At 35.7% G+C, this 230,686-nt stretch carries 176 protein-coding genes, 2 tRNA genes and 1 other RNA gene (1 of these 179 running past the window's edge); 89 read left to right on the top strand and 90 right to left on the bottom strand.

Features of this window, described 5'->3' with window-relative positions; translation table 11 throughout:
- Nucleotides 1-255: 255 nt before the first annotated feature.
- Nucleotides 256-1,449, top strand: a complete 1,194-nt coding sequence (locus tag QP953_RS27500) for a beta-ketoacyl-[acyl-carrier-protein] synthase family protein (RefSeq protein ID WP_309553545.1) — start codon at nucleotides 256-258, stop codon at nucleotides 1,447-1,449.
- 6 nt (nucleotides 1,450-1,455) lie between these two features.
- Nucleotides 1,456-2,511: a beta-ketoacyl synthase chain length factor gene (locus QP953_RS27495; protein WP_309553544.1), complete on the top strand. Its 1,056-nt coding sequence runs from the start codon at nucleotides 1,456-1,458 to the stop codon at nucleotides 2,509-2,511.
- A gap of 103 nt (nucleotides 2,512-2,614) precedes the next feature.
- Here the strand turns inward: QP953_RS27495 and QP953_RS27490 are convergent, their stop codons facing one another.
- The 3 genes from QP953_RS27490 to metH all read right to left on the bottom strand — a co-directional run bounded on the left by QP953_RS27490 (nucleotide 2,615) and on the right by metH (nucleotide 7,538).
- Entirely contained in the window at nucleotides 2,615-3,010 is a 396-nt protein-coding gene (locus tag QP953_RS27490; protein ID WP_309553543.1) for a hypothetical protein, read from the bottom strand.
- A 105-nt stretch (nucleotides 3,011-3,115) separates the two neighbouring features.
- Nucleotides 3,116-3,571 carry a hypothetical protein gene (locus QP953_RS27485; protein WP_309553542.1) on the bottom strand — a complete coding sequence of 152 codons (456 nt, stop codon included), beginning with the start codon at nucleotides 3,569-3,571 and terminating at the stop codon, nucleotides 3,116-3,118.
- Nucleotides 3,572-3,818: 247 nt separating this feature from the next.
- Complete coding sequence (gene metH / locus QP953_RS27480; RefSeq protein WP_052593609.1) at nucleotides 3,819-7,538, bottom strand: methionine synthase; 3,720 nt, start codon at nucleotides 7,536-7,538, stop codon at nucleotides 3,819-3,821.
- Between the two features lie 295 nt (nucleotides 7,539-7,833).
- Here metH and QP953_RS27475 point away from each other — a divergent pair, with 295 nt between their 5' ends.
- On the top strand, nucleotides 7,834-9,030 hold the full coding sequence (locus QP953_RS27475) for a toxin-antitoxin system YwqK family antitoxin (RefSeq protein ID WP_309553541.1): 1,197 nt from the start codon (nucleotides 7,834-7,836) through the stop codon (nucleotides 9,028-9,030).
- Between the two features lie 2 nt (nucleotides 9,031-9,032).
- On the opposite strand, the gene QP953_RS27470 is transcribed toward QP953_RS27475, so the two are convergent.
- The 5 genes from QP953_RS27470 to QP953_RS27450 all read right to left on the bottom strand — a co-directional run bounded on the left by QP953_RS27470 (nucleotide 9,033) and on the right by QP953_RS27450 (nucleotide 15,076).
- A complete protein-coding gene (locus tag QP953_RS27470; RefSeq protein WP_309553540.1) occupies nucleotides 9,033-10,829 on the bottom strand; it encodes a hypothetical protein in 1,797 nt (598 codons plus the stop codon).
- Nucleotides 10,822-11,364, bottom strand: coding sequence for an RNA polymerase sigma factor (locus QP953_RS27465; protein WP_052593603.1), 543 nt, complete (start codon nucleotides 11,362-11,364; stop codon nucleotides 10,822-10,824). The genes QP953_RS27470 and QP953_RS27465 overlap by 8 nt, the downstream gene beginning before the upstream one ends.
- A 189-nt stretch (nucleotides 11,365-11,553) precedes the next feature.
- A complete protein-coding gene (locus tag QP953_RS27460; RefSeq protein ID WP_309553539.1) occupies nucleotides 11,554-12,258 on the bottom strand; it encodes a hypothetical protein in 705 nt (234 codons plus the stop codon).
- A 270-nt stretch (nucleotides 12,259-12,528) separates the two neighbouring features.
- Nucleotides 12,529-14,526, bottom strand: coding sequence for a hypothetical protein (locus tag QP953_RS27455; RefSeq protein WP_309553538.1), 1,998 nt, complete (start codon nucleotides 14,524-14,526; stop codon nucleotides 12,529-12,531).
- Complete coding sequence (locus QP953_RS27450) at nucleotides 14,519-15,076, bottom strand: RNA polymerase sigma factor (protein WP_052593596.1); 558 nt, start codon at nucleotides 15,074-15,076, stop codon at nucleotides 14,519-14,521. Before QP953_RS27450 ends, QP953_RS27455 begins: the two co-directional genes overlap by 8 nt.
- 747 nt (nucleotides 15,077-15,823) lie before the next feature.
- Between QP953_RS27450 and QP953_RS27445 the strand changes: the two genes are divergently transcribed.
- The gene (locus QP953_RS27445; RefSeq protein ID WP_309553537.1) at nucleotides 15,824-26,203 is read left to right on the top strand and encodes a M43 family zinc metalloprotease; all 10,380 of its coding nucleotides are present in this window, start codon (nucleotides 15,824-15,826) and stop codon (nucleotides 26,201-26,203) included.
- Nucleotides 26,204-26,436: 233 nt separating this feature from the next.
- Here the strand turns inward: QP953_RS27445 and QP953_RS27440 are convergent, their stop codons facing one another.
- The 5 genes from QP953_RS27440 to QP953_RS27420 form a co-directional block, all read right to left on the bottom strand.
- Nucleotides 26,437-27,045 carry a superoxide dismutase gene (locus QP953_RS27440; RefSeq protein WP_052599883.1) on the bottom strand — a complete coding sequence of 203 codons (609 nt, stop codon included), beginning with the start codon at nucleotides 27,043-27,045 and terminating at the stop codon, nucleotides 26,437-26,439.
- 169 nt (nucleotides 27,046-27,214) lie between these two features.
- Complete coding sequence (locus QP953_RS27435) at nucleotides 27,215-28,321, bottom strand: DUF3810 domain-containing protein (protein WP_309553536.1); 1,107 nt, start codon at nucleotides 28,319-28,321, stop codon at nucleotides 27,215-27,217.
- Nucleotides 28,322-28,729: 408 nt separating this feature from the next.
- The gene (gene lpdA / locus QP953_RS27430; RefSeq protein WP_309553535.1) at nucleotides 28,730-30,145 is read right to left on the bottom strand and encodes a dihydrolipoyl dehydrogenase; all 1,416 of its coding nucleotides are present in this window, start codon (nucleotides 30,143-30,145) and stop codon (nucleotides 28,730-28,732) included.
- A gap of 143 nt (nucleotides 30,146-30,288) precedes the next feature.
- On the bottom strand, nucleotides 30,289-31,374 hold the full coding sequence (locus QP953_RS27425) for a DUF4349 domain-containing protein (RefSeq protein WP_309553534.1): 1,086 nt from the start codon (nucleotides 31,372-31,374) through the stop codon (nucleotides 30,289-30,291).
- Nucleotides 31,375-31,551: 177 nt separating this feature from the next.
- The gene (locus QP953_RS27420; RefSeq protein WP_309553533.1) at nucleotides 31,552-32,571 is read right to left on the bottom strand and encodes a DUF6268 family outer membrane beta-barrel protein; all 1,020 of its coding nucleotides are present in this window, start codon (nucleotides 32,569-32,571) and stop codon (nucleotides 31,552-31,554) included.
- A gap of 706 nt (nucleotides 32,572-33,277) precedes the next feature.
- On the opposite strand from QP953_RS27420, the gene QP953_RS27415 reads away from it, so the two are divergent.
- Nucleotides 33,278-34,039, top strand: a complete 762-nt coding sequence (locus QP953_RS27415; RefSeq protein ID WP_052599888.1) for a ParA family protein — start codon at nucleotides 33,278-33,280, stop codon at nucleotides 34,037-34,039.
- A 213-nt stretch (nucleotides 34,040-34,252) separates the two neighbouring features.
- Nucleotides 34,253-34,798: a hypothetical protein gene (locus QP953_RS27410; RefSeq protein ID WP_052599889.1), complete on the top strand. Its 546-nt coding sequence runs from the start codon at nucleotides 34,253-34,255 to the stop codon at nucleotides 34,796-34,798.
- A 4-nt stretch (nucleotides 34,799-34,802) separates the two neighbouring features.
- Here QP953_RS27410 and QP953_RS27405 read toward each other — a convergent pair whose 3' ends face one another.
- Nucleotides 34,803-36,209: a hypothetical protein gene (locus tag QP953_RS27405; RefSeq protein WP_052599890.1), complete on the bottom strand. Its 1,407-nt coding sequence runs from the start codon at nucleotides 36,207-36,209 to the stop codon at nucleotides 34,803-34,805.
- A gap of 294 nt (nucleotides 36,210-36,503) precedes the next feature.
- Here QP953_RS27405 and QP953_RS27400 point away from each other — a divergent pair, with 294 nt between their 5' ends.
- From QP953_RS27400 to QP953_RS27390, 3 genes are read left to right on the top strand one after another with little or no spacing between them, the layout of a single operon-like run.
- Nucleotides 36,504-39,419 carry a T9SS type A sorting domain-containing protein gene (locus QP953_RS27400; RefSeq protein ID WP_309553532.1) on the top strand — a complete coding sequence of 972 codons (2,916 nt, stop codon included), beginning with the start codon at nucleotides 36,504-36,506 and terminating at the stop codon, nucleotides 39,417-39,419.
- Between the two features lie 53 nt (nucleotides 39,420-39,472).
- Complete coding sequence (locus tag QP953_RS27395) at nucleotides 39,473-39,880, top strand: hypothetical protein (protein ID WP_309553531.1); 408 nt, start codon at nucleotides 39,473-39,475, stop codon at nucleotides 39,878-39,880.
- 46 nt (nucleotides 39,881-39,926) lie between these two features.
- Entirely contained in the window at nucleotides 39,927-40,205 is a 279-nt protein-coding gene (locus QP953_RS27390; RefSeq protein ID WP_309553530.1) for a BPTI/Kunitz-type proteinase inhibitor domain-containing protein, read from the top strand.
- Between the two features lie 295 nt (nucleotides 40,206-40,500).
- On the opposite strand, the gene QP953_RS27385 is transcribed toward QP953_RS27390, so the two are convergent.
- Nucleotides 40,501-41,409 carry a zinc-dependent peptidase gene (locus QP953_RS27385; protein WP_309553529.1) on the bottom strand — a complete coding sequence of 303 codons (909 nt, stop codon included), beginning with the start codon at nucleotides 41,407-41,409 and terminating at the stop codon, nucleotides 40,501-40,503.
- Between the two features lie 204 nt (nucleotides 41,410-41,613).
- On the opposite strand from QP953_RS27385, the gene QP953_RS27380 reads away from it, so the two are divergent.
- A complete protein-coding gene (locus tag QP953_RS27380) occupies nucleotides 41,614-43,431 on the top strand; it encodes a long-chain fatty acid--CoA ligase (RefSeq protein WP_052599896.1) in 1,818 nt (605 codons plus the stop codon).
- Nucleotides 43,432-43,498: 67 nt separating this feature from the next.
- On the opposite strand, the gene QP953_RS27375 is transcribed toward QP953_RS27380, so the two are convergent.
- The 4 genes from QP953_RS27375 to QP953_RS27360 form a co-directional block, all read right to left on the bottom strand.
- Nucleotides 43,499-44,047, bottom strand: a complete 549-nt coding sequence (locus QP953_RS27375) for a hypothetical protein (RefSeq protein ID WP_309553528.1) — start codon at nucleotides 44,045-44,047, stop codon at nucleotides 43,499-43,501.
- Nucleotides 44,048-44,273: 226 nt separating this feature from the next.
- Nucleotides 44,274-45,023: a LytTR family DNA-binding domain-containing protein gene (locus tag QP953_RS27370; protein ID WP_052599898.1), complete on the bottom strand. Its 750-nt coding sequence runs from the start codon at nucleotides 45,021-45,023 to the stop codon at nucleotides 44,274-44,276.
- Between the two features lies 1 nt (nucleotide 45,024).
- Nucleotides 45,025-46,932: a histidine kinase gene (locus QP953_RS27365; RefSeq protein WP_309553527.1), complete on the bottom strand. Its 1,908-nt coding sequence runs from the start codon at nucleotides 46,930-46,932 to the stop codon at nucleotides 45,025-45,027.
- A gap of 418 nt (nucleotides 46,933-47,350) precedes the next feature.
- The gene (locus QP953_RS27360; RefSeq protein WP_052599900.1) at nucleotides 47,351-47,908 is read right to left on the bottom strand and encodes a class I SAM-dependent methyltransferase; all 558 of its coding nucleotides are present in this window, start codon (nucleotides 47,906-47,908) and stop codon (nucleotides 47,351-47,353) included.
- 448 nt (nucleotides 47,909-48,356) lie between these two features.
- On the opposite strand from QP953_RS27360, the gene mce reads away from it, so the two are divergent.
- Together mce and QP953_RS27350 are read left to right on the top strand one after the other, a co-directional pair.
- Nucleotides 48,357-48,755 (top strand): methylmalonyl-CoA epimerase, encoded by a 399-nt coding sequence (gene mce, locus QP953_RS27355; RefSeq protein WP_052599901.1) that lies wholly within the window; start codon nucleotides 48,357-48,359, stop codon nucleotides 48,753-48,755.
- Nucleotides 48,756-48,822: 67 nt separating this feature from the next.
- The gene (locus QP953_RS27350; RefSeq protein ID WP_309553526.1) at nucleotides 48,823-49,590 is read left to right on the top strand and encodes a sulfite exporter TauE/SafE family protein; all 768 of its coding nucleotides are present in this window, start codon (nucleotides 48,823-48,825) and stop codon (nucleotides 49,588-49,590) included.
- 297 nt (nucleotides 49,591-49,887) lie between these two features.
- Here QP953_RS27350 and QP953_RS27345 read toward each other — a convergent pair whose 3' ends face one another.
- Together QP953_RS27345 and QP953_RS27340 are read right to left on the bottom strand one after the other, a co-directional pair.
- Entirely contained in the window at nucleotides 49,888-50,841 is a 954-nt protein-coding gene (locus QP953_RS27345) for a ribose-phosphate pyrophosphokinase (protein ID WP_052599903.1), read from the bottom strand.
- Between the two features lie 274 nt (nucleotides 50,842-51,115).
- Nucleotides 51,116-51,655: a hypothetical protein gene (locus tag QP953_RS27340; RefSeq protein WP_052599904.1), complete on the bottom strand. Its 540-nt coding sequence runs from the start codon at nucleotides 51,653-51,655 to the stop codon at nucleotides 51,116-51,118.
- A 487-nt stretch (nucleotides 51,656-52,142) separates the two neighbouring features.
- Between QP953_RS27340 and QP953_RS27335 the strand changes: the two genes are divergently transcribed.
- Complete coding sequence (locus QP953_RS27335) at nucleotides 52,143-52,730, top strand: Crp/Fnr family transcriptional regulator (RefSeq protein ID WP_052599905.1); 588 nt, start codon at nucleotides 52,143-52,145, stop codon at nucleotides 52,728-52,730.
- A gap of 640 nt (nucleotides 52,731-53,370) precedes the next feature.
- The gene (locus QP953_RS27330) at nucleotides 53,371-59,733 is read left to right on the top strand and encodes a cadherin-like domain-containing protein (RefSeq protein ID WP_309553525.1); all 6,363 of its coding nucleotides are present in this window, start codon (nucleotides 53,371-53,373) and stop codon (nucleotides 59,731-59,733) included.
- Between the two features lie 1,296 nt (nucleotides 59,734-61,029).
- Here QP953_RS27330 and QP953_RS27325 read toward each other — a convergent pair.
- The 3 genes from QP953_RS27325 to QP953_RS27315 all read right to left on the bottom strand — a co-directional run bounded on the left by QP953_RS27325 (nucleotide 61,030) and on the right by QP953_RS27315 (nucleotide 64,665).
- Entirely contained in the window at nucleotides 61,030-61,809 is a 780-nt protein-coding gene (locus QP953_RS27325; RefSeq protein ID WP_052599056.1) for a succinate dehydrogenase/fumarate reductase iron-sulfur subunit, read from the bottom strand.
- A gap of 60 nt (nucleotides 61,810-61,869) precedes the next feature.
- A complete protein-coding gene (locus QP953_RS27320; protein WP_052599057.1) occupies nucleotides 61,870-63,888 on the bottom strand; it encodes a fumarate reductase/succinate dehydrogenase flavoprotein subunit in 2,019 nt (672 codons plus the stop codon).
- Nucleotides 63,889-63,981: 93 nt separating this feature from the next.
- Entirely contained in the window at nucleotides 63,982-64,665 is a 684-nt protein-coding gene (locus tag QP953_RS27315) for a succinate dehydrogenase cytochrome b subunit (protein ID WP_309553524.1), read from the bottom strand.
- A gap of 293 nt (nucleotides 64,666-64,958) precedes the next feature.
- Here QP953_RS27315 and rnpB point away from each other — a divergent pair.
- Both rnpB and QP953_RS27305 read left to right on the top strand, forming a co-directional pair.
- An RNA gene (gene rnpB / locus QP953_RS27310) (RNase P RNA component class A) lies at nucleotides 64,959-65,350 on the top strand.
- 25 nt (nucleotides 65,351-65,375) lie between these two features.
- Complete coding sequence (locus QP953_RS27305; RefSeq protein ID WP_309553523.1) at nucleotides 65,376-66,029, top strand: hypothetical protein; 654 nt, start codon at nucleotides 65,376-65,378, stop codon at nucleotides 66,027-66,029.
- A gap of 91 nt (nucleotides 66,030-66,120) precedes the next feature.
- Here the strand turns inward: QP953_RS27305 and QP953_RS27300 are convergent, their stop codons facing one another.
- On the bottom strand, nucleotides 66,121-68,619 hold the full coding sequence (locus tag QP953_RS27300) for a T9SS type A sorting domain-containing protein (protein WP_309553522.1): 2,499 nt from the start codon (nucleotides 68,617-68,619) through the stop codon (nucleotides 66,121-66,123).
- 133 nt (nucleotides 68,620-68,752) lie between these two features.
- Between QP953_RS27300 and QP953_RS27295 the strand changes: the two genes are divergently transcribed.
- From QP953_RS27295 to QP953_RS27265, 7 genes are all read left to right on the top strand, one after another.
- Complete coding sequence (locus QP953_RS27295) at nucleotides 68,753-70,156, top strand: hypothetical protein (protein WP_309553521.1); 1,404 nt, start codon at nucleotides 68,753-68,755, stop codon at nucleotides 70,154-70,156.
- Nucleotides 70,157-70,377: 221 nt separating this feature from the next.
- The gene (locus tag QP953_RS27290; RefSeq protein ID WP_309553520.1) at nucleotides 70,378-71,859 is read left to right on the top strand and encodes a phytoene desaturase family protein; all 1,482 of its coding nucleotides are present in this window, start codon (nucleotides 70,378-70,380) and stop codon (nucleotides 71,857-71,859) included.
- A 234-nt stretch (nucleotides 71,860-72,093) separates the two neighbouring features.
- The gene (locus QP953_RS27285; protein WP_052599063.1) at nucleotides 72,094-72,933 is read left to right on the top strand and encodes a phytoene/squalene synthase family protein; all 840 of its coding nucleotides are present in this window, start codon (nucleotides 72,094-72,096) and stop codon (nucleotides 72,931-72,933) included.
- 12 nt (nucleotides 72,934-72,945) lie between these two features.
- The gene (gene crtD / locus QP953_RS27280) at nucleotides 72,946-74,406 is read left to right on the top strand and encodes a 1-hydroxycarotenoid 3,4-desaturase CrtD (protein WP_309553519.1); all 1,461 of its coding nucleotides are present in this window, start codon (nucleotides 72,946-72,948) and stop codon (nucleotides 74,404-74,406) included.
- The gene (locus QP953_RS27275) at nucleotides 74,396-75,034 is read left to right on the top strand and encodes a carotenoid biosynthesis protein (protein ID WP_309553518.1); all 639 of its coding nucleotides are present in this window, start codon (nucleotides 74,396-74,398) and stop codon (nucleotides 75,032-75,034) included. The genes crtD and QP953_RS27275 overlap by 11 nt, the downstream gene beginning before the upstream one ends.
- Before the next feature lie 66 nt (nucleotides 75,035-75,100).
- Nucleotides 75,101-75,568 (top strand): sterol desaturase family protein, encoded by a 468-nt coding sequence (locus QP953_RS27270; RefSeq protein WP_309553517.1) that lies wholly within the window; start codon nucleotides 75,101-75,103, stop codon nucleotides 75,566-75,568.
- The gene (locus QP953_RS27265) at nucleotides 75,565-76,272 is read left to right on the top strand and encodes a lycopene cyclase domain-containing protein (protein ID WP_309553516.1); all 708 of its coding nucleotides are present in this window, start codon (nucleotides 75,565-75,567) and stop codon (nucleotides 76,270-76,272) included. Before QP953_RS27270 ends, QP953_RS27265 begins: the two co-directional genes overlap by 4 nt.
- 21 nt (nucleotides 76,273-76,293) lie before the next feature.
- On the opposite strand, the gene QP953_RS27260 is transcribed toward QP953_RS27265, so the two are convergent.
- Complete coding sequence (locus tag QP953_RS27260) at nucleotides 76,294-76,788, bottom strand: hypothetical protein (protein WP_309553515.1); 495 nt, start codon at nucleotides 76,786-76,788, stop codon at nucleotides 76,294-76,296.
- Between the two features lie 46 nt (nucleotides 76,789-76,834).
- Nucleotides 76,835-78,346, bottom strand: coding sequence for a right-handed parallel beta-helix repeat-containing protein (locus QP953_RS27255; RefSeq protein WP_052599069.1), 1,512 nt, complete (start codon nucleotides 78,344-78,346; stop codon nucleotides 76,835-76,837).
- 1,093 nt (nucleotides 78,347-79,439) lie between these two features.
- Here QP953_RS27255 and QP953_RS27250 point away from each other — a divergent pair.
- Complete coding sequence (locus tag QP953_RS27250) at nucleotides 79,440-79,994, top strand: hypothetical protein (protein ID WP_309553514.1); 555 nt, start codon at nucleotides 79,440-79,442, stop codon at nucleotides 79,992-79,994.
- 104 nt (nucleotides 79,995-80,098) lie between these two features.
- Here the strand turns inward: QP953_RS27250 and QP953_RS27245 are convergent, their stop codons facing one another.
- Nucleotides 80,099-80,806 carry a 16S rRNA (uracil(1498)-N(3))-methyltransferase gene (locus QP953_RS27245; RefSeq protein ID WP_052599071.1) on the bottom strand — a complete coding sequence of 236 codons (708 nt, stop codon included), beginning with the start codon at nucleotides 80,804-80,806 and terminating at the stop codon, nucleotides 80,099-80,101.
- A gap of 126 nt (nucleotides 80,807-80,932) precedes the next feature.
- On the opposite strand from QP953_RS27245, the gene QP953_RS27240 reads away from it, so the two are divergent.
- Nucleotides 80,933-81,820 (top strand): glucosaminidase domain-containing protein, encoded by an 888-nt coding sequence (locus QP953_RS27240; protein ID WP_309553513.1) that lies wholly within the window; start codon nucleotides 80,933-80,935, stop codon nucleotides 81,818-81,820.
- Between the two features lie 423 nt (nucleotides 81,821-82,243).
- On the opposite strand, the gene QP953_RS27235 is transcribed toward QP953_RS27240, so the two are convergent.
- Together QP953_RS27235 and QP953_RS27230 are read right to left on the bottom strand one after the other, a co-directional pair.
- Nucleotides 82,244-84,934, bottom strand: a complete 2,691-nt coding sequence (locus QP953_RS27235) for a S8 family serine peptidase (protein ID WP_309553512.1) — start codon at nucleotides 84,932-84,934, stop codon at nucleotides 82,244-82,246.
- A gap of 18 nt (nucleotides 84,935-84,952) precedes the next feature.
- Nucleotides 84,953-85,105, bottom strand: coding sequence for a hypothetical protein (locus QP953_RS27230; protein ID WP_309553511.1), 153 nt, complete (start codon nucleotides 85,103-85,105; stop codon nucleotides 84,953-84,955).
- Between the two features lie 403 nt (nucleotides 85,106-85,508).
- On the opposite strand from QP953_RS27230, the gene QP953_RS27225 reads away from it, so the two are divergent.
- From QP953_RS27225 to QP953_RS27215, 3 genes are all read left to right on the top strand, one after another.
- Nucleotides 85,509-86,345: a hypothetical protein gene (locus QP953_RS27225; protein WP_309553510.1), complete on the top strand. Its 837-nt coding sequence runs from the start codon at nucleotides 85,509-85,511 to the stop codon at nucleotides 86,343-86,345.
- Complete coding sequence (locus QP953_RS27220; RefSeq protein WP_052599075.1) at nucleotides 86,342-87,175, top strand: hypothetical protein; 834 nt, start codon at nucleotides 86,342-86,344, stop codon at nucleotides 87,173-87,175. The genes QP953_RS27225 and QP953_RS27220 overlap by 4 nt, the downstream gene beginning before the upstream one ends.
- A gap of 139 nt (nucleotides 87,176-87,314) precedes the next feature.
- Nucleotides 87,315-88,160: a hypothetical protein gene (locus tag QP953_RS27215; RefSeq protein WP_309553509.1), complete on the top strand. Its 846-nt coding sequence runs from the start codon at nucleotides 87,315-87,317 to the stop codon at nucleotides 88,158-88,160.
- 1 nt (nucleotide 88,161) lies between these two features.
- Here the strand turns inward: QP953_RS27215 and QP953_RS27210 are convergent, their stop codons facing one another.
- The 5 genes from QP953_RS27210 to QP953_RS27190 form a co-directional block, all read right to left on the bottom strand.
- The gene (locus QP953_RS27210; protein WP_052599077.1) at nucleotides 88,162-89,556 is read right to left on the bottom strand and encodes a M20/M25/M40 family metallo-hydrolase; all 1,395 of its coding nucleotides are present in this window, start codon (nucleotides 89,554-89,556) and stop codon (nucleotides 88,162-88,164) included.
- A 162-nt stretch (nucleotides 89,557-89,718) separates the two neighbouring features.
- Nucleotides 89,719-90,546, bottom strand: coding sequence for a DUF6089 family protein (locus QP953_RS27205; RefSeq protein WP_063833184.1), 828 nt, complete (start codon nucleotides 90,544-90,546; stop codon nucleotides 89,719-89,721).
- A gap of 253 nt (nucleotides 90,547-90,799) precedes the next feature.
- Complete coding sequence (locus tag QP953_RS27200) at nucleotides 90,800-91,222, bottom strand: hypothetical protein (protein WP_309553508.1); 423 nt, start codon at nucleotides 91,220-91,222, stop codon at nucleotides 90,800-90,802.
- Between the two features lie 544 nt (nucleotides 91,223-91,766).
- The gene (locus QP953_RS27195; RefSeq protein WP_052599080.1) at nucleotides 91,767-92,651 is read right to left on the bottom strand and encodes an NAD kinase; all 885 of its coding nucleotides are present in this window, start codon (nucleotides 92,649-92,651) and stop codon (nucleotides 91,767-91,769) included.
- Nucleotides 92,652-92,675: 24 nt separating this feature from the next.
- Nucleotides 92,676-94,082, bottom strand: coding sequence for a BamA/TamA family outer membrane protein (locus QP953_RS27190; protein ID WP_309553507.1), 1,407 nt, complete (start codon nucleotides 94,080-94,082; stop codon nucleotides 92,676-92,678).
- Nucleotides 94,083-94,568: 486 nt separating this feature from the next.
- Between QP953_RS27190 and atpD the strand changes: the two genes are divergently transcribed.
- The 4 genes from atpD (at nucleotide 94,569) to QP953_RS27170 (ending at nucleotide 98,285) form a co-directional block, all read left to right on the top strand.
- Entirely contained in the window at nucleotides 94,569-96,089 is a 1,521-nt protein-coding gene (gene atpD / locus QP953_RS27185; RefSeq protein ID WP_309553506.1) for a F0F1 ATP synthase subunit beta, read from the top strand.
- A 92-nt stretch (nucleotides 96,090-96,181) separates the two neighbouring features.
- Complete coding sequence (gene atpC / locus QP953_RS27180) at nucleotides 96,182-96,430, top strand: ATP synthase F1 subunit epsilon (RefSeq protein WP_052599083.1); 249 nt, start codon at nucleotides 96,182-96,184, stop codon at nucleotides 96,428-96,430.
- Nucleotides 96,431-97,013: 583 nt separating this feature from the next.
- Nucleotides 97,014-97,394, top strand: coding sequence for an energy transducer TonB (locus QP953_RS27175; protein WP_052599084.1), 381 nt, complete (start codon nucleotides 97,014-97,016; stop codon nucleotides 97,392-97,394).
- A 129-nt stretch (nucleotides 97,395-97,523) separates the two neighbouring features.
- A complete protein-coding gene (locus QP953_RS27170) occupies nucleotides 97,524-98,285 on the top strand; it encodes an energy transducer TonB (protein WP_052599085.1) in 762 nt (253 codons plus the stop codon).
- Here QP953_RS27170 and QP953_RS27165 read toward each other — a convergent pair.
- Nucleotides 98,278-99,363: a hypothetical protein gene (locus QP953_RS27165; protein ID WP_309553505.1), complete on the bottom strand. Its 1,086-nt coding sequence runs from the start codon at nucleotides 99,361-99,363 to the stop codon at nucleotides 98,278-98,280. The two genes, QP953_RS27170 and QP953_RS27165, sit on opposite strands and share 8 nt — an antisense overlap.
- Before the next feature lie 359 nt (nucleotides 99,364-99,722).
- Here QP953_RS27165 and QP953_RS27160 point away from each other — a divergent pair, with 359 nt between their 5' ends.
- From QP953_RS27160 to QP953_RS27135, 6 genes are all read left to right on the top strand, one after another.
- A complete protein-coding gene (locus QP953_RS27160) occupies nucleotides 99,723-100,970 on the top strand; it encodes a Glu/Leu/Phe/Val dehydrogenase dimerization domain-containing protein (RefSeq protein WP_052599087.1) in 1,248 nt (415 codons plus the stop codon).
- Nucleotides 100,971-101,396: 426 nt separating this feature from the next.
- On the top strand, nucleotides 101,397-103,235 hold the full coding sequence (locus QP953_RS27155) for an OmpA family protein (RefSeq protein WP_052599088.1): 1,839 nt from the start codon (nucleotides 101,397-101,399) through the stop codon (nucleotides 103,233-103,235).
- Between the two features lie 135 nt (nucleotides 103,236-103,370).
- Nucleotides 103,371-103,778, top strand: coding sequence for a hypothetical protein (locus QP953_RS27150; RefSeq protein WP_309553504.1), 408 nt, complete (start codon nucleotides 103,371-103,373; stop codon nucleotides 103,776-103,778).
- A 17-nt stretch (nucleotides 103,779-103,795) separates the two neighbouring features.
- Complete coding sequence (locus QP953_RS27145) at nucleotides 103,796-104,893, top strand: Nif3-like dinuclear metal center hexameric protein (RefSeq protein WP_309553503.1); 1,098 nt, start codon at nucleotides 103,796-103,798, stop codon at nucleotides 104,891-104,893.
- Nucleotides 104,894-104,897: 4 nt separating this feature from the next.
- Nucleotides 104,898-105,689 (top strand): zinc ribbon domain-containing protein, encoded by a 792-nt coding sequence (locus QP953_RS27140; protein ID WP_052599091.1) that lies wholly within the window; start codon nucleotides 104,898-104,900, stop codon nucleotides 105,687-105,689.
- 420 nt (nucleotides 105,690-106,109) lie between these two features.
- Entirely contained in the window at nucleotides 106,110-107,642 is a 1,533-nt protein-coding gene (locus QP953_RS27135) for a hypothetical protein (protein WP_309553502.1), read from the top strand.
- 80 nt (nucleotides 107,643-107,722) lie between these two features.
- Here the strand turns inward: QP953_RS27135 and QP953_RS27130 are convergent, their stop codons facing one another.
- Both QP953_RS27130 and QP953_RS27125 read right to left on the bottom strand, forming a co-directional pair.
- Nucleotides 107,723-108,514, bottom strand: a complete 792-nt coding sequence (locus QP953_RS27130) for a uroporphyrinogen-III synthase (protein WP_052599093.1) — start codon at nucleotides 108,512-108,514, stop codon at nucleotides 107,723-107,725.
- 16 nt (nucleotides 108,515-108,530) lie between these two features.
- On the bottom strand, nucleotides 108,531-109,616 hold the full coding sequence (locus QP953_RS27125; RefSeq protein WP_309553501.1) for a DUF4271 domain-containing protein: 1,086 nt from the start codon (nucleotides 109,614-109,616) through the stop codon (nucleotides 108,531-108,533).
- Between the two features lie 603 nt (nucleotides 109,617-110,219).
- Between QP953_RS27125 and QP953_RS27120 the strand changes: the two genes are divergently transcribed.
- From QP953_RS27120 to QP953_RS27100, 5 genes are all read left to right on the top strand, one after another.
- Nucleotides 110,220-111,569, top strand: a complete 1,350-nt coding sequence (locus tag QP953_RS27120) for a tetratricopeptide repeat protein (RefSeq protein ID WP_309553500.1) — start codon at nucleotides 110,220-110,222, stop codon at nucleotides 111,567-111,569.
- Nucleotides 111,570-111,584: 15 nt separating this feature from the next.
- Nucleotides 111,585-112,694 carry an acyloxyacyl hydrolase gene (locus QP953_RS27115; RefSeq protein ID WP_309553499.1) on the top strand — a complete coding sequence of 370 codons (1,110 nt, stop codon included), beginning with the start codon at nucleotides 111,585-111,587 and terminating at the stop codon, nucleotides 112,692-112,694.
- Nucleotides 112,695-112,844: 150 nt separating this feature from the next.
- A complete protein-coding gene (locus tag QP953_RS27110; protein ID WP_309553498.1) occupies nucleotides 112,845-113,288 on the top strand; it encodes a hypothetical protein in 444 nt (147 codons plus the stop codon).
- Nucleotides 113,289-113,610: 322 nt separating this feature from the next.
- A complete protein-coding gene (locus QP953_RS27105) occupies nucleotides 113,611-115,452 on the top strand; it encodes a T9SS type A sorting domain-containing protein (protein ID WP_309553497.1) in 1,842 nt (613 codons plus the stop codon).
- A 403-nt stretch (nucleotides 115,453-115,855) separates the two neighbouring features.
- Entirely contained in the window at nucleotides 115,856-117,220 is a 1,365-nt protein-coding gene (locus tag QP953_RS27100) for a pyridoxal-phosphate dependent enzyme (RefSeq protein ID WP_052599226.1), read from the top strand.
- 117 nt (nucleotides 117,221-117,337) lie between these two features.
- Here QP953_RS27100 and QP953_RS27095 read toward each other — a convergent pair whose 3' ends face one another.
- Together QP953_RS27095 and rpiB are read right to left on the bottom strand one after the other, a co-directional pair.
- Nucleotides 117,338-118,108: an enoyl-CoA hydratase/isomerase family protein gene (locus QP953_RS27095; protein ID WP_309553496.1), complete on the bottom strand. Its 771-nt coding sequence runs from the start codon at nucleotides 118,106-118,108 to the stop codon at nucleotides 117,338-117,340.
- 90 nt (nucleotides 118,109-118,198) lie between these two features.
- Nucleotides 118,199-118,636: a ribose 5-phosphate isomerase B gene (gene rpiB / locus QP953_RS27090; RefSeq protein ID WP_052599100.1), complete on the bottom strand. Its 438-nt coding sequence runs from the start codon at nucleotides 118,634-118,636 to the stop codon at nucleotides 118,199-118,201.
- Nucleotides 118,637-118,869: 233 nt separating this feature from the next.
- Between rpiB and QP953_RS27085 the strand changes: the two genes are divergently transcribed.
- Entirely contained in the window at nucleotides 118,870-119,265 is a 396-nt protein-coding gene (locus QP953_RS27085) for a rhodanese-like domain-containing protein (protein WP_309553495.1), read from the top strand.
- An 85-nt stretch (nucleotides 119,266-119,350) separates the two neighbouring features.
- On the opposite strand, the gene QP953_RS27080 is transcribed toward QP953_RS27085, so the two are convergent.
- The gene (locus QP953_RS27080; protein WP_052599102.1) at nucleotides 119,351-120,031 is read right to left on the bottom strand and encodes an ATP-binding cassette domain-containing protein; all 681 of its coding nucleotides are present in this window, start codon (nucleotides 120,029-120,031) and stop codon (nucleotides 119,351-119,353) included.
- A 463-nt stretch (nucleotides 120,032-120,494) separates the two neighbouring features.
- On the opposite strand from QP953_RS27080, the gene QP953_RS27075 reads away from it, so the two are divergent.
- The 5 genes from QP953_RS27075 (at nucleotide 120,495) to QP953_RS27055 (ending at nucleotide 126,412) form a co-directional block, all read left to right on the top strand.
- Nucleotides 120,495-120,920 carry a hypothetical protein gene (locus QP953_RS27075; protein ID WP_052599103.1) on the top strand — a complete coding sequence of 142 codons (426 nt, stop codon included), beginning with the start codon at nucleotides 120,495-120,497 and terminating at the stop codon, nucleotides 120,918-120,920.
- A 373-nt stretch (nucleotides 120,921-121,293) separates the two neighbouring features.
- Nucleotides 121,294-121,716, top strand: coding sequence for a hypothetical protein (locus QP953_RS27070; protein ID WP_052599104.1), 423 nt, complete (start codon nucleotides 121,294-121,296; stop codon nucleotides 121,714-121,716).
- A 152-nt stretch (nucleotides 121,717-121,868) separates the two neighbouring features.
- Nucleotides 121,869-123,602, top strand: coding sequence for a peptidase domain-containing ABC transporter (locus QP953_RS27065; protein ID WP_052599105.1), 1,734 nt, complete (start codon nucleotides 121,869-121,871; stop codon nucleotides 123,600-123,602).
- Nucleotides 123,603-123,611: 9 nt separating this feature from the next.
- On the top strand, nucleotides 123,612-124,988 hold the full coding sequence (locus QP953_RS27060; RefSeq protein WP_052599106.1) for an HlyD family secretion protein: 1,377 nt from the start codon (nucleotides 123,612-123,614) through the stop codon (nucleotides 124,986-124,988).
- Nucleotides 124,988-126,412, top strand: coding sequence for a TolC family protein (locus QP953_RS27055; RefSeq protein ID WP_309553494.1), 1,425 nt, complete (start codon nucleotides 124,988-124,990; stop codon nucleotides 126,410-126,412). The genes QP953_RS27060 and QP953_RS27055 overlap by 1 nt, the downstream gene beginning before the upstream one ends.
- 10 nt (nucleotides 126,413-126,422) lie before the next feature.
- Here QP953_RS27055 and QP953_RS27050 read toward each other — a convergent pair whose 3' ends face one another.
- The 13 genes from QP953_RS27050 to QP953_RS26990 all read right to left on the bottom strand — a co-directional run bounded on the left by QP953_RS27050 (nucleotide 126,423) and on the right by QP953_RS26990 (nucleotide 140,238).
- Entirely contained in the window at nucleotides 126,423-127,694 is a 1,272-nt protein-coding gene (locus QP953_RS27050; protein ID WP_309553493.1) for a hypothetical protein, read from the bottom strand.
- A gap of 12 nt (nucleotides 127,695-127,706) precedes the next feature.
- Nucleotides 127,707-129,911 (bottom strand): peptidase domain-containing ABC transporter, encoded by a 2,205-nt coding sequence (locus tag QP953_RS27045; protein WP_309553492.1) that lies wholly within the window; start codon nucleotides 129,909-129,911, stop codon nucleotides 127,707-127,709.
- Between the two features lie 21 nt (nucleotides 129,912-129,932).
- Nucleotides 129,933-130,967, bottom strand: coding sequence for a grasp-with-spasm system SPASM domain peptide maturase (gene gwsS, locus QP953_RS27040; RefSeq protein ID WP_309553491.1), 1,035 nt, complete (start codon nucleotides 130,965-130,967; stop codon nucleotides 129,933-129,935).
- Complete coding sequence (locus QP953_RS27035; protein WP_052599111.1) at nucleotides 130,948-131,199, bottom strand: hypothetical protein; 252 nt, start codon at nucleotides 131,197-131,199, stop codon at nucleotides 130,948-130,950. The genes gwsS and QP953_RS27035 overlap by 20 nt, the downstream gene beginning before the upstream one ends.
- A 10-nt stretch (nucleotides 131,200-131,209) precedes the next feature.
- Nucleotides 131,210-132,184, bottom strand: coding sequence for a grasp-with-spasm system ATP-grasp peptide maturase (gene gwsG, locus QP953_RS27030; protein WP_052599112.1), 975 nt, complete (start codon nucleotides 132,182-132,184; stop codon nucleotides 131,210-131,212).
- A complete protein-coding gene (locus tag QP953_RS27025; RefSeq protein WP_052599113.1) occupies nucleotides 132,184-133,149 on the bottom strand; it encodes a hypothetical protein in 966 nt (321 codons plus the stop codon). Before QP953_RS27025 ends, gwsG begins: the two co-directional genes overlap by 1 nt.
- A 90-nt stretch (nucleotides 133,150-133,239) precedes the next feature.
- On the bottom strand, nucleotides 133,240-133,467 hold the full coding sequence (locus tag QP953_RS27020) for a hypothetical protein (protein WP_052599114.1): 228 nt from the start codon (nucleotides 133,465-133,467) through the stop codon (nucleotides 133,240-133,242).
- Nucleotides 133,468-134,123: 656 nt separating this feature from the next.
- On the bottom strand, nucleotides 134,124-135,389 hold the full coding sequence (locus QP953_RS27015) for an HlyD family efflux transporter periplasmic adaptor subunit (protein ID WP_309553490.1): 1,266 nt from the start codon (nucleotides 135,387-135,389) through the stop codon (nucleotides 134,124-134,126).
- Nucleotides 135,390-135,391: 2 nt separating this feature from the next.
- A complete protein-coding gene (locus tag QP953_RS27010; RefSeq protein ID WP_309553489.1) occupies nucleotides 135,392-137,602 on the bottom strand; it encodes a peptidase domain-containing ABC transporter in 2,211 nt (736 codons plus the stop codon).
- Between the two features lie 5 nt (nucleotides 137,603-137,607).
- Nucleotides 137,608-138,342: a hypothetical protein gene (locus QP953_RS27005; protein ID WP_309553488.1), complete on the bottom strand. Its 735-nt coding sequence runs from the start codon at nucleotides 138,340-138,342 to the stop codon at nucleotides 137,608-137,610.
- 4 nt (nucleotides 138,343-138,346) lie between these two features.
- Nucleotides 138,347-138,541, bottom strand: coding sequence for a hypothetical protein (locus tag QP953_RS27000; RefSeq protein WP_309553487.1), 195 nt, complete (start codon nucleotides 138,539-138,541; stop codon nucleotides 138,347-138,349).
- Nucleotides 138,542-138,547: 6 nt separating this feature from the next.
- On the bottom strand, nucleotides 138,548-139,576 hold the full coding sequence (locus QP953_RS26995) for a RimK family alpha-L-glutamate ligase (protein WP_052599119.1): 1,029 nt from the start codon (nucleotides 139,574-139,576) through the stop codon (nucleotides 138,548-138,550).
- 455 nt (nucleotides 139,577-140,031) lie between these two features.
- Nucleotides 140,032-140,238 (bottom strand): hypothetical protein, encoded by a 207-nt coding sequence (locus QP953_RS26990; RefSeq protein WP_309553486.1) that lies wholly within the window; start codon nucleotides 140,236-140,238, stop codon nucleotides 140,032-140,034.
- Between the two features lie 371 nt (nucleotides 140,239-140,609).
- On the opposite strand from QP953_RS26990, the gene ppk2 reads away from it, so the two are divergent.
- Together ppk2 and QP953_RS26980 are read left to right on the top strand one after the other, a co-directional pair.
- The gene (ppk2, locus tag QP953_RS26985; RefSeq protein ID WP_309553485.1) at nucleotides 140,610-141,446 is read left to right on the top strand and encodes a polyphosphate kinase 2; all 837 of its coding nucleotides are present in this window, start codon (nucleotides 140,610-140,612) and stop codon (nucleotides 141,444-141,446) included.
- Nucleotides 141,446-141,967: a DUF4442 domain-containing protein gene (locus tag QP953_RS26980; RefSeq protein ID WP_309553484.1), complete on the top strand. Its 522-nt coding sequence runs from the start codon at nucleotides 141,446-141,448 to the stop codon at nucleotides 141,965-141,967. Before ppk2 ends, QP953_RS26980 begins: the two co-directional genes overlap by 1 nt.
- Before the next feature lie 255 nt (nucleotides 141,968-142,222).
- On the opposite strand, the gene QP953_RS26975 is transcribed toward QP953_RS26980, so the two are convergent.
- Entirely contained in the window at nucleotides 142,223-144,703 is a 2,481-nt protein-coding gene (locus QP953_RS26975) for an OmpA family protein (RefSeq protein WP_309553483.1), read from the bottom strand.
- Nucleotides 144,704-145,317: 614 nt separating this feature from the next.
- Between QP953_RS26975 and QP953_RS26970 the strand changes: the two genes are divergently transcribed.
- Together QP953_RS26970 and QP953_RS26965 are read left to right on the top strand one after the other, a co-directional pair.
- Nucleotides 145,318-146,226 carry a DUF3137 domain-containing protein gene (locus QP953_RS26970; RefSeq protein WP_052599122.1) on the top strand — a complete coding sequence of 303 codons (909 nt, stop codon included), beginning with the start codon at nucleotides 145,318-145,320 and terminating at the stop codon, nucleotides 146,224-146,226.
- A gap of 92 nt (nucleotides 146,227-146,318) precedes the next feature.
- Complete coding sequence (locus tag QP953_RS26965) at nucleotides 146,319-147,074, top strand: hypothetical protein (RefSeq protein WP_309553482.1); 756 nt, start codon at nucleotides 146,319-146,321, stop codon at nucleotides 147,072-147,074.
- Nucleotides 147,075-147,141: 67 nt separating this feature from the next.
- Here the strand turns inward: QP953_RS26965 and QP953_RS26960 are convergent, their stop codons facing one another.
- From QP953_RS26960 to QP953_RS26940, 5 genes are all read right to left on the bottom strand, one after another.
- A complete protein-coding gene (locus QP953_RS26960; RefSeq protein WP_052599123.1) occupies nucleotides 147,142-147,513 on the bottom strand; it encodes a VOC family protein in 372 nt (123 codons plus the stop codon).
- 74 nt (nucleotides 147,514-147,587) lie between these two features.
- Entirely contained in the window at nucleotides 147,588-148,340 is a 753-nt protein-coding gene (locus tag QP953_RS26955) for a DUF2490 domain-containing protein (RefSeq protein ID WP_052599124.1), read from the bottom strand.
- Nucleotides 148,341-148,393: 53 nt separating this feature from the next.
- Nucleotides 148,394-149,713 (bottom strand): sodium:proton antiporter NhaD, encoded by a 1,320-nt coding sequence (gene nhaD / locus QP953_RS26950; protein ID WP_052599125.1) that lies wholly within the window; start codon nucleotides 149,711-149,713, stop codon nucleotides 148,394-148,396.
- A gap of 107 nt (nucleotides 149,714-149,820) precedes the next feature.
- Entirely contained in the window at nucleotides 149,821-151,587 is a 1,767-nt protein-coding gene (locus QP953_RS26945; protein ID WP_063833186.1) for a SulP family inorganic anion transporter, read from the bottom strand.
- Nucleotides 151,588-151,769: 182 nt separating this feature from the next.
- Complete coding sequence (locus tag QP953_RS26940) at nucleotides 151,770-152,177, bottom strand: hypothetical protein (protein WP_052599126.1); 408 nt, start codon at nucleotides 152,175-152,177, stop codon at nucleotides 151,770-151,772.
- A gap of 204 nt (nucleotides 152,178-152,381) precedes the next feature.
- On the opposite strand from QP953_RS26940, the gene QP953_RS26935 reads away from it, so the two are divergent.
- The gene (locus QP953_RS26935) at nucleotides 152,382-153,023 is read left to right on the top strand and encodes a Crp/Fnr family transcriptional regulator (RefSeq protein WP_309553481.1); all 642 of its coding nucleotides are present in this window, start codon (nucleotides 152,382-152,384) and stop codon (nucleotides 153,021-153,023) included.
- Nucleotide 153,024: 1 nt separating this feature from the next.
- On the opposite strand, the gene QP953_RS26930 is transcribed toward QP953_RS26935, so the two are convergent.
- The gene (locus QP953_RS26930) at nucleotides 153,025-153,564 is read right to left on the bottom strand and encodes a hypothetical protein (RefSeq protein WP_156039866.1); all 540 of its coding nucleotides are present in this window, start codon (nucleotides 153,562-153,564) and stop codon (nucleotides 153,025-153,027) included.
- Nucleotides 153,565-153,695: 131 nt separating this feature from the next.
- Between QP953_RS26930 and QP953_RS26925 the strand changes: the two genes are divergently transcribed.
- From QP953_RS26925 to QP953_RS26915, 3 genes are all read left to right on the top strand, one after another.
- Nucleotides 153,696-154,541, top strand: coding sequence for a hypothetical protein (locus QP953_RS26925; protein WP_052599129.1), 846 nt, complete (start codon nucleotides 153,696-153,698; stop codon nucleotides 154,539-154,541).
- A 143-nt stretch (nucleotides 154,542-154,684) separates the two neighbouring features.
- On the top strand, nucleotides 154,685-156,925 hold the full coding sequence (locus tag QP953_RS26920; RefSeq protein WP_052599130.1) for an NADP-dependent isocitrate dehydrogenase: 2,241 nt from the start codon (nucleotides 154,685-154,687) through the stop codon (nucleotides 156,923-156,925).
- Nucleotides 156,926-157,232: 307 nt separating this feature from the next.
- Nucleotides 157,233-161,027: a T9SS type A sorting domain-containing protein gene (locus tag QP953_RS26915; protein ID WP_309553480.1), complete on the top strand. Its 3,795-nt coding sequence runs from the start codon at nucleotides 157,233-157,235 to the stop codon at nucleotides 161,025-161,027.
- 111 nt (nucleotides 161,028-161,138) lie between these two features.
- Here QP953_RS26915 and QP953_RS26910 read toward each other — a convergent pair whose 3' ends face one another.
- A complete protein-coding gene (locus QP953_RS26910) occupies nucleotides 161,139-161,525 on the bottom strand; it encodes a hypothetical protein (RefSeq protein ID WP_052599132.1) in 387 nt (128 codons plus the stop codon).
- A 339-nt stretch (nucleotides 161,526-161,864) separates the two neighbouring features.
- Between QP953_RS26910 and acs the strand changes: the two genes are divergently transcribed.
- A complete protein-coding gene (acs, locus tag QP953_RS26905) occupies nucleotides 161,865-163,766 on the top strand; it encodes an acetate--CoA ligase (RefSeq protein WP_052599133.1) in 1,902 nt (633 codons plus the stop codon).
- A gap of 81 nt (nucleotides 163,767-163,847) precedes the next feature.
- Here the strand turns inward: acs and QP953_RS26900 are convergent, their stop codons facing one another.
- Nucleotides 163,848-165,257, bottom strand: a complete 1,410-nt coding sequence (locus tag QP953_RS26900; protein ID WP_309553479.1) for a PLP-dependent aminotransferase family protein — start codon at nucleotides 165,255-165,257, stop codon at nucleotides 163,848-163,850.
- Nucleotides 165,258-165,347: 90 nt separating this feature from the next.
- Between QP953_RS26900 and QP953_RS26895 the strand changes: the two genes are divergently transcribed.
- From QP953_RS26895 to QP953_RS26880, 4 genes are all read left to right on the top strand, one after another.
- Nucleotides 165,348-165,806: a cupin domain-containing protein gene (locus tag QP953_RS26895; protein WP_309553478.1), complete on the top strand. Its 459-nt coding sequence runs from the start codon at nucleotides 165,348-165,350 to the stop codon at nucleotides 165,804-165,806.
- A gap of 18 nt (nucleotides 165,807-165,824) precedes the next feature.
- Nucleotides 165,825-166,712 carry a dihydrodipicolinate synthase family protein gene (locus QP953_RS26890; RefSeq protein WP_309553477.1) on the top strand — a complete coding sequence of 296 codons (888 nt, stop codon included), beginning with the start codon at nucleotides 165,825-165,827 and terminating at the stop codon, nucleotides 166,710-166,712.
- A 289-nt stretch (nucleotides 166,713-167,001) separates the two neighbouring features.
- Entirely contained in the window at nucleotides 167,002-167,487 is a 486-nt protein-coding gene (locus QP953_RS26885) for a hypothetical protein (RefSeq protein ID WP_309553476.1), read from the top strand.
- A 120-nt stretch (nucleotides 167,488-167,607) separates the two neighbouring features.
- Nucleotides 167,608-168,063 carry a hypothetical protein gene (locus tag QP953_RS26880; protein WP_309553475.1) on the top strand — a complete coding sequence of 152 codons (456 nt, stop codon included), beginning with the start codon at nucleotides 167,608-167,610 and terminating at the stop codon, nucleotides 168,061-168,063.
- A 308-nt stretch (nucleotides 168,064-168,371) separates the two neighbouring features.
- Here QP953_RS26880 and QP953_RS26875 read toward each other — a convergent pair whose 3' ends face one another.
- The gene (locus QP953_RS26875) at nucleotides 168,372-169,136 is read right to left on the bottom strand and encodes a hypothetical protein (RefSeq protein WP_309553474.1); all 765 of its coding nucleotides are present in this window, start codon (nucleotides 169,134-169,136) and stop codon (nucleotides 168,372-168,374) included.
- Between the two features lie 503 nt (nucleotides 169,137-169,639).
- On the opposite strand from QP953_RS26875, the gene QP953_RS26870 reads away from it, so the two are divergent.
- Complete coding sequence (locus QP953_RS26870) at nucleotides 169,640-170,389, top strand: hypothetical protein (protein ID WP_309553473.1); 750 nt, start codon at nucleotides 169,640-169,642, stop codon at nucleotides 170,387-170,389.
- A 265-nt stretch (nucleotides 170,390-170,654) separates the two neighbouring features.
- A complete protein-coding gene (locus QP953_RS26865) occupies nucleotides 170,655-171,251 on the top strand; it encodes a hypothetical protein (RefSeq protein WP_309553472.1) in 597 nt (198 codons plus the stop codon).
- Nucleotides 171,252-171,573: 322 nt separating this feature from the next.
- Here QP953_RS26865 and QP953_RS26860 read toward each other — a convergent pair whose 3' ends face one another.
- Nucleotides 171,574-172,068: a hypothetical protein gene (locus QP953_RS26860; protein WP_309553471.1), complete on the bottom strand. Its 495-nt coding sequence runs from the start codon at nucleotides 172,066-172,068 to the stop codon at nucleotides 171,574-171,576.
- Nucleotides 172,069-172,443: 375 nt separating this feature from the next.
- Here QP953_RS26860 and QP953_RS26855 point away from each other — a divergent pair, with 375 nt between their 5' ends.
- From QP953_RS26855 to QP953_RS26820, 8 genes are all read left to right on the top strand, one after another.
- Nucleotides 172,444-173,370 carry a hypothetical protein gene (locus QP953_RS26855; RefSeq protein WP_309553470.1) on the top strand — a complete coding sequence of 309 codons (927 nt, stop codon included), beginning with the start codon at nucleotides 172,444-172,446 and terminating at the stop codon, nucleotides 173,368-173,370.
- Nucleotides 173,371-173,569: 199 nt separating this feature from the next.
- Nucleotides 173,570-174,475, top strand: a complete 906-nt coding sequence (locus QP953_RS26850) for a hypothetical protein (RefSeq protein ID WP_052599143.1) — start codon at nucleotides 173,570-173,572, stop codon at nucleotides 174,473-174,475.
- 114 nt (nucleotides 174,476-174,589) lie between these two features.
- Nucleotides 174,590-175,159 (top strand): leucine-rich repeat domain-containing protein, encoded by a 570-nt coding sequence (locus QP953_RS26845; RefSeq protein ID WP_309553469.1) that lies wholly within the window; start codon nucleotides 174,590-174,592, stop codon nucleotides 175,157-175,159.
- Between the two features lie 110 nt (nucleotides 175,160-175,269).
- On the top strand, nucleotides 175,270-176,271 hold the full coding sequence (locus QP953_RS26840; RefSeq protein ID WP_309553468.1) for a zinc-binding dehydrogenase: 1,002 nt from the start codon (nucleotides 175,270-175,272) through the stop codon (nucleotides 176,269-176,271).
- 140 nt (nucleotides 176,272-176,411) lie between these two features.
- Nucleotides 176,412-177,695: a lipase family protein gene (locus QP953_RS26835; protein WP_309553467.1), complete on the top strand. Its 1,284-nt coding sequence runs from the start codon at nucleotides 176,412-176,414 to the stop codon at nucleotides 177,693-177,695.
- A 9-nt stretch (nucleotides 177,696-177,704) separates the two neighbouring features.
- The gene (locus QP953_RS26830) at nucleotides 177,705-178,769 is read left to right on the top strand and encodes a nucleoid-associated protein (protein ID WP_052599147.1); all 1,065 of its coding nucleotides are present in this window, start codon (nucleotides 177,705-177,707) and stop codon (nucleotides 178,767-178,769) included.
- A gap of 197 nt (nucleotides 178,770-178,966) precedes the next feature.
- Nucleotides 178,967-180,343: a DNA repair protein RadA gene (gene radA, locus QP953_RS26825; RefSeq protein WP_052599148.1), complete on the top strand. Its 1,377-nt coding sequence runs from the start codon at nucleotides 178,967-178,969 to the stop codon at nucleotides 180,341-180,343.
- A 3-nt stretch (nucleotides 180,344-180,346) separates the two neighbouring features.
- Entirely contained in the window at nucleotides 180,347-181,150 is an 804-nt protein-coding gene (locus tag QP953_RS26820; RefSeq protein WP_309553466.1) for an MBL fold metallo-hydrolase, read from the top strand.
- Here QP953_RS26820 and QP953_RS26815 read toward each other — a convergent pair.
- From QP953_RS26815 to QP953_RS26760, 12 genes are all read right to left on the bottom strand, one after another.
- Nucleotides 181,147-181,428: a hypothetical protein gene (locus QP953_RS26815; protein WP_052599150.1), complete on the bottom strand. Its 282-nt coding sequence runs from the start codon at nucleotides 181,426-181,428 to the stop codon at nucleotides 181,147-181,149. The genes QP953_RS26820 and QP953_RS26815 overlap by 4 nt on opposite strands.
- A gap of 17 nt (nucleotides 181,429-181,445) precedes the next feature.
- Nucleotides 181,446-182,612 carry an aminotransferase class V-fold PLP-dependent enzyme gene (locus QP953_RS26810; RefSeq protein ID WP_309553465.1) on the bottom strand — a complete coding sequence of 389 codons (1,167 nt, stop codon included), beginning with the start codon at nucleotides 182,610-182,612 and terminating at the stop codon, nucleotides 181,446-181,448.
- Nucleotides 182,613-182,989: 377 nt separating this feature from the next.
- A complete protein-coding gene (locus tag QP953_RS26805; RefSeq protein WP_052599152.1) occupies nucleotides 182,990-183,601 on the bottom strand; it encodes a hypothetical protein in 612 nt (203 codons plus the stop codon).
- Nucleotides 183,602-184,132 (bottom strand): hypothetical protein, encoded by a 531-nt coding sequence (locus QP953_RS26800; protein WP_052599153.1) that lies wholly within the window; start codon nucleotides 184,130-184,132, stop codon nucleotides 183,602-183,604. It abuts the gene before it with no gap.
- A gap of 9 nt (nucleotides 184,133-184,141) precedes the next feature.
- The gene (locus QP953_RS26795) at nucleotides 184,142-184,324 is read right to left on the bottom strand and encodes a hypothetical protein (RefSeq protein ID WP_156039869.1); all 183 of its coding nucleotides are present in this window, start codon (nucleotides 184,322-184,324) and stop codon (nucleotides 184,142-184,144) included.
- 513 nt (nucleotides 184,325-184,837) lie between these two features.
- Nucleotides 184,838-185,335, bottom strand: coding sequence for a 3'-5' exonuclease (locus QP953_RS26790; protein WP_052599155.1), 498 nt, complete (start codon nucleotides 185,333-185,335; stop codon nucleotides 184,838-184,840).
- 69 nt (nucleotides 185,336-185,404) lie between these two features.
- Entirely contained in the window at nucleotides 185,405-186,574 is a 1,170-nt protein-coding gene (locus QP953_RS26785) for a hypothetical protein (protein ID WP_309553464.1), read from the bottom strand.
- Nucleotides 186,575-186,583: 9 nt separating this feature from the next.
- Nucleotides 186,584-187,258, bottom strand: a complete 675-nt coding sequence (locus QP953_RS26780; protein WP_309553463.1) for a YiiX family permuted papain-like enzyme — start codon at nucleotides 187,256-187,258, stop codon at nucleotides 186,584-186,586.
- Between the two features lie 2 nt (nucleotides 187,259-187,260).
- Nucleotides 187,261-188,457 (bottom strand): TIGR03862 family flavoprotein, encoded by a 1,197-nt coding sequence (locus QP953_RS26775; RefSeq protein WP_309553462.1) that lies wholly within the window; start codon nucleotides 188,455-188,457, stop codon nucleotides 187,261-187,263.
- A gap of 15 nt (nucleotides 188,458-188,472) precedes the next feature.
- Nucleotides 188,473-190,980, bottom strand: a complete 2,508-nt coding sequence (gene priA / locus QP953_RS26770; protein WP_309553461.1) for a primosomal protein N' — start codon at nucleotides 190,978-190,980, stop codon at nucleotides 188,473-188,475.
- Nucleotides 190,981-191,192: 212 nt separating this feature from the next.
- A complete protein-coding gene (locus QP953_RS26765; RefSeq protein ID WP_052599160.1) occupies nucleotides 191,193-192,161 on the bottom strand; it encodes a fatty acid desaturase in 969 nt (322 codons plus the stop codon).
- A gap of 557 nt (nucleotides 192,162-192,718) precedes the next feature.
- Nucleotides 192,719-193,474, bottom strand: a complete 756-nt coding sequence (locus QP953_RS26760) for a hypothetical protein (RefSeq protein WP_309553460.1) — start codon at nucleotides 193,472-193,474, stop codon at nucleotides 192,719-192,721.
- A gap of 727 nt (nucleotides 193,475-194,201) precedes the next feature.
- Here QP953_RS26760 and QP953_RS26755 point away from each other — a divergent pair.
- Complete coding sequence (locus tag QP953_RS26755) at nucleotides 194,202-195,005, top strand: 1-acyl-sn-glycerol-3-phosphate acyltransferase (RefSeq protein ID WP_052599162.1); 804 nt, start codon at nucleotides 194,202-194,204, stop codon at nucleotides 195,003-195,005.
- A gap of 1 nt (nucleotide 195,006) precedes the next feature.
- On the opposite strand, the gene QP953_RS26750 is transcribed toward QP953_RS26755, so the two are convergent.
- From QP953_RS26750 to QP953_RS26735, 4 genes are all read right to left on the bottom strand, one after another.
- A complete protein-coding gene (locus tag QP953_RS26750; RefSeq protein ID WP_309553459.1) occupies nucleotides 195,007-195,597 on the bottom strand; it encodes a cytochrome c oxidase subunit 3 in 591 nt (196 codons plus the stop codon).
- A 158-nt stretch (nucleotides 195,598-195,755) separates the two neighbouring features.
- On the bottom strand, nucleotides 195,756-198,455 hold the full coding sequence (locus QP953_RS26745; protein ID WP_309553458.1) for an AsmA-like C-terminal region-containing protein: 2,700 nt from the start codon (nucleotides 198,453-198,455) through the stop codon (nucleotides 195,756-195,758).
- A gap of 198 nt (nucleotides 198,456-198,653) precedes the next feature.
- Nucleotides 198,654-198,728: transfer RNA gene (locus QP953_RS26740), tRNA-Val, on the bottom strand.
- A gap of 61 nt (nucleotides 198,729-198,789) precedes the next feature.
- Nucleotides 198,790-198,864: transfer RNA gene (locus QP953_RS26735), tRNA-Val, on the bottom strand.
- A gap of 241 nt (nucleotides 198,865-199,105) precedes the next feature.
- On the opposite strand from QP953_RS26735, the gene QP953_RS26730 reads away from it, so the two are divergent.
- A complete protein-coding gene (locus QP953_RS26730) occupies nucleotides 199,106-200,110 on the top strand; it encodes a hypothetical protein (RefSeq protein WP_309553456.1) in 1,005 nt (334 codons plus the stop codon).
- Entirely contained in the window at nucleotides 200,088-201,485 is a 1,398-nt protein-coding gene (locus QP953_RS26725) for an SDR family oxidoreductase (protein ID WP_052599166.1), read from the top strand. The genes QP953_RS26730 and QP953_RS26725 overlap by 23 nt, the downstream gene beginning before the upstream one ends.
- A 189-nt stretch (nucleotides 201,486-201,674) precedes the next feature.
- Here the strand turns inward: QP953_RS26725 and QP953_RS26720 are convergent, their stop codons facing one another.
- From QP953_RS26720 to QP953_RS26710, 3 genes are all read right to left on the bottom strand, one after another.
- Nucleotides 201,675-202,799, bottom strand: coding sequence for a hypothetical protein (locus tag QP953_RS26720; RefSeq protein WP_309553455.1), 1,125 nt, complete (start codon nucleotides 202,797-202,799; stop codon nucleotides 201,675-201,677).
- A 72-nt stretch (nucleotides 202,800-202,871) separates the two neighbouring features.
- Nucleotides 202,872-203,918 (bottom strand): hypothetical protein, encoded by a 1,047-nt coding sequence (locus QP953_RS26715; protein WP_052599168.1) that lies wholly within the window; start codon nucleotides 203,916-203,918, stop codon nucleotides 202,872-202,874.
- Between the two features lie 148 nt (nucleotides 203,919-204,066).
- On the bottom strand, nucleotides 204,067-204,705 hold the full coding sequence (locus QP953_RS26710; protein WP_309553454.1) for a WbqC family protein: 639 nt from the start codon (nucleotides 204,703-204,705) through the stop codon (nucleotides 204,067-204,069).
- An 834-nt stretch (nucleotides 204,706-205,539) separates the two neighbouring features.
- On the opposite strand from QP953_RS26710, the gene QP953_RS26705 reads away from it, so the two are divergent.
- The 4 genes from QP953_RS26705 to QP953_RS26690 all read left to right on the top strand — a co-directional run bounded on the left by QP953_RS26705 (nucleotide 205,540) and on the right by QP953_RS26690 (nucleotide 212,309).
- A complete protein-coding gene (locus QP953_RS26705) occupies nucleotides 205,540-206,589 on the top strand; it encodes a type IX secretion system membrane protein PorP/SprF (protein ID WP_309553453.1) in 1,050 nt (349 codons plus the stop codon).
- A 106-nt stretch (nucleotides 206,590-206,695) separates the two neighbouring features.
- A complete protein-coding gene (locus tag QP953_RS26700) occupies nucleotides 206,696-209,251 on the top strand; it encodes an OmpA family protein (protein WP_309553452.1) in 2,556 nt (851 codons plus the stop codon).
- A 260-nt stretch (nucleotides 209,252-209,511) separates the two neighbouring features.
- A complete protein-coding gene (locus QP953_RS26695) occupies nucleotides 209,512-210,468 on the top strand; it encodes a hypothetical protein (protein ID WP_309553451.1) in 957 nt (318 codons plus the stop codon).
- A gap of 62 nt (nucleotides 210,469-210,530) precedes the next feature.
- Complete coding sequence (locus QP953_RS26690; protein ID WP_052599173.1) at nucleotides 210,531-212,309, top strand: hypothetical protein; 1,779 nt, start codon at nucleotides 210,531-210,533, stop codon at nucleotides 212,307-212,309.
- Between the two features lie 81 nt (nucleotides 212,310-212,390).
- Here QP953_RS26690 and QP953_RS26685 read toward each other — a convergent pair whose 3' ends face one another.
- The gene (locus QP953_RS26685; protein WP_309553450.1) at nucleotides 212,391-214,094 is read right to left on the bottom strand and encodes a tetratricopeptide repeat protein; all 1,704 of its coding nucleotides are present in this window, start codon (nucleotides 214,092-214,094) and stop codon (nucleotides 212,391-212,393) included.
- Between the two features lie 68 nt (nucleotides 214,095-214,162).
- Nucleotides 214,163-214,915, bottom strand: coding sequence for a DUF1295 domain-containing protein (locus QP953_RS26680; protein WP_309553449.1), 753 nt, complete (start codon nucleotides 214,913-214,915; stop codon nucleotides 214,163-214,165).
- 176 nt (nucleotides 214,916-215,091) lie between these two features.
- On the opposite strand from QP953_RS26680, the gene QP953_RS26675 reads away from it, so the two are divergent.
- Nucleotides 215,092-216,360 carry an MFS transporter gene (locus tag QP953_RS26675; protein ID WP_052599176.1) on the top strand — a complete coding sequence of 423 codons (1,269 nt, stop codon included), beginning with the start codon at nucleotides 215,092-215,094 and terminating at the stop codon, nucleotides 216,358-216,360.
- Nucleotides 216,361-216,369: 9 nt separating this feature from the next.
- Here the strand turns inward: QP953_RS26675 and QP953_RS26670 are convergent, their stop codons facing one another.
- The 3 genes from QP953_RS26670 to QP953_RS26660 form a co-directional block, all read right to left on the bottom strand.
- Nucleotides 216,370-216,750, bottom strand: coding sequence for a putative signal transducing protein (locus QP953_RS26670; protein WP_052599177.1), 381 nt, complete (start codon nucleotides 216,748-216,750; stop codon nucleotides 216,370-216,372).
- 135 nt (nucleotides 216,751-216,885) lie between these two features.
- Nucleotides 216,886-217,590, bottom strand: a complete 705-nt coding sequence (locus QP953_RS26665) for a hypothetical protein (RefSeq protein ID WP_052599178.1) — start codon at nucleotides 217,588-217,590, stop codon at nucleotides 216,886-216,888.
- A gap of 182 nt (nucleotides 217,591-217,772) precedes the next feature.
- The gene (locus QP953_RS26660) at nucleotides 217,773-218,915 is read right to left on the bottom strand and encodes an acyl-CoA dehydrogenase family protein (protein ID WP_408913555.1); all 1,143 of its coding nucleotides are present in this window, start codon (nucleotides 218,913-218,915) and stop codon (nucleotides 217,773-217,775) included.
- A 1,068-nt stretch (nucleotides 218,916-219,983) separates the two neighbouring features.
- Between QP953_RS26660 and QP953_RS26655 the strand changes: the two genes are divergently transcribed.
- Together QP953_RS26655 and QP953_RS26650 are read left to right on the top strand one after the other, a co-directional pair.
- On the top strand, nucleotides 219,984-220,802 hold the full coding sequence (locus QP953_RS26655; RefSeq protein WP_309553447.1) for an MbnP family protein: 819 nt from the start codon (nucleotides 219,984-219,986) through the stop codon (nucleotides 220,800-220,802).
- Nucleotides 220,803-221,873, top strand: a complete 1,071-nt coding sequence (locus tag QP953_RS26650) for a cytochrome c peroxidase (RefSeq protein ID WP_309553446.1) — start codon at nucleotides 220,803-220,805, stop codon at nucleotides 221,871-221,873. It abuts the gene before it with no gap.
- A 183-nt stretch (nucleotides 221,874-222,056) separates the two neighbouring features.
- Here the strand turns inward: QP953_RS26650 and QP953_RS26645 are convergent, their stop codons facing one another.
- Nucleotides 222,057-222,671 (bottom strand): fumarylacetoacetate hydrolase family protein, encoded by a 615-nt coding sequence (locus QP953_RS26645; protein ID WP_052599182.1) that lies wholly within the window; start codon nucleotides 222,669-222,671, stop codon nucleotides 222,057-222,059.
- A 1,431-nt stretch (nucleotides 222,672-224,102) separates the two neighbouring features.
- Here QP953_RS26645 and QP953_RS26640 point away from each other — a divergent pair.
- From QP953_RS26640 to QP953_RS26610, 7 genes are all read left to right on the top strand, one after another.
- On the top strand, nucleotides 224,103-224,693 hold the full coding sequence (locus QP953_RS26640) for a TetR/AcrR family transcriptional regulator (RefSeq protein WP_052599184.1): 591 nt from the start codon (nucleotides 224,103-224,105) through the stop codon (nucleotides 224,691-224,693).
- A 107-nt stretch (nucleotides 224,694-224,800) separates the two neighbouring features.
- A complete protein-coding gene (locus tag QP953_RS26635) occupies nucleotides 224,801-225,550 on the top strand; it encodes an outer membrane lipoprotein-sorting protein (RefSeq protein ID WP_081909630.1) in 750 nt (249 codons plus the stop codon).
- Between the two features lie 33 nt (nucleotides 225,551-225,583).
- Nucleotides 225,584-226,804, top strand: a complete 1,221-nt coding sequence (locus QP953_RS26630) for an FtsX-like permease family protein (protein WP_309553445.1) — start codon at nucleotides 225,584-225,586, stop codon at nucleotides 226,802-226,804.
- Between the two features lie 134 nt (nucleotides 226,805-226,938).
- The gene (locus tag QP953_RS26625) at nucleotides 226,939-228,156 is read left to right on the top strand and encodes an FtsX-like permease family protein (RefSeq protein WP_309553444.1); all 1,218 of its coding nucleotides are present in this window, start codon (nucleotides 226,939-226,941) and stop codon (nucleotides 228,154-228,156) included.
- A 109-nt stretch (nucleotides 228,157-228,265) separates the two neighbouring features.
- On the top strand, nucleotides 228,266-228,958 hold the full coding sequence (locus QP953_RS26620; RefSeq protein WP_052599188.1) for an ABC transporter ATP-binding protein: 693 nt from the start codon (nucleotides 228,266-228,268) through the stop codon (nucleotides 228,956-228,958).
- Nucleotides 228,958-230,205 (top strand): hypothetical protein, encoded by a 1,248-nt coding sequence (locus QP953_RS26615; RefSeq protein ID WP_309553443.1) that lies wholly within the window; start codon nucleotides 228,958-228,960, stop codon nucleotides 230,203-230,205. Before QP953_RS26620 ends, QP953_RS26615 begins: the two co-directional genes overlap by 1 nt.
- 6 nt (nucleotides 230,206-230,211) lie before the next feature.
- Nucleotides 230,212-230,686 carry the 5' portion of an alpha/beta hydrolase gene (locus tag QP953_RS26610; protein ID WP_309553442.1) on the top strand. Its footprint extends 338 nt past the window's final position, so only the first 475 of its 813 coding nucleotides appear in the window; it begins with the start codon at nucleotides 230,212-230,214; its stop codon lies off the right edge, out of view.

The following is a 230,686-nucleotide window of genomic DNA, read 5'->3' as shown; positions in this document are numbered from 1 at the left end:
CAGAATGTGTTAAAATTGTAATTTATTGATTATCAAACTAATAAAGTTTAGCTTCGCTGCTACTGCGTGGTTTCAACGAACTATTGTAATAGAATAGCTCATTGTTATTCATCAATAGTCTGTTAAAATACACTAATAACTAAAGTTGTTAGAGGCAACCCTAGTGTTTGTAAAGTGGCATCAGCAGGCGACTAATTTATAAAGCTATTCATAGAAATAGGTTTAATTCATTCCCTTCGTCAAATCAAAGAATATATGACAAGAGTTTTAATAACTGGTATTGGAGCCATTTCAGCGATAGGTAAAAATGCTGCCGAGAATAGGAGTCAATTACAAAAAGGACAAACGGGTATAGGAAAAGCTACCCTAATGGATACTCGTTATGTAGATGTTTTTCCATTTGGGGAAGTTCCTCATAGTACAGAATATTTGATGGAAATGGCGGGAATAGCCAACGAAAAAGGCATTACCCGAACAGATATTTTAGCAACAGTTGCGTTGCAAGAAGCATTGACTTGTGCAGGAATGTCCGCAGAAGAAATCTCGGCAATGGATACCGCTTTTGTTTCTGCTAGTACGGTAGGAGGCATGTCCATGACGGATGAGTTATATCGAGATGGCAATAAAATTGGAACGCCTTCTGAGTATCTGTCTTCTTATATTTGTGGGGCACATACCTTAAAATTGACCAATCGTTACCAAATGAAAGGATTGTCAACAACCTTTAATACAGCCTGTTCTTCTTCGGCAAATTCTATTATGTTTGGCGCAAAATTGATTAAATCTGGTAGAGCCAAACGCGCTATTGTTGGTGGTGCAGATGGCTTAGCAAAGTTTACGGTCAATGGATTTAATGCTTTGAGAATTTTGTCCGCGAAGCCTTGTATGCCTTTTGATCGAGATCGTTCGGGGTTGACTTTGGGCGAAGGGGCTGCCTTTTTAATCTTAGAAGCAGAGGAGTTAGTTGGCGACAAAAAAGTATATGGAGAAGTAACAGGGTATGGGAATACCAACGATGCTTTTCATCCTTCTTCTATTTCTGACGATGCTGTAGGGATTATTGGTTCGATTTCGCAAGCTATTGAAACTGCTCAACTGCAACCACATCAAATTGACTATATCAATGCTCATGGAACTGGAACCGAAAATAATGATATTTCTGAAATGTTTGGCTTGAGTTCGGTTTTTGGAGATATTCCTCCTTATCAATCTACCAAGCCTTATACGGGGCATACCTTGGCAGCAGCAGGGAGTATTGAAGCTGTATTCGGTCTTTTATCTATGGAATATAGCGAATTATACCCCAGCCTCAATTGTGTTCATCCGATAGAAGAATATGAGGCTCGCCCCATCACAACTTATCAACGTGATTATGAAATAAAGCATTTATTGTCCAATTCCTTTGGTTTTGGTGGTAATTGCTCATCTATTATTCTTTCAAAAGCCTAGAGTTTTATGTATATCGTTGACATGTCTTGTATCTCTGCTCAGGATACTTATAATAATGCTATTTTTGAAGAAGGGGTAAAAGTACACACCGAGCCTCAATATTGGGCAATAGAACCAAAGTATAAAAAAATGGTTCCTCTCAATTTGTTGCGTAGAATGAGCAAATCTGTCCGAATGGGAGTAGGGACTGGAATTCCTTTGATTGATCGTTTTAAAGATAGTTTGGATGGAATTATTATTGGTTCAGCCAATGGTTCTATCAAAAAGTCTATTAGCTTTTTAAATCAAATAGTAGAATATGATGAAGGTACTTTAACACCGACTGATTTTATTCAATCTACCTCTAACTCCATTGCAGGTACATTGGCTTTGATGGGAAAAGTAACAGGATACAATAATACGCATGTTAACAATGGAATTGCCTTTGAATGTGCGATACTGGATGCCTTGCTGTTGTTTGAAGAAAATGCTGCACAACGATTGTTATTGGGGGGCGTAGAAGAAATCTCTCAAGCTAATTATAATGTAGATTCTTTGAGGGGAATGTTTAAAGAAGAAAAAATTGATTCTACCCAGTTGCTCGATTCTGACACACCTGGTACTGTATCAGGAGAGGGAGCTGCACTTTTTGTTGTCGATGCTAAGCCTTCAGAGTTGGCCATTGCTCAGATTGTAGATGTGGCTCAAATGATACATCCAACAACGGACGAAATATTGGCAAAGACCAACGCGTTTTTAGATCGAAACGGGCTAACTACAACAGATATTGATGCGTTGTTTCTAGGGTATAATGGAGATAATCGAACCGATTATTATTATAAAAATGTACAAGAAACTCTTTTTCCAACACAAGGGGTTTACACGTACAAAAACTTAGTAGGAGATTATTATACCGTTTCTTCTTTTGCGGTGTGGCTTGCAGCTAACTTATTTTCAGGAAGAACAATGCCACAGGAAGTAATCCAAAAAGCATCCACCAAGCCTATTGAACGAGTGTTAATTTATAACCATTATGAAGGCACACAGCATGGCTTTATTTTGATGAACAAAATAAACAGATAATAAAAAAACGAGGCTTCTTTGACTTAAAAAGAAGCCTCGTTTTTTTATTTTTATTACTAGGGCTTAACGGATGGAAAACAACCATTTCACCATAACAAATTTATTATTGACGAGTTAGGATAAAAGGAATGCTAATAATTGAAAGTGTAATTTTATCACATTCATTCTTCTCAATAGGGAATTTAGCATTCAGCGCATTGCTGCTAGAAGTGTCCGATGATGCAGCAGTAGCATATAGTGTATCATTGGCAATCGAGTACGTTTTTACATCCAAGGTATCGCTATTGAAATAGCCACCAATAATATCGTCATTAGGATCGTCAAAAGTTCCGTTTGCTTTAAATTCAACGGTACCAGTTCCACTTGTTACTGTCCACGTACCAATGATATTTTGCTCCACAGTAGGAGGAGTACATTCTTGATCTTGTGTTGCACATGCTGTCGTGAATAAAGCTACTGCTACCATCAATAGGGCTAAACTTTGTTTAAAAAGATTCATATTATTGTTTATTGTTAAAAAAATAAAGAGCATTTGTTTGTATGCTTTGTGTAAATTTCAAAAGTATAGATGCACCAATAGTGGAAAAGGTTGTTTGAACGCAAACTAATTTCTTACTTTTTGATAAAAACTATCTTGATAATTCAATCCTTTAATAGAGTCGCTATCTATTTTTGTCATCATATAATAAAGTCCACTCGCTTTTTGGTTTTTTAGAACGTCAAGAGGAGCAGTGGGAGTGAATCCGTTTTTAGCAGAATGGTATGTTTGAGGATCGTAGGCTTCTAATTTTATATGAAGCACTACTTTATCTCCGTTCATTGTCCACAAGCCATAGCGATAGTAATATTTTACGGATAAGCGACCTTGCTTGCGTGTCCACAGAAAAGAACCATCTTTTTTGAGCTGAATGTTATAGTAATAATTAGCATGATCTACTTTAGCTCGATTTCCACTAGCAATTTCTTGGTAGTAATAAGTACCTATTAAGTCCTTTTTATTTAACTGAGTCATTCCACTGGTTGATAAAAAACAAAATAAATAAACCACTACCCACTTCATAATTGATGTGATTGATATTGCGAAATTTAGTAAGCAGCACTCCAAATTTTATGCCGATTAAGACGAGAAGAATTAGAGTATTGCTATGTTTTGTTGTATTAATAATGCCTAGTAGGCTTACAGGGATGTGTTTGGTTCTACAAAAAAAAGAAGTTGCTTAAAAGTATTCTTTCTTTTAAACAACTTCAACCTTTTTTAGTTGGAGTAGCACTAGTTTGTACAAACTAAAAATTTATGGTAAAATAGACTAAATGTCATAATTTAAAACAGGCATTAACCAACGTTCTGCTTCTGCTGTATGCATTCCTTTGCGTTGGGCGTAAGCTTCCACTTGGTCTTTTTCTATATTTCCTAATCCAAAATACTTCGATTCTGGGTGAGAAAAATACCAACCACTTACCGACGCAGCAGGATACATAGCACAACTTTCGGTTAAAGTAATACCCGTTTGCGCTTCAACGTTTAGTAATTCGAACAGCGTGCGTTTTTCGGTGTGTTCAGGACAAGCGGAATAGCCAGGCGCAGGACGAATACCTACATAACGTTCTTTAATTAACTCATCATTACTCAAGCTTTCGGATTGATCATAGCCCCAATGTAGCTTTCGGACTTGCTCATGCATACATTCTGCAAAGGCTTCTGCCAAACGATCTGCCAAGGCTTTTGTCATAATCGCATTGTAATCGTCCAATGCTTCTTCAAACTTTTTGACCCATCCTTCTATATTACCCCCTGCGGTTACGGCAAATGCACCAATATAATCGTTGACATTTGTTTCTTTAGGAGCAATGTAGTCACTCAGGCAGAAATTAGCCTGTCCAGGTGCTTTTTGGCGTTGTTGACGCAAGTTGCGTAACGTATGTGCCACTTGTGAGCGAGATTCATCGGTATAAACTTCGATATCATCATCGTTGATGCTATTGGCAGGAAAGAACCCAATAACAGCAGTAGCCGTTAGCCATTTTTCGTTGATAATGCGGTCTAGAAGAACCTGTGCATCATCAAATAATTTTTGAGCTTCTGTACCAACAACATCGTCTGTTAAAATCGCAGGATATTTGCCTCGCAATTGCCAACTAGTAAAGAAAGGAGTCCAGTCGATGTATTGGCGAAGTGTGTTTAAATCAAAATTTTCAAATACCTTTGTTCCTGTAAATGTAGGAACAGGAGGCGTGTAGTTTTCCCAATCTAATTGGAGTTTATTTTCTTTGGCTTTTTTGTAGGTCAAGTATTTTTTAGCTGATTTTCGATTCCCACGGCGCAAACGAACTTCATCAAATTCCTTTCGAATTCCTTGGACGTAGGCTTCTTGCTCATTTTTATTTTCATTTAATAACGAACTAGCAACTGTAACAGAACGAGACGCATCTAAAACATGAACAGCAATATTATTAGTATACTGAGGCTCAATTTTTACAGCAGTATGTGTTTTAGAAGTCGTTGCCCCTCCAATCATCAAAGGAATGTCGAACCCTTGGCGCTGCATTTCTTTGGCAACATAGACCATTTCATCCAAAGAAGGAGTAATCAGACCACTCAAGCCAATGATGTCCACTTGTTCTTTGCGAGCTGCTTTTAAAATAGCGTCACAAGAAACCATTACACCTAAATCAACAATTTCATAATTGTTACAAGCCAAAACAATCCCAACAATATTTTTACCAATATCATGCACATCCCCCTTTACGGTTGCCATCAGAATTTTTCCTTTAGATGATCCACCTGCATCTTTCTTTTCCTCTTCAATAAAAGGTGTCAAATAAGCTACCGCTTGTTTCATAACACGGGCTGACTTGACTACTTGTGGCAAAAACATTTTTCCTGCTCCAAATAAATCCCCAACAACATCCATTCCCGCCATTAAAGGTTCTTCAATAACTCGGAGTGGGCTAACATACTTGGCATGAGCTTCTTTGGTATCTTCTACGATATAATCTGTAATACCTTTTACTAAAGAGTGCGACAAACGTTCTTCGACAGTTCCTTCACGCCAAGATAAATCCACCGTACGTTTTTTACCTTGCCCCTTTACCTTCTCCGCATATTCCATTAGGCGGTCGGTTGCTTCAGGATTTCTATTGAACAGCAAATCCTCTACTAAGACCAATAATTCTTGAGGAATATCTTCATAAACCTCCATCATTCCTGCATTGACAATCCCCATATCCATTCCTGCTTTTACGGCATGGTATAAGAAAACAGAGTGAATCGCTTCTCGAATGACATTATTACCACGGAAGGAGAACGAAATATTACTAACACCACCACTAATCTTTACATTAGGCATTAAACGCTTAATTTCACGGCAAGCATCGATGAAGTAAATCCCATAATTGGCGTGTTCGTCAATTCCTGTCCCAATAGCAAAGATATTAGGATCAAAGATGATGTCTTGTGGACGAACGCCAACTTGTTCGGTTAATATTTTGTAAGCACGATGACAAATTTCTACCTTTCTTTCGGTTGTATCTGCTTGTCCTTCTGTATCAAAAGCCATTACAATCATTGCTGCACCATAGCGTTTGCATAGTTTTGCATGCTTAATAAATGCTTCTTCTCCCTCTTTGAGAGAGATAGAGTTGACAATGGATTTTCCTTGTACGCATTTTAATCCAGCTTCGATTACTTCCCATTTAGAAGAATCAATCATAATAGGAAGCTTAGAAATATCAGGCTCAGCCGCAATTAGATTCAAGAAGTTAATCATGGCTTGTTTAGAGTCCAAAAGCCCTTCATCCATATTAACGTCAATAACTTGTGCCCCTCCTTCTACCTGTTGACGAGCAACAGAAAGAGCTTCCTCGTAGTTGCCATTTTTAATCAAACGAGCAAACTTACGAGAACCAGTGACATTAGTACGTTCTCCAACATTGATGAAGTTTAGGTTTTCTCGAACAATCAACGGTTCTAAACCACTGTATTGAGTATATTTAGACGGTTCATTTTTTTTGCGAGTAGGGAGACCCTGCACGGCTTCAGCCATACATTGAATATGTTCTGGAGATGTTCCACAGCAACCTCCAATAATGTTGACAAAACCACTGGAAGCAAAATCCTTGATGTAGCCACTCATCTCTATACCGTCTTGATCGTATTCTCCAAACTCATTGGGCAATCCTGCATTGGGATAGGCACTAACATAACAATCGGCAATATTAGATAATGCTTCTACGTGTGGACGCATTTCAGTAGCACCAAGCGCACAGTTTAGCCCAACGCTAAATAAATTGGCATGGCTTACCGAAATCCAAAAGGCTTCTACTGTTTGCCCAGAGAGCGTTCGACCACTAGCATCTGTTATGGTTCCAGATACCATAATGGGGTATTGAATGCCTACATCTTCACAGTACTTGTCAATAGCAAAGAGTGCTGCTTTACAATTTAAGGTATCAAAAATTGTTTCTACTAAAAATAAATCTGCTCCTCCATCGGCTAGACCTCTTACTTGCAAATAATAAGCTTCTACCAAATCGTCAAACGTAACGGCTCTATATCCTGGGTCGTTCACATCAGGAGACATAGAAGCTGTTTTGCTAGTAGGACCAATGGCACCTGCTACAAAACGAGGTCTATCAGGATTCAGTTGATTGTAATATTCAGTAGCACGTTTGGCACATTGAGCAGAAGCAACATTCATCTCATAGGCTAATTCTGCCAAATCATAGTCTTCTTGCGAAATGGCATTGGCATTAAAGGTATTGGTTTCAATAATATCTGCACCTGCCTTTAAGTATGCCTTGTGAATGTTTTCGATAACATCAGGTCTCGTTATAGACAATAAGTCATTATTACCTTTAAGATCTTGATGAAAATCTTCAAATCGCTTGCCTCGATAGTCTTTTTCCGTCAAGTTGTACTCTTGAATCATAGTACCCATTGCACCATCAATGACCATGATGCGTTGCTCTACAATTTTATGAAGACGCTCGAGTGTGTTAACAGTTGGAACTGTTGTTGTGTTAATCATTCAATCTACAGTTTAAAGTACATGTTATTAACCTTATGGTCAAATAAAACCATTTGACCATAGGGTTAACGAATTGGTTTCCAATAGAAATTTCTGTTTTAGTCCTTTTTAGTACAAAAAAAGTTTTTTCGTGTTAAAACATGCTCATGAGATTTCAATTTGGAAATGTAAAGGTAATCAAAAGCAACTAAAGTATCAATTCTCTATTGTTATGGATTGCTTATTTAGTGTAACTTTTTAAAAAAATTACCTTATTTTAATAGAACTACCTGTTTACCAATTTAAAAGTTTCATAATGGACACCTATAAATCAATTCGTTTAGTATTCTTGTTGATGGTTGTATTTGTCTTGCAATCGTTTGAAGTTGCTGCATTTTATACAACAGAACTAGACGAGCCTACCCATTCGGTTCCTTTTTATATAGGAGTAGTCCTGTTGATATTTCACTTACCTTTTGCGTTGGCTTCTTTTTTCTTTGCTGTTAATGGGCATACGTATGGAATTAGGAAGCATGCAGATTTCAAAACAGGGGCTGCTATATTGTGGACAATCAATAGCTTGTTTTTTGCAGGACTAATTTATATAAGAACTTATATATATCCTGGTGCTGTACTTTGGGGAGTGCCTACTTTGTGTTTTATCATTGGCAGTTTACGTTGGAGACTACCAATTTTTAGTTGGCTGTTATCAACATTCTATGTAATAACCGTTATTTTATTGGTGCTAGGGGGAACCCAAAATCAATATGGATTTGGTCCCAAAGATGGTGTCCACAAAACTTATTATGATACCGATAAAAAGCAAATTCAATCCATTCAGGTCTATGATTTTGGTCGGTTGGATGGTATTTCTAAGGAATATTATAAAAATGGACAGCTGAGAATAGCACGTCATTATCACCTAGATACGCTGGATGGTGCCGTTCGAGAATACTATGAAAATGGGCAACTGAAGGTGGTCTATTCTAATTATAAGAACAAGATGCACGGATGGTATCAGTATTATTTTGAAAATGGACAATTAGCTATGAAGCAATCGTTTAAGCACGGTATTCTACATGGAGTTTTACAAACATATTATCCAACTGGAGCCCTCAATAGCGAATTTGTGTACAACGAAGGTATTAAGAATGGTCGCTGTGCGGTTTATTATGAGCAGGGGCAACTTAAAAATACTTGCCAATATAAGCAGGGGGTAGGTAACTATTTTTCTTATTATGAAAATGGACAACTGAAAATAAAAGGAATGCTAAACTTAGATCGTAGGGTAGGGAAATGGGAATCCTATCATTCCAATGGCGAACTAGAAAGTGTTGGGAATTATATACTCGTAGATCCTAAACGTTCTGCAAAAGATGATTTATGGAAGCATTATTACTCCAATGGACAATTAAAATTAGTTGGTCGTTATAAAAAAGGAGTCCGAGAAGGGAAGTGGTTTAAGTATTTTGATACTGGTGAACAAAGTGATGCCAGAGATTATAGCTTGTAAAATTACAAGACATAACGAAGACCTACATAGCCACCCATGGTCGCTAAGTTGCTGTATTCTATTGTATTGGTTCCAGATGGGCTAAAGTTAAGAACAGCACTTAAACCCAGATTGCCATAAAGACCATAATCAATAACAAAACGATTGATGCGATGTGTATTACCAATGGTCAGACCAATATTATGATTCAATTTGTTATAGGCATCACCTAGTTCAGAAGCAAGCCCATTGACGATTTCCTCACTTTTACTTAAATAACCTAATCCATAGTCTATTCTAGCATAGATAGAAGATGGAATCGTGCCAAAATCATTGTAGTGTACTAAGACTCGTTGATAACCTAGCGTAAAATCAAAGTAAGCCAGTTTGACTTCTTTGTGGTAATAACGTCCCTCATTGGTATACCCTCCAAAGTATTGTTGGCTATTGGACAAAGGGTAGGCGCCAAAAACAATCGCATCATTAGCGGTTAGGTAGCTGTTTACTATAATCCCAATGCCACCTGCCACACGAGTTTTTGTTTTAGTCATACTTGTTGTTTCCATACCTTTACTGGTCGCATTTCCTAATAAAAGAGAAGTACCTATTTTCCCATTCATTCCTACTTCAAATCTAACTTGATGCTTTTTCTTATTAAGGATATTTTTAATGTGGAAATCCTGAAGTACCTGAATGGATGAATCAACAAATGGTTTGTTTGTCAGTGTCGCAATGGCAGCTTGACTTAGTAGAGCAGAAGGAGTTGGTGTTGAATTTGTAGAATTAGAACTATTATAATTATTAGCTGGAGTAGTAGACGCTTTTATGGAGGAAAGGTCAGAAGTTTTGTTATTGTTAAGCGGTACTCTAGGAGATTGTTGTGTTAACGATGCTGTTTCTTGAAGTTCAGATATTTGTTGATCTGACTTGCCTTGTGCCTTATTTGTTATAGGTTCTAGATAGGGTTGGTTGTTATGATTAGGTGCTGTAATATCCTGTTTTTCTTGTTTAGCAGCAGTAACAGATGGTTTAATAGATCCTTTTGACAGATTATCGAACGGATGATGATTCTTAGACTTAGAAAGAGCAGCAACCGAAGTAGGATTATTGGTAATCGTATTCGTTATTGTTGTTTCTTTTGAAGAGGTCAACGAACTAGTATTATCAATAAGAGAATGACTAGCATCTGAAAGTTTTGGATTCTTTGTAGGGGCAATGGAATTACTAGAGTGGTTCTCAGAACCATTTTTAACCTTTTTATTGGATACAAACGGAGGTGTTGTAGAAGAAGTTGTTTGAGTAGATACATTTACTTTTTGAGCGATAGGAGTTATAGTAGACCATTGCCCAAAGTCACAGCCTCTAAGTAGCAAAACAGCCAAGGCAAGAATGCCCAGTTGCATTCCTTTTTCCTGCCAATACCGTCTTCTAGTATTTTTGTTTAAGCGTTTCAAGACCCGCTGCCAAACACCTTCAATTTCCAACTGATTTTCTACATTTTCCCATAAGTTGTCAGGAATAGTATCTTGAAAGCCCTCTTCAAAAGAAGCCTTAATTTTATTTTCATTTTCGACAGATTCCTCCAAAAAGCTTGCATGATTCAGAGAAGACTCGATGTTATCCCATAGAAATACGGGCAATGCTTCCTGCTCAAATCCCTTTTCAAAAGAGGATTTGATTTTTTCGGTACTTTCTTCCATAGCAGGAGCCTTGTCTAAGGCACTGGAGATGTTATTCCAAATAAAATCAGGAACCAATTCATCAGGGAGATGTTGTTCAAAACTTTCTCCAATTTTATTTTGCTGTTGTTTCTTAGCCATGGAGTGTTTCAATTGAAGTTTGTAGCATTTTTTTAGCTCTACTGAATTGGGATTTAGAAGTACCTTCTGTAATTCCTAACAAAGCGGCAATTTCTTTATGTTTGTAGCCTTCTATGGCATATAATTTAAGAACTTGCCTAGCTTTTTGAGGCAAAGAGTTAACCAACTTAATAATGTCATTAGCTTCTAGCTGTCCAACAATACTATCAATAGAAGCATCTACCTCCCCACTTTCTGCCATTGGAATGATTACTTGCGTGTCACGCTGTTTTTTGTTATAGGCGTTGATAGCAGTATGGACAACGGTACGACGAATCCAACCTCTTAGAGAGCCTTCGAATCTAAAGCGGTGTATATTTTTGAATACTTTAATAAAGCTTTCTTGTAAAATATCAGCCGCATCTGCCTTGTTGTTGGCATACATTAGGCATACTTTATACATATCGCCAGCATACTTGCGATATAGTAGTTCTTGGTACTGTCGCTCATCGGCAGCACAACGTTCTACTAGTTCTCTCTCTGAAAGTTCCTTCAAGGTTATTGTATTTTATGCAAGTTATGAAAAACGAAACGTATGTCTAGTGGACATAGATGTATAAAAGAATAGTGTGTTTAATGTTTCTCTAAGATATTTTGTGAATTGTTGTGATCAATATTATGTTTGTTGAGTATTAACTTGTTGGCTATTAGTTTAATGTAAGGTTTTTTTTCTTGAAAATTAAACTTACAACGAACATTTTAATTCTGTTCCTATTTTTAAATCAATCTCTGTGAAGATAGTTACATTATTAGTTGGATCAATTGTCATGATTTGTTCGTTGTTTGCTGTTGTTAAAAACGAAGCATTTTCAAGCATCATTTCTGTGACGTCGGCAAACCAAGGCTTAGGTTTGAAGATGATTCGAGGCGTTTCGGTTTTGGTTTCATTTAGTACCAAAGAACGCATCCCTGTAGAAGACAATAGATTGGCTTCAAAAACTTTATTTGTATTCCACTTTAAATGTACTGTAGAAGGATTTTTGAGAGGATTATTATACAAATAACGACCCTTTACAAATAAGTTGGTGTTAATACCACTTTGGGTTTCAAAACGAATCTTTAAACTATTGTATGCTCCTTGTGGCAAATCAAAACTCAATTCATCAAAAGTAGAATTATTATAAAACGGAATTTTTAAACCATTGGGAAATGTCCGCAAAAATTCAAAATCTTCTCCTTCCACACGTTCTCCGATAACTGAAAACTGATGAATAATGATGTATCCATCCGAAAAAGTCAAATCATCTGAACCGCCAACACCTTGCTGATTCATGCCAAAATTAAAAATAACAGGAGTCGGATTTTTAAAAGCATCTTCTTTCTCACAACTACTTAGTAAGAAAAGAAAAATTAGAAATAAAGAAAAATTGGAGCGTAAAAGTAATTTCATAGTCACATATTTTCAAGCGAGTATCAGTAATGGGAGGGCTATTTACTAAGGAATTGGGCTACAAAAATCATGCTAAATCAAAGGAATTGAACGTGAAATAGACTATCTCAATTATAAGTTTCTCAACTAAGCGACAGGCGAGTAGACTTATGCTGAACACAATGGACTGTTCATGAAATAAATACTAGATAACAACAGCAAGCCGAGCTGTGCGAGTTCATAATCACAGGGAGTAACAAAGCTAATCCTCAAACAAACTCCTTTTATAGTTTAAAACGCAGGTTCTTCTATGTAGAATGGAGGAGACCAGTCAAATTGGCGTTGTTTTTTGGATGGTTCAAGCCTAGGAACAAGGATGTATCGTACGCCAAGGTAAGCACCAATGTTTAGTAATTGGGCAGGCTGTAAGATAGTAGGGTTAGAACCTGTTATTAAGTTGTTGACTCCAATATTGCTAGTAATGCCATAGTCAATGATAAACTGATTAATTTCATGTGCATTACCTAAAGCTAATCCTGCCGAGAAATTAAATTTATTATATAGTTTTTCAGAACTAATAACTTGTTCGTTTACTTTAGTTTTTGCATTCGTTAAAATTCCAAGACCAAAATCCAAGCGAGCGTAAATTTTAGAAGGAATTTGGCTCAAACTATTGTATCGAATTAGTGTCCTTTGATAACCTAAAGTAAAATCAAATAGAGATAAATCAATATCTGTTGCTTCATAATTACCATTGTTATCGTATTTGCCAAAGCATTGTTTCATTGAAGAGTAAGGGTAAATTCCTAGAACAACAGCATCATTGAGTGTAAAGTGATAATTAGCCATAATCCCAAAGGCGCCTGTAGGGCACAAATGTGTTGGTTCTCCATTGTTCCAAGTTTCGTACTTATTTTGACCTAATAAGATGGAGGTGCCTCCTTTCCCTGTTAGCCCTACTTCAAAACGAATTTTCTTCCCTTTTTGAGCTTGACGAACAAGGGTAAAGTTATCTTCATCCATTTTAGTAATTTCCGAATCTAAAATGAAGTCTTGAACCAAAACATTGACACCTTTGTCAAATGCTTCTACATTGACACCAGCCTGTCCAATCCAGTTAAGATCAGACGTATGAATAGATTGCTCTACCTTAGGCTTTATTTCATCCTCTTGATACAATAAATCTTGTTCATTGGCAACAGTACCTGTTGTATTGGAAGAATTGCCTGTATTGTTCGGTGTATCTTTATCTACAGTTTGAGTAAAGTGGTTTTGAACGTTAGAACCATCTTGTTCTTTGTTATTTTCCAAACTAGAAGGAGTATTTTCTGATGACTCAGGAGTAACAACATCAGAGTATAAAGCATCAGAAAGCGGCAATACCTTCTCCGAAGTTTCTTCAGTGTGACTTCTGTGACCAGCTGCATTTAGACTAGATTCGTGTATTTTATGAAACAAATCTTTAGCAGTCGTTTCCTTTTGAGGTTCTTGGTTACTGGCGATAACAGAAGAGGTTGGAATAGAAATAGGAGTTGATTCGTTAGCTAGGTAGAATTTGCTACCTAGCATAAAGACGCCAATAGCTGTGAATAAAGCTGCTTTTTTCAAGAAAGCAGGAGCAGATAAAAGTAGCCCTATTTTCTTCCAATGAGAATTAGATTGCAATTGTTGCTCTAAGTTTGCCCATGTGTCAACTGCTGGTTGGTTATTGGCGTATACTTTTTGGAAACTATCTTTGACAATAGAGTAGCGATCAGGTGTATCGGCAAGGGCAGCTTCATTATCCATGCGTTTGGCCAAGTCATCCCAGCTAAATAAGGGAACAACAACAGCACTATATTGCTTTTCAAAACCTCGTTTGACAAATGCGTAATCTTCTACTTTCTCTTTAGGCTTCGGATTATCCATTTCTTCCGCTAAATCAGCCCAAGTGAAATTAGGAACAGAGGTTTCTTTGTAGTTTTGCTCAAAACCATCTTTTATAGCACTAAATGTTGATGGGTCATCAGTAACTGTAAATGATTCTAAATCTTGCTCAATTTTGTCCCACATAAACTTAGGGGGCTCTTTAGTACTAAAATTAGTTTGAAAACTTTCTTTGACAATACTAAAGTCAGCAAGATCAGATAACTCGTTAGAATCTACCGTTTGGTTATCTAGGGGCATAGCATCTTCATCTAAAGCATTAAGCTCTTTAGAGATGTTGTCCCATATAGGAGGCAGTTGGTTTTCATGAGAGAATTTAGAAGTATCTCCAACCGAGTTGTTGCTCTGATTTTTGTTATCCATGAAGTGTTTTTACTGCTTCTTGTAATATTTTTTTTGCTCGATTTAATTGAGATTTTGATGTCCCAACAGAAATACCTAGCATATCAGCAATTTCTTGATGCTTATAGCCTTCTATCGCATATAATTTTAAAACTTGTTGTGCCTTCTTAGGCAACTGATTAACTAGTTTTACAATTTCACTAGGATCTAATCCTTCTGCAATTTCATTAACCGAAAAATCAACATATTCCGTCTCTGGCATAGAGACAACTAATTGTGTTTCCCTTTGCTTCTTTTTATAAGCATTAATAGCAGTAAAAACAACAGTCCTACGAATCCATCCTCCTAACGCTCCTTGAAATTTAAAGGTATGTATGTTTTTGAAAACTTTGATAAAGCTCTCTTGTAAGATGTCAGAAGCATCTGCTTCATTCTTGGCATACATCAGGCATACTTGATACATATCTGTACCATATCTATAGTATAGTTGCTCTTGGTATCGCCTTTTTTTGGCAATACAACCTTCTATTAATTCACGTTCAGATATTTCTGCGAGGACGACCGATTTCATCTTAATGGTTATTGTTTTCCTAAATTTTTTTATTGTTCAACAAAAGGGGTATCAACACTTGAGACATAACAATTTATTCAGTTGTTATTTGGTCTAACAGACTTATTATAAATATAAAAGGGGGTATTTATGTTAAGTCTTATACAAAAACGGTCTTTTTTGGCAGAAAATCAAATTCCGATACATTTTTTTTACAAAAAAAAACTTTTTGATTTTTGAAAATCAGAGTTTTATGAAGATAACGTTTGGGAATAGATGATTTTTTTGAATGATTGGTGTATTAAAATCACAATATGTTTTGTAAATATAATTATTTTTTTAATTTGTTGCAACGTTTTTGAAGTTTTATTTATGAAATTTTACATATAATAATTTGTAAAGTAAATAGATTAGTTCTTTTTGAAGGTGATGAAGCACTTTCCAATGATTGATTAAAACTATAAGTCCAAAAATCATGTACCAAGAAAGTGTTACAAAGTAGCAGGCAAGGAAGTACTAAAAACTTACAATGATGTTAATATATAGACATCAACGTAAATAAGTTTTTTAAACTTTATATGTGAGGCAGATTAATTTTACAAAAATTAATGATTATTTTTTTAAAGTCTTGTCAGAGATAATTGTAAGATATTGTTAAAAGGCATATCTTTGCGACACCAAATAAAAATCACTACATACGGAACAACTGATAACGTTCTATTATTAAATCCCATAATTTTTTCAATCAACTAAATCTTGATAATATTTATGCGTTATCTTTCAATGGTACTAACGAGTAGCTTGCTAGTAGGGCTTCTTGGTGTATTGGGTTATATCAATAAAGTAGAGTTATTAACGAGTTTAAGTAACAACATAGAATTACAAACAACACATTCGTTACAACACACACATAGTCACAATGGCTTTTGCGCATTTGATGAGTTACAAAATAACCTTTCTTTACAAGAGAAGCGACTCCAAAATCAATTAGAGCACCAGTTGCAAAATATACTACAAGAAGGATCTCTGTCAATGAATGGTAGAACACTGTATACATTACCTGTTGTAGTACATGTGATTCATAATAATGGTGTTGGAAACATTTCGAATGCCCAAGTACAGGATGCTATTCAACACTTAAATGATGCTTTTGCAAATGTTGGAGTATATAACCCATCTACTGGTGTCGATGTTGAAATCCAATTTTGTTTGGCACAACGAGACCCCAATGGTAATAATACTAATGGAATTACTAATACAGTATCTACTTTAACAAGTTTAAATCGGAATACTCAAGATTTAATATTGAAAAACTTAATTCGTTGGAACCCTTTGGATTATGTTAATATTTGGGTTGTGAATGAAATACAAGGAGGTGTAGCTGGTTATGCTTATTTCCCTTCTTCCCATGGTAATAATCGAGATGGAATAGTAGTAGAATCTAATTATATGGGAACTAATACTAACAATTCAAAAGTATTAGTACATGAAATGGGGCACTATCTAGGTTTGTATCACACTTTTCAAGGAGGATGTGTTAATAATAATTGTCTAGTTGATGGAGATCGAGTTTGTGATACACCACCTGATAATACTACAGCTAGACCACCTTGTGGAAGCAATCCGAATTCTTGCGGAACAGACGAAGATGATTGGTCACTCAATAATCCATTCCGACCAGTTACTAATGGAGGGGTAGGAGATCAACCAGATCAACAAGAAAATTATATGGATTATTCTAATTTAGCTTGTTATAATCGTTTTACCCAAGGTCAAAAGGTTCGGGCTCATTTTTTCTTGACAGGAGCGAGAGCTAGTCTTCTGACTTCTCAAGGATGCATGCCTCCCTGTTCAACACCAATTAATGTAGCTTTTTCAAGTAGTAGTACCATAATTACAACAGGTACAAGCGTTAATTTTAATAATTTAACGACAGGAGCAAGTACTTACGAATGGTTTAATAATGGAGTCTCCTTTGCTACTACTACTAATAGTAGTTATATGTTCAATACAATAGGAACTTATAATATAGTTTTAGAAGCAAAAAATGGGGATCCAAATTGCACTAAAAAAGATTCTGTGAGTATTATAGTCACTTGTAGTACTCAGGCAGGGTTTATAGCTAACACTACACAGATATCTCCAGGAGATGCGGTTATATTCAATAATACATCAACAGGAGCAACGAGCTATGAGTGGTTTGTCAATAATATTTCACAAGGGACAAATATAAACTTTAATTTTACATTTCCTACGATAGGAACCTATGATGTGTTTTTGGTAGCCACAAGTAGTACTTGTAGTGATACTACAGCAGCTACTATTATTACAGTTTCAACAACAGGCTTGGCACAAACAGGGTTACCTGTATGGCCTCTAGCTCCTTATGGAAATGTCAATCCATCTATAGTTGATTGGAGAAACCCAACTCCCTCTGTTAATTCTATAACGTCTACAACAAGTAATGGAGGTCAAACGGGAGTTGCCTTGAATAGTTGTGGGGAATTAGCTTTTTATGTTTTGCATACTGGCAGTAGTAATGCCAATAACCTTTTTATTTATAAGGCAGATGGCACGCCTTTGTTAACAAATACGACAACTAATGGACCTGGATTAAATGCTATAAGAGCCTTACAAGAAATACAAGTTATTAAGGTTCCTCAAGTTGATGATGAATGGTATATTATTTATAAAAAATGGGTGACAGATGTTGGGTCTATAGGCTCTAATGGGTCTTATATGCCAGCGAATTGGCTCTATTCTAGGGTTCGATATACAGGAGGTAATAGCTTAAGTGTATTGCAAAGAGACATGCCATTAGTCGATGGAAGTGGTGTGTCTCGTACTTATACAGATGGAGCTGCAGTATCGAGAACGGCAGCTGGGGCAAGTGATCAACATTACCTTTATCTGTGTCGACGTAGTGTAAATGTAAATAATATATCATTAGATAGGTTCTTGATTACAACAACAGGAATAACTTGGGATGCTAATACAGGAAATGTATTTGCTAACTGGTGGTATTTAACAGTAGCTGGTTCTCCAATTGAACTAAATTCTGCAGAAGATAAAATTGCTGTTATTTGCAGAAATGAATCTATTAATTATACAGATATTGTTTTATTTGATGCTGTCCTTTTTAACACAGCTTCGTCAGAAAGTATTAGTTTGGGAGATTTGATATTACAGCCAGATGGGACACCTAATGATCAGTCTAATGTATTGAATATATCAGGGATGGTGAGTACAATAGCTTATAACACAACTTATCCTTTAGGTTTTTTAAGAAATATGGAAAGTCGTGTTAGTGAAATAGAATTTAGCCCTAATGGAAGGTTTTTATATTTCACAAATGGAGGCGGTACTTCAAGTGGAGGTAGTAATTTAACATACTTGGGGCAGATAGATTTAGGAATAAGACCTCTTGAAGTGCGATTACAGGTACAAACAGTACCTAATAGCTTAAATATGACTACAGGAGTTGGATGTTCAGTTAGTAATGCAGCCTGTTTGAGTGCTTGGCAAGGAATTCGAAGTATAGAGTCATGTTATGATGGGAATTTGTACTTTACAAAGAGAATTACAAATACATTATATGTTATCCCTAATCCTAATAATTTTATGCCTCAAAACTTAGTGCCGTCTAATATTGATTTATCAACAGGAACAGAGCCCAACATAAGTAATATACCTGGAGCTTTATTTGCCATGCCAGACCAAATAGACGGTTTTAATTATTTGTCTAGCCAGTACAAAAAAGTAGAGATGATAGTACAAAAGTTAGATTGCGATGAGGTCTGTGATACAAATAATTATGTATTAGAACTTGTAGATTCTAGTGGTAGCATTATAAATACATACTTAATTGAAAAATGCCCTGATACAATTGCATTTTGTGCAGATACCAGTTTGATCTATGAGCTTAGAGATACATTAGGTGTTAGGTATCCCTATGCTATTTTTGAAGGGGAGACTTTTTATCCAAATGGAACTAATATTTTTGATTTTAGTAATCGTACTGCCTGTTCAGGCGAAATTTGTGACAATGGTTTAGATGATGATGGAGATGGTTTAATAGATTGTTATGATCCTGATTGCTGTGGAGATGTTGTATGTGATAATTGGAACTACCAAGCTTGTTTAGGAAATAACTGTACAGACAGCTTCCCAACAGGAAGCTTTGGAATTCAACCTTCTTGGCAATCTACTCAGAATGTTACTAATTGGGGATTAGCTGTATCTGGAGATGTTGATAATGACGGTAATACGGAAATTGTGGGGTTCCGATCAGATGGAACAGGAATTGCAATAGATGGTCGAAGTGGATCTCTGAAGTATACTTATAACTTTGGAAACTCAACTACTTCTAATGGTTATCCTGCTATTGCAAACTTAGATAATGATCCAGAAAGTGAAATTGTAATTAGGCAAGACTCTAGTTTACGTGTATATGAACATGATGGGACACTCAAATGGTCAGTGATTACTATGATAGATTCAGGAGATAACACAATAGGAATTTATGATTTCAATGAAGATAGTATTCCTGAAATAGTGTATGGTCGCCGAATTTATAGTAGCACTAATGGTAATCTATTAGTCACGGGAATAGGAGCGAGAGGAAAAAATATAGATTATAACCTAGGAGGACTAGTGGTAGGGGCAGATGTAATTGATGCAATTGATTGTGCTGGTAATCCTGACTGCAATGGATTAGAATTAATTGCGGGACCGAATGTATATGCTGTTAATATTGTATCCTATACAAATTCAGCTCTTAATTCGATGACAGTTGTAAAAACAATGGCAGGTCATGGAGATGGCTTTACTAGTGTGGCAGACTTTGACAAAGATGGAACATTGGACGTTATTGTTTCTGGCTTTGAGATTGGAACTGCTCAAAGAGGAGTATATGTTTGGAATCCCAAAACAGAATCTTTAGTTCGACCATTCTGGAACTATACAAATATTCCAGCTCCAATTGGACGACCTAGTGTAGCTGATTTTGACGGTGATGGCGAACTAGAAATAGCTGTTCAGGCAGGAGCATTAGGAGGGGGACGACTGCATGTTTTAGATAATGATATGACCGTATTGTGGTCATTGATAAACAATGATATATCAGGAATAATAGGATGTACAGCTTTTGACTTTAATAATGATGGTCAAAAAGAAGTGCTTTATAGAGATCAAACAAATTTGTATGTTGTTAATGGTCAGAATGGTAATGTAATGGGGACAACAGCTTGTTTATCAGAGACAGTTGTTGAGTACCCAATTATAGCAGATGTAGACGATGATGGAGAAGCAGAAGTTATTTGTAATTGTGGTGGAACAACTTCAAATGCAAATATGGCACAAATTTCTATTTTTGAATCTAGTATAACTCGTTGGGGACCTGCGCGAAATATTTGGAACCAGCACGCTTATGCTTATACCAATATTAATGATGATTTAACTGTCCCTGTAGTTCAACAAAAGCATCATTTAGTAGGAGATAGTTGTGTATTGAATAATTTCTTAAACCAGTATTCTAACACAGAGCTTCTTGTTGCAGATGCAACAGTTGATATCCATGCCGTTTCTTGTAGTTCGGATAGCGTTATTCTAATGTTGAATATTTGCAATGAAGGGAGCAACAGTTTATCTTATCAGACCCCTATTGCTATTTATGATGCTAATCCTAGTACTACTCCAACAGCTAATTTAATTGCACCTATTTATATATTGGGGCAAAATATTGAGAAGGATTCTTGTTATTTGTTAAATGTAAAAGCGAGTAAAGCTGCGACTAGCTTTTATGTTGTTATTAATGATAATGGGAGTCGAGCGCCTATCTATAGCTTTAGTACAGATTTCCCAATTACAAATATTTTGGAATGTAATTACTTAAATAATATAGATAGTACTATATTTAGGATAATTAGTCCAACGTTAAATTTAGGATCAGATACTATACTATGTGAAAATGCTGTACTATCCTTGAATGCAGGAACTGGTTTTGATTATTATTTATGGCAGAATAATACTACAGATTCTACTTTAACTGTATATGATTCAGGAGTGTATTGGGTTGAAGTAATTAATGAATGTAGAGATACACTTCGAGATAGTATTATAATAAACATAGATACAATTGGTTTAACAGCATTAGTGGATACCTCAATTTGTCAAGGGGATACTTTGAATTTGAATTTAAATAACAATTATACTTATCAATGGTTTCCCAATCAAGATATTAGTTGTAACAATTGTTCGAATCCAGAGTTTTATCCTACACTTTCAAAGACCTATACATTAGTTACAAGCAATTCTATAGGTTGTTTTTCTGTAGATACTTTTACAATATCGATAGATACTTGTAATATCTTTACTATAATAGATACTTCAATTTGCCAAGGAACCTTTTTTGTGTATGAAGGTAATAATCTATCACCAGGAACAATAGATACCTTTGCTTATATAGCAAACAATGGCTTAGATTCCTTCGTTTTTGTGAATGTATTAGGATTAGATACATTTAATATAATCTTAGATACTAGTATTTGTTATGGTAATAGTCTCTTATATAGAGGACAACAGTTACTTCCAAATACGAGTACTAAGTTTTATCTTCAAACACAAGGAGGCTGTGATTCTATAGTTACGATTAATGTACAAGGGATGGACACCTTTAATAGGGTGATAGATACTATTATTTGTGCTGGAAATAGTATTACTTATAATGGTCAAGTATTAATGGCAGGTACAACAACTACCTTTCATTTGCAAACAGTAACAGGCTGTGATTCTATTATAACTATCAATGTTTTAAGACAACCTATCAGCTTTACCGTATCAAGTACATCGGCAAGCTGTAACGGAGCTTCTGACGGAAGTGCGACGATCAATGCTAGTGGTGGTGTCGGAGGCTTTAGCTACGCATGGAATAGCAGTGCACAAACGACAGCAACGGCAACAGGTTTACCAGCAGGGTTGCATTGTGTAACGGTTACCGATGGGAATGGTTGTACGGTTGATACTTGTATTCAGGTGAACGAACCAGCAGGCTTTAGTAATATCAATTTCTCTACCATCAACGTGAGTTGTTTTGGTGGCTCAAATGGACAAGCAACCATTAGTCTAACTGGTGGTGTCGGAGCATATACTTATAACTGGAGTAATGGAGATAATACCGCAACGGCAACAGGATTAGATGCCAATACACATAGTGTTACCGTAACCGATGCCAATGGATGTACCGTAACAGCAAACGTAATTATTACAGAGCCAACGGCTTTACAACTAGGATTTGATGTAGATTCGGTACAATGTAAAAACGGAAATGATGGTTCGGTAACAGCCTTAGTTACTGGCGGAACCTTCCCATATAGCTATCAATGGGATCCATCAACTGGAAGTGGTGGACAGGTAACTGCTACAGCAAGTAATCTAACAGTAGGAACTTATACAGTAACTGTAACTGACTTTAATGGTTGTACCATTTTAGGTAGTGCTACGGTCTTTGAACCATCAACGGTATTAACTGCCGCCATCATCAATCAACTAAATCCATCGTGTCATGGAAGTTGTGATGGTAGCATAGAAGTAGATGCACAAGGAGCAACACCAAATTACACCTATCAATGGAGCAACGGACAAAATACAAGCATCGCCACCAACGTTTGTGCTGGAGCACATACCGTAACGGTAACCGATGCCAATGGTTGTAGTGTGAGCACAGGTTCTGTCTTAACCGAACCAACAGCTATCACATTAAATCCACAAGTTCTAAGCAACTACAATGGTGCTGCCATTAGTTGTACCGGAGCTGCCGATGGATCGGTTGGTGTGGTTGTGGCTGGTGGCAGTGGTGGTTACAGCTATGTTTGGAGCCCACAAGGACAAAATACCGCCAACATCAATGGTTTAGTAGCGGGGACTTATTGTGTCACCGTCACCGATGTAGCCGGTTGTCAAATGGATACTTGCATTACCATTGCTGACCCAGTACAATTAGCAGCCACCTACACCGCTGTTGATGTCTTGTGTCATGGAGATGCCAACGGACAAATCTTAGTCAATGCCACTCCTGGAACAGGAACCTTAGGAGTGAATGGTTATGAATATAAAATTACAGGACCTGGTCAAACAGGCAATGTCTTTAGCAATATCAATACTTACAACAATTTAGGAGCAGGTTCTTACACCGTTTTTGTACGAGATGGAAACAACTGTGAGATTGCACTGCCCATCTCTATTGGAGAACCCGACTCTGTTTTAATTGATTCAGTTATCGTGACAGATGTTTCTTGTCACGGGACGGCAACAGGAAGTGCGACAGCTTATCCAAGTGGTGGTGTTGGCAACTATACCTATACTTGGTCAACGACTCCTGTTCAAACAACCGCTACAGCGACTGGTTTAGCAGCAGGCGTCTACTCCGTAACGGTAGCCGATGCCAATGGTTGTGATCGAGTGGAGGTGTTTAATGTCAACGAACCAACCGTTCTAACAGGAAGCATTAGTGCTGATCCTATCGACTGTTTTGGTGGCACCACCAGTGCTACAGCACAAGGTAGTGGCGGAACACCAATTGGCTTGACCGCTTATGTGTATCGTTGGTCGAATGGTAGCAGTGCCGCCACGACCATAGGATTAAGTGCAGGCGTACATTGTGTGACGATCACCGATGCCAATGCTTGTACGCATGTAGAATGTGTGACGATTACTCAACCCTCAACGGCAGTAAGTGCTAGTATTAGTGCCCAAACCGATGCTAGTTGTAATGGCACGGCAACAGGAACAGCCACGGCTCAAGGAACTGGAGGAACCAGTCCTTACACTTATCAATGGGATGCCGCAGCAGGCAACCAAACCACAGCAACAGCAACAGGTTTGAGTGCGGGCATTTACACAGTCGTGGTGAGCGATACGAACAACTGTACGGCACAAACAACCGTCACGATTAGTGAACCTTCGGTTGTTTTGGCAACCATCAGCAGTACAACTCCTGCCACTTGTAATGGACAAGGGACAGGAAGTGCGACAGCCACCGTTAGTGGTGGTGTTGGACCATACACCTATCAATGGGATGCTGCGGCAGGCAGTCAAACGACGGCAACAGCGAGTAATTTAGCTGGCGGTACTTATGTCGTTACGGTAAGCGATGCGAATGGCTGTACTGGAATGGCTACGGCAATAGTAACACAACCAACCGCTGTGCAAGCAACCATTATTAATACAACCGATGTTTCTTGTCATGGTGGTAATGATGGAACAGCCTCCTTGGCAGTACAAGGAGGAACACCAACGAGTGGGTACACCTTCCAATGGAGTGGTGCTCCTGGACAAAATAGCCCGAATGCCACAGGCTTATCGGCGGGTGTACAAACTGTTACGGTCAGTGATGCCAATGGTTGTTTTGATATTGATACCTTTACCATCAATGAGCCAAACGATGCTTTGAGTGGTTATATTACAGCTGCCAATGCGCTTTGTTTCGGTTCTTCTACTGGAGAATTGGGAGCGGTTATCACAGGAGGAACAAGACCTTATCAATACGCATGGAATAGCACACCGGTTCAAACAACTGTTGTTGCCGATAGTTTACCCGCAGGCACCTACAACCTAAGCGTGACCGATGCCAATGGTTGTTCTTTAGAACTAACCAGTACGATTGGAGAACCAACAGAATTGACAGTTAGTGCCACCGTTCTACAACATGTTTCTTGTTTTGGAGGAAGTAATGGAGCTGTTGCCGTAAATGCTACCTCTGGTGGAGTTGGACCTTACACCTATGTTTGGACTGATCCAAGTGGACAAGTAGGATTAAATGCGTCGAATTTGAGTGCAGGAGCTATTTCGGTAATTGTTACAGATGCCAATGCTTGTACGGCAATGGCAACGGTAACCTTAACAGAAGGAACGCCCATCACGGTAACAGAAACAGTGAGCAACATCAGTTGCCATGGTTTGACCGATGGTTCCATCAACATTACGGGTTCGAACAAAGTATTGGTGAATTACAGCTGGTCAAATGGAATGGTGAGCAATCCTGTGACAGGCTTGGGGGCTGGTAATTATACGGTAACGGTAACGGATGCCGATGGTTGTCAAGAAACGTTTAACTACACGATTACAGAGCCTGCTCCAATTAGCTTGAGCATAGCCTCTACCAATAGCATTTTGTGTTATGGAGATGGCAATGCAGCTGCACAAGTGACAGCAACTGGCGGAACGAGTCCTTACAACTACAATTGGTCCAATGGTGCGACAACACGTACAGCGAGTAATTTGACACCAGGTACTTATGATGTAACGGTGACCGATAGTAGAGGTTGTTTTGAAACAACAAGCATCTCCATCGTAGAGCCAGAAGAATTGACTATTACAGGCAATACGACAGGCACATTGTGTGCAGGGGATCAAACAGGAACCTTGACCGCATTTGGATCAGGAGGAACAGTGACAGTTGGTTTGTTAGAATACAGTATTGATGGTAGTACTTGGCAAAATGGCAATATCTTCTCTGGCTTGGCGTCAGGAATTTATACCTTGTCGGTTCGAGATGAAAATGGCTGTGTTGCCGATACCATGTTGGTGGTAGAAGATGCAGATCCATTCTTTATCACAAGTATGACAGGTGATACAACCATCGAATACTTGGATAGCTTAACGATAGCAGCTAGTTTGAACGATACAGTAGGAGTGACTTACAGTTGGCAACAAATTTCTGGGGCAATGGGCTTGGTAACAGACAGCAGCTTTAGCTTTGGAATTAGACCACAGGATGCGGTACAATATCAATTTACAGCAACAAATAGCAATGGCTGTTCAGTGGATAGTATTGTCATGATAGAAGTAACCAAATTAAGAAGAGCGAATGCTCCAACAGGCTTTACGCCAAATGGAGATGGGGTGAATGATTACTTCTTTATTCAAGGTGGTTCAAAAGTTCAGACCGTAACGATCTTTAGAGTGTACGATAGATGGGGAACTTTGGTCTTTGAGGGCAACAACTTGGAGATTAATGTACCAGAACAAGGATGGAATGGAATCTATCGTGGTCGTCCAGCTCCTTCTGGAACATATACTTGGTATGCCGATGTCTTGTTTAAAGATGGACATACAGAGCAGCTTAAAGGTAATATTATTTTGTTGCGTTAAACAAATAAGATAAACTACTCAATAGGACAGAGCTTTGTGCAATAAGTGCATGAAGCTCTGTTTGTTATTGTAGGGAATTGTTAAGTGATTATCTAGAGGTTTTACACTGAAAAAGTATCAAATAGAGCTTATTCTCTGGGCTTTCATTTAATTACTTAATAAAAAAAACCTTCTCGAAATCAATCAAGAAGGCTTTTTATTATATTATAATTAGTATACTACTTAAGGTTGTACTATTTGTTAGCAGCATACAACTCAGATACTTTATCCCAGTTGATTACATTAAAGAATGAAGAAACGTAATCAGGACGACGGTTTTGATAGTTTAAGTAGTAAGCATGTTCCCAAACGTCTAGACCTAAAATAGGGAAACCACCACAACCAATACCTGGCATCAATGGATTGTCTTGGTTAGCAGAAGAACAAACTTCCACTTTACCACCTTTGTGTACACAAAGCCATGCCCATCCAGAACCAAAACGGCTACCAGCAGCGCTAGAGAATTTTTCTTTGAAGGCATCAAATGAGCCATAAGCAGTATTGATAGCTTCTGCCAATTCTCCAGTAGGTTGCCCACCTCCATTAGGAGACATTACTTCCCAGAATAAAGAGTGGTTGTAAAATCCACCACCGTTATTACGAACAGCAGTATTATTCATATCTAAGTTTTTCAAGATATCTTCAATGCTCTTATTGGCAAGATCAGTTCCTTCAACAGCATTATTTAGTTTAGTGGTATATCCATTATGATGTTTACCATGATGAATTTCCATTGTTTTTGTATCGATATGTGGTTCTAACGCATCGTGAGCGTATGGTAAATCGGGTAATTCGAAAGCCATGATTTGTTTGTTTTTAAAATTAAATAATCAGTATCATTTACCAAACAGGTAAGTTTATTCTGAATAAACTAATACTATAACAGTAGACTACTGTATTGGTTCAAATATATAAAAAATGCTTTGTAAAAATTAAAATCAATGGATAAAAGATGGTTAATTGTTAGGCTGTTTAGTGGTATTTTTTTCGCCAACTAGAGACCAATAAAATCATCCTATCATAGCTTTCAATACCATCTTCAACACCTTGTACTTTCAAAAAAACATCGTAAACAGCGGGTTGTAAGAAGGGAATGAATGCAGGGTAATTTTCTACTTTAGCATAAATAGCCTCCATGTCATTGTGCATGCCTCTTGAAATAGTTGCTCGTTCTATTTGATAATCTTGTTCTGTCATAAATCCCATTAAAGTGCCATATACATATCGCCAATACATGAGGTAACCTGAATATTGTATAGCAGGGTGTTGGGAACGAATACAGGCCAAAAAACCTAGAAAATTGCAAACATCTTCACTTCCAAAACCATATCCATGTCCCAATTCATGAGCAATTGTAAAGGGTTTAGAAATATGGTGCAAGCCATTGTCAACGTGCCCTTCTCCTGTAAACGGAAAATAAACCCCTGAGCTGTTGAAACGAAGCAAAATTCCATCTGGTTGTACAAATCTACCCCTAACATGACCAGAAAAATCGTACCCATATTCTTTTAAAACTTCTTTTAAGGATGTGCGCATAACTTCTTCCAAGTTGCTAGGGTAAGCATCCAAGGGAATGACATTGGTATCAATACTCGGAATTTTTTGACGTGCTTCAATACAGGTTTGTTTAATATATTGAGCTTCTTCCCAAATGGCGTCAAAATTCATTGATTCAGGAACCTCTAAGCCAATTTGTTCTGACATAGGAATACGAGCATAATTATATCCCCAGAGAAAAAGAAACCAGAAAATTAATCCCATAAAAAAAGCAACGATCGATTTTCCATACCCTTTGCCTCTAATGCCCTCTTTTTCTATGAAAACGCTTTTGATAAAATGGGTACTAATTTTTATTAGCCAAATGACAAGGATAAGATCAAATAAGTAGATGGCAGCAAAAGGCAGCAGACCAAGTGTATGATCAAAAAAACTTCTAATCCAAGGATAGATACCTCTAGAGTAGATAACTTCGCACCATTGAGGTTGAAAGCCCAAGATTATTCTAATTAAAATGGCACCCAGACCGAGTTTTATCCAGATTGATTCACGTTCTTTTTTGTTTGGAAAATTAAAACTCATAGGCAAATTGAAAATTTATTGTTCATTGATATGATTTGTTTTGGTCCATTATTAGACATGATCACGAATGAAATGGTATGCCTACCCAAACATTTTTGCATCTATTTGATTATCAACCCTTTAATGAATCGAGCGATAGTAGTGTACTCTGTTGATTATCAGATTGATATGATTTAACTGCACTGCTACTGCGTGGTTTTTACGAGGTAATGTAAAAATAAGTTTTTTTAAAAAAAACGTGCGCTATTGGCAAAAAGAATAATGAAGAATCAATTAGAGAGGGAAAGAGGAGATATAAAATGCCTGAACAACAATAATCTCAGTGTTCAGGCATTAAATATTAAGAAACAAGTAGTTGACTCAAAATTCTATACTAATAGAATAAGAAAACTAATTGAATGTATTTGATTACATATGCAATGGACGATTGTCTGTTGCAGCCAAAGCGGCTTCTTTGACAGCTTCTGTAAATGTTGGATGAGCATGGCTAATGCGAGAAATATCTTCGGCTGATGCACGGTATTCCATGGCTACGACAGCTTCTGCAATAATATCTGCTACACGGGCACCAATCATATGTACGCCTAAAACTTCATCCGTTTCTTTGTGAGAAATAATTTTCACAAAACCATCGGTATCAGTACTAGCGCGGGCACGTCCCAAGGCACGGAATGGGAATTTACCTACTTTGATAGGAATTCCAGCTTCTTTCAATTCTTTTTCTGTTTGTCCAACAGCGGCAACCTCTGGCCAAGTATACACAACACCAGGAATTAAATTGTAATTGATATGAGGATGTTGTCCCACCATATATTCTGCAACATAGACACCTTCTTCTTCGGCTTTGTGTGCCAACATAGCTCCTTTGACAACATCTCCTATGGCAAAAATGCCTTCAACATTAGTTTCTAAGTGATTGTTCGTTTCGATGCGTCCTCTATCATCTACTTTTACCCCAACATTGTCAAGCCCCAACTGATCGGTATAAGGTCTACGACCAATTGCAATTAAACAGTAGTCTGCTTCTAAGGTAACTTCCTTGTCATCTTTTCTTGATTTGGCAACGACTTTTACACCTTTTTTGTCAGATTCAACAGAGGTAACCATATGATTTAAGTGGAAACCAAATTTTAGATGTTTTTTCAATACCTTACGCATTTCCTTTCCTAAGTCAGCATCCATTGTTGCCAAAGCAGAATCAGCAAATTCGACCACTTCTACTTTTGTGCCTAGTCGAGCCCAGACAGAACCAAGCTCAAGCCCAATAACACCAGCTCCAATAACTACAACACTCTTTGGTACTTCAGTTAAGTTGAGTGCTTCTGTCGAAGTAATGATGCGTTTTTTATCATAATTAAATGCCGCAGGAGTAACTGGTTTAGAACCTGTTGCAATAATAACCTTATCAGTAGTAATAGTGGTTACTTCTTTAGACGAATCTTTTTTGTCCGTAACTTTGATGGTATTTTTGTCTACAAAAGAGCCATGACCTTCAATAACGTCAATCTTATTTTTTTTCATAAGAAATTGAACGCCATCACAAGTTTGAGAAACAACACTGTCTTTACGAGCAATCATTGTTTTCATATCAACACTTAGCTTTTCTACTTGGATACCGTGTGCTGCAAATGATTTTTCCGCATTGTGATAATGCTCGGAAGAATCCAATAATGCTTTGGACGGAATACAGCCAACATTTAGACAAGTACCGCCAAGCGTAGGGTATCGTTCAATAATTGCAGTCTTAAGACCAAGTTGTGCACATCGGATAGCGGCAACATAACCACCAGGACCAGAACCGATAACCGTAACATCGTATTTCATACTATGGGTGCTATTTAAATTTTATAATTGATTTCTATTAAATTATTTAATTGTCGTAGTTTGTTACCTGCACTGCTATTGTGTGGGGACAACAAACTATGGTTAATTAGAGAACGAAACCTATTTAAAAAAGGTTCTCTAATTTAGGCTTTACTGCTATTTGTTGTTGCTGCTGTTGTTGCCATTGGTGGAGCCATTTTTTGTTGTTGTAATGTTTGTCCATGCAACATTTGCAATTTGAATTGACGGGTTCTTTTTCTACTACTATTAACCGCTAATAAGACAGTTAATAATAATATTAGACCAATAATAATATAAGGCCAGACCAAAGCAGCATCTAATAAAAATTGTTTAAAGTTGCCCCATCCTGTTATCAAATTAGAAGAAAAGTCAGCCCTAAAAGTTTCTATTTTAGGTTTTGCCATTTCCAAGTTTTGATAAAAAGCTAAGGTAATGGTGCTATAAGGTTGGTTGTTGAGAATATTGGTAGCATCCAAAACGGCCAAGTTTAATTCTTGATGAACAGCATTGATTTTATCTTTTAATTTTAGCTGATCATCTAGATTATTGGTTTTTTCAAGTTGAGCATTTAAGCTTGCTAAGTGTTCTTTGTTGGTTGTAATACGGCTAACGATAGGAAGGTATTCTTTCTTTTCTTTTTGTTGCCATACTTGTTTTTGACGAATAACTACTGCCAAATCTCTAAACTCATTTAAAACTACATCAAAATTTTCGGGAGTAGTATAGATTTCCATTGTATTCCCTTTGTAGAAATCTCCAGTTTGCTCTAACTCGTTGGCAATGCTAAAGTCATATTGTTTGGACAAAGCACGTACTTTATCATATGTTTCTTGATAATTGCGAACATTCAACAACATTGCTCCATTGCTTGGTCTGTTCTCCAAACGACTAGGTTGAGAACTGGTTAAGTTAGTAGAATCTAGAGTTGGATTATTTTGTTGATTGCTGTCTAGTGTTGTTGTTTGATTTAAGCTAGCAAGCGCCTCCTCTAAATCTTGAACGACTTGTTTGGAAACAGCAAAGTCACTAGCATCAATAACTTGATTATTTTGTAAATCGATTTGTTGACTAATAGAATGTTTGAATTCTGATTCTAGATTCTGATTGGCTTTTGTTTTGGCGGTATTATATTGCTCTATCTTGGAAGGTTGAGAAGGTTGACAGGCAACCATTAAAAGGCTGAATATTAAAAGATACCAATAGCGCATGAATGTAATTGTTTTGCTGAAAATTTAGATCAGTTCGGGAATAAGATGTTTTGCGTAAAAGTACTAAAACTCTATAGTATTTGAGTGTGTAAGTCCTTAAAATTTTGTTTTTCTATCAAAAAGGCATAAAAAACGGAAGGCTTGACCAGTTTTGTTAGAATTGTAAATGGGGAAAACTCAAAATAAAATGATTCCATCAATTGTGGAGCCTAACAAGGATTTTTTAAAACTATAATAAAGCGATAAACTTCCGTAGACACTTGGACTAAGTACTGGAGTCTGAAATATAGTGTTGCCCCATCGAAAAGCTGGAAAATGATAGGCGTAACAACCTGCTTCTAGGTACAATATAGCTTGAGGGCTAAGTTTTATGTTGGTTGTTAATGCTCCCCGAATTCGTAAATCTCCAAAAACAGATCGTTCCCATTGGTTGTTGGTATTGAGGTAACCAAATGCGGTCGAAAAATTTGACAAGCCTGCGCTCAAATCTATTTTTAATTTTTTTGACACTTTAAAGGCAAATCGCACTTGAACGGGTAGGGTGATATTGACCCAAATTGTTTTGGTTAGTTTGGCTTGGATACCAAAAAAGGGGGCAGGAATGATTTGACCATTGTTATAACTAAAAAAGAAGCCATAATACCAGTAAAAATTAAAATTGCGTAGATGGGCAAAGCCAAACATAGTCGTAATATTGGGGATAGGTGTCCGTTGTATGGATTGATAATCTTCCATTAAACCAATATTGACAGAGTAAAAAAATAATTTAGGTTGTTTGAAGGGTTTGGCGATTAAATGAATGCCAGACAAACCTGTATTGATTCCGTAGGTAATGTGTGGTTTTTGTTGAAATGGATGCGGAAGATGATTGTCTTGATAACTCAAATCTAAATAGAGTACTCTAGGACGGAAATTCCAAAAGAGTTGATAGACTTTTAGTTGTGTGGCTTTTTTTAATTGCAGTGTTAGTAGTTTGTCCCATTTTACAGCTAGTTTTAATTGACTTTGAATGGGAATAATGCAATTGATATCTGCTTGTCCGACGTGTAAGCGATCTTTATTTAAAAAATTAAAATCGTGATTGTATAGGCTGTTGATTCTTAAGCTTGGCTGAAAAAATTGATTGAAGATGAACGATTGTCCTTGAGAAATTGTAGAAAAAAGGCAAAAACCTATTATTTTGAAGTAATATTCCATTTGAAATATGAAATTAGATGAACTTTAAAAGAAATAAGTAATCATTCAGAAAAACTATATAAAAAACAACCTTCTTTTTGCGCTACTCTTCATCGAAACATCTGGCTTTAGCCCACCACCACGAAGTAGCACCGCAAGTAAAGCTGCACTGTTTGGCTATACTTTTGGTACACTGTACCAAGCTGTCGCAGTTAGCTACGCTGCTACTACGTTCAGCAATTAGCACTAAAAAAGAGCTTATTTTTAGCTATATTTTTTTCTACCCACTTACTTAGAAATTAAAATTTTGTCTAAAAGCGTTATAAACGCAATCAAATAAGTGATAATTTGAGTTATTGCATACCAATTAATGATTAAAATACAGCTATTTTATTAAAATGAGGTGAAAGTTTATTATTTTTGAGAATTAAAATAATCGACACAGTATTTTAGTGGGAGATGTTCTTTATCATGAAAAAATAGGATTATTTTAAGCCTAAATTTTTTTTCTTTTAAAATCACAATTTGTAAGCTGAATGAAAGAATAAAAATTGAAAGCGCAAATAATCTACGGCGTACGTTAAGGAGAGGAGGATATTGATCGTACCTGATAAATGTTGTGTTTTTTGTAATCATAAAGTCTAAAAAATACATTAGAACTATTATTCGTTAATAATTGAATCATTAAAATTTTTAGCGATTTGTTGTTCAGTGAAAAAATAGAAGAATGAGCATTATAATTTCATTGTTGAATCATAAAGGGGGAGTTGGTAAAACAACTTCAGCAATTAATATAGGAGCCGCTCTAGTACAATTAAACAAACGTGTTTTGTTGATAGATCTAGATCCTCAAGCAAATTTGACGATTTCGTTAGGAATTCCTCGTCAAAAAGTGACGATATATGAAAATATACGTGGAGAAGCAGAAATCAGTCCTTTTACTGTCAAGGAAGGGTTAGATGTGGTTACCTCTAATCTAGATTTGTCGGGAGCAGAGATGGAATTAATCAATGAAGCTGGTCGTGAATTTATTTTAAGAGAATTATTTGAACCTTTGGCGCATGATTACGATTATATAATTATAGACTGTCCGCCTTCACTTGGATTGTTAACCTTAAATGCTTTAACAACAAGTAACTATGTTATGATTCCGATGCAAACTGAGTTTTTGGCATTGCAAGGAATTGTTAAAATTAAGCAAGTTACAGACAAAGTTCGATTCCGTTTGAATAAAAAATTGGAAATTGGAGGGGTTATTGCTACTATGTATGACCATAGAAAAGTCTTGAATCGAGATATTGTGGGAACAATCGAAAAATTCTTTGGTGATAAGGTTTTTAAAACTAAAATTCGTAGCAACGTAGCCTTGGCAGAAGCACCAAGTGTTGGAAAAGATATTTTTGAATACAGCAAATCAAGTAATGGGGCAACCGATTATTTAGCCTTGGCAAAAGAAATTATTGAAAGAATAGAAACGGTTCCTGCTTAACAGATTATGACAATAGCCTAAAAGCTCGTTCAGAGATCATGGTTATTGATGGAATCGTCTATTGTGGAAATTCTTAATAAAAAAAACATTAAGTTTGCTTTAAATGAGCGAACTATAAAATCAATATAGGAAACTATAAATGGTTTGAGGAAGCTTCAGTAAGGATGATGTTATAAGCATTTGAAGTTTTATTAAATCGTATATTTTTATCGAATGGGTCGTAAAAACAACAAAAAGAAATCATTTTCAGATAACTTGGCAAATCTCTTTCAGGAAAGAATGATTGACGATAATGCACAAGACAATCTCTCTATGATTGAAAATGAAGCACCCGATAAAAAAAAGAGCAAAACGAAAGGTGCTGCAACAGCTACTGCTAAAAAAACACTAACAAGAAAATCAAGAGGAAAATCTAAAACCAACCGAAAATCTTTTTCTAACAATCTAGAACGCTTTTTTAAAGATAGTATAGATGGCGTTTTGGATGGTGTTGTAACGGATGTCAAAAGAAGTTTGGTCAACACAAAAAAGGGCAACCGAAAAGCTATTGGTATTGACTTGTTGATCAAACGAACAACGGAGGAAAATGTCAAAGACAAACCGAGCAAACAATCTACTCAGACTAAACGAGTAACAGTAGTCCTAGATACAGAGAAGTTAGCAGAATTGAAACGTATTGCCAAAGAAGAAAAGAGAAGGTTGCACCAAATCATCGGTGAATTGGTTGACGAGTATATTGATGAAGCTAAAATGAAATAGTTTGTTATAATTGCTCGAGTTGTTCCAAAAGCCATTTTTTAGTGGCTAAAATATCCGTATTTAAAATTTCTATTTTTAGATTCTCTTTCGCTTTCTTATCAAATGGGTTCACGCGAATGAGCTTTTGCATATATTTGGTAATATTATTATAATTCTCTTTGTGATAACCAACAACATCCTTGCGTCTGAGGTACATTTTTAGACTGTCCAATAGAGAGTCTAAAGCATCAAACTCTTGCGTTTCGTAGTAAATTCTTAGAAGCATGACTTTGCAAGATAGAATTCTTAAAATATCCTTGACTTGAATTTGCACTAATAGCTGCTGTGCTTTTTGGTATTTTTTCTGGGCGTAGTAAAGTTTCGCTAGGCATTCTTGAAAAATACTTTCTCTATGTTCTGGTGTTATTTTATCTTTGTAGGTGTACAAAAACTCTTCTACCCACTCATACTGTTCCATTTGTATACCTATACTAACCATATTGTTATAAGTAAAAGGAGTAATAATACCTTGTTCCAATAAGTAGCTTTGGGTAATACCTGTTTTGTATAGTTCAAATGCTTTTTCCAAATGCCACCTAGAGTTATCATTTAACTTTTTGATGGTATAATTGATCGCCAAAAGGTATAATTCTCGAATTTCTTGTGGAGGAAATGAGGAGGTGTAAGTATGGAGATAATCCATCATTTTTTGAAAATGCTGGTCGGGATTTTGAGTATCGGTAAATGCAAGGTAACAATAGTAATAAAGACCAATCGCAGGTATTTTTAAATAGCCTAACTCTTTTACTTGTTCCAACACAACGGCTAGCATCTTGGGCTGATAGTTCATTTTAAAAACCACTAATCTAGAATACAATAGACAGGCTTTGCGTAGCTTGTCGGCAAAATATTGAATATCCAATGCATCAGACAGTTCTTGTAAGTTTAGGGGACTTGTTCTTTGAGCTTGCTCTGAAGCATTGAAATACAATGTTTCCAACTCGTAATTTAAGCGCAAACTCTCCCAATTTTGAGTAGCTTCTTTTTGGGCGCTTTTTTGAGCATTTTTGAGAACTTGGTTCAATTCTTTGTACAAGCCTCTTTCTTTTAGGCTCTCAGACAATAGAATGGTACTTCTGCTTGTTTGATCTTGCAATTGTTCATATACCAAAAATTCTTCTACTGCATTCAATAATCGATGGATAATTTGGCGCATTTTGCCATCATTGTAGGGTACTTTTGGGTAAATGGTAGCCCATGCCAATGACTTTGTTAAATACTGCTCTTTTAACTCCATATCCCACAAAAAATCGTATAAATCGCAGACATCTTGACGTTGATTGATAATTGAGCAAGCAATCCAATCTCTACAACGTCGTTTTTCTTTGCTAGAAAAAGTGTGCAAAATGTTAATTAATTTAGAATTTTTCATTAGGATATTTTTTATATAAAAAACAAAGAAACTCTTTAAGAGCTATTAGTAGGCTATTAATAATGTAATTATAATGAAATGTGATAAAAAATGCTAAACAAATGATGTTAATTGTAGTTGATTGAATGCTTGTTTCTAACGAAGTTTGTAGAATAGAAAAGAAATAAAAAAAAGCTCAATAATATAAAGAGAAAATTTAAAAGCCTAGTATAAATAGTTAATACTCCATTGATTTTTTATTTATTAGTAATACAGGCGAGAATACTATTTGTTAGACCAATGACTTTTGAAATTATGAAGAAGTATAACATATTGATTTTATTATTCCATTTAATGATCCTTACTGCTTATGGTCAGGAATGGACACGAGAACTGGATGGTCCATATATTCCTAGTTTGCAATGGGCAAGCTCCATGTTTAGTGGTCATGACGTAACAGAAACGAACGATGGAGGTTATGTGATGGCAGGGATACAATCCTTTGCAACAGGAGCACCACGAGATTATCCTGCTCTAATAAAAGTTGACGCACAAGGATTTAACGTTTGGGAAAAAAGCTATTTTTCTGATAGTGCAGATGTTATGGCTTTTTCTAGTGTAGCACTAGAACCAATGCCCAATGGTCACTTTTTGTTGGGAGGGATTAATGGACAAACCATTCATCTAATTCAAGTAGATGCTTTGGGGGATACCATATGGACAAAAACGTATCAAAGTTATTGCAATCAGGTTGGAGGACCTTGTATGCTTGATCAATTGAGTTTGGAGGCAACTTTAGATGGAAATTATATTTTAGCAATTAGCTCTCATATTACGCTTGGTGCACCGATAGATTTACACCATACACAGTTGATTAAGATTGCACCTAATGGAACGGTTTTGTGGACCAAAGTGCATGCAGATGCTTGGGCAGAGGCGATTCAACCTACTTTTGATGGAGGGTATATTTTAGCTGGACATCAGGGGAATACTGCCATGTTGTACAAGTTGGATAATAATGGTGATAGTACGTGGTTGGAGACCTATTCGGGGCAAGGAACGGCTAGTTGGCACAGTGTTGTTCAAGCACCAGACAGTGGTTATGTTGTCGCAACAGAATTAATGGGATTTGTAGGTCCAACTCCTTTGTTAGTAAAAGTAGATAAAACAGGGGCAAACGTACTTTGGTCGACCTACTCTTTGGCGTCTACTTTAGGAGGCATCATAGGTTTTGCAAATCATGTAGAATATGATAACAATGGATATTATGTTGTAACAGGCTATGTGAATCGACCGCATCCTGTTGCGACTGTTCAATTAGACGTTGCTTTTTTAGGAAAAGTAGATTTAGGTGGAAATGTTGTTGTAGAACAAATTTTTGAAGAATACTTTCATAACAAAGGCAATGTTGTTCGTCCTACTAGTGATAATGGGTATATATTGACAGGAAGTTATGATAACCATCAAGCTTATTTGGTGAAATCTGACTCGGCATTAAATCGTCCTATGCACAAATTTCAAGGTTATATTTATAACGATAGCAATGGGGATTGTATTAAGGGGACTGGTGAAACAGGATTTATCCATTGGTTGATAGAAATCAAGAAAAGCGATGGGTCGGTAGTCTATGCTACAGCAGATAGCAATGGTTATTATGAAGCTACGGTAGATACAGGGACTTTTGTTGTTAAGTCTCTTTTGCCGAATACATTGTGGGCAGGATGTGTCGATAGTGTTGTCATTACCTCAAGCCAGTTAGAAAATACCGATACATTCGATTTTGGTGCTAGAGCATTGGTTAGTTGTCCTTTGTTAAATGTAGATGTATCGACAGCTTTATTAAGACGTTGTTCTTCGGCTGTATACACAGTTACTTATTGTAATCAAGGAACGGCGGATGCTATTGGAGCTTCTGTAACAGTCAACTTGGATACAACACTGAATTTTTTAGGATCCAATATGCCTTGGTCAGCAACAACGGGTATGAATACTTACCTCTTTAATATAGGCACTGTTCCTCCAGGTGGTTGTGGTTCTTTTACAATAGATGTAATGGTCAGTTGTTATTCTCAATTAGGGCAAACGCATTGTGTTCAAGCCAACATATTACCTGATAGTTTGTGTGTGAATAGCAGTCCTTTGTGGGACGAGTCGGATATAGATGTGACAGGTGTTTGTTATGGAGATAGTATTGTTTATACGATTACCAATGTGGGAACTGGAGGAATGTCAGCTACTCGACATTATTTTGTAACAGAAGATCACGTAATTTTATTGGTTCGACCATTTAATTTAGGACCTGGAGCAAGTGTAACAGAAGTAGTGCAAACTTCCAATGGGGCTGTATATCGTTTAGAGGCAGAACAAGATGTCAACCATCCTCACAGTACCTATAGTGCTTTAGGAGTATTACAATGTACCGATGCTGCCTTTACATCCAATAGTTCCTTAGGGATATTGGGGCAGTTTGTAGAAGATGATGGTAGTCCTGCTGTATCTATTGATTGTCAAGAAAATGTAGGGGCTTGGGATCCCAATGACAAGCAAGCTCGTCCAATTGGTTATGGTACGTCCCATGCTATTGAAGCCAATACAGATTTAGAGTATCACATTCGTTTTCAAAATACAGGTACAGACACAGCGTTTAATGTTACGGTTTATGACACTTTGTCAAGTGCTCTTAATCCAAGTTCAATTATACCTGGTGCTAGCAGTCATCCCTATACTTGGGAGTTAAAAGGAAATGGTATTGTGGTCTTTACATTTAATAATATTTTACTACCTGATAGTACAGCTAACGAAGCGGCTTCGCATGGGTATGTTAAATTTAAAGTGAAACAACAACCTGATTTACCTGTTGGAACGTTAATTAATAATACAGCAGCTATTGTATTTGACATGAATGCACCAGTGTTGACCAATACAACTTTTCATACGATTGATGAAAACTTTATTGTAGATATCGTTAAGATTGGAGATCGACCTCAAACAATGATTGAAGCTTACCCTAATCCATTTCAAGAGTTTGTGAAAATTGTTGTGAAGGGAGAATCTTTCTCTACTTTAGAAGTGCGTGTGGTTGATGCTATCGGGAGAGAAGTTCAGTACAATAAAGTGGCGTATCAAGAAGAAATTATCTTACAACGTCAGAATTTAGAAACGGGGGTATATTTCTTCCAATTGATAGGAGACGGTGAACTTATTGGAACAGGAAAACTCATTGCTCAATAAACAATTGCTTCAAAAAAAATCAAATTTGATCACCTTTAGAAAATCAAAAAAATATGATAAAAGGAATATGGAAATTAGCTTTGTTAAGTCTTTTGGCTGTATTAATGTTTTCAAGTTGCAAAAAAGAGGAACCTATAAATTCACCTTCCAATCGTTTGCATGGAGAATGGAATTTAATGCAATATTCGGCAGGTTTAGCTGGTCTGGAAAATTATAATAAAGACGATGTTACTTGGACATTTAATAGCAATGGTACTGTTGATGTAGTCATAAACGTTGCATTGAATAATTCGCACATGCCCATACAGAGCAATACAACGGATACTTATATAATGAATGGTACAAAGGTAAAGTTGGCGTCTATAGATTATGATTATGACATTAGTTTTGACAATGGCAAATTGATCTTGTCTAATAGCCCAGCAGTAGATGGTCCTAGTATTCTTTTTGAACGAGATTAGAATAACTTTCTAACAACATTACTTATTATCCTAAATAGACTTTATTATGATTACAAAATATTTTAGAGTAATTCTATTCGTAATGACGTTTTTTTTCTTTGCTAGTTGCGAAAAAGATAGCTCTTGCACCGAACACATAAATGAATGTCGTCTTAAATGCGAGATGATTCCAGATATGGGATGGTGTGGTACAGGAGCAGAATATAAGTATTATTTCAATCCTACTACTCAACAGTGTGAGCCTTATATTTATATTGGTTATGATGCTGTTTTTGAAACATTACAAGAATGCCAAGCTTGTGGTTGTGGTAATCCAGAAAATTAATATTGAATACATATAGTATCCCATTCAACTGCCTTTTTGGTAAAAAAATAAAGAACCTTCTAGTTTTTCTAGAAGGTTTTCTTATTCATTACTCCGTTGAAACCACGCAGTAGCAGTGAACCGAGCTATGCGAGCTCACGATCGTAGGGAGTAACAAAGCTAATCAATGGAGTATTATTACTGAAATAAGGGAGCAAATAACTAGTCCGATCTTATCTATTATAATTAGTGAATGAGGTCTTTTTAGTGCAAAAAATGTTGGATGAAAAAATAGGTTTAAATGTAAGTAATAACCTTAAGCCGCTTCTAAATTATCATCTAAGTTGGATGAAATATTTTGTATAATAGGATTGCTGCCATTGCTAGGGTCTTGGTGGTATATATCCATAAAGTATCGGTAAACCTCTGGCAAGTGTTCCTGCATCTTGGTAGGAATTTGAAAGAAATGTTCTGTACACATTTCAAAGATTTCCATGGACGGCAAACCCGTGTATAAAAACTGGTAGCCAATTTCAAATTCTCTTAAATGGTGTAGTTTGACTAGCAGTTCTTTTTTATCTTCATAAGGAATGGTATCATCAGAATAGCCATATTTAATTTTAAATGCCTTGGCCATACCGTGTAGCCCTGAGTGATAGTAATGTTCGGGATCTCTAATACCTTTGGTGAAGAAATTAATGGCTAGGAGTAGGCATGAAAAAACATCCGTATTAAACTCAACATAATGTAACTGCGTATTGATGTCTGGAGTAATAAATTCTTTTGGAAAAAGAACGACCATACCTAAATTATCAAGAATCTCTTTTTCATCTTCGAGTCCCATTGTTAGTTGAACAGCTGTTGCCGAAACTAACAATTGCATATCGCCTGGTATTTTGTCTAAGAGGCGCATTTGAAATTGCTTTTGCAAACGAAAAACAGAGATGCGATCTTCAAACTTTTTTTTGTGCTGAACACTCAATCTTCTATAATAAGGAAAAAAGCGAGCCAAGATATTTTTTTCTAGCTCACTGAGTCCTGGAGGGTGTCGTACATACCACCATTCGTTGAGTCCATTACGCACAATATAAGCTCCAAGTCCTATAGAGAAAGGGACAACAGCAATCCATATAGTAGAAAATGAGAGGACATAGTTGTTATACGCCAATAGAAATATAACAGCAGCAAGAATAAAAGAAGGGATAAAAATTAAGCCAGCAAACATAAATAATTATTTTTCAAAAAAATGAAAGATGTGCTCTACAAAGACAACAATTAAAAGAATGTAACAATGTAAAAAAAGATACGTTTAGGAAATGCTTTTATTTTTAAAAATATTGGTTCTGTACGATATTTTACTTATTTTTCCTATGCAGCTATTTTTTGCACCGCAAATAACTTTAAATTACCAAAAACAATTCAAAACTATATGAATCCTACGAGATTATTTGATATCCCCTACTACCAATTAGAACAAGGACCCTTAGCCGCATCTATTGGCGGAAAGCACATCAAAGGTCATAATTACAGCTATAGTACCGAAGAATTTATAAAATTGGCAAACCAAGTTAGTTTGGGTTTGTTGCAAATGGGGGTGAAACCAGGGGATAAAATCGCTTTGATTTCTCATAATAATCGACCAGAATGGAATATCATGGACATTGGAATGGCTCAAATTGGGGTGATTAATGTGCCAATTTACCCAACCATAAGTCCTAAAGAATATGTGTATATTTTTAATGATGCAAGTATCAAATATTGCTTTTTGGGACATGGGGATTTGTTAGAAAAAGTACGAAAAGCACACCCTGATATTCCTAGTTTGCAGGGGATTTTTACCTTTGATAAGGTAGAAGGTGAAAAAGATGGCAAAGGTAATGATGTGCACCATTGGGAAACGATTCATACCGATGGAGATTTGGCACCGGTTGAGAAAATAAAAGCAGGTATCAAATCAGAAGACTTGGCAACTTTGATCTATACGTCTGGAACAACGGGTAATCCAAAAGGGGTAATGTTGTCGCACAATAATATTTTGAGCAATATCTTAGCTGTGGGACCTTTGGTTCCCATCAAAAAAGGTGATGTTGCTTTGAGTTTCTTGCCGTTGTGCCATGTCTTTGAGCGTACGGTTGTTTATGCTTATATGTATATGGGAGCAAGTATCATGTATGCCCAAAGTATTGATACTTTAGGAGAAAGTCTAAAAGAAGTTCGTCCGCATTTCTTCACCACAGTACCTCGTTTATTAGAAAAAGTATATGAAAAAATTGTTACGAAAGCGAAAGAAGGTAGTCCTCTAAAGCAAAAGATATTCTTCTGGGCAGAGGGGCTGACCAATCAATATGCCTATGATTTTGAACCTTCTGGATTTAATTCAGTCAAATGGGCATTAGCTGATAAAATTGTATTTAGCAAAGTCCGTGAAAATCTAGGAGGACGTGTCAAAGGAATTTTGACTGGGGCGGCTGCTTGCCCGCGCAAAATGGCGCAATTCTTTTCAGCCATAGGTGTGCCCGTTCGTGAGGGCTATGGTATGACTGAAACTTCGCCTGCAATTGCTGTGAGCGGGTATGAGGCAAATTTGGCATTGTTGGGAACTGTTGGACCAATTATTCCAAAAGTAACGGTTCGTATTGATGTGAATGAAGAAGCTTATGGTCCCGATGCTGGAGAAATTATGGTTAAAGGACCAAATGTAATGATGGGGTATTACAACAAACCAGAAAAAACAGCAGAGGAATTTACCGCAGATGGGTGGTTCTTGACAGGGGATGTTGGTAAGTTAATTCGAAAAAATGGCATTGATTTTCTTAAAATAACCGATCGAAAAAAAGAATTGTTAAAAACTTCAGGAGGAAAATATGTTGCTCCAGCGCCAATTGAAGGAATTTTTCGTGAAGATTTCTTAGTGGAACAAGTCATGGTTATTGGTGATAATAGAAAATTTGTTTCTGCTTTAATTTTACCTGCTATGGATACATTGGAACAATGGTGCAAGAAAAAAGGCATCAATGTAAGTTCTAAAGAAGCGATGTTGGAAGATAAGCAAGTGTTGGAGTATTTTGAAAAATTAGTGACCAAACTGAATCCTAACTTTAGCAAAGTAGAACAAATTAAGAAATTTAAGCTAGTTGCTGGTCCTTGGGATGTAGACTCTGGACATTTGACACCAACCATGAAATTGAAGCGTCGTGTTATTTTATCCGATTACAAAGACGTTATTGCTAGTATTTACAACGACTAATGTCGTTCATCTGATAAAAAAATGCAGCTTGAAAATTCGATTTCAAGCTGCATTTGCTTTATAGGTGTTAGAGAGAAGGACTAAAACCAAAACCACCGCCACCACCGCTACTATCGTAGCAGTTTTGAACAGGAATTGTCGCAGTAGTTGTACTCGATGAGTTGTCTGTTACCCATTGCCCAGAAGCATCTTGTTTGAGTACTTTGTCAACTTCTACTTTGATAGAATGGTAGCGCATCGTTGCGTTAGAGAAGGTGTTTATTCGACTAGAAGTGGTTGAGTTAGCAGGAACATCAATTGTATAAGTATTGGGAATAGAGGACATATTGGCATTTCTCCACCCAAACACGGTTACTTTTCTATGATAAGGTTTGGTTCCTGTTACATACACCAATGTTTCATAAGAATTGCCAGAGTGAGACGTGCCATAACAAGGTCCCGTAGCGACGACATAGGGTCTTAAAACCGTGCTAGCAGTTCCTCTAAAATTACTATTGGCTGCCAATGTTTCTACAGTTGATTCTTCACCAGTAGTTACTTCCAAAATTTCCTCCTTTTCACAAGAGGTTACAGCAAGCAATAAGGCGATAAGAGCAACAAAAAAATTCTTTTTCATGTTATAAATTTAGTTAATGAAGCGCTTACTAGGTTGTTTTGAGTCGTTGTTCAGCTTTATTCGACTAGATTCAATTGATAGGTACCTATTTATACAGATAACAATAAAGATTTACTTCATCTGTTGTTATTACAAAAATAGGCGATTCTACATGAAGAAACTCTAGTAATAAAAAAGCGCCGATAGCCGACTAAAAAGCGTTGGAGTTACAATGAAATGCGATGTTTTAGTATAATTTTTTTAAAAATTCTAAGACAGCCTCTTTCTTTCTTATGGAAACAGGAATGTGATGATTTTGTGAACAAACTAGTCCCTGATTATCTCGTTTATCGTACCGAAGGATGTGTTCAGAGTTGACCAGAAAAGATTGATGGGTACGCAAAAAGAGTTGACTAGGAAGCAAGGTTTCATACTCTCGTAAATTTTTTGACACAATAATTTCTTCCTGATTTAGGAGATGAAAGGTCGTGTAATTTCCCTCACCTTGGCAGTAAATAATATCTTTTATATTGATAATGTGAATGCTATCTAATGTTTTTAGGCTTATTTTCTTAATAACTTTTGGCGTAGAATCTACTTGTTGTAAAAATAAATCTAGGCGCTCTTCTAGTTTCTCTTGATAACTTTGTTCTTGCGATTTTTTTATAGCAGTCAAAAAATCTTCTGGATCAATGGGTTTGAGTATATAATCAATAGCTGCTACCTTGAATGCTTTTACAGCATATTGATTGTAAGCCGTTATAAAGATAACTTGAAAAGAATAGGGTTTGGTCTTGTTTAGAACATCAAAACCATTGCCATCACCTAGTTGAACATCCAACAGTACCAAATCGGGTTGGTGGTTTCGGATTTTCTCGATAGCTGAGGGGACACTGTGTGCCTCACCAACAATATCAAGGTGTGGAGTATAGAGTAGGATTGTCTGGCGAAGGGCTTTTCTTGCCCTTGCTTCATCATCAACAATTATGACACGCATATTAAATAGATTTAAGAGGGATGATAAAAGAAACAATAGTCCCAGAAGGTTGTGCTGGTTTTATAGAAAAGTGGATGTCGTTTGCTTGATTTTTATTTAAAAATAAAAGTCGCTCTTGGGTAATTTTAGTTGCTAAAGAATTATGAGTTGAGGTAGCGTGGGAGGAGGGGGGCGAATAACCAATGCCATTATCTTCAACACTTATTTTTAACAGCTGCGTTGCTTCGATTGTAAATTGAATTGTAATTTTTCCTTTGTAGTCAATGTTTTTAAGACCATGCTCTAAGGCATTCTCAATGAAAGGCTGCGTTAACATAGGTGGTATCAACAATTCGTAGGAGTCTAATTGTGGGTCAAGGTTAATTTGATACTCAAACTGGTGATCAAAACGCAGTAATTGTAATTTTAGATAATTTTCGAGCCACTGAATTTCCTTATCTAGGGTAATGTACTCTTTTCTTGAATTTTCGAGGATAGCCCGAACCAGTTTGGCAAAGGAAGATAAGTATACTCCTGCGGCTTTGGGATTGTTTTCGTAGACATAGCTTTGGATGGCTGTCAAGGCGTTAAAAATAAAATGAGGATTCATTTGATTTCTAAGCAGTTGATGTTTTAATTGTGCTGTTTTTTGCTGGGCACGGAGTTTATTTTGTCGGAGCAACAAGAAGGAGATTAAAAGGACTAAAATCAAGATAATAAAAGCACTATATGCCCATTGTTGGTTTCGCAAGGCATTTAGAGCATGAATGTCACGGTCTTTTGCCAGTAATGCGATTTCTTGTTCTTTTTTATTGGTTTCATATTTGATTTCCATTTCTTTAATCTGCTGTTGTTTTTCGGCATTCAGAATGGTATCTTTTAATACAATATACGCTCGCAAATATTCAGCGACCTTAGCATATTGTTTTAATGCTTGATAATTATCAATCAGTCCTTCTAAAGCTGCTTTTTCAATTGCCCTATAAGGAATCTTGTGTGCTACTTTTCTTACTGTATCATACAGTTGTATACTTTTAGAATGGTTATTTTCATAAAAATAGATATTCGCCAAACTCATTTGAATGTCTAACTTCTGATTTTGATCTGTAATATATTCTTTGAGACTTAGAGCTTTATGAATGTACTGTTTGGCAGAATCTATTTGTTGGTGTTTGAGGTATAACGAACTTTTTTCGCTGTAAATTTTAGCCTTTCCACCTAGATAATTTTCTTTCTCAAAATAGTCCAAGCCCTGATCTAGGTAAAATAGAGCCGTGTCGACTTTATTGATACTTGAATAGGCTAAACCAATATTTAGGGACGTATTTCCCATGAATAAGAATTCATTTTGGAGAGGATATTGTTCCAGTACTTTTCTGCCCATTTGAATAGAAGCTTCAAATTCTTTTAGTTCATATTTCATCGCTGCCAAAGCTGCGAAATTATAGGCTAGTCCTGCTGTATCGCCAAACTGTTCGTTAATTCGAATGCTTTTATATAGATATTCAGCGCTTTTTTGAAACGCACTCATAAAAAAATGAGTGGCACTCATATTACTATAAATAGAAGCTAATTTATCAAAACTCTTTGCACGAGTGAATAAGGTTGCGGCACTATCTAAGTAAAACAATGTCTGTGATAATTCGCCAATATGCCCATAGATGGTTCCCATCGTACTATATAAATTGCCAAGTTTATCGCAAGAGTCTTTGGGAATTAAGTAGATTGCTTTTTGATTGTATTCAATAGCTTTTTGTGGGTTCGAATAGCGATACATTTTTGCAATTTGGTTGAGTAGTTTAACCTTTGTGATTACAATGGTTTCTTTTTGGGCTAATTGTATCAGACTATCAATATGAGCTTGGTTCTGAGCTTGGTTGGTTACTGTTCCGAATAAAAGTAACGCTAAAATAAAATATTTAGATTTCATATAAATTGAGATATAGTGCGGTGGATCTGATGATGCTCAAGCACTTGATATGATAAAAAATGCAGAGGCTTTAACGAACTACTATTGCTATTGTATGGGCAAATTTATGTCAGTATACAGAATCTAAAATAGCTTGTTTCTACTTATAGAACCTTGTTGTTGCTGTTTAGCACAAGCTATTGATGAGATAGAGGTTGGTATTTTCCACTAACCAATGTTCCATGGAAGGCAATTGAATTTAGTGGTTGGTGGGGTAGATATTAATAACAAAATAAATTTAAAGTAATCAGGCAAAGAAGCGTATTATGTAATTTTTTCTGAAGCCTTCTTGAATCGTACTATTTTGGTTGCTAATATATAAAGAAAAAGGCACTCAAAAGAGTGCCTATAAATTATGATGATGAACAGTAAAATCAAACTAGAGTTTTTCACAAACGTGAATAAATGCAGGAGGTACATTGAGCATGACAAAATCAATCTCCATATTATTAAATATACGCTCGTAACGTTTTTTTGCTACCAAAGAGTAGTGTAACTGAACGTATTTGCCTCCTTTTTTTAAGAATTTGTGTGCTTCTTCTATAATGTCATCTTCGGGAATAATCACAAAAGGAATCGCGGAAATCACAGCATCTGCTTTTTCGTAACCTGCTTGACGGATGTAATCGCCTAATTTTTTGGCGTCATCATTAATGATCGTAATACGCTCATCGTGCCCAAATTTTTCTTGCAATTCTTCATAAAATTTATCGTTAATTTCGAAGCAGAGCAGTTTTGCATCTGGAGCCATCTTTTTCAAGATTTGTTTGGTAATAGGTCCATCTCCAGCCCCTAGTTCAACAATACATTTTGCAGTACTAAAGTCAACATGCTTGTCTTTTGTCATCGTTTTCCCTACAAAATGAGAAGATCTGGAAAAGGTACCCACTTCTTTGAAGTGTTTGATGCCTTGTATGAAAAATTTTATTGCACCCATGTTTTGAATTTTGGTTGGACGATTGTAACCTGCAAGTTGTGCATCGTTTTTTGACGATATAAGCTTAATTATCTGTTGGTCTTTGTATAAATATTAGCTACTTGTTGGAACGTCCAAAAGTTATAGATTTTTTAGATATAGATGATACTCTATTCATTACAAATTTGCACACAGACTACAAAAGTAATCTATAATTTTGCTTTTAAGTAACAAATAGTACTTTTTTTAGTTGATGAATACCTATATCATAACAAAATAAAATAGTTAATAATGTGTTAAGAGTTTGTAAATCAATAGTTAATGTTTTTGGAGGTAAGTTTTGGAGCTGAGGAGATTTGAAGTTTGGCTAAAAATGTTCTTGACTTGTTTATATTTGCAGACAAAAAAAGAGACAACTTTTGACAACTTATTTAAACTCTAGAAGGTTATTATCAAAAAAGCTAAAAAAATGAAAGTAGAACATATTGGTATCGCAATAAAAGACTTAAGTACTAGCAATGCTTTATTTGCTAAATTATTTGGCGAAGCGCATTACAAAGTAGAAGCGGTGGAATCAGAAGGAGTTGCTACTTCTTTCTTTCAGTGCGGAGAGACTAAAATAGAACTATTAGAAGCAACAAGAGAAGATAGTCCTATTGCAAAATTTATCGAAAAGAGAGGAGAAGGAATTCATCACATTGCCTTTGAAGTTGACGATATTCATGCCGAAATGAAACGTTTGGCAGCGGAAGGCTTTACGATTCTTAATCCTGAGCCTAAAAAAGGAGCAGATAACAAACTCGTTTGCTTTTTGCACCCTAAAACAACCAATGGTGTTTTGGTGGAGTTGTGTCAAGAAATACGTTAATCAACTTCATTATTGAGTGGTCTCAAATGGGCAATTTAAGTAATTCTCATTGAATAAAATGCTTTGTATGGAATTATATGCGTGGATTGTTTTATGTGGTGCTTTTGCAGGTTTTGTCGCTACTCTAGCAGGTTTAGGGTCAGTATTGACCCTGTATGTTTTGATTCAAATAGTCGGTTTAGACGCAGATATAGCCAATGGAACGAATCGAATCGGCATTATGGCAATGGCTTTGATGGCTTTGCCGACTTTTTATAAAAATGGACATCTGAATGTCAAGAAAAGCTGGTGGATTATCCTTTCAATATTTGTAGGAGCACTCGGAGGGGCCGTACTGGCAGCCAAATATATTGACAACGATGCTTTTAAAGATATTTTTAAGTACCTGCTCTTGGTAATGTTGGTTTTAGTATTAGCGAATCCAAAAAAATGGATTCGTTCAACAGATCATAGCCACAAGATGAACAAATGGATGATTCCTATCTTTATATTAATGGGATTTTATGCAGGTTTTATACAAGTAGGGACAGGTGTTTTTTTAGTTGTCTTTTTAGCTTTGGCAGGACGGTATAGTTTGGTGGATGCCAACGGGATTAAACTAGCAGCTATAGCTTTGTATACAATAGCTTGTATTGCCATCTTTGCCGTAGAAAATAAAATTGATTGGGAGATCGGAACCGTTTTGGCAATAGGGCAAGGAATCGGTGCTTATCTAGCCGCCAAATTTGCAACTACTTACCCTAAGTCAAATGGCTTTGTGCGGTATTTGCTTATTGTTATGTTGATAGTTGCAATTGTGCAAATGTTTGAGTTGCATACTTATTTTGTGGGGTAGGAAAAGCATTCTTCTTACGATACATCTCTATAGATGTTAAAATTTTTAGAAAATGTATCTTGGTCTAATTATTGGTGTAATAAAAATGAATTACTCATAGCAGAAAACCCATAGTTAGTAAAATTAATTCGGTTCTTTTTTAGAAAAGAAAAACGTCTAGCAATCCCTACCTGCTAGACGTTTCTATTTTATGTAACCATCAAATGCAATTGTCTCAAGTTTTTGTTCATTATAATACTACTCTACGATAGCATCATCAGAATAAAGTGAGACCACTCGTTTGGATTTGTTATGGATTTACTTGACTAAACTGCTTTTGTCTTTCTCGACAAACAAAGCAGAAATAGAACGATATTCGTGTACATTTCTAATAGCTCTAGAGAATAATTTAGCAGCCGGAACTACTTTTATTTTAGAGCAAGCCTGCTTCAAAGGAATGGTATCTGTTACAACCATTTCTGTCAACTCAGACTCTTCGATACGTTTGTAAGCTGGTCCAGATAGAACAGGGTGCGTACAAAATGCACGAACACTTTTTGCGCCTTCTTTGATTAAAATTTGAGCAGCGCGGCATAGCGTCCCTGCTGTATCAACGATGTCGTCTACCAAAATGACATCTTTTCCTGTAACATCTCCAATAACAGTCATTTCTGCTACTTCGTTTGCTTTTTTGCGATACTTGTCACAAATAACAAGCCCTGTACCAAAATGTTGTGCATAAGCTCTAGCTCGCTTGGTACTACCCACATCAGGAGAAGCAAAGATAACATTACTAGTATCTTCTTTTTCTAAGTGATTGAAGAAGATTGCTTCACTTTTTAGATGATCCACAGGGATGTCGAAGAAACCTTGGATTTGGTCGGCATGCAAGTCCATGGTCATAATTCGGTCTGCTCCTGCTGCAATCAACAGATTGGCCAATAATTTAGCTCCAATTGCTACTCGGGGTCTATCTTTGCGATCTTGGCGTGCATAACCAAAATAAGGAATGACCGCTGTAATATAACCAGCAGAAGCTCTTTTTGCAGCATCAATCATTAACAACAACTCCATGATATTATCAGATGGAGCAAATGTTGATTGGATAAAAAATACGTATTTACCTCGTACCGATTCCTTAATGTTAGTTTGCATTTCGCCATCACTAAAACGTTGTAAGACAACCTTACCTAAGCTTTGTCCGTAATAGTCTGCGATTTTTTCAGAGAGATAACGGGTACCCGTTCCAGAAAAAAGAATTGTTTCGATCATGATTATTGTGCTGTGCTTGTTAGAATAATAGTCCAAAAGTTGCCACAAAGGTAGTTAGATTTAATTGGCTGCACAAATAATCACTCGCTTTTGAACAAAAACAATTTTTTAGTCTTTTTATGATACAGGTAGCTATGATTTGTTTTTAATGATTTGATAATAAGTTGCTTAGTAAAAGGCTTGTGTGTTGTTCCATTTGGTGAAAATATCTAAGATGATTTGCCATTTTATGGATAAATGGCAGCACAATTAAAAGCAGCAGTGTAAAAAAGAACTACTTCCACAAGAACTCCCGCCACTCGTTATAAACCTCAATAATTTTTAATAAATCTTTCTTTTTGTATTTTTTGTTAGCAATATCTTCTGCCAACTCTTTATTTTCTTTGAAATATTCTGCTAATTGTTTTCTAAATCTAGGATAATCAACTTCGGTTAATGCTCTATCTTTTTCTAAGAAAGTTTGCGTATATCCCATATCTCCCGATGTATTATAATACTCGTATAAATGGCATTTGCCTGTAGGAGGGGTTAGGCGCAACATAAAAACAGAATATCCTTTGCGTTCATTGATTGCATAAAATTTGGTTTGGTAAGTAGCGTTTCCAATCGACCATTCTTTGATTTCATCTGGGCGGTACTTTTTGACCGTACCAGATTGATCTTTAAAGCTAATTTGGCTAGAATTTATAGCAGGAGTAGATAGAATTACCTTGCCATATATTTTTCTATCATTAATGTCTATAATATAGTCGTTTTGTGCAATGCTAAGGTGTTGAATACAGCAGATGACTAGAAATACAAGTAAAGACTTCATATATGATTACTTTTTGATAAACAGTCTTCGAAAGAGACAGATGAATGTTGAATATTTTGTTGATTAATAGAGTGCTTGTTGTAGTAATATGTTTGATTAAGAGTGAGTTGGGTATAGAATAGTGTCGTTTGGATTTTTAGCCCCTTATGGAGGAACTTCAATAAAAAAGACTATTTTGAGGTATTATTTTAGCCTAAAATAACCTTAATTGTTTAAGTAAGAGATATAAATTGTCGACTTTAACACTGTTTTTAAATGAACACATGGTCTAACTCAATAGAGATAGCGGTATCTAGAGCGTGTCCTATCTTGCTTAAAGTGAAATACTAACGTTTGAACTACTTAGACAAATATTTCAGAACAAGAATATTGCTTTTTATAACATAGAGTAGTTTTTATTTTCGGATTCCCCTATTTTTGGATTCACTTAAACAGAAGTTTTGTTGCCCATTCGCTTCGATCACTCTTTAAAACTAAAAAATATTTTATGGAAGTATCTTTTGAAGTCATTAATCACTATCGACAAAAATACCCCTACTTAAAAGATAAGGATGTTGAACAGATGCTGAATTTAGTACATTTTAAAGTGCTAGATGTTAACGAGTTTTTTGTGAAATTTGAAGAAGTTAATACAAATGTTTTTTTGGTCTTGAATGGTTTGCTAAAAACGTATTATTTGGACGAAGGTGGGGAGGAGATTATTATTAATTTTTATAAAGAAAATGATCTATCAGGAAACTGGTACTCGACATTATTAGGAGAGCCGTCTAGGTTATGTATACAAGCATTGGAGGAAACAACGTTGATACAAGTTGACATTAAAAAAGTAGATGCATTGGTTTTTGACAATATTAATTTACTAAGAGCCTACAATCATATTTTGAAAGGCAAATTAATTAACTCACTGCACAAAATATGGGACAATATTAATGAAAAGCCTGAAGTGCGATTTCTAAAACTGAAGAAAGAACATCCAGATTTATTAGAGAGAGTACCACAAAAACAAATCGCTTCATATTTAGGAATAACACCAGTTTCCTTGTCACGGATAAAGAAAAGAGTATCAGAAAAGTAAGGCAATTATCTTTTGTTAAGACGAGAAATAGAAATAAGCCCTATTTTTCGGGCAAAGATAAAATATTGAATATCAATATAAATATATGTTTTTATTGAATATTTTTATGCCAATTTATTTTTTTAACTTTTTAGTTAATATTTTGAATGTCAGTGTTTTGTAAGTTTTGTAAAAAAGAATAAGTTGCAGTTGTAATAAAAAAAACTTTCTTGCAATTTTATGACCTAAATTTTAGAGTAATTGTTCGTTAAAACAATAACATAAACATAGTAGCATAGCGAACTTCTATTTGAGAACACTACTCCAATAATTGCTATTTATAGTTCAAAAAAGTCGCTTTTTTTGAGATTTTGGCACAAAAATGCACAAAAAAAACTCATAATGGCAAGAATCGATCCTCTCAGCTTTACTAAAAAAAATAGTTTTGTGCTGCAAAACTATCGTTAAAGATTATATCAAAATCATATTATAATAAATAATACAATAAATCAACCAAATACATTTTACCAAATAGTCTAATTGGAATATTATCACTAAAATATTTTATTTAGATGGATGTGTTTCACTTCTTAAATAGCTAATACAACGTCACTAATTGTATTGCGTTTCAAAAAGTTTAATGCGCTGAAAAAAAAACACTATGCAAACACAATTACACTTTGTTCAAAGGCATTGTAGATGCCTTGAATTGTTATGGGTAATATCCCTATTCCTTTTAGGAACAACGCAACTAAATGCAGAAGGTACTGCTCAAGTAATGCCCAACGCAGGAAACGGAACGGCTCTAGTCGTTAGTCCCAATCTTACAATAGGAACCTATCGAGCGGCTCCTGCCGATAATAGATTGAAAATATCTATTTTAAATCACACGATCGAAAACATTTACTTTGGATTAAACCCTTTTCAACGGGTAGGTGGTGCTGGACCGTCAACCAATGGTTTTTATCGTATTTTAGACCCGACAGGTGCGGAGGTAGTTCCCGCAACTCCTATTCCAACAGCAGGTACTGGGTTTATTCCTAACTATGCTCAGGCAGTTGCTGGACCTAATATTGGAGGTTTGAACCCTACGGGGTATACCCCCATTCTATTCAACCCGACCCAAAACGGGGATTATGTAATAGAGCTATATAGAAGTAATGACGCAGGAGTAAGTGCGTCTAATGATGAAATTTTCTTTCCATTTTTTGATTTTACAGTAGGTGAAACAAACAATACAACTTATAGAGGTCGTTTGAATTGTCAACAGTGGGGATTTATTACTTACAATCCATTGTCGGCTAATTTTACTCCTGCGATCAATTTTTCTTTTGAAGGCGATTATTATGCTTATACAGAGGATAGTTCGGTTGTTCGTATGAATTTTGAGCCTGGTTTTCAACCATTTCGTTATGTATTGGCAATGAACAAACCAGGAGTTACAAACGGAGGTAACTTTTTGACAGATAGAATATCTACTTATACAGGAGCCAATGCACCAACCTTGCCAACAGGTTATCCTATCTTTTTATCTATTCCAGACACCAATATTTTCAAAGTGGCACCGCCTTCCAATGCGCCAGCAATTCCTAGTAACGTATATGGCTGCCCAGGAGATTATTTTATTCCTTTGTTTATTCCTGATCCAGGAGATGTTGCTATCCTATTGGATTTAAATGGTGTTGTCGGCTATCAAGCAGGCACCTCAGATAGAGTCTTAGAGTTATATGACTTGGTAGCTGGCAACCATGTCTTAAGTTGGGATGGTTTAGATGGACAAGGGAATCCAGTTGCAGGGAATGTTAACTTCTTGGTAACTGCTACATTATTTCGAGGTCGAACAAACATTCCAATGCATGATGCAGAGTTAAATGGAAACGGTTTTTCTGTAACAGCATTTTTCCCAGCTTTGGGACCAAGAAAGCTATATTGGGACGATACAAATTTAGGAAATGTGGGGAATTGTAGTGTTAATGCAACACATAATACAACAGGGGCAGGAGTTGCGACAACAAATATGCTAGAAGGTGTTTTTGGTCCAGCACATGCTTGGGATGGTAGTGCAACATTTGCAATACCCGCTCCAACAGCAGGAAGAGGCTCTACAACAGCAGCCCTATGTGATGACTTTGGAAATGCTAGAACAATTAATACATGGTTTTGGTCTTATGATGTATCTTCTGCTCCTTTTCCTAGAACGACACCCGACTGTGATCAAGATGGAGATGGTATTGCAGACAATATAGACATAGACGATGATAATGATGGTATACCCGATTTAGTTGAACATCCAACCGATCCTTTGTTAGATGCTGATGGGGATGGTATTCCAAACTATTTGGATCCTGATTTTCCTGGATTTGTAGATGCCAATATGGATGGTGTCAATGATAATTTTGATGCGGATGGGGATGCTGTTATCAATTCGTATGATTTGGATTCTGACAATGATGGTATTTCTGACATTGTAGAGGCAGGAGGCGTTGATACGGACGGAAATGGATTGGTCGATGGCACAACCGATGCGGATAATGATGGTTTAATTGATTTGTATGATTCAAGCGTGGCTGGAACTACAAATGTAACCAATACATCCGCAGATGATTGCCAGACAGTAGTTTCACCAGCACATACTATTTCATTTGCATCTGGTACAACCGATGCGGTAGGTAATGTTACATTGTCATTCTCTGTATTTGGAGCTTATGGTTTTAATGGTGCTGAATTTACATTAACTGGAGAAGGTGGTGTCAATTTGGGTACATTTAATAGAACCAATTCAGATAATAGTGCTTATGCAGATTGTTCTAACCCTCCAATGAATTTTAGCGTTGTAATCTCTCAAGCAAACTGGAATTTGTGGAATAACGATGGAACTGTTGTGATTGATTTTCAGGCAGACGCAGATGTAGATCCTAATTTCTGTGCAACGGCTTCTTCTTGTATATCAAATGTAGAAGCAAATTATCAAATTCCAGGCGTTGGATCAGCAGGAAACGACATAGCAGTTACAAATACAGATGGAGATTTATTACCTGATTATTTAGACTTAGATGCGGATAATGATGGAATTCCAGATATTGTAGAAGCAGGAGGTACCGATGTCAATGGTGATGGACGTATTGATAATTATACTGATACTGACGGAGATGGATGGAATGATGTGGTAGATGGGGATGTTGGCAATGATGGTACTTCAGAAAATCTTGTGGATGTATTGATTATTACCAATTCAGATGGCAATTCAGATGGTATTCCTGATAGCTATCCCAATAATGATACCGATAGAGATGGTATTTTAGATCATTTAGATTTAGATGCGGATAACGATGGCATTCCAGATGTGGTGGAAGCAGGAGGTACTGATGAAAATGGTGATGGACGTGTGGATAATTATGTAGATGTGGATAATGACGGTTATAACGATGTGGTAGATGGCGATGTAGGAAATGATGGCATACCAGAAAATAGTGCTGACGCTCTACAACTGACAGAAGCAGATGGTAATGGGGACGGGCGTGCGGATAGTTATCCTGAAGGAGATACCGATAGAGATGGCATTTTAGATCAACTAGATTTAGATGCGGATAACGATGGCATTCCAGATGTAGTAGAAGCTGGTGGAACCGATGTGAATGGTGATGGACGTGCGGATGGTTATATAGATAATGATAGAGATGGTTATAACGATGTGGTAGACGGTGACCCAACCAATGCTTTAGCGGTAGGAACCGATACGAATGGAGCGAACACATCAAATGCATTGCAGTTGACGGGTGAAGATACCAATGGAGATGGTACACCAGAAGATTACCCAACAGGAGATACTGACGGTGATGGTATTTTAGATCAATTAGATTTAGATGCGGATAACGATGGCATTCCAGATGTAGTAGAAGTAGGGGGTACCGATGCGAATGGCGATGGACGTGCGGATGGTTATATAGATAATGATAGAGATGGTTATAATGATGTGGTAGACGGTGACCCAACCAATGCTTTAGCATTAGGAACCGATACGAATGGAGCGAATACATCAGATGCCTTGTTATTAACGGGTGCAGATACTGATGGTGATGGAAATCCCAATAGTATGCCTAATGGTGATTTGGATGGGGATAATGTATACAATCATTTGGATTTGGATGCCGACAACGATGGTATTTTGGATATCGAAGAAGCAGGCGGAACAGATGCGAATAGAGATGGTCAAGAAGATGCTTATGCCGATGCCGATGGAGATGGCTTTAATGATGTGGTTGATGGTGATCCAACCAATGCATTGGCAGTAGGAACCGATACGAATGGAGCCAATAGTGCGAATGCGACTACTCGAACAGGAGCTGATACGGATGGTGACGGTGCACCGAATAGCTATCCAAATGACAACCAAGATGGTGATAACAATTATAACTTCTTGGACATAGATGCGGACAATGATGGTATTGTTGATAATACAGAAGGGCAAGCAACTAGTGCTTACATTGCGCCAGATAATAATGATACGGATGGAGATGGGATAGACGATGCTTATGATAGCAACGATGCGATATTTGGAGGGGCGGGTTCTGGTATTATACCCAATAATCAAGATGGTGCAGCAGATAATCCAGATTATCTAGATTTGGATACTGATAATGATGGTATTCCAGATGTTATTGAAGGGCACGACACCAATGGCGATGGTGTTGTAAATGGTGCCGATAGTCCAAATGCGAATACAGGCTTATCAGGTGGTACGGCTGATGTAGATGGTGACGGCTTGTTGGATGGTTATGATAATAATACAGCGAATACCAATGCAACTAATATTGGTTTGAATCCAAACTCTCATCCAGATGCTAAAAATGAGATTACAGTTGAGCGTGATTGGAGAGAGGGCAATACAACGTATGCGACCAATGATATTAACACAACACCAACCAATGTAACCATTGTTGGTAATGTCTTAACCAATGATTACGATCAAGAAGAAGATAATCAAACATTGACAGGAGTTGAGATTGATGCGAATGGTGATGGTACTCCAGAAACAGTAATTGGGTTGGGAGTAGGAACAACAGTTGGTGGAATTAATGAAGATGGTACTCCCAATGCAAATGCAGGAACCTTGACTCAAAATGCGAATGGAACATATACCTTTGTACCAACGACAGGTTTTGTTGGAGAGGTGACCTATTTATATGATATTTGTGACAATGGACAACCGCAAGCTTGTACAGAAGCCAAAGTAACTATTGATGTAGAACCTGCTCCAACGACAGACAATGGAGAATTGGCTTTAGCACCAGATGTCAATACAACGTATGATAACATAGCAGTAAATGGTCAAGTGTTATCAAATGACAATGACCCAGATGGTGATAATATTTTGGTAACAGGAAACATTCAAACAGATACAGACGGTGATGGCGTTGTTGATGCTACTGTAGGTTTAAGTACGTTAACCACGATCGGAGGAATTGACAAAAATGGAAATCCGGTTACAAATGCAGGAACTTTGGTTCAGAATGCGAATGGAACGTATACATTTAATCCTGTTGCTGGATTCATAGGTGTGGTAGAATATATTTACACGGCTTGTGATGACGGAGCACCCATCACCTGCGAACAAACAACGGTAACCATTGACGTTTTGCCAAGATTGTACAACAGTACCAATGCGATAGATGATGAAGAGTTTGTAGACAAAGGAACAACATTAAATGATAATGTTTTGACAAACGATACGGATGTAGAGGGCGATAATCAAGTTGGTGGGGTGTCATTAGTGACAGGTCCGACCAACGGTAGTTTGACCTTAAATCCAGATGGAACATATAGTTATACGCCAACCAATCCTAACTTTAGTGGCAACGATGAATTTGTATACAGTGTATGTGACAATGGAAGCCCTCAAGTATGTGATACTGCAACAGTTTACATTACAATACTAGATGTCAATAAAGATTATGGAGATGCTCCAGCAATATATGGAGAAGTGTATCATCGAGCAATTAGAGATGCGAATAGTGATAATGTATTGGATGGAACAACAGATGTTTGGTTGGGAACCAATACCGACTTTGAAAACAACGCTTTAGGCGTGAATGGTGATAGTTTTGATGATGGAATGGAATTGGGAACGAATACACCTGGTGCTTTTCCAAGGACGGTGATGCCTTCAACGGTGTATAATGTAGATTTAGATTTAAATTCAGTTGTGGCAGATAATGTTTCGTATGGAATGTGGATTGATTGGAATGCAGATGGTGTTTATGACGATTTTTATTCAGGAACAGTAGCGGTGCCAGGAGGACCATTTACAACAACAGTCGTTGTGACTTCTCCAGCCAGTGTTGCAACAAACTTGGTGAATATCCGAATTCGTTTAGATGACAATCCATTAGGAGCTGTAGACTTTCAAGGGGCACGTACGAATGGAGAGGTGGAGGATTATCAATTCTTGATGAATGATCCATTGCCTGTAGAGTTGTTGTATTTTACGGCAAAACTAGAAGGTAAAAATACAGGTGTGTTAAATTGGGCAACATCAAGTGAGTTGAATAATGCAGGTTACGAAGTGGAACATGCACTGCCTAGTACTGGTGCACCAGAATTTAATCAAATTGGATATGTTAATGGAGCAGGAACAACGACTACAGCGCAAAATTATGATTATAAAGTACCTAATTTAATATCAGGAGTGCATTACTTCCGATTAAAACAAGTAGATTTTGATGGGACATCTACTTATACAGAAGTAAGGTCGCTAACAGTAGAAGCACCGTTGGTGAAGCAACTGTTCCCAACAGTATTGCACGAAGGAAGTAGTACGGTATACCTTCAAATTTCGAAAGATGATCGTTATCAAATTGAAGTTATAACCGCTTTGGGGCAAATAGTTGAGTCGTATAGTGCACCAATGACATCCAATGCTTACCATGAAATAGATTTTGATATGAATCGTTATGTATCGGGAATTTACTTTATCAGAGTAAGCAGTAATAATACGAGTTTTACAAGAAAAATACGAGTAGAGTAATAAAAGGACTAGACACAAGATGATATGAAAGACTCTGACTGGTTTTGGTTGGAGTCTTTTTTATTTTAGATGCTATTTTGTGGCTTGTTTTTTGTCAAGAGCTTGAGCTTTGTTTGCCATTGCTCCAATAGATTGATCTACAGAGGAGAAATAAGTAAATATTTTGGCTAAAATTTATATACAGGACTACATACTAGAAATGATAGTAATGACTGGATATGTAAACGAAATATTAAGAAATATTAAAATTATAATAATGAATGAAATAAATTTTGACTCCCAAGGAAAATAAAATAAATTTGCAGTCGTTATTGATAACAGATGGCAAGAAAAAATAAATCAAAAAATTTTTTCAACTCATGCAACCATTTCAAAATGAGATTTGTCGTCTAGTAGTAAGAGGGTTTATCCCTATGTGCTAAAATAATACTATATGTATATTCAATCTAATATTAAATAGATACCGCTATTAATTTCGATTGGAATTCTTCGAAATTAACGAAGAAACTTAAGGGAAGATTAGGAGGAATCTTCCCTTTTTGTATATCTATACTTGACCTATTGGATAATGCAGACTTGCCTACCTTTCCTTACCATTGGAAATATTTACATTATAATATATAGAATTGAAGTAGAACGGATAAAAAAATTTTATCAGAAACTTATTTTTTCAAATGATTTGTTGAGAAGACCTTAGATAAGTTTATTCCTAAACAAATTGCTTGTTCAAACCATATAGAAGCAGTGCAACTACGTTACATAGCAGACATTTTAATGCTTAAAATGAAGGTTTGAAAAAAAAATAAAAAAAAAGTAAAAAAAATTCCAACCTTTTGAACAACTCCTTGTCATAGGGGCAGATAGTGATTCAATAGTATCTATTTAATCATTTTTTAGGTTTTATTTAACAGCCGTTTTTTGATTGGAATGTTATCCTCCCAAGTATATCAAAAGATCAAAAAACATCCCTAAGCTGTTATGTATCTGCCCTAAGTGAACTATACAAGTTTAATATCCTCATTACTTTCTTTCTTATTACTATTGTTAAGTTAGTTGAAAGTGTGGAAAAACTAATCAATCTTATAATTAATAGAGATACGGCTAGATTAATTTTGATTGAAAAACTCTTTTGGCGAGAAGAGAACAGTAAAAGAGAGCTATCCCCAGCTCTCTTTTTTTATTTATCCAATTTGGTTTGCTCCTTCCTATTGGTTGCATTACTTCCTAAAACAAAAAAGCAGCCAAGATATATCTTAGCTGCTGTATAAATTTTATTTCAAGAAACGATTTTATCGTTTACTCTGTTGTTTTTAAAGTTGCAGAGAAATATTCTCTATTCATTTGTGCGATATAGTCTAAAGAAATTTCTTTAGGACATTCCGCTTCACAGGCACCAATATTAGAACACAAACCAAATCCTTCTTTATCCATTTGGCTAACCATTCTTTTGACACGTTTAGCAGCTTCAGGCTTTCCTTGTGGCAATAGAGCCAAGTGAGAAACCTTCGCAGAAGTAAACAACATTGCAGCAGCATTCGGACAAGCAGCAACACAAGCACCACATCCAATACAAGCCGCAGCATCAAAGGCATCAGCCGCAATTCCTTGTCCAATAGGAACGGCATTTCCATCTGGTGTACCTCCTGTATTAACCGAAACGTAACCACCCGCTTGAATAATCTTGTCAAAAGAACTACGATCCACTACTAAATCCTTTATAACAGGAAATGCAGCAGCTTTAAACGGTTCAATATAGATATTATCACCATTATTAAAATGGCGCATATGTAGTTGACACGTAGTTGTTCCTTTCATAGGACCATGAGGGCGGCCGTTGATGACCAAACTACACGCACCACAAATCCCTTCTCGACAATCGTGCTCAAAAGCGACAGGACCTTCTGGGTATTTATCTTTGTTTTCTATAATGTGTGCATTCAAAACGTCCAACATCTCTAAGAAAGACATGTGTGTGTTAATTTCAAGATCTGGATAAGATTTAATGCCTGGATTTTTATCATTCACCCCTGTTTGTCTCCAAACAAAAAGGTTTACTTTTATATTATCGTGAGCCATAAGTCTCTATTTTTTTTGTTTTTATAATTACCAAAAAAGAATTCCTTCTTTCTTTAGCCGTTATTTATAAGAACGAGTTTTCAACTCAATGTCATTGAACGTTAATTCCTCTTTGTGGAGAATAGGATCCGCATCTAAACCATTGTACTCCCAAGCTGATACATAAGCATAGTCTTGGTCATTACGTTTGGCTTCTCCTTCAGGTGTTGCATATTCGTCACGGAAATGCCCACCACAAGATTCGTTACGATCCAAAGCATCTACCATCATTAATTCTGCTAATTCAAAGAAATCAGCCACACGCAATGCTTTTTCTAATTCAGGATTAAACTCATGCCCATCTTTATCTGTGTGAGGAATGTAAACCTCTTTCCAGAAACGGTCACGTAATGCACGCACTTTTTGACGACCTAGTTTTAGACCTTCAGCATTACGAGCCATGCCACAATATTCCCACATAATGTCTACTCCCAATTCACGATGGAACGATTCCACAGAGCGAGTTCCATTAATGCTAAGTAGTTTCTTGATTTTATTTTTAACATCGTTTTCAACGGCTTCAAACTCAGGTGCTGATGTATCTGTCATTGGTGTACGAATTTCTTTGCTCAAGAACACACCAATTGTATAAGGCAAAACAAAGTATCCATCTGCCAAACCTTGCATCAAAGCAGAAGCACCCAATCGGTTGGCACCATGGTCAGAGAAGTTACACTCACCTGTTGCAAACAAACCAGGAATACTAGTTTCCAAATTATAATCTACCCAAATACCACCCATAGTATAGTGAATTGCAGGATAGATACGCATAGGAGTGTAGTAAGGATCTTCACCCGTAATTTTTTCATACATCTCAAACAAGTTGCCGTATTTCTTTTCAACAACAGCACGTCCTAGTTGTTTAATTTCTTCCTCACTTGGGTTAGAGATTCCTTGAGAAATAGCCTCTGATTTTCCGTAACGAATAACAGCAGAAGCAAAGTCAAGGTAAACAGATAAGCCAGTAGCACCTACACCATGTCCATCGTCACAACGATATTTAGCAGCACGAGAAGCTACATCACGAGGTACCAAGTTACCAAAAGCAGGGTAGATGCGCTCCAAGTAGTAGTCTCTGTCTTCTTCTGCCAAATCTGTTGGTTTCATTTTTCCTGTTCTCAAAGCCTCCACATCTTTTTTGTGTTTAGGAACCCAAACACGTCCATCGTTACGCAAGGACTCTGACATCAAGGTTAGCTTTGATTGATAATCACCAGATACAGGAATACAAGTTGGATGAATCTGACAGAAACAAGGATTGGCAAAATAGGCTCCACGCTTGTGAGCAACCCAAGAAGCAGTCACATTAGACCCCATTGCATTGGTAGATAGATAGAATACATTACCATAACCACCAGTACCCAAAACAACTGCATGAGCACCAAAACGCTCTAATTTACCAGTCAATAAATTACGAGCAATAATACCACGAGCCTTGTTATCAATAACAACTAGGTCAAGCATTTCATGGCGATTGTACATTTTTACATTCCCCAAAGAAATTTGTCTAGACAAAGCACTGTAGGCACCAATCAACAATTGTTGCCCCGTTTGCCCACGAGCATAAAAGGTACGAGATACTTGCACCCCACCAAAAGAACGGTTGGCTAAGTTACCACCATATTCTCTTGCAAAAGGAACTCCTTGAGCGACACATTGGTCTATAATATTTCTAGATACTTCTGCCAAGCGATGTACGTTAGCCTCACGAGAACGGTAGTCACCACCTTTTACTGTATCATAAAATAGACGATAAACTGAGTCACCATCATTTTGATAATTTTTTGCAGCATTGATCCCTCCTTGTGCGGCAATACTGTGCGCACGACGAGGGCTATCGTGAAAGCAAAAAGCTTTTACTTTGTATCCTAGTTCTCCAAGAGTGGCAGCGGCAGAAGCACCTGCCAAACCTGTTCCAACTACGATGACTTCTATATTACGTTTATTGTTAGGAGCAACAAGTGGCATATTGGAACGGTATTCGGTCCATTTTTCTGCCAGTGTCTTACTTTCAGGTACGTTTGACTGAAACTTTTTCATATGATAGAATGAATTTTATTCAACAATGATTTCTTTAATAACAACAGTTGTTGTTGGAGGGAGTTCAAAGCCGAACTCCTATTCGTTAGTTAATTACTTAAGTACAAAAAATACGATCGGCATAGAAGCAAATCCTAATGGGATTAGGATAGAATACCCCATGGCTACGGCTCTAATAATAGGAGCATATTTTTTGTTGTTTAGTCCCATTGTTTGGAAGGCACTCCAGAACCCATGCATCAAATGCAAGGCTAGAGCAACCAATGAGATTAAGTAAAAAATAACTACCCATGCTTGAGAGAAAGCTTCTTTGACTAGACTATATAGGTCTTTCACTTCCAATCCATCATAGGTTTGTTTGCCCATTTCAAAAAAGTGCATCTGTGCCCAAAATTGCCACATATGCAAACCGATAAATACGAAAATGAGCAGACCCAAGTTTCTCATGTTTCTTGAAGCAAGCTTTGCTTCTGTATCTGCAATTTCCTTTCCTTGATAAGAACCTCCTTTTGCTTTACGATTATATGCTGTAATCAAAATTCCTTGTACAGCATGTAATAAGATAAAAAAGTAATTGCCATAAGAAATTACCTTAATCAAGGGATTGTGTGTCATGTGATAGGCATAGAGGTTAAATGTTTCTCCGGTGTTGTCAAAGAATAACTGTAAGTTCCCCAGCATATGCACGACTAAAAACAGGCATAAAAACAAACCTGTTAACGACATAATTAATTTCTTACCAAGAGAGGATAGTAAAAAGTCTATAATCCACTTCATGTTGTAATGATAATTTTAGTTTTAAATATAGTTCTTAAGAAGGTTATAATAGTACTGCTATTATAATTGTACGGCGCAAAAATAAAAAGATTGCGGTTACATTTTTACATTCTGCTCACAAAATATCTATTCAACGCCACTTATGCAACCTATGTTCAGGCTTATTTGCAGACTGTTTTTATTTAGAATAGTTCTATACTGCTTTCTTTTACCTTGTGTTAGGTTATAATAAACGATAGAAAATAGCATTCTCATAGCATTATTCCAAAATATAGCCTATCTTTGCAGGCGCAACTACAAGCTGCTCTATCGCGGGTTTGAGCTATTCAAACATGAGGAAAGTCTGAACAACGCAGAGCATCGCACCATCTAACGGATGGGGTTTTCTTTTGCTTTTGCATAAGAAAATACAGAAAGTGTCGCAGAAAATAACCGCTTTCATTTTATTGGAAGTAAGGGTGAAAACGTGCGGTAAGAGCGCACGGCTATTATTGGTAACAATAGTAGCGGATAAACCTTGCGAGTTGAAATGCCATGTATACCAGCATGGGCTCTTCGGAGTCCGTAGGGTTGCTCGCTCTAGCTGGAGGGTAGGCAGATAGAGCCAATAGGTGACTATTGGTCTAGATAAATGATAGAGACTCTTTGTAGAGTACAGGATTCGGCTTATAGGCTTGTAGTTGCTTTTTCTTGTTTCAAATCAAACTATTATGAAGGTTGCAATAACCATACTATTCTCTTGGTTGTGGTGTATCTGTTGCTGTCAAGAACGATACTTCGAAGGACAAGTCACTTATAAGGTTTTTGAACGATTTGATGATCCTGATGAAATTGTTCCAGAAGATTCTATTGTTTTGTTCATTGCCGATTCTATGTTTTTAGAACAAATTTATATAGATGGAAAAGTATGGCGTTGGTCATTGCTAAGAAATGATACGTTGTTCGAATCAAAGTCCAGTACAAAAGTTGTTTATAAGTTATTGGAAAAGCAGTCTGAAGATTACCAATGGGTAGGTTCAAAAGGAAATCAAGTTCAAACCAATAAGAAAGGAAGTATTTTAGAAGATAATTTAGGAAACACTTATTTTGCTTTGTTTGATTCGACTATTTTAGTTGATTTTTGTATTTATCCTATTTATGCAAACAATCTGTCTTATCTACCTAAATACCTCCATTTAAATAAGGAAAATGTATCTTATACGCATCAAATTAAGTCTAAAAAAGCACAAATCTTAAACGCAAATATCTTTCAAATTCCCAGTCATTATCGAGTTATATCAGAAAAAGACCATCAAGAAGAGTTGATTCGGCAATTAAAATCTCAACCTCCTAGGGGGAATGTTTTATTAAAAGCGAAGGATTAATTTTGTTGAAACAAAAAAGAAAATTTGGCAACTTGAAAATTCATTTTTCAAATTGCCAAACTCTAAAAAAAAATCTGGTAAACATTACCTCTTATTGTTTTATGATTTTGTGTGTGCTAGTCTTTTGATTTTGTTGAATATTTATATAATAAACCCCACTGGTTAAGTCATTCAAATCAAGTGCTGTTTGTTGATCGCTAACATTTTTTTGCACTAGATTTCGTCCTAGATGATCAAATACCTTGATTTGTATGTCATTTTCTCCCAATTGGTCAATATATACTAAACCAGAAGTAGGATTGGGATAAATATGCACTTTCATATCTTCTATCCATGCTTCTTCCATTTTTAAGACAATAGGAATAAAGTTTTCTCCAATGGTATGTGTGGTTACATTCGTAAAAATAGGAGGATTAAAATCAAAATAAATTGCTGCTTGGTTATTGATAACAGAACCATTGATTAAGTTTGGTACTTGGTTAATGGAATACGTAAAGAATCCATGAGAAAGAGGTTCGTTGGCATTGCTATCTACTAGTAAAATATCATCAAAACGAACTGTTAAAACCCCAGTGCCACTTAACTCCCAAGTATAAGGATGGCTACTTGCACCCATTAATAAGCTACTAGCATCAACATTGGTTGATAGGGTATCAACAATAACAATATTAAAGGCAGTATCGGTTCCTGTGTTTTGGAAGCGGATTCTATATTTTAGTGGTGTATTGGCTTCAATGTAATGTGCGCTTCCATATCCTTCAGGTTGTGCTGCCTTATCATTAGGGTCAAAAGATGTAATATTAGATTGACAGTCGTTGTCGATAAAATAAGCGGTATTGCCTGTATAGTATTGTGTCAAGAAGCCTGTATTAAAGCTACCGTTATTAAATGGACGACAACCTTCGGTATAAGAATGAACAATGGAGGGACCTAATTGAGGGGGAAATCCATTCGCTTGGCGAGCTTGAATGCGATATGTTTTTCCTAAATCGGCAGGTTGTATGACTTCTACCGAATCACCACCATTAAGATTAAATGGTGCCATTTGAATAATAATATCATCTTCAAAAATGGAATAATCCTCTGCTGCCAGCATATTATTACCTGTATTTTTAATTTTGAAGAAAATAGAATCATTTTGGCAGGTGTTACTAGCTTTTAAGATAGGACCATTCCATAATGGCAAGCAAAAACTATCTGGATAGATGTGGGCATAACTACAATGTGTTTGTCCAGGGATGGCTGCCGCATCAACAGTAACATAGATGTAGATATTACCACACTCACCAACACGTACTGTATCTAAATCAAATTGATAAGTATTGCCAACAACAGAAGTAGGTGCGATGCTTGTTGAGGTGACGTTCAAAAAAGAATCAATGTTTACTTCTATATAACTGTTGTAAGCATCTAGGGTGCCATTGTTACAATAGTGCACATTATACCAACTTCCTCCGCCTGCTATGCGCAAAAACGGTGCACCTATTGAAACAACCATTAAGTGGCATGGAGTTCCCGCTTCTAATACCCAGTTTACGGTATCTATTGAGTTGAGTGTAGGAATGGTAACATTGACTTGGTTGACGCAAGAATTTCCGTATAAGCTATTGATTGGAAAATACTCTAAAGTGTAACTTCCTGTGTCTAAATCTGCCTCATATAATCCATTAGAATTGGTAGAAAAATATTGAACTAGCCCACTATTGGAATTGGTTGCTTTTATAATTTGAGAACCAATTAATGGCTCATTGATGTCAGGAGTACAGTTGTTGTTACTATCTAAGCGTACCTGCCCTCTAAGGGTAATTGGTGAATCAAATAATGTTGTACAATTGATAGTTGAACATCCATTGGCATCTGTTACAGTAACGCAATAGGTTCCAGAAGAAAGCCCTCCTGCAACTGGACCGACTTGACCAGTTGGCCAAATGTAAGTATAAGGAGCAGCACCACCACTGGCAGTAACTGAAATACTTCCATCAGTAGCACCAGCTTGACTAGGGTGGGTAATAGTAGTAATCGTATTAAGGGCAGAACTAGACAGTTCTGTGATAATGACAGAAGTAGCTGACGTACAACCATTATTAAAATCGGTTGCAGTTACACTGTAAATACCTGCGCAAAGATTGGTTGCTGTGGCTGTTGTCTGATTACCTGTAGCAGCGTTCCATAGATAGGTATAACCTTGTCCTAGACCTCCACTAGCTGAAACGGTAGCATTACCTGTACATGTTCCAAAACACATCACATCAGTCGTGTTGGTAACGTTAACCATTAGAGGTGGTACATCGGTGACAGTAACAGAAGTAGTTGCCGTACAACCAACAGCATCAGTAACCGTTAGTGAATGAATGCCTGCACAAATACCTGAAATAATGGGCGTAGTTTGATTGCCTGACCATAAATATGTATAGGGGGTAGTCCCGCCAGAGGGAGTAGCGGCAATTTCTCCATCACAAGCTCCATTACAAGAAACGTCTTGACCGTTATAATTAGAAGTGATGGCAGCGGTTACACTGCATTGTGCATATAACTCCGAGTAAAGAGGGGCGAAGCTTAGCAATAAAAATATATTTAATAGTAATCTCATAATTTAGTAGTGTTTGTTAAGTCTGTAAAATGGATTGAGTATTAGCTTTTTGGTCGATATGCTACAAATGTAGTTGAAGTTTGATTAGAAATGATGTACATTTTTTATATATTGTCTGATATAAATGATTAAAATGATGCAAAAATCTAAGCTAGTTACTGTTTTTAAAAAGATAGATAAAAAAGATCTTCGAGATTTAAAGAAATGGGTGCAATCGCCTATTCATAATGAACATAAGGATGTGTCCAAACTGTTTGATTTTTTATTTACTAGGTATCAGTTAAATGCAACGACACTTAAAAAAGAACGTGCTTGGAAATACCTGTATCAGAATAAACCATACGATGATTTAAGAATGCGTCATATTATGTCTTCGAGTTTAAAAGTGCTAGAAGAATTTGTCAGCTATAAAATGGTAAAAAATATCTCTTTTGAACACGAAAAAAAATTGGTAAAAGCCTATAGAGATAGAAAATTATTGAAACCTGCTACTCAAAGCCTGAAAAAAGCTACAAAGTATCTAAATAAAAGTGTTCCACTCGATGAAGCATACTATTATCACAAGTATGAATTAGAAGTCTTGAAATTTGATTTGGAAGGCACTCAAAATAGGACAAGAGCAACCAATATAACCGAAATAACCAAACAGGCGAGTCTGTTTTTTATGATCACAACGTTGCGATATGCTTATACGGCACGTAGTCAGCAAAGTTTGAAAAAAACAGATTATAACGTTCCTTTATTAGATAGTGTCTTGCAAGAAGTAGAACACCATGATTATTCTTCCTCGCCAATTCTTATGATTTATTATCATGGTTATCAAACTCTCAACAATCCAGAGGAGGAACAGCATTTTCAGGCACTTAACTATTACTTAGAGCAATACGATTGGCTAGGAGCAAAAGAACAGCGAGAAATTTTATTAATGGCTTTAAATTATGCGATTAAGCAGATTAATACAGGAAGTCAATTTTATATGCAAGAAGCCTTCCGACTTTATAAAAAGGGGTTAGAAGAAAATTTGCTGATTGAACAAAATGAAATGAGTCACTTTGCTTATAAAAATATTGTCTCTCTAGGTATTATTTTGAAGGAATACGAATGGCTGGATGACTTTATACCACTGTATGCCCTGAAACTTAAAGGTGATTCTAAGAGTAATTATCGAGATTATAGCTTGGCGAGGTTGACATTTGCTAGAGGGGATTTTAATCAAACAATGGAACTGTTAATTCAGGCAGATTATGACGATATTATGTTGAATATTGGTGCAAAGGTGATGCTCTTAAAATTATATTATCAACAAGGTTATTGGGATGCATTGGAAGCTTTGTTAGAGAGTTTCCGAATTTTTTTGAATCGAAAAAAAGAGCTGAGTTATCATAAAACGCATTATGCTAATCTGATTAGTTGGGTTAAAAAATTGTTGAGTACGCCTAATTTTGACAAAGAAGTACGAAAGAAAATGAAGCAAGAAATCGCTAATACGCATCCCTTAGCAGAACGAGAATGGCTGTTGGAACAAGTGAGAAAATAGAAGTATAAAACGAACATATTAAGTTGATGAATCCGCCCAAAGGATAAAAAAACAACAGAAATTTGCCTTCAAAGTATAAGCTTTAGTATGAAAACATAGCTTTTGTTTAACTTTTTTTACGAAAAAATACTTTTTTGTTAAACAAAATAATCCGTTCTATGTTCCATAGGATATTCTCAAGTATTGGTGAGAGTTCTATTGAATTGTACAAAAACGGAAAAATGCAAATTGATATTATAGGTTCAGGTTTTGCAGGTTTAGTTGCTGCTTGCTTTTTAGCTAAAAATGGACACGAAGTCCATGTTCATGAAAAAAATGAGATGGTAGGTGGTCGAGCTCGTACGTTTAGTGTCGAGGGGTTTACCTTTGATATGGGACCTTCTTGGTATTGGATGCCCGATCTTATTGATAAGATTTTTGAAGATTTAGGCGAAAAAAGGGAAGATTACATAACTTTAGAGCGATTAGATCCTTCTTACCGAGTGTTTTGGAACGACAGATCTTATACCGATATGCCTGCCAGTATGGACGCATTATATCGAGTATTTGATGATCTTGAAAAAGATGGAGGGAAAAAATTAAAGCAATTTTTAGACGATGCACAAATTAAGTATAAGGTAGGGACAGAAAAATTCTTGGAAAAACCAGGCTTAAGCCTCTTGGAATTGATTGATGTAGAAGTGTTTAAAAACTTCTTTAAACTAGACTTGTTCAAATCGGTCGAAAAAGATGTTTGTAATCGTTTTGAATCACATAAGGCACGTTCTATTTTAAGATTTCCTGTGTTATTTTTGGGAGAGATGCCTCATCGAATTCCTTCTTTGTATACCTTAATGAATTATGCGGATCTAAAGTTAGGAACTTGGTATCCCAAAGGAGGGATGCAACAATTGGCGCAAGGGCTTAAGAAAATTGCAGAGAAACATGGTGCTGTATTTCACTTGAATAGCCCTGTTACAAGTTTTACCTGCGCGAATGGAAAAGTAACAGACCTTCACTTTGAAGGCGTTTCAAAAAAAGTAGAACAGGTAGTTGCAGGCGCAGACTATAATTTTGTGGAACAGCAACTAATTCCCAAAGCATACAGACGATACAGTCCCGAATATTGGGATAAACGAAAAATGGCTCCAAGCTCTTTAATTTATTACTTGGGAGTTAATAAAAAACTGGAAGGGGTAGAGCATCATAATTTGTTTTTTGACGAAGATTTGGTGGAACATGGCAAACAAATTTATGATCAGCCAGATTGGCCAGATAGCCCCTTGTTTTATGCCTGTGTAACCTCTAAAACCGACCCTGATGTAGCACCAGAAGGAAAGGAGAATGTATTTTTACTCATGCCTTTGGCACCAGATGTAGAGGACAACGAGACCCTTCGAGAGAAATATTTAGACATTATGTTGGAACGAATGGAACGTCATACAGGTCAATCTATTCGGTCGCATATTATATACAAGCGTTCTTACTGTATCAATGACTTTAAGCAAGATTATAATTCTTACAAAGGTAATGCGTATGGATTGGCCAATACCTTAATGCAAACGGCCAATTTAAAACCAAAAATAACTTCTAAACTAGATAACCTTGTTTTTTGTGGGCAACTAACGGTTCCCGGTCCAGGTGTTCCTCCTGCCTTAATTTCGGGCAAAGTAGCGGCAAAATTAGTTATGAAAAAAGCTGCTACCCTAAAAAAAGGACACTAGGCTTATATCAACCATTATTTCGTGAAGAAAACATATCAGTTCACTTCGTGAGCGCTTTGCTTTTAGTTAGCTTTGTTACTCCCTACGGTCGTGAGCTCGCACAGCTCGGTTCGCTGCTATTTCGTGGTATTAGAGTGCTACATAGTTGATTATCAGAAAAGATGTGTTTTTGTTGCTTCCTTCTTTGAAAGGTTGGTAATCGTTATTAATCAACAATACTTAAACTTATTTCCAATGAAATCATTATTCGACGAATTATCAAGAGGTGCTTCAGTGAATGTTACAAAGATTTATAGCACTTCATTTTATAAAAGTGTTTCTACTTTGGATGAAAACATTCGAGATGATGTCCATGCTATTTATGGAATGGTCCGATTTGCGGATGAAATTGTAGATTCTTTTCATGGTTACAAAAAAGAAGAACTATTGGCAGAGTTTAAAGCAGATACGTACAAGGCAATTGATAGAGGGATCTCTTTAAATGCCGTTTTAAACTCTTTTCAGGCAGCTGTGAATAAATATCAAATTGACCTAGATTTGATTGAGAAATTTTTCAGAAGTATGGAAATGGATTTACAACCCATAGAATATACGCAAGAATTGTATGAAGAATACATTCTAGGATCAGCAGAAGTTGTAGGGTTGATGTGTTTAAAGATTTTTGTTTATGGGGATGAGGAGCAGTATCAAAAACTAAAGCCTTATGCTATGAAATTAGGCTCTGCTTTTCAAAAAATTAACTTCCTAAGAGACTTGAAGGATGATTGGGGAGCATTGGGAAGAATCTATTTTCCTAATGTGGGGGATGTAGAAGGTTTGACACTTGAAAACAAATTATCGATAGAAGAAGAAATAGAACAAGAGTTTTTAGAAGCTTATAAAGGAGTGCTGATGCTGCCACGATCCTCTCGATTTGGGGTTTATGTAGCTTATACGTATTATTATAACTTGCTTAAAAAAATCAAAGCAAAAACCGTTAACGATTTGATTTCTCAGCGCATTCGAATTCCTAATTATTCGAAATACTATTTGTATGTAAAATCTTATCTAAGACATTCTTTTAACGTGTTATAATCTATAATCATTATGTACGATGCCATTGTTATAGGAGCGGGAATAGCAGGAATTGCGGTTGCATTGCGTTTAAAAAAACGTGGTGATAAAGTATTGGTCTTGGAAAAAAATAGTTACGTAGGGGGCAAAATGAATCAATACGAATCTATGGGCTATCGTTGGGATACGGGACCGTCTTTGTTTACAATGCCTCAATTGGTAGATGAATTGTATGAATTATATGACAAAAATCCTATAGATTATTATCAGTACAAAGAAGAAGAAGAGGCTTGTCGTTATTTTTTTAGTGATAAGACACAATTGAACTTTTATACCAATCGGACAAAGCTAAAAAAAGAACTATCTGAAAAACTGGGAATTGATACCAAGGTTATTGATTCTTATATGGAACGTAGTGCAGAGAAATACAATTCCATTGGGGTAATTTCATTGGAAAATGCCATCCATAAACCTAGCGGATTGCCTTGGGGGAAATTATTAAAGATGCTACCACAGATTTTTAGAACCAATTTATTTACTTCCTTACATCGACTTAATGCAACTCAACTAAAAGAGCCAAGGTTGGTTCAAATTTTTGATCGTTATGCTACCTACAATGGTTCAAATCCCTATAAAGCATCGGGAATTTTGAGTATGATTCCACATTTAGAACAAAATGTAGGCACTTTTTTTCCAAAAGGAGGCATGCGTTCTATTGTGGATGGATTGTACCAATTGGCAAAGGAAGTTGGGATAGAGTTTGAATTTGGGGTTTCGATTGACAAGGTAGAAAAGATAAAAAAAGGATATTGTATCAATGAAAATCCCCATTACCATTGTAAAAGATTGGTAAGCGCTATTGATTGTGTTCAATTTTATAAAGAGGTGCTCAAGGACAAAACCCTAGCTAAAAAGTACCATCGCCAAGAACGGTCTAGTTCGGCAATTATTTTTTATTGGGGTATTCAAAAACAATTTGCAGAATTAGGCTTGCACAATATTTTTTTTAGTGAAGATTATCAACGAGAGTTTGAATTGATTTTTGAAGAAAAAAATATTCCATTAGAAGGGACAATATATGTGCACATTAGTTCAAAAGTGAATCCGCAAGATGCTCCGCAAGATGGTGAAAATTGGTTTGTGATGCTCAATGTTCCAGCTGGAATAGAGATCAATAAGGAACAAACAGCCATTATTAAAAGTGCTATCTTAAAACGCATCGAACAGATGTTAAACAAAGAAGTAACTCCCTATATTCAAACAGAAAAGGTATGGACACCCAAAGGTATTGAATTGGATACAGGGGCAATAGAAGGGGCTTTGTATGGAGCTGCGTCTAATTCCAAAATGGCTGCTTTGACAAGGCATCCTAATTTTTCTAAAAAATACAAAGAAATTTATTTTTGTGGTGGAACCGTTCACCCAGGAGGAGGGATTCCATTGTCTATTCAATCCGCAAAAATTGTTGATAAATTAATTGCCAATGAACGTTAACACGATACAGGTTAAGTTGGAGTCTTATGCTCCTTGGATTTTGGTACTCTTTCATCTAATTGGGTTAGGAATTTTTCTTTATCCAGATCGAGTAGAAGGTTTGTCAGGACTAAATATGATTTTGTGCGCCTTACTTATTCTTTTTTCTTCTGAGAACTGGAGAACAGAAACCTATTTGTTGTTAGGAATTGTTGTAGGTGGTTTTACGGTTGAGGCGATTGGTGTTAATACAGGCTTGTTATTTGGCAATTATGATTATGGACATGAGTTAGGGGTAAAACTATATGGAGTGCCTGTTGTGTTGGGCTTAAATTGGTATTGCGTTGTTGCTACTAGTGTCCATTTTGTGCTTCAATGGATTCCTAAAACAATGCCATGGATGTTGAAAGCCGTAGTGGCTGGTTTGCTGTGTGTTGTGCTGGATTATTTTATTGAACCTGTCGCTATGAAATATAATTTTTGGAATTGGGAGCATGGGATTATTCCTTTGTTCAATTATGTGTGTTGGTTTATTTTTTCTGTGCTATTTGCAAGTGTCTATTTGTTGAATGTCAAAAAGGTAAATGCGACAGCTTATTTCTTGTTTTATATTTGGCTCTTGTTTTTCTGTATTTTGAATGTGTTGTAAACAAATAGTTTGTTGGCAAACTAAATTTCTAAAAAAAGGATTAAGAAAAATATTATAACTATAGATATGATGACTATACTGACTTATCTAATCCCATTTCTACTAGCTTTCTTTGGGATGGAATTTATGGCTTGGTTTACCCACAAATATATCATGCATGGTTTTTTGTGGTTTTTGCATGAAGATCACCACCAACCCGACCCCAATACTTTTTTTGAGAAAAACGACGCCTTTTTCTTAGTGTATGCCATTCCAAGTTGGTTGTGTATTATGTTAGGAATGATGTGGGGCAATACCTTTTCTGTTGGGTTTGGATTTGGTATTTTGGCGTATGGGGTCACTTATTTTTTAGTACATGACGTACTGATTCATAGACGATTTAAGTGGTTCGATAAGGTACAGAATCCTTATTTTAAGGCACTTCGAAAAGCACATAAGGTGCATCATAAAAACCGTTTTAAAGAAGAGGGCAGTTGTTTTGGTTTATTGGTTGTTCCTCGTAAGTTTTATCAAGAACAAAAGAAAAAAAGATGAATACCTTGTACTTGCTATTAGATTTAGGAGTTATTATATTTCCCTTTTTGTTGAGTTTTGACAAAAAAGTACATTATGTTGGTGATTGGGGCGCTACATTTGGAGCCTTGTTTGCGATTGGAGTACCATTTTTAATTCACGATTACTTCTTTACAGAAATGGGCATATGGGGCTTTAATCCTGATTACTTAACAGGATATTATTTACTTAATTTGCCGATAGAAGAAGTGCTATTTTTTGTGGTCGTTCCGTATGCTTGTACTTTTGTGTACGCCTGTTGTCGAGCGTATTTTACAAAAATTGATTTCAAAACCTTTAACCTCGTGTTTTATGTTGGAATGCTGCTGTATGCTATTGTTATTTTAGTTTTGGGAATGGGGCGTTGGTATAGTACAATGGTAGCGATTATTGCTTTTTTCTTAGGAGGCTATTTGTGGATCAAACGAAATAATTATCCTTACTTACCCATAGCTGTTTTGCTGTCAATGATTCCATTTTTTATTATGAATAGTATTTTAACAGGATCATTTACACCAGCACCAATTGTTTGGTACGATAATGCTCAAAATATAGGATACCGTTGGGGGACAATCCCCGCAGAAGATATCCTGTATTCATTCTTACTGGTTGCGGGGAATATTTTAGTATTTAAATTTTTAGTAGAACGAAAACGAAAAATTACGACCACTTTACAAAAGGCATAAGCAGCCGTTTATGACACTAACTCAACTAAATGGTTCCAATTGTTGAACATATTGGGCTAATGCATCGCTTTTCTGTGTACCAATTAAAAGTTTTGTTCCGTTCTTTAGTTCTATCGCCAGTCCCATTGTTCCAGAAGCATTATAAACTGTGCCGTATTGTGAACTTAGGCGAAGCCCCCAACCGCCTATAAATCCATAATCTACCACCTGCGCTTTTTGAACATTGTTCCATTTTATTACTCTTTTGGTAAGTGGAAAAAAATGGATTTTAATTTCAGTGTTATTGATTTCTGTTTTTAGATTGAGTGTCCAAAAGAAAATAAGCAAGCCTAAGATCATACTAGCTATTACAATCAAAGAAAGGTCAGAACTAGGCTTATCTCCAAAAGGTTGTCCAAGTATAATTTGTTGATAAATTCCATAGAGGATCAACATACCTATACCAACCAAAATAATAGTTATCAACCATAGTAGCCAGCCGCTAAGCTTTTGTTTTTCTTTGAATACAAGAGACATACTTTAGGACATTAGAAGGTTGAAAAAATTAATTTGTTTATAATTTTTAGTTGGGGATTGCATAGGCTCCGATGGCAGGAGTTGATTCTCTCTGTTGTCCAATAATATCTAAGAAAGGGCTTGTGATACCAGGTAGTCCTGTTAAGATTCTCCAGTTAGAAGGAAAATTCATGGTAGTAGGCAGTCCTGCATTATTAGCAGGAGAATCCACAGAATCAATTTGATAATTAAAATTATCTTCATCGACAAACAAAGGATCTTGATTGGTGATACAGTTGATCATATTTTGACTAAACGTATCTACCTTCATCAAGCAATTGTTAAACTCATAATAAAAATCGGCAGGAGGATTATCCAACGTTAGTATTTCAACTTCTTCGCTTTTATTACCATAAATGATACAATTTGTAAAATAAGCCTCTCCCTGTGATTTGATAGGAATTTCATTGCCATTATTATCAACGACAATTTCATAGTCTCTAAAACTAAGTACAGGTTCACTTCTGCTAACCAAGCCTGCACCAACATTGGCAAAGGTACAGTTTCTAAAATTATAGGCACCGCCTCGAATTCCGATAAAATTAAACTGATTAGAGTTGGCAAGAACGGTATTGGTCATTGTAACATAAGAGCCTCTAGCCAAGACAGCAGAGCGATCGACATTATAAATTTTGCTATTCTTCAATTCTAATTTAGGACTACCATTGACTGTAAACGAGTCGACAAAAATACCATCTACTGCATTTCTAATAATAGTGCCGTGTATAATATTATCTCGACTACCAGGACCTAATCGAATGCCATTGTGGTGGAAAGGAATTAATTGGTAGTCTTCTTCTAGTCGATGCGTTTTTAAAACAACAGGATTGTTCAAATCTCCTCCTACATTTGAGCGGATACAAGAATTATTGCCAATATAAATCATAGCTCGTTCGCCAGGTCTTGAAGTAGGACCTCCAAACATATAGATTTCAGTACCACCAGGAATAACTAAGCAAGAATTATTTTCAAAGGCTACAATACCCATAAAAATATGAGGCTTGGTATTGGTTAAGGTTACCGTGGTATCATTGTACGTTGTCAAAAAACCTACCTTCCCTGTATAATTGGCATTCCAACCATAGGCATAAAGCATTACTTTTTGTGTGCCTCCACCGTCTGTTTCAAATAGAATAGAATCTTTTCGGACAGCATCGCCGTCATTCGGATCAATAAAAACATTAGCAAAGATATAAATACTATCCTTGGCAGGAATCTCTATGTCAGAACTTGCCACGCCTGTAAAACCATCAATATTGATATTAAAATCAGAGGGTTCTCCACCTCCTAAATAGACATTGTTAATTCGAATAATCTGATTGTGTGGGTTGTAAACTTTGAAGCGGCGTGTGGCACTTCCCATATTAGTAAATACAGTATCAAAAGTTAATGTATCTAGTGAAAATTCTAGACCAGCCCCCGTTGTAGTTATAAATTGATCTTTTTTACAAGCAGTTAGCTGAAAGATAGAATAAGCAATAATAGTAAGTAAGAGGTACTTTAGAAACGTTTGTTGCATTGTTATACTGTTATTAAGTTTAATAGTCTCCATCACCTACTAAATGATTAGAAGATTTAGGATAGCCAAATATAAGAGATTAAATTGGAATGCTTGTCTAGCCTGTTTTTTTATCTCAATTATTTATAAACAGCTTATCAGTTGAAAACCAAGAGGATTTATATTTTTAAGAGCGGCTAAAATAATTTTAATTACTCCGTTAAAAGTTTTTTGAAAGTAGGCAGCGTAGCTAACTCTGATTATTTTTAATAAAAGAATTTTTTGCTCGAAATAATGATAAGTATTTGATAAACAGTTTTGAGTAGAGGTTCTTTCTATAAAATGATAACAGTTTTTAAATCTTTTTCACAAAATATTAAGACGGTAATTATTTTTTTGGCACACTATTTTCAATGTATATAAATGTAACAACGAGTGATTGTTTTTATGAAGTTATATTGTTGTTATTTAAAAAGTTATATATTTTTAATAATATAAGATTTTCTTTTTTCTGCTTGAAATAAGTAAGTGAATATTACAGCAAAAAAAGATTTTTTTAGAAAAAGAAATAAAATATTGGCGTCTTGATGAAGTGTTAGATTACGGTTCTGTATACTTCAAAAAGTAATATTTTATCCCAAGCTTAGTTTTGTAGCTGTAGAGAGGGCAAAACTCCCTAGGTTTTCCCTTTCTATGGCACTTTTGAAGCCTTTTAGTATATAACGAGTTGAAATTAAAAAAAGAGGCTTTATTCCTCTAAAAAAAAGAAAAAGTATAATTAGGTCTTTTGCCTAATTTGAAGAATAGAATTGTTTTTTAGGAAGTTTCATAGGCTGTGGTAGCTAGAGACGCCGCAGCTTAGAGTTATTTTTATGGGTGAAAGAAAAGTGTTGTTCTTAATTGAGCAGCACTTTTCGTCTTTTGGGGCAATTGTTAATTGAAATCTCTTGTTTTTGGTGAAACAAAAAATGGTAAAATGAAACAAAAATGTTTATTTTCCGTATTTAGTGTGTCTCTTATTAATCAATAGCTCGTTGAAACCACGTAACAGTAGTGTAGCTAACTATTGTTAGTTTATTTCAGAGGAGTACTATTTTAACAAAAAACATAAAAAATGAAATTCTTAAAATACTTATTATACTTCCTTTTAGGATTTATTGTACTCTTTTTAGCTGCTGGGGTTCTAAAACCTTCTGTAAATTATGGGCATGAAATAATAGTAGATAAACCTTTGAAAGAAGCTTGGGCTGTTCACAAAGATAAGTCAAAGTATGACCAGTGGCTAGAAGGATTTAAGAGCATGGAGTTAATTAGTGGTGAGCAGGGTGAAATTGGAAGCCAATATAGAGTTGTGGTCAAGCCAGATGAGGAGCAGCCTGATTTTGAGATGATTGAAACGATTGTTGATAAGAAAAAATTTGATTTTATTCGCTTGGATTTTGATAGTGATATGATGTTTTTTGAGCAAACTACTTCTTTTTCAGAAATCGAGGGGAAAACAAAGGTAAAAACAGAGTCAAAAGTGAGCGGCAAAAATATTTTTATGCGTTCTATGTTTGCATGGATGGAGTTGTTAGGAGGTTCGTTTCAAGAGCAGGAAGAAAAGAATATAGAAGGATTAAAGCAAGTAATAGAAGGAAATACGACCGTATACAATTTAGAAAATTAATGTTGTAGCCTGAATTTACTTATCTTTTGTAACTATAATTTTCACTGTTGGTAGATCCCACTAGGATCTACCTTTGATTGTTTTTTAACGAACGATTGATACCATTAAATATGCAGCAAGTGAACCGTGTGACAGGCTGCAATACCTGCTGTCTCTGTGCGCAAGCGACTTGTTCCTAGACCTATTTCTTCAAAACCACTATCTTTGGCCCAAGCAACTTCTTCTTCTGAAAAGTCGCCTTCAGGTCCTATCAACAATAAAACTTCTTTAACATTGGGATTTAATACCTTCTTTAAATGAGGAAGGTTGGGAGTATTACAATGTGCAATGCCTTTGAAGGTCGCGTTATTAGCTGCTGGTAGAAAGTCTTTGAATTTAGTTAAATCATTGATTTTTGGAAAGATACTTTTAAGAGATTGTTTGGCAGCAGCAAGGACAACTTTTTCTAAGCGATCTAAGCGAATGTTTTTACGTTCTGATCGTTGACACAATATAAAGGTAATTTCGTCAATCCCCAGTTCTGTTGTTTTCTCCAAAAACCATTCTAAACGACTGATATTTTTAGTAGGAGCAATTGCCAAATGCAACCTAAAATTTCGTTGGTCGGTCGTTTCAATACGTTGTATAATTTGGATGGTACAACTTTTTTTATTGAAGTCCACAATTTTTCCTTCATACATATTGCCCAAACCATCTGTTAACGAAATGACATCATGGATGTTCTTTCTCAATGTTTTGATACAATGTCTTGTTTCTTCTTGATCCAAAAAAGCTGTTGTTCCTTCTACTTGATGAGCATAAAAAAGTTGCATAAAACAAAAAGTTTTAAAAAATAAAAACAAAAGTTTGGTTGTTAGAAACAAAATGTTTTATATTTGTATCAACAAAAGAATACAACACAACAATTGAATATCAATTTAAGTCTAAATATTAAAACAATGGAAACTAACAATACAAACAATATCAACATCCAAATTTGTGAGGATGTGTTAGTGACAGAAAACACAACTCCAACAACAGAAGAGTTGATAGACTTATTAGAAGTTGAAGCACAAAATACAGAAACAGTTTCAGAAACTGATATCGTTTTGGCAAAAGAAATAAAGGAACCTCAAAAACTATCTCTTAAATATATTTTTCAATCGTTATTTTATGCGATGCAGTGGCGACAATTAAAGCGTCAGATGACCAAAGAGGCTTTGCTGGGTATGTCTAAGAGACACTGGCCAAAGGCTGTTGCGGTTGCTGCGGTAATTGTTCTATTCAATTTGGATTTTGGTAGCAAAACGAATACCAATAGCCAAGCAAGTATGTTGATGTATGCGAATTATCCAGAGCCTGTATTAGAAACAGAGAATCATCCAGTGACACCTAGTCATATGGTCGCTTTGTCAAATGAAGCAAAAGAAAACTATATTGCTCGTTTTGCTAGTGTAGCGCAAGGAGAGATGAAGAAGTTTGGTATTCCAGCTTCCGTTATTTTAGGCTTGGCTATTTTGCACAGCAACTATGGTGTTTCTGAATTAGCACAGGTCGGGCACAATCATTTTCATATTACTTGTACCGATAATCATTTAGCAGAAGGAATAACAGGACGAGGAACGTATGAAAATGATTGTTACATACACTACCAAAACGCATGGACAAGTTTTCGTGCCAATAGTATGAAATTAGATGCTGCCCCATTTAAAGAATTGAAGGCAGTAGCAGGAGATGATTATACTATTTGGGTTTCAGGATTGCAAAAAATGGGATTGCAAGAGACGGATAATTTACTTGAGATTATTGAGACCCATAATTTGTACGAATTAGATAAGATACAATAACCAAAGGTTGTTGCTGTTTATATGATAAACCATTCTTTCACCTAAACAAACTATTACACTATAAGAATTAATATTTTTTGCTCTTTTATTGATTATTTAAAGACTAGTATTTAAGTGCAGGCTAGATTAGAAAATCACGTTACTTAAGACTAGGAATGATTCAATTTTATACTTTTTAAATGTTCACTCCCTAAAGAAGCTAAGTATAGGTCAAGTTGAGTGTTTCTAGTTGGCAGTCAATCACAAAAGGTGGTTGGCTGCCTTTTTTGTGGATAAACAAAAAGAGGTATAATACAGAAATTAGAACGAATTATTAAAAAACCACCTAGAAGCTGTTATCTAGGTGGTTTGGTATATTGTAATGATGTATCAAATAGCTGTTGATGCTCGAATGAATGGCAAAACCCTTTCTTTATCAAAAAACTATTGTTTAACTACTTTTTGTGTCAAAATAGACCCATCTTCTAATAAGAGATGCACTAAATAAACACCTTGAGGAAGTCGACTAGTTGGTAGTTCTAAATGGTTGCTTCCCAAGTCTAATTGCATGTTTATATTAATTACTTCTTGTCCTGTAATCGTACTCATACTAAGAGCAGCTTCTTGACTTTTAGGACTATCCATATTAACGACTAACTGACGATTAAAAGGATTGGGGTATACGTTTAGAGTGGCACTTGGCTCTATTTCCTCTATGGTAATACCCGTAGGTTGTGTAATGTTAATACAATAATCTTCAGTTTCTCCATAGCTAGAGTTATCGCATGCATTTAAAGTCGTATTATTCCCCCATTTCAAAGCAACTCGCATACGGGTTTTATCTAAAACGGCATTATTGGGTATATTAATAACTCCTGTATGATTGTTAATTGCGGATGAAATTTGACCAGCATCATAGGCTAATTCATTGGAATCAAAGACCTCATTTTGGTTGTAATCAATCCAAATTTTTAATAACCAATTGGTTCCCCAAGGACCTGTATTGAATCCAATATCTATAGAAACAGGATAAGATCCTCCTTGAGCTAAGTCTGTTGTTGGTCCCCCATTGACAAAAGAAATATAGCCTCCATCATTGCCAGTTGTATTGTTTAAACTGTTGATTGTTACGTTTTGTATCCAATCGTCTCCAGAACTCTGCCCAGAAGAGGTACAGTAATTATTAGAAGTACATTTTCCACATCCATTTGTTTCAAACTCAATGGTAGGAGAGTATTGGTTGTTGACATTGACAGGACAAGAAGAAAGAATGCGAAGTTCGTATAGTTCGCAGCTGTCTAGACCTGTCAACATAATTCCTCCTCCAGTAGTGGTGGTGGTTAGCCAAGTGGCACTAGATTTTAGTTTATATTCTACATTATAAGTTGTAACAAAAGGATCTGTCGCCCAAGAGAACGAAGCAGAAGTTAGCCCAGTTGTATCGACATTAATATTGCTAGGAGCTACGCAACAGTCTCCTGTTTTGAAATTATAGCTGCTAGAATAAGCTGTTGTATCACAATCAGCAGCAATTTCTACCTCATAATTTGTACAAGCTACTAAGCCGTTTAGAATAGAGAAGGTATCAGGTGCTGAAGCGAAAGTCCAAGTAGGATTTCCAACCACTCTATATCGTATGTAATAAAGCGTTGTCGAGTCAACACGATCCCAATTGAGAACAGCACTATTGCCAGTAATTGTATTGGCAAGCACATTGTAAGGTTCGTGGCAACCTGATAGAGAACAGCCAATAGCCATAACAGAATCTAAGGCATTTTTCATGTTTAAAATTCCCCCACTAACTGTTGTTCCTTGCATAGAAGCATTGCTGACAGTAGAATTTAAAATAATTTGTTTGAGTAACAATGCTGTTTGAGCAGGTTGAGTACGTGCTAGTAGAGCTAACCTAGGACAAGGAGCAGAATATAATAAACCGATAGTTCCAGCGACATGTGGAGTAGCTCCAGAAGTACCTCCAAAACCTCCATAACCATTGTTGATGGTTAGGGTATACGTACCTTCACCAAACGCTCCTAGGTCAACTGTTGTTAAACCATAGCCAGCTTGGTTGACTTTATTTCCTGCTTGGTTAATATTGGTTACAGCAATTAAATAATCGCTATCACAACTGGTTGGAAAATCTCCTGTTACATCAACGTTATTATTGGCATTGGCTGTAGCAGCAGCATTGAGAATTCCATAAGCTCCTAAGGTATCATAAAATTCATTTACTAAAGGAGCATAGGTTGCACATTGTTGGTTGTCAACTCCCCATGAAGCATTCGTGGCAACAACAAAAGCTCCTGAAGCGCCATTGGTTTGGTTGTACAGTTTTCGGCAAGCTAAAGGGTAACTGTATGCTGCAATTGAATTGGCACTTGTTCCACCTCCAACGACAAACATTAACTTAGCATCCCAATTGACACCACTTACGCCCACACCATTGTTTCCTTTTGCTGCAATGATTCCTGCAACAGGTGTCCCATGATTGGTAAAAGGACTTCCAGCTACAATATTGTTATTATTTGCATTGGCATTCCATCCTTGGAAATCGTCAATATAACCATTGCCATCATCATCAATGCCATTGCCAGGAATCTCTCCGTTGTTTCTCCAAACATTATTTCCCCAATCAGAGTGACTAACCTCTAGACCATCGTCAATAACGCAGATAACAATAGTGTCTCCTAAAGCTGTGACACCACCTGTTGTAATATCCCAAGCTGCTGAAGCATCTAAATCGATGTTAGATGATTGTTCATACTGCCATTGTTGGTTGTAAGAAGGATCGTTAGGGGTAACTCTTTTTTCTAAAATATAGTTGAGTTGAGCATTATGAACAGATGGGTGGTTTCTTGCTTTTGCAAGCATTTTGGAGGTACTTAAAATATCTTTATTAAATGTTAATTGCCAAATATTCATGTGCTCAGAGAGCAAGGCTTTGTTATTGATGTGTGTTTGGAGTCCTTTGTGTAATTCTAAATCTTTGATCACCCAAGCAATAGAGTGACCATCTTTGACACGAACTAATATTTCTCCTTCTACATGAGGGAAATTGTCTTGAGCAGCAAGGTTGTTGTTTAAACTAGCTACCAAAAAGAGTAGGAATAGCTTAAAGGTAATGTTAAATCGCATAAGTACTTTTTTTCAAAATTAATCAATGGTATAAAGAAGAACGGAGGATTCTTCGGAAGGATTTTGAGCTATTACCTTATCAGAATAATGTGGGCGTATTCTCAAAAAGGAACCCTTTAAATCCATGATTTCAATAGGTTGCAATTTATTTCTAGGGATATGGTTAAGCATTACTCCGTTGAAAAATCGTATTAGTTTGCTTATCAGCAAGATGCACTTCTGTTGACCTCTGTACTAAAAGACTGACAATCAAATTAATGCAAGATGCTTTTTTACGTTTTTACTTCGTGAGTCTACGGGTTCGTAGAAAAACTAAAAAATCAACGGAGTATTAGTTAAGCAATATAAACTAAAATTAAATAGTAAATTATCATTGTTGTGTAAATCTTTATTCTTTGTTAAGTATAAAAAAGGTTTTAAAGTACTGTCGTTTGAGTTTTTGACCTCCCCTAAAAAAACTTAAAAAAAATGTTTATTAGGATTTAGGGCAAAGATATTTCGAAACGATTAAAAGTTTGCTATCTTGGAAAGTTGCTATTCGTATATCCAACTAGATAAAAATCAAGGCGTAAAAATGGAAGATTCTTTTATATTTTTTTTGATTATGTTTTTGCTCTTGGGATGTATTCCGATGATTCAGGTATATTACAAAAATCAATATGAGAAAAGTAGGAGTAAATTTTCAGATGCAGAGATTTTTAAATTAATGTCTAGAGCCAATCATTTTCTCACAGCCAAACAATTATCAATGGTTTCTGCCTTGAGCAAAAAAGAAGCTGCGAATCGATTAGCTTATTTATCGATGAAAGGGATCGTGAAAAAATTTCAAGATGGTAGTGGCATGCGAACGGTTTATCAACTAAAAGAAGCGTTACCAGAGGACGATATTTTACCGATTAGCATAGAAGGTTTGACGGAGACAGAAATTGTTGATGCGGTAATGAGTTATTCAAAAGATTATCAAATTACAATTGCAGAATTGGTCATCATTTTTGGAATAGAAATCGAATTGGCAAAACAAACACTAGAACGATTGAAAAAAAGCGGTTTGGTGAAACGATTGTGGAAAGGAACTTCGTTAATATATGTTGTAAAAGATCCTTTGATAAAGGGAACGCCTAAATTTGAATCATCTTCGCCACCAATTAAGATCAAGCTTCCTAAAGAAAGCAAACAAGAGCGAGAGATTGTAAAATTAAAAATTCCCGATGCGGATATACTTCGTTTAGCTATTGAACACAAGGGACGTTTGACCGTAACATTAGTTTGCCTAAAATTAAACATATCAATAGAAGAAGCGCAAATAAAACTAGATGACTTATACGAGCAAGGGGCGTTTATTATAGATGTCAACCAACAAGATGCGTTGGTAGAATATTATTTGAGAGATAAAAATTTGTTGGAACAATGAAGGTAGCACTGATTATTATAGGTATTATTTTATATTTTCTGTTCATTGCAGCCATTGTATATTGGTCAAAAAATAGATTAAAAAAACAACATGCTGCGAGCCAACATAAACTTTCAGACGCAGATTTGTTTAAAATGATGACCCAGGCAAATCATTTTTTAACTGTAGAGCAGTTGGTTGCTTCTTCTTCTTTGGATCTTAAAGAGGCGAAAGTTCGTTTTATGCATCTTGCCTATCAAGGGGTATTACGCAGTTATTACGATTCTAGCGGAACAGGCAAGGCGATATACCAACTCAAAGAAGAGGTACCATTGATTTCGTCTGTTCGAACGAACATAGATACGTTGTCAGACAAAGAAATTGTGGAAATGATTTTGTTGCATGTTAACGATTATCAAGTTACAGTAGCAGAATTAGTAGTTATTTTTGGTATTGATATCTATGAGGCGAAAGCTTTGATTCAGCGTTTGAAAAAAAATGGAGCCATTAGTGTTCTTAGAAAAGGATTCAATCACATTTATGTAATCAATCAAACGATTCACCTTAAAGAACCTCGACTTAGAGACAAAACTCAACAGCGTCAATTACAAAAAATAAAGTTACCACAACAAGAACGTATTAAAATCCCAGATGCTGATGTGATACAATTAGCCATCAACCATAAAGGGAAATTAACTCCTACATTACTTTGCTTGAAAAAGAAAATCTCTATAGATGAAGCCAAGCAAAAGTTAGAAGAATTATACGAGCAGGGAGCTTTTATAATGGATGTGGATGAGGATAATTATGTGATGGAATATCACTTGAGAGATCGGTCTTTGTTGGAATAATAAGGAGTAGCTAAGAACGGATTTTTGATGAGATCTATTTACAAAAAAATAACTATTAATGAACGAATTAGGAAGTTGTTCTGTTGGTTGTTATTGGTGTAGCTGCTCTATGGAATGTCAATGATATAATAAACTAGAAATGAAAGTACTTGCTTTAGTTGTATTGATTGGGATTATAATTTTTATGGTTGCATTAATTTATTATGCAGTGAAAGCTCATTATCAAAAAGTATATAATGATACCAAACACAAAGCAACCGATGCTGATATTTTTAAAATTATGGCTCAGTCAAATAATTTTATTACAGAAAAGCAATTGGCAACAGCAACCGATTTGACAGAAAAAGAAGCGACGAGTCGTCTAGCTTATTTAGCAATGTCAGGAGCTTTGAGGCGTTATTATGATGCAAATGGAAGTATGAAAGGTGTTTATCAATTGATAGAACGTGTTCCCTTGTTTGATTCATTGCCTGCTGAATTATTTGGTCTATCTGAAGATGAAATTATTTCCGTTATTTTATCTCATGTAAACGACTATCAAATTACTATTGCAGAATTGGTGGTTATTTTTGGAATCAATGTATTGGATGCCAAAGCCTTACTTCGTCGTTTGACAAAGGCTAAAAAAGTTAATGTTTTGTACAATCAAAGTTTTCAACAGATTTATGTAATCAATCAATCCTTGCACACAGCTGCACCAGTGTTACGAAAACTACCTGCAAAAAAAGATAAGCTATCATTAGAACTATCCGAACAACAGAAAATAAAAATTCCAGATGCAGCAATGTTGAAATTAGCCATTGAGCACGATGGGAGGTTGACTCCTACACTTGTTTGTGTCAAATTGCAAGTATCCATGGATGAAGCCAAACTAAAATTGGAAAACTTACACGAACAAGGCGTTTTTGAAGTGGCAATAGACGAACAAAACGCCATGATAGAATATCAAATTAGAGATCGAAGCTTGTTGGATAAAGCCGATTAAGTTAAATTCGATTTTTAATTAGTTGGTAATAAAATTGCATCATTTGTTGGTAGTTTTTAGCACTAATTTTAGCATCAATTTTTTGTTGCTGTTTCTCCCATGTTGCGGCAGTATAAACAACAGGATGGAAATAATAAATATCTGCATCAATATTAGCTTGCCAATTAATTTTGGAGGGCGGATGTACTAGTATAGGTGCTGTAATTATATTAGGAAAAATTTCTTTGCAAGTATTGCTAATAAATTGATAGGTGCGATTGTCAACAGGTGCTAATGTTTGGTTGGTGTATTGAATTTGAGGCTGTTTTAGTAATCTTATTTGTGGATGTTGTAAATGCGTTTTCAACCACTGTTCCAAATTAGCTAGGACTTGAGGAGCTACAAAAGCTAACTCTGTAATTTGTTTGTTGGTACTATCTGCTGTGTTTTGCTCTACGTAGATATTGTGTCCAAAGCACGTTTTGGTTAAAGTATTTTTTTGTAACCATTTTTGCTGAATGTTGCTCAACAACCATTGGTTAGAAAAAACCAAACGCTGGCTAAAGTTTAGTTCTGGGCTAATATAGTTGGTAAATTGTTGTACAGCTTTGTTTTCTATATCAACAAAAGGAAGTACTGTTTGTAATTGCTGAATATGTTGTTGCAAAACTTCTTGAGGAACATTTTGAGATTCTAAAAATACCTTGGATACAGATGGTGTGCCAATCCCAATTAGAGCCGTAGGCATTGAGGTACTCCAAAGCATATTTTGGCAAATTAGACCGCCCGTTTTTAGAATAAATTCAGGTTGAATTTTCGCTTGTTTTAGAGCTTGTATCAGGGCTAGTTCTCCTTGCTCTGAGTTATGAGGAAAAGCAAAATAAATGGTTCGATTAGGAAGGATATCTTGACTAACCAAGTCATTAAAAACTTCTAGCATAGCCATTAAAGCTGCCTTGCCGCCTTGTGTGCCTTGCCCATGAATAAATCCTCGATCAATTTTGCCCATAAACGGATTGTAACTCCATTGAGGAATCGTCTCTAAATCAGGTTCCTCTACATATTGTTCTGCGACCAGTACTATTGGAGCTAATTCAGGCGTTCTGCCAATCCATTTTGCTACCAAACTAAGTTCTTCAAAATTTTGCCACTCTACATTAGGGTTGCTAAAAAGTGTTGGGTAAAAGGTTTGAAGTGCGGTATGAAACTGATTAAAATGTTTGACACTATTACTATCTGAGGTTGTTGGGATGCGCAAAACACTAGCCAAATGTTGGCTTGCCTTTGGATATTCAGGAAGTCCTTTAGCTGTTTGAATTTTGTTCTGCTTAGAGGAATTGGTAAAAGTGTTGAATAAGAGAATTAAACTTATAATACTTAATGTAAAAATTAAGAGAACGAATAACAGTTTTCGCATTGGTTTGGTCTATATTTGGTGTTTCTGTTTTGTTTTGCTACACAATGTACGGAGTCTAAGGACATAAAAAAAACCTTTTAACTGACCAATTGTCAAAAGGTTTTTCTTTTTGAGTAGTATGTAAGTAAAAATGGAGTTTTTAATGTTCCAATATCTTGAAATTTACCAAGAAGGGCAGTGGTATTGGTGCATGGTGTATAAAATGCCTATGGTAAACATTGTATAACCGTCGTTGGTTTTGGAGTCCCCTCGTTGACGTCCTGGTCTACCCAAATTTTGCCCAACTTCTCCCGAACGATCTGCCAAACCAATCGCAGCACTAGCCAAAGATCCTCTATGAGATGCAATCAAACGACTATCGGCATACTCTCCTGCAACATCATCCAAATAATCAAAAAATAAAATTCGGGTAGCTCCTTCAATAACAATTCCCCATTCAGAATTAATGTCTATTTTGATACCAGCCCCTAAAATTAAAGAAGGTTGAATTAGAGAATATTCTTCGCCCACCGATTGCCCTTCTGTACCTAAAGGTTGTAGCTCATACAAACTTCCTTTGTATTCTGCCTTAGGATTGTGGTGAAAAACACCGAAACCTGCGACCAAGTAGGGAGAAAATTGATTGTGATTTCTACCTTTTTGTGAGTGGTGGTGAAAAGGCAAAAAGTTGAATTCTAGTCCTACAGAACCTTCAAAAATAGTAGACTGAAAACTCAAGTTTCTAGCTTTGTTGTATTCGTTCAAAGAATTTTTGTCTGAAGCGCTAATCGTTCCAAAACTAGCTCCTATGCGCAAAGAAACTCTAGGGTCTACATTTCTGCGTACAAAAAAGCTTCCCGCTGCACCTGGTGTTTGCATAGAGAAATCGGGGGCCAAATCACCATGATAAAAAGTTACACCTCCCATTCCGCTCACTTCCCAATATTGAGCATTCGTTGTGTTAATCGTTGCCAAAAAAGCAATACAACTGAGTAATAATATATGTCTCACTGAATGTTGTTTTAAGCCATTAAAATGTTAACAAATTTTTGATTGAACAAAAATCCGTCCTAAATCGTTAGTTTGCCAAAGAGTCAGCACACTATGTAAATGAATAAAATGTGTAGAAGATTATTACTATAATGGAAGTGTTTAGGAATGAAGAAGAGGGTTGCATTGTTAAAAACGAGGTGAAATTCATTTTTGTTGTTGATTGAACTAATTTTTTCTTTTAATAAAAAACTTTAACAACCAATCTATTTTGTTAATTAATACCAAATACGATTAGTAAAAGACCGTAAGATACGGTAAAAGAAAAAAGAAACTGAATACACAATACAAAAAAATGTAAAAATCTCAAAATAGAATACAAACAGCCTTTCTTTTTTTCTTTATTGAAATACTCAAGTACCCATTTCAACCAATGAATATCCGTATAAACGATTTCAAAAGAAGTAAAAAATATGATTAGAGAGAATAAACGTAATACCCAAATAGCCAAAGGAATGCTACACAAGAAACTTAATAAAATGATGACAGAATGAGGCAGATACAGTTGTGGATTATTAACATCAAATGCTTGTTCACCATATACCCAACCCTTGTAATAGACTATGGTCAAAAAGCAAAACCCAAGAACAATAGCAATTAAATTTTCTGCAAGGATCCAACGATCTACCCAATGCATCTGTTGGTCAGAAAATAATTTATGTACTGCTTTTCGAAAGCTTTTCTTGGGTTCATTTTCATCTAAAAATAGGGTGTTGAGAATCCACAAGCCAATCCAATAAACGATGGTGCTAATCAGTAGCGCAGGGATTAAGTAGGCTATGTTTATAGTTGAATACTAGAGTGTTGAATGAAGAATTAAAGGTAGAATTTCAAAACTTAACTTCGATTGAAATCAAAGGTTAGAAAATGACTATTGTTGATAACTTCTCAATATTGCTTCGTAGAAACCACATAGTAGCAGCGCAGCTAACTAAAAGCAAAGCGCTCACGCAGTAAATCGTATCAATTTACTTATTTCGTGAACTTCGATGCATGAGTATTGCATAGTTGATTATGAATAGGCGGCAGTTTTATGTTTAAGTTCTTGAAAAGATTTATAGTCAGGTTAAGACAACGCTTTTTTAGTCTTTTACAAAAAAAACGACCACGCAGTAGCAGCGTAGCTAAGTATTACTAAAACGAAACACAAAAATTTGTAGATAAATTCCCCTCCCAAAAAACTAATAATTTCGAGAGTCGATTCCCCACTTTAGTTTTTCTCGAATCATGTATAGGAAATTGCGATCCGTAAATCGAACTAGATTGACTTGAAAATCTGCTTTACGTACTGCCAATTGAAAATGAGTATCAATGGTTTCGTAACGCGAATCTAAGGTGCATAAGAAGTTTTTTGCCCGCCCTTCTACTTCAAAAGAAATAACTGCATTATCAGACAAAACAATAGGACGAACATTGAGGTTGTGAGGTGCAACAGGAGTGATGATAAAATTGCCAGACTTTGGAAATATAATAGGCCCACCACAGCTTAATGAGTAACCTGTCGAACCTGTTGGCGTAGCAACAATAATTCCATCCGCCCAGTAAGAGTTTAAAAACTCCCCATTAACGTAGGTATGGATGATAACCATCGAAGAGGTGTCTCGTTTGAGAATGGTAAAATCATTTAGAGCAAAGTTTTTGTCTCCAAAAATAGAAGGGCTTGACTCCAAATATAAGATAGAACGCTGATCTAAGGTAAAACTATCGCTATACAAAGCATCTAGGGCTTGCTCAATTCGATTTTTTTCAATCATAGCTAAAAAACCCAATCGACCTAAATTGATTCCCATAATAGGAACACCCGTATCTCGAACAATGGTTACCAGATCTAAGATAGTTCCATCTCCCCCCAAGCTAATCATGAAGTCAATATTTTGAGCTTTAAAATCTTCATGTTCCTTGAACAGTTCTAATTTTTGCTGAATTCTGATTCTATCGTCAAAGCTTTGATAATATTCTTCGAATATAAACAACTCCGCATCTCTTTGTGCTAGAATATCAAATAGAATTTGCACAAAAGAAATATGGTCTTTTTTTAAGAATCGACTGTAGATGGCTATCTTCAAAATAGAATAGAGGATTGGGGTGTTTTAAAAATTAAAGCGGTAGCGTAAATATAAGCCTTTTTCACCATTTTTGTTAAAAGTGTATTCAAATTGCACAATTATATTATAAGAATAGAAAATTAAATCTACTCCAAGCCCTGTTCCAATCAAATCTGTGTTGCTCAACTGATTGCCTTGTGCATAAAAACGATCCCACACATAACCAAAATCTATATGATAACGAAGGTGTATTTTCAAAGGCAGAGCTTGTAAATAACTTACTGGAAATTTTTTAAACAATGGAATTTGTACATCTAAAATTTTAAAATTAATATCAGATTGAAATAGTAGGTAGTCTTGACCATTGATGACATAGTATTGATAACCCCGTACAAAATCTTCGTTAAAACCTAATGCTTTGTTGTTGTAATAAGGCATTTCAGAACGAATGAAACTATAACGAGCTTTTAAATTGGTGGCAATACTCAAGAATTTCCATATTTGTACATAATAGCCTAAGCGGGCAGTTAATTGTAATTGATTGATGTCTTTAAAAATACCAAGACCTTGTTTTTTTAATTGAGCTTGAAAATACAAGCCATTAAGCGGGTAAGCTTGAATATCTCGCTTATCTAGGGTATAGGTATATTTTAAGCTAAAAGAACGTTGCGTTTTTCGATGATTTAGAAAAAAATCGGGATTGTAGGTAACAATGGAATCACTAATGTTAAGTTGTAAAAATGTTAGTTCCAGTCGTTGCACTTCAAATAACGTTCTTCTGTAGTACCCCCTAATACTTCCTCTGATGCGTTGGAATTGCCGTTCAGTAGCATCAAAGTCATTGTAAAATGCCAATTGATTGTTGATGGTATTGTAAGCCCATTCTTTATTGTCGGAGTACAAAGCGTTGATATTGAATCCAAATTTTCGCTTTTTGCCCATAGGAGGAAGGGTGTAATCCAATTCAAATTTTCGAGTATAGCCAAATTGCACAATTACTTTTAACAAATCGTTGTAACCTGTCAAATTACGCCAAATCAACCACAGCCCAATGTTGGCTCGTTTGAGATCTCGGTTGTGTCTAGTCCACCAAACATTAAAATTTCGATCTGCTAGCTCGAATTGAGGCAAAGGAAAAATATACCAAGACTCTTTGAGTATAATTAAAATATGAACTGCTTGTCCTTCCCATTTAGCGATTTTGACCTCTACATAATTAAATAAGAGCGTGTTAATTAAAAAACGCTTGTTTTGCTCCAATTTTGGCATTAAACTCTCTAAAAGAATCGAATCTCCTTCAGCGATATTCAATTCGTTCTGAATAAGTGTTGTTTTGGTTTTTTGGTGCCCGACAATATCAATTGATTGGATACAAACCTTTTGAATTTGGGCATTAGAAGCATAAATAGAAACCAGCAAAAGTAGCTCAATAAGCAATAAACGTTGTGTCATTTAACTAGGTAGATCAAGTATTTTTGTATTAACAGAATGGTATCAAAAGGGTGTTTGTTTTGGATTAAAATAAAAAAATACTTATATCGGTATGATAATCATGTATTTTTTTTGCAGTTTGTTTGGGGGGAACTTGTTGATTATTAGTGTTTGTGAGGTTTTTGGTCGCTCTGTTCAAAAATAGAAGACAAGAGAATGTTTTATTGGAGTCTTAAAATGCCTTGTTGTGCAAGGCGATAAAGGTAAGAATATTCGAGTCAAAAGCTAGATTTTGTTTGTTAAGATTTGTAATAAAAGGATTCTAAAAAAAATATTTTTTGACTAAGGATTAAGGAATTATGGTGGTTTGCTCCTTTTTTTTTTAATAATTTTCAAAATATTAGGACTTTATTTTTGAAACTCTTTTGAAAAACAATATAAAGCTCTATCTTTGCCGCAAATTAGAAATAGATTATTTATCGAACACAATTATAAAGTCCACAACTTATGTCACAAAATATTGGACGTATCAAACAAATTATTGGTCCTGTTGTAGATGTTAGCTTTTCTGCTGAAGGTGCCAAATTGCCAGAAATTCTGAATGCCCTTACTGTAACTAGAGAAAATGGTGAAGTATTGGTATTGGAATGCCAAAAACATTTAGGTGAAGACAGTGTTCGTACTATCGCAATGGACAGTACGGAAGGTCTAAAAAGAGGACTAGCTTGTGTAGACACAGGTGCTCCTATTATGATGCCTACAACAGACGAAGTAAAAGGTCGTCTATTAAACGTAGTAGGTGAAACAATTGATGGTATTCAAACGATCAGTGCAAAATCTGCGAGAAGCTCTATTCATCGCAAACCACCTAAATTTGAAGAACTATCAACAAGTTCTGAGATCTTGTTTACAGGTATCAAAGTAGTAGACTTGATTGCTCCTTACCTAAAAGGGGGGAAGATTGGTTTATTTGGAGGTGCTGGTGTAGGTAAAACAGTATTAATCCAAGAGTTGATTAACAATATCGCAAAAGGATATTCTGGATTGTCTGTATTTGCTGGTGTAGGAGAGCGTACTCGTGAAGGAAATGATTTGTTGCGTGAGATGATTGAGTCTAATATCGTAACTTATGGAGAAAAATTCTTGCACTCTATGGAAGCAGGAGGCTGGGATTTGTCCAAAGTAGATATGAAAGAATTGGAAAACTCTAAAGCTACCTTTGTATTTGGTCAGATGAATGAGCCTCCAGGAGCCCGTGCTCGTGTAGCGCTATCTGGATTGACGATTGCAGAGTATTTCCGTGATGGAGACCCAAGCGAAGCTAAAGGACGTGATATTTTGTTCTTTATTGATAATATTTTCCGTTTTACACAAGCTGGTGCTGAGGTATCTGCATTGTTGGGACGTATGCCATCGGCAGTAGGTTATCAACCAACTTTGGCAACAGAAATGGGTATGATGCAAGAGCGTATTACTTCTACTAAACGTGGATCTATTACATCTGTACAAGCAGTTTATGTACCTGCGGATGACTTGACAGACCCTGCTCCTGCAACAACTTTTGCTCACTTGGATGCTACAACGGTACTTAGCCGTAAATTGGCTTCTTTGGGTATTTACCCTGCGGTAGATCCATTGGATTCTACGTCTAAGATCTTGACCAAAGCAATTGTTGGTGAGAAACACTACGAATGTGCTCAACGCGTTATCTTTACCCTGCAACGTTATAAAGAATTGCAAGATATTATCGCAATTTTGGGTATGGAAGAGCTTTCGGAAGAAGATAAATTGATCGTACACCGTGCTCGTCGTGTACAACGTTTCTTATCTCAGCCATTCCACGTAGCAGAGCAATTTACAGGGTTAGCAGGTGTATTGGTAGATATCGAAGATACTATCAAAGGTTTCAATATGATTATGGATGGTGAAGTTGACCAATATCCAGAAGCTGCATTCAACTTAGTTGGTAACATTGAAGATGCTATCAAGAAAGGAGAAGAAATGTTGGCTGAAGTTGTTGAAGCTTAATAAACACTTGAATTAAAGTAAAGCATTAGAACTAAGAATTGTTGGGTCGATAACGGTGCTCAGTTCTTAGTTCTTCTATAATAAAAAAGAATATGGAATTAATCATATTAACACCTGGAAAAACAGTATTTAGTGGCGCTGTAAAAGCAATTAATACTCCGGGCACAAGCGGAAAGCTAGAGATTCTAGAAAATCACGCACCTATTGTTGCTTCTCTAAAGGAAGGTAAAATCACGGTAACTACTGACACCAATGAAGTGTTAGAGTATACTACTAGTGGTGGTTTCTTGGAGGTGTTGTCTAATAATGTTTCTATTCTTTTGGAAACAGTAGAACAGTAACATCTAAATATCGTACAGCTACTTATTAGTAGGTGTTCCTAAGTCTTCTATACTCCAAGAGTATAGAAGACTTTTTATTTTGTCTATTTGTAGGTAGAATCTGTTTTAATGGCATTCGTTGTCAGTCAATATAAAATTGTGTTAATTTATTTTTTTTGTTAATTTGTACTTTAAAAGTAAGTTATTGCTCCTTCTTAAGTTTGAATGGTCGAAATTCTGTAGAATATATGTTTTATTTCTTTTAGATCATTACTTTGTAGGAAGCACGAAGTAGCAGTGCTATTTAGGTAAGAAGATTATAAGGATTCAGAAAAAGCGCCCTATTGTCGATTCAAGGGATTAAAAATCGAGTAGAAAAAAAGTTAAAACCAAGAATTTTTTAGGGACTTGTATACTATTGAACTAAACTTTTAGGTTAAATAAGATAGAAAGATTAGAAGTATTCAAAAAAATAAATTAAATTTGTTTTAGCCAAAAACCATTTATGGTATGATTTTTTTATAAGGATGGATACAATTCTATTGATATTATAAAAAATAGGTACCTTTAAAACAAGGACTTCCTTTGCTTAAAAAACATTCTCATGAAAAAAATATTTTCCTCTATAATTGTTTGCGCTTTTGTTTTATTTGCTCAATGTGCTCATGCGCAGGAAGACGAACCTAGATTTCCTGGTTGTGATGACCCCACAGATGTAGATTGTGCAGATATGAAAATGATGCAGTTTGTTTTTAGTAATTTAAAACACCCTGACGGAAACCCTGGAGGTGAAGTAGTTGCTTCATTTATGGTAAAAAGCTCAGGTGAATTAACAGACGTGGCGATTGTTGAAAGTTTGACAGACGCTTGTGATCAAGAAGTAATTCGAATCATAAATTTAATGCCAAGCTGGTTGCCTGCCAAAGTTGATGGAGCGGCAACAGATATGGAATGGGAATTGGTTGTTAAATTTACAGCAAAATAATATAGTTTACAGGGTTACCTGTTGACAGAATTAAAAATTAAGAGAGAAAATTTACATGTAGTAAGTTTTCTCTTTTTTAATAGATACCAAATTGAGACTTTTTTTCAAATTGGATAAGAATAGAAAAATATGAACAACTATATACTCACTTGTTTTTTACTCTTTTTGGGGCTGTCTATGGTTGCTCAACCTCAGGATTCTTCTATCTTGACAGCTGTTGATATACCACCTTTGTTTGATGGTTGTGACGATCCCTTGATTAGTGAAGAACAAAGACAAGCTTGTTCTGTGCCAAAAATTCAAGCTTTTATTAACGAAAATATAGTTTACCCTGATAGTGCTCGTGCTCGTAATATAGAAGGTGTTGTTGTTGTTCGTTTTTCTGTGACGAAAGAAGGCAAGATAACAGATTTGGAGTTGGTTCGAAATATAGGAGCTGGATGTGGGCAAGAAGCGATGCGAGTTATTCGAATGATGCCTGATTTTAGACCAGCTCTTAGAAATGGAGAGCCAGTTGCTACTAAGATGACCTTGCCAATTCGATTTAAAAGAGCAGATGAGGCTGTTTCTAGCAATAAAAATTTGTATCAAATTCATTGGGGAACAATCTACCAAGATAAAGTAACCAAAGAGGCTTTAAAGGCGCTTTTAAAACGTTATTTTTTAGTAAGAGATTATTATGGAAACACCTATGATGTCCGCTTCTTAACCTTGAAAATTGATGCTAAAGGGAAAGAAATCGTGTTAGAAACAAGGGGCAACACCCTAAACAGGGAAATGCTTCGCGCTTTGAAAAAAATGCGAGCCGGTCAGGTAGTAGCTATTCATGCAATGATTCAAAAAGAGTATCAAGACATAGAAGTTGTTCGAACTTTGGAAATCGTTAAGTAAGGCGGTTAATAGCATTTAAAATTCGATCAGGCAAATCACCCTCACAAGCAATTTGATAATCTCTATACGAACAAGCTAGCAGTTGATGTTTGCTGTACAACGCTCGAGGAATTTCAAACCACCAACGATCACTTTTGAGGCTCTTATAAAATGAAATAGGAGTACCCAATGTTTTGTTATCTACCACATATGCTCGTAACTCTTTTTTGTCAATAGGGAATTCTTGATTTCTGGCAAAGAAACCTTCTACAACAAACCAAATTAACTGAGCAATCATATTGGCTGTTTGTCCTTGATCTGTCGCTTGATGATCAAAACTATGTAGGCATAAGGAGGAAACTTGGTCACTCATGGCGATGTAGTGCATGATTTTGCAAGCTTCTGCTGCTAGTAAGCCATTGGGGTTTTTATAGACTTGAGCAGGGGCATCCGCAGCTCGAATACTTGCGATGCTAAACGCCGCTAAATCTATATTTCTTACCATTGGTTCTATTTCTTCTAATCGAGGTTGTATTTTTCCAAGTCGATGGACTTCAAAATATTTATCTTCTAATACTGAAATAGCTTTTGGGTCAACTAAATAGGATTGACTACCAATGCAGTTTAAGTGAAACAGTAGTTGAGGATGGTACTGTATTAATTGATTAATGAGCAAAGATGTTGAACTTAACGAATAGGGAATTTTACTATCAAACAAGGCTAAGTTGAGTCCTTCTGCTTGTTGTTCGTAGGCTTTGAGTTGAGGGAGAATAGCTTGATTACTCGCACTAATAATAATAGGAAAGACATTGTGTTGCAACAGCAAATCAACTAACTCAATTAAAGGGACTGTATTTTGATGAACAACCCCTAGATCAAGCACTGTATTGGGTTTAAAATTGGCACTTAACTGATAAAGCCCTTTTCTGATCTCTTGATAATAATCCGAATTTCCCCAACTGAAGATGGCAATATCTATTGATTTTAAATCAATACGCTCTCCTTGGTATTGTACGATAGATTGCCCGTATTGAAATGGCTCAAACGTCGTTGGCTCTAAGAAAGTAGACGAATTATTTTGGACAAGATTCTGAATCATTATTGAAATATTATAAATTATTATTCCTTGTACAAGGAAGTTTTTGTTAAAAAACAACAAAGAGCGACTCTTTGGTGTATTGCTTGGATACAATTTTTTTAGGAATCGTATTGGGCTGATAATCAGGAGGATGGGTTTTGAATTGGTGTAATTTATAAAAGGCTGATAATCAGATAAGTAGTACTTTTTGAACAATTAAATACAAGATGCTTTTTTTATTTTTTTTAGCCAGAAAAATAAAAAATTAGTGGACTATTATTGTAATAATACAAGATAATATCAATTAGCAAAAAGATTTTGAGTATAAAGGTAGTTTTTAATCCAATTATCCTATATTTGCACGCAAAAAATAAGATAAAATGGAACTACTACAAAAATACAAAGAACAAGAACCTGAAATTGTTTTTGAATGGACTGATCAAGAGACTGGTGCAAAAGGCTGGGTGGTTATTAATTCTCTAAGAGGAGGTGCTGCTGGTGGCGGTACTCGAATGAGAAAAGGTTTGAATAGGGAAGAGGTAATTTCTCTGGCAAAAGTGATGGAAGTGAAGTTTTCTGTTTGTGGTCCTAATATTGGCGGTGCAAAATCTGGTATCAATTTTGATCCTAATGATCCCCGCAAGGATGGGGTCTTAAAACGTTGGTACAAGGCAGTCATTCCGCTATTAAAAAATTATTACGGAACAGGTGGAGACTTGAACGTAGATGAACTGAAAGATGTTATTCCGATCACTCAAGATTTGGGCTTATGGCATCCTCAACAAGGAATTGTGCATGGTCATTTTAAATCTAACGAAGGAGAACGAATTGAAATTCTAGGCCAATTGCGTCAAGGAGTTAGTAAAATTGTGGAAGATCCTAGGTTTACTCCCTCTGTAAGTGCGAAATTAGCAGTTGCTGATTTGATTACAGGATATGGTGTTGCTGAATCCGTTGTTCATTATTACGACTTGTATCACAACACCAATCTGACTGGTAAAAAAATAATTATTCAAGGTTGGGGAAATGTTGCAGCAGCAGCAGCTTACTATTTGGCAGAAGATGGGGCTAAAATTGTAGGGATTATTGATATTGCGGGTGGAATTATACGTCCTGAAGGGCTTTCTTTTGAAGAAGTTACCTATCTGTACTTAAACAAAAAAGGAAATAAATTAGTAGCACCTGATCTATTGTCGTTTGAGGAAGCTAATGAAAAAATATGGGATTTGGAAGCAGATGTTTTCATTCCTGGTGCCGCGTCAAAATTAGTAACAAGAGAACAAATGGATGCCTTAATTGTTAATGGTTTACAAGTTGTTTCTTGTGGTGCTAATGTTCCTTTTGTTGACGACCAAGTATTTTTTGGTCCTACGGCTAAAAATACTGATGAGCGTATTAGTGTTATTCCTGATTTTATTGCAAATTGTGGTATGGCAAGAGTATTTGCTTATTTGATGCAATCACATGCTTTGTTGACAGACGAAAGCATTTTCTCAGATGTTTCTCAGGTAATTAGACAGGCATTAGAGAATACTCGTGCTGTAAATTCTAACAACGTTTTGATTTCAACAACGGCATTAACTATAGCCTTGGAAAAACTTTTAGGCGAAGAATCTGTTATACAGTAGATGAAAAGTATGAGAGCTGATAAGATAACACACTTTTTAGTTTTTTAGTCGGATCAATTATCAGGCGTATAAGCTGATGATGTATCTAAAGAAAAAGTTTTTAAATTAGACGTGTTTTATTTTTTTATACATAATTGCTCGATTTCTTGAAAAAGAAAGAGCTATTCGTTATGTTTGATTAGCAAGTCTTTGATTGAGAATGTTTTGCGTGTATGTTTAAGAACCTTGTAAAGCCTTGAAACATTTTTACACTTTTTTCATTAAACCAATATAATTAATGACTTATAACTAGTTAGTACACAGATTTATTGTTTTAGAAGAAAAAAAAATGTAAATTTGTCGCTTCTTGACTTAAGATTCATATACAAAATATTCGATTTAAAAGAGGTCTAAGTCCAGTTCAATCCAAAAAGAGAAAAAATAATTATGAAAAAAATTAACCAATTAGGGGGTATTTTTGCAGGGGCGTTATTGCTACTATCCATGAATACTTCTCAAGCACAAGTTTCTGTTCGTCCGACAGATGACAATTTTATTACCAAGAAAGATCAAGCACAGCATGCTGAATGGAAAGAGGGGAAAAGCCAATTTCCAGGTCGCCCAAGAGATTGGTGGCAACTCGGTATTGGTGGAGGTAGTTTCTTAGTAAGTGGTGATGTTAAACCATCATTTGGCTGGGGAGCTTCTGTTCATGTAAGAAAATCAATTGGCTACGTATTCTCACTAAAAGCAGAATACATGTTTGGTCAAGCTAATGGTTTTAATTACGCACCTTCTTACTACAAAGCATTTCCTAATGTAGCTCCATTTACGATTACATCGTCTGATGGAAATGTAGTAACTCCTGGTGATTATACAACAAGCGATGCTTTTTATGCCAACTATAGAATTGAGCAACATCACGCTCTTTCTTTGCAAATGGTATTTAACTTGAACAACATCAAGTTTCACAAAAAAAGCAACAAATGGAGTTTGAATTTAATTCTTGGTTTGGGAGCTAACTTGTACCATACTAAAATTGATGCATTGGATGCTAGTGGTCAAACATATGCTGCTCAAATGACAGCTTTGGCTAACAAATCTGGTGGAGGAGCTTCTGGACAACAATACGACATTACAAAAGTTGCTGACCGTGACGCTGTATTGCAAGAGTTGAAAGGTTTCCTAGATGGAAAATATGAGACATTGGCACAACAAAATGCAAACAACTTGATTACAATTGGTGAAGATGAAAATCGTATGGTTTTAAACCCATTCATCAATGTAGGTTTGTCTTTTGAATACTTAATTACGCCTCGTATTTCTATCGGATTGGAGCACCAATCATTCTTGTCTGACGATGACTTCTTTGATGGAAAAAGCCGTAAAGAAAATGGAGCTCGTACTGCGAGTATTGATATCCCTCATTATACAAGCATTCGCTTAGGATTTAATATTGGGAAAAAAGACAAAGCTATTCAACCACTATGGTTTGTAAATCCTTTGATTTACCCTATGCAAGATGTTGCTGACTTGAAAGAAAAGTTAGACGACGATTGGTTCCGTGATACAGATAATGACGGTGTGCCAGATGCTTTGGATGAAGAGAAAGATACACCACCTGATACAGAAGTAGATAGCAAAGGTCGTTCTTTGGATTCTGATGGTGATGGTGTTGTAAATAGCCAAGATAAAGAGCCTTATTCTCCACCTGGATATCCTACAGACAAAGATGGTGTTGCTCAGGTGCCAAAACCAATTACAGAAGAAGATGTTAAAATTATTCCTGGAGATCCAGAAACTGGTAAACATCCAACATTGGTTATTGGTGATGAAGTATACGATCCACTAGGAGCTTCTGGCGGAACGGGTACTTTGAAAGATTGGTACTTGCCAATGGTTCACTTTGACTTGGATAAATACTACTTGCGTCCAGAAGCATATGAGCAATTACAACATGTTGCTAGTGTAATGAAAGGTTACCCTAAATTAAAAGTTGTTGTTCATGGTCACACAGATGTACGTTCAACTAAAGAGTACAACGATATGTTGTCTTACAACCGTACAATGACTTGTATTGATCACTTAGTGAATAAATATGGCATTGATCGTAGTCGTTTCATCATCAAGTACAATGGTGAGTCTAATAACTTGATTGAAAATGCAAACAAAGAAAAAGAACACTTTATGAATCGTCGTGTAGAATTCTACATTGCGGAAGATAATGCACAAGAGCAAAGCAAACCTGCTGGCGATGGTGGTGCTAACAGAAAGTGGAAATACTAAAATAGTGCCTTGTATGTTCAATACTTTTTAGAGTGTTGAGGGTATAAGTTAAAAATAAACAAAGGGTAACAGTTTGGCTGTTACCCTCTTTTTCGTTTAAGAACAGGTTCTAAATGGTGTTCAAAAATAAGTATTATGCCACCTCTTAAAATTCGATATCGGACTTGGTTTTTGGCATTGAATGTTGCTATGGCATTTTTGTTAATCTTATTGGCTTGGTATACGCAAAGTACTTATCGAATAATCTTGGGAGCCATTTGGATACTAATTAGCCTAAATAATATGTACACGAATGCTGTTTTGGAATTGACAGATCAACAGTTGATTCTTCGAAATGGGCTAGGGATAGTCTCCCAAAACTACGATTATAAGGGGAAAAATATTGTCGTTAGAGAAAAGGCTATTTACTTGGATGAAAAGCGGGTTTATAAGCATTTGTTTACCTTTTCGCCCTTAGATTTTGAGCGGGTTCGGGCTTATTTGGATTCAAGAAATCCAGAACTAAATTTAGGTAGACATTTGATAGAAAATGATCTGTCTTAAAAAGGAATGATTAGAGAATGAAAATTAAAAATGTAGTTGAGTATTTAGAATCTATTGCTCCAAAATCTTTGCAAGAGAGCTACGATAATGCGGGCTTAATTGTGGGAGATAAAGAAGTCGAGGTAACAGGTATTTTAATTGCTTTGGATACTATTGAGGCTGTTTTGGATGAGGCAATGGAGAAAGGTTGTAATTTGGTAGTTGCTCACCACCCCATTGTTTTTGGAGGTTTAAAATCGTTTACAGGCAAAAATTATGTGGAACGGGTTGTCTTAAAAGCAATTAAAAACGACATTGCTATTTATGCTGCGCATACTAATTTGGATAATGTTTATCGAAATGGAGTAAACGGTAAAATTGCAGAAAAAATAGGACTTACACAAACCAAAATTTTAAGTCCTAAAAAAGGATTACTAAAAAAATTATCGGTTTTTGTCCCGATAGAAGCTACTGAGGCTGTTAAAAATGCTCTATTTGAAGCAGGAGCAGGTAGCATAGGCAATTATTCGGAATGCAGCTTTAGAACGGAAGGAGTCGGTTCTTTTAAAGGAGATGAGGCTAGTAATCCTACCGTTGGAGAAGTAGGAGCACAGCATGAAGAAAAAGAAAACAAACTAGAAGTTGTTTTTCCTGCCTATCTACAAGGGCAAATTGTTAGAAATCTTTTTAGAGTACATCCTTATGAGGAGGTGGCTTATGATATCTATACCTTGGATAATGTCCACCAAGAAATTGGTTCAGGATTAGTTGGAGAACTAAAAGAACCTATGGAAACAATGGCGTTTCTAAAAATGCTTAAGAAAAATATGAAGGCGGATGGAATTCGTTATACAGCATTGTGCAAAAAAGAAATTAAACGTGTTGCTCTTTGTGGTGGTGCAGGAAGTTTCTTGTTGAAAAATGCGCTCGCCGCCCAAGCTGATATATTTATTACTGGGGATTACAAGTATCACCAGTTTTTTGATGCCGAAAATCGCATAATTATAGCAGATATTGGGCATTATGAGAGTGAACAGTTTACAATTGAGCTGTTTTATGAATTATTAACGCAAAAATTTCGTAATTTTGCAATCCGTTGTACTGAAATAAATACAAATCCAATAAATTATCTATAATATTATGGCAAAGAAAAATGCTAATTCTAATCTACCAATAGAAGAAAAGTTGCAAAACTTATATGAGTTGCAAATGGTCAACACTCAGTTGAACAACATTAAAAAGTTGCAAGGGGAACTTCCTTTAGAAGTGAGTGCATTAGAAACAGAGATCGTTACTTTAGATAAAAAAATTGCTAAGTTAGAAGAAGAACATAAAGAGTTGCAATTAAGCGTTGTACAATACGAAAATAAAATTAAAGAGGCAGAAGCTTTAATTGAAAAGTACAATAAGCAACAAAACAATGTTAAGAATAACCGTGAATTCGAAGCCTTAACTCGTGAAATCGAGCTTCAAAAATTGGATATTCAATTGGCCAACAAACGCATTAGAGAAACTCAACAAAAATTGAGCAATAAAGATACTACTCTAGATGCGTCTAAAGCTAGACAAGAAGAGAAGCGTGCCGATATGAAGTTGAAGCAGGAGGAATTAGAAAAAATTACTGCTAAAACAGAAAAAGATGAGCAAAAATACTTGAGAAAAGAAAAACGTGCTCGCAAAAAAATTGATGAGGATTTATTGGCTGTATACGATCGATTAACAAATACTTATAAAAATGGTCTCGCTGTAGTCATTGTAGAACGTGATGCTTGTGGCGGATGTTTTAGCCAAGTCCCTCCTCAAACTCAACTAGAGCTTGGACAACGCAAACGCATTATCCATTGTGAACACTGTGCTAGAATCTTGGTTGCTTCTAATATCGAAACTTCTTTGGAGGAATTAGAACAAGAAAAATTAGAAGTAGAACAGTAGTTTGAATTGAAATTAGGACAATTTTTAGATATAAATTGCTGATAAAAGCCTCAAGGAACTGTATTTCTTGAGGTTTTTTAAATTTTAAGTGATTGTATTTTTGTTTAGATAAATGGGCAAAAAACGAAGCCGTAGTTATAGGGCTTTCTGTGCAAGATTTTTTTGATAATGACCTAATATCTGCTTATGAGATGTAACAAACTAGACCATCAAAGCATAAAATAAAGAACCAAACTCTAGATTGAATTATTTTATCCCATAGTTTTTCTGTCTAATACGATTTACTGCGTGAATGCTTTGCTTGTAGTTGGCTGTGTTGCTCTACTGTCTGGTTTCAACGAAGTAATGTTATGACAAACATTTATTGAATATTTCATAGATTGACAAACAGTCTGTTTTTAATCACAAAACCTTTTTGTAATGAAATTTTTTTATAGCCTTTTCTTTTTACTATTTATTTCTATTGCTTCTGGGCAAGCTCAAACGTCTCCTAGTGAATTGAACAATGCTGGTTTTTTTAAATGGAATGATGATCTAAAGGATATGTTTCATGATGTAATGACACTAAAGTTTCAAGCTGCAATTCCTCGTATTATTCAAGAAAAAAAGAACAATACATTTAATTTAATTCCTCATTATTTGGAGGATTATATTGATTTTTTTTACGCCTTTATAGATGGAAGACCCAAAGATATTTATGGTAAATATCTAAAACGTAAAGAAGAGCGCTTGGAATGGTTAGAACAAGGGGCAGAAGGAGATCCTTATACGTTGTTTACTCAAGCTGATATTCATCTACGTTGGGGAATGATTTATGCATTGTTTCAAGACAACATGGAGGCATTTAAAAGCATAAAAAAAGCTGCTGTTTTATTAGAACGAAATGATAAAAAGTTTCCAAAATTTTTGCCTAACAAACGAGCCTTAGGCATTTTGCATACGATGGTTGGAGCTATTCCTGGGAAATATCAATGGGGGGCTTCTCTAGCAGGTTTAAGAGGCAATATAGCACAAGGGTTAGGAGAGCTAGAGGAGGTTATTAGCCACGGCAAGCGCCATCAAGAATTTGAATTTAATGAAGAAGTTCAAGTGATTTATGGAATGCTTTTGTTGTATATGGGAAACAACGACATGAAAGCGTGGGGAGCAATTAATACAGAAATCTTAGACTTTACCAAAAATCCGATGGCTGCTTATATTCTGGCAAATAGAAGCATGAAAATCGGTAAAAGTAAACAAGCTATCTTAATTTTAGACAAATATCCTAAAGGAGATGAATACTATGATTTTCCATATATGGATATTATGAATGGCTTATGCAAACTTTATAGATTGGACTTGGATTCGGAAGAAGATTTTAATAATTTTTTATCTAGATATAGAGGTGTTAATGGTATTAAAGAGGCTTATCATCGATTGGCTTGGATTAGCCTACTAAGAAAAGATGAGTCCAAATATCGTTATTATATGTCTTTGGTAGAAAAAAAAGGAGAATACAATACTTCGCAAGATCGGACAGCGATGAATGAAATGGAGGAAGCAAAATTGAGAATTGTGCCAAATCTTGACTTGCTCAAAGCTCGCCTATTGTATGATGGCGGTTATTATGATAAAGCATATAATGCACTAAAAGGATGTGATTCGAAAAGTTTGAAAACAGAACAGGAAAAAATCGAATATACTTATCGAATGGGGAGAATTTTCCAAAAAATGAAGAAGAATGATGATGCGTTAAAGTATTATGGCCAAACCATTGATAAAGGAACTAAAAAGCCATATTACTATGCTTGTAATGCCGCTCTTCAAGCAGGTATAATACATGAGTCAAGGGATGAAATAGAAATGGCAAAGGATTTTTATGAGAAATGTCTGAAGGAAAAGCCTGATCAATATCAAGCTAGCTTGCACAGCCAAGCAAAACAACGCCTAAGTGCACTTAAAAAGAAGAAATGACGGTTGGATTATTAAGAACAATAAAAAAAGTGTTAGGGCATATAGCTACTAACACTTTTTTGTTCCAGTGGTTCTATATATTATTTTCCAGAAGGCCTTGCTTCTAGTGTTTCTCGAATGTATTTTTCAATAGCCATGGTCATTGAAGGTGTTTCGGGCGCAGGAACTTTGATGTCTAGAATTAGACCTCTGTCCAAAACTGCTTGAGCCGTACTGTTTCCAAAAGCAGCGATTCTAGTTTTATTTTGTTTAAAATCAGGAAAGTTATCGTATAGAGACTTTAAACTCAAAGGGCTAAAGAAAACAAGAATGTCATAGAATACGTCTTCTAAGTCCGAAATATCACTACTAGCAGCCAAATACATCATAGACTCTTTAAAATCAAACTCGTTGTCTTCTAAGAAGGTAGCGAAGTTGCGTCCTCCAAAATTAGAGCATGGCAGCAAGAATTTTTCTTTCTTTTTGTGCTTTAATAATGAGGGCTTTAAATCATCTAATACACGCTTGCCAAAGAATACTTTGCGCTTGCGGTAAACGATGTGTTTTTGCAGGTATAGTGCAACGGCTTCTGACTTACAAAAGTATTTTAGGTCTGCGGGTACCTTGTAACGCATTTCATCACAAAGTCTGAAGAAATGGTCTACGGCACTTTTACTAGTAAGTATAATCGCAGTAAATTCTTCTAAAGCAATTTTTTGTTTTCTAAATTCTTTTGCTGTAACAGGAATGACTTCTGTAAATGGACGATAATCGATTTTTAAACCAAATTTCTCTACCAATTTGTCATATGGAGCTCTGTTGTTTTTGGTTGTTAATTGTGTAACCAAAATGCTCTCCACTTTCTCTAATCTATCTTTCGAATCTGCTGACATCTAATGTTTATTATCGTTATAAAATAGACAATAACTTCAATAAGATTACTATCGGGGCTATTTCAACGGCACAAAGGTACACAAAAAAATGGAATTTATGAAATAAAATTATACTTCCAGCAATAGCTAAGCCCTTTAATGTACGATAAATATAAATTAAACTGAGTAAAATAAAACTAAAATAGAGCGCCATAATTTGCGCGGTAGTTGGTGTATATGCAATTAAAAAAAGCAAAGGAACTATGATAAAACCAAGTGCTTTGTTGGTGTTGGAGACAATAAAGCTATAGGACTCAATTTCTTGCCGAAAAGGTAAAATGTAAGATAAGACTTTGAGTTGTATGTGTTTAAGAAAATAAATTGCCCCAAGCCCCAAAATAAACAAACAAAGTGCTCCAAAAGTGTTGAATTGGAACTCTTTTAATAGAATTTGGGGAATTAAAAAACAAAATGTCCCCATCCCTAAGACAAAAAGAATGTAACTAGAAAATCGTGCTATCGTCAAAAGGTTTCCTTGATCTCTTTGGTTGTTTTGAATGTTTGTGCTTAGAAAGGTTTGAAAAATACTAGTAACTTCTTTGGAGTAGATCGCTACAATAATAGCCATCAAAGAGAGTAGCCCTAATAATATAAAAATTAACCACTTGGCAATGCCCTGATCATTGTTATTACCATTTAAGGCAAATAATTCTGAAAAATCAAGTTGACGACCTTTTTTGTCTTTGGCTTTACTTTTTTGTTTGGACTTATAATTACCCACAGGCAATGCAAAAGGATTGTCTGATTCTTCTATATCAAAAAGGTTGTTGTTGTAATATTTTCTACTCAAAACATCTTTTTTTATCTTAAAAGAAGCAGGAAAATAAGACACGGTTTGAGTTTTAGCAATATCCCAAGATGGTTTTTCTATAGTCCCTTTTTTCTTTCGAGTAGGTATCACTTTGGAGGGAGGGAGAGGATTTACCTTTTTGGGGGCTTGTATTGTTGCTTTTGGGCTATCTGGTTTTGGAGGGGTAGGAGCTTGTTGAGCTTGTACCATCGTAGTACTCCCCAAAAACAAAATGATTAGAGCAAACAATGTTAATAAGTTAAGTTTTTCCAAGAGAATGTTGTACTTCCGTGTGTTTGAGAAGTGTGATTGCAAAGCTAATATGTTGATAAAAGAGCACTTAGTACACTGTAACATAGATTTTAATAATATTTTAAGCGAGTCTTTGGGCAAGTGTTTTCCTTCTGTGCTCGCTTTAATAGTCAAGGTAAATTTAAAATCCAATAATAAGTCACTAAAAAAGTACTGAGTTAAGGGGTCGTTTGATAAAGGATAGGTTGATTATCAATCAAGCCAATTGGCACGGATTATAGCTGAATGCAATGTATGGCTTTAGATTTGGTAGTTACACCGTTCTAATATTCTCAAACAAACTCTACTTAGCTTTGGTATTGCTGATTAAAAAACAACATACTGGCAACTTCTACCATCTAACCCAAACTACTTAGCGAACTAGTTTAAACAAAAGTACTAAATTCAAAACTCTCGAAAGAAGAAAATAATTATATTCTTTGCTTTGAGGTGGCACTGTTTTTTTTGAGGGTTTAGAATTTATAGAAAATGTCATTATTTAAGTTAAATTTGTAAACTCGTCCTTTTATACAAGAGAATCAAATAAAGAAAGGGAGAGCAACAATAGAATTTAATTATACGAAAATGGACATACACGAGACTTTAATTCACACCTTATTAAATGCCGATGCTGCAACTATTTTGAGTACTTTAAAAGAACTCGATTCTGCAACAGCAAGAGAGGCAAAAGATGCACTAGTCTTATTGTGGCAAATACACCCTGACGAAGAAATAAAAGATAAAACATTAGAATATCTTTCTACTTTGTTAGAGGAAGCCGAGAAGCATCAAATAGAAAAAACATTTAGTATCTTTAGTTCTATTATGGAATATTTGCCTTGGATGGGAGATTACACAGATTTGCAAGCAGAAAATTTTGCAGCATTTGAGAAAGGCAAGACCTATTACGAGCCAATCTTAGTAGCGTCGTCTATTTTGGTGGAATACTATCTTGACTTGGGGCGAAAGTTGTATATGATGTTTGATTTGGTAGAGGAAGCACAAGTTTGTTTTGAAGGTATTGTTCGGTATGCTCCTCAAAATGATGAGGCACTATATGCTTTGGGGCGTTTGGCTGAACGTAGAAAAGATATGGAAGCTGCGCTAAATTTTTATAATGACTGTACCGCAAGTAATCCGAGCCATATTTATGGTTTGTTACAAATGGGCATATTAAAGGCAACTACCTTTAAAGATTATGAAGGGGCAATTGATTGTTATAACAAGGTGATTGAATTGGAGCCATTTATGGCAGAAACACATGTGCGGATAGCAGAAGCACATTATGCTCTAAAGGATATTAAACGAGCACGTCAGTTTATTGATATTGCCTTGGGAATTAATGAGTATCAAGAAGAGGCGCTTAATTTATTGGGGCAAATTCAATGGCATAATGATGAGAATATTGGTGCAGCAATCGAAACTTTTGAAAAAGGATTGGATCATCCCGTTCACGGAGATAGCGGTTTGTTATTGGCAAGTTTAGGAGATTTGCACAATACACACTTGGGAGAATATGATAAAGCAAGGATATATTATGAAAAGTCTTTAAAAGCAGCTCCTCACAATGGAGATACGTTGCGAAAACTTGTGACGATTCTAGAAAATATTTACCAAGATTATGGAGCTATTTCTATGTGTTATGAAGCTTATTTGGTGGCAGAAAAAGCAGATGCTAGTCTGTATGTCGATTATGCTAATTTTTTGATTAAATATATGCATGACTACGCTTTTGCTAAAATTCAACTGGATCAAGCGTTGGAAATGGAAGCTAATAATGAAATGGCTTTAAAACTCTTGCGCCAGATTGAAGGATACTTAGAGGATGATTTTGATGATGAAGATGATAATATTGACTTTGATGACGATGATTTTGACGACGATGATGATGACGATGACGATTTTGTAGGAGGCGGAGCAGCAGGAGATAATTAGAAAGAAAAACACCCAATGACAAAAATATTTTTAATACTAATCATTCAGTTTTTTTTGGTCACTGCTATCGTAGCACAGCAATATGCTTTGGAATTGAATTATCAATTTGGAACGAATGTTCCTATCCATCCTCGATACCCTAAAATTCAAGCACATTCACATACAGGAGAATTAACGCTATTACAACACACCCAAGCCAAGAAAATTTGGTCGATTTTGTACGGTCAACCTACTGTTGCTTATTCTATCGCATACCAAACCCTAGGAAATGCGGATATTTTAGGGAATGCTTTTTATGCTGTGCCTAGTCTTGATTTTAAGGTTTTTGAATGGAAGCGCTTGGATATGAGGGCTAGAATTGGTTGGGGGGCAGGAATCATTACAAAGACTTACGATAGTTTTTATAACAAAGATAATATAGTCATAGGTTCGACTTTAAACGCTTGTGTGATATTAAGAGCACTGTTTCGATATCGAATTTCAAATACGTTTCATTTGCAATTAGGGGGAGGAGTGACCCATTATTCAAACGGTGGTTTTACAAATCCTAACTTGGGGATCAATATACCCTTTGCTCAAGTAGGGATACAATATAGTTTTCAAAAACCTACTGTTCCAGACAGTTTGTCAACTCAATTGATCGCAGGATTGCCTGCTTTGAATCAAAGTTTTCGTCCTTTTATTCAAATAGGACTCGGATTGACCGAGATGGCAACTTCAAGAGGTCCCAAGTATCCTGTTTATAATGTTTCTATTGGTGTCTCTCGTTTGATGGCTCGTATAAGCAAACTGAGCTTATCTGTAGAGTATTTGTATAATACAGCACCATATGCTTTTGACAGGCAGAGTGGCAGTGTTGTGCTCAAGCATTTGAATTATGCTCGATTCTCGATAATAGCAACTCACGAATTGCTTTTTGGACATTGGGGATTAGTGACAAGTTTAGGGGTATATATGAATGAACATAAATACAGAAGAAGCGTTTTAGTAAGTAAAGTAGGCTTTAATTTTTACCTACAAAACTACTTCAAAAACTTCAAAAATCAATTGTGGTTGGGCTGCCATGTGCGAGCTTATGCAGGAGAGGCGGAGTTGGTAGAAGTTACTTTAGGTTATAATTGGTAAGATTTATTCAATTTGGCAAGAATTTAACTATTCGTTGGCAGGAAAATAACCTTTTAGTTAAGAAAAATAAATACCTTTGTGCCACAATATGAAAATATTGTGTTTATTTGCATGAGTAAGCAAAGGTGTATTTAAAAATATAACATAGAAATGATTACACAGATAAAATATTCTTTTTTTATAACCATATGCATAATTGTTGCTTCAACAATTTCCTGTTCGGATCGAGCAATGATCAGCACTTCTCTAGTTGATACGATTTCAGCAAAAGAAATTATGGAAAACTCTGTTAATAGAGCAGCACCCAAAACAACCACAAATGATACAGTGGCAGAAAATGCAACTTCTATTTCTGTTATCTATACAGGAGATTTGGATGCGATGATGTTGGATGAAACAAGTACGATTTACAAAGCCGTCAATGCGTATCATCTCAACTTACAAGATCCTTTTGAAATTGACGAAAACATGAAAGGTATTGTGCTTACTTCTTATGGAAAAATGGAAAATCCTGTTCGTATTGCAAAACAAATATCTACAGGTGAAAATATACTGATGGTAGAGGTTAAAAACCTACCGGAAGCAGATGTATAAGGCTTCCATGTAGTATCATTGTCATTTCTAGTTATTGTTGATACGATTATTTTATAAATATCATGCAGCTAACACTTTCTAATTATTGATCAAATAAGAAGGAACAAGAATCGTATTGGCTTCATTTTTGCTCTAACGTGCCCCACAACGTTAAAGAAGAATCCCTTCTCTTCTACTTTTTTTACAAAAAATAATTCTTTAATATAAAATCTATTTTAATAAAAGATAGGCGCGTCCCCCAAATTAAATTGTAAAATACCGTCATATAAGTTGAGCAAAGTTTTTTGGAATTTTGACGCGTTGCCCTAGCGTTAATTGTAATATGAAATACACAATCTTTATCTCCCTGTTAATTTATGCACATTTTGGTTTCACTCAAACAGGTCCTGGTGGTGTCGGGAATTCTTCCAATAATGGCTTATGGTTAAAAGCGGATGCTATTTCTATAGGAAATGGAGCAGCTGTTTCAACTTGGCTAGATGCTTCTGGAAATGGCAACCATGCCAACCAAATTACAACTTCTGCAAATCCTTTATACCAATCTACAAGTGCCTTAAATAATATGCCTGTAGTTAGATTTGATGGGCTTGATGATGAAATGGCTGTTGCAGATGCAGATATATTGGATAATTCATCAGGAATAACATTTTATGTGGTTTTAAGACCAAATAATTTAGATGGCTCGGCTAGAGGAATTTTGGGGAAACGCGTTTCCTACACGGTTTCTTCTAATTATGCTTATACGTATTTCTTTTATGGTAGCAACCGATTGAATTTGGATGTAGAGACTCAAAACAATCGATTTGATGCAGGAACAACTTTCTCCAATGCAACGAATTACATTTTAGGTTGGGATTTTGATGGAACCAAAGCAGGTGCGACAAGGAGCCGAATAAGAAATGGTAGTGAAATTATTAGAACGGCTACAGAAACATCTTCTTCTATTCAGAACAGCAATCAACCGATGGCAATAGGTGCTCTAAATGTAGGTTATGGAACTTATTTAGGTGCAGATTATGCTGAGATAATTCAATACAATTATTATCATAATGAGATAGAAAATATCTTAGTTAACAACTATTTGTCTGCCAAATATAACATTCCATTGGCTACGAATGATCTTTACGATGAAGATGATGCCTTAAATGGAAATTATGATTTTGATGTGGCAGGAATAGGACAAACGGCTGGAGGGATTAATCATACAGAGGCACAAGGTGCGGGAATTGTACGAATATTAAATCCTAGCAATTTAGATAATAATGAATTTTTGATTTGGGGGCACAACAACCGAACGCAAGAGGCTGTCAATAGTAGCGATATACCTCCAACTGTACAGGCTAGATTTGATCGTGAATGGCGTGTTAGTGAGGTAAGTACCAATGGCACTGCTGTTGATGTTGGGGCAATAGATCTTCAGTTTGATTTGACTAGCCTTGGTCCGATCACTACTTCGGATTTAAGACTGTTGATTGATACAGACAATGATGGTACTTTTGCCGATGAAACACCAATTGCAGGAGCAACAGCTTTAGGGGCTGGTATTTATGAATTTGCTGGGGTAACAGCTATTGCGAATAATTTGAGATTTACAATTGGAACAACCAACAGAACGAGAACTGTTTTACCAATTGAACTATTAAGTTTTGAAGCTCAACCTCTTGAAAATAGCTATGTAGAGTTGAACTGGCAAACCACACAAGAAATCAACAACGATTACTTTACTGTTGAACGTTCTAAAGATGGGCATCAATGGGAAAAAGTAGTTGATGTCCAAGGAAGGGGAAAGGCTTCTATGACAACCAATTACTTTACTAAAGATTATTCTCCATACAAAGGAACTTCTTACTATCGTTTGAAGCAAACAGATTTTGATGAAAAAGCGTCGTATTCATCGGTTGTAGCGATCCGTATAGATGAGGTAGCAATGGTTAATATTTATCCCAATCCAACACAAGGTCTTGTTACAGTTACAGGAGAGGGAAGTGTACTCAACGATATTACAATTTTTAATGCAGCGGGGCAGGATGTTACTCAATTGGTAGCAATTCAAAAACAAGGCGAACGAAGAATTGAAATAGACATAACTAATCTAAGCGATGGTTTGTATTTTATAAAAACAGCCACAACAGTAGATAAAATTTATAAAAATAGCACCTTCTAATGGATGCTAACTATATTGAGTATACTGTTTGTCATATCAATAGTTTGTTGAAACTACACAGTGGCAGTATGGTGAACTAATTTGATGTATTTCGTTTTATGAGAGCTGTGTAGTTGATTGTTTAATGGACAGTATCTTGATATATTTAGGTTTGCTTTCTAGCAAAGTCATCGTTGAAGCAAACTAGATTGTGACAAGGAATTGTTCAGTTATTAAATTAAGGTATTTTTAACTTATATCACAGGATACTTTTATTACCTTTGCGCTGTCTAATAATTCGTTGTTTCTTATTTCAGTTTTTATTTTGTTAAAATAATAATTGATTGATGAAAGTCTTTACCACAAAAAAAATACAACGATTTATTGGTTAGCAACTAACTACATAACAAAACAAAAACAAAAAATGGCTAAGTATTATAATAACATTCTGGAAACGATTGGAAATACACCTCTTGTTAAACTGAATAAAATTGTAAAAGACGTACCTTGTACGGTATTGGCTAAGGTAGAAACTACCAACCCAGGTAATTCTGTGAAAGATCGTATGGCTTTGAAAATGATTGAAGATGCTGAAAAGCGTGGCGACTTGAAGCCTGGTGGAACAATCATTGAGTGTACTTCAGGAAATACAGGAATGGGAATTGCTATTGCAGCAGTTGTAAAAGGGTATAAATGTATTTTTACAACTAGTGATAAGCAGTCAAAAGAAAAAATTGATTTGTTGCGTGCTGTAGGAGCAGAAGTAATCGTTTGTCCAACGAATGTAGCACCAGATGATCCTCGTTCTTATTATTCTATTGCAGAACGATTGAACAATGAAATTCCAAATTCTTATTGGGCAAATCAGTATGATAATTTATCGAATCGTGAAGCACATTATGAAAGTACAGGACCCGAAATTTGGGAACAAACAGAAGGAAAAATTACGCATTTTGTAGTTGGTGTTGGTACTGGAGGTACTATTTCTGGAGTAGGTAAATACCTAAAAGAAAAGAATCCAAATATCAAAATCTGGGGAATTGATACTTACGGTTCTGTATTTAAAAAGTATCATGAAACAGGGGTTTTTGATGAAAATGAAATCTATCCTTATATCACAGAGGGAATTGGTGAAGATATTTTGCCTAAAAATGTAGATTTTGAAACGATTGATCTATTTGAAAAAGTAACGGACAAAGATGCCGCTGTGGCAACCCGTGATTTGGCTCGTTTAGAAGGTATTATGGTTGGAAACTCTGCCGGAGCAGCAATTGCAGGAGTTAATCAGTTGGCGAGTCAACTAAAAGAGGATGACTTGTTGGTCGTACTATTTCACGATCATGCTAGTCGTTATATTGGAAAGATGTTTAATGATGAGTGGATGCGTGAGCGTGGTTTCTTGGATGATGTAATGACGGTAAAAGATGTTATTGCTCAAAAAGAGAATAAAACGTTCTTCTCGATTGATGCTGAACAAACAGTAAAAGAAGCGTTGAAACTGATGAAAGAAAATGACATCTCTCAAATGCCTGTGTTAAAAGAAGGAAAAATTGTAGGTGCTTTGAACGAAAATGATGTGTTGACTTGTTTGTTGGCAAATCCAATGGAAAACAGCGATCAGCAAATTGAAAAAATTATGGTTGATCCTTTCCCTACGGTTGAAGAAACGCTACCTATCAATAAGCTGAATTTGTATATCAATAAAAAATCTCCAGCAGTGATTGCTGTGGACAAAGCAGGAACAAGTCATATTGTTACTAAATATGACATTATTCAAGCAATGAGCTAAGGAGGTTATAGAAAGGCATTGCCCCTCAATTGATAGCAGGATTGGAACAGCAAGGATGGTTTGAGGGCAATAAAAAAAAATGAAAATTGGCTACTAATAGCCAATTTTCATTTTTTTTTACCCTTTTCTAGATTCCAAAAACTGAACAACCTGTCCCATAATAGTTCGACTCTCTTTGGACATTAGCTGTTGGTGCAGCAACTCTAAATCTTGTTCAAAGTTGGCAGACATTGCTTGAACCAAACCTCCTTTTAAGGATTTTTTAGTTTGTCGAAAGGCACTCTTTGGTAACTTTAAGTATTGCTGCATCTTTTGTTCTGCTTGTATGAGGGTTTGATCCAGAGGAACTAACTCATCGACTAAGCCAATTTCTAAGGCTTCTTTACCATTCATCAAATAACCTTCTAACAAATACTGATAGGCTTTACGTTGCCCAATCCAAAAGGAATAAAGGTGTAGAATACTCTCTCTAGGAGCAATACCAACGGCCATTTCATTGAGACCAATTTGATACTTATCGCCGATAGCCATGACACGATAATCACAAGCACAAGCCAAAATACAGCCACCAGCTGGACTATGCCCAGTAATAGATGCGATAAGAGGTTTACTAAATGCTAACATCTCTGTTGCTAGCTGCAAAAATGATCCCCAGAAATTTCGGATGCCTTCAGAATCGTAATAATAAACTTCGAGCAAATCTACGCCACCGCTAAAAAAATGAGGCTTACCTGTTAAGACAATCCCTTCGATGGCATCGTCGGCTTCGGTGTTGCGAATTAATTGACGTAATTCGTTAATCATTTCTTGGTTAAGTGCATTGGCTTTGCCACGATCTAATTGAACAACAAGATAGTTGTCTTTGGATTGGATACTAAGTGTATTCATAAAAAATAATTGATTGATTAATGGTGAGTTTGCACAAAGGTGCTAGTTGCAAACGACGATTGATGATATTGGACGATTATAATATAAGAACTATTTCAAATCGATTTTGTCAACTCTACGTTGATGACGTCCACCTTCAAATTCGGTATCTAAAAAAGCACGAACCATATCTAAAGCTATTGGTTCACTAACAAAACGTACAGGAATTGCTAAAACATTTGCATTGTTGTGTTGACGAGCTAGTTCGGCTAGTTCTTCGGTCCAACAAAGTGCAGCACGGATGCCAGCATGCTTGTTTACGGTGATCGCAACTCCATTGCCACTGCCACACATAACAATACCACATTCAGCCTTGCCTGCTTCAATGTCATTGGCGACGGGGTGTACAAAATCTGGATAATCTACGGAGTCCTGCGAGTTGGTTCCTTTGTCGTTAATGGTATATCCACGTTCTTTTAATAGCTTGATAACAGCTTCTTTGTAATCAAAGCCAGCATGGTCGCAACCTAAAGCAATTACTTTTTCCATTTTTATTAGTAATTTTGTGTTATAAAATAGTAGTCCATGAATTAGTTCGCTATGCTCATGAGAACGCAAGCTTGTTTGTTTCGTTTTTTACAAAAAGCAAAGTACTCAAAGTGCCACATAGTAGCAGCGAAGTTAAATCGCATCAGTTTAGCTACGCTGCTACTACATGATTTTAACGAAGTAATGTAAAAGAGAACTATTAAAAAATTTGATACAACAAAAATAAATAAAAAATGAAACTATTAAATTTATTTGCAATTAGCTTATTGTCATTGACTGTATTTATCGCTTGTGGAAATGGAAATGTTGCATCGGTAGAACAGGTCGAGTTATTGTCGTGCAAGGATTTTGATCAAAAAATCAAAGAAACAGAATCTGTACAGTTGATAGATGTTAGAACTTCTGATGAATTTGCAGGAGGAACAATTGGTTCAGCAATCAATATTGACTTTTTTGGAGAAAATTTTAAAGAAGAAATGGCAAAATTGGATTTAGAGCGTCCTGTATTTGTTTTTTGTGCTAAAGGAGGGCGTAGCGGTAAAGCGAGCGCTATTTGTAAAGAATTAGGGTTTAAAAAGATTTATGACTTGGATGGAGGGTATACTGCATGGAGTCAATATGAAAAATAAATTTCCCATTTTGAAAGAGTTTTTCTATTTGATTAAATTTTAGCACATCTGATGTTAGAGTATAAATCAAGTCGAAAAACTTTTTTTATTCCATTTCTTCGACTGTATTTTCTTGACATAAGAGCACTTTGTCGCCTGCGATCAATTGGGGAATTTTGTTGTTTACAGTAGCAAAAAGTACGGTTGTAGTGTTGTTTTGGGCATATTGATAGACAAAACGAAGGATTTCTTGTGCTGCTTGTACGTCCAAATGTTGCACGGGGGCATCTAATAATAATATAGAAGGGCTATTTAATAAGGCACGAGCAATCAAAACCTGAACATATTCTTTTTTAGTTAATTGGTCTGTTTTTTGCTTTTCTAAAGCTGTAATCTTTAGTAGTTGCAATACTTGGTGAATTCTAGTTGCTCTATTATTGGCATCTGTCCAATCTGTTGCTGTTAATACGAATTCTAGATTTTGATAAACGGATAAATTGGTATTGAGTGGAAATGAATGGCTAACCAAACCTATTTTTCGCCTTAAATAAGGTTGAGTATTTTGGTCAATTTGGTGCACAGGCATTTGGTCTACGACTAGCGTTCCTTGTTGGATGGGCTGTTGAGCGTATATCGTTTCAAGCAGCGCACTCTTGCCACTTCCTGTTTGTCCAAGTAGGTACACAAAATCACCTCTTCGAATAGAAATATTAATGTTTTTTAGGACTAATATTTTATTGCGATAGATAGAAATATTACTAAACTGTATGAAATTCTTGGTTTGCATAGAATAAAAATTATGTGTAAATTTAAGCAATATTTTATCTGTTGTTAGGAATTATCAATATAATTCACTTACTTTTGTCTGGGGAATTTTTTCTTTTGAAAAAAAGAAAAACAATAAAACAAACACATAGAAAATTATTCTATTCCCCAATAAAATGATAATAATTCATCTTTGCATAGATTGAAAATGTTCAGCTGAATTTATTGCTTTGATTATCTGTTGGTTATTCTTGCCAAAGAAATTAATTTTAAGCATGAAAAAACAAACTATTAAAGAAAAATGACTTTTTTTATTCCCAATAATTGAGAGATTTCTAAGAAATTTGAGCTCAAACCTTATTTTGCTTAGACATACTAAAGAAAGATATTTTTCGTGAAAAGCAAAAGATCTATTGAGTTTGTTTTGAATGTAAAACAAGAATGCTAACGACTAAAATGAATAACAAAGAAAAAATGCCCAAACAATGAAGTTAAAAGTTTACATAACATTGCTGTTTTGCTGGGTTGCTATGGGGACGAGTTTCGGTCAGGTGTCCAAAACACTTCATCAAACGTTTACGTTGGATGCAGCGGAAAAGGTAAATATTAACGTAGTGGCAAAAAGGGTAGAGATGAAGGAGACAAAAGGTTCTAGAATCTTAGTCGAGACAAAAGTAACTATTTCACTTCCAAATGATCGTCTGCTTGACTTTGTTTGTAATAGCGGTCGCTATGATTTGATTAAAACAACAGATGCTACCACAAGAGAATTGACGATTTCATCTAAAAAAACAAATGATATTTTGATTATAAAAGGCGAAGAATGTGTTGAGGTTTTGGAGTATACGATATATATGCCTACGAGTGTTAAATTTGCGAATAACAGCACTTTAGTAGATGGAAAAGAATAAAAGGATATTTCATATAAAATAAAAAAGACTTAATGTATTGATAAACATTAAGTCTTTTTTTTTGTTCCTTACTGTTAATTGAAATGTTAAAGTTTTGAACTTTAGAAATCGTTATACAACAACAAAATCTAAAAAACTAAAATTTAATTTGGAGCCAAGTTTTTATAGCCAAATAAAGAGGAAGACAGAAAGAGACGTATTATTTATATAAATATAGGTAGAGGTAAAACAAAATATTGTGAATATATCTAATATAAAAACAGGCTTGCTTTTTTGATAACATTAAATTATCTTTGTGCTTACGTTGATATTACCCTAAAATCAAAACACGTTTATTCCCAAGTTTTTAACACAAAATGAATTTATTTTTATCATGAAATTTTTTGCTACAATTTTGTTTTCTGTAATAATTTCGAGCAGTTTATTTGCCCAAGCAACGGCATCTGCGAATGAAATGATTTCAGCAGCCAATATTGCAACTATTAACCTAGATTTAGATACAGACAATATAGAAATAAAAGAAACCAAAGGTAGTAGGATCATTATTGAATCTCATATCAAGTTAGCTACTGTGAACAATAGCGCTATGTTGGATTTTTTAGTGAATTCAGGTCGTTATGCTTTAGAAAGCACAACCGATGCTACAACTCAAACTTTGAATATTACTCGTAAGAAGAATATGAATGTATTGTTGGTAAAAGGAGAAGAGTGCAAAGAAATAATAAGTTATATTGTATTGGTACCTGCTAGTGTCAAGGTGGTTAACACAAAGTCACCAACGGCGAGTATTAAATAATAATTTATTAATGTTTCAATAGAAGCCACCTTTGATTTGTCAAGGGTGGCTTTTTTTGATAAAAAAAGCATATTTTACAACAAAAAATAGTTTTCTTTGTTTCATACGTACTATTTAATAATAGGTTTACTATTTTAAAAATTAGCTTTGCTATGGATACACTAAAGGGACATCCCTTAAAGCGTTTTTTTCGGTTGTTGCGACTTGATAAAAAAGACATAATATTTATATATATATATGCTATATTTGAGGGGATCATTAGTTTAACCATTCCTGTAGGGATACAGGCAATTATCAATCTAATTGCTTTAAACCAAGTCTCTTCCTCTTGGATTGTTCTGACGTTTATCGTTGCCTTAGGAACAGGAGTAGCAGGAGCTATGAAATTGATGCAGCATATCATTACGGAGACCATTCAACAAAGAATTTTTACCCGTGCTGCCTTTGACTTTGCATATAGAATGCCTCGTTTACAGATGGAGTCTATCAAAAATGAATACGCTCCCGAACTAGCAAATCGCTTTTTTGATACCTTGTCGATTCAAAAAGGAATCCCAAAGATCTTGGTTGATTTGTCCGCTGCATCTTTGCAAATTGTTTTTGGTCTTATTTTACTTTCCTTATATCATCCTTTCTTTGTCTTCTTCGGATTTATACTATTAATACTAATTGCAATTATTGTTGTTAGTACCTTTTCGCCAGGTTTGTCTTCTAGCTTGTTGGAGTCAAAATATAAATACAAGGTAGCTTATTGGCTCGAAGAGTTGGGACGAACAATGGGATCATTTAAATTGGCTGGACGAACAAAATATCCATTAGAGAAAACAGATGATTTAGTAACAGGATACTTGGATTACCGAAAAAAGCATTTCCGTATTGTCAAAGTACAAATGGTTAGTGTTATCATTCTGAAAACTTTAGCTACCGCAGCATTGTTATCTATTGGTGGTTTGTTGGTAATTAACAATGAGTTGAATATTGGTCAATTTGTAGCTTCAGAAATCGTTATCATTATTATTCTGAATGCATTGGACAAAATTGTAATGGGAATGGAAACAATCTTTGATTTGTTGACAGCTGTTGAAAAAATTGGTTTGGTAACCGATCTTCCTCTAGAAGAAGAAACAGGCTTGGATTTCAAAGAAATTTATTGTCCCAATGGAATGTCTATTAATATCAATAATCTAACTTATGAGACAAAGGAGGACAAACAAAAAATATTAGATCACATTTCTCTAGAGATTAAATCGGGGGAAAGAGTTTGTGTTGTTGGAGCTAGTGCCTCTGGAAAGTCAACTTTGCTGAAGGTAATCATGGGTTTGTATAACAATTTTTCAGGGACAATTTCATACAATGATATCCCCCGAAAAAATATGAATATTGCAAGCTTGCGTTCATACATCGGAGATCATGTTACAGAAGAACACCTTTTTCATGGCACATTAATCAAAAACATTACAATGGGGCGCTCTAATGTTACCATTCAAGATGTTATTGAAGTTTGCAAAAAGATTAGTTTATCTGAGTTTATCAAAAGTCAGCCAGAGGGATTGAATACTATGATTTCATCTGATGGAGAACGTCTGCCTCAGAGCGTTATTAAGAAAATTATTTTGGCACGTTGTATTGTTGATATGCCTAAATTGGTGGTAACGGAACCTTTATTATATAGCATGAGTTCTGATGATACCAAGCGCATTATAGAGATTTTAACAAACAAAGAAAACCCTTGGACATTGATTGCTGTAAGCCGAAGTGCTAAGATGGCAAGAGCTTGTGACCGAGTTGTTGTAATGGATCAAGGGCAAATTATATTTAATGGTTCGTACCAAGCCTTAGAGGCACAACCTTATTTTGATCAGTTATTTGATGATGTTTTAAACTAAAATGAAAGAATGCTAAATATATCAGAAAATACGATAGAGAATAAAGGCTTAGAAAATTATCCTGCATTCGAGAAAGTAACCCAACTGGATACAACACGAAAATTGGCTTATTGGGTGATCGGCTTTTTTGTCATGCTTATTATTATAGTCATGTTGCCTTGGACACAGAATATTTCTGCCAAAGGAAAAGTAACTACCCTACGCCCCGAACATCGCCCACAAAGTGTTTATAGCACGATTGCAGGAAAAATTGAGAAATGGTACGTTCGAGAGGGGGAATCTGTTAAAGCAGGGGATACGTTGGCTTATTTGTCAGAGGTTAAAGCAGATTATTTTGATCCTCAATTATTAGAACGAACAAAAAATCAAGTCAACGCCAAACAAGCTGCCCGAACAGCTTACAATCAAAAATCAGAAGCTTTGTCACAACAATTGGATGCGATGCAAGATGCTTTGAATTTCAAGTTGGAACAAACAGAAAATAAAGTAAAGCAGTATCGGTTAAAAGCTACTTCAGATAGTATGGCGGTTAATGCGGCACAAACAGCTTACCAAATTGCCGTGAAACAGTTTAACCGAACAGATACGCTATACGAACAAGGCATTAAATCAAAAACAGATGTAGAGGATAAACGGAATAAAATGCAAGAGACAGAGGCAAAGTTGATTGCAACACAAAATAAATATTTGAGTACAAAAAATGAATTGCTAAATGCACAAATTGAATTGAGTAGTGTGCGTAGTAATTATGCCGATAAGATGGCAAAGGTGCGTTCTGAACGTTCTAGTGCTTTATCCAGTATTTATGATGCAGAAAGTCAAATTGCCAAGCTCCAAAATCAATATGCTAACTATGAACGTCGTTCGAATTTGTATCATATTATAGCACCACAAGATGGTTATATTACTAAAATCTATCGCAAAGGTATTGGTGAATTAGTGAAGGAAACAGATCCAATGCTAGCAATTATGCCAACGGATTATCAACTTGCGGTCGAAACTTATATTCGACCAATGGACTATCCTTTATTGCAATTGAGCGAAGAGGTTCGTTTTGTTTTTGATGGTTGGCCTGCTTTTGTTTTCTCTGGTTGGCCCAACCAGTCTTATGGTACATTTAGTGGCGAAATTATTGCTATTGATAATGTTGCTAATGAAAATGGTTTGTACCGAATTTTAATTTCTCCAAGCAAGGAACCGAATGCCAAACCCTGGCCAGAAGCCTTGCGAGTAGGAACAGGAGCTAGTACGTTGATTATGCTGAATGATGTTCCGTTGTGGTACGAGTTTTGGCGCCAACTGAATGGCTTCCCGCCTGATTTTTATGAGGAAACAAAAACCGAAGAAGTAAAATTAAAAGCCCCTATCAAGCATTTAAAGAAGTGATGAAGCATTCTATTACAAAACCTGTTTTAATAGCGTTAGTACTTTTTTGTAGTACCAATACATTGGTCGGGCAAACGGATTCTTTATTACTAACCTATGAGCAATTTTTACAAGAGATTTATCAAAATCATCCTATTGCAAGACAGATTAACTTGCAGCGAGATCAAGCTGCTCAATATTTAAAAAAGGCAAGAGGAGGCTTTGACCCTAAGGTAGGTGCCAACTGGGATTTTAAAAACTTTGACAAAAAAAATTATTACAATATCCTCAATGCACACTTAAAAGTTCCGATTTGGTCTGATATAGCTCTTGAGGCAGGGTATAATTATGCAAATGGTTATTATCTAAATCCTGAAAACAAACTTCCAGAAGCAGGGCAAGCTTATTTAGGTATCAAAATTCCTTTGTTAAATGGTTTGTGGACGAGTGAGCGTAGAACTACTTTGCAGCAAGCTAAGTTAATGTTGGGGGCAAGCGAGGTAGAAATACAAGCTTTGCTCAATGATTTGTTATACAAAGCAGGAAAGACTTATTGGGATTGGGTGAAAGTGTACAGCGAATTATTGGTTGTCGAAGAATCTTTAAAAAATGCTCAAACGCAATTTGAGGCGACCAAAAGGTCTTTTATAGAGGGGGATAAACCTGCCGTAGATACCTTAAAGTCCTTTATTCAAATCCAAGAACGAGCCGTATTATTAGCCAATAAACGTATTGAAGTGCAGAATGCTGCTCGTCTGGTCTCTGCGTATCTTTGGAGTGACCAACAAGAGCCTCTTGTTTTGCAAGAAGGAATGTATCCTGTGGGGTTGGCACAATTGGCCATGCAACCTTTGGCAGAGAGTTTATTGGAAAATAGTCTAAGCCAACTTCAACAGCATCCTAATATTTTGATGTACGATTTTAAGTTGCAAAATTTGGATTTAGAACGCAAACTGAAAGTGAATAAATTACTACCTAAGTTAGATTTTAAATATAATTTCTTGTCAACAGAGCATGTCGATTTTTTCCCTGTTAGTGCTGCCGCTCCTATCGAAAATTATAAATTAGGATTGAAATTTAGTATGCCTATTTTTATTCGAAAAGAGCGAGCAGACTTAGAGTTGGTCAAGCTAAAACTCAAAGCAACCAGTTATCAACAAGAAGCAAAGCGTAGAGATCTACAAATTAAAGTAGAAAACTATTTCAACGAAGTTCAAAATTTTGCTTTGCAAACAACAACCATTGAAAGCATGGTTCAAAATTACGCTACGTTGTTGGAGGCAGAAAGAATAAAGTTTTCTATTGGAGAATCTTCTGTGTTTATGGTCAATACACGAGAAAATCAATTGCTAGATGCACAACTTAAATTAATCAAACAACAAGTAACTTACCTAAAGTCTAGAACCGCATTTTTCTGGATTACAGCAAATTTAGAACCTAATTAAACTGCTGTGCCTAATTTTTTAACACGTCCAACAAGCCAGAAAAGATACGCTCCAAAAGTGTGAATTTCTTGGTTTGTATGGCAATATGAGCATTCATTTTTTGTTGTTTAGGGATGGAGACCCCATAGTTGGTAACCCAACTTTGCGGAAGTTTTAGCAAGACTTCATACTGATTATCGGTTGGGATAGAGGCAATTTCAATGACCTCTGCTGTTAATATCCCATATTCAGCAGAGGGGTAATTATTAAAAGAAACAGTAGCCTTTTGACCAACAGCAACTTTACCAATGCCATTGGCATTCATTAGTGCTTTTAAAAATGCTTGTTTTTGTGCTGTATTGGGCAAGATTGTTAGCACAGGAATGTCGGGAGATATTTGATTTCCTTCTAATGTTATAGAATTAAACTCTAATACACCAGCAATAGGAGCATAGAGAATATGTTCTTTTTTCCATTTCCCTATAGCTGTTTTGAGTACTTCGTATTTTTTTGAACGTTCGGTTATCAATTTAAAAAAGAAGTCATGCTTTTGTTTTTCAGATTCAGGAATTTGCAGGCTTAATTGTTGGATTTTTATTTGATTAGAAATAAGTGTAGATTCCATTTGATGAAAAGAACGTTTGCTCTGCCAATAAACATTTTCTTTTTGCTCAAACTCTTGTGGACTAATAACGCCATCTTGTAGTAATGTTTTGGAGCGTTCCCAATCTTTTCGGATGTTATTTAGCTCTTTTTCGAACACTTCTTTTTGTTTTAATAAGGAGGCATTAAGTGCTTTGTTTTGTTCAATCTCCTTTTTTATAGTTCTTATACGATCAGGTGTAATATCTGTTGTGTAGGCATCTTTAATTTGTTGTTCTAACAGGACTAGCTCTTGGTATGCTGTATTGAGTGTACCTAAGTTGCTTGCTAATAGATATTTAGTGTTAATAGGGGTGTTTTTGTTTTTTAATAAAGTGTCTAATGTTAATACGGCTTCCCAAGCAGCAGATGATTCAAAAATAATTAAAGGAGTATTACATTCAATGGTATCTTTTTCTTGGACTAAAAGTGTGTTGATGGTTTTTGTCTGTTTGGCGAAAACCTCAACTGGTGGACGGTTGATATAAGTCGTAGCTTTTGCTTGTAAGACATCAGGGTAGTTGATTACGGCTGCAATTCCTAAGACAATACTTAAAAAAAGTGAAACAACAGTAATCCCCCAATAGGTCAACCATCCTGGAGGGTTACCCATCGCTTGCTCTACCAATGTGAATTCCGTAGTTGGTGTGTTATCTGGCATTTTATATGTTTTTTAATTGACACCTACTTGTTCCACATCCAATTGGTTTTGGACAAGTTGATAATATTTTCCTTTTTGGTTTAATAATGTTTGGTGCGTGCCCTGCTCTACAATTTTGCCATTATCCAAGACAATGATTTGATCCGCATTCATGACGGTGCTTAGTCGATGTGCTACTACAATAACCGTTTTGGAAGCTAAAAATTGGTTTAGTTTTTCCACAATTTCTCGTTCGTTTGTAGCATCCAAAGCGTTGGTTGCTTCGTCTAAAAACAATACATCAGGATTTTTATAGACCGCCCTAGCGATAAGAATACGCTGTTTTTGCCCCTGTGATATGCCACTCCCTTTAGAGCCAATCATTGTATTGTATCCTAACGGAAGCGTAGCAATCAAGTCGCTAATATTGGCAATTTCAATCGCTTGATGTAATTTTTTATAATCAATAGAGGTATCGCTTTCGGCAATATTTTGAGCAATGGTATCTGAAAAAATATACCCATCTTGCATTACAGTGCCACAAAGGCTTCGCCAATAGCGTTTGTCAATAGAGGATAAGGGTGTTTTTGCAACTGATATTTTTCCGTTGATAGGTTCGTAAAATCCTAGTAATAATTTTAGCAAAGTAGTTTTGCCGCTACCACTAGCACCAACAATAGCCGTTGTTTTGCCAGCAGGAATAGTTAAGTTTAATTCTTTTAAAACAGGAGAAGCAATAGGCGTATAACTAAAAGACAATTTTTCTAACTTTAAATCGAATGTTTTGGGCAGTTGCTGTATAGAATGGACTGTTGTTGTATTTTCATCTTTTTCAGCGGTGATTTCATTCATACGTTCCAAGCTGATTTTGGCATCTTGAGCAGCATAGACAAAGCTTATAAACTGTTGGAAAGGAGTGTTTAATTGCCCCACAATATATTGAACAGCAACCATCATTCCCAACGTCATTTCGCCATTAATAACAGCTGATGCAGCAATAAAAGAGATCAATATATCCTTGAGTCTAGAGAAGAGTAGTACTCCAAATTCTTGATATTGTCGCAAGACCAATGATTTGGTTTGAACACTGAACAATTTGGCTTGTATCTCTACCCATTGCCAACGTCGTTTTCGCTCACTTCCTTGCAACTTAATTTCTTGAACACCATTGATAATTTCATACAATGCTTGTTGATTATCTGAAGCTTGTTGAAATGCCATATAATCTAGCTCTTTGCGCCATTTTAAAAAGCCCCATACCCAAAGCAAATAAAGAATAGAGAAAAATAAAAAAACAACAAAAATAAGGCTGTTGTATAACAGTAGAATACTTGAAAATACAAAAACAGTAACTATTGAGAAGAGCATATTGAGTACTGATCCTGTCAAAAAAGATTCTACTCTATGGTTGTCACTAATTCGTTGGTATAAGTCCCCTACATTTTTAGCATCAAAAAAACCTAAGGGCAAGCGCATCATCTTAGCTAAAAAATCAGCAATCAAATTGACATTTACTCGACGCCCGATATTAAGTACAATCCAAGATTGAATAAAACGAACAAAAACTTGACTAATGGACAAGACTAGTTGAGCAATTAAGACCAACGAAACAAAGCTAATGTTTTGATTATTGACACCAACATCAATTAATGACTGAGTAAGAAAAGGGAACATCAATTGAAAAACCAAGCCAGTCATCATTCCCAAGATAAACTGAAAAATTAACCGCTTATATGGTTTGATATATCCAATCAAATACTTCCAATTAGAAGTATTCTGCATTTCTACATTTTCTGCATAGAAAGCAGGTGTTGTTTCTAAACCCAAAACAATACCCTTTTTATTTTTATTCAACCAACCCTTTTCGAAGAAGGAGCGCTTTAGTTTTAATTTTCCCTCGGCTGGATCCGAAACCCAAATATGTGTTTTAGTGATTTTGTAGACAACAACAAAGTGTTTTTGTTGCCAGTAAGCAATGCAAGGTAGCGGAAACTGCATTAAACCAAGTGTGTCTTTTTCTTTTGCATAATGGAGTTGTACAGCAATGGTGCGATAGCCAATATTTTCTGCTGCTTCGACAATACCTAACATAGATACCCCCTCTCTAGTAATGTAACTCTGTTCTCTTAAGTATTGTAAAGGTACCGATTTGCCATGCCATTGTGCAATCATTTTGAGGCAGGTTGGTCCACAGTCCATGGCATCTAGCTGTTTGTAAAATGGGAATTTTAGAGGCATAATTGGGAAAATAAGATTGGGTTAGAGTATCGATTGAAGCTGATAGTATTCGATGGCTTTTTCTTTTAGAGGATTGGTGCTCCATTCCTCCCATTCACAAGTTTCGGGATTATAGCCACATTTTAAGGGAGCAGCGTATAAATCATCTGGGTTTTCTAAATAAGCTCGACAATCTGTGCATATATGCCGAAACTCACAGGTCTTACATTTATCAATGTCATCTTTTTTTATGTCCCACATTTTAGTAAATGCTGGGTTTTTAATGACTTCTTCTAAGGTCGTATTGCTAATGTGTCCAAAGGATTGTTGCATCGAGGGGCAGTTTTTGATGTTGCCATCTGTGTCGATAGATATTTTCCGATTAAGACAGGTGTTGTGGTGTTGGGATTCTGTGAAAACAGAAATGTGTGGTTCAAAATAAAAGTAATGTACTGCTCCACAATGACCTTGATCGGTTATAACCTGATTAGTATGTTTGACAAACTGGTGCTCTTCTTTTTTAGGGGTAAATTCTAATGGAACGCTGTGTATAAAAAACCAACGAAATCTTAGATTATTAGCTCGTAACATTTCTAATTTTTTATATGGAAAATGAGTTTCGTAAGGAAGATATACATCTATAGATTCTATAGTAGAGTTCTTACTTACTTCACTAATAGAATACAATAATAAAAAATCAAGAACGTCATAAAATCTGATTTCAAGATGAGGACAATTTATCTCTTTTAGCTGATGAAGAATATTTTTAAAGTTATATGTAGATGTTTGATTATAATCTAAAATAGCATTTGAAATATGATATGGAACATCGAAGTCAAGTGGAATCTCAATCATAAAGTTTTTGTCACTTGAATCTATCTCTAAAACAACATCTAAAAGCTCCAGTTTTTGCAATAAATCTACACTTAGTTTACTTAGTTCTGAATAATCCTTTTTATACTCAAGAAAGGCTGCAAGTTCTAGTGGGATAAACCAAAATTCTTGGTGCTGAAAATCAGATATACAAGCTCTTTGAAGTCCTTTAGTTATCTTACAATTAGTGGCTAGTATTTTCATCTGTAATTATTTGATTTGGATTTAATATTTTAGAAATATTTTTTTTAGGAACATAAATTTCCTTGCCTATGTAATTGTATCTTTGTATTCTTATAGGAGAAATAATTGTAGATTTATGATTTATGTTATCCCTTTTTATATCAAGTGTTTTTGAAAAATAAATATCAGCAGGGAGTATTGTAGTCTCCAGTTTATTTGCTTTTAATAGCCTCTCTAGTTTGATGTTTTTCATTGTAAAAGTTCTAATTTATTAATGCTAAAGCAATTTGTTTTTCAATTTTATAATTATTGATATTTGATAAATAACCGAATTGCCCTATTGGATTTACTTCTAAGAAGTGAAATTTTTTATCTAGCCCATAAATAAGATCAATAGAACCTGTGTCGAGCTTTGCTTTTTTCATAAATGCAGAAACTTTTTTCCCAACATCTAGAGGGAGCTGAAAAGGAATCATCCGATTCATTCGTTCTCTATCATAACATCTATAGTCTACTTGAGTCTTTTTATTTTTTTGAGAAAAAATTGCAAAGCAATATAGTTTTTCCTTTAAATAAAAAACTCTAATCTCATATTGCTTATTTATTTTTTCTTGAAAGATTGTTAAACCAAATTTAGTTGGTAAACCTTCTATATCTGCTTTTGTAATAATAGCAGTATATTCAAAAAAACGTTTTGCATTTCTGGTGTCTTGATACATAAAATTAAGATCCAAACTCTTTGTTATAATCTCATCATGTTCATTGCAGAATGAAAGGGCTTTTTCTTTTGAATCTGTAAAAATTGTATGGGGTATGTCTAGACCTACTTTTTTAGCAAGGTTAAGCGCTAGCATTTTGTTGTACCTGCCAACTCCATTTTGACCAATAGTATTTTTCTCAAACAAAAAATGCGTAATAGCTTCTAAATGTGAAATTGAATGTGCGGATAAAAAATACTGTAGACTTGTTTTAAAATTTTCATATTGCCCAGGATGCTTTACATAGTCTTTTATTCGTATTATTCCCCCACGACAAAACACGGCTTCAATATTTGACAAAGCAAACACTCCATAATTTTTGCTCTCAAATAGAACCTCACCTTTATTATAGTCTATATCTTTTATATTAATCCAATCCCGCTCTTTATGAAATACAATTACTTCCTTACCTAAATAATCTAACCATCGTATTACTCCACGGGTAGATACGTCTTGTTCATGTGTTAGTATAAGTACCATTATTTATTTTTTTTCAAAAAAGAATATTTCTCAATGAATTCTTCGTTTACCCATGGAAGTAATTCATGAGTCCTTATACGAAATCTTGATCCATCAAAAAAAAGACTAATTCCTAACTCTAATCTTCGTTTGATGACTTCATCATAATCTTCCTCTGTGCATTTTTTCTTTGTATAGAGTAAACTCAGATAACATGGATTATCATTTTTATCTTCAATATATTTCCAATAGAACCGATCAAGCATATATCCGTAATAAAAGGGCATTAGGTTTCCATTTTTTACTTCTGATAACAAGATATCTAATGAAGAAATAAAACGTTTTTTATCAAAGTGAACAAGTATGATTGTTACCAAATCACTTCCTATTAAATTAGAACCAGGAAAACCATATTCTTTGGTTATGGCTAATAATTTTTCTTGTATAATTGAATCCTCTAGATCTATACGCTCTTTGCATTCTTTGGTAAAACCACTTTTTCTACATTCTTCCCGAATAGCTTGATCTCTTTTGAGTAATTCATCAACTTGTTTTTGTATATTAAGATATACTTGTTGGTTTGATTTTTTTGAAGGGTCATCTTCTATTGTTCTTAATTCTTTAATAAAGGCTTTCATATCATTAGAAGAGTTAAAAATTGATTTAAAGTCTTTTTGCTCTTTCTCCTTTTCTAAATACCAAGAGCAAAAAGAAACATTTGCTTCAGAGCTCTTTTTTAACCAACAAAGAGCTTTCTTTTTTTTGTTTAAAAAAACGTAAGCCTTTGCTAATAAGTAGGCATCTTTCCACATTGGTTCCTCTAAGCAAAAAGCTTTTTTATACAGGATTTTAGCATTTTTATACTCTTTTTTGTACATCCAATATTCTGCTTCATTGACTAAATTGTGGTAAGAAATATAATCTTGTGCAAAAAGATTATTCAATAAAATCAGTAAAATAGATAGTATCCAATATGTTTTTTTCATTACTTATTCTTGATTTAATGGTCATGACATTTTTTTAGAAAAACACCTAGATTGCATTTTGCAATCTAGGTGGGTAGATAAATTCCCTGTTTAATTTCCAGGCTCTAGACCTGTTGGCGTAGAATCTGCACAATCAAACTCTTGATCTCTAAATCTCCCTCCATCATCTTCTACAGTAACAGCAATAGAGTCAGAACAAGTATTACTGCCTTCTTCATAAGTACAGACATCTTCAATTTGTTTCCCTCCCATTATGTTTTTAAGGTTGTTGACTTTGAATGCTTCAAATTGACCGAATTTACTTTCTTGAATTTTCATAATTAAAATAAAATTTAAAAAAAATTGAGTTATCCCACTTTCCGTAAGTGAGTTGAACGCCTGTGGGGTTTAATTTTGTATGATCAGGACAAAATGGGGTACAGGTATCCCTTATCTATAACTGACAGTAATAGGCAGAGTAATAGATTAAAAACTATTCTGGGCATTGCTTACAGAATGCCTTTTAACTATGCGGGTAAAATCTATTTGTAATTGTAGAGTAGCATTTAGGAATAAAAAGGATTTAGTTGATTAAATTGGATTTAGTTTTAATTTTGCAGACTAAGGGGATGTACAAAATGTAGATCATGAATTAGGAAAAATAGTAGGGGGCTGCTTCAAATGTAGAATATAAAATTTATAAATGCAAATAGTTTTACATTGTTTTAACTTGTTTTACATTGTGTTACGTTTGGATACATTTTGTTTTAAAATTTATTTTGAGAGCATTAAATAATGCAAAAAGTTATAAAAGGAAAAATGCATTTGGTCTAATGAATGGAACAGTAGAGCAAACGAAAGTAACATTTGAGTTAACGAAGAAAAAGGAGTAAAAAAGTACAGAAAGGTGTTTTTTAAAGAATAGAAAAAGTCTTTGGTAGAACAAAAAATTAAAGTTTTAGAATAAAAAATATTAACAGCTTTTAACACTAAATCTAATTTTTTAACACGTCCAACAAGCCAGAAAAGATACGCTCCAAAAGTGTGAATTCCTTGGTTTGTATGGCAATATGAGCATTCATTTTTTGTTGTTTAGGGATGGAGACCCCATAGTTGGTAACCCAACTTTGCGGAAGTTTTAGCAAGACTTCATACTGATTATCGGTTGGGATAGGAGCAATTTCAACAACTTCTGCTGTTAATATCCCATATTCAGCAGAGGGGTAATTATTAAAAGAAACAGTAGCCTTTTGACCAACAGCAACTTTACCAATGCCATTGGCATCCATTAGTGCTTTTAAAAATGCTTGTTTTTGTGCTGTATTGGGCAAGATTGTTAGCACAGGAATGTCGGGAGATATTTGATTTCCTTCTTGAAGTTTGTGCTTCATCGAGACAATTCCAAAGGAAGGAGCATAAAGAATGTATTTTTTCTTCCAGTGCTCTACCGCAGTTTTAAGTACTTCCTTTTTTTGTTGAAAATCAACTTCTAAGCGAAAGAAAAAGTCGTGTTGTTGTTTTTTATATTCAGGGATTTGAATTTCTAATTGTTGTATTTTTATTTTATTGGTAATAATAGAAGATTCCATTTGGTGGAATGTACGCTCATTTTGTAGATAAGTATTCTCTTTTTGTTCAAATTCTTGAAGACTAATGACACCATCTTGCAAGAGTTTCTTAGACCGATCCAAATCTTTTTTTATATTCTTTAATTCTTGTGCAAACACTTCCTTTTGTGCGACCAAAGAATTGTTCAATATGTTGTTTTGTTCGATTTCTTTTTGAAGCGTAGAGATGCGCTGATTGGTAATGTCGTTTTGGCGAGCATCCTCTAATTGTTTAAATAATAAAGCAGCTTCATGGTAAGCAGAGCTCAAATCCCCCAACTCTTTTGACATAAACGTGGTATCAAAAATAGATCTATTGGTTTGTAGAAGTGTATCTAAATGCAAAACAGCTAGCCAGTCAGCAGTTGATTCAAGAACAAGGATAGGAGTATTGTGTCGAATGGTATCCTTATTTTGAACCAATAAAGTGTGTATTCTACCATTAGTTTGTGTGAATATCTCAATAGGAGGATGATCAATATAAGTAGTAGCTTCTGATTTTAAGACATCAGGATATTTTATCATGGCAGCAATACCAAAAATAACACAAAAGAAGAGTGCAACCACTGTAATACCCCAATGAGTTAACCAGGAGGGAGGGTTTCCCATCGCTTGCTCTATTAATGTAAATTCAGTGGATTTTTGATCTGACATGTTTATTCTATATTTACTCCAACTTGTTCGACATCAAGTTGGTTTTGAACCAATCTATAATATTTTCCTTTTTGGTTTAAGAGGGTTTGATGGGTTCCCTGCTCAACAATTTTTCCTTCATCCAAGACGACGATTTGGTCTGCATTCATGACGGTACTTAGTCGATGCGCTACAACAACAACGGTTTTGGAGGTTAAAAACTGGTTTAAATTTTCTACAATTTGACGTTCATTGGAAGTATCCAAAGCGTTGGTTGCTTCGTCTAAAAACAATACATCAGGATTTTTATAGACCGCCCTAGCAATAAGAATACGCTGTTTTTGCCCCTGTGATATGCCACTCCCTTTAGAGCCAATCATTGTATTGTATCCTAACGGAAGCGTAGCAATCAAGTCGCTAATATTGGCAATTTCAATCGCTTGATGTAATTTTTTATAATCAATAGAGGTATCGCTTTCGGCAATATTTTGAGCAATGGTATCTGAAAAAATATACCCATCTTGCATTACAGTGCCACAAAGGCTTCGCCAATAGCGTTTGTCAATAGAGGATAAGGGTGTTTTTGCAACTGATATTTTTCCGTTGATAGGTTCGTAAAATCCTAGTAATAGTTTTAGCAAAGTAGTTTTGCCGCTACCACTAGCACCAACAATAGCTGTTGTTTTGCCAGCAGGAATGGTTAAATTGATATTGTTTAGAACAGGTTTGGAGATAGGTGTATAGCCAAAAGATAAATTCTCTAATACTAAATCAGCCGATGGAGGAAGCTGTTTAATTAAGGACATGTTGGAAACATTTTCTTCCTTTTCAGAAGTAATTTCCCCCATTCGTTCTAAGCTGATTTTAGCATCTTGAGCAGTATAGACAAAACTTATAAATTGCTGAAAAGGAGCATTCAGTTGCCCTACAATATATTGAACGGCAACCATCATACCCAAGGTCATTTCTCCGTTAATGACAGCACTTGCTGCAACAAAAGAAATTAGTATATCCTTGAGTCTTGAAAAAAGTAAAACGCCAAATTCTTGATATTGCCTTAGGGCTAAGGACTTGGTTTGGACATTAAATAATTTGGCTTGCACTTCTATCCATTTCCAACGTCGTTTTCGCTCACTTCCTTGCAACTTAATTTCTTGAACGCCATTGATAATTTCATACAAGGTTTCTTGATTGTTAGAAAACTGCTGAAAAGCCATGTAATCTAATTCTTTGCGCCATTTTAAAAAGCCCCAAATCCAAAGCAGGTAGAGGATAGAAAAAAAGAAGAAAATAGCAAAAATAACTTTATTATAGACAAATAAAACACCCGAAAAAACAGCAACTGTTACTATAGAAAATAACATGTTTAGAAGTGAATTGGTCAAAAAGGTTTCTACTCGATGATTGTCGCTGATTCGTTGGTACAAATCACCAATGTTTTTGCTGTCAAAGAAACCCAAAGGCAATGCCATCATTTTAGTTAGAAAATCGGCAATTAAATTGACATTTACTCGACGTCCTATATTGAGAGCAATCCAAGATTGGATGAACTGAACAAATACCTGACTAACCGATAAAACAAGTTGTGCGATTAAAATCAACCATACAAAACTTATGTTTTGATTGTTAACTCCTACATCTATCAAAGATTGTGTTAAAAAAGGTAGGGTAAGTTGGAAGATTAATCCAATGGTCATGCCCAATACAAACTGAAAAATCAATCGCTTGTACGGTTTGAGATAACTAAAAAGATACCGCCATTTAGATCGGTCTTCTTCTAAATCGTCTTCTTGATAAAAACTAGGAGTTGTTTCGAGCCCCAATACTACCCCTTTTTTTTCGGCAACCAACCAAGAATTTTCAAAGACAGAGCGTTTTAATTTTAGCTTTCCTTCTGCTGGATCAGCAATCCAAACATGTGTTTTTGTGATTTTATAAACAACCACAAAATGTCTTTGCCCCCAGTAAGCAATACAAGGTAAAGGCATTTGTAAGAGCCCAGGAACCGTCCCCTCTTGGTCGTAAGTGAGCTTTAACGCAATGGTACGATAACCAATGCTTTCGGCAGCTTCCGATATGCCTAGTAGAGATACTCCTTCTCTTGTGATATAACACTTTTCTCTCAAATATTGTAATGGAAACGTTTTTCCATGCCATTGAGTAATCATCTTGAGACAGGTCGGACCGCAGTCCATCGCATCAAGTTGTCTGTAAAATGGAAATTTTAAAGCCATACTAATCAATGGTCTAATTCATACAAGCAAGTGGTATCGTAATGATATTTTCCATCCGTTTGCTGTACTTCTCGTAAATCAAAACAAGTTAATCTAAATGCACAATCTTTGCATCCCTCAATATTAGATTTGGGAATGTTGAATTGATCGTGATCAATGAATTGCACCTTGTCCTTGTCTAAGAGAAGCGTATCTCTAGAGTAGTGGTACAAATTATTTTTCTGAGAAATAAAAATAGCGTTAGGACTACCATACAACATTGGTTGGTAGGGGGTATTGTTTGTATTAGAAGACTCTCTATTAAACACTCTATATCTTGCAAAGTACTTATAAAATTTTTCTAGGGGATAAGCATCCGAAATAAAAATGACAATGCCAAATTGAAAGATATTGTTATTAATCCATGTGACTAGTGTTTGTAGGGAATCTAGGGCTATTGGATTTTTTTCAGGGCAAAAAATACGCACATTGAAATAAGCTATATCATCGTTGAAATACTGGCTCAGAAAATTAAAATTTTGGCTTTGGGGCAGTTGTTGAAGCTTGATATCAAGAATTTCTTTTTGATAGATATCTAGTTGAGGAGGGATATAACGCGCTAAACTAGCCGTTAAATCAGTGTTATCAGCCAACTGCTTGAGTTGTGTATTGGCAAGGGTTCTAATCTCTCTAGTTTCTAAATTAATTAAGGCACTTTTAGATTTACCTTTAACGATATAAATGGAATCTTCTGTTTTCATATTTTTAAGGCAATAAAGCACGTTCAGTATATTTAACACTTAAAGCTCTGTTGCTAAATTTAGGTGAATAAAATGCTCTTTTGGGTCTCAATTCGTGGTTGTTTTGAGAATCTTCAAAGTTAATTGCTTTAAACATCAAAGGCAGCTTTCCTTCATTTACTAGATTGGTGTATTTTTCTAAAATTTTTTCTTGTTTCATAATTGATTATTGTAAGATGGGAGCTTCCTTTTTTTGTTTGGACTTGGTGAGTAATAATTGAAAAATGCGCTCGTGTATAGGTATGCTCAGGAACGAACCGTAGTATTCAACAACTCCATCTTGGTTGATTTCTAAAAAAACATAATTGCCATCAGAACGTTTGATAATATCCATGGTACATAAGTCTAATTTGAAATAGCGGCACAACTTGATTACCTTATTTTTTACATTCTGATTTAGGTGATATTCTTCGTTGGTGATTTGTTGGTTTCTATAAGCCAACTTAATGTCTGTGGTAGGGATATCTCCTCCTTTGTAATATTGTTTTACACAATGTAATTCTTCCCCTACCAAAATACACTTAAGTTCATATTTTGATGGAATACGTTCTTGTATGAAGGAAGGAAAAATTAAATCTGAGGAGACGTCATTGGTGTCGTTTAAATCAATAGAAGTTGTCTTGATGCTCATAATCTCTTCTTCCTCTGGAAGGTATCCTAAACCACCTATTGGTTTGGTAATGGTTGCGTCGTGCTGGGAAATAAATTGATTGATGTCTTGTATAGAATTAGACAATAACATGGAGGGACATGTTAATCCAAATGCGTTTGCTTTGATTGTTTGAAAGGGCTTGTTTTTGCAGGCAGGGTCATAATCGTTAACAATGGGAATTTCTATATTTCGAGCAAAGTTTAGAATTAAATCCCTTAAGTCATAGACTTCTTTAATCAATTGTTGTAAAGTATAATTGGGAACAATGCCTTTGTAACTGTTGAACAATCTACCTGTTGAAAGAAAATTGTTGCTAATACGTCGTTTCCAGATCAAAGAAAATTCGCTTAGGTGATGAACTTGTTGGTTGACTTTAAATAAAAGATCGTTTTCTCCAATAGTTACTTGTATATCATTAATCCCATTGGGTAACAAATCTTCGAGATTGATTCGAACAACTTCAATGCCATGTTGAATACAATACAATTGTGTTTTTTCAATGAGTGTTTCCGAAAAATGAGTACTTAAAAATAAAAATTTCAAACCAATGCTTTTGAATATAAAAAAATAAATATATGGTCTATATGTAAAAAAGAAACGCGCTAGTTATGGTCTAGATTTAACTAATTAATAATTTTGAAGCCAAGTAAATACTTGCTTTCGTCAATTGATTTATAGTAAAAGCGAATCTTGAGCATCTCTACTATCATGATGGAAAAGGCTAAGAAGTATTCTTGGTGCCAAGAAAAATCAGATCACAAAAATTATTTAGGTTTGTATGTGATTTTATGTGATAACTTTTTGGTCAAAGGTAGACTCATTGTAACCAACTAGCAAGTACCAATTGACAGGTGTACAGGTTGAACTAGCAAGCGTGTCAAATAAATGGATTGTTGTGCATGGTGATTAAGAGTAGTTATTATTAAAACTTGAGGCAGATGAAACATAAAAACTACCTCAAGTTATTCGGTTCTTTTAGGTTTTAAAAAAGCCTGTGATTAGCCATTGTCAGAGTGATTAGAACTTCCATTGTCTGCATAGTCAGAATCTCCATTGTCATGATGATCCGAGTCCCCATTATCGTGATGGTCAGAATCACCGTTGTCATAAGAATCAGAAATAAGTCTCATGTTTCCTCCAGTAATTGCGTTCATTTGATCTGATTTGATAACTTCAGCATTTTTGAACAAATCTACTTTTTTCATTGTAATAAGTTTTTGTAAGATAAATGAATTAGAAATCCGTAAAGATTTCATGAATTAAATTGGAACAAAGTTATAGTCCTGTGATTTTGGATTCAAACCTAAAAAAGAGAGCTTTTAAGATTATCAGTGCGTATTGGCGCATTATACTATCTTCGTATTTAGTTTATTAGTGCTTTTTTTTAGATATGTTTAAAGCCGTTTAGTAATCAAATGGACTCATGGAGCTTTATTCCTCATTTTCAATTCAACAGTAAATAATGTATCTTATGCTTTTTTATAAGATTGTATAAGTATTTTTTTGATGAGAAGAAGTAAACGCATCAATTTATATTACTTTTTAAGTACAAAATTAAATGACCAAAATAGCCATTATGAGTGATTTTAAAATAACAGAAGAAGATCTTAGAAGACTAAATACAAAGGATGGATACAAGAAGTTGTTGAGCTCCAAAGATGTTAATGTTAAAAAGATTTTGAAAACCTTGAAGTATGAAGAGGAGTTAAATGACCTTCAAATTGAGCTGCTCAAAATGCAAGGCTGGGCTGCTGCCAATCATAAACGCATTGCAATTTTATTTGAGGGGCGTGATGCTGCTGGCAAAGGAGGAACCATTCGTCGTTTTGTAGAACATTTGAATCCGCGTTCGATTCGCATTGTTGCTTTGCCCAAACCGACTGAAGAAGAACGAGGGCAGTGGTATTTTAGAAGATATATCAACCAATTGCCCAATCCTGGTGAGTTGGTGTTCTTTGATAGAAGTTGGTACAACAGAGCCGTGGTAGAACCTGTGAATGGGTTTTGTACGCCAGAGGAATATGCTTTATTTATGAAACAGGTAATTAGCTATGAACGAATGCTGCAAGAATCAGGAGTTATTTTAATTAAGTTTTGGTTGGATACTAGCAAAGACGAACAAGCGAAGCGTTTTGAAGCAAGAAAAAAAAGTCCTCTCAAACAATGGAAATTCAGTCCAATAGATGAAAGAGCACAAGAGTTGTGGGAAGTATATACGCAGTACAGGGATGCTATGTTTGAGAAAACACATACAGAAGATTGCCCGTGGGTGATTGTACAGGCAGATGACAAAAAAACAGCACGATTGGCTGCTATTCGTTACGTATTAAACAGCTTAGATTATGAAGGGAAATCAGATGAGAATGTTCGCTTAAAACCTGATTCAAAAGCTGTTAAAAAATATAAGAAGTAATGATGTTTGTACCAAAAAAACCGACAAGTTTTAAAATGCGCTTGTTTGCATTGGCCATGAATTTATTTCCAACCTATCGACGTACTGGTGGAAGGGCAACATTTATAGCTGCTGATTTTTCAGATGTACACATTCGGTTGAAATTGGGTTGGGGAACTAGAAATTATGTAGGAACAATGTTTGGAGGAAGCATGGCTTCTGCGGCAGACCCTATTTATATGATTCAGTTGATGAGGATGTTGGGGAGCGATTATGTTGTTTGGGATAAATCAGCAAATATTCGATTTAGGCGACCTGGCGACCGTACCTTGTACATTCGTTTTTTGATTACCGATGAATTACTGCAACGTATCAAAACACGTATTTTAACAGAACAAGAGTTCGACATCGAATTGAGTGCGGATTGGGTAGACAAAGAGGGGACGGTCTATGCAACTGTCGGCAAAGTTTTATACATTGCTAGCAAAGCATTTTACAAGGAAAAACAACGCAATCGAAAAAAAATAAAAGAAAAAAGTTAATTTTTTTTTAGGCTAGTGGACATTTTAAAATTTGTTACGTTCTATAAACATAGACATCTAATGTTGTTAAAGTTACGTTATAGTTATTGTTCGGCATACTAAATGTATATTTCATTCGTGTCGAACGATAATGACTATATAGAACAAAGATTTAATATAAAATATAAAGAAACATTGCTTTTTGGGTCGTAATGTGTTTTGAGAGACTATCCTGCTACGATAGTCTCTCTATCTTTTTGAGGAAGATTGAATTCATCAATCTATTTTGGGAGGGACTTTTATCATGCCCGTGGGAGTGTCTTCAGAGTTCGTACCCAATACTTTCATTTCTACTCGCTGATTGCGTTGTCTTCCTGCAAGCGTTTTATTGGTAGCAATTGGTTGACGTTTGCCATAACCTTTGTAAGTAACTTGTTGGGGAGGAATCCCTTGATCAATTAAATATTGAGCAACATTTTTGGCACGTTCCATAGACAGTCGATCACAATAGTCGTGTTCAGGCAAGCCATTGGTATGACCACCTATTTCGATAACAATAGATGGATTGTTGCTTAGAAACTTCTGCAAACGAGATAGTTCTTTGGCGGCATGTTTGGTAATATAAGAAGAGTCCGCAGGGAAAAAAGTGTTGTTTAAGCGAAAAATTTGACCCTTTTTTAAATCTTTAGGGTTTAAGTTTTCTTCAAAATTACCACGACGCTGTACCGTTTTGTCGTATCCCACTAATGAAATAATGGAGAAATTATTAACATCGGTATCATTTTTAGCGGTAATAATTCGTTTGTATGCCACTCCTTTCTCTACCAAATAAGTCTTTATTTTATCGGCTTTATCCTTAGTTGGACTACTCAACTTGATGGTCATTTCAGGGTATTTCTCCATAAAAATAACCAAGCGATCTAGTTCAGGTTCTGCTTCAATGGATAAATCAGCTGTGTTGCCTAGAAAGAAAATATTATTGAGCGGAATTGTTTCACCGACTTCAATAGGATGTAGGTACAAGGTGATATACATTTCCGTATAAGCATCAATTTTTCCAATATCAATACTTTTGCTTACAGGGTAGTACCCTCCTTTAAAAGCTAAAAAGTTGTATTGGTTTTCTGGAGGCAAAACAGCTTGGTATTTACCATCTTTGCTACTTGACAACGCATTTCCTTTTTCCTCATTGGTTTTCCAATCATAATAAATGATTTTTGCTCGAATAGGCTCTTTGGTAACCGCATTAAATACTTTTCCTTTGACCAATAATACAGGTTCTGGGCGAGATTCAATGGGAGGAATAACTTCATAAACATCTTCTGCACCAATGTGTTTTTCTCCTTTGTTAGAAACGAAATAAGCTTTGGTTCCAGATGCGGCAATGCTATAATGCGCTTCCCATTTATTTGAGTTAATTTCAGGACCTAAATTTTGTGGTGTCGACCAATTTTTCCAAGTATCATCCAAGCGTTTAGAGACAAAAATATCCATAGAGCCATATCCGCCATGACCAGAAGAAGCAAAATAAAGTGTTTTGCCATCAGCTGCTAAAAATGGTGTTCCATCTTCATAGGCTGTATTAATCGTTGGGCCTAAGTTTTTGGGTTGAGAAAAATGACCATTAGGTTGCAAAAACGATACGTATAAATCCAAATGGCCATAGGAATCATTGCGTTCAATAGAAAGTAGTAGCAACTGCTTGCTCGCTGCTAAATGGATGCTGTGGATAGGGTTTTGATTGTAATAATTATCAATGATAACATCTTGGGGAACTTCCCACGTACCGTCCTCTTTGCGATGAGAAATAGAAACTCCTTTTCCTTTGGAGGTGCCACTCTGGTTATATGTGTTGCCCAACAATAATGTATTATTATCAGGTGATACCGAAATAACTTGATTGTGATTGTTGTTATTAATTGGAGCTTTCATATGTTCTAGAGGACTCCAAGAGCCATCTTTTAGTTTGTAAGAGACCCAAGCATCGTCTCGTTTGTCCAAGCCCTTGTTTTGGGGGTGCCCTTTTCTAGTAACATATAGACTCTGCCCATCGTGCGCAATGAGCGGGTGTAGTTCCGCATAAGCAGAATTAATATTAGCCCCTAAATTTTTACGTTCATTACCTTGAACCGCATTCTCTACTAGGTTAATGGCTCTATCTTGCTGAATTTTTAAATAATCAATTTTGGCCGAGGTTTTACCCGAAATGACAAAGCCCAACAAATCACCGTAAAATGGAAGAATTTGAGTCGTGAAAGCAACTCTTCCATCCAAATAAAAGCGCATTTTGCCATTGTTCTTGCGAATAGAAATAGTGTGCACTTGATTGTTTTGATAATTGCCCGTCAACGTCCAATCTACAACACGGGTAAATTTACCTTTGTTGCAGGTAACAACCGAAGTCTTTCCTTGATTGCTAATTAAAAAAGCATTGTAATTATTTAAGTCTTTTACGCCCCAAATAATACCATACACACTTTGAGTGGTTTTTAGAAAAGGGGTAATTTTGCTTTCGATATAAAAAGAAGTATCAGGATGTACGGGGATAGATTGCCAGAAATACCAAGCTCCCTGATTTTGTTTGTATTCAATTTTGTATAACCCATCCTCTACAACGGCACTATATTCGGAGGAGCTGCCATGCATCCATTGCAAAAAATTGTTGTCAAACTGTTCTTCAAAAATTAAATTTTTTTGAGCGGAACAAACTGAAACAAATGCCAAACAGGACAGGATCAATATAAGGCGAGTATTCATACGATTTTTAATTAATTTGATATTTGTCAATAATACTTCGCGGCTTTTCTCATTTTTACAAAAAATAAAAAAAAACTAACATTTATTTGATTATCAGTGTTTTATGGTTTAATTGGTAGAGTTTTGTCTTATTTGATAATCAAAATAATGCGATTCTTTACGAAGTAATGTGTCAACTTAATCTAGGTTTATTACGATGGACTACGTAGCATTTTTTTGCTAAACTAAACAAACGAGCAGTTTTTAGTTGAAGAGTGGTAAACGTAAAAAGAGATAGATTAAATTGTGCGAAATAGCATACAAGATCGTCTTATTTATCTACTTAATACAATACTTTATGATTAATTCATTGTTAGTTTCTAACATTTTTAACCATAAAAACTGTATTTTTATTGTCTGTCAGGAAGGCAAAGGTACGAATATAATTCAGAATAATTTTCTTTGATTTTTATCTTTTTACTAAAAAATAGAAAAAAAATATAGATAGTTGAATCATTATCAACAAATAAAATAATAGTAAAAGATTGCTCTTGTATAAGGACAATGAAGCCGTATACTTGTGGCATTTGTAACCTACAGCAACCCAATGCTTAATTAATACCCAAACATTAAAGGTGGAAGATATAGGTAAGTTTAGACGGTTTTATAATGATCATATGCACAGCAAGTTGATAGTTTTTGAACGTCAACGAAAACAATTATTAGCTCTGATGTTTTTAGGAGTGATCTTGATGATTTTATTGAGTATCTTTGTGTTAAGTTTGGATATGTTTGCCTTGTCCATTTTTCTATTTGTGCCTTGGTTTTTGTTGTTTCGGGTATATCAACATCGTTCCGATGTCTTTAGGGCTGGTTTTAAGCCTATTGTGGTGCAATCTATTTTAGAATTTATGGATTCAAGGTTGACCTATTATCACAAGGACTATATTAGTAAAGATACGTTTCTGCGCAGTCGTATATTTCCGATGAACCCTGAGTTATATTACGGGGAAGATTATATTATGGGAAAAATCGGTGAAATCTTTTTTGAGATGTGTGAATTGGAATTGTACCACACTGATAAAGTGAAGGGGAAATTAGAAAAATGGTTTGAGGGCATCTTTTTTCATGCCAATTTCAATACGGCATTTAAAGGGCGAATTGTTATGATTCCTCGATCGGATTGGCAACTATTTATTCCTATCATGAAAGAGTACACCAAATATGGAGGCTATGAATTAACGGATACAGGCAATGCTGCATTTGATGAAGAATTTATAGTTTATTTGGATAGAGATATTCATTACAAAGAAATTTTGACCCCTGAACTAATTATTGCCATCAATCAATATCACATAAATAGCGGCAAGAAGGTCTATGCTTCTTTTTATAACAGTCATTTTTATATGGCAATTAACGAGCCTCAAGACTTATTAGAAGCAAGTGTTTGGCATTCCAATTTGAACTTTGAATTGATTGCGGCTTATTATAGAGAGTTATCGCTGTTTACGCAGATTGTTAAAGACTTTGATATCACACATTAAATGTTGTTTTTGATGGTTTTGCTTCTTATTGATGGGGAATTGCCATAAGTATTTTATTTGGATTCAATTTAAAACCAACACCTTTGTTGTGCATGAAGGAAAGTATTGATTTTGTGGATACCCCAAGACGATGGGGAAATGTAAGGTACTCCCTTTTAGGCTATATTATAGTATATATAATTGGTTGTATTGCTTGCAGTCGTGAATTGCCAAAAGAAACAAAAGAAGCACTCCCTCTTTCAGATTCAATTAGTACCACAACAACCATAAAGATAGATACTGTTTATGCTCAATTGCCTTTAGAAGAACCGATTGATAGTCATAATATGTATTATCAACCGCATAACAACTCTAAGGAACTACGGGCATTTTTACAAGAACCGATTGATTTACCAAAGTTCAAAAAAAAGAATGGGGCTAATAGTGGGAGCTCAAAAGGAGCTTATTATTATTGGAAGCCAAAAGGAAAAGGTTTTTATTATCATTATTTTTTGTTTCGGGGCTGTTATGAGCGTCGATTGATGATAGACGTATATATGTATGGTGATAGCCCTAGTAGTTATAGCAAGGCGAAAGAAACTCTAATAGAATTAAGGTGTAGTTGCCAATTGGATGCATTAGAAGCGCTTGATTTGGTAGGTAAAGAATGGAGCGTTGTTGTAGAGAAATATGGTGAAAATTATCTAAAAACAGGCAATAAAATAATCTATGCAGATAAAGGAAATTTGCTAATTATTACCTGTAGAGGAAAAAGAGTTCATTCTTACCGATATGTTCGAACCAACCTAAAAGCAATTGAATCTTTGGAGGATGTGCCAGAAGAGCTGCTAGCCCCTATGCATGGGTAATTTGAAAATGAACCAATACATCATTGTTCACTTTCAAATCCCCAAGAATGCTTTTTTAGGTATTTCACTAGACATGCTGATCAATTAAAATCACATTGCCGTCAGGGTCTGTAACGGCAAAACTAGCTGGACCAGTTCCATTTTCATCGGCTTCGTTCTGTATGGCAATTCCTTGTTTTTTTAGATGTTGTTGAATTTCTCGAACATCGTCAAATTGCTCTAAAATATTAGCATCATTATCCCACCCAGGATTAAAGGTAAGAATATTGTTTTCAAACATACCTTGAAATAAACCAATCAAAGATTGTTCGTTTTTCATAATGAGATAATTTCGTTCTATTTTTCCTGCAAAAACCTTGAAGCCAAGCGATTCGTAAAATGCTTGAGAAGCTTTGAGGTCTTTAACACTGAGACTAATAGAGAAGGCACCTAGTTTCATAATTATTCTTTTAGTAGTTTTTCATTTTTTGATGAACGATTGTTCTATCTAAAATACTCATTTTTTCTGAATCATTACTTAAAATGAATGTTATAACTAAATGTCAATTGGATGATATGATTCCCTTCATATAAGTCAGCATTCCGTTGCAAGACTTGGTGCATGTATCCTAATTCTACTTTTCCATTTGTATTAAAGGCATAACCTACCCCTACATACAGCCAATTTTGATTGAACAATTTAGCCGATAAGTTATTGGAATTCAATCCTAGAAAAATTTCATCAAAAGCCTTGACAAAGAGTTTGGATTTTGTGGACTCAAAGACTTTGACGGTATAACTAGCCGTAAGTCGATACCGAAATCGCTGTACAAACTTAAAGCCATCTATATGGTGTTGTTCCTTAGAGTCTTGTATCACTCGATTCACAAAACGATGTTCCAAGCGATAGCGATGGTTAAAACGTAGAGCATTAATCTTGTGTTTTAATTCAAATTGTTCCCAAATATTATGCTCTTTAGTGGGTAGAGGACTTGGAAATTCTCCATAGGGATCGTTCAGTATAAAAGAATAACCAACTGAGCCGATGACAAAATTGGCTATTTTATAATTTAAAGACGGACGTTCTATCATTTGTTGAGGTGCCAATATCCAATTGGAACGCCGCCAATGAAATTCATTAGCCAAGTAGAAGCGGTTGGTGATGAATAGCTTATTGGTCAATGATGTCCATACCGAATGTGTATGAGTAGTCGTAGGCTGATGTTGAGCCCAAGTCGTATGTTGATATAGAATTGTGAATGCTATATAAATGAAGATGCGTTTCATATTTTTGTTTTTTTTGTCTTAAAAGAGAGCTAAATAGGTACTTAAGAGCAGCTTTAATGAAACAATTGAGCTTGAAGGTAAAAGGTGAGTACGCCAGAGAAATAACCAACAATAGCAAGCCAAGCGATTCGCTTCATGTACCAAATGAAATCAATTTTTAGAATTCCCATGATGGCCACACCCGCAGCGGAACCAATAATTAAGGCGCTTCCTCCTGTTCCAGCACAGTATGCCAACAATTCCCAGAAGGAATGATCCATTGGGTAGACATCTAGAGAGTACATACCCATTGCACCTGCAACTAGAGGGACATTATCAACAATAGAAGAAAGTAAGCCAATAAAAATGTTAATCAGGTATATGTTTCCAAAACTAGCATCTAGCAGATGGGCTAATTGTGCTAAGTGTCCTGCGGTTTGCAAGGCAGCAACCGCCAATAGAATGCCCAAGAAAAATAAAACACTAGGAACATCTATTTTGGTTAGAACATTGACGATAGAAATTTTTTCTTTTGTTTGGTCTACTTTTTTGTGATTGAGTATCTCTGTAACCATCCAAAGAACTCCTAAGCCAAATAAAATTCCCATAAATGGAGGCAAATGAGTTAAGGTTTTAAAGATCGGTACAAAGAGCAATAGACTAATACCCAAAAAGAAAATTAACTGTTTTTCAAAATTATTGACGGGGATTGAATGGTGCTTGCCTTCTACCTGTGCTGGTCGAGTAATATGTCCTTTTAGTGTAAAAGAGACAATTGCAAGTGGTGCCAATAAAGCCACTAAACTTGGTAAAAATAATTTTAAGACGATATTCTGAGCAGATACTTGCCCTCCAATCCAAAGCATAATTGTCGTAACATCTCCAATGGGAGACCATGCACCACCTGCATTGGCAGCAATGACAATAATGCCTGCAAAAAACCATAAGTCTTTGCGATCAGCAATCAGTTTTCGAAGCAAAGCAGCCATTACAATAGAAGTTGTTAAATTATCTAATGCAGCAGACAAAAAGAAGGTGAGTATTGACAAAATCCAAATGAGTTTGACTTTTTGTGTTGTTTGGATTTTATCGGTGATAATACTAAACCCTCCGTAACTATCGATCAACTCTACAATGGTCATTGCACCCAATAAAAAAAACAAGATGCTTGAAATTTCGCTGAGATGTTCTGCAAGTTGATGGTTGATGTAATGCCCTAATGCTGCATGATTACCAACTTGGTCTATTAAAATGGTATCTGCCCCCAGTACCAAAAATGTCCAACAAAGTACACCAATTAATAGAGCAGGAGCAGATTTGTCAATATGGATATTGTGTTCTAAAGCGATAGCTAGGTAGCCCAAAATGAAAATAATGGCTATTAATAGATACATAGGCTATTTTTTGATAAGTGAAAGAGAACAAAGGGCATAGGCTGTCTGGCATTTTTCTGTGAATAATTGAAAAATGCAATCAACTGTTAGGTAGCCCAATCAACGAATTATTGATGAATCAAGTGCATAGGTAGGCTAGGGTTAGTTTCTGGCGGAGTATTTCTATTTTTGAGTGCCGCCTCAAACAAACCATCAATTTCGCCTGTCACATGTTTACAATTGTATTGTTTGGCTAGATAAACCATACATTCATCTAAGTTTTTGAAGATTTCTTCTTCGTGGATGTATTGGGGAATAATACCAACAATACGAAGTCGTTCTTCCACCTTGTCTTGAAGCCCTGTCAAGTAAACTTCAATACCTTTGTTTTCTAATAATAAAATAGCTTCTTCTAAGACTAGTAGCCCCGTTTCATCCATAAAAGGAACATGATCTAAGCGCATGACAACTACTTCTACTGCATTTATTTGCTCTATTCGAGCCTTAAAGTCATCGGCAAAACCAAAAAACAGAGGACCTTCCAAGTGCTTAATGTAAACATTTTTGGCTAGAGCTTCAGGAAGCCCTTTCTCTTGCAAAATGTCCCCTAACAATCCCGCTTGATTAGATTTTAGAGTAGCATCGGACATATTTTTCATGAACATAATAAAGGAAATCATCGTGCCGATAGCTACGGCATCCAATAAGTTGTCAAAAACTGTTACCAAGAGCGTGACAATAAGAATGATCGCATCGGATTTAGGGACTTTGGGTAATAATTGCAAGCCTTTTAAATCGATAATTCCAATTCCAATAGTTACTAAAATTCCAGCTAAAACAGCCATGGGGATGAATTGAACGTAATGCCCCAATCCTAAAACAATAACCAATAAAGCAAGACCTTTAAAGATGCCCGAAAGATTGGTTCTTCCTCCTGCACGAATATTGGTCACGGTGCCCATTGTAGCGCCTGCACCAGGTATTCCTCCAAATAAAGCAACAATTAAATTCCCCAATCCTTGTCCTTTTAACTCTTTGTTGCCATTATGTTTTGTTTTGGTCAAGCTATCTGCAACAGTTGATGTAAGTAGCGTGTCGATTGTACCTAATGCTGCTAGAGTAATAGCAGGAACCAAAACCAAACTCCAGTGCTGCATTTCTAAGCTAAGGAGTGTGCCAATTTGAAGTGGAGGAACGCCTGAAGGAATGGTGCCTATTCTAGGAACATCCATTGGGAAAATTAACGAAACGGCTGTCATGCCAATCAACGCAATTAAAATACTAGGTATTTTTTTGTTGATAAGTGGAAGGGCATAAATAGCTGCAATTGTTCCTGATCCTAATAATAGAGCAGAAGTATTTAAGTCTGCCAAAGGCGTTCCCAAATTGCTTAATATATTGATCATACCTTTAGGAGAAGCATGTCCCAATAAAGGGAATAATTGAAGGATGATTATTATAATACCAATACCGCCCATAAATCCCGAAATAACAGGATAAGGCATAAATTTTACAAGCTTGGCAATACCTAAAAAACCAAAAATAATTTGAAATATTCCTGCTAAAACAAAGGTTGCCATAATAATAGGCATGGCTAAGGTTAAATCATCGTTTGTCGCAACCAAAGCCCCTGAAACGATTGTCGCTGCTACGACGGTCATTGGACCTGTAGGGTCACTGAGAAGTGTTTTGGTGCCTCCGACAAATGCAGCAATAACAGCTAAAACAATAGCCGTATACAGCCCTGCTTCTGCCCCTAAACCTGATTGTATGCCAAATGCTAAGCCCATGGGCAATGCAATAATGGCACCTGTTAAACCGCCTAAAAAATCTCCTTTTATATTGCTAAAATCAAAGTAACCTAAGATCGTTTTTTGTGTTTTATATTGACTCATTTTATTGATTGTTATAAATAGCTCGCTGACAATAGAAACCCTGTACTCTATTGTTTAGAGTATGAGCTACAAGTGTAAATAAAAATACTATAGAAGTATAAACTCCAATCCTCAGGAAGGTTGGTGAGTATCAATGTTTTGTTGTGCTGCTAAGCACCGCTTATTGATAAAAAATAGAGAGGCTAACAATCAATTTTAAGGCAAGCAAATAAGATGTATAAAGGAAGGTGTTTGGGAAAGTTGTTCGTATGCTGGGAAGCGACATCATTTCTACTGTAAATGTTGTGAACAAGGCATTGTTTCCCAAAACAATTGAAAAAAGAAGCTAAAAGAGGAGGATATTCTGAAACCTCTTCCTCTATTTCTGCATCTTCGGAAGTATCTTCTTCTTGATTTTCCTCTTTTTCGTTTTCTTCTTCTTTACGAAACTGCTTTTCTTCGGTATCTTTTGGGCTTTTAGAGTGATTGTTATTTGCTACATAGTGCCCTTCAAGTTGTATGATAACTTGATCTTTAATCTCTTGAGAAGAGAAACTTAGGAGCCCAATTAAGCAACAATAAAACCAAAGAAAATGAAAACGTGGTTTCATAATTAAGTGAAAAAAAGTGAAGGGGAATAGTGGATTATATTCTAATCTTTTTCAAAAGTAGAGGAAGTCTCTGAAGAAAAGAACAGTAAAAGTTATATAAAAATGTGATTTTTGTTACATTTAAATCATTATTATCCTTTAAATTGATTTAATGCTTTGAATATTAAGAATTTAAATTTTGAGAGTGATAAAATTTTATCTTCCTTGTCAAAAAAAGACCAAGCTTATTTTTTAAGTTTTTCTCAGCCTTTGTTTTTTAAAAAGGGAAAATTAATTTTTTATCAAGATGGAATGCCAACAGGTGTGTTTCTTATAAAAAGTGGGAAGGCAAAAATATACAAAACAGGTACTTATGGAAAAGATCAAATTTTTTACATTTATAAAAAAGGAGACTTATTTGGCTACCATGCCTTGCTTTGTAATGAGAATTATGAAGAATCGTGTGAGGCTATAGAAGACTGCGAGGTGTTGTTTGTTAATAAATATGATTTTAGATTATTGTTAGCAAAAATTCCCCAGATTCAAACATTAATCATTCAAAATATCAGCCACGAATTTGGAGTATTGGTCAATACAATTGCTATTCTTGCGCAAAAAAATTTAAGAGAACGACTAGCCCTTTACCTAGTCGTCTTAAATGAACGTTATCAAAATGAAAATCAGAAATGTACTCAAATTGTGCTTCCAAGAGAGGATTTGGCAAATGTTATAGGAACAACGAGAGAAAGTTTGGGGCGTTTGTTAAAAGAGTTTAGAGAGGATAAGTTGATTAAAATTAATAAACGAGCAATAGAGATACTCAATTTAAAGAAAGTACAAGAGATTGCAAATGTAGACCCAGAGTAGGCTATTTGGGGGCTTGTTGTAAAATTTTGATTACTTTTTTTGCTTTGACTTTAAAGGCAATAGAGTTTTTATCCAATTGATCATCAATAACAATGAGCAACTCTTCTTTTAGGTCGGGATATTTTAAAACCATACTAAGAAGAACTTCTAAACTGTAGACTTTTACAGCAACTTTTACCTTAGGATCTAAGACCCACTGAAATAGTTCATCCACAACCAAACCTTCTATTTCTTCAGGAACTCCAGCCAGCCATAACATCTTAGCAATGCTTCGTTTAATACCTGGGAACGTCCACTGATTGCGATGCGTAAAACAGTAAGTGACAATAGGGCGTACTTGAGTTGGTGCTTCTGCCAATAGATGCCCCAACAACCAAGTAAAACGCATACCAATAGGATGTTCGGCATCTAGTATTTCCGTCAACTGAGTTAATTCTATTTGTTCTTTAATCAAATATGCGGTCCATTTTTGTCGGTTAGCATCAGAGCGATCATTAGCAAGGGAGGTTGTTAGGTCTTGTATAAGTTTGGGGTACATCATTTATAACTTTAGAAGTAGATCTGTTTTGATACTAATAAAAAATAAAAAACAAGATACATAATTTTAAACAATCCAAATATCCGATTGATTTACTATTGAAGAATTCTTATCTTTGTGGTAAAAAATAGCATATGAAAATTAGTTTATACGCAGTAGTTGCATGGCTACTATACATCGTTCTATTGGGTACAAGTTCTTGCAACTCTAGTAAAAATGTTGTTAAAACGAAATGGTATTCAGTAGACTCGACCATTGTGGTAGATGGTAAGATAGATGAATGGGAACGCCCTTTGATAGAATCCAATGCCTATACGGGAGTCCAATACAGTACTGGAAATGATGCCCAAAATTTTTACCTCTGTATTCGTATTAACGACAAAACAATTCAACGTAGAATCATGGGATTAGGCATGTCTGTGTATTTGGACACCCTTGCCAAAAGAAAGGAAAAAATTGGCATTGGTTATCCACTTGCTCTGACACAGGAACAGCTAGAAACGATTTCTTTTCAAGCAGCCAAAGGAAATTTTAAAGTGGATGATCGAGCATTAGATGAAGCATACGCTACTGTTTGCCAAGAATTTGAATTGATTGGGTTTGTTGAAGAAGATCCAGAAGAGCGAATTCGAGTTAGTAACTTGGCATCTAAAGAATTAAAAACAGCAATAGGGTTTGATCATGTGGGGGCTATGTTGTGTGAATTTAAAATTCCACTCAATCAATTGTATTCAGGAAAAATGCAATACAATGAAATTCTTAGTATAGGAATAAAAGTCAATCAGCCAGCCCCTGATGCGGCAGACGATCCAGGGCTTTTTGGTGATCCATCAAGTAATAGCATTACAGGCAACAATCAATTGCAAAACCCATTGTTGCAAGGTGCGAACCCAGGAGGAGGGATGCAACAACCAAGACGAAGCTCCAATTCGAACATTGCGGGTATTTGGGCAAAGGTACAATTGAGTCAACCGAGGTAAGTTTTGGGATTTCTAATATTTTGAATAGCGATTCGTTTTTTCGACAAAAAATTGTAACTTCGCACGGGCTAATAAGCACCAAAAAATCAACAGTTAAATTGCAGTTATTTCGTAAGTAAAAACTCGCTTAAAATTTGAGAAACATGGAAACAAATAAATCAAAAATTATCTATACAAAAACAGACGAAGCGCCTTATTTGGCCACCTTCTCTTTTTTACCAATAATCAAGACATTTACAGATGCTGCTGGGATCGAGGTTGAATTGAGCGACATTTCTCTTGCGGGTAGAATTATAGCTAATTTCCCTGACTTTTTAACTGAAGAACAGCAAATTCCAGATGCACTAGCAGAATTAGGAGAATTGGTTTTAAAACCAGAAGCCAATGTTATCAAATTGCCGAATATTAGTGCTTCTGTACCTCAGTTAAAAGCAGCTATCAAAGAGTTGCAAGATGCGGGCTATGCTTTACCTGATTATCCTGAGGACCCTGCCAATGAAAAAGAAAAAGAAATTCAAAAAAGATATAACAAAATCAAAGGCTCTGCTGTAAATCCTGTTTTGAGAGAAGGAAACTCAGATCGTAGAGCACCAAAACCAGTTAAGAAATACGCAAAAAATAATCCTCATTCTATGGGAGCGTGGGCAGCTGATTCTAAATCACATGTTGCGACGATGAATGGTGGAGATTTTCGTGCCAACGAGCAATCTGTTACCTTATCTGCGGCAACAAAAGTGCGTATTGAGCATGTAGCTGCTGACGGAACAGTAACGACACTAAAAGAAGCTTTCCCAATTTTGGAAGGAGAGGTGATTGATGGAACTATGATGAGCAAAAAAGCATTAATGGCTTTCTTGGAAGAGCAAGTGGCGGATGCTAAAGAGCAAGGAGTTCTATTTTCTTTGCATATGAAAGCTACCATGATGAAGGTGTCAGATCCAATTATTTTTGGTCATGGCGTAAGAGTATTCTTCAAGGATGTATTTGCAAAACATGCTGCTGTTTTAGATGAGTTGGGGGTAGATGTTAACAATGGTTTTGGAGATTTGTTAAATAAAATTCAAAGTTTGCCTGCTGACCAAAAAGCGGCTATAGAAGCTGATATTCAAGCTGCTTATGAGAATGGACCAGATATCGCAATGGTAGATTCTGACAAAGGCATTACCAACTTGCACGTACCTAGTGATGTTATCATCGATGCTTCCATGCCTGCAATGATTCGTACTTCTGGTCGTATGTGGAACAAAGCTGGTGAAACTCAAGATACTAAAGCGGTTATTCCTGACAGTAGTTATGCAGGAATGTACCAAGTTGTAATTGATTTCTGTAAAGAGCATGGTGCTTTTGACCCAACAACAATGGGAACGGTTCCTAATGTTGGCTTGATGGCTCAAAAAGCGGAAGAATATGGTTCTCACGATAAGACATTTGAAATAACGACTGCTGGTAAAGTTCGCGTGGTTGATGCAGATGACAAAACGTTGATTGAGCATGAAGTGGAAGCTGGAGATATTTGGAGAATGTGTCAAGTAAAAGATGCTCCAATTCAAGACTGGGTTAAATTGGCTGTGACTAGAGCTAGAGCTTCTCAAACACCTGCTGTTTTTTGGTTAGATGAAGGTAGAGCACATGATGCAGAGTTGATTAAAAAAGTAAATACTTATTTAAAAGACCACGATACTACTGGTTTGGAGATTCACATTATGTCTCCAATGAAAGCAATGGAATTCTCTTTAGAGCGTATCAAAGCTGGAAAAGATACGATTTCTGTTACTGGAAATGTATTGCGTGATTATAACACAGACTTATTCCCTATTTTGGAATTAGGGACATCTGCCAAAATGTTGTCAATCGTTCCGTTGATGAATGGTGGAGGTTTGTTTGAAACTGGAGCAGGAGGATCAGCGCCAAAACACGTACAGCAATTTAACAAAGAGAACCACCTACGTTGGGATTCTTTGGGTGAATTCTTAGCACTAGCTGTTTCTTTGGAGCACTTAGGAAATGCTTTTGATAACGAAAAAGCGTTGGTGCTTGGTGAGGCATTGGATCAAGCGACAGAAAAATTGTTGCTCAACAGAAAATCGCCATCTCGTAAAGTAAATGAGTTGGACAATAGAGGTAGTCATTTCTATTTGGCGTTGTATTGGGCGGAAGCTGTTGCAGCACAAGATAAAGAGGCAGAATTGAAAGCAAGCTTTGCTAAATTGGCAAAAGAATTGGCAGACAATGAAGCTAAAATTGTTGAGGAACTAAACAATGCTCAAGGAGTAGCAATGAATGTAGATGGTTATTACTTCCCTAACGAAGAAAAAGTAGCCCAAGCAATGCGTCCAAGTACTACGTTGAATGCTATTTTAGATAATGCGCTAATTAATGTTTAAGTAGAAGTTTATAATAACATATATACTTAAATTAATAATAAAAGAAGCCATCCCAAATTTTGGGATGGCTTCTGTGTTTTGTGACGAGGTTGAATCATAGACTGTTATTTTAAAAGATTGATTTTTTGAATAAAATAAATTATCTTTTGACTAATTGCTTTTTATATATGATTGAAAATCAAATGTGTTAAAGTGGGGATTTAACAATTAACTAATATTAAAGCAAGATTTTTTTACGTTTAAAAAGTGTATTTTTGTGCGCTTAAATGATCGCCCTCATCCTTTTTACTGAAAATCATTATATAAAATGAAAACAAAATTACAAGACCTAGCCCTATGTTTGTGCTTAGCCGTTACAGCATTGAGTTTGCAGGCACAAATTGCTTACCATGGATTTGAACAAAATGCTTCTGATACTTGGGGAGCTACTTTCTCAACCCCCGCTTGTACCAATGGTGGAGATATCTGGGATTATTCTACGAACCTAAGCGGAATTGTTCCCTCTGCTGGCACCCAATTTTGGGGAGTACAAGACTTAGATGGTAACTGTGGTAGCTCTGCAGGAGAGACCATTACTTTTGCAGATGTTAATGTTAGTAGTTTTACTGGTGTGACTATTAATTTTGATTACAATATTGTCGGTTATGATGGAGGAGATGATGTGTTTTATACCGTTGTTCTCGATGGTACTCCGCAAACTCAAGTGCAATTAGTTACAGGAGCAACAGGAGGTTTTTCTACAGGTGGATATGTTACGGAAACCATTAATATTCCCAACGGTACCAATACAGTTGGTCTAATTTTATTAGTAGACCAAAATGGTGGAAGCGACCGTGCTGGTTTTGATAACTTTATCCTAGATGGAACGGCAGTTGTTGCCTGTCCACATACTATTACGGGAGTAGCACCAAATTCTGGACCTGTCGGAACAGAAGTAACCATCACAGGAACAGGATTTACAGCTGGTTCAACAGTAACTTTTAATGGAATAGCTGCTAGTGCTGTGCAATTTATAGATGCAACGACTATAATAGCTACTGTTCCCACTGGTTCAACAACAGGAGCTATTGTGGTAAGAGAAGCAGCTTGCAATGTAACGGCTGCGACTAGTTACACTCTTTTAAACCAAAGTGGTGCTTGTAGTTCAGTTTTTAGTGATATTATTATTAGTGAGGTATTTGATAATAATGGTGGCTCTTTGGGGTATGTTGAAATTTATAATGGAACAGGAGCAACGGTAGACTTAACAAATTATCAAATTGACCGTTATGGTGATTTGGCTTCAGGAACCGTTACACATTCGTACAACTTTCCAGCGACAGGAGTAGGATCTTCTATTGCTGATGGACAGGTTTTAGTTGGGCGTATCAATAGTGGCGGCTCTGGGATCGAAGATTTTGATTTTGGAACAACAGCAGCAGGTTTTAACGCTAATGATCGTCTAGAATTGATGTTTACCCCTACCAATACTTTAGTCGATGACTTCCACGATGCAGTAATTGGCGGAATCGGTTATGTATACAGAAGAAACAATACAATTACTGGTCCCAATCCTACATTTACAGCATCGGAATGGACTACCGCTACGACTGGCGATGAATCAGACTTAGGTGTTTTTAATGTAGCGGGGGGAACACCAACCATAACAACTCAACCTACTGATATTAGTGGTTGTGGCATTACTTTTTCTGTTAATGCAACAGCAGGTAATGGAGGTGCATTGACCTATCAATGGTTTTTTAATGAAAACGATGGGAGTGCCGTTAATTGGACTGCTGTGAGTGGAGCTGCTTTTCCTGGTACAACTGTAGCGGGCGAAACGAGTAGTACACTATCAATCACAGGAAGTTTGACCAACTATGATGGTTATCAATTTTATTGTCAAGTAACAGAGAACGGAACTTGTAATGTTTTAACAGAGGCTGTACAGTTTACCTTAGCTGCACAGCGCTTTTTCCGTACCGTAGCGAATGGAGATTGGACAAATACTAATACTTGGGAAATGGCTACCTCCGCAGCAGGACCGTGGTCACCAACTTGTGTTTATCCTTTATTTGACAATAGTGACTATATTCATATTTTAAATGGACATACCGTTAATATTGACCAAGATGTCGTTGTGGATGAAGTGGTGATTGAAGCAGGAGGAACGGTTTCTATTAATAACAATCGTTTATTTGCCTTTAATAATGGAACAGGAGTTGATTTGGAGGTGCAAGGAACTTTAATTGATAATGGTAATGGTGGTGGTGATGGTATGGATATGACAACCAATAACGCTACTTGGTTATTAGGTGCAAATGGAGAGTTGATAAAAACGGGTTCTAGTGCCATTGCACAGTATAGAGATAACTATGAAGGCGGTATTGCCACCATTCCTGCCACAGCAACATGGCGTTTCCGTCATAGTGGAAATAGTGGAACAATACCTGTTATTACTGTTGGTATGTTTTATCCTAATTTATATTTAGAGTCTACTAATGGTAGCCATAGTTTTAATACAGCTGCCGAAGTATTTCAAGGAACGACAGGATTTATGACTGTAAAAGGAAATATGTATATCGGAAACAGTGGAACAGGTGCCGTAGACGTTTTTAATACCAATACCAGTACTACTCTAATGCAAATTTTAGGGGATTTAGTTATTGGAGGAAATGGTAGTACGGGGACTTCAAAAATTGAAAATAACCAAGGAGGAATTATTGGTACAGGTATAGAAGTACATGGAAACCTTCTAATCAATACAAATGGTCAATTGGACTTAGAAGATGGGACAGCCGCAGCAGATGGAATCGTAAGATTGCATGGAAATTGGACGGATTTGAACCCAGGCAATGGTTTTGAAGAAGGAGAAAGTACGATTGAGTTTGTTGGTACCACGAACCAAACAATTAATAAAGCTACCATCAGTGAAAACTTTTATAATGTAATCGTTAACAAGACTAATGGAACACTTCAGAACAATGCTAGTGACATGGTTATTGAAAATGATATGACCTTTACCAACGGTATTGTACTAACAACGGCAGCTTCTTATATTTTATTTGAAACAGCTGCAACAGCAACCAGTGCTTCTACTTTCAGTCATGTCGATGGTCCAGTTATAAAAGAAACAAGTGCGAGTGCTTTGACAACGTTTACTTATCCAACTGGCGATAATGGCGTTTATGGTGCGATAGGCATCGAAACAAGATTTAATACAGGAGAATTGTACATTGCAGAATATTTTTCTGTGGGATATGGTACTTATAATGTTAATACAACGGAATTAGATCATGTAAGTTCATTGGAGTATTGGACATTAGATGAGTTTGTAGGAGGAACGGGTGAAAACTTACGTGTTACATTACACTGGGGACCGCATAGTAACGTAATTTCTCCATCAAGTATTCGAGTGGGGCATTTCTTTACGCAAGCTCCAAGTGTTGTTGATCAATGGGAACGTGAAGGCGCTAGCCCCATAATTACAGGGACAGCTGCTTCAGGAACAGTTACTTCTGATTATGTAACTTCTTTCAGTCCATTTACATTGGCAGATATAATTGCCCAGACTTCTTTGCCGCTAGAAATGTTGCGTTTTGAAGCAACAAAAGTAGAGCGTACAGCAGTATTAGAGTGGGAAGTTGCCAACGAAAAATCAGGAGATCGTTATTGCCTAGAACGTAGTGCTGATGCTCAAAATTTTGAAACACTAGTTTGTTTTGATGCGACTAGCGACCAAGCAACAGCTTTGTATAGTTATATAGACGAAACGCCATTCACAGGGTACAACTACTACAGAATACATCAAGTTGATTATACAGGAGCGTCGAATTATAGTATTACAAAGGCGTTGCAATTCAATAAAGATAACATGGGGGTATGGATATATCCTAACCCTGCGAGCGAGCAATTGACAATTGAGTTACCTATCTTAATGAAAGGTACTTATGCAGTTCAAGTAATTGATGCATTGGGACGTACTTTAATTGAATCTAAGATTACAGAGGGAAATGCTATGAAGGTATTAAATACCGAGATTTTGGCATCAGGGGCTTATGTGTTAAGAATAGAAGCGCCTAATGGAAGTGTTCATACTCGTAAAATCACAATACGACATTAGAAACTTCTGGAAATAACCAGTAGATATAATTTTGCGAGAGCCATTGGTTGAAATCAACAACCAATGGCTCTTTTATATTTTAGGAATACAGGACGATAAAGATATTGTAGCTTACGACGCATTTCGCTTGGACATAGAACTTAGTAGTAGCCCTAAGCCTCCACAAAGTAAGACTAGAATCACAATTAAATCAAAGGCAGACATGTATTGTAGACTAAAATGAGTGTTTGCTATCACGCCAAAAATTAGAGCAGCGAGTGAGCCAACTGTAACAATCCAAGCTAATGGGTTTCGAGCATTAAAAAATAACATTCCAACACCTAACATAAAGACCAGCATAATAGAACCTGAAGTAACGCCAATTCCTCCCACATTAAATAAAGAATAACGACCATGAAACATTGTTCCGATATCGACACGAATAGAATTTAACATCAGATACAAACCTCCAATGAACATAATGAATCCCATAAAAAAACGACCAATATTAGTACCCATAAGTTTTAGTTGTAATAATAATTATAAAATGAATTGTTTAGAGTCATTCTATAATTGCAATAATTTATAAAAAATGATATTGTCTGACAATCAGGTGCTTGTTTTTTTAGTGCTTGAGATTTAGGGCACTAATGACCAATTGTACAATATGATAAGTAGCACAATTTGATGTTATCATAACCAATCGTACAACAATACAAGTATACTAAAAAATTCCTAGACCCTAATTTTTTTAAGATATTCAATTCTTTATTATCTTGTATAGATCAGACAAATGAAAGCAAGCATTGATGCAAGAAAAACACCTTCTTTGACAAATCTCAATTTAATTCAAAAAATATGACCACACAAATAAAATCATTTGAACATTATCAAGAAGTCTATCAGAAAAGTATTGACGCCCCCGAAGCTTTTTGGGAAGAACAAGCTCAATCGTTTACTTGGCGCAAAAAGTGGAAACAGGTTCTAGATTGGGATTTTAAGAAACCTTCTGTTAAATGGTTTGTTGGTGGCAAGTTAAATATTACAGAGAACTGCCTTGATCGTCATTTGGAAACTAAAGGAAATCAAACAGCGATTATTTGGGAACCCAATGAGCCAGGCGAGGCAACAGTAACCTATACTTATAAAGAACTACATGCAGAAGTATGTCGGTTTGCTAATGTGTTAAAAGCAAATGGGATTACAAAGGGAGATAGAATTTGTTTTTACATGCCTATGGTCGCAGAACTAGCCATAGCAGTGTTGGCTTGTGCTCGAATTGGAGCTGTTCATTCTGTTGTATTTGCAGGGTTTTCGGCTAAGGCATTGGCAGATAGAGTAAAAGATGCGGAAGCAAAAATGATTATTACTTCTGATGGTAATTATCGAGGTGCTAAAAGTATTCCCGTAAAGGCTGTTGTTGATGCGGCATTAGAGCAAGATTGCCATTCTGTAGAACGGGTTATTGTGTATCAACGCACGCATACTGCTGTGGAAATGAAGGAAGGTAGAGACCTATGGTGGCATGAGGAAATGCGTCAACAAGATGCTGTTTGTGAAGCAGTAGAAATGGATGCGGAAGATATGCTATTTATTCTGTATACTTCAGGGTCTACAGGAAAACCCAAAGGGGTGGTGCATACTTGTGGAGGGTATATGTTGTATACAGAATACTCCTTTAGAAATGTTTTTCAGTACCAAGATGGGGATGTTTACTGGTGTACAGCCGATATTGGATGGATTACAGGGCATTCATATATTGTATATGGTCCTCTGTTGGCTGGAGCGACAACAGTCATGTTTGAAGGAGTGCCAACGTATCCTGATGCGGGGCGATTTTGGCAAATTTGTGAAAAGCACCAAGTCAATCAATTTTATACAGCACCAACTGCTATTAGAGCATTGCAGGCAATGGGGGACGAGTATGTTACCAATAGTGATTTGAGTAGTTTGAAAGTATTGGGAACCGTAGGAGAACCCATTAATGATGAAGCATGGCATTGGTATAATGACGTAGTAGGGAAGCAAGCTTGTCCCATTGTGGATACGTGGTGGCAAACAGAAACTGGTGGAATTATGATTTCTGCCTTGGCAGGGCATACGCCCCTAAAACCTTGTTATGCTAGCCTGCCTTTGCCTGGGATTCAGCCTTGTTTGGTAGATCCTAATGGAAAGGAGATCGAGGAGAATGAAGTAGAAGGACTATTGTGTGTAAAGTTTCCTTGGCCTTCTATGATTCGAACGACGTACGGTGACCATGAGCGTTGTCGTCAAGTTTACTTCTCGGCATTTGAAGATAAATATTTTACTGGAGATGGGGCAAGGCGCGATGCCAATGGGTTTTATAGAATTATTGGGCGAGTAGATGATGTGATTAATGTATCTGGACATCGTTTTGGAACCGCAGAAATAGAAGATGCTATTAATGGTCATCTAAATATTGTTGAGTCCGCAGTAGTGGGATATCCGCATGATATCAAAGGGCAAGGAATTTATGCTTATGTCGTTGCCAAAGACCCTATTCAAGATATGGAAGCCTTTAGACAAGAGGTTTTGTTTATTGTTACTAAAGAAATAGGGCCTATTGCCAAGCCAGATAAAATACAAATTGTAGAAGGGCTTCCTAAAACTCGTTCGGGTAAAATTATGCGCCGAATTTTGCGGAAAATAGCTAGTGGCGATACTTCTAATTTGGGCGATACCTCTACCTTATTGAACCCAGATATTGTTCAAACAATTATGGATGGGGCACTGGTCTAGAGTCCAATATTGACTAGGTTATGGCGAGTTGTCTTTCTTTTTGGGGCGGGATAAGTTCTGTCCCAAAAGAAGACATCAAAACTATATCAATAACTTGCTTAGTTTGATAATAGCCATTTCTAAATATTCGTTTTCGATACTGCCATAACCCAAGCGCAAACCATTGACAGTATAATCAGGATTGTATTTAGAAATATCTGCAATTCGAATACCTTGTTGTTCCAATTGAGCAAGAAGCAGCGACAAGTCAACATCTTGAATAGGACGAATCCAAAATGCTAATCCTCCAGTTGGTAAATCATAAGTAACTTTATTGTGTAAATGCTTGACAAGTAGCTTCTCTACGTATTGTCGTTTATTTTTATAATACCGAATCGCTCTTTTGGTATGTCGTTTAATAGCCCCATCCTTAATTAATTCTACAATTGCTTGTTCCATGATGGTATCATTTTGTATGTCAATGATTTCTCGCAACGAACTTATCTCTTTAATTAAATCAGTATGTCCAACTAGATACCCAATTCTCAACGCAGGAGCTACAATTTTACTGAATGTACCAATGTAAATATAATGGTTGGTATTGGTATAGCTAGCAATGGGTAAAATTGGGCGGTTGCCAAAATGAAATTCATGATCGTAATCATCTTCAATAATTTTGAAATGATATTTTTGAGCCAATTCAATTAGTTGTAACCTTCTTTTTAGGCTTAGTGTAACCGTAGTGGGGTATTGATGGTGCGGCGTCACATAAATAGCTTTGATGTTGGAATATCTTTGGAGCATCTGCTCTATTTCTTGTATGAGAACCCCTTCTTGGTCTACATTAACAGGGAGTACTTGGGCACCTGCTTGTTCAAATGTTCTCCACGCAGGACGATAACCTGGATGCTCTACTAGGACATAATCGTTTGGAGTTAGCAAGCACTGGGCTAATAAATACAAGGCCATTTGGCTGCCTCTAGTAATACAAGTTTCTTCTAATTTAACTTGCATTCCTCGTTTGTGATTAAGCATCTGAACAACCAAAGCTCTAAGTTTAGGATTGCCTTGGCTATCCGTATAGCCCAATAGAGTATGTTTAGATTTTAAACTAAATACTCGTCGATAAGCACTAGCCAATTCCTTTATAGGAGCTATTTTAGTATTGGGAACACCATCGTCAAGAGTGATTATAGGCTTGGTATGGTTGGACGGTACAACCAAAGGAGCCTGTTTAGGGGCTTCTAAATCCATAGAAATATCAGCAACAAAAATCCCAACTCTATCCTTAGAGACCAACCAACCTTCTATAATTAAAATATCAAGTGCTTTTATCAACGTATTTCGATTGACACCAATTATTTGAGCCAATTGTCTAGTACTTGGCAGAATTTCTTGTGGCTTCAATCGACGGTTCTTGATTGCTGCAATAATCGCATCTGCAATTTGCATATAAACAGCTTTGGGAGTTGTTTTTGTCACTTCAATATTAAAATCCCATAATCGCTTCATTGGTCTACTATTTTTTGTGAAAACTGTATCACTAATATAGACCAAAGGTACACTATCTTTGGCAGGTATTAATAACAAAAACACAAAATTATGAATGAAAGTAAAAAGTTTAGTTCCAAGGATTTTCACCAAACGTATGCTCAATTAAAAACAGTTATCCCTGAAAAATTGATTCATAGAGCGGTAGAAAAAGCAGGAGTACACAACCAATTTTCGGAGGAGAGAAAACATCCTGTATTTTTTGTTGACTTGCCAAGTAAGAATATAAGTATTACGATTGGAGGGCTGCTAGGTGATCAAGTGACGAACCTACATCGTCATACTTATGAAACCATGCTGTATGTCGTAGAAGGGGCAGGGTGGACTGAAATTGAAGGTGAAAAAATAGAGTGGAAAGCGGGCGATGCCGTTTATATTCCTTCTTGGGCTTGGCACCGACACGGTAACTTGAGTAGTGAGGTAGCAGCAAAATACATTGCTTGTGAAAATGCTCCGCAGCTTCAAAATTTAGGCTTGGCACTTAGAGAAGAGGAAGGAAGAGATTTTTAAAATTCAAAAATAAAAATAATGACAAAGAAAGCGTTTAAAGGGATTATTGCTTATCCGATTACACCTTTTACAGAAAATGAAACCGTTGATATCTCGCTTTTTAAAGAGCAGGTAGAACAACTAATTATTAATAACGCAGATGCAATTGCTCCTCTAGGAAGTACTGGTGTGCTACCTTATTTGGATCGTACAGAAAAACAGTTGATTGTAAAGGCAACTATAGAACAAGTAGCAGGAAGAGTGCCTGTGTTGGTTGGTGTTTCCAACTTAACGACCAAAGAGACAATAGAAGATGCAATTTATGCAGAATCTGCGGGAGCACAAGCTGTTATGATTATTCCTATGAGTTATTGGAAGTTGACAGATGATGAAATATATGACCATTATAAAAAAGTGGCTGATCAGATCAATATACCTATTATGGCATATAATAACCCTGCAACAGGAGGTGTTGATATGTCGCCCCAATTGCTCAAACGTTTATTGGGAATACCAAATGTTACGATGATTAAAGAGAGTACAGGAGATATACAGCGGATGCATTACCTTAAGAAAGAACTAGGAGATCAAGTTGATTTTTTTAATGGTTCTAATCCTTTGGCATTGGGGGCATTTGTTGCAGGGGCAACAGGGTGGTGTACTGCGGCACATAATCTAATTCCTAAATTAAATGTTGCACTATATCAGGCAATACAAAACAATGATTTAAAACAAGCACAAGTTTTGTTTTATAAGCAAGTTGATGTTCTAAAATTTATTGTAGAAAAAGGACTTCCTAGATCTATACAAGCTGGTTTGGAAATATTAGGCAACAAGGGTGGTCATTTAAGGAGTCCTCTTAATGTATTATCCAATGAGGATAAAGAACAATTGAAGGTATTACTTGAGCATGCTACGATAGAATAGATATTTGTTGAAAGGGTCTAATTAGGAATCTCTAAGTTTTGTAATTACTTAATTTTTAAGAGATTCCTATTTTTATTTGTAAGGAAAATGGATTGAATTATTGGGTAACTGTTACTCACAGTTAATTTGTCTGTTATGTTTTATTAGGAAATTCAACGCTTCAGCCGAGGTAAAGTAAACGACAAAGGTTGGTGAAGGGAACAACTAAGTGTGAATTCTTTCGTATGTAAAACAGTTATTTATCATTAGATGATTGTATTGGTGCAGTATAAAGACTTTAAAATTTAAAATGACAAAACTTTTCAAACTAGTATTTTTAGCTACGTTTGTATTGGTGGTAAATTATCTCATTACCTTATGGAGTATTGTTACCAATAGTAAGATTATTATGTTGAGTAGGGAGGGTACAAGTGCAGAGGCTTGTTGTCATTACTTATTGACACAAATAGGTCTATCAATAGCTTGTTTTGTATTAGTAATTGTTGGTAACCCTAATATCTTGCCTATAAGGCATCACAATACAACGATAAGGGGAGATGGAGAACTGATTTTAGATGATTTAGAACAGCCGAGAAGGGATACATTGACGAAAGCTGAAAGACAGAATATTCAATTTTTGAGAGGAATCAATTTTATTAATATCCTTACTAGCCTTATTTTCTTCTTTTTGCTTTGGTTATGGCAAGATGATACACTTATTATTGTATTAACAATACCTTGGGCAATCGTTCAAGGGGTGTTTAGCTTTATAATATTATTTGTTGTAGCTCGCTAATTTGAAATGTAACAAAAGTTTTTGATTGTTATGATGGCTTATAGAGGAGATTCATATTGAGGGCAATTTATAACAGAACAATAGCAGCGAAGCTAATTTGATTAATAAACAAAGTACATCATGAAAGACAATCAAACACTGAAGTGGCTATTAGGGGGGATGGCTATTTTTTCTATCCTCTACATCTTATTAGCATTTATTATATTAGCACAAGGACATTCTTGGAAGTGGTATGCCCAACTAGTACGAGTCTGTTATGGCATTATTTTGTTTTTGTTAGGAATACGCCTATTGCTTTGTTTTGTCTTTTGGAGTGATTGGGATAGATGGAAGGGGCAATTCAGTGATTGGGAGGCAGGGATGCTTTTGGATGAAAATTGGAAAAAAGAGAATCGAGATAACACTCCGTATGCAGGGCGAAAACTAGATATTTGGATTAGTAGTCTGCATTTGTGTATGGCCTTGTTTTTAATACTTGGTGAGTGGGGGATAGGAGTGGGTTTTGCTAATATTATGGTCATAGGAATCGTTTATGCAGCATTTTTAGCTATCCTAGGATTAGCGCAATTTTCTTAAAAAAAGCGAATATTTGTTAAAATAATAGAATTCTCTTGTTTTTATTTGTAATTAGTCTAAATAGGTATTATGTTTGCAAACGTTTCTATGTAGTTCATTTTTTTAATTGATTTTTAAAGAACTACAAAATCAAATAACAATAAAAAATAGGATGATGAATCCATTAGAAATGAACAATGTTCCCACGACTGTAATACCAAGTTTTGATTGTAAAAACTGCAAAAAGAAATGTTGCAAAAAGTACAAAAAAGGCAAAAAACAATGCAAGCGTTGTCCTAAGTTACCTCAATTGTAAGCACATCGTTGCTTTATTGGGATGTTATTCGTTGGTACAGCCTGTCGCTAAAAAGGAATTTACTATAAAAAGAAATGGCTTTATTGTGCCCATAAATTTTGTTAAATGCCTGTGGGGATTCGGTTAGATTGTTGCGAATGGTTCCTTCCAGTATTTGTGTTTCGAACTCTCCTAATAACTGTACCTGTCTTTTGGTTAGTTTTATTAAATGTTTTCCTGTCGTCCTTGCTTGGGTTGGAATAGGATTATGTTGATAATAATCGCATCTTTTATAAGCCATGTAGTAACCGTCCCCTTTTTTGATAATACTAGTTTGGCTGGCAGGTATGCGCATCTCTTCATGCGTGTTCCCATAATAAGAAGAATAAAAAATCAAGGTGTCCGTACTCTTCATTCGCTCTAAAAATGAAGGATAATTTCTATTAAAAAAGAAACAAGTTAGATCAATGTCTGGCATATTAGTATAGGTATAAAAATAGTATACATTAGAAGCCAAGATGCTGTCAAGAGGCGTAAAAATTATTTTATAATGTCCTTGAGATAGGTTTAACGTTTGTGTTGCAACATAGTCCAATTGCTTGACTAAAGTATCCATTGTTGCCGAGGAGTAGGGAGTAACCGAAACCATTTCATACAATTCAAACTCTCCTTCCATTTTGAGTTGGCTACTAGATATGCAAGATATATCTATCGTCAAATTGATAGAAACTTGTCCCTTTGTATTGTAGCTTGATAAGCCTAAACCTAAAATCAGCAATAGAATAAACCTTGTTTTCATTTGTTGAGAATGTGCTTTCTGTTAAAATAAATCTTTCCCAAAATAGTCCTCCATTTTTATAGATGCCAGTAAGATCTGTTTCGGTGTACCGCAACTACTAGCCATAGTTTTATGATAACATCTGTTGTTGAAATAGTTCTCTATTATCTCACTGAAATTGGTATTTCTAATTTTCTGATATAGCAAGATTTTGATGCTATTTTTTTAGGTTAAAATAGGTGTTATTTTTTAATTGTTTGATTTTTAATATTTTATGATGGTGGAGGTGTGTGTTGTAGTAGTTTTGTAGTACCTCTATGTAGGGCTTTTGTATAAGGTATAAAATAGGAAAACCTCCAAGTTCGGTCGTTATTTGTAGCAAGAAATGATTGGTAGGCATTAGGCACGACATCATTTTACAATGCTTACAATACCTATTCGAATAGTTGTCTAGTGTTGACAAAATAATCTCTAACTAGACATTCAAAGCATTTAATTATTCAATTACCTTTTAAATTCAAATTATGAAATCATTAAAGATTAATTTCTTATTTGTGAGCTTATTCACAGCTACATTACTATCTATTTTTGTTATTTCTTGTGAAAAAGATTTGCCAGCTCCTGTACAAGATGAAGCGGTTCAAACTATAGAACCTAACATCGAATCGACCATTGTTACATTAGAAAAAGACGACCCGATTCTCAAGTCGTTGCAAGCATCACAAGATGTTCAAAATTACAATACTACAGCAGGACGATTGTTGTGGGAGCAAGCCGCAATGATTACCTACAATAGCGAAGAAACGCTTCCGTTGCTATTAGTACCGATTGACAATGGTGTAGAAGGCGCTTTGTCTATGTTTGTAGCAGCTTACAATGAGACAAAAGGAGAGTTTCATGCTTTTATCAATAATTTTGATTTGCCTTCTAGTACTTCTGTCGAAGAGGGCTATACTGGAACGATAGAGTATAAAACAGTACAGAATGTAATGGCTATGAAAGCAGATTATGAAAAAGGGAAACTAGTCAAAGAGTATCAACCTGATTTGAGTCATGCCAATTATAGAGGGGTGAATATAGATTGCTTTTTGACGTGTATTCGCTTGGCGGGAGCTGCCTCCATCTTGTCAGGTGTACCTGTTGTTTGTGCTTCTTCAGCTTCTTGTTGCTTGGCTGCCCCCGCGCCCGTTAACCCATGTTGTGTGGTATTTGCAGGCTGTATTTTATACCAAGGAGGCGTAGCAGGTGCTTGTGCGTGGAATTGTTGGGAATAGATTTTTCTGACCACTTACTTATGACTAATACTCCGTTGATTTTTTAGTTTTCCTACGAACCCGTAGGCTCACGAAGTAAAAACGTAAAAAAGCATCTTGCATTAGTTTGATTATCAGTCTTTTAGTGCAAAGGTTGATGAAAGTGCATCTTGCTGGTAATCAAACTAATACGATTTTTCAACGGAGTAATGTATGACTGGAACAGATAGGTAAATCTAAACTTGCATTGTTTTTTTATATTTTAACTCTTTTAAAACTTTTAAGTATGAAATCACTGAGCATTAATTTTTGGTGCATGAATCTATTTATAATTGTTATAGTATCTTTTTTTACTATTTCTTGTGAAAAAGACATCCCTACAGATCCTCAAGTTGTAACAGAGGCTGCCTCTGCTGACCCTGTTACTAATCGTTATTTGATGCCTAAGGGCTTTGGCGAAAAATCAGAAGCAGAACAAGCAACTATTATAGAAAAACTAAGCATTGAGGAGGTAGCGGAATTGAAAGAAAACCTTAAGGTAGCTTTGTATCTAAAAGAAATTGGAAAGTATGAAGGAATCTATCAAGATTTAAAGGAAGGACAAACGTTTCTAGAGCTAGAATTGGGAGATAATTTGTCTAAAAGAGAAATGAGTGAATTAACCATTTTTACGCCATCTTTGACGTCTTTGGATCAAATGTTTAAAGGTAGAATTTGTACTACTTGGTGGCATTACTACACTTGGATGGGATCAGGCTCTGATTGCTTAAACTTAGCTTGTTGCGCTTGTTGTGAGTGGAAGGCTAGATGGAGAAGTTGTTGGACTATATTGGATGGTTCTTATGTAGAAGAAAACAGAAAGTACTGGAATATGTGTTGGTAACTTTTAACAACAGTTCGTTGAAAAACTTTATTAGCTTGATAATTAACAAGTTATAATTTTACTGTGTTTCATGTTAAGAATTTGATTATCAAACTAATATAAATGTGCTTTTTTATCTTTTTGGTAAAAAAGTAAAAAACTAAGCTTGCGCCCTCATGAGCGTAGCGAACTAATCAACGAACTACTATTTTAATAGAGAACTTTTAAATAGTAGGTATAACAAGACTAGTATAGCAGTCTAAAAAAATGAGTCATCCTAGTGTAGAGGATGACTCATCTTTTTTATTTTATGATACTTTTTTGTCTATGTAATTGTATCGTATTAGGCTGTTCTAGCAAAGTCTTTTTGATAGACTAAGACTCCAAAACTCGTAATCATGCTCATTACAAACACCTCTAAAAACAACATAGAAGCAGCTACTAGTGGAATATAAGTAATCCCTGTTTGGCTACTGATTGTTGTCATATTTGTTGTAATAGTTGCCAAACTAAATCCGCTAATTGGTTGTGTAATAAAATAGGCAATTAACATGACAACAGCAGCTGTAATGGAAGCTATAGCTGAAAAAAGAATTCCTTTTTGGAAGAATCTATATTTATTTGTGACGTGATTTTTTAGTTTGGATAGCCCAATAGCTAATGGAAATGCTAAAATAAAGTATTTCAAAAACTTAAAAGCAATTGTATTTACTGGGTTAAATAGTTCAACTATAATCAAAAAGCCAATCATGGTAACTGCTCCAAAAAGACCTGTATACATGGCTGTTTTTGAAATGTTTATTGTTGACTTTTCTTTGACGGTTATATCGTTATTCATAATTTTATGTATTTTTTGTTAAAAATATAGCCAAACACGAAAAAGGGGACGTGAGAGTTTTAAAGTTTTTGGAATTTGTGACGTGCTTGTATTAGTATAAACAAGTAAAAAGATAAATTGTTTATAAAGGGTTGATTGTCCTTAAGGATGCATATTCTTTTAAATCTTGAAAAAGGTAACTAAGTGACAGCCGAGTAAGCCTGTGCTAGTAGGACAAAGGAGTTGCTCATGGAATAATCAACAGAGTATTAAAATTTATTAGCTATCTTTTCTAGATAAGCAGAAGGACTTTCTATTTTTGCAAAAAGCATTGATAAAAAGATGAACCTAATGATTTTGGTATTGTTTTAAGTGGCAAATAAGAAAAGTAGAAAAATGGAAATACGATTGCTAAAGCGGGAAGAAATAGAAGCCCCAAAATGGAATGGCTGTGTGCATTACGCTGCTAATAGTAAAATTTATGGCTATACTTGGTACCTTGATAATGTAACCAATGATTGGATGGGCTTGGTAGAAGGAGATTATCAATCTGTTTTTCCTTTGGTCTGGAACGATAAGTTGTTTAAAATAAAACAGCTCTACCAACCTTTTTTGTGCCAGCAATTGGGTCTGTTTACGGTTAATATACGTTCCAAAGAGCGCATTCAGAAGTTTTTGGAAGCAATTCCAGAAGACTTTAAGTATTGGGATTTGAGCTTAAACGATGGCAATAGTAGTATCTTGAAATTAAAAGAGTACGAGACGATTCAAAAAAAGAATTATCACCTTGATCTTAGCAAGCCATACGATGACTTGTACCAAGCTTATTCCAAAAACGTAAAACGAAATCTCAAAAAGGCATTGAATGAAGGTTTATATTTGACTAGTAATTTAAAACCAGAGACCTTTGTTGCGGAGGTTAAAAAAGCGCAAGAAGCAAAGGGCGTACAACATCCAGAAGCATTGTATCATACTGCTCATCGAATTATTTGGAATTGTTTGCACCGAGGAAAAGGAGTGATTACAGCTGCTTTCAACACCAATAAAGAATTGTGTGCGGCTATTTTTTTTATGTTTGATGGACGTGCTATTATTAATTTGTTAAATGTCAGTACAGCTATTGGTAAAGAAGTGGGTGCAATGGCTTATTTATTGGATGCGACAATTAAGCGAGAAGCAGAAAGTGTTAAGTATATTGATTTTGAAGGCTCCTCTGTTCCTGGAATTGCTCGTTTTTATGAAAGCTTTGGGGCAGAAAATGTCCCTTATTATCAATTGAAAATAAATAAATTGCCTTGGTGGCTAAAGTGGAGGAAGAAATAACGGTTGCGATTTGCTAGTAGAAATCTATAAAATCTACTTGTTTTCTTCAGTTTTTATGACTAAATTGTAGATTAAGAAGGAGTAAATATTTTTAGAGGTATCTTTAAACCTATTTTCACTATTTTTGACAGCATATGCTGGTGCGCTGTAACTATTCTTAGAGAATTACTTTACAATGTGCTAGGCTAAAAAACATACAATGGCAAAGGATTTGGATGATATATTAGATGGAGATGATGACTTGGCATCGTTCTTTAAAGAGGATGAAAATGACGAGGACGATTTAGCCTCTTTGTTTGCAAATGATGAAGACGAAGATGATTTGGCTTCTTTTTTTGAAAACGAAGAAGAGGATGATGATTTAGCCTCTTTTTTTGATGACAATGAAGGAGAGGAGGATGACTTAGCATCGTTCTTTGAGGACGAACCTGAAACGACCAATAGCGAAGATGATTTAGATTTGGCTTCCTTTTTTGATAATGATGAAGAGGATGATGAGGAAGATGACGGGACAGGACTTTTTGGAGAGATCTTAGGAGCTTTATCAAGTAAGCCAGATCCCATTCTTCCATATAAAAAAGAAAAAAGAAAAGCTAAGTTGGATATTACCAAGAACTCAAAAGAGGATCATCGTGATATCAAGCGGTATACTAAGAGTGAATTGCAAGAGCAGTTGAAACGAGACTATAAGTACATGCTTGGCAAGCCCTATATGGTTATTCAACCGGTAACAATATTGGCAGATTACCCTTACAAAAAGAAAAAGAGTAACTCAGACGCTATCAATGATCATAATGTAGAATACGACTATGTGTTGGTGATTGGAAAACTACTAAAATGGCGATCAACAGAAGAATTTAGAGGCAAAGCCTATAAACTAGGCGAAATTATGTACATGAAACGTGGGGTGTATTGGGTTAATGGAAAACAGGTGCGTATGGAACCTCATTTTGCGATTGTGCTACACCGATCTTATAAGAGAATTAAGTCTAAACGGATTCGAGATTTGTTGGCGCCATTAAAGCAACGCCTGCGTGCAGGCAAACCTTTTAGTATTTATAAAGAGTTTCCTATTATTGTAGAAAGAACGGGTGTATTTAGTTAAAAAGTCCTTTTAACATTCCATTAAACGACACTAATGTTGATCAAAGAGCTTATTTGCCAACTTGAAAATGGTTGTGTAGAGTGGCTGTTTTGTAAATCTCAAAAAATATCCCTTATGAATTATTTTACATTTATTGCTGCTGTTTTATGTGCCCTAAGCTGCTCCAAGCAACAATTGCCAGAAGGGCATTGGCAGGCAAGCCCTTCCGAAAAATCTGAGGCTAAAAATACTAGAATACTGAATGTAAACAGTGCCTCATGGACACATATCTCTAAAGACATTGTTTTATTTGATGGATTGGAACGACTCAATTTTCAAAATAATACATTGGAAGAATTGCCTGAATACATCGATAAGTTGAGCAACCTAAAGCGTTTAAATCTTGCTGGTAATAATTTGGAGGAATTACCAGCGACACTCAAAAAATTAAATCATTTGGAGCGACTTAATATTAGTGATAATAAATTTTCCAATTTGCCGAAGGCCATTCTAGGTTTATCGAATTTGGAGGTATTGGATCTTAGAAACAACAACTTGAGTGAGTTGCCAAAGGACTTAACAAAGTTAGAAAAGTTAAATGCAATCTATATTGGTGGCAATAATTTCACAGAAGAACAACGAAAAATCTTTAGAAAGTGGCTACCTTACACCAAAATTATATTACGCTCAGAAAAACGAAAGTAAATCATATCGCTGTAAGTTTTTGACCACTTATGTGTACATCTTTCCGACAAAGAAAGACTATCAACTGTAAAGGTGTATGGTTTGCTTGTGTTTCTAACTAACGAATCATCATGAAAGCTTTAACACTTCAAGCACCTAAAACACCGATCACTTGTCAAGAAATGCCTCAACCAACTCCTACAAAGGGGCAAGTACTGGTAAAAATAAAAGCAGCAGCCATCAATCATCGAGATGTTTACATTACACAGGGGTTGTATCCTGGTGTTGTCACACCAATTATACTAGGTTCAGATGGAGCAGGAGAAGTGATTGAAGTTGGAGAGGATGTTTCTTCTTCTTGGTTGAATCAATCCGTGGTTTTGAATCCAAGTATTGGCTGGGATAGTGCTCCCAATGTACAACCCAACAATTATCGTATCTTAGGAATGCCTGACAATGGATGTTTTGCAGAGTATATAGCTGTTGATGTCGATCAAATTAGAAAAGCACCTAGTCATTTGTCTTTTGAACAAGCTGCGGCTTTGCCTTTAGCTGGCTTGACGGCTTATAGAGCTTTGTTTTCTCGTGCTCAATTGCAAAAAGGAGAACGTGTTCTAATCTCTGGAGTAGGTGGAGGAGTGGCTTTGTTTGCTTGTCAATTTGCCATTGCGGCAGGCGCAGAAGTCTATGTGACCTCTGGATCTAAGGAAAAGATTGAAGCAGCCATTGCCTTGGGAGCAAAAGGAGGCGTTTCTTACAAAGAAGAAAATTGGCACAAACTATTGCAAGAAAAAGCAAAAGGAGGCTTTGATGTGATTGTAGATAGTGCAGGAGGAGACGGATTTAAATATTTCTTGGATGTAGCCAATATGGGAGGACGGATTGTATTTTATGGAGGCACAAGAGGTAGTTTTAAAGTGAATCCTCAAAAGGTATTTTGGAAGCAATTGTCTCTTTTGGGGGCTACCATGGGAAACACAAAGGAGTTTGAACAAATGTTAACATTTGTTGCAACCACTCAATTGATTCCAGTGGTAGATAGCACATGGAAATTAGAAGAAGGGGCTAAAGCATTTGATTATATGGATCAAGGAAAACAATTTGGAAAAATTGTTTTCTCAATGGAGGATTAGGAACTAAAATTGCTATTAGATGTCATCGAGAAAAAAAGGCTTATCTTTCTTTCAATTATTTGCCTCAATAGTTAGCAGCACAAAAAATTACTAATAAGGTGGCTACTATGTGGAGTAATATGATTCATAATACAAAAGCAATGTTTAAAAAACTTTACCTCTTATTGGGATATTTATGTGTATTAACGCCAACTATATGGGGGCAAGGACTCCAAAGTTATACATTTGATCCACCTACCTATGAGCAGAAATGCATTCAATATTTTAATGATACAGCAAGTGGTGTCAATAATGTGAATGCCTTTATTCTTGCTAAGATGACAGAATTGATGTATTTGGAGCGTTTGGATTATCAAATGCGTTATTTAGCCAATGGTTGTGAACCGATTGACACACTACAATCAACCGATTGGTTTCGTTCGCATTGTGCGGTCAAAGATACGAACTTTCAAGAGGTCTATGCAGAGCGGTTTAAGCATTATTTTAATAATCCATTAGAAATAGAGGCACTAGAAGAGTCACAGCGTTTGGATAAACGGTATGATCGGCATACTCGTTTTAAGTTTATTCATAAAATTCATACGCAGAGTGCTCGGTTTATGGGGATTTTTAAGTATAAATCAGGGCTAGATCCTGAATTGATGGTTATTTCAACACCTGAAACGATTTTTATTTTGTTTCGAGGAACAGATGATGTCGGAAAGAATAAATGGGCAGAATGGTTTGGAACTGATTTGAGAATTAATCAAACTCCAGCAGGCGGAGCTCTGGCAGGAACACGAATTCACACTGGGTTTTGGCTAAGTTTTGATTTGATTCGAGATGAATTAATTGCGACGTTGGCACAGTTTAATGCCAAGGATAAAAAAATATGGGTCGCAGGGCATAGTTTGGGAGGGGCACTTTCTGTGATAACGGGTACGTATTTAAAATCGTATGGTTTGAATGTACAAAATGTGTATGCGTATGCTTGTCCTCGTACAATAGGAAACAAAGCTTTTATTAAAAAAGCCAATGAATTGCTACCCAATAGAATTCAACGATTTGAATATTTTAAAGATCCTATTACGCTGCTTTGGGCGCCTGGGTACAAGTATCATTATGTTGGACAACGCAATTGGTACGATGAAGAAAAATTAGGAAAATTTAAATTGTACAAAAAAGCAAAAGAAAGAGTCGTGGTAACGGGAGGATTTAAAAGATATCCTTATATAGATACCAAAGATAGGAAAAATGCGCGCAGGATTCGACGAAATCAACTGAGTGGAACAATTTGTATTGGAATGGGAATTCTGCATTATCACAATCCTCAATGGTATGTAAAGGCTGCTTATGAACAACTAACAGAAGAAGAAAAAGCTCATTTGCCCCAAATAGATGATAGTTATCCTTATCTTTACTACGGAAGAAAAGATTGTAAATAAATTATTATAATGGAACAGAATATACATATAGATGAAGTAACCATGACTAAATTGGTGCTTCACAAGGTTGGCAACAAATCTCAGGACGAAGGCATCCGTATTGCCAAAAAATTATTTAATCTAACGGATGAATTGTTGGATGTGTTGATGTCTTATTTCCTTAGTGGGTTTAAGTTAGAAGAAAATTATGAATTTAACCATGAGGTAGATTTGAGTATGAACGAAATTTATAATTATTGTTCGTACATTTTTGATGATGTTGAGGCTAATTTTTATGAACAGTCGATAAATATTCTAAAGCATCTATACGATAAGTCGAATCATGTAAAAGTGAAAGGGGGAGAACTCTATATTGCATATTTTCAAGATTGTATTGTCAACGATGAAATGGTAGATGCGATTGGGATTTTTAAAGCCGAAAACAAAGATACCTACCTGAAACTTAAGTTGGACGAAGAGGAGGAATGGACCTTAGATTTTGAAGAAGGGACAGATATTTCTAAACTGGATAAAGGTTGCTTAGTATTTAATACAAGCAAAGAAACAGGTTATCGAGTTGTTTCTATTGACTTAAAAAGTGCCGATGCTAAATATTGGAAAGATGAATTTTTGATGATAACAGAAGTTCAAGACAGTCGCTTTCATACCAAATCTTATCTAGAGATGTGTAAGGAGTTTGGGAAAAAGGCTTTTAAGGAAGAAGATAAACACGAGCGTGTGGATTTTCTAAATCGTTCCAAAGATTATTTTGAGCACTATAAGGAGTTTGATGAAGCGGAGTTTAAAGAAATGATTTTTGAAGATAATTATGAGAAAATAGATGCCTTTGAAGCACACAAACAGGATTTTCAAGAAAAATTAGGAATTGAAGATACAGCCGAAGAACCGTTCTATATTGATAAGCCTGTTGTTAAAAAAGCGAAACGAGGTTTCAAAAACAATATTCAATTGGACACGCAAATGGAAATTAAAATTTTATCTTCTCAAGCGCAAGCCGATGGCTTTTTGGAGCGAGGGTACGATGAAGAAAAGGAAATGAAGTATTATAAGATTTATTTTAATAATGAAAAGTAACCTTTTGGAAAGGCAAGTACATAATTATGATAGCCTACTAATTTTATTAGTGGGCTATTGTATTTCTAAGAATAGGTATGATGCTCTAAGCAGGTCAATAGGTATTCACCAATTAATAACTTGATTGTTGTCATTTTTTTGCGTATAATTGAAGCCGTATTGTAAGAATATGCTACCTTAAAATAAAAAAAGAACCAATGGCAAAAGTTCAAAAAGTATTTGCGTGTACAAGTTGTGGAACTACTTATTCTAAATGGACAGGGCAGTGCAATGCTTGTGAGGAATGGAATACCATCCAAGAAGAAATTGTAGTTAAAGAAAGTGCTAAACAAGAGGCTAAAAATATATGGCGGAAAGGCACCAAAAAAGAAAAACCTAGACCCAAAAAATTAGCACAGATTGAAACAGGTACCACGCAACGCCGAGAGACACATGATGGTGAACTCAACCGTGTGTTGGGGGGAGGTATTGTTGATGGGTCGATGGTGCTAATAGGCGGTGAGCCAGGAATCGGTAAATCTACATTGATGCTGCAATTGGCGCTCTCTTTGGAAGCAAAAATATTGTACATTTCTGGAGAAGAAAGCGAAGAACAAATTAAGATGCGCGCAAACCGCTTGGGGAAAACACCTGAGAATTGCTACATTATGTCAGATACCAGTCTGTCTAATGTGTTGATGCAAGCACAATTGTTGGAACCTGATATTTTAATTATAGATTCTATTCAAACCATTACATCGGCACACATCGAGTCGGCACCAGGAAGCATTTCGCAAGTACGAGAATGTGCTACGGAGTTTCAGCGTTATGCCAAAGAAAGCGGTGTGCCAGTATTTATCATTGGGCACATCACAAAAGAAGGAGCTATTGCAGGACCCAAAGTGTTGGAACACATTGTAGATGTTGTGCTGCAATTTGAAGGCGATCGAAACTACACACATCGCATTTTGCGTACCATTAAGAATCGTTTTGGTTCTACTTCGGAATTAGGAATTTATGAGATGCAAGGGATTGGTTTGAGAGAAGTTTCTAATCCATCAGAATTATTATTATCACAAAAAGAAGAAGACTTAAGCGGTTCGGCTATTGCAGCTACCCTAGAAGGAATTCGACCGATGTTGATAGAAACCCAAGCACTGGTAAGTACGGCTGTTTATAGTTCCCCTCAACGTTCTGCGACAGGCTTTGATTTGCGTCGATTGGGAATGTTGTTGGCTGTATTGGAAAAACGTTGCGGGTTTCAGTTTGTGAGCAATGATATATTCCTCAATATTGCAGGAGGCATCAAAGTGAATGATCCAGCGATAGATTTGGCGATTGTTTGCGCTCTAATTTCCTCTCTAGAGGATGTTTCTTTGCCTAGTAATATTTGTTTTGCAGGAGAAATTGGTTTGTCGGGCGAAATTCGTTCTGTACAACGAGCAGAGCAACGGATTCAGGAAGCCAATCGCCTTGGATTTGAACAGATATTTGTACCTAGGTTTAATATGAAAGGAATTGATCAAAAGAATTATGATATTGAAATTATACCTGTAGGAAAAGTAGAAGAACTGTATAATATCTTATTTGCATAGAAAATGGAAGAGCTCGTTCAGCGTTTTCGGTTTGTTGTTCCTCAGTCAAAAACAATTCCACAAATGGGAGTAAATGCTTTCTTTGTCGATGGTTTATTAATTGATACAGGGCATCGAAATGCACAAAAACAGGTCATGAAGGCGTTTGGTGATTTGCCAATAGAGCAAATTATTTTAACACACCATCACGAAGATCATACAGGCAACCTAGCAGCTTTAAAACAGAAGATAAATGTTCCTATGTATGCACATGCCTATTGTGCCAAGCTGATGGAATCCCCTCCGCCTGTTTGTTTTATAGAGCGAAAAACATGGGGGGCTAATACGGCTGTATCGGGCATTCAACCTGTTGATAAAACCATAGAAACCAATCGATACAAATTTCATGTCGTGCATACGCCTGGTCATTCGGAAGATCATATTTGCTTGTATGAACCGAATCAAGGCTGGCTGTTTTCGGGAGATTTGTATGTTCACCATTACATTCGTTATTTTATGGCAACGGAAAGTGTGATAGAGCAAATAGAGTCGCTGAAAAAAGTATTAAAATTAGATGTTCATCGGTATTTTTGTAGCCACAGTTTTAAAGAAGATTCCTTTGTAGAGCGATTTACAAAGAAATTACAGTTTTTGGAAAACTTTTATGGAATAGTAGTTGAGTTGCATCAGAAAGGGTTTAGTCCTTCAAGCATTATGAAAGAAATTAAGATGAAGGAACAGTGGTTGATTCGATTGCTATCTGGGGGCTGGCTGTCTGGTATTAATATGGTATGTTCTGCGATTAGAGATGCTGAAAGAAATAGTTAGGATTGGTGTATCAATTGAGTTAAAAGTTCTATATGTTCCTCAACAGGTGTCTCTATTCGAGCTCGGATACTAGTATTGCCTTCAATTCCTTTTAGGTTTAATTTTCCGTCTATTCTAAGTTTAAAAAACGGTCTAGCAAAATGGGGATAATATTGTAGCTTCCCTTCTTTTCCTAAGTTTTTAATATGGTTGGCATCAAGTGGTCGAGATAAAATAATTTCTTTGATCATGGATCCATCCAAACAATCCTCTACATGGTGCATTTCAAGTATCTTCATAAGTGTAAATATAATTTTTAGTGGTTGTTTGTCATTAAAAGAATTTCTTGAATTGCTTTAATAAAATATTCAATTTCGGCATTGGTTGTAAAGAAAGAGGGACTAACACGGACCGTTCCGTCTTTAGGAGCATTGATAGGCGCATTAACAAGAGGAGCACAGTGCAAACCTGTACGAACGATTATTTGATAGTTTTGTTCTAGCAAATAGCCAATATCAGCTGTTTCTATACCATCTATGGTAAAGGATAGAATGGTTGTTTGTTGTTCGAGAGGAGCGTATATTCGAATTAGAGGATAAGTGGAAAAGGAATCTTTTATAATTTGAATTTGTTTCTGAATTTTTTGACGAATAATATCAAGACCTATTGTTTGAATAAACTGAAGGCCTGCATCAAGAGCAGCAATACCTACTATATTACTAGTGCCTGCCTCGTAGTAAGTTGGACGGTGTGTGGGCTGATATAGCAAATCACTCTGAGCGCCAGTACCACCAACTTTCAACGGTGCTAATGCAATATTTTGTCGAATATAAATGCCACCAATGCCAGAAGTTCCATAAAGTGCTTTGTGTCCAGTGAACGTTAAAATATCAATAAACATATCTTGAACATCAATAGGATAAAGCCCTGCACTTTGAGCAGCATCTACCACAAAAGAGATGTGTTTTGATTTTAAGAAACGCCCAATTGTTTTTAAGTCATTTAAAGTCCCCATTACGTTAGAACAGTGATTAAGGACTAGAGCAACGGTATCTGGTTGTATGTGTTTTTCTATAGAATTGAGCGTAATCCTACCGTACCGATCACTATTGATAATCGTCAAACGAATTTGTTGTTCCCGTTCCATGGTCTTTAAAACTCTCAAGACAGAGTTGTGCTCAAGACTTGTTGTCAATACGTGTTTTCCCGTCCAGTTACTTCCTTTCAGTGCAAGATTAAGGGACTCTGTCGCACTAGAAGTAAAGACAATATCAGAGGGAGAGGGAGCATTAAATAAGGTGGCAAGAGCCTTTCTACAGTTTTGTTGTATAGCCTGTTTGGATTGCGAGAGGTTATTTCTAGAATTATGTAGAGGTGGTTGGATCAATATCTTCGTAACAGCATCAACTACCGAAGGTGGTTTAGGAAAGCTGGTAGCGGCATTATTCAAGTAGACATACTCTTCCATATTGCAATAGTTCATTGAGGAACTTTATTTGATTGATAATTAATGATTTATGAATTTACTGCATTTTGTGTTAAAATTTTAATTATCAAACTAATATAAATATGCTTTTTTATCTTTTTGGTGAAAAAGTAAAAAACTAAGCTTGCCGAGTAGGCTTGTGCTAGTAGCACAAAAGCCCAAGGTCATGAGCGTAGCGAGCTACCACGAAGTAGCACCGTAGGTAACTAAGCTTGCGACCTCATGACCGCAGGGAATAATCAACGAACTACTAATATTGTAGACATATATTTAAATACCCTGTCTGCTAATCCCCTGCATCCGTTTAAATAAAACAGAGAAAAACCATTAAAACAATAGAATGTAGCAGACAGCGTACTCAATCAGACCTGTTTTTAAGATTCTTTAGCTTTGGTGACGATGAATTCACCGTAAGCATCACCACACTCAATACCTTTGACTTGTTCACACTCATAGGTTCCAATTGGTTTGCCTTTAGGATCGTAATCACCAGCATAAGCCAATTCCATAAAAGCAGCGCAAACGCCTCTAACCATGTAAGCACTCATCTTAGAGGAATGGCCATAATCTACAATATCAGCTTCATAATAATCATAGGCTCTTACAACCATCTTCTCGTTTGGAATTAGCTCTACAATTTCTGTATTTGCCCAACCCCAAGCGGTGAATACAGCAAAAGCACCATGTAGAATATCTTCTGGAATTTTTTCTAACATTGGTCCAACAACAGCATTCCATTCATCTGAGGTAATAATACCATAACCTGTATGATACCCACATTCATGAGCAGCGTTGTATAATAAATACTCTTTATAGAAACGCATTTCGGGAGATGATTTGGACGATAAGCGTTCGGCAAACGCATTCCAAAAATCAGTAGGAAGTTGGTTGACGGTTACATTAAAACCTTCTATAATACCATTTTCATCTGGCAACATGTCTATTTGAGACATTTGTTGAATGATCTTTTTTCTATCTATAGCCATTTATCTTCGAGTTACTTTAAAAAAAGAGGTGGGGGCACCCATAACAATACTTTGTTCTTCTACTGCTTGAAAGGAATTGGGAGACATGTCTAGGCAAACGGCAAATAATGCCTCAATAAATCCGCCAGAAATGTAATTAATCGGTTTGTCATAAACCCCCCATTTTTTTACCCAACCGCTATCGGTATGAGAGAAGGGAAGTTCGACAGCACCACTAAATTTTCCAATGAATTTGACGTTCATTTTTCCTAATCCCAACAAGGAATAATATTGACTGGCAATAGTGACTTTTTCTTTAATGGTAGAGTGTTCTGGATGTTTGGAAAAGTACTGGATTAATAAGTCTCGAAAACTTTCTCTTGCACATTCTTTTAATAAATCTGTTTCACCAGCATCTAAAGCCAATTGAGTGTATAAGCAAGTATAGTGATGACAGTGCAAAACCGACAAGATACCATTTATATAATGTCTATTGGTTTTTTCATCAAACTGATGATTGTATTGTATGTTATCTTTTATTACAATAGCCATAGTTGTTCTTTATTTAAATTCCTTTTTTATTTCTTCCATAGCATCTTGGAAAGTACCAATAAGTTCTTGGGTATCTTCAATTTCTGCGGCTTTGACACTAGGGGTTCGAGTAATAACTGCAAGTCTGATTTTTGCTTTTAGCCCGCCTAATTTTTGCGCTTCATCATAAAACTGAGTTAATCGTTCTGCCATATAATTCATTTCATTTTGTATCTTAATAAGATGCTTTTAGGTACTGTATTGTGAGAGGAATAGGGATCGTTCAAATACTTGCTAAAGCATATAAGAGATGACTTTAATTAAGATAGATGTTAGAAATAATAAATTGTATCGGATATCTAGAATTGTCATACCAATGAAAGAATGGGGGGAATGACAATTCTAATTATAGTGTAAACATATAAATCTTTCTTCAAAAATTGCACCATATAGGCTGTTATTTATTTATTAAGCAGCGCTTAAACCAGAGGCTATATAGAGTTGGATGATAAATATATCGCTATGTTGTGGTGTAGGAACTGTTATTACACAAATAAGTCCCTGTTTTGTTAGTTCAAAAATAGCGAATTATGGACTAACAATTGATGCTTAATGTTGGTAGTATACACATTTTCATAGATAAAAAAATAGAATGCAATTTCATTTTGAATGAAAAACTATAAGAATGAAGTTTTGACAACAAGGTGCTGTGCAAAATAATAGAACTTAACGTTGTAAATACAATTGAGCACAGCCCTCTGCATCCGAAAGTGCATGATGATGATTGAGCTCAATTCCTTTTCGGGCACAACAAGCACTCAATTTAGCAGGTTTATAGCCTTTAGATCGGTAGATTTTGCAGGTGCATTCCCAACGATAGCCAAGGTCATAATCATCGTAATTCAAACCATAATAAGCCATAGAATTTTTTAGAACACTTCTGTCAAAAGATTCATTATGAGCAACCAACGTTTGACTTTCTATTCGTTTGATAATATCGGGAAACAAATCTAGGAAGTTCGCTTGACCCGCTGTTTCGTGAGGCTGAATGCCATGTACTTGAATTGTTTGCCAAGTGTATAAATTGCCAGGTGGTTGAATGAGAGAGTAATATTTATCGGTAATAATACCATTTTCTACCGTTACAAGTCCGATAGCACAAGCGCTGTATCTGTGATAGGTCGCCGTTTCGAAATCAATAGCTACAAAATTCATAGGATTCATTTTATACAGTTAATAGAGTCATTCACTAATTTTTGTGAATGATTGTTAATAGGGAAATTAGAATGGGGGTTAAGCTTCAAAAATAAATGTACAATCGGGCAAAGCTGTCTCTAGTTCTTGTCTTTCTATATTGGTAAACGCATAAGGTTTGATATGTTTAAAGGTAAACTCTTTTAACCAAGTCATTTCTTTGAGCCATTCCCAGCCATAAATTTGAATTCTAGAAACTCCATCAGGGATTCCTTTGTCATCAATGTCAAAAAGAGATTCATATCCTTCAACAGTAGTAAATTTCGCATCATAAGAAAGGTAACTCAAATCTAAGTAGGTAAGTTTTTTTAAATTTTTGATCGTATTAGGAATGCTAACAGCTGGTTCAATAACCAAGCATTCAAGGGATTGCATTTTGTCAATGTCTTCAGGAATATCAACAGAATAGGCATTGATTTGCAAGAGCTCTAAGTTTGATAATTGCGTAAAGGTTTTAGGAATTTTTAGATAGGGATTGCTTCCCATACCACTAAATAGCGTTAAATACTTTAATTGACGCAGCTCGTGAAGCCATTCGGGAATTTCTGTAACAATCACATCTCCCAAGTCCAAATGCTCCAGTTGTTTCATTTGGCGAATGCAGGAAGGAAAATCATAGGCATAAGTGTCTTGCCCAGACACTTGGCGTTGGGGCGTGCTAAAAATACCTGGAATCCCATAAAGAATCAATTCTTTCAATGCAGGTAGTTGTCCCAACTCATCGGGCAAGTTGCGCAATTCATTGTTGCAAGACAAGTCGAGCCGAATTAAGTTGTGTAGTTGCACAATCTCTTTAGGAATTTCTTTGATATTATTCCAAGAAAGATTGAGTTTGGTAATAAACTGGCAGTTCAACAAAACTTTGGGAAACGTTGTCAGTTTTGATTGTTCTTTATTGATGCCAACACTTCCTTTTAAATTCATAGAAGGATGAAAATGGACGTTACAAAAACTATGAATGTGTGCTTGTTTTAAATCTAGGGCATCTGTAGGAAAGGCTATATTGTCTTCTTCACAATCTTCTCTAAAAATCTCGAGCCAATAGGAGCGATCTTGCTCAAAAGAAGGCAATTCTTGAAGGGCTTTGTAAAATTCATTGATCACTTCCTCACGACAACCCAAGCCTTTTGCTAATTCAAAGGCTAAGGCTCTATTCTCTGGATCTGTGGAGTAAAAAAGCGATCTAATTTTTTCTCTTTGAGTAGGCATAATATTGAATTAGTTAGGAACCGTAATTAATAGCTCAGATTCAAAAATAGCAGCAGGTGAAATGACCTTTTCATCCAAGGGAATTGCGCCCTTATAGCGTTCTTGTAGTTTTCTTTGCACTTCATCGTCGGTTAAGTCAAATGACTCTAAGGTTTGCAATTGACCCAATTCAACCCCAATCGCTTTTTTATAAATTTTCCAGACCAATTCCGAACAATAAATCCTATCATCCGACCATTCAAAATAAAAATCATAATGCTTGCCCATGTATTGCTTGCCAATTGTTTTCATTGAATGCAAGGCTTGTTCATCGAGTATTTGATCGGCATCTTTTAATCGTTTGACAACATATTGCTCTTTTTGACCCCGCTTAATCCAAGTTTTTAGAGGAGTTAATTGAACAGGTTCTATTGCTTCATAGACCCAAAAACTTCCTTCTTTTTGATAAATAATGCCAACGTGACTATAAGGAGAATGCGTTGCCAACTGAATCGCTTTACTTTGTCTAGAATTAGAAGTTTGAAAAATAATATCTCCACTTTGAAAAGCAGGCGCTATTTGATTGGGTTTGCGAGGAGGATAAATGCAATCAGGGGTGGTAGGTTCAGGCGCGCAAGCAGTTAAGCTATAGAGGATCAGCAAAGCAAAGAACATTAAGTTCACTCTTGGGAAATTCTTTTTCATAACTATTGGCATTTAGTTTTTAAATAATGGGCACAAGCCATTGCAGTAGAAAAACAACCTTGCAACAAAAAACCACCTGTAGGAGCATCCCAATCTAACATTTCGCCAATAACAAAAATATGAGGATACTTTTGAAGTGAATAATTGGCATTGAGTGCATTCAAAGAAACACCACCTATGGTAGAAATAGCTTCTTCTATGGGGCGTAAAGCTTCTATTGGAATTTTCAAATGTTTGATGGCTTCTATAAATCGTTCAGGAGCCAAGTATTCCTCTTTTGTTGTAAACGCTTTGATCAAGGCAAATTCTGCCTTGTTTAAATTAAATTCATAAGCATAGTTCTTAGTTTTTAAGCATTTACCTTTTGTTTTACTCAATAAATTTTGATGAGAGTTATTGGGTTTGAAATCAATGGCTAAAAAAGGAGGCTGTAGGGACTTAAAAGCAGTACGGATGAGTGGTACAATAGGATAGATAGCGTTCCCTTCTAAGCCATAATCTGTAATCAAAGCTTCTCCTTTTAGGGAAGTAGAGCCAAGAGAAACTTGAATGTTTTTTAGTGGTGTTCCTGCGTATTTATCCCTAAACGCTGCATCCCACTTAACTTCAAGACCGCAGTTAGAAGCTTCAAAAGGCTGCGTAGAAATTCCCAGTTGTTCAAAGAAAGGCAACCATTTCATATTACTACCAGTAACCGACCAAGATGCACCGCCCAAAGCAAAAATATAAGCATCAGCTTGTGGTGAAAAGGTAGTAGATTGATGTTTTAGAATAGGTAATTGGTGCGCATTAAAACCTATAAATTCATGTTTGCAATGAATTTGGACACCATTATCCAACAGTTTGTCTTTAATTTTTTGCAAAACTTGAATCGGTTTAACCCCTTTTTGAGGAAAAACCCGACCACTACTACCAATAAAAGTAGTTATGGCTAATTTTTCTAGCCATGCACGCATCTTTTGAGTATCAAAAGATTGCAATGCAGATTGCAAAATAGGATGAGGCGTATATTTTTGATATAGGTCGTCCTCTATAGCAGCATTGGTCAAATTAAAACCACCATTGCCCGCTACCAAGAATTTACGACCAATGGTTTTTCCCTTTTCGTAAATATGCACGTCACAAGTAGCACTTAATTGCTCTGCTGCAATTAGCCCTGCTGCACCACCACCAATAATGATAACTTTTTTTGACTGCATCCTAAAATCGTTTGTTTAATAAGGGTCTACATCAATAATTGTTCGAATGGTAGAAAAGCCTTTTTGAGCTTTTAGGTGATTTTGAACATCCCCAATTAACTGTTTGGTATAATTGAGCTGCTCAGAATTTTTTCCTAATTTTATAATAATATCTCTTATATAATAAGTACGAATTCTAGAAATTCCAGGCGTTGCAGGACCTAAAATTCGATCTCCTAATTTTAGTTTTAAGCACTCCGCAAAAAAGCGAGCGGCTTTGTCTACCACATCAGCTTTTTTATGTTTTAATTGAATTTTAATTAAGCGATGAAATGGAGGGTAAGCAAAATCAATTCGTTCTTGCAATTCTCGTTCAAAAAAGTCCTTAAAATTATTTCTTTTAACTTCTTTCAACACGGGATGATCCATTTTATAAGCTTGAATATATACTTTTCCCTTTTTCTTTTTTCGTCCTGCACGACCACTCACTTGCAACAGGAGTTGAAATGCTCGTTCGGTCGCTCTAAAATCAGGGAAGTGCAACATTTGATCGGCACTTAGTACCCCAACCAACCCCACATTATCAAAGTCTAAACCTTTGGTGACCATTTGTGTACCAACCAAGATGTCTACTTCTTTGTTGGCAAAACGATGGATAATTTTTTCATGACCATGTTTGCCTTTTACGGTGTCCCAATCCATGCGAGCAACTTTTACATTAGGGAGGTAAATTTGTAGCTCATCTTCAATTTTTTCGGTTCCAAAACCTTTGATGATTAAACCATGATTGCCACAAGCAGGGCATGACTTAGGTAATTTTCGATGGTGATTGCAATAATGGCAATGTAAATCATTGCTAAACTTATGATAAGTTAAACTAACATCACAATCGACACAGTCTGCCGTCCAACCACAGGTATTACAACTATAAACAGGCGCATAACCTCGGCGATTTTGAAACAAAATTACTTGTTCTTCATTCGCCAACGTTTCTTCAATAGCTTGAAGGAGTTGAGGTGTAAAATGCGATTTCATACGCTTTTTCTTAGTTTCTTCTCCTGCATCTATAATATGAATATCAGGCAAAGTCGCATCCCCAAAACGTTTGTTTAATTCGACCAAGCCATATTTTTTTTGTTGCACATTATAATAGGTCTCTAAGGATGGCGTTGCCGTTCCTAGCAGCGTTTTGGCTTGGTATAAATAAGATAAAAATACAGCGGTATCACGGGCATTGTACCTTGGAGCAGGTTCATTTTGTTTGTAAGATGGGTCGTGTTCTTCGTCAACAATGATTAAGCCCAAATTAGAAAAAGGAAGAAACAAAGCAGAGCGAGCCCCTAAAACAATAGGCACTCCATTGAGAGAGTTGTGCCAAATTTCTACGCGTTCGTTGTTATTAAACTTAGAATGATAAACAATAATTTGATCGCCAAAATGTTTTTGCAAGCGTTGTACGATTTGGGCTGTTAGCGCAATTTCAGGTAGTAAATAGAGCACCTGTTGCCCTTTGGCAATCACTTCTTCCATTAATTCGACAAAAACTTGCGTTTTACCACTTCCCGTTACTCCGTGTAGCAGGACAACATTTTTTTCTTCAAAAGCTTCCTTAACTTCTGTTAATGCTTGTTCTTGAGCATTTGATAATTTAAAGTTGCCAATAACTTCCCCTTCGTATTCTCCAAGTCGACTAATTTCTTTTTGGTAGACTTCTAGAATGTTTTTGTCGACTAATTTTTTTAGACCACTAGAATCTATCTTAGCTCGATCATAAAGTGCCGCTTTAGGGACTTCGTCCAACTCCTTGCTCAATTGAATAAATGCCATCAACGTTTCTGCTTGGCGAATAGCACGAGTTCCAATCATTTCAAAGGCATCTCGTAGTTTGGTAGAGTCGCTAAAGTAGGGCTCTGCCAAGCAAACCATATCTATTGTTTTGCTTTTGTATTTATTCTTCAACTCTTCATTGACATGGATCAAGCGCTTTTCCATCAAACTTTTGATATAAGGATAGATGGTTTTTTGGTTAATTAAGGCTTGTGTTTCGGCAATTGTCAACTCAACCCGATTAAATAATGCCTCTAAAATGGTATATTCTTTATCATTGAGGTTGTGGTTGCCAAAGTCATCTTCAGAAAAATCATGCCGTAAGGTAATTTTAGTCTCACTTGCTAGTTTTAAGCCTGCTGGCAACGCCGCATTCATAACTTCCCCCATTGTGGTAGCATAATATTGGCTCATCCATTCCCACAATTTGAACTGCTTTTCTGTAACAACAGCTTCGTCATCCAATACATTTAGAATGGGTTTGGGAATATAATTCTCAGGTTCTGTTTGATGGATTTTGTAGATTAAAGCAGAATATAATTTGCTCTTGCCAAATTGAACTTCTACCCGAAAGCCCACCTGCACTAAATCTTTGAGATGAAGTGGAACACTATAAGTATAGAGTTTTGGCAGAGCAACAGGAACAATTACGCTTACAAATAATCGTTGTGTGCTTGCTTCGTTATCATTTTCCAAAAGATGGAGCAGTTGATCCATATAATATTTGTGCTTTTTGTCTTAAATCTTATTCTGTAGTATAAAGATAGGTATAAAAAGGATGATAAAACAGGTTTTTGCTATTTTTTATTACGCAAAATAATGATTGTGTATCTTATTTGCTTATTTTTTAATAAAAAGAACAAAAAAAAGACAAACTCCAATAGTAGAGTTTGTCTTTTTTAGTGCTTCTCCTTGTAGAGAACGAATGACTAGTGCGTTGTTGCTGTTACTGGTTCTTGAATCCCTTCTACACTAGGTTTGCCTTGGTTGGCTTCTTTTTCTTTTCTTTCTAGACGCATTGATTTGGTTCTAAAACGCTTATTGAAAGGAGCAAAAATATAAGCTTTGAAAATATAGCCCCAGAAATAAGGTTCGTTCAAACTAGGATCAATTTTATGCTCTATTTTTTCGTGTGCTTCTTTTGCCAAACTCCAGTGCATATTGGCATTCATATGATGTACCGTATGATAACCATTATTAAATAAGAACCAATTTAGAGAGAAAATATGCGATGCAGTAATGTTGCGAGAGTGATTGTACTCAGATTCTTCATCAGCATGTACATGTTGTACAAAGTTAAAGACAACTACTGTATACAAAGATGCTTGATGAGGGATAATAACTAGGAAAATAGCTGCTACCCAGTTTAAGTACAAAAAGGTACCTACCCAAGCCAAAAGAACAACAATTTGAGAAATAAAGCGCCAGAATTCACCACGATTTTTGCGGTAACGCTCTTGCAAGAACTCCTTATTGGCAATTGATTGGTAGTAATTACTAACAAATGGATATATTAAAAGTACCCATAGCTCATTGCGTTCTGTAAAACGGTACGTTTTGGTATAATCTGGTTCTTTGTTATTGTGTTTGTGATGGTTGCGGTTGTGTGTTGGAATCCAACCAAATACAGGAGTACCATAAAAAAGAGTAATCCAGTATTCCATTAAACGATTTAAGGGCTCTGACTTAAATATAGATACATGCATCGTATTATGTGCTATTACAGACACAGTTACTGCCATGAATAAATGCCAGATGTATAATCCTGCAAATACTAGTGTGCCTCCTGTCCATAAAATACTATCTGGATTGTTCCACGATACCCACATGAATGCGAATAAACAAGTAGTAATGGTCATAAAGAGGAGGGTCTTCAAATCAGCTTTGTACTTCAACATTTTTAATAAGTTTTGATGATAAATTGCTGCTTTTGTTAAAATAAACAGGAGCAATTTAGTTGAAATAATAACTACAAAACAGTTGTCTTGTATTTATTAAGAACATTTTGACTTTTTAATAAAGTGTTTCTTTGAAGTTGACAAGCAAAACTCTATTAAACAAATAAACACTCCATAAAGTTTAAAAACAAGGCAAAAATACAAAGTTTTATACATATTGTTACTATTCAAACTAATTTTAATAGTACTTAAAAAGTTTAAGTAGTTGATTGTTAGTGATATAAACTTTATTATTATTTGTTTTTGTTTATTTGTATATATGTTCAATCAACAGAAAAAGGCCTTTTTTACTCTATTTTTGCTGCTTTTCAACTTCATTTATATTGATGCACAAAACTATACCATCCCCTATAAAACTCCAGTTTTAGAATTATCAAAAGGATAGAAATTATTAAAATGAAGAGTTAATAGATTGCTGGTCAGTGTATTTGATAGGGTTTTGTTTTGAAATAATGTTTTGTTAAGAGAATGCAATTAGAGAGAGGGAATCAGCAGTTCTAGTCATTGCTAGACAATAATTGCTCCTCTTGAATGTCGGTGTTTGTTACTTCGAAATTATCGACCTCAATTTTAAATCCACTAGAATGTTCTACTTGAATATCTTTAAAAACATAACGAACGGCATCAGAGCGAATTGCATTTTTATCAAAGGTGTCTTTGTGGTAAGTTTGTCTAAAGACCATTCTGCCATGGATATTATAGGCAGCTAGTTCAAAAGAATGAATTTTGGAATCTTTCTTATCAATAACGTTTGTATAATTATAAATAGAATCATAAGAACGTTGAGCCCTTTGGTTGGGATTTTGTGTTCCAAAAGAAGGTACAACAACCTCTTTTCCTTCGTTTGTCATACCCTTGATATTAGTATAAGAGATGAATGCACCATTGCCATAGCGACTTCTTATAAAACCCAATGCTCTACTATTGAGAAAACTACCTTGAATATCTTTTAAAACAATTGCTTCTCCTCTTGTTGATATAATTGCTAAATCAAACTCTGTGATAACCACTTGACAAACGGCTATGGTGTCGGGATGTTGACATCCTAATTTGACCAAAGGCGTATTTCTATTCGAATTGGTGGGGCAATCACATGAAGTAGCTGTTTGAGGCAAGGCTAATGCTTGCGAAAAGGAAGGTTTCAGGCGGCGTTTTCGAATTTTTATACTAGGAACATCTTTAAATTTTGATGTTTGTGCGTCTGCAAGTGGCAAGCACAATAACATAGATAGGAGACAGGAGAAATATTTCATAGGAGTATTTATTTGTAGCGTTGCGAATGGTTGATTGCAATTGTCTTAACGGAACTTTAACGAAAGGTTACAAAATAACAGTGTGCTAAGTCTTTTTTATAAAAAAAATATAGGCAGAGGTCAACTTTTTAGTTAGAATTGGAGTTAATTAAGCGGGAATTAAATGCAATTCTAGGGAGTATCGATGAAATAGTGGTATTGGTTTGCTAAAATTGATAACGATGCTAAAGACAAGTAGTTGATAACTGTTTGACTAAACAAACAAAGTAGCCAAGTGAATTTTTTATGGGATATTTTCTAAGTTTTGAATTCATTTTGCTCGCGAGAAAGCATGTTTAATTCTAAGAAAACTAAAAAAATTGGTCAACTACTAAGAATGGATAATAGTTACATTAGCTATCTTTGTATTAGTACTTCGTGGATTTTTTAGCTTTTTTGTAAAAAACTAAAAAAGCATCTTTGCATCAGTTTGATTATCAATCCTTTAAGAAATCAAGCAGCAAAAGTATACTCTATTGATAATCAAACTGATGCGATTTTCCCACGAAGTAATGTGTATAGAATTTTATATTTTTTCGTTCTTAAAAAGAAGTAAACCTATTAAGAAAGAGTAGTATAGATTCATAATGATGTCTTGAAAAATAGTTGTTTATGAATCGCGCTTGTTTTTTAAACTAAAAAACTAAATCAAATTATAAATTAACCCAATATTCCTAAATTTTATCTTATGCAAGCATTTGACACAAAATCATTACCTGCACCACTAAGAGCCATTGTTGTCTTTATGCAACGTCTTTGGTTTGCTTGGTGTTGTTTAGCAACATTACTAATTGGCGTGGTTGCTTTAGTGTGTTACATCTTCATTTTTAATTTCTTGAGTGGAAAGAAGGCTGCCAATGCAGCTTACTTTGTGACCAAGTGGTGGGGAAAAACCTTATTGGCAGCTATGTTGGTACGGGTAACTTCAGAGGGGCTAGAAAAAATTGATCCAGAAGCAGGTGCCTATGTTTTGGTAAGCAATCACTTATCAGTAGTAGATATTCCTATTTGTATGTCAACAGCACCAGTGCCATTTTCTTTTTTAGCCAAACAAGAAGTAGACAAATTGCCGATTGTTGGGTATTTGGCTAGAAATATGCACGTTTATGTAGACCGAAAAAGTAAGGAAAGCCGCAAGCAGACCCTAGAGCGTATGAAAGCGCATATTGATTCTGGTCATTCTATTCATATTTATGCAGAAGGAACACGAAACAAAACGAATGAATTGTTGCAAGATTTTTATGATGGAGCCTTTAAATTGGCAATAGAAACACAACAGCCCATTGTGGCAATGACCATTTGTGATTCAGATAAAGTCTCGACTCCCAAAAAACCTTTTTTAGGTTCTCCTGCGTGGGTGCATTGTATTTGGGATGCTCCAATTTCGACAAAGGGAATGACGGTTGAAAATGACTTAGAACACCTCAAAACGATTGTTAGAGAACGTATCTTACACAATTTAGAACGTTATCATGCGACGTATCACATTTAGATTAAAAAAGCATATTTAGCAAGAAAAATAAGACTAGAAAAATCCACAAGCCATCTAAGAAATGCCAATAAATCGTTAATAACTGAAGTCGCATTCTTTTGATAGGATCTGAAAAGTATAATAAAACAGTCATAGGTTCTTGCATCTTTTTATAAGCATTGTATAAAAAGAGTGCTAAAAAAGGAATTCCTCCAATAATATGCGCAAAATGCAGCCCCGAAATAGCATAAAGATAGTTCGCCCCGTTGCCAATGTTCTCTCCAATTAATGAAGATTTGAAATAAAACCAACCCACCACTTGTGCTCCCATAAATAAAATGGTCAACATCATGGTGACGGTAAGTGCTTTTTGGTACCCTTTGGTGTCATCGTCTTTGTAAGCTCGATTGGCTTTGTTCATAAAATAGCTACTAGCCAATAAAATAAAGGAATTGATAATAAAAATAGGAGGGAGATAGACCCCATCGGCACTATTTTGAGAACGTGTAAAAACATAGCCAATCGAAAATGCCATGAATAACATAGTCAGGCTGATTAGCAATAGGAATAAACCAATTTTTTCAAGTGGAAGTCCAACAGCTGAACGTTCCATGTTAGATTTTTTTGTCATGTTGTGTCCTGCAAGGTATTGTAATGGCACAATAAATTAGTATTGATACAAATAGCATAAAGGATACTGCATGAGTAAGACTCATAAGAGACGCTTTGTAACTATTAATCTATGGAACAGCGTCTTTATAGTATAGTTCATTAAAACCCATCAATATATTCTAAATCTCCTTCTTCTCCATTGTATTCAGGAATATCTTCCCATTCTTTGGGTTGTGCCAAGGGCTGAATTGTTGGTTGACTTGCTTCTATATTATTGTTTTTAGCAAATTCTGCACGAAGGGTATTGGTAATCGCAGGCAACTCTTGACTCAACTGTGCGTCTAAGAATTTTTTACTGTGTTTGGGACCAATTTTATAATCATAATCCCCATACAAATTGCCCATAATGCGCGCATATATATTAAATAATCCTTGTTGGCGAGCTTTTATAGCTGTTTTATCTGGATTGTATCGTTTAAATTTATTAGCAATTACCTGTCCTGCATTGATTTTTATTTTAAAATCCAAATCATGGTTGAAGCTATATTGTCCTCCAACAACTAAGTTCAAAGCATTGCTTTGAATAAACATAGCAGGCAATATAAATTTACCATGCTCGATTTTAAATTGATTTTTAAGCTTTGTGAAAGCTATATGTTGCAAGTCACGCATTTTGATAAAGGAAGAGAAACCTTCGAGCATTTTTAGATTAATCAACTCACCATTGGTAATTTCAACATCTGCCACCACAAATAAATCTTCGTTTTTGAAGTTGCCTAAAGAATCTAAAAATAAGTTTACTTTGATGAGTGATTTTAGGCGCCCTCTCAAGTGCTCTGCTGTTAAAACATCTTGTCCAAAATTATCTAATTGTGCCAAAAATTCTTGGATATCAATATTGTTACAATCTAAGAATAGCTCTAGGCGAGGTTCTTTTTCAAAATAGATTTTACTGTTCAGCTCAAAAAGACCATCCATGGCATCTACTTTGACCCCTTTTAGTTGCATGACACTTTTGTCAAACTCAACGGCTCCATTAAAGTTTTTGGCTAAGACATTGCCATATTGCAGCTCAACAATATTAGTAATAAAGGTTCCTTTTAGGAAGGAGGTACGATAAGCTCTTCGCTCGAAATTTTCTTGTTTGAGTGAATCTTGGTCTTCAACCGCAGCGGCTTCAATTTCTTCGGCGGTATGTCCTCCACCAATGGCTAAAAGCTCGTCTAAATCCATTTTTTGAGAATTAAGAGAGGCTTGAAAGGTTAATTTAGCGTTTTGAGAATTTAAAGAATCAGAAAGCAATACAGGTAAGATATTTTGAAAATCGCCATTAAATACCATATCGCTTTTAGCTGTTTTGAAGGTAAGATTGGTAACGTTAAATGCATTGTTATCCAGCGATAATTCGCCTGTTTCTATATTTGTTGGTACATTATTAACGAGTAAATGTGCTTGATTAAAGTTGACTAAGCCATTTAGTTTGACTCTAGGGATACGATACATAGAGGTCATGTCTTTGAGACGACCATTTAGTGAAAGCTGGGCAATTTCTATCCAGCCACTTCCTTCTGTAACAGTATTACCAAAGAAGCCATAAACGGCATCTAGTGGAATTTTACCATCTAGCCCCATTGTAATTGTTGGGTTTTCCAAACCAACCATTTCCCAACTCAAGTTAATGGGTTGGTTATTTAGATTTGCTTGAAAACCAATGAGCTTCAATTTAGCAGTTTGATCGTCTATTCCATTGCCATTGGTGAAGTGTACATCAAAATTTACATTTTTCATGCTGCCAGCCATGTTGGGATGTGTAATTCGACCGTCTTTTAGACCAAATTGGACTTCAACAATGGGAGCAATTCGTTTGGAGGAAATGCCGTTGACTCTAGCGTTGAAGGATAGTTTTCCATAGCTCTCAAATTGCCCTAATGTAGCAGCATATTGCTCTGGAATCAACTGCATCAAAGATCCTAGCAATGCTTTTTTACTGTCAAAAAGAAGATTGTACTCTGTGCCTTTGTCTACTTTTTTGACAGAACCATGCATGTTAAATTGATTGCCTTCGATGTATAGTTTGATATTGTCAAAGGAATAGATTTCCGCAGCCAAATCCAAATCAACAGAGCCATTGTAAGCTAAGTTAGTTCCTTTCATATAGGTCGTTTCACCAATTGTGATATGTTCTGAAAATAATTCAGCATAACTCGTCATGGTGTGCTGATTGGCGTTGATTTCATTATCAATAATAAAATCTCCTGCAAAATCAGCAGAACTAGCTCTAACCTTGATGTCATAGGCAGCCGCTTTGTCTACATAGTGAATGGTAATATTGGATAGTGTTGCATCAGAAATAGATAAATTCAAGTCGGTACTTTCATCTGTTTCTGTTTTTTCTGCTGAGCTTTTGAAAATATCATAGTTGACATGTCCTTTTTCGTCGCTATAGATAAATAGAGAGCCCTCATTGATGGATATGGATGTAAAATTGTAGTCGCCCATCAAAAGTCCTAAAGTACCGCACTGTAGAGAAATACTTTTAACATCCAGTAGTTTTTCCTCTTGCCCTCCTACACCGTCAATTTTAGCATCATTAAGGTAAACTGCGGCTTGTGGAAATTTCCAAATCAAAGACAAACTTGCTTCGCTTACTTGCAAATCTGTTTTCAGTTGCTTATTAAGTGTATTAATAACCATTCCTGCAATTTGTTTTTCAAATATGGCAGCAATAACAATGAGGCTGATGATGGAAATTAAAAATAAACTACCAATTAATTTGAATAAAAACTTGACACGACCTTTTTTGCGTTTTTTTTGAGCTTTTTTTTGTTCGTCTCTTTTCTTGTAATTATCTACAGACATGTTTCAGTTATTTGTTTCTTTTGGATGCGTTTGATGTGTGTGACACGGTACTTAGATTAAAAACAATATCTATTCAATCATTACTCCGTTGGAACTACGAAGTATTATTCAACTAAATTTACAAAAATCTATTCAATAAGCTTGATTTGTGTATATCTAAAACAAAAAAAGCTTCTACTAAAAAGTAGAAGCTTGATGTGGGTAATGAGGGATTCGAACCCCCGACCCCCTCGGTGTAAACGAGGTGCTCTGAACCAACTGAGCTAATCACCCGTAAAGAATTTGGATATAATTTGTAACTAAATACAAACTAACTATTTGAAGTGTTTTATAGTGGGTAATGAGGGATTCGAACCCCCGACCCCCTCGGTGTAAACGAGGTGCTCTGAACCAACTGAGCTAATCACCCTATTTTGTTATCTCTTCTTTTAAGAGCAGCACAAAGATAGGGCATTTTTATAAAACTGCAAATTTTTTCTATTTTTTTTTAAAATAAAATTAAGATTTAAATAAAGTTAGTAGCTAGTGCTGTTGTTTATTGTCTTGGTTTATAATTGTATAGCATATATGAAGGAAGAAAATTAAAGCTTGAATTTTTTTTGTAATTTTTTTGTACCTTACTTAAAAAGTGAATCAAGTATCATTGCACTATGAAAATACAAGCCATTCAAACCATCGCTAAGGTGAATTTTTCGAGATTTAAGCCTCAATCCAACAAAGGTTTTTATGAATCTTACTTCATAAGGGGAAATCATCCTTCTGAAAAAAAAGCCTTTTGGATTCGTTACACCGTATTCGCTCCCAAAGATCGACCCCAAGAAAATATGGGAGAATTGTGGTTTGTTTATTTTGATGGCAATAAAATTTATCCTGCCAAGCAGGAATTCCCAATAGAAATGTGTAAGTTTCCTCGAAAGCATTTTTTTGTAGAATTGGGAGCGAATTTTATCAATAGTGCTCAAGCACAAGGACAGATTGAAGAGATCTCTTGGAAATTGAATTATACGTCAGCGGCAGACCCTATTTTTTTATTGCCTCAAAACTTATATATAGGTCCATTTCCCAAAGCCAAGTCTATCGTTTCCCAACCTTTTGCTCGGTTTGGTGGATACTTAAAAATGGGCAATCAGAAAATTAATATTGAAAATTGGGTAGGGTCTCAAAACCATAATTGGGGAGAACAACACACCGATTGGTATGCTTGGGGGCAAGTAGCAGGTTTTGATAACAGCCCAGCTACTTTTTTGGAAGTAGTGACTGCTAAACTAAACATAAAAGGAGTGGAGACGCCTTTTTTAACGATCTTAGTATTGCACCACAATGAAAAAAAATATCAATTGAATCAAATCAACCAATGGTTTACGAATAAAGGAAGTTTTGATTATTTTGATTGGACATTTGAATGTCAGACAAAGGAAATTCAATTAAAGGGAAGGATTAAAGCTTCTGCCAATGATTTTGTCGGGTTGCGCTACTTGAATCCTTCTGGAGGAAGCAAAAATTGCCTGAACAGTAAAGTGGCTAGTTGTGAGTTGGAAATACGAGAAACCAATCAGTCTGGCATGCCTCAAGCATTATTTAGCGAGCACAAATGCGCTTTTGAATTATTAACTAACGAAGGACAAGAACATCATGGCATTAAAATCAATTTTTAATTTAAAGAACAAGAAGCAGGATTTGAGGGGCAAATATGTTTTAATTACAGGCGCTGCTCAAGGTATTGGTTTAAAAACAGCCCATCAGTTTGCGGCAGCAGGTAGCCACCTTATTCTAACAGATATCAATGAAGAAAAGCTAGCCTTGGCAAAAGTAACTTTGAGAAAATACAAAGATATTGATGTACAGGTTTTCAAAGTGGATGTATCGAGTAAAAAAGCTGTTCAAGAAATGGCTGATACGATACGACAACGCATTGGCAGAATTGATATTTTGGTTAATAATGCAGGTATTGGACATCAAGGTTCAATGGAAGATACTAGTTTGAAGACTTGGAAACGATTGATTGATATTAATCTTTGGGGACCATTGTATCATATTTATGCTTTTTTGCCCATGATGAAAGCACAAGGAAGTGGACAAATTGTTAATGTTTCGTCTGGTCAAGCTTTTTTTAGATTGCCAACTTGGGGGGCTTATGCTGCTATTAAATTGGCGATGGGGGCTGTTAGTGAAATATTGCATTATGAACTTCAACAGTACAACATAAAAGTGACAACCGTTTATCCTTATATGGTTAATACAGGATTTTATAAAGATGTGGAAGCTGAAACATTGGGGACAAAGCTGTCTATGAAGCTCCTACCTCTATATTCTCAAAAACCAGAAACAGTCGCTAAAACTATTTTTAAAGCTGTAGAAAAAGGCAAACGCATAGAAATGGTTAATGTATTGAATAATATGGCAAAAGGACTGCATTTTTTTAACCCCGTATCCAATATTTTTAGCAAAACCGTAAATTTTGCATTGAATAGTTCTAATCGTTCTATCAAAAACTCACCTGTGATGCAGTCAGTCGAAAATTTAGTAAATTTATTGACCAATATATCCTATGGAGCATTGGGAGAGGTGGGTTTTAAAATGGAGGAAGTAATGTCTGGAGAGCACGAGTTTGTAAAAGGAAAACAAGGGAAGTTGCCCATGGAATTTAAAGTGGTATGGGGAACAGAAAATTTAGTTGACTGGGCAAATCCTTTTGGAGAAGACTTTATGTGTAATACACTAAGCGGAACGGTTACGATTGGTGGTTTGTGTGAGAATGCACCTTGTAGAGGACGTCTAGAGTTGAAATATTTTACAGAACAAAAAATACGATACACCTTCTATTTTCAGGCAAATGGAGAGTCGTATGAATTTATTGGAGAAAAAAGAAATATTTATCCTTGGAACTTACCGTTTTCTCATACCTGTTGTTTTGGAGAATTGAGAAAAGTAGGGTCTAATAAAGTGCTTTCCAATTCTATTACTCATTTTCATTGGGATACTCTGCCCGCTTTCTTGGGGAGTTTTGAATTGTTGAGAGATGCTGTCTGATGTTAGATAATTAAATAGCTTTTTATATGGCTGTTAATTAGAATAGTCGGCTATTTTTTTAGTAGCCGACTATTTATTTATAGTAGTAGTTAGCTTCGCTGCTACTGCGTGGTACTTCGTGATTAGTTAGCTTCGCTACTATTGCGTGGTTTTAACGAACTATTGTGATAGAGTGTGGTTAATTTCTATTTACTCTGATGCTGGATTCAACTCAACGTTGTAAAAATCGAACGGAGTAACATCCTCTTTAGGTTTGCCCTCAATTAAATCAAACGTTGATAAATCATTTGGCAGTCGATCAAAATAAACATCATAGGTTAATAAATACAAACAAGGGCTCTTTTCTAAGCGTAAGTTTTCTTTATCATTGATGCTCTCCTTTATTAAATATTGATTTACAAGTACGTTTTGAATAGAACGCATCTTGAATTTTTTAGAACCTGCTAAGATATGGTACTTTTGTTTGCCTTTGTTGTATAAATTAACAAAAGCATAAGTACTCTGTGGGGCATAGTATTGTATCCTAAAAATAGTAGCTGTTTGGGTATGCCATACTCCTTTTAAGAAAAGCTGATTTTGACCAGAAGGAAGGACTTTGTAATTGGGAGTCAATGCATGAGAAGGAGGAATTGTGGTGACAATTCTTTGGAGAGAAATGGGAACAGGAACTTCATTGAGCGTGCAAATCATTTTTTTTAGTGCATCATCTCTTGTCCAAAGAAAATCCTCTTTATATGCTTTAGAAATAGCCTTTGGAAAATTTTTAGTGCGTATACGGATACCTTTAAATTCAAGATAAGGAGAGGTTTGATCGCTGTAGTTTTTTACCAAAGATTCGCGTAAAATAGCTTCACCATGAATAAAGTCTTCTCTAAAAAACTGAAATGCGCAACTGATGCGAGTCATTGGTATCGTGGCATCTCGAAAAATTAAATCTAGAGGAGTTTCTTTTGTCTGTTTCGAAATGAGTTGCCCGTTTTTTCGGATGTCTTTAATAAGAACAGGGTGACAAATACCAGCAGCTGTTTCACAAGTCCACCCATGATTGCTACTAATTGACTCAAAAAGGTAATGGCCATCAGAAGTCGGTTTCTCAAAACTAACATAGAAGGTGATAAAAGGACCATTATAAATAATACTATCTATGAAGCTATTTTTATGAGAAGCTTTGTAGACAGGGTAAGGGTCTAATCCACTACTGTGCTCGACTAAAGGTTTTGCTTGTTTTTTGGATTGCCCAATGGTGGTAGTTGTACTTAATGTTAATAATAGCAAACAAGCAATTGAGAAGGTTAATTTTTGAGGTAGTAACATGAATGAAATTAGAGTTTTAATAGTTACAAAATTTTCTTTATAATGGCCTTGTTGTATCTGGGAATATCAATCTTATTCTAGAATAATAGCTTGCAAATCTTGAACCAATTTCTGTCCTTCTGCACTCAGTTTTTCTAGATTTTTTCCGTCGTTGGCTTTGGCTAAGGCCATGATAACAAAGTTGTCTGCACAAAGCTCGTCAGGGTGAATATTATACTGTGTGTTTCTACCGACTTGTTCCCAAAAACCAGTGATTTCATCAATAGAATATCCTACATCTTTATTCACAACCGACCATACTCCTGCACGGTTCTTTACTTCAAATAGTTGAAACGTTAAGTAACCGAAAAAAGCATTTAAGTCTGAAGTATACGCTTTGTATCGAGAATAAATGACAGGAATAGCTTCAAACTCACGACCTGTTTCTTTTTCTTTTACCGTAATAGCATATCTTAAATCAACTCCATCAGGATTGTATAATACACGTTTTTTCAAAAAATCGGATAAGTTCAACTCAGGTAGTTTTTCAAATCCAATACGTTGATACAAGGCATCTCGTTTGTCTTTATTATAACGAGAATAAATGTGGAAAATTTCGTGAATCATAGTTGATAAAAAAGCATCATTCGCATCTTTTGCCATTGTTAACATAGGAGCAGGAATAATAATAGAATTGTCACGAGTATAATAAACTGAAGGACCGTAATATTTTCCAGCTGTTTTGATCAGAAAAATTTCAGGTAGTTTTAAGTTAGGATTAACTTTGTAAGACAACTCTAATGCTCTATCAAATAGTTTGGTAGCAATTTCTTTTTCTTCTTTGCTAAACTCCTGCAAATCATCTTGTAGCATTTTCTTGTAATCTTCTAAAACCGTAGTTCTGGGATCTTCTTCTCGGTTTTCTTTCATTTGTATGGACATTTCCAAAGGAGCTACTTTTCCAAAGAAATCCTCTTTTTCATCAATGACAATCCATTTGCTAGCTTCCTTTTTACTAAGAAAACGATAGCCTGGGCGTTCGGTTGTGTTAGCGTTGTTGTTTTGTGAAGCGCAGCCCATTATCAATAAGAGAATAGCAAGGTAAAAAACAGATAGGGCAGATGATTTGTGGATGGTCATGTTGTTTGCTTTATTGGTCTAAAAAGAGAAAGAGGGTTACTTTTAAAAAGAGTAAACCATCTATATATTAATCGTATTGAAGTTTATGTAGTTCGTGACTTTTTATAGACTGGCAACTTCACAAAGTGATGTTGTCTAACTTCATTGGTTATAAAATACTTATTTGCAAATAATAAACAGCCTCTGGTCCTGTACAAAACAGCAAGTCCAAGATGCTTAAGTTAGAAACAAAACCTAATCTATCTTCAAAAACTTGAGGATAAGGGGCCGGTTTGAAAGAAGCATCTGCTGGAGCAGTGTAGTTTTTGGGCAATATGCAATTTCTAAAGTCAAGTACCTCTTTTTGAGGAGTTTTGACAAAGGTTTCAGAAAGGTGGATGTTTGGAGTTATTTGTAAACAATTCAGAACAAGTTCTTGCAAATCTAGACAAAAATCGAATAAAAGTACATAAGGCTTGTGGTACAGAATTTCAAAATCATCTTGGTAATATTCAAAAAATGGACTACTACCATATGCTGTTTTGATACTTCTCCAGTGCAGTGTCTGCCAATTTTTACTATTATCAATTTTTATACTGCGAATATTGGCTTGTTGATGCTTACCTTTCAACAGAGGAATGCTTAGCGGAATGACGCCATTTGCTGTAGCAATATAACAACGATTCCGAAAAGAACCTTTTCGGTAATTTTCATGCTGTTCTAAGTAAATTGAATCGTGTTTTAAAAATTTGGAATAATACTGAACGGTACCTAAGTACTGAAGTTCCATTAAAATAGCTGTTTGCATACTCATTAAATTAAATAAGTGAATTCCTGAAGGTAAATAATCTAGCCATCAAATAGGTTGTGATTTATTCAAATAAGGCACTTAAATTCCTCAAAGATGGTGTTTTTTATTTAAAATGAAATGCTTCGGATTGTTATTCTGAAGGAGTTGCTCAAAATTGACTTCATATCTTTATCAAAATACTTTTGGAAGGACAAAAAAACAGTGCGTAAAAGGCATTTTATCTACCCAGATATGTTATACAAAACGAGATAACTGAATGGACCGTATACAAAATACTTTGAAGGAGAGATGAGGAATTGTAACTCTTGGTTTGATGGGCAAAAAGCTTGTAGTAGGTTCTGTTATAATGTGGAAATGTATCTTTGTATTGCCTTGATTGTTAATGTTTTGTTGTTTTGGGTGTTGGAAATGTATATGGCTGATAATCAATATGGAAGCCATGTTGTCTCAATTAAACAAGTTTTTTGTGCAGTCTATTGATTTTTATACCTAATATTCAAGGGAAGTTTGTATTTTACGATGAATTTGAAGACTTTTTTACAATTCTGTTAGAGAAGCCTTAAATTCTAGAAAAAGAATCCTATTTTTGTCGATGCTAAAGTTTTTAGACTTTATTGCTTGTTAAAGCGATTCAAAGCTTAGGCTAATAAAGCAAAAATATTCCATCTTTATCAATGAATTGGAATAGGGGTATCCCCAAGCTAGATTGTGCAAGAGTGTGTCTACTGAATAAGATAAGAATACATTTTTTTCACAATTTATAAAATGAGCGAATTAATTAGCTTCATTTTAAATCAGGCGAAACGCCTAAAAGTTATAAAAAAGTAGCTTATGAAAAGATTTATATTACTCACGTTGGTTGTATTAAGTATGGGGTTTGCTGCTAATGCACAGCAGGAAGCTATGTTTACAAAATACATGTTTAATCCGTTGCCATTTAATCCTGCTGTTACAGGAACAACAGGGGCTTTGGATATGGTTTTGTTGCACAGACATCAATGGTTTGGCTTGCAAGGCGCTCCTTTAACACAACATTTTTCAATTCACTCACCATTAAAGATAGGAAAGGAAAACGAGAATGCTTCTATTGGAGGTTTTTTGGGGCATGATCAAATTGGTGCTACTAGAACTTTCATGGGATATGTCACCTTTAGTTACCGCTTGCGACTGAATAATCCTAAAAAGAAAAATAGGATTATTTATTTAAATATTGGTTTGTCTGGCGGTGTTGGCAATTGGTCGGCAGATTTTTCTAAATTGAATTTAGACGATGCAAACGATCCTTCTTTTCAAAACTTAACACCTAATATTTGGTTGCCCAACTTTGGAGCTGGACTTTATTTGTATTCCAAAATGTGGTATGTAGGAATTTCTGCGCCCAAACTTTGGACGAACAACATGCGAGCTCGTGCTCAGAGTGAAAGTGCTAATTTACCAAGGTCACAAGAGTATCGTCATTATTACTTGACGTTTGGTGGTGCCATTAAAATTAATGATAATTTTGTGATTCGTCCCTCGTTCTTATTGAAGAATGTTGGACTTTTTGTGGCTAAAAATGCTCAAAATACAGTTGGTGCGCCAACAGAGTTTAATGTAGATTTAGGCTTTTTGTTAATGAAGCGTTTTTGGATAGGTGCTTCTTTCCGTTCTTCTGTAGAAGCCGTTATTGGTCAAGGCTCCTCGTTTGATTCGGTTGATTTTTGGATGGGAATGCGTCTCAAAAATGGTATCCGATTTGGCTTGGCGTACGATTATCCACTCAATAGCATGCTAGGACCTGGAATTGGTTCTTATGAGGTTATGTTGGGATATGACCTATTCAAAACAAAAGAACTAGAAGATGGTGGTCGAGTAATTGACCCCCGTTACTTAAACTTCTAACAACAACAAATAACACACTATCACACGATCTAATTCACTATTGTTCTGTTAGTGTCATCAATACTGAAACACGATATAGATCCTTATAACTTTTCTTAATAGAACTATGCGATTCTCAAATTATATACTAACCTTTTCTTTTATACTGGCTTTTTGTCTTAGTGTCAATGCTCAGCGAGCTAAACTCAATCGTGCAGAGCGTTTGATGGGACAGCATAATTACACGGCTGCAATTGACATTTATTTAGGTATTTTGGACAAAGGGAACAATGATGATGCAATCATTGGCATAGCAGAGTGTTATCGACGTGTAGGCAATCCTGATGAAACGGAGTACTGGTATGGCTTGGTATCTAGAATGCCCAATGCTCCTCAAAAATCTTGGTTGTATTATGCACAAGCTTTGCAACGGAATGGAAAATATAATGAAGCTAAAACTTGGGCTGAAAAATATGTGAATCAGATAGAGCCGAACAACACACAAGCGATGTGGTTGATTAAGTCTTGTGAAGAGAATGTAGTTCAGGATTTGAGAGCGTCAGGCAAACTTTATAAAGTAAGTCCTGTTGATGAAGTCAATACAGAAAATGACGAATTTTCACCTGCTTACTTTAAAAATGATTTGGTGTTTGTTTCAGCTAGAGATCGCAAGGCGTATGTAAAACGATTCAATCGCTGGAGTGAAGAAGAGAACAAGCCGTTTACAGAAATTTATACGGTTAAAAGAAACCAAATAGGAGAGCCTGAGGAGTATACGTATAACTATGGTAAAGTAGAAAAGTTTAGCAAAGGCTTGAGCTCTAAATTTCACGATGGACCATTGACCTTTAATGCAGAGTTTAATGAAATTTACTATACACGCTCTAATATGGGCAAATCAGATGATGGCGTCATTCGTTTAAAGGTCTATCAATCAAAAGGAAGTCCAAGCAAATATACAGAGCCTCGTTCATTGCCGTTTAACAGTGATGAATACTCTGTCTTGCACCCTTCGCTTTCTGACGATGGTGAAATGTTGTTCTTTTCGTCAGATATGCCAGGTGGTTTTGGAGGATACGATTTGTATGTGTCTTATTTAGAAGATGGTCGCTGGTCGCCCCCTGTTAACTTGGGACCGACTGTAAATACAGAAGGAAATGAGGTATTCCCTTTTCATCATGAAAGTGGGACCTTGTATTTTGCTTCAAATGGTTTAGTTGGACTGGGAGGACTGGATATTTATAAAACAAAAGAAAATTATGGTGCTTGGACGGACCCTATTAATTTGGGGTATCCTATTAACACCGTAGATGATGATTTTGGTTTTATTATTAACGATGAGCAAACACACGGTTATTTTTCTTCAAACCGAAAAGGAAAAGGTGGGGATGATATTTATACATTTACCAAGTTATCTGTTACTGTTGAAATTAACGTGTTTGATGAAGAAACCAAAATGCCTATTGAAGCTGCGGATGTCTTTACACCTTGTTCCGAAGTACAAAACTTCTTGACCAATCAAGATGGTAAAGTAATCATGGAATTGCCATTAAATAAGGCCTGTGACTTTGCCGCAGAAAAATTAGGGTATCAACCTAATTCGGTACGTTTGTCTTCCAAGAATGAACCTCCAGGAAAGACCTTGTATGTGCAAATTCCATTAAAATTAGAGTGTATTTTTAGCGTATCGGGAACAATTGTAGATGGTTTAACTAATGAACCTGTTGATAGCGCATTGGTTCGTATGCGTTCTTATTGTGGCGGGGAAGAGGACGAACTTTCTGTTTACACAGATATAGAGGGGAAATACTTGTTTAGAGATGTCCGAGAGGATTGCGATATTCGTGTAACTGTCGAAAAACCTGGCTTTACCAAAGGTTCGGTGACCTTTAAGACAGGAACGGAGTGTGGTCCAGGTGCCGTAGCCAATGGTGTTGTTGATACCAACGGTGCGATTGTTCAGTCGATTCCTTTGTATTGTTATGGTCCTAATTGTGATAATGACACGATAGGAGGTGGAATAACAGATGTAAATATAGATCCTGATTCAGAAAAATGTGTGAAGGATTCTATAGCCCTTCCAGATGGAGGTGTTCGAGTAGAATATTGTGATGGATCAGCAAAAGAAATTGGGGCAGATGATAGGATTGTTGATATAGATAAAGATGGTATAAGAACAGAACGTCCTAGTGTGGGAACAGCAGAGTTGGTTAATATTTATTATGACTTTGATAGAGCGGATATTAGAAGAGATGCTAGAGCAGGTTTGGATGATTTGATAACGATTCTTCAAGCGTATCCAGAAGCTAAAATTAAAATTACTTCTCATACAGATGCACGAGGGAAAAAAGGCTATAATAAGCGTTTGTCAAAACGAAGAGCGGAATCTGTTATTCGTTATTTAATGGATAAAGGAATTGATAAGAGCCGTTTAAGAGCTAAAGGAATGGGAGAGGAAATTATGATTAATGATTGTTATGATGGGGTAGAATGTAATGAAGAGCAACACCAAGAAAACCGTCGTACAGAATTTATGATTATTGAATATGTGCCACCTAAGTTTGGTGACGGGAAATCAAAACGTCCAGCCAATATAAAAACAAACCCTTGTACAAATTGCCCTAGTGCACCTAATGTAGAGGGAGAAGTTGAAAGCATAGAATCATCTACAAATGATTTTTAAGATAGAATTTCATTTAGTATAAAATGACAAAAAGCGTTTAGAGATTCAATCTCTAAACGCTTTTTTATGGTGCCAAACCGAGGTGAAAAAATGGCATAAAGTAGATAAAACTTATAAATCTAACGAAAAAAAATGAACTACACAAGCCCTAAAAACAATAATCTTCTATAGGGTTTTAATTGAAAAAAATCCTTGTTTTTTTGCTTTAAAAGTCGTATCATTAGCTCGTCTAAATTTGTTTAATTAAAAACTAATAGCAAATGACAAAAGAAGATTTTGACTTCAAAGCTTTGAAAGCACTAAAATATAACGATTATAAACGACAGTATTTCAAAGATGCTGTATTGAACAAATCAAAGGGCGGTTTGATTTTGACTATTTTTGATATCGGTACCGCCAAAAAGACTTGTGCCTTTATTCCTTTTCTTAAATATAAAGAAGCAGAAAGTGCCTTTAAAGTTTGGAAAAATCTTAAAGATACTAGTTTAAAAAAATCGGCATGTAAAGTAGCTTTGGGAAAAGTTTCTACGAAAAAAAATAGCGATGGACTACTAGAGGTGACTTTTGACATTTCTAAAGGGTTGAAAAATCCAGCTAAAATAGAAGCAGCTGCTCGCCCACTATTCGACCTTGTCGAGAAAGGATTAAAAGTTGTTGGGACAATAGAAGAAGGAGACAATGTGCCTACCGATGGAACGACTGTAGAGGATACTCCTACCTCAACTCCTGATGATAAAACAGCTCCTGCTCAAATTAAAGAACTTATATTGGGAGTAACAGGAATTCTAAAAGAGGCTTTGCCTAAAGTGATTATTCCGAATATTAAAGCAAAAAAGGTTTCTTCTAAAGATGCTGATACTATCAATGATTTGTTTTCCAAGTTGGAAGACTTGAAAGCTGTTTATGAAAAAGCTGGTTCTGAAATTCAACAGAAAATTGACAAACATTACAACTCTATTCTGAATCAAATTCCAAAATTAACCAAAATTAAAACGGCTATAGATAGTCTTTTGGGGTTAATCGAGGCACAAGAAGATGTCAAAACAGAACAAGGAGATACCGAAGAGGTTAAGCGATTGAAGGAGCTATTGGATTATGCTATGAAAGAAACGGAATCTATTTGGAAAAACTTTAATAAAACAAAGGACGAAATCTCAAATGCTACTTCTCAAATTATTAAAGGAGGAGATGAATTGTTAAACGCATTATTTAATTAGACTTACCCCCAATATTCTAAAGGCCATAGAACGTCTCTGAATATTATGAAATCATAACCATTATGCCAGTAGTAAAATCAAAAGCACTTGAAGAAGGGCAAAAAGAATTGGAACGCCTTAGAGAGTTGAAGCAAGAAATCTTAGGCAAAATGCCTAAAGAGTCTAATTTCTTGACGAAAAAATTGATCAAGTTATTAGAAAAACAATTGGACAAAATTGAGGATAAGATTAAAGAGGCAGAAGAAAAATTAATAGAAGCTACCAATGCCTCGGATTTAGTTAATCCTGAGGTTTTAGGTAAAGTAAAAGATATTGTGGAGGATGTTGCAGAAGGAAAAACGGATGAGGCTATCGATCATGTCAAAGACCTTGCACAAGAAAAAGTAGACGAAATCATTGATGAAAAAGTCAAAGATGAAACACTTGCTAGAACTGCTAAAGACGTGATCGACCGAACAATGGATGGTGATTTTGATGGCGTAGTTGATGTGGTTAAAGATGGTGCTAAAGATAAAGCAGGGGAGGTAATTGATAAGCATGTTAAAAACGAAAAAATAGCCGAAGTTTTAAAAGATGTTGTAGATGGGGCTGTTGATGGTGAATGGGAGAACTTGCTAGAGATTGTCAAAGATGGTGTTGTTGATATTGCAGAGGGTAAATTAGAAGAGTTTATTAATAAGATACTGGACTTGTTTGAAGCTCAAATCAAAATTAAGATTGAGTTTGATATGAAGGAAGAAGCCAAGGCACTTATTCCTAAAGCATTACAAGAAACAAAGAAAAAAGCAGGTCCTCATTGGTCGGTAGAACTAGCCAAGAACCTTAGTATCCGATTGGTTAAGGAATCAGCTATTATTATTAAAGCAGAAATCAAGCGTTTAACCTCTGAAAATGGCTTAAAAATATTGACGCAGATTGCTAAGGATGCCTTAATTGCTACTTTGCAAAGTGGTCTGGCTGGTCGAAAAATCAAAGATATACTGAAAGAACTGGTACAACAAATTGCGCAGCATCCTGAGTTTAAGAAAATTATCAAGGATTTCAAACGCAAAATGTTGACAATGTTTATCCGAGTAGCAGAAGAAGAGGTTGAAAAAACAGTAGGACCTGTTGTAGATGCATTTTTGCGTGTGCATTCTCCTTGGACAGGAACATTATTAAAAACAGGCAAGCAAACAGCAAAGGTTGGACCATTTTGGGGATGTGTTAGCTTGGCGTTGAGTATACAAGCTGATTTAACAGCCAAATTAAATGCCGAACGAAAAGGCTTAGGAGCAATTGGAAAAGGAGGCTTGTCAGGAAAAGTTTATGCAGGTGTTGGAATTGAAATTGGATTTGATGTTCCTTTGGTAGGGGATGTATCTATAGAAGGAGGTGTACAGGGGGGACCAAGTATTAATGCTTTAGCAAGTCTTAGTTTTAGTTTTAAAAATGCCGTTGTTCATGCCAAAGTAGTTCCTGCTACTTTAAATATTGATATGTCAGCGCGTTTGTATTTGGAGACGCCTATACCTAATCGCATTCTAAAATACGTTCCTGCTTATTTGTCTAGCACGTCTGTTGTAGAACAAACAATTTATTATCCATTAGGACGCCTCAATTTGTTGACAGCAACTACACCTGGATATACGTTGACATTTGATATGGTTAATAAAAAATATGCCTATATCGGTGCTTCTGGAAAGTATACAATAGGAATTCACCCCAAGGTGAAAGCTTATTTGAAAGATGTCAAAGAGGCTATTGAAGAAGCTGCTCAATCGGTTGTGGATACCGTAAATCCAACCAATTGGGACTTAAATCCATTTGATGAAGAAGGATGGATTGGTAGCTTGTTCTAAAACGCAAAATTGGCAATAAAAATAGATTAGATAATGGCTCTAAAATTACACATTGTAACTTTAGAGCCATTTTATTGATGTTTACAATAGTTTGGCAAGAATAGGTTGGGCTTTTGCTCCCAAATAAGCTACAGACTCTTTTTGCAAATGCTTTTTATAGTTTTCCGCCAACTGAGAGGGGACATTGCTTAAATCCTGTGCTTGCAAAAATAGCACTTCATTTTCCTCTTTGCTAAAGCTAAATCCATCTGCATCTAGCTTAAGTTTTGCGACAAAACTAGGGAAATTATCTAAGGGCAAGAACTCAACTAAAGCACCTGTTGTAGCTTCTTTTTTTATTCTATAAGTTAACAATTCCTCTTTGTTGTCAGAAACTAAAATTGCCCCTTTCTCTGTCAAGACCATAGAAAATGCAGATAATGTATTCTTGACATTTTGTACTTGCTCTTCGGGCCAATCTTCTAACTTTTTACTTTTTAAATCTGAAAATTTCCACAACTTGCCAAATAATTGTTGAAGGACAGGCGAAGCTTCATTTTTAGAAAATTCATTTTCATTCGCTTTTAACGAACGTTCCTTCATTTCTTCAACGAACTCCTGCAAATAAGCATTGATATATTCCTGTGCCAAATCATGATGCCCAACTTTAGCTGCTTTCATAAAACGATAGGCCTTATTAGGGTCTCCTTGTTCATAGAAAACAGTACCCAAGCCATAAAGTGCATCTTTTTGGCGTAAGCCCTTTGTTTTGGCAAGAGTAGTATAAGTGGCTTCGGCTTCTTGATATTTTTTTAATCCTAGTAATGCAGCCCCTTTTAGCAAAGTTGCTCGGTCTGTTAAGCTTTTGTCATCACCTGCCTTTTTTAGCAAGGTTACCACGTCTGTTAGGGCTTCTTCAAATTGAGCTAGTTCAATTTTTGTTTCAATAAGCATTAAGAAAGCTTCCGTTTCTTCTGGGGCTAATTCGATACAAGTTTGTAGAGCCACCAACGCATCTTCTAGTTGAAGGGCGTATAAGCAGGCTTGTCCCAACACTCTATAAAACATAGCGTGTTTTTCTTCTACTAATGCTGTTGCTAATGTTAAATGTTCTACAGCTTGGGCAAACTTATTTTGATCCAATAAACTTTGCCCATAGTTGAATTGATGCATGTGATTATTAGGAGCATTTTCTATAATTTGCTCGTACAACGGAAATGTAGCTTCGACACGACCTAATTCTTTTAGAATATTAATTTTGGATAAAACCCCTACTTCACTAAATTCTTGTTGAGATGCCAAAAATAAATCAATATCAATTAATGCTGCTTCGTGCTGCCCTAGTCCACTCAATGCGTCAGCTCGGTATAAGTAAGCGGATAATTCTTCTGGTTGCACCAAAATAGCTTGATTGATTAGCTCCAAACCTTGTTGGTATTCTTGGTATTGTGTAATTAAGAAACTGGCTTTAGCAATTAAAGCGGTTGGATTTTTGGGGTCGCGTTTCAAGATTTTACCCCAAATTATTTGAGCATCATCAAAGCGTCCTAAAAGCTGTTTTAATTGACCAAATTGAAGTAGATAGTCCAGATTATTCGGTTCAAATTCTAATGCTTTTGCCAAACAAACTTCTGCTTCATCATAACGAGGAATAGACTCTAGTAAAAGGGATTTGGCCAAATAATAATAACCAAAAGCTTCATTAGGATATTCAGAAACAGCCTGTTTGGAAAGCGTTTCGAAGGTGTCGTATTGATAATTTATTACAGCCGTTTCTAAGGCTTCTATGAGTTGAATTTTATCCATTGTTATGGTTTTGAATTAGAGAGAGTCGTATTCTCATTAATTTTTTCCTACAATGAAAGATAGGGAATTTAGTATAAAAAGGGAACTAATAAAGAAGTATTCTTTTGGTAGTTTTGATAACTTTCTAGGTGGCCGTATTTTTTTTGTGCTGCCTTTTGTAGCAAAGGAATTCCACTAACAAAAACTAATAGAAAAATAATCCAAAGGGGACTAATAATTGCTAACCATTCCCATTTCTGTAGAGAAGGTGTAGCGCAAATAAAAATCCCTATCCAACAAAGAATTTCACCTGTATAATTGGGATGTTGTACATACTGCCAGAGTCCAGATTGTATGAATTGTCCATTATTAGTTGGATTTTGACGAAAAGTAAATTTTTGTTGATCGGCAATCGTTTCTATAATAAAACCAAACAACCAAATCAACAGACCTAAAACATGAATTGGTGTTAAAATGATATTAGGGGTTTGGTAAATGATAATAATAGGGATGGATAAAATTAAAACACTACTTGCTTGAAGTAACCAAAAACCAGCAAAACGAATGAAATTCTGCCGTAATTTATCAAAACGATCGTCTTTATTCATAGCATGGATACGTTTAAATAGATAGCTTCCTAACCGAATGCTCCAACTCATAATCATAAGGAGCAATAAGTGGTGCATCCAGCTATTGGCTCCTTGAAACCACAACACTCCTGTCAAAGAAGCAAAACTAATGCTATAAAATAAGTCGGTAGCTTTATCGCTTTGTTGGGTGTATCCCCAAACGAAACCAATTGTATTGATAATAATAACTGTAAGAATAGATTCCAATAACATAGTTTGACATTTTTATTAGGATAATGATAGGATATTTTTCTATTTAAAATAAGTACTAATAAGACAAAGGCATGATTAAAGATTTTGATACAACATCTACTATTTAAAGCAAAACGCTGTACATTTGAACCAAGTTTTGAACTACGTTAATATCTAAAAAATAGGAAACAATTGTTATGATAAAAAGAATACTTAGTGATTTTGCTAAAGTTCCTTCTCACATTCTTTACCTAATGGGGGCGGTGTTCTTTATACAATTGATAGACGCATCCCTGTTCATATTGTTCAATTTTCATTTAAAAAAATTAGGTTATGTCGATAGTGAAATAGCACATTTAATTTCTTATAAGTATGCTGCGGTTGTCTTATTTGCCTTTCCATTAGGATTATTAATAAAAGGGAGAGAACTACTTAAATTTTTTCGTTTAGCTTCTGTTATTACACCAACATTCATTTTGTCTGTTCTATTCGCTTTGGAATACGGTTATACAAAAATGGTCTATGTATTGGTTTTTTTGTTTGGAATGGGAACAATTTGTATTAGTGTAACAGCAATGCCATTTATTATATTAAATACGCCTAAAGAACGACATTCAGAAGCAGTTACGCTTTATTTTCAAGTATTTAGTGCAACGGCTTTTGTCTCAGGTATGTTGAATTATATTTTAAATTCTATTGCGCCTAATTTTTTTACAGAGGGAACAGTCTTAAAAGTATTTGGTTTGTTAGGCTTTACAAGTGTTTGGTTTGTTTCTAAAATTAAGGTAAAGGAAAATATCTCGAATCGTGTGCCTATTCAAACCTTTTTGCATGCTTATGAGTGGAAGAAAATAGGTATCGCTGTTTTTCCAACTATATTAATTGCAACAGGAGCAGGCTTAACCATTCCATTTATCAATTTATTTTTCTTGGGCGTGCACGGTATTGATTCCAAAGCATTTTCTTTGTTTGGCTCTTTGAGCTTTGTATTGGTAACTATTGTCATGCTATTTGTCCCTGCAATTCGACGAAAATGGGGCTACAATGTAGTTGTCAATGGTTTTCAAACTTTGGCTGTTGGCGCTTTGTTTATTATGGCGTCAACAGAGTGGTATGCCAATTGGGAATGGGCTGCTATGATAGCGGTAGTGGCCTTTTTGATTCGTCAACCATTGATGCAAGTTGCTTCACCTGCGATTACCGAAATGACAATGTATTATGTTGGAGAACGAAATCAAGAAATGATGGGCGCTTTAAATGCATCTATTTGGTCGGGAGCTTGGTTTTTTAGCTCTGTTATTTTTGGTGTTTTGAGAGCTTGGGAAGTTGCTTATGTGAATATTTTTATGATGACAGTCGTTATGTATGGTGTTGCTACCTTGGTGTATTATTGGTTGATCAAAGATTACGAACGTATGAAAAAAGCAGCTCCAGAGCTTTATCAAGAAGACAGTGAGACATCCTAAACTATGTTTTTAAATAGACATAAGCAATGCTAAGCCAAAGGGAATAGCAATGAGAATAAAGCAAACGATAACAATACGAAGCTCTTTTGGAAGCTGTTTTACCCCCGGAATGGGTCTTGAAAGAGTGTCTAGAAAATCTACAATCCAGAAATCTTTTGGGTTTTCATTGGCTGTAATAAACCCTCCTTCTATCAAAATTTGAGAAGCTTTTGCATAATCCTTTTTGTGAACCAGCAATTTAGCGCCTCCAGTCGCTCTTGCTTCTATACTGTATACCTGCAAGGTCAATTCATCTCTAGTGACCGTTTCAATACCAGCAGCTTCTAATTGCCTTTTAGCTAAAGACAATGCTGGCAAATCATAAAAATATTGTACGACAATTAAACTCATAAACTAGTATTTAAACCTACTGTTAAAACAAGTTGTAACGAATTATAGTTGGATTCATGTTTTGAAACTAGTAAAGCAAGAAATTGCAGCAAAAGAAAATAAACTCAACAGCTTATACTGTGCACAAAAGAGAGCCTAATAGCTCTCTGGTTCTACGTCTTTTCTAATAATAAACTTAACTCCAAGGGTAACTTCAATACTTAGGTTGATAATTTTATAATCTTCACTAAATGTTCTAACAGAAGTAGTTGATCTAAACGGATCTACATATTGCACCTGTGTTCCCCGCCTGAAAAACACTTGTGGCGTTACATCAGGACTTACATTGATTTCAAAAAATAAGCCAAATGGTAATTTAGGAGGTTCCCAGTCAATGCCAGCACCCAACCAAAATCCAAAATTAAGTGGCGTAACACCTTGAGCATCCAAATTATTAACAACATCGTTGGCGACTGTTACATCTAATCGAACCCCTGCTGCATAATAAGGCAAAACACTTGGGCTAAGCCTAAAATTTCCTTTTAATAAGGTAGCTAAAGAAATATTGTGAAAAAGATCGTTGACAACAAAGGTATTGGTGCCAAAGAAACCAGAATTATAAGAAGCCCCTCTTCTGTGGTATCCCAATTGCGCGACAAAACCCAAGCGTCGAGGGGTGTTTTCGCCTTGCCATTTTCCCATTGATTCAAAAACAAGGTCAGCATGATAAGAAATTAAAGCACGTTTACTTTGTTGTGTGCCAACTAACAAGCCTCCTTTTGCTCCAAAACCCATTTGTTGGGCTTGTGTGAAAGAGCAATATAACAAAAGGGCGATTACACTATAAAAATATCGTTTCATTGAGTTGGTATTTTTGTTTTGAGAGATTGGAGGGCAAAATAGGCACGATTCTTTTAAAAAGAAAAAAGAACCTGTTAAATATTAACAGGTTCTAGGTAGATTGTATTTTTTAACTAAAAACAGATCTTTTGATTGGTTTGATAACAGTATAAAGTAGCACTGTATCAATCTCAAAATTGGTTTTAGTCTTTTAAGATTTTTCTAGAAATAACTAGTTTTTGAATTTCTGATGTTCCTTCACCGATAGTACATAGTTTACAGTCACGGAAGAATTTTTCAACTGGAAAATCTTTCGTGAAACCATATCCACCATGAATTTGCACTGCTTCAGTAGCTGCTCTTACACAAGCTTCAGAGGCATAGTACTTGGCCATAGCTGAAATTTTAGTAACAGGCAAATGGTTATCTTTTAGATGTCCTGCTTTGCGAATCAACAACTCAGATGCTTCAATTTCAGTAGCCATATCTGCCAACTTGAAAGAAATTGCTTGGAAGCTAGAAATTGGTTTGCCAAATTGCTCTCGCTCTTTAGAGTATTTCAAGGCAGCATCGTAAGAACCTTTGGCAATTCCCAATGACAAAGCACCAATAGAAATACGCCCACCATCTAGTATTTTCATAGATTGGATAAAACCTTCTCCCTCTTTACCAAGTAATTGGCTTTTGTGTACACGACAGTTGTCAAAGATTAGTTCCGCAGTTTCTGAAGCACGCATCCCCAACTTGTTCTCTTTTTTACCACCAGAAAAACCTTCCATATCACGTTCGATAATAAAGGCACTCATGCCGTGACTATCCAAAGGCTCACCTGTACGAACGATTACAACCCCTACATCACCAGAACGACCATGTGTAATCCAGTTTTTAGTACCATTGATGACATAATAATCGCCATCTTTTTTAGCAACACACTGCATTCTTCCTGCGTCAGAACCTGTGTTTGCTTCTGTCAATCCCCAAAAAGCAATGTGTTCACCAGATGCTAATTTAGGCAAGTACTTTTGTTTTTGCTCTTCAGTACCAAACGACAAAATGTGGTTTGTTCCCAAAGAGTTGTGTGCAGCAAGAGACAACCCAATAGAGCTACATACTTTTGTCGTCTCTTCTATAATTGTAATGTATTCTTGATATCCCAAGCCAGAGCCCCCATATTCTTCAGGAACCAAGACTCCCATGAATCCTTGCTCACCCATTTTGTGGAATAAGTCTTTAGGAAAATGTTGCGCTTCATCCCATTCCATTACATGTGGACGGATATGTTTTTCTGCAAAATTACGCGCACTTTCGCGAATCATTTGTAGGTCTTCAGACGTATCTGGAGTCATATAATCTGTATTCATCACAATCAATTTTTATAATACGGACAAAATTAATATTCATTAATTCGTAGTTTCACCAAATCTAAAACTACAAATAACTGCCTTTTTAGGGCACACAAAAATAACATTTTTTTCCAATTTTTTTAAGGAAAATATTAAAAGGTATGGAGCCGCTTTTTTTTGAGAAAAAAATGCCTTTTTGCTGTTAAAAAAGTGTACATTGTTGCACAGTTTAATCTTTTGAACTACATTTATTCGATTAAGTATTCCCTTAATTGTTCAGAAACCTAATTTATTGGTTAATTTCCTCTATTGTTGAAATATCTTCTTAATATATTATTATTGGTATTGTTGGTCTCTCATACCTCAAAAACCATTATTACATTTGTCAGTTTCAAATGTAATCAAAGATATATTGCTTCAACACTATGTGAAAATAAACAAAAACCTGCTTTAGAGTGTGATGGTAAGTGTTATCTAAAAAAGCAAATAAAAAAACAACAAGAATCAGAAGATAGTCCTTTGTCATTGAAGAAAGTACAATTTTTTGATTTCTTTATACCACAAGAATCAAAACCATTTTCATTCTCATCTTATTATTCGCCTGTTCATGTTGTTCAAATAGCCAAAACCATTTTTTTCGAAGATATGGGCTTGTACGCTAGGCTATGGATAACTAAGGTACTCCGACCGCCTACCTGTTTTTAAATTTTGAGTATTATAACTACATTTTATAACTGATCTATATGCCTTCATATAGGCTTCAGAGGTACTATTTATGTCGATTTTATTGGTTCCGAAAATTGGAGAAAGATAAAATCGCCTAACTCCGTCTAATTAAGTGGATTATTGACAAGTAGTACCTTCAAGTATAATGTATGTTTTGAGGTTTATCTTTTAGAATGACGGGTGTTATTATATAATACCATCATGATAGAAAGATAAGTCTAGGAGAACCTATTGTTCTGTGATGCAGAATCGTAGGACGGATTTTTATTATAGGAATAGTTTGTTAAAACTACATTGTAATAGTGTGGCTAACTACTATTCAAAACAACTTAAAATTTAAAAAAAATGAAAAATTTATCATATGTTTTATTGGGTTTGACAATACTTTTATTCTCCTTTACTGCTTGCGAAAAAGAGACAAGCAAGTATGGTCAGTTTAGTTTAGAATTTGATAATAAGGTAGGATCAGATGCTGTGACTTTGAGTGCAGAAGGAAGTACAGACTATCCGTTTTCTACTCAAATGAGTCAAAAGTTTAACCTTCAAAAGTTAGGATATTATGTTTCTCGTATTGAATTGACAGGTCCGAATGGGGAAACTTATTCTGATGAGGTAACAACAGGAGCTACAGCAGCCGAAGTGAACGGTTTTTATCAAGTATTGGAATCCGATGCTAACTCACAATCGATTACATTAAAAAATGTACCAGTTGGAACATATAACAAAATCACTTTTACATTAGGTGTTGAAGCCGATTATGTACAAGATGGTGCAACAGGAGGTGTTTTAGATCCAGCCAATGGCGGATGGTTGTGGAATTGGGATTCAGGATATATTTTTTATAAAATGGAAGGTACTTCGCCTGCATCTACTAGAGCAGACAACACGTTTAGATTTCACATAGGTGGATGGAAAGAAATTGCAGGTAATGTTAGTTTGACAAATAACGTGAAACGCATAACATTGGACTTTCCTACGAATGCCGAAGTGACGGAAAGTTCAGATTTGGAAGCTCATATCATAATGAACCTTTTAGCTGTATTGGATGGTCATCATGCAGTAGATTTTTCGACTACCAATATGGTGATGAGCCCAGCAGCAGGCGCAGACATTGCCCATAGTTTAGAAGATGCATTTATGGTACACGGCATACACGGGAACTAAATGTCGTTTATCTATTCTAAAAAATCTAGATACCCTATTAGCTACTTGCTAATAGGGTGTGTAGGTTTGTTGTTTGGAATGACAGCTTGTCAAGAAGACAAAATAACTACAGCTAAGGAACCATATAAATTTGTAGCGCCAAGTAATTTTCCTGAGCCTACTTATACTTTTTATAATAACGAAATCACAAAAGAAGGATTTGAGCTAGGAAAGAAGCTGTTCTTTGACCCTATTTTATCTGTAGATGAGAGTACTTCCTGTAGTTCTTGCCACAAACAGTCTTTTTCATTTGCAGATCTTCCATCGAATCCATTTAGTATAGGGATTAGTGGGTTGGTAGGCACTCGAAATGCTCCTAGTTTAGCCAATTTAGCTTTCATGCAAGAGTTCTTTTGGGATGGGGGAGTGACGCACTTAGATTTTGTGCCGATTAATGCAATTGAAAACCCTGTAGAAATGGGAGAAGGCATTGCTGCTGTTATTGCTAAAATTAAAAACGCTCCAGAGTATCCTGCTCTTTTTCAAGCTGCTTTTAAGACAACGGAAATTAATATGCCTTTATTGATGGATGCACTAGCGCAATTTATGCTGTTAATGGTATCGAATCATTCTAAATATGATGCTCATCTGCAAGGAGAGGCGAACTTAACCGAACAAGAATTAAAAGGGTTGCGTTTGTTTGATGAGCATTGTGAGCATTGTCACGCTGGAATTTTATTTACCAACCAAGCCTATTTTAACAATGGTATAGATAGTGTTTTTTCAGATTCAGGACGTGCACGAATCTCTGCAAATCCATTGGATATAGGAAAATTCAAAGTTCCTAGTTTGCGAAATGTAGCGGTGACTGCTCCTTATATGCACAATGCAAAATTCTTTACCTTAGAAGAAGTGTTGGAGCATTACAGCGATGGACTTGTTAATTCTGCTACCCTTGCTTCAGAGCTAATACAAGCTAATGGGAATTTGGGAATTCCGCTATCTGCTTCAGAAAAAGAAGCGATAATTGCTTTTTTGAAAACGTTGACGGATCATGAGTTTTTAAACAACCCTATTTTTTTTGAAAAATAAGTAATTGTCCAGAAAAAATTCTATAAAAACGATGTAACTTATTGTTTAAGGTAAAGAACCCTAAAAAAAGGATTTGGACTGTTTGGCAATTTTTGCTGCTTTTAAGAGTCCAAATCCTTTTTTAATTATTAGTTCGCATGAGAATTAATAATAAGTTTTATAAAGTATCACTTTATTGCGTATTTATTTAATAGAACAGTTGAGCAGCGATTGTTTTCCAATAAAGCCCTCTAATTTATCTCCAATTTGCACTGGACCGACACCTTTAGGAGTTCCTGTAAAGATAACATCACCTCGCAGTAGCATAAAATATTTTGAAATATAAGCAATCAAATCATCAAAGCCTGTCAGCATATCACTGCTAATGCCTTGTTGTACTGTTTCCCCATTTTTAGTGAGAGAAAACTCAATCTCTCCATGTTGGTTTCGAGCTTCTTCGATGGGAATAAAACGACCAATTGCTGCTGAATGGTTCCATGCTTTTGCAATTTCCCAAGGGTGTCCCTTTTTTTTGCAGGCATCTTGTATGTCACGTGCAGTAAAGTCAATGCCTACCGATACTTCCTTGTAATAAGTAGACGCAAATTCTGGTGCAATATGCTTACCGTTTTTACATATTTTGAGTAGGACCTCTACTTCATAATGCAAGTCTTTGGTAAAGTCAGGATAAAACAGTGGATAGCCATCTAGTAGCTGAGCAGTATCTGGTTTTAGAAATAAAAGTGGTGTTTGAGGAACAGGATTGTTGAGTTCTGCGGCATGGGCAGCATAGTTGCGACCAACACAAATAATTTTCATAACGTATGTATGCTAACTTTGTTTTTGATTAAAGTAGATAATTTCATTTTTACAATAAACTAAAAAATATGAACTAAAAGAACTTAACATCAACATAAAATTGATGTTAGCATAAAAAAGATAGATTTTTTATTTGTAAATGTAAAATGGTGTTTATTTGGTTATTGTGTTGGTTTTTAGGTTTTTGTGTGGTGTTTGGTTGTTTTTTGTAGTTTATTTTGAATTAATTTGATTATATTTTTGATAAAAATAAGCAAAAAAATCACAAAAAAATTTGGAACTACCAAAAAGCTGCTTTATATTTGACCTGTCGTTAGGAGGAAATGCTTCCTAATAATAATTAAGTTCTAAAAAAAAACTCACTTAAATAAACACAAAGATTCAAGTAGAGTTTGACCCTAATTGATATTCATAGCTAAGATATTGTAATACAATTAAAGTACCCAGAACACAATACCTAAAAACCCAAAATCCATGAAGCTTGATTAGTTTTTACTCAAAGGGCAATTAGGGTTTCTGAGAAAATCTGAGAGCCTAATCGCCTAAAGAGTAGGGAACTAAACCCAAACCTATTTGAAAAAGAAACAATGCAAGTTGTCTTATCTGTCTGTCTTAAATTTGAAGAGATGCCTTTGTAGGAATACGAAGGTTATCTCTTTTTTTCAGCAGTCAGCATTTTAGTCAACTTATTAAAGATAACCATGCGACGATGTATAGGAGCATCATCCTGCAATTTAAGACCTAAAGACGGATTGATTCCTTTTACTAGTGTGGAAAAGTAACTATAATAGATGATGAAGATTAGAAGTTGGAGATTGGAATTTGTTTCATAAGACCATAACCAACTACTTGAGATAAAAATAGAATTGTCCCAATTTCCCAACTTTCTAATCATCTATTGCCGAATAAAAGTTTAATTATTAGAAAGGTTAGAATAGAGATGCTTACTCCCCAAGTGTCTCTTTTTTTATTTTTATACATGACCAGAACTTAACCGAGTTCGTTAGGTGTTTTATCCTTGCCTTAAGTGTTTCCCCAAATTCCATTCAATACATCATCCACAATAGTAACTTAGTCTAAACACCTTTCCTTATTCTTCATTTTAGCTATGCTGCTACTATCAATAGTTCGCTAAAACCACGAAGTAGCAGCGGAGCTAACTACTAACTATGTGGCGTGATTTTTTTAGTGATAAATTATTGATTATTAAGAATGTGTGTATTTTTTTGCCTTCGCTCTAAAAAGCTAATAATAAAATTAATACTAATGCACAAGTCTATAGAAACCATGTAGTAACAGAAAAATTGATGACTATTAATTAAAAAAATTGGAATTCATATAAAAAAAGTTTACGTTTGTAGTATTAGTTTACGTTTTTAGGAACTTTTATTTGAAAACGTAAGTTTGAGAATGTAAGATTAGAAAAAGTATATGAGTAGAGATTTAGAGAATAAGAAGTGTCAAGCTATTTTGAAAACAGCGAAAGAGTTATTCTGGAAACATGGTGTCAAGCGAGTATCTATACAAGAAATTTGTAAGGAAGCAAAAACAAGTAAAATGACCTTTTATAAGTTTTTTGACAACAAAATAGACTTGGCAAAAACAATTTTAGATTTAGTGTTTGAAGAAGGAATACAAGAATACAAAGCCATTATGGAACAAAACATCCCATTTGCTCAAAAAGTAAAGGAGACGTTGTTGGCCAAAGCAAGGAATAGTAAAAATATCAGCCAAGAGTTTATTACAGATATTTATAAAAATAATGACTTAGGTTTGTTGGAATATATCTATGCTAAGGGAGAAGTTATGATGGATTTGGTTTTGGATGATTATGAACAAGCTCAAAAAGAAGGCTACGTACGTCCTGGGATTAAGCGTGAATTTATGCGATATCAATTGCTAAAAATGAGAGAAATGGTGTTGGACGATGCTTTGTTGGTGCATTATGATAGTCCACAAGAATTGACAATGGAATTGACGAATTTCTTTTTTTATGGTTTGTTGGTTCACGAAGATGAATGAGTAGAGAAAGTAAGTGTTTTAGTATTTACTATAAAAGTGGTTAGATCGATTGGGGCGTTAAAATGATCAAAAAATCATTATCTATATTGATAAATTAAACGAAAAAAATGATGAAAAATATTCTATTAATGGGCTTTTTGTGGCTAGGAACCTTTATGGCTAGTTATGGACAATCTGCCAAAGAAATTGTACAAAAAATGGACGACAATGCTTTTGGTGGGCGAATAACGTCTAGCATGAAAATGACCATAGTTCGTCCAACTTGGTCGCGTACAATGGAGTTCAAAAGTTGGGCAGATGGCGCTGATTATTCCTTGATTTTGATTACGGCACCAGCACGTGAAAAAGGAATTACCTACTTGAAACGAGAAAAAGAGATGTGGAATTTTCAACCATCGATTGATCGTACCATTAAAATGCCTCCTTCTATGATGATGCAATCTTGGATGGGATCGGATTTTAAAAACGATGATTTGGTGCGCCAATCTTCTATTGTTAATGATTATCAACATGAATTATTGGGCAAAGAAACTATCGAAGGTAGAGAATGCTATAAGATTGAAATGATTCCCAATGAAGAGGCACCAGTTGTCTGGGGAAAAGTAATTGTTTGGATTGATGCAAAGGATTATCTTAACTTAAAAACGGAACACTACGATGAAGATGGCGAATTGGTGGACACCAATTATGGTCAAAATATAAAGAAAATAGGAGGGCGATTATTGCCTGCTAAAATGGTTCTTATCCCTGCTGATGAGGAAGGTCATAAGACCATATTGGAATATACAAGCCTCGAATTTGACAGTAAATTTGACGATCGGTTCTTTTCTACTCAGAATATGAAACGCGTTCGATAGAACCTATCTATTCATCCTACAAAATGTTAAAAAATGATACTTAAAATTGCGTGGCGGAATATTTGGCGAAATCGAAGAAGGACGCTAATTACAGCAGCGTCTATCTTTTTTGCCGTTTTATTTGCTGTTACTATAGAAGCGATGAATCGAGGTATTTTTGATAAAATGATCAATGATTCTGTTAGTTTCTATACGGGATATGTCCAAGTAACACACAAAGGGTACTGGGACGAACGGTTCTTAGATAATTCTTTTGAGTTATCTCCAGACTTGGTGACGACCATAAAAGCAACTTCTGGGGTGAATGATCTTGCCCCAAGGTTAGAATCTTTTGCCCTAGCTTCTTACAAGAAAATTACAAAAAGTGCTTTGGTGGTAGGAATTGCTCCTCAAAAAGAAGCTGCTTTGACAGGGTTAGACAAACGAGTCGTGACTGGAACTTATTTGACCAAAGAGGATGAAGCCGTTCTTGTTGGAGAAGGTTTGGCAGAAAAACTCAAATTAGGAGTTGGAGATACGATTGTATTGATTAGTCAAGGCTATAGAGGGGTAAATGCAGCAGGGAAGTATCCCATAAAAGGAATCGTTTCGTTTGGAGCGCCAGATATGAGTGCTACGATGGTCTATATGCCTTTAAAAGTAGCACAATGGTTTTATGGAGCACCCAACTTAGTAACGACTGCTGTTTTAGATATTAACGACAAAAATGCTGCCGAGTTGGCATTGAGTAGCCTAATGTCAACACTAGATACAGCTTCTGCTTACGATGTATTGAGTTGGCAAAAAATGATGCCTGAGTTGATGGAAATGAAAGACTTAAAAGAAAGTAGTAATGTGATTACGGTATTCATCCTATATTTTATTGTTTCTTTTGGAATACTAGGAGTCATACTGATGATGACCAAAGAACGCCAACGAGAGTTTGGTGTCTTAATTTCTATCGGCATGAAACGGAGTAAATTGGCACTCATTACATGGATAGAAACGATCTTTTTGGGACTGTTAGGGGCTTTTGTCGGTATTGCTGTAGCCTATGGATTGATGTATTATTTATCTATTAATCCTATTGTGGTAACAGGAGACATGGCGGAAACTTATGCCAAATTTGGAATCGAAGCAAAATTACCAGCGTCTACAGACGTGGATATTTTTTATACTCAAGGGATTATTGTGGTGTGTATTACAACTGTTTTAGCTCTGTATCCTTGTCTTCAAATTTGGAAAATGAAACCCATTGATGCAATGCGTGCTTGATGCACTGCCTAATAAATGATTATGCTTATAACGATTGTCACGAAACGTAGTTCTTGTTATGATAAAGCGTTTTGATGAATACGCGCTTGCAAATCTATTCGTGATAACCGTTGTTTTAACAAAATAATAATAATATGATTTTCAAAATAGCATGGCGGAACATCTGGCGGAATAAAATTAGAAGTTTTACCGTAATGGGCTCTGTCTTGGTTGGTGTCTGGGCGTTGATATTTATTTTGTCCTTTACGGCAGGGTTTATCAATTCTTACATAAGTGGTGCCATTGAGAATGAAATCTCACACATTCAGTTGCATCATCCTAAATTTATGGATGAAAAAGAGGTGCAGTATACCTTAGAAAATACTCCTTCGATTGTCGCCAATTTAAAAGAAAATTCGACCGTTAAAGCATTTGCTACTAGAACGATTAATAGTGGAATGTTAGCCACAGCGAGAGGGTCTAGAGGGATTCAAATTAGAGGTATAGTGCCAGAAGAAGAAGCCAACTTAACTCGGCTAAATGAAAAATTGGTAGAGGGAAGTTATTTGGATGCTACCAAGAGTAAAAATCCGATTCTTATTAGTAGTCGGCTGGCTGAAAAAATGCAACTTAAGTTAAAATCAAAACCTATTCTGAGCTTTCAACAAAAGGATGGCACAAGTGTTTCTGCGGCGTTTAAAGTAGTTGGAATTTATGAAATTGGAAATGCTATTTTTGAGGAGAGCAACGTTTTTGTTCGGCAAGCTGACCTAAATCGTTTGATGGGGGGAACGCCAATTACGCACGAGGTTGCTTTACTACTAAATGACTTAGATGATTTGGATACTACTAAGCGGGCATTAGCAGCTGCTTTTCCAAATGCTTTGGTGCAAAATTACAAGGAAATATCACCTGACGTTAATTTGTATGAGTCTCAAATGTCTGTCTCAACTTATGCGGTTATTTTTATCGTAATGCTAGCATTAATTTTTGGTATTATCAATACTATGTTAATGGCGGTGTTAGAGCGAACAAAAGAGTTGGGAATGCTAATGGCGGTAGGGATGAAACGCTTACAGGTGTTTTTGATGATTGTGGTAGAAACTCTCTGTTTAACTATGATTGCTGCACCTGTGGGATTATTTCTAGGGTTTCTAACCGTCAGTTATTACGGCAGCAAGGGGATTGATTTGAGTGCTTATGGAAAAGGAATGGATAAGTTTGGATTGAGCGATCAGGTTTTCTTGACCTTAGATGCTTCATCTTTTCTTGCAGTTACGATTGCGGTTGCCATTACCGCTATTTTAGCAGCCTTATATCCAGCTATTAAAGCAACTCGATTAAAACCAATCGAAGCTATGCGTACGGTGTAGCAACGTTGAAAGATACTTATTATCAAATAGTTTAATCACAATAGACGACTTCATCAACCCAATAGGATATGATCTAGTAAGCTAAGTAGTCTATTATAATCAATATAAAATGGAGAACGTAATCAAAGTGCAAGGGGTTACCAAAACATATAATCCAGATACGATTCCTGTTCATGCGTTGAGAGGGGTAGATTTAGAAATAGGACAAGGAGAATTTACGGCATTGGTCGGACCTTCGGGATCGGGAAAAACAACTTTGTTAAATGCAATTGGTGGCTTAGATATTCCTACGAGTGGTCATATTATGGTGAGCAACCAAGATATTGCACAATTGTCCGATAGTGAGATGATTGAGTTTAGAAAACAAAATATTGGCTTTGTCTTTCAAGCTTATAATTTAATTCCTGTATTAACCGCCAAGGAGAACGTGGAATTTGTGATGTTGTTACAAGGTAAATCACAAGAAGAACGAGAGGCAAGGGTCAAAGAACTCTTGAAGGCCGTAGGTTTAGAAGATCAAATTGATCGTAGACCCGCACAATTGTCAGGGGGGCAACAACAACGGGTAGCTGTTGCGCGAGCATTGGCATCCAAGCCGATGTTTGTCTTAGCGGATGAACCGACAGCTAATTTGGATTCCAAGTCAACGGCTGATTTGCTGGATATTATGTCCCAATTAAATCAAGAAGAAAACATTACCTTCTTATTTTCCACACATGATCAGCGTGTTATTGATCGAGCACGTCGTATTGTTACGTTGGAAGATGGGAAAATTATCTCAGACGAAACAGTTGCTTCCTAATGGGTATGTTAAAATATTGGCTTTTTTTAGTAGGGATTATTGTTCTGCCAACGTTTAGTTTTAGTCAAGACACGACCCAGTTAGACCGTGTAATTACGAAAAAGCAACGATCTAAAAAAAAGAAAAAAGATCCCAATGTCCCTAAAAATTGGGCGTTGAATGGCTACCTGAAATATTTGACTTCTGTATATTTTATACATCAGCCTCAAAAAGCGATGTTGCAAGATAACTTGATTCACAATCGTCTAAATTTTAGGTGGTACATCAACGATGCTTTTACATTCAAGGCAGATTTGAGAACCCGTGTGTTCTTTGGAGAATATATTAAGTTACAACCCAATTATGGACAAACAATTGTTCGTGGGGATAGCCTCAAAAATGGCTATTATGATTACTTGTCTTGGGTGTTGTTAGACCAACGAGGTGCCGTTATTCATAGTACATTGGATCGTCTTTATTTTCAATATTCTAAGGGAAATTGGGATATCCGATTAGGACGACAGCGAATCAATTGGGGAATCAATACGATTTGGAATCCGAACGATATTTTTAACACGTACTCTTTTACAGATTTTGATTATGAAGAACGTCCAGGAAGTGATGCTTTACGCATTCAGTACTTTACGGGGGTTGCTTCTAGCATTGAATTTGCTGCCAAAGCTTTTACACGATGGGAAAATGCTACGGCTGCTTTTTTGTGGAAGACCAATAAATGGGAATATGATTTTCAAGTATTGGCTGGAATTGTTGAAGAAAACCTTGTTGTTGGAGGCGGTTGGGCTGGCAATATAAAGGGAGCTGGTTTTAAAGGAGAGTTGTCTTACTTTTACAACATTAACGATACCCTTAGCAATCGGCATAGTTTTACAGGAACAGTGAGTTTTGATTATTTATTCAGCAGCAAAACCTATTTGGTAGCGGGTTTCATGTACAACAGCAATGGCGCTACCAATGCCAATTCTAATGCCTTATTTGCTTATCGTCCATCTGCTAGAAATTTATATCCTTATCGTTATTCTATTTTTGCTACTTTTTCACAACCTATTAAAGAAATTTTTTCGGTAGGAGTGACAGCTGTTTATAGTCCAGGAGAAAGCCATGCCTTGTTTTTAACGCCTAATTTTGCGTATACCATCAATGAAAAGTGGGATATTTCTATTGTTGGACAAATTTCATTAAATCAGTCCAATGGGTATTATGTTAGTCCTGTTCAAGTAGCTTTTTTGAGAATTAAGTTTAGTTTTTAGAGAGCAATGAAGAAAGATCTTATTAAGTTAAATAACTATAAGTTAGAGTATTGCTTGACAGGAAGTAAGCATTCTGAAACCATTCTTTTTGTACATGGATTGGGAGCCAATCAAAGTCAGTTTGAACAACAGCACATTTATTTTAGTGCCCAATACCAAGTTTTATCGATTAGCCTTTGTGGGCATGGCAATTCAACGGTACCTTTAGACATTTTACCAGAAAACTTTTCATTGACTCAATTAAAAAATGATCTTATACAAGTGCTTGATTTATTAAAGATAGCAAAGGTGCATTATGTTGGTAATTCAATGGGAGGAAATGTTGGCTTAGAGTTTTTGAAGGAAAGCCCTAATCGTTTGCTTTCTTTGACGCTATTTGGAACAACAGGGAAGCTCAAAAAGTCAAGGTTTTTGGTCGCTTGTATGAAAATATTGTATCAAATTCTAAGTATACAAATAATAGCGAATTTGTCTCGATTGG

The organism is Aureispira sp. CCB-E, assembly GCF_031326345.1.
Classification (GTDB): domain Bacteria; phylum Bacteroidota; class Bacteroidia; order Chitinophagales; family Saprospiraceae; genus Aureispira.
The sequence above is the reverse complement of the archived record's forward strand: the minus strand, read 5'-3'. Positions and strand labels throughout refer to the sequence as shown.

Excerpts from the sequence above, each read along its gene's own strand:
- QP953_RS27175 (WP_052599084.1), top strand. The coding sequence starts at position 97,014 with ATGAAAAAAATATTTTCCTCTATAATTGTTTGCGCTTTTGTTTTATTT.
- nhaD (WP_052599125.1), bottom strand. The coding sequence starts at position 149,713 with ATGTATCTATTAATAGCCATTATTTTCATTTTGGGCTACCTAGCTATC.
- QP953_RS26635 (WP_081909630.1), top strand. The coding sequence starts at position 224,801 with ATGATGAAAAATATTCTATTAATGGGCTTTTTGTGGCTAGGAACCTTT.
- QP953_RS27295 (WP_309553521.1), top strand. The coding sequence starts at position 68,753 with ATGATGCAAAAATCTAAGCTAGTTACTGTTTTTAAAAAGATAGATAAA.
- QP953_RS27050 (WP_309553493.1), bottom strand. The coding sequence starts at position 127,694 with ATGCCAGATAACACACCAACTACGGAATTCACATTGGTAGAGCAAGCG.
- QP953_RS26820 (WP_309553466.1), top strand. The coding sequence starts at position 180,347 with ATGGAAGAGCTCGTTCAGCGTTTTCGGTTTGTTGTTCCTCAGTCAAAA.
- QP953_RS27450 (WP_052593596.1), bottom strand. The coding sequence starts at position 15,076 with ATGAAATCGGTCGTCCTCGCAGAAATATCTGAACGTGAATTAATAGAA.
- QP953_RS26855 (WP_309553470.1), top strand. The coding sequence starts at position 172,444 with ATGGAAATACGATTGCTAAAGCGGGAAGAAATAGAAGCCCCAAAATGG.
- QP953_RS26705 (WP_309553453.1), top strand. The coding sequence starts at position 205,540 with ATGAAAAGATTTATATTACTCACGTTGGTTGTATTAAGTATGGGGTTT.
- QP953_RS26765 (WP_052599160.1), bottom strand. The coding sequence starts at position 192,161 with ATGTTGAAGTACAAAGCTGATTTGAAGACCCTCCTCTTTATGACCATT.
- QP953_RS27340 (WP_052599904.1), bottom strand. The coding sequence starts at position 51,655 with ATGAAGTCTTTACTTGTATTTCTAGTCATCTGCTGTATTCAACACCTT.
- QP953_RS27435 (WP_309553536.1), bottom strand. The coding sequence starts at position 28,321 with ATGAGTTTTAATTTTCCAAACAAAAAAGAACGTGAATCAATCTGGATA.
- QP953_RS27270 (WP_309553517.1), top strand. The coding sequence starts at position 75,101 with ATGATGACTATACTGACTTATCTAATCCCATTTCTACTAGCTTTCTTT.
- QP953_RS26810 (WP_309553465.1), bottom strand. The coding sequence starts at position 182,612 with ATGAACTATTGCAATATGGAAGAGTATGTCTACTTGAATAATGCCGCT.
- QP953_RS27365 (WP_309553527.1), bottom strand. The coding sequence starts at position 46,932 with ATGAAATCTAAATATTTTATTTTAGCGTTACTTTTATTCGGAACAGTA.
- QP953_RS26875 (WP_309553474.1), bottom strand. The coding sequence starts at position 169,136 with ATGAAAACAAGGTTTATTCTATTGCTGATTTTAGGTTTAGGCTTATCA.
- QP953_RS26675 (WP_052599176.1), top strand. The coding sequence starts at position 215,092 with ATGATAAAAAGAATACTTAGTGATTTTGCTAAAGTTCCTTCTCACATT.
- acs (WP_052599133.1), top strand. The coding sequence starts at position 161,865 with ATGACCACACAAATAAAATCATTTGAACATTATCAAGAAGTCTATCAG.
- QP953_RS26780 (WP_309553463.1), bottom strand. The coding sequence starts at position 187,258 with ATGAAAAAGAATTTCCCAAGAGTGAACTTAATGTTCTTTGCTTTGCTG.
- QP953_RS27110 (WP_309553498.1), top strand. The coding sequence starts at position 112,845 with ATGATTACACAGATAAAATATTCTTTTTTTATAACCATATGCATAATT.
- QP953_RS26620 (WP_052599188.1), top strand. The coding sequence starts at position 228,266 with ATGGAGAACGTAATCAAAGTGCAAGGGGTTACCAAAACATATAATCCA.
- QP953_RS26750 (WP_309553459.1), bottom strand. The coding sequence starts at position 195,597 with ATGGAACGTTCAGCTGTTGGACTTCCACTTGAAAAAATTGGTTTATTC.
- QP953_RS27215 (WP_309553509.1), top strand. The coding sequence starts at position 87,315 with ATGAAAGTACTTGCTTTAGTTGTATTGATTGGGATTATAATTTTTATG.
- QP953_RS26660 (WP_408913555.1), bottom strand. The coding sequence starts at position 218,915 with ATGACTCCAGATACGTCTGAAGACCTACAAATGATTCGCGAAAGTGCG.
- QP953_RS27360 (WP_052599900.1), bottom strand. The coding sequence starts at position 47,908 with ATGGGTGCAATAAAATTTTTCATACAAGGCATCAAACACTTCAAAGAA.
- QP953_RS27395 (WP_309553531.1), top strand. The coding sequence starts at position 39,473 with ATGATAAAAGGAATATGGAAATTAGCTTTGTTAAGTCTTTTGGCTGTA.
- crtD (WP_309553519.1), top strand. The coding sequence starts at position 72,946 with ATGTACGATGCCATTGTTATAGGAGCGGGAATAGCAGGAATTGCGGTT.
- QP953_RS27200 (WP_309553508.1), bottom strand. The coding sequence starts at position 91,222 with ATGCATTGGGTAGATCGTTGGATCCTTGCAGAAAATTTAATTGCTATT.
- QP953_RS27325 (WP_052599056.1), bottom strand. The coding sequence starts at position 61,809 with ATGGCTCACGATAATATAAAAGTAAACCTTTTTGTTTGGAGACAAACA.
- QP953_RS27035 (WP_052599111.1), bottom strand. The coding sequence starts at position 131,199 with ATGAAAAACATCAAACTAGAGAGGCTATTAAAAGCAAATAAACTGGAG.
- QP953_RS26625 (WP_309553444.1), top strand. The coding sequence starts at position 226,939 with ATGATTTTCAAAATAGCATGGCGGAACATCTGGCGGAATAAAATTAGA.
- QP953_RS27455 (WP_309553538.1), bottom strand. The coding sequence starts at position 14,526 with ATGGATAACAAAAATCAGAGCAACAACTCGGTTGGAGATACTTCTAAA.
- QP953_RS27115 (WP_309553499.1), top strand. The coding sequence starts at position 111,585 with ATGACAAAAATATTTTTAATACTAATCATTCAGTTTTTTTTGGTCACT.
- QP953_RS26965 (WP_309553482.1), top strand. The coding sequence starts at position 146,319 with ATGAAGGAAAGTATTGATTTTGTGGATACCCCAAGACGATGGGGAAAT.
- QP953_RS26910 (WP_052599132.1), bottom strand. The coding sequence starts at position 161,525 with ATGGGTACTAATATTGGTCGTTTTTTTATGGGATTCATTATGTTCATT.
- QP953_RS26790 (WP_052599155.1), bottom strand. The coding sequence starts at position 185,335 with ATGAATCCTATGAATTTTGTAGCTATTGATTTCGAAACGGCGACCTAT.
- QP953_RS26990 (WP_309553486.1), bottom strand. The coding sequence starts at position 140,238 with ATGAAAAAAGTAGATTTGTTCAAAAATGCTGAAGTTATCAAATCAGAT.
- QP953_RS27025 (WP_052599113.1), bottom strand. The coding sequence starts at position 133,149 with ATGAAAAAAACATATTGGATACTATCTATTTTACTGATTTTATTGAAT.
- QP953_RS26670 (WP_052599177.1), bottom strand. The coding sequence starts at position 216,750 with ATGAGTTTAATTGTCGTACAATATTTTTATGATTTGCCAGCATTGTCT.
- atpD (WP_309553506.1), top strand. The coding sequence starts at position 94,569 with ATGTCACAAAATATTGGACGTATCAAACAAATTATTGGTCCTGTTGTA.
- QP953_RS26760 (WP_309553460.1), bottom strand. The coding sequence starts at position 193,474 with ATGAAATATTTCTCCTGTCTCCTATCTATGTTATTGTGCTTGCCACTT.
- QP953_RS26800 (WP_052599153.1), bottom strand. The coding sequence starts at position 184,132 with ATGGCTATTGTAATAAAAGATAACATACAATACAATCATCAGTTTGAT.
- QP953_RS27230 (WP_309553511.1), bottom strand. The coding sequence starts at position 85,105 with ATGCTTAACCATATCCCTAGAAATAAATTGCAACCTATTGAAATCATG.
- QP953_RS27400 (WP_309553532.1), top strand. The coding sequence starts at position 36,504 with ATGAAGAAGTATAACATATTGATTTTATTATTCCATTTAATGATCCTT.
- QP953_RS26715 (WP_052599168.1), bottom strand. The coding sequence starts at position 203,918 with ATGACCATCCACAAATCATCTGCCCTATCTGTTTTTTACCTTGCTATT.
- QP953_RS26925 (WP_052599129.1), top strand. The coding sequence starts at position 153,696 with ATGAAAATTAGTTTATACGCAGTAGTTGCATGGCTACTATACATCGTT.
- ppk2 (WP_309553485.1), top strand. The coding sequence starts at position 140,610 with ATGAGTGATTTTAAAATAACAGAAGAAGATCTTAGAAGACTAAATACA.
- QP953_RS26835 (WP_309553467.1), top strand. The coding sequence starts at position 176,412 with ATGTTTAAAAAACTTTACCTCTTATTGGGATATTTATGTGTATTAACG.
- QP953_RS27460 (WP_309553539.1), bottom strand. The coding sequence starts at position 12,258 with ATGAAATTACTTTTACGCTCCAATTTTTCTTTATTTCTAATTTTTCTT.
- QP953_RS26700 (WP_309553452.1), top strand. The coding sequence starts at position 206,696 with ATGCGATTCTCAAATTATATACTAACCTTTTCTTTTATACTGGCTTTT.
- QP953_RS27045 (WP_309553492.1), bottom strand. The coding sequence starts at position 129,911 with ATGCCTCTAAAATTCCCATTTTACAAACAGCTAGATGCCATGGACTGT.
- gwsG (WP_052599112.1), bottom strand. The coding sequence starts at position 132,184 with ATGGTACTTATACTAACACATGAACAAGACGTATCTACCCGTGGAGTA.
- QP953_RS26860 (WP_309553471.1), bottom strand. The coding sequence starts at position 172,068 with ATGAATAACGATATAACCGTCAAAGAAAAGTCAACAATAAACATTTCA.
- QP953_RS27155 (WP_052599088.1), top strand. The coding sequence starts at position 101,397 with ATGAAAAAAATTAACCAATTAGGGGGTATTTTTGCAGGGGCGTTATTG.
- QP953_RS27320 (WP_052599057.1), bottom strand. The coding sequence starts at position 63,888 with ATGAAAAAGTTTCAGTCAAACGTACCTGAAAGTAAGACACTGGCAGAA.
- QP953_RS27160 (WP_052599087.1), top strand. The coding sequence starts at position 99,723 with ATGGAACTACTACAAAAATACAAAGAACAAGAACCTGAAATTGTTTTT.
- QP953_RS26685 (WP_309553450.1), bottom strand. The coding sequence starts at position 214,094 with ATGGATAAAATTCAACTCATAGAAGCCTTAGAAACGGCTGTAATAAAT.
- QP953_RS27475 (WP_309553541.1), top strand. The coding sequence starts at position 7,834 with ATGGACACCTATAAATCAATTCGTTTAGTATTCTTGTTGATGGTTGTA.
- QP953_RS27220 (WP_052599075.1), top strand. The coding sequence starts at position 86,342 with ATGAAGGTAGCACTGATTATTATAGGTATTATTTTATATTTTCTGTTC.
- QP953_RS27265 (WP_309553516.1), top strand. The coding sequence starts at position 75,565 with ATGAATACCTTGTACTTGCTATTAGATTTAGGAGTTATTATATTTCCC.
- QP953_RS27070 (WP_052599104.1), top strand. The coding sequence starts at position 121,294 with ATGAAATTTTTTGCTACAATTTTGTTTTCTGTAATAATTTCGAGCAGT.
- QP953_RS27370 (WP_052599898.1), bottom strand. The coding sequence starts at position 45,023 with ATGCGTGTCATAATTGTTGATGATGAAGCAAGGGCAAGAAAAGCCCTT.
- QP953_RS26725 (WP_052599166.1), top strand. The coding sequence starts at position 200,088 with ATGGCATTAAAATCAATTTTTAATTTAAAGAACAAGAAGCAGGATTTG.
- QP953_RS27060 (WP_052599106.1), top strand. The coding sequence starts at position 123,612 with ATGCTAAATATATCAGAAAATACGATAGAGAATAAAGGCTTAGAAAAT.
- QP953_RS27130 (WP_052599093.1), bottom strand. The coding sequence starts at position 108,514 with ATGTCAGCAGATTCGAAAGATAGATTAGAGAAAGTGGAGAGCATTTTG.
- QP953_RS26980 (WP_309553484.1), top strand. The coding sequence starts at position 141,446 with ATGATGTTTGTACCAAAAAAACCGACAAGTTTTAAAATGCGCTTGTTT.
- mce (WP_052599901.1), top strand. The coding sequence starts at position 48,357 with ATGAAAGTAGAACATATTGGTATCGCAATAAAAGACTTAAGTACTAGC.
- rpiB (WP_052599100.1), bottom strand. The coding sequence starts at position 118,636 with ATGGAAAAAGTAATTGCTTTAGGTTGCGACCATGCTGGCTTTGATTAC.
- QP953_RS27445 (WP_309553537.1), top strand. The coding sequence starts at position 15,824 with ATGCGTTATCTTTCAATGGTACTAACGAGTAGCTTGCTAGTAGGGCTT.
- QP953_RS27020 (WP_052599114.1), bottom strand. The coding sequence starts at position 133,467 with ATGAAAATTCAAGAAAGTAAATTCGGTCAATTTGAAGCATTCAAAGTC.
- QP953_RS27375 (WP_309553528.1), bottom strand. The coding sequence starts at position 44,047 with ATGAAAAAGAATTTTTTTGTTGCTCTTATCGCCTTATTGCTTGCTGTA.
- QP953_RS26690 (WP_052599173.1), top strand. The coding sequence starts at position 210,531 with ATGCCAGTAGTAAAATCAAAAGCACTTGAAGAAGGGCAAAAAGAATTG.
- QP953_RS26885 (WP_309553476.1), top strand. The coding sequence starts at position 167,002 with ATGACAAAACTTTTCAAACTAGTATTTTTAGCTACGTTTGTATTGGTG.
- QP953_RS27190 (WP_309553507.1), bottom strand. The coding sequence starts at position 94,082 with ATGACACAACGTTTATTGCTTATTGAGCTACTTTTGCTGGTTTCTATT.
- QP953_RS27100 (WP_052599226.1), top strand. The coding sequence starts at position 115,856 with ATGGCTAAGTATTATAATAACATTCTGGAAACGATTGGAAATACACCT.
- QP953_RS26640 (WP_052599184.1), top strand. The coding sequence starts at position 224,103 with ATGAGTAGAGATTTAGAGAATAAGAAGTGTCAAGCTATTTTGAAAACA.
- QP953_RS26745 (WP_309553458.1), bottom strand. The coding sequence starts at position 198,455 with ATGTCTGTAGATAATTACAAGAAAAGAGACGAACAAAAAAAAGCTCAA.
- QP953_RS26830 (WP_052599147.1), top strand. The coding sequence starts at position 177,705 with ATGGAACAGAATATACATATAGATGAAGTAACCATGACTAAATTGGTG.
- QP953_RS26710 (WP_309553454.1), bottom strand. The coding sequence starts at position 204,705 with ATGCAAACAGCTATTTTAATGGAACTTCAGTACTTAGGTACCGTTCAG.
- QP953_RS27095 (WP_309553496.1), bottom strand. The coding sequence starts at position 118,108 with ATGAATACACTTAGTATCCAATCCAAAGACAACTATCTTGTTGTTCAA.
- QP953_RS27010 (WP_309553489.1), bottom strand. The coding sequence starts at position 137,602 with ATGGCTTTAAAATTTCCATTTTACAGACAACTTGATGCGATGGACTGC.
- QP953_RS26695 (WP_309553451.1), top strand. The coding sequence starts at position 209,512 with ATGACAAAAGAAGATTTTGACTTCAAAGCTTTGAAAGCACTAAAATAT.
- QP953_RS26720 (WP_309553455.1), bottom strand. The coding sequence starts at position 202,799 with ATGTTACTACCTCAAAAATTAACCTTCTCAATTGCTTGTTTGCTATTA.
- QP953_RS26645 (WP_052599182.1), bottom strand. The coding sequence starts at position 222,671 with ATGAAAATTATTTGTGTTGGTCGCAACTATGCTGCCCATGCCGCAGAA.
- QP953_RS27300 (WP_309553522.1), bottom strand. The coding sequence starts at position 68,619 with ATGAGATTACTATTAAATATATTTTTATTGCTAAGCTTCGCCCCTCTT.
- QP953_RS27210 (WP_052599077.1), bottom strand. The coding sequence starts at position 89,556 with ATGCGAAAACTGTTATTCGTTCTCTTAATTTTTACATTAAGTATTATA.
- QP953_RS26900 (WP_309553479.1), bottom strand. The coding sequence starts at position 165,257 with ATGAAGCGATTATGGGATTTTAATATTGAAGTGACAAAAACAACTCCC.
- QP953_RS27120 (WP_309553500.1), top strand. The coding sequence starts at position 110,220 with ATGGACATACACGAGACTTTAATTCACACCTTATTAAATGCCGATGCT.
- QP953_RS27065 (WP_052599105.1), top strand. The coding sequence starts at position 121,869 with ATGGATACACTAAAGGGACATCCCTTAAAGCGTTTTTTTCGGTTGTTG.
- QP953_RS26915 (WP_309553480.1), top strand. The coding sequence starts at position 157,233 with ATGAAAACAAAATTACAAGACCTAGCCCTATGTTTGTGCTTAGCCGTT.
- QP953_RS27290 (WP_309553520.1), top strand. The coding sequence starts at position 70,378 with ATGCAAATTGATATTATAGGTTCAGGTTTTGCAGGTTTAGTTGCTGCT.
- QP953_RS27055 (WP_309553494.1), top strand. The coding sequence starts at position 124,988 with ATGAAGCATTCTATTACAAAACCTGTTTTAATAGCGTTAGTACTTTTT.
- lpdA (WP_309553535.1), bottom strand. The coding sequence starts at position 30,145 with ATGAAATACGATGTTACGGTTATCGGTTCTGGTCCTGGTGGTTATGTT.
- QP953_RS26630 (WP_309553445.1), top strand. The coding sequence starts at position 225,584 with ATGATACTTAAAATTGCGTGGCGGAATATTTGGCGAAATCGAAGAAGG.
- QP953_RS26920 (WP_052599130.1), top strand. The coding sequence starts at position 154,685 with ATGGAAACAAATAAATCAAAAATTATCTATACAAAAACAGACGAAGCG.
- QP953_RS27425 (WP_309553534.1), bottom strand. The coding sequence starts at position 31,374 with ATGCGCTATTGGTATCTTTTAATATTCAGCCTTTTAATGGTTGCCTGT.
- QP953_RS27440 (WP_052599883.1), bottom strand. The coding sequence starts at position 27,045 with ATGGCTTTCGAATTACCCGATTTACCATACGCTCACGATGCGTTAGAA.
- QP953_RS27260 (WP_309553515.1), bottom strand. The coding sequence starts at position 76,788 with ATGTCTCTTGTATTCAAAGAAAAACAAAAGCTTAGCGGCTGGCTACTA.
- QP953_RS27390 (WP_309553530.1), top strand. The coding sequence starts at position 39,927 with ATGATTACAAAATATTTTAGAGTAATTCTATTCGTAATGACGTTTTTT.
- QP953_RS27495 (WP_309553544.1), top strand. The coding sequence starts at position 1,456 with ATGTATATCGTTGACATGTCTTGTATCTCTGCTCAGGATACTTATAAT.
- QP953_RS27240 (WP_309553513.1), top strand. The coding sequence starts at position 80,933 with ATGGAAACTAACAATACAAACAATATCAACATCCAAATTTGTGAGGAT.
- QP953_RS26945 (WP_063833186.1), bottom strand. The coding sequence starts at position 151,587 with ATGAGTCAATATAAAACACAAAAAACGATCTTAGGTTACTTTGATTTT.
- QP953_RS27420 (WP_309553533.1), bottom strand. The coding sequence starts at position 32,571 with ATGGAATATTACTTCAAAATAATAGGTTTTTGCCTTTTTTCTACAATT.
- QP953_RS27345 (WP_052599903.1), bottom strand. The coding sequence starts at position 50,841 with ATGATCGAAACAATTCTTTTTTCTGGAACGGGTACCCGTTATCTCTCT.
- QP953_RS26850 (WP_052599143.1), top strand. The coding sequence starts at position 173,570 with ATGGCAAAGGATTTGGATGATATATTAGATGGAGATGATGACTTGGCA.
- priA (WP_309553461.1), bottom strand. The coding sequence starts at position 190,980 with ATGGATCAACTGCTCCATCTTTTGGAAAATGATAACGAAGCAAGCACA.
- QP953_RS26975 (WP_309553483.1), bottom strand. The coding sequence starts at position 144,703 with ATGAATACTCGCCTTATATTGATCCTGTCCTGTTTGGCATTTGTTTCA.
- QP953_RS27165 (WP_309553505.1), bottom strand. The coding sequence starts at position 99,363 with ATGATTCAGAATCTTGTCCAAAATAATTCGTCTACTTTCTTAGAGCCA.
- QP953_RS27415 (WP_052599888.1), top strand. The coding sequence starts at position 33,278 with ATGAGCATTATAATTTCATTGTTGAATCATAAAGGGGGAGTTGGTAAA.
- QP953_RS27245 (WP_052599071.1), bottom strand. The coding sequence starts at position 80,806 with ATGCAACTTTTTTATGCTCATCAAGTAGAAGGAACAACAGCTTTTTTG.
- QP953_RS26865 (WP_309553472.1), top strand. The coding sequence starts at position 170,655 with ATGAAATCACTGAGCATTAATTTTTGGTGCATGAATCTATTTATAATT.
- QP953_RS26775 (WP_309553462.1), bottom strand. The coding sequence starts at position 188,457 with ATGCAGTCAAAAAAAGTTATCATTATTGGTGGTGGTGCAGCAGGGCTA.
- QP953_RS27470 (WP_309553540.1), bottom strand. The coding sequence starts at position 10,829 with ATGGCTAAGAAACAACAGCAAAATAAAATTGGAGAAAGTTTTGAACAA.
- QP953_RS27135 (WP_309553502.1), top strand. The coding sequence starts at position 106,110 with ATGAAATTTTTTTATAGCCTTTTCTTTTTACTATTTATTTCTATTGCT.
- QP953_RS27005 (WP_309553488.1), bottom strand. The coding sequence starts at position 138,342 with ATGAAAACAGAAGATTCCATTTATATCGTTAAAGGTAAATCTAAAAGT.
- QP953_RS26940 (WP_052599126.1), bottom strand. The coding sequence starts at position 152,177 with ATGAAACCACGTTTTCATTTTCTTTGGTTTTATTGTTGCTTAATTGGG.
- metH (WP_052593609.1), bottom strand. The coding sequence starts at position 7,538 with ATGATTAACACAACAACAGTTCCAACTGTTAACACACTCGAGCGTCTT.
- QP953_RS26840 (WP_309553468.1), top strand. The coding sequence starts at position 175,270 with ATGAAAGCTTTAACACTTCAAGCACCTAAAACACCGATCACTTGTCAA.
- QP953_RS26650 (WP_309553446.1), top strand. The coding sequence starts at position 220,803 with ATGTCGTTTATCTATTCTAAAAAATCTAGATACCCTATTAGCTACTTG.
- QP953_RS27490 (WP_309553543.1), bottom strand. The coding sequence starts at position 3,010 with ATGAATCTTTTTAAACAAAGTTTAGCCCTATTGATGGTAGCAGTAGCT.
- QP953_RS27150 (WP_309553504.1), top strand. The coding sequence starts at position 103,371 with ATGCCACCTCTTAAAATTCGATATCGGACTTGGTTTTTGGCATTGAAT.
- QP953_RS27225 (WP_309553510.1), top strand. The coding sequence starts at position 85,509 with ATGGAAGATTCTTTTATATTTTTTTTGATTATGTTTTTGCTCTTGGGA.
- QP953_RS26845 (WP_309553469.1), top strand. The coding sequence starts at position 174,590 with ATGAATTATTTTACATTTATTGCTGCTGTTTTATGTGCCCTAAGCTGC.
- QP953_RS27305 (WP_309553523.1), top strand. The coding sequence starts at position 65,376 with ATGAAGGTTGCAATAACCATACTATTCTCTTGGTTGTGGTGTATCTGT.
- QP953_RS27315 (WP_309553524.1), bottom strand. The coding sequence starts at position 64,665 with ATGAAGTGGATTATAGACTTTTTACTATCCTCTCTTGGTAAGAAATTA.
- QP953_RS26680 (WP_309553449.1), bottom strand. The coding sequence starts at position 214,915 with ATGTTATTGGAATCTATTCTTACAGTTATTATTATCAATACAATTGGT.
- QP953_RS26960 (WP_052599123.1), bottom strand. The coding sequence starts at position 147,513 with ATGAAACTAGGTGCCTTCTCTATTAGTCTCAGTGTTAAAGACCTCAAA.
- QP953_RS27350 (WP_309553526.1), top strand. The coding sequence starts at position 48,823 with ATGGAATTATATGCGTGGATTGTTTTATGTGGTGCTTTTGCAGGTTTT.
- QP953_RS27330 (WP_309553525.1), top strand. The coding sequence starts at position 53,371 with ATGCAAACACAATTACACTTTGTTCAAAGGCATTGTAGATGCCTTGAA.
- QP953_RS27385 (WP_309553529.1), bottom strand. The coding sequence starts at position 41,409 with ATGTTTGCTGGCTTAATTTTTATCCCTTCTTTTATTCTTGCTGCTGTT.
- QP953_RS26615 (WP_309553443.1), top strand. The coding sequence starts at position 228,958 with ATGGGTATGTTAAAATATTGGCTTTTTTTAGTAGGGATTATTGTTCTG.
- QP953_RS27410 (WP_052599889.1), top strand. The coding sequence starts at position 34,253 with ATGGGTCGTAAAAACAACAAAAAGAAATCATTTTCAGATAACTTGGCA.
- QP953_RS27015 (WP_309553490.1), bottom strand. The coding sequence starts at position 135,389 with ATGTCAGATCAAAAATCCACTGAATTTACATTAATAGAGCAAGCGATG.
- QP953_RS27085 (WP_309553495.1), top strand. The coding sequence starts at position 118,870 with ATGAAACTATTAAATTTATTTGCAATTAGCTTATTGTCATTGACTGTA.
- QP953_RS27235 (WP_309553512.1), bottom strand. The coding sequence starts at position 84,934 with ATGCGATTTAACATTACCTTTAAGCTATTCCTACTCTTTTTGGTAGCT.
- QP953_RS26880 (WP_309553475.1), top strand. The coding sequence starts at position 167,608 with ATGAAAGACAATCAAACACTGAAGTGGCTATTAGGGGGGATGGCTATT.
- QP953_RS27255 (WP_052599069.1), bottom strand. The coding sequence starts at position 78,346 with ATGCAACAAACGTTTCTAAAGTACCTCTTACTTACTATTATTGCTTAT.
- QP953_RS27335 (WP_052599905.1), top strand. The coding sequence starts at position 52,143 with ATGGAAGTATCTTTTGAAGTCATTAATCACTATCGACAAAAATACCCC.
- atpC (WP_052599083.1), top strand. The coding sequence starts at position 96,182 with ATGGAATTAATCATATTAACACCTGGAAAAACAGTATTTAGTGGCGCT.
- QP953_RS26665 (WP_052599178.1), bottom strand. The coding sequence starts at position 217,590 with ATGAAACGATATTTTTATAGTGTAATCGCCCTTTTGTTATATTGCTCT.
- QP953_RS27170 (WP_052599085.1), top strand. The coding sequence starts at position 97,524 with ATGAACAACTATATACTCACTTGTTTTTTACTCTTTTTGGGGCTGTCT.
- QP953_RS26895 (WP_309553478.1), top strand. The coding sequence starts at position 165,348 with ATGAATGAAAGTAAAAAGTTTAGTTCCAAGGATTTTCACCAAACGTAT.
- QP953_RS27275 (WP_309553518.1), top strand. The coding sequence starts at position 74,396 with ATGAACGTTAACACGATACAGGTTAAGTTGGAGTCTTATGCTCCTTGG.
- QP953_RS27405 (WP_052599890.1), bottom strand. The coding sequence starts at position 36,209 with ATGAAAAATTCTAAATTAATTAACATTTTGCACACTTTTTCTAGCAAA.
- QP953_RS26890 (WP_309553477.1), top strand. The coding sequence starts at position 165,825 with ATGACAAAGAAAGCGTTTAAAGGGATTATTGCTTATCCGATTACACCT.
- QP953_RS27285 (WP_052599063.1), top strand. The coding sequence starts at position 72,094 with ATGAAATCATTATTCGACGAATTATCAAGAGGTGCTTCAGTGAATGTT.
- QP953_RS26785 (WP_309553464.1), bottom strand. The coding sequence starts at position 186,574 with ATGCCTACTCAAAGAGAAAAAATTAGATCGCTTTTTTACTCCACAGAT.
- QP953_RS27250 (WP_309553514.1), top strand. The coding sequence starts at position 79,440 with ATGAAATTCTTAAAATACTTATTATACTTCCTTTTAGGATTTATTGTA.
- QP953_RS27485 (WP_309553542.1), bottom strand. The coding sequence starts at position 3,571 with ATGAAGTGGGTAGTGGTTTATTTATTTTGTTTTTTATCAACCAGTGGA.
- QP953_RS27075 (WP_052599103.1), top strand. The coding sequence starts at position 120,495 with ATGAAGTTAAAAGTTTACATAACATTGCTGTTTTGCTGGGTTGCTATG.
- gwsS (WP_309553491.1), bottom strand. The coding sequence starts at position 130,967 with ATGAAAATACTAGCCACTAATTGTAAGATAACTAAAGGACTTCAAAGA.
- QP953_RS27500 (WP_309553545.1), top strand. The coding sequence starts at position 256 with ATGACAAGAGTTTTAATAACTGGTATTGGAGCCATTTCAGCGATAGGT.
- QP953_RS27145 (WP_309553503.1), top strand. The coding sequence starts at position 103,796 with ATGAAAATTAAAAATGTAGTTGAGTATTTAGAATCTATTGCTCCAAAA.
- QP953_RS27080 (WP_052599102.1), bottom strand. The coding sequence starts at position 120,031 with ATGCAAACCAAGAATTTCATACAGTTTAGTAATATTTCTATCTATCGC.
- QP953_RS26955 (WP_052599124.1), bottom strand. The coding sequence starts at position 148,340 with ATGAAACGCATCTTCATTTATATAGCATTCACAATTCTATATCAACAT.
- QP953_RS26755 (WP_052599162.1), top strand. The coding sequence starts at position 194,202 with ATGCAAGCATTTGACACAAAATCATTACCTGCACCACTAAGAGCCATT.
- QP953_RS27000 (WP_309553487.1), bottom strand. The coding sequence starts at position 138,541 with ATGAAACAAGAAAAAATTTTAGAAAAATACACCAATCTAGTAAATGAA.
- QP953_RS26870 (WP_309553473.1), top strand. The coding sequence starts at position 169,640 with ATGAAATCATTAAAGATTAATTTCTTATTTGTGAGCTTATTCACAGCT.
- QP953_RS26930 (WP_156039866.1), bottom strand. The coding sequence starts at position 153,564 with ATGATGTACCCCAAACTTATACAAGACCTAACAACCTCCCTTGCTAAT.
- QP953_RS26795 (WP_156039869.1), bottom strand. The coding sequence starts at position 184,324 with ATGGCAGAACGATTAACTCAGTTTTATGATGAAGCGCAAAAATTAGGC.
- QP953_RS27140 (WP_052599091.1), top strand. The coding sequence starts at position 104,898 with ATGGCAAAGAAAAATGCTAATTCTAATCTACCAATAGAAGAAAAGTTG.
- QP953_RS26815 (WP_052599150.1), bottom strand. The coding sequence starts at position 181,428 with ATGAAGATACTTGAAATGCACCATGTAGAGGATTGTTTGGATGGATCC.
- QP953_RS26655 (WP_309553447.1), top strand. The coding sequence starts at position 219,984 with ATGAAAAATTTATCATATGTTTTATTGGGTTTGACAATACTTTTATTC.
- QP953_RS27380 (WP_052599896.1), top strand. The coding sequence starts at position 41,614 with ATGAATCCTACGAGATTATTTGATATCCCCTACTACCAATTAGAACAA.
- QP953_RS26805 (WP_052599152.1), bottom strand. The coding sequence starts at position 183,601 with ATGGCTATAGATAGAAAAAAGATCATTCAACAAATGTCTCAAATAGAC.
- radA (WP_052599148.1), top strand. The coding sequence starts at position 178,967 with ATGGCAAAAGTTCAAAAAGTATTTGCGTGTACAAGTTGTGGAACTACT.
- QP953_RS27105 (WP_309553497.1), top strand. The coding sequence starts at position 113,611 with ATGAAATACACAATCTTTATCTCCCTGTTAATTTATGCACATTTTGGT.
- QP953_RS26730 (WP_309553456.1), top strand. The coding sequence starts at position 199,106 with ATGAAAATACAAGCCATTCAAACCATCGCTAAGGTGAATTTTTCGAGA.